Source organism: Stenotrophomonas sp. STEN147 (genome assembly GCF_056757995.1).
Genome location: NZ_JBRRCG010000002.1, coordinates 114,220 through 340,634, shown reverse-complemented (window position 1 = coordinate 340,634; position 226,415 = coordinate 114,220). Strand labels below are relative to the sequence as shown.

The following is a 226,415-nucleotide window of genomic DNA, read 5'->3' as shown; positions in this document are numbered from 1 at the left end:
GAAGGCATCGAAGCCGCCGAGGTCACGGTCGATGGCCGCCGCCAGCACCTCATCGGGTGTGCCGCCGCGTGCGCTGAGCACGGTCCAGAACAGGCTGTGGTTGGCGTGGCCGCCACCGTTGTTCCGGACCGCGCTGCGCTGGGCCTCCGGCACGGCATCGAGGCTGGCGATCAGCGCCTCGACCGGCTGTTCGGCGAGGCCGGCCTGCTCGACCGCGGCATTGAGGTTGTTGACGTAGGTCTGGTGGTGCCTGCTGTGGTGGATCTCCATCGTCCGCGCATCGAAATGCGGTTCGAGGGCATCGTAGGCATAGGGGAGCGGGGGAAGCGAGTACGACATTGAAGCAGTCTCCGTAGCGAAGGCCAGCGGGCTGGCCGTGGGGAGACTGTTATCGCACCTCAACATTGGTTGAGGTCAACCCGCCTGCGCCATCATCCACTCAACCCAGCCAATCCCTGCACGCCCCATCCACCTGATTGCCGCACGCCTGCTGCATCCGCTGCTGCAGCCGCGCCAGCGTCTGCGCCCCCTGGTGCTTGCCACTCCATGCCTTCAGCTGCCCGGCCAGGCGTTCGAAGCGCTGGCGGGTGCGCTGGTGGTAGCCCGACGGCTGCGCCTCCAGTTCGGCGATCAGCGAGGCGGTCGCCTGCTCGATGCGCGGTGCGTCGTCCGGCGCCAGCTTCAGCAGGCCTTCCACATACAGCACACCCCACTGCACGCGGGTCGCCGGGCCCTGCGCACCGTCGTAGGCCCGCTTCAGCCACTCCAGCGCACCGGCAGTGTCGCCGCGCTGCTCGGCCAGCTCGGCCAGCTCAGGCATGTAGTAGTACGGCTGCTCGCTGCGCTTCAGCTCGGCCAGCAGCAGCGACTCCGCGCCGGCGTCGTCGCCGACCTGGCGCAGTGCGTAGACCGCGCTGCTGATCGTGGCCTGGCGTGCGTGCGCATCGGTGGCGGCGGCATCGGCAGCGGCCACGCGCTGCTTGACCCGATCAACCAGAGTGGCGGGCAGTGCGCCCTTGGGCTGTTGCAGTCGGGCCAGCGATACTTCGGTCAGCGCGCGCGACAACGCGTCGTCGGCGCGGTTGCCACGCTCGGCGTCTGCGCGCTCCAGTGCGACCAGCAGCTGCTGTCCCAGGGTGTTGCTGGTGGCCGGCCCGGTACTGGCCTGCTTGACCAGCTGCACGCCGGCATAGCCCAGCAGCTCGCGGTTGCGTCGCACCTCCGCGGGGTGCGCCAGCACCGCCTGCAGCAGCTCGCGCACTTCGGTGGGCGAGGCATTGGGCTTTTCGGCTGTCGCCAAGGCAAGCAGAGCAAAACGGCGCTGCAGGGCGGCCTCCGGTGCGGCCTTGGACAGCTGGCGCAGCACGTCCTGGCTGTTGCGTTCGCCGGCCAGGCGGTTGGCGTCGACTTCCCAGCCGTAGTCGCCCAACACCTGCCAGTCCTCGACGGCCAGTTGCTCCGGCGTCGCCAATGCGGTGGCCAGGGTGGCGGCAACGGCACTGCGGCGGCCTGCGGCCACGGTCAGTGCCCGGGTCAGTTCGGCGGCATCGTTGCCGCCGGCTACGCGGGTGATTTCGTTGCGCTGAGGGTCCAGCACGATCAGGGTCGGATAGCCGCGCACGCCGAAGCGCTCGCCCCAGGCCTGCGCACCTTCCTCGTCACCATCCAGATAGACGGGAACGAATTTGCTGGTCAGCGCGATGAAGGCCGGGTCCTTGAACAGACCCGCCTTGAGCTGGTTGCACGGTGGGCACCAGACCGCACCCCAGTAAAGCAGCACCGGCTTGCCGCTGTCGGCGGCTTCGGCGAAGGCGTCGTCGACGTCGCCCTGGCGCCAGGCGATGGCGGACGCAGGTGCGGGGGCCTCGGCGGAGTTGGCGGTTGAAACCGGGGCCGGGGTGCAGGCGCTCAGCGCCGAAGCCAGCAGCAACACGGAAAGCGCGACGCGCATCGGCAGCATCTCGAAGGGCAGGGTGACACGCCATTGTAGGAATGACCGCAGAGGCTGCTGATTCAGTTTGCTCATGAGGGGTGCGCTGCAGGGCATGACGCCCGCCCGCACCCTCTGCTGATACACCACCCCATTGAACCCACCGGCTTGGCACGCACCTGCGGCAGCACCGTTGCCGCAGGGCTCCACGCTAAGCTGGCGGCATGAGCGATTTCAATTCTGCCTACGCTGCGCTGTTTGCAGAACAGGGTCTGAGCCTGGGACTGATGACGCCGGTGGCGGCGCACGGGTTGGCCGATCCGCATGAGGCGCGGCGTGTCGCCCGGCTGGCCGATGACCTCGGCTTTGCCGCGTTGTGGACGCGCGACGTGCCCTTGATGGTGCCGCAGGGACCGGAGGCGACCGCGAGCGCGCTGGATGATCCCTTCCTGTGGCTGGGCATGCTGGCCGCCGCGACAGAGCGCATCGTGGTTGGCAGTGCGGCCATCGTGCTGCCATTGCGCGATCCGCTGCAGGTGGCGAAGTCGGCCCTGAGCCTGGACCGGATCAGCGGCGGGCGTTTCGTGCTGGGCCTGGGTTCGGGTGATCGCCCGGAGGAATTCGCCGCGTTCGGCGAGGATCTGGAGGGCAGGGCCGCGACGTTCCGTGAGCGCTGGTCGTTGCTGCGGGCGGCGCTGTCGCCGCAGGCACACGAGCGGGCCGCCGTGCTGCAGGTGACCGGAGGCTTCGACGTGCTGCCTGCGCCGGCCGCGCGCATTCCGATGCTGGTGGTGGGTACCGCCAGGCAGAGCCTGCAGTGGATCGCCCGTGAGTCTGAAGGCTGGGCCACCTATCACCGCGAGGAGGCTGCCCAGGAGGGACGCATCGGTCTGTGGCAGCAGGCGTTGGCGCAACAGGGCGCGGCGGGCAGACCGTTCGTGCAGTCGATGCTGCTGGACCTGCAGGCGGATCCGCAGGCACCCGCCGAGCCGTTGCCGCTTGGCCTGAAGGTCGGCCGCGATGGCCTGCGTGACTATCTGCTGCGCGTGCATGGGCAGGGCGTGGCGCATGTGATGTTCAATCTGGTCGACAACGGCCGGCCGGTCGAGGCCGTGCTGCGCGAGATCGGGGAGCGGGTGCTGCCGGATATTTCCCGGTAGCTGTGCGGCGCCCGCCGGGCATGGCCCGGCGCCACCGATGTGCGTTGATCTCCAATCCGCCGGGCATGGCCCGGCGCTACCGACGTGGGCGGGTGTGACCCGACGGTGTCCTGAGCGTTCGTATCTGCGTATCATTCGCATCTTGTCCCTGCAGGAGCGCGATGTGATCCCAGGCAATCCCATGCACCCCGTCGGACGGCTGTTCGCCGTGGTTGCCTTCATCGAGGCCATCACCTGGGCCGGCCTGCTGGTGGGCATGTGGCTGAAGTACGGCCCGCAGGCCAACGTCGCCCTGGTCAAGCTGTTCGGGCCGCTGCATGGCGTGGCGTTCCTGGTGTACGTGGCCGTGACCCTGTTCGCCGCAGTGCGTCTGCGCTGGCCATGGTGGGCCAGCGCGCTGGCCCTGCTAGCTGCTGTCCCGCCGCTGGTCACGCTGCCGCTGGAGTGGTGGTTCCGCCGTCGCGGCCTGCTGTCGCTGCGTGTGACGCGCTGACGCGGCTGTTGCGGGTCCATTCAATTGAATGGGTATCAAATGCAAATACGAGCCGTTATCATTTAAGGGTGGTGTCGCTGCGTGACGTGGCGGCATCGGGCGGAGCGTCGTGCTGGCGTTCTGCCGTCCTTCCCTGTCACGGCTGGTGTTCCATGCACGCACGTCCCGTCGTTCCCGGTTTGCCGGCCCTGGTGTTGGCGGCCCTGATCGGCACCATGGCCATGATGTCTTTCGTCGCCGTGATCGGCCCGGTGGTTCGGCTGCTGGGCCTGTCCGAATGGCACGCGGGCCTGTCGGTGACGGCCGCCGGCGTGCTGTGGATGCTGGCGGCTCGCCGCTGGGGCCAACTCAGCGACCGCATCGGTCGCAAGCGCGTGCTGCTGCTGGCGATGGGCGCGTACACCGGCGTCTACCTCGCGCTCGCCATGTTCATCGATGTGGCCCTGCAGGTGACGCCGCCAGTGGTTGTGTCGGTGCTGGTGCTGATGGGCGCGCGCGGGCTGATCGGCCTGTTCTATGCCGCGGTGCCACCAACGGCCGCAGCCTTGATCGCCGACCAGGCGCCGGCCGGCCAGCGCACGCAGTTCCTCGCCCGTCTGGGCAGTGCCAATGCGCTGGGGATGGTGCTGGGCCCGGCGGCAGCAGGCTGGCTGGCCTACACGCATCTTTCGCTGGCGCTGTATGTGGCCGCGGTGTTGCCGCTGCTGGCGCTGGCACTGCTGGCGTGGCGTCTGCCTTCGACAGCGCCGGCAGCGGCGGCATCGTCAGCACGACGGACGCCCCTGCGCCGTCTGGACCGGCGCCTTCGGCTGCCCCAGCTGGCCGCGTTCCTTGCAATGGTGTCGGTGACCATCGCGCAGGTGACGGTCGGCTTCTTCGCGATCGATCGCCTCGGCCTGGCAGCGGCCGAAGGCGCGCGCATGGCCGGCATCGCACTGACGGCTGTGGGCGTCGGGCTGATCCTGGCGCAGGCACTGGTGATGAAGCTGGAGGTGCCACCGCGGCGCTGGATCGTGCTGGGTGCATTGATCGCCGGTATCGGCTTCGCCTCGGTAGCCGGCGTGCAGCAGCCCTGGCAGCTGCCCGCGGCCTATGCGCTGGCGGCATTCGGCATGGGCTTCGTGTTCCCGTCGTTCCAGGCGCTGGCCGCCGATGCGGTGCAGGCACACGAACAGGGTGCCGCCGCCGGAACGGTCGCTGCGGCACAGGGGCTGGGCATGGTGGCCGGGCCGATGCTCGGCACGCTGTTGTATCGGGGCGGGCCGAGCCTGCCGTATCTGCTGGTCGGTGTGCTGCTGCTGTTGCTGTGCGTGCTGGCGGCAACGCACCGGATGAAGGAGGCGACATGAACGATTCGCTCAGGGACGATGCATGGCAGGAGACGGCGCCGTTGCCGTTGCCGGCTGCGGATGACCCCACGCTGTTCCTGCTGCAGCATGCAGGGCAGCATGTGCATGCGCGTGGCTGTCGTGCGGCGCTTGCGTCCGGTCCGCTGGTGACGCTGGCCGGGCGCGTGGCTGCGTTCTTCGCGCAGCAGCGGGGCGGGCCGGGCCTGCTGGTCGGAGCGATTCCGTTCGAACCACGTGCCGACGATGCGCTGTACCAGCCCGAACGCGTGCTGCCTGCGTTGCCGGTGCAGCCGCAGGCTGCGCCTGCGCTGGAGGGTGTCGTGCAGGCCGAACCTTCGGCGGACGACTACGCCGCAGCGGTGGATAGGGCAGTACAGGCCCTGCGTGATCCCGGACAGGACCTGCACAAGGTGGTACTGGCGCGCAGCCTGTTGGCACACACACGCCACGCCCTGACGCCCGACGTGCTGCTGGCGAGACTGGGAGCCGATCCGTCGGTGGCGACCTACGCGGTGCCACTGCCGGTGGAGCTGGGCCAGGCCCCGGCATGGCTGGTCGGGGCGACACCGGAGCTGCTGCTGCGCAAGCGCGGCGCGCAGGTGCTGTCGCACCCGCTGGCCGGCTCAGCCCGGCGCAGTGCGGATCCGGTGCAGGACGAGCGTGCCGCGCAGACCCTGCTGGCGTCGGCCAAGGACCACGACGAGCACCGTCATGTGGTCGAGGCCATCGTTGATGGCCTCTCTCCCTATTGCAGCCATATCGATGCGCACGCGCGGCCGGTGCTGCATGCCACGGCCACCATGTGGCACCTGGGAACCCGCATCCATGCCACGTTGAAGGATCCACGGGTGCCGGCCGCCGCCCTGCTGGCGCAGCTGCATCCCACGCCCGCCGTATGCGGCACGCCGCAGCAGGCGGCGCTGCAGCGCATCCGCCAACTGGAGCCGGTTCCACGCGGCTTCTACGCCGGTGCCGTGGGCTGGCTGGACGCGCAGGGCGACGGCGACTGGTACGTCGCCATCCGCTGCGCACGGCTGCAGGGCACGCAGCTGCGCCTGTATGCGGGCGCCGGCATCGTCGCCGGGTCGCAGCCGCAGGCCGAAGTGGCCGAAACCGCAGCGAAGTTTGCTGCCCTGTTGAACGCGTTGGGCGTCAGCGAGCCCACGCCCCCGACCGAGCCCCTCGCATGAGCCCATCTCCCTCCCGCCTGCCATTGCAGCAGGTATGGCCCGAAGACCGGGTTGCCCACTATCGCCGGATGGGGCATTGGCGCGGGGAGACCTTCCCGGCGTTCCTGCGCGAACGCGCCGAACGCTATGCCGATGATATCGCGGTGGTGGCAGGTGATGTCCGGCTGAGCTATGCGCAGCTGTGGCACGAGGCCGGGCGCATCGGCAGCGGCCTGCTGGCGCTGGGCCTGCAGCCCGGTGAACGGGTGCTGGTGCAGCTGGGCAACAGCGCGGGCTTCATCGCCACCGTCTGCGGCCTGTTCCGCGCCGGCCTGGTGCCGGTGTACGCGTTGCCCGCGCACCGCATCACCGAGCTGGTGCACTTCGCCACGAAGGCCGAGGCCAGTGCCTTTGTCACCGCCGATGTGCACGAGGGTTTCGATCATCGCGGGCTGGCACGGGCACTGCAGGCGGAGGTGCCGGCCCTGCGCCACGTGGTGATCGACGGCGATGCGGAGGAGTTCGTCGCGCTGGCGAACCTGCAGGGCGACCGCAGCCAGCTGCCGGCCGACCCGGATCCGCAGTCGGTGGCGTTCCTGCAGCTGTCAGGTGGCAGCACCGGCCTGTCCAAGCTGATTCCGCGCACGCACGACGACTACATCTATTCGTTCCGTGCCAGCAACGCGATCTGCGGCATCGACCGCGACAGCGTGTATCTGGTCGCATTGCCGGCCGCGCATAATTTTCCGATGAGCTCGCCGGGCTTCTTCGGTGCGCTGTATGCCGGTGCCCGCGTGGTGCTCAGTCCGGGGCCGGGCCCGGATGTCGCGTTCCCGCTGATTGCACGCGAGAAGGTGACCTGCTGTGGGCTGGTGCCGCCGCTGGCCCTGCTGTGGGCGCAGGCAGCGGCATCGACGAAGCACGATCTGTCCAGCCTGCGGGTGCTGCAGGTGGGCGGCGCGAAACTGGTGCCGGAGGCCGCGCGGCGCGTCATCGATGGCCTGGGCTGCACGCTGCAGCAGGTGTTCGGCATGGCCGAAGGCCTGGTGAACTACACCCGCCTCGACGATCCCGAGGAACTGGTGGTGGCCTGCCAGGGACGTCCGATCAGCCCTGACGACGAAGTCCGTGTGGTCGACGACCACGACCGGCCGGTTGCCGAGGGCGAGATCGGACATCTGTTGACCCGCGGCCCGTACACCATCCGTGGGTACCACAACGATGCCGCAGCCAACGCGCGCTCGTTCACCGACGACGGCTTCTACCGCACCGGCGACCGCGTGCAGCAGCTGCCCGGGGGATATCTGGTGGTGCAGGGGCGTGCCGGGGACCACATCAACCGTGCCGGCGAGAAGATCTCCGCCGAGGAGATCGAAGACCATCTGCTGGCCCATCCGGGTGTGTTCGATGCGGCGGTGGTGTCCATTCCCGATGAATACCTGGGTGAGCGCAGCTGCGCCTTCGTCATCCGCCAGGGCGAGCCGATCACGGCGCCGGCACTGAAGGCCTGGATGCGCGGGCGCGGGCTGGCGTCGTTCAAGGTGCCGGACCAGGTGGTGTTCGTGGACAGCTTCGATACAACGGCGGTCGGCAAGATCAGCCGCCGCGAACTGCGTGCGCAGCTGCGTGCGCGTCATCTGCAACAGACAGGAGGAACGCGCTGATGGCGCTGCCCCGCATTGCTTCATATTCCCTGCCGACCGCCAGCGAGTTGCCGCAGGCGCGTGGGCCCTGGCGCCCGCAGCGCGAGCGGATCGCGTTGCTGGTGCACGACATGCAACGCTACTTCCTGGCAGCCTTTGATGCTGACAGCGAGCCGCTGCGCCCTGCCGTGGACAACATCGCGCGCCTGCTGGCGCATTGCCGGGCGCAGGGCATTCCGGTGTTATATACCGCCCAGCATGGCGATCAGGACCGGCGCGACCGCGGCCTGCAGGCCGACCTGTGGGGGCCCGGCATGCGCCGGAGTGACGAACATGAGCCGATCATCACCGCGCTGGCCCCGCAGCCGGGCGAGCACGTACTGGTCAAGCATCGCTACAGTGCCTTCCAGCGCAGCAACCTGGAGACGCTGATGCGCGCGCGCGGGCGCGACCAGCTGCTGGTGACCGGCGTATATGCGCATATCGGCTGCACCGCGACGGTGGTCGAAGCCTTCCAGCGCGATATCGAGGCATTCATCGCCGCGGATGCGGTCGCCGACTTCTCGCGCGCCGATCATGAGCAGGCGCTGCACTGGATCGCACGGACCTGTGGCGTACCGATGACCACCGGCCAACTGCTGGAGGCACTGTGATGGAGAGGACGGGCGAGGTGCTTGACCTGGAGCGGATGCGTGCGGACGTGGCGCGCGTGCTCGAATGCGAGCCGGCCGACATCGGCGATGACGACAACCTGATCGATCTCGACCTGGATTCGATGCGCATGCTCGGCCTCGTTCTTGCGTGGAGCAACACCGGCCTTCCGCTGGAGTTCTCGCAGCTGGCCGAGCACACCACGCTGCGCCAGTGGTGGCAGGTGGTGCAACGGCTGCAGGCCGCACAAGGCGCATGAACGGTGCAGCGCCAGCCTCGCCGGTGGCATTGACCGAGGCCCAGGCGGGGCTGTGGTATGCCCAGCGCCTGGCTCCCGACAACCCTGCGTTCAACACGGCCCATGCCGTATGGATCGACGGCGCGCTTGACGTGGCGGCGTTCACGGCCGCCGCCAACCGGGCGGCAACAGAGGCGCAGGCGCTCGCACTGCGCTTCACGGAAGGCAGCGATGGCCAGCCCCTGCAATGGCATGAGCCGGCGCATGTTCCTCTGCTGGCAGTCCTTGATCTATCCAGCGCTGCCGATCCGGTGGCCGAAGCCAACGCCGCGATGCGGGCCGACCGGCTGAGTCCGGTCGATCCCACCCGCGACCGGATCAGCCAGCAGGTGCTCTACGCACTGGGAGGCCAGCGCTGGGTCTGGTACCTGCGCGTTCACCATCTCGGCACTGATGGCTATGGCATGGCACTGTTCAGCGATCGTGTCTGCGCGCTGTACGCCGGGCGCGGCGGCGATGCGCTGCCGCCCCTGGCCGGTGTACTGGCCGACGATGCGGCATACCGCATCGATCCGCGTCGCGAGATGGCCGGTGCCTGGTGGCGCGACCACCTGCGGGACGCGCCGGCCGCCACTGGTCTGGCCGGCATCGCCGCCGCCAGTGATGACGCGCTGCGCTGGGTGCAGCCGCTGGATGCCACATTCCGTGAAGAACTGCTGCAGGCATCGGTGCGCTGGCTGCAGCCGTGGCCGGATGTGTTGGCCGCACTCGCCGCCGAGTACCTGCGGCGGATGAGTGCGGCCGAGGAAGTGGTGTTGGGGCTGCCCTACATGGGGCGGCTGGGCAATGCGGCGGCGCGCGTGCCCGCGATGGTGATGAACGTGCTGCCGCTGCGCGTGGCCGCTGCCGAGGGCAGTGTCGAAAGCTACACCCGTGGCATCGGCCGGCAGTTGAGCCAGGGCCGCAGGCATGGCCGGTATCGCGGCGAACAGCTGCGGCGCGATCTGGGCCTGGTCGGTGCGCAGCAGCGCCTGCATGGCCCGCTGGTGAACATACAGCCGTTCTACAGGCCGCTGGTGCTGCCGGGCGTGCAGGCCACGCTGCAGGTGCTGTGCACCGGGCCGGTGGAGGATCTGGTGCTGGGCTTCCGCGGTGATGGCCAGGCCCTGCTGGATCTCGAGATCGAGGCGAACCCCGCCCTGTACAGCGACGCCGACGTGCAGGCGCATGCGCAACGGCTGCTGCATTTCGTGTCGGCGGCGCTGCGTTCCGACGACATTGCCAGCGTGCCACTGGCCACCGCGGCAGAGATCGCGCAGGTGGTTCACCGCTTCAACGCGACCACCCATCCATTGCCTGCAACCACACTGGTGGAACTGTTGCAGCAGGGCATGGATCGCGACCCTCAGGCAACGGCGCTGGTCTGCGGCGACGCCATGCTTGAGCATGCCGCGCTGGAGGCACGCAGCTTCGCGCTGGCGGCACAGCTGCGCGCGCTGGGGGTGGGGCCGGGCAGTGTGGTGGCGGTCGCGCTGCCGCGTTCGATGGAGCTGGTCATCGCCCTGGTGGCCGTGCTGCGTGCCGGCGCCGCCTATCTTCCGCTGGATCCTGCACATCCCGACGAGCGCCTGGCGCGCATCCTGCGCTCGGCGCGTCCGGCCTGCGTGCTGGCCGACAGCACGATGGCGCACCGGGCCGCAGGCGTGCCGGTGCTGCCGCCGGATCAATGGATGTCACAGGGAGCTGCCGCGCCCTGGCCGGACCCGGCGCCGGATGATGCGGCCTATGTGATCTACACCTCCGGCTCGACCGGCGAACCCAAGGGCGTGGTCATCGAGCATCGCGCCATCGTCAACCGCCTGCTGTGGATGCGCGAGCACTACGGCTTCGGCGCCGATGACCGCGTGCTGCAGAAGACGCCCGCCACGTTCGACGTGTCGGTCTGGGAGTTCTTCCTGCCGCTGCTGTGCGGCGCCACGCTGGTTCTCGCCGGTCCGGACGCGCATCGTGATCCCACCGAGCTGGCCCGGCTGATCCGCGCGCAGGGGATCACCACCGCCCACTTCGTCCCGTCGATGCTGGACGCCTTCCTCGCGGCGCCCGCCTCGCAGGGCCTGCAGCTGCGCCGGGTGTTCACCAGCGGCGAAGCGCTTGATGCCTCGCTCCGCGACCGCTTCCATGCCCGCATCGACGCGCAGCTGCACAATCTGTACGGGCCCACCGAAGCCGCGGTGGATGTCAGTTACTGGCCAGCCCCGGCAGGCGATCGCTCACGCCCGGTGCCGATCGGCTTTCCGGTCTGGAACACCCGGCTGTATGTGCTCGATGCACGCATGCGACCCTTGCCGGTGGGCGTGCCGGGCGAGCTCTACCTGGGCGGCGTGCAGCTGGCACGGGGCTACCTGGGCCGCGGCGATCTCACCGCCGGACGTTTCCTGGCCGATCCCTTCCTGGCGGACGAGCGCATCTACCGCACCGGGGACGTTGCACGCTGGCGCAGCGACGGAGCGGTCGAGTATCTGGGCCGCAGCGACCATCAGGTGAAGCTGCGCGGTCTGCGCATCGAGCTAGGGGAAATCGAGGCGGCACTGCGGGAGCTGCCTGGGATGGAGCGCGTGGAAGTGCTGCTGCGCCACGACCTTCCCGGTGAGCCGCGACTGGTCGCCTACGTGCCCGCGGCAATGGCCGACGCCGCTGCCCTGCGCGCGCACCTGGCGGCGCGCGTGCCGGACTACATGGTGCCGTCTGCGTTTGTCGGGGTCGATCACTGGCCGGTGACCACCAACGGAAAGCTGGATCGCAGCGCGCTTCCGAAGCCGCCGGAGGTCGGGGTGACCGGCATCGCACCGCGCACGCCACTGGAACATGCGCTGGCCGCCTTGTTCGCGCAGGCACTGGGCCGTGAGCAGGCCGTTGCGGTGGATGCGGACTTCTTCAGCCTGGGGGGCGACTCGCTTTCGGCCGTGCACCTGCTGCTGGCCATCGAACAGCGCTGGCGCTGCGAGCTGGGCCTCGGCGTTCTGTTCGCGGAGCCGACGGTGGCGGCGCTGGCCCGGCGTATCGCCGAACCCCCGATGCTGGCCGATCATGCCTTGGGCCCGGTCATCGCGTTGGCCACAGCCGATGGGACGGAACCCTCGCCGCTGTTCGTGCTGCACCCGGCAGGCGGCATCGCCTGGAACTACCGCGCGCTGGCGCGTGCGCTGCAACCGGCACGGGCCGTGTACGGGCTGCAGTCGCCGGCGCTGGACGCCGCGCAGCCGCTGCCGGCCAGCATCGAGGCGATGGCAAACGAGTACGTGCGGCGCGTGGTGACCTTGCAGCCGCGGGGGCCGGTGCACCTGCTCGGCTGGTCGGTGGGCGGGATCATCGCCCAGGCGATGGCCGTGCGCCTGCACGAAATCGGTCGCGAGGTGGGCGAGCTGGTCCTGCTCGACGCCTATCCCAGTGAGTGCTGGCGGGCCGAGCCGGAGCCGGATCCGATCGCCGCACTGCGGGCGTTGCTGGCCATCGCCGGTCACGATCCGGACGCTCACCCGGAGCTGGACAGCCGCGAGCGCATTCTGGCCTTCCTGCGTCGAGGTGGCAGTGCGCTGGGCAGCCTGCCCGACGTGGTGCTGGACGGCGTGGTGCGCGCGGTCACCGGAACCAACCGGCTGATCCGCGAGCACCACCACCGTCCATTCGACGGGACGCTGGTGCATGTGCGCGCAGGGCGCGACCACGAGGCACGACCACAGCTGCAGTCGGCGCTGTGGAAGGCGCACGCGCGCACGGTGCAGGCGCTGGAACTGCCGTTCCTGCATGCCGAGCTGACCGGTCGTGATGCGGTGGCGCGGCTCGCGCCATGGCTGTCGGCGCGACTGCGGCATTGGGATGAACAACAGGAGATCGCAACATGCAGTTGACCGGTTTTGAGGGTCGCGTGGCGCTGGTGACCGGCGCAGCCGGGGGGATCGGCACCGCGCTGGTGAAGCTGCTGGCCGCCGCCGGCTGCCAGGTGGTGGCCACCGACCGCGAGCCGCCCGCCATCGTGGGCGAGCGCGTGCATGCGTATGCGCTGGATGTCAGCGACAGCGCAGCGGTCGATGCGCTCATCGACCGGGTAGAGGCGAAGATCGGACCGATCGCCCTGGCGGCCAGTGTGGCCGGCGTGCTGCAGGTCGGCGCGGTGGCGGATACCTGTGATGCCGACTGGCGCCGTGTTTTCTCGGTCAATGCCGACGGTGTGTTCCATCTGGGCCGCGCACTGGCGCGGGTGATGTCGCCGCGCAGACAGGGCGCCATCGTCACCGTCAGCTCGAACGCCGCGGGCGTGCCGCGTCACGGCATGGCGGCCTACGCTGCCTCGAAGGCGGCAGCGACCATGTTCACCCGTTGCCTGGGCCTGGAGCTGGCGCCACTGGGCATCCGCTGCAACATCGTCGCACCGGGTTCGACGCTGACCGCCATGCAGACCGGCATGTGGGAAGACGCGCGGGGTGCCGAGCGGGTGATTGCCGGCAACCTTGACACCTACAAGGCGGGCATTCCCCTGCGCAAGCTGGCTACGCCGGAGGACGTCGCCCAGTCGGTGATGTTCCTGCTGTCCGAGCAGGCCGGGCATGTGGCGATGAGTGACCTGTACGTCGACGGCGGCGCCACGCTGCGCGGCTGACCCCCTGATGCAGGGCCGGGCCTCAACCGGGGTTGCGGGGCTTGCGCGCGCGCTTCGGTTTCGCCGCATCACCGCCGCTGGCTGCACCGTCCTGCAGCGCCTGCAACCATGACAGGGTATCGACGTAATCGATGAAGTGGCGCAGATAGCCAGGGCTGGCGGCCTGCATCGAATCGAGCATGCGCTGCACCAGCACCGCAGAGTTCAGCGGGCCGCCGTCGGCGGGGGCCTCGGTGCGCAGCGAACGACGCACCTGCAGTTCACTGCGCAGCTCCGACCACTCGCGCTGCACCTGTTGCAGCATCGGCACCTGCGGGTAGTCCGCCAGCGAGCGCGACCCCGCATCGAGATCGCGCACCAGTGCACGCAGTCCCTCCAGCGCTGGCAGCTTACTTGCCATCCGGTGCCCTGGGCCTGGGAATCGGCGCGATCTCCACGCGGCGGTTGCGCGCGCGGCCCTCTTCGCTGGCATTGGAGCTGACCGGCTGCTCGCTGCCGAAGGCGGCGGCGAACACCGCATCGGCCGGTACGCCATCGGCGATCAGGGTGCGCGTCACCGTCAGCGAACGCTGCGCGGACAGTTCCCAGTTGTCGGCGAAACGACGGTTGCCTTCGCGTACCGGCGCATCGTCGGTGAAGCCGCTGACCATCAGGATCTCTTCGCGGCTGCCCAGGTAGGCAGCCAGCGGTGCGGCCAGGCTGCGCAGCAGCTCCTGGCCCTCCGGCTGCAGCTGGTCTGAATTGAGGGCGAACAGCACACTGCCGCTGATGCCGATGCGGCCATCGACCAGCGTTACCCGGCCTGCCGCCAGCGGGCCGGCCAGTGCCTGCTCCAGCGTCTGCAGGCGCTTGGCTTCGGCCTGGCGCTGCCTGACTTCATCCTCCAGCCGCTGCGAGAGTTCCAGCTGGACCGCTACCACGCCGACCAGGATCAGCACGAACGCGCCGAGCAGTACCGACATCAGGTCGCCGAATGCCGCCCAGATCGGCGCGTGCGAACCGCCGTCGACCTCCAGCTCGTCGCTCATGCGGCGCCGGCCTTGCCGCGGCGCGCGGCCAACTGATGCAGCTCTTCCATCACCTGCTTCTGCGACAGCAGGCTCAGGTCGACCACCTCGCGCGCCTGCGCCACGTAATAGGCCAGCTGCTCGTCGCTGCGGGCGAGCGAGGCATCCAGCGCGCCACCGATCTGCTCCAGCCGGCCCGACAGCTCGGCCGATGCGGCGCCGAACTGGGCCACGGCGTCGCCGAAGGCGCCGGCCAGGTGGCCGACTTCAGTGGCGCTGCCATCCAGCAGTGCGGCAATGCCGTCGAGCTTGCCGGTTTCTGCCGCGATGTGGTCGGTGAAGCGGTTGCCGACGCGCTCCAGCAGTTCCGCCGAGCCGCCCACCAGTGCATCGACCGCGCTGCGTTGTTCATGCGAGGCATGGTTGATCGCATCCAGCAGCGTCTGCACCGTCGCCAGCAGGCGGCCGCGCTCCTCCAGCATCGCGTTGTCGCGCACCAGACTCTCGGAGAGCGTGCTGCGCAGCTCGTTGATGACGTCGGCAGCGGCCTTCGGTGCGGCGGCAGCCGTCTGCAGCAGGGTCGAGACTTCGGCGAGCGTGGCGCTGGCCTGGGCACGGCCGTTCTCGCCGATCTGCTGCGCGGTCTCCGCCAGCGTGTCGCAGATCTGCTGCTGCTGCGCGGCCAGGCGTTCTCCGTTGGCGTGCAGGCGTTCGGCCAGATCGTTCGACAGGGTGTGCAGCGCGTCGCTCCAGCGTTGCAGGCGCTGTTCGTCACCGGCCTGCAGTTGTGCCTGCAGCGCGGCGTGGGCCTGTTGCAGATGGGTGCTGGCGGCCTCCCAGCGCGCCTGGCGCTGCTGCTCGTGGTCCTGCAGCAGCGACTGGCTGGCTGCATGACGTTCTTCAAGCGCGTGAAGCAGCGACTGGGCCCGTTCGTCCAGATGCTGGCTGACCGCCTCCAGTGCCTGCTGCTGGCGCTCGACCAGCGTGGTGTTCAGCGCATGCTGCTGGTCGGCCGCAGTGCGCCACGCGTCGGTCTGGCGGTCGGCATCCGCCTGCAGCCGTTCGCCGATGCGTGCCACCAGTGCTTCGCCGTGTGCACCCTGGGCATCGCTGAAGGCCTGCAGATGCTGGCGCAGGTCGGTCACCAGCGCCTGCTGTGCCTGGGCCTGTTCGGCCATCACCCGCGTCCAGCTGGCTTCAGTCGATACGCGGCTGCGCTCGAAGCCGTCCGCCAGCCCGGCCAGCTGCTGCTGTACCGCCTGTTCAACGCGCGCATGCAGGGCCTGGCCGTGGCTGGCCAGGCCAGCCAGCGTGGTTTCCGCCATCGGCTGCAGGGCACCGCCGATGGCCGCTGCGCTGGCTTCGGCGCCTTCGCGCAGCGATTGCTGGAGGGAGGCCGCCAGGCGCTCCTGCAGCGCCTGGCTCTGGTTGAGGAACTCGGCCTGGCCGGCCAGCAGCCGTTCGTTGGCCGCCAGGCTGTGCTGCTCGAAGGCACCGGTCATCGCCTGCAGGCGGTCGACCAGGGCCGGCAGCGCTGCGGACTGCGCCTGCAGCAGTCGCAGGGATTCGGCGCGTTGCCACGCCTGCGAATACGGGTGCAGCGGGCCGGAGATGGCACGGTCGAGCTGCTGCACGGCCTGCAGGCGATCCCGGCGCAACAGCGCCGAAAGCAGCCCCAGCATGGCCGAACTGGCGACACCGGCAATCGACGTACCGAAGGCGACGGCCAGGCCCTGTACCGGGGATGCCAGCGAGCCGCGGATGGCGGCCATGTCGGTGGCGCTCTGCAGGGCCAGGCCGGTGCCGCGCAGGGTGTCCATCATGCCCAGCAGGGTGCCGAGCATGCCCAGCAGCACCAGCAGGCCGACCAGGTACGGTGTCAGGACCGGGCCGGGCAGGGCGGTGCGCTCACCTTCCACGCGCAGGCGCACGGCGTTGCGCAGGCTTGCCGGCACGCGCTCCAGCCAGGGTGCCAGGCGCTCCTCGGCGGCGGACAGATCGCCCAGGGCATCGCGCAGGCCCGCGCTGGCCTGGCGATAGCGGTACAGCTCCCCACCACCGGCGATGTAGCAGGCGGCAATGACCGCCGCGACCGCTGCACCCAACGGGTGCACCGACACATAGCCGATGCCGATCCAGCACACGGCCAGCAGGCCGACAAGGAAGACAACGACAGGGAAAGCAGTTCTGGACATGGTGTTCCGGGTCAGTGGGAGCGCAGGGCTGCCAGCAGCCCCTCGATCGGGTGGAAGCGCAGCTGCAGCTCGGCAAGCAGCAGCGAGCGCATGTCATGGCGGAATGCGGTGCGCCAGCCGGGCTGGCCATGCACGCGGTCGAAGCGGGTGCCCAGCACTGCCGGGGCGATGGCCAGCAGGTTGTGCTCGCGCGGGCTGAGGGTCTGCTCCATCACGGCGTCGATCTCGGCCAGCCGCGCCAAATCGGGCGAGGCCCGCAGCAACTGGTCACGGAGGCGTCCGCGCAGGCGCCCGGTCGCGGTCTGGATGGCCTGCTGCAGCACCCGGTAGCGCTGCCGCAACGAGGCAAAGGTGGGTGTGGCGGCCGCCTCGGCCAGATCGAGCAGGCGCTCGGCTTCGGCGTCGTCACGAATCGACGCCAGCAGGCTGGCATGGGCCTGCTCGCAGTCGGCCAGCAGGTCGTCCATCGCCTCGCCCGCGTCCGCCGGTTCAGGCACGCGTCCGCCCAGTGCCGTCGACAGCGCGACAGCACGGCTCCAGTCCACCCACTGGCCGAGGCGATCGGTCAGGACGGGACTGGTGGCCGGCATCGCGCCGTCGCTGAGACGGGCGAGCAGGCGAAGGAAATCCGGTCCACCCAGGACCGTCTGCGCTGCGTTCGCCATCAAGGGGTGAGGGGCCAAAAACCGTTGATTTTACAGCCAGATGAGCCTGGCTGGATGAAGGGCGGGACGGGTGGGCGGGCCCGCAGGCGCCACAAGGCTTAGAATGACCGGCTGCACTCACCACGTTCGACCTCTGGAGCACCCATGACTGTTGCGCAGTTCTACCCGATCGGCACCCCCGGACAGCCCTGGGGCGATCCGGAACGCGCGCAGTGGCGGGCCCGCCAGCAACGCCAGCGCAGCTACCATGACGATGTGGTGGCGGCGCTGGAGCGCCTGGATGAGCGTTTCGACGTGATCCAGTACGGGCAGCTCGATTACGCGCCGGACCACTATCCCCTGTTCGCCGTGGTCAACCACGACTGGAACCCGGCACTGCCGACGGCGCTGGTCACCGGTGGCGTGCACGGCTATGAGACCAGCGGCGTGCACGGTGCCCTGCAGTTCCTGGAGCAGCAGGCCGAGCGCTACCTGGGGCGTCTGAACCTGATCGTGGCCCCCTGCGTGAGTCCGTGGGGCTATGAGCGCATCCAGCGCTGGAACCCCGCTGCCCTGGACCCGAACCGCAGCTTCCGCGACGGCGGCCTGATCGAGGAAGCCGCCTCGCTGATGCGCTGGGTGGCCGGGCGCAAGGCCGACATCCGGGTGCACCTGGACCTGCACGAAACCACCGACAGCGACCTGCACGAGTTCGACCCGGCCCGTTGCGCCCGTGATGGCAAGCCCTTCGAGCGGGACACCATTCCCGATGGCTTCTACGTGATCGGCAACAGCGAAGACCCGCAACCGGCATTCCAGCAGGCGCTGATCGCCGCCGTGGCGCCGATCACCCATATCGCCCCGGCCGATGCCGAGGGCAACCTGGTCGGCCTGCCGTTGCAGTCGCCGGGCGTGGTATGGGGTGAATCGCGCTCGATCGGGGCCTGCGCCGGATTCACCGATGCGCGTTTTGCCACCACCACGGAGGTCTACCCGGACAGTCCGCGTACCCGTCCGCAGGAGTGCAACGACGCGCAGGTCGCGGCGGTCTGTGCGGGCCTGGATTTCGCCCTGGCGCACTGATCCCGACCGGGAATGCGACCGATCAGGATGACGCTGCTACGCGGCCGTTACTCGGCGAAACTGGCCGTGTCCTTGCCTTGCCGCTTGGCGTGGTAGAGGGCTCGGTCGGCCAGTGCCAACCAGTCCTCGACACTGCCGTGTCGCGGACTCGCAGCGACCCCCATGCTGACACTGAAATCGCTCGCCGGTCCTGTCCGCCGTGCATTCTCGTGCAGGCGTTGCCGGATGCGTGCCGCCATCTGCATGGCGTCTGACGCGGCGCAGTCGCGCAGCAGCACGACGAACTCATCCCCCCCGAGCCGTGCAGCCGTATCGGCCGGGCTGGCGAATTCGCGCAGTGTCGTGGCGATATGCCGCAGGACCTGATCGCCGGCACGATGCCCCTGCGAGTCGTTGATGCGCTTGAAGTCATCCACATCCAGCATCAACAGGCACGCCATGCCACCGTGGCGCTGGGATTTGTCCAGCGCCTGCTGGGCACGGTGGATCAGGAAGCCCCGGTTGGCCAGCTCCACCAGCGGATCCATCCGGCTCAGCCGCCGCAGCTGCCGGTTCTGTGATTTGACCCGGCGCGCGAGTTGCCAGCTCAGGATGCTGAGGCCGATGCCGTACACGAACAGGAACGGCATGCTCAGCATGATGCTGCGTTGCGAGGTGGTCGGCTGGTAGGGGAAGCCCAGCGCGAACCAGACGAGTCCAAAACCCAGCACCAGCGCCAGCGTCGCCCGCAGCGCCAGCCGCACTCCCCCTGCTGCGATCTTGTCGGCCACCAGCAGGGCGGTGAACAGTGCGCTGGGCACGATGCTGAGGGCGATGAACGCGATCCACGCGCCGCCAAGGAAGGAATCGAACACCATGCAGCGGAACTGGGTGGCGGCCGGCTCGGGAGAACGCCGGGTGAGGACCAGAGCGATCGTCGGCCATGCCAGCGCGTTGAGCAGCAGCAGCGTCCATGGCCACACGCCATCCTGACGTTCGAGCAGGATGGAGGCCAGGGGGAGGGCCGCCAGGCTGCTGCCGACGAACCGCATCCAACCGATGCGCCGCGCCGCGCCGATACCCTCGACGGCCACCTCGGTCGAATCAGTGAAGTAGGGCATTGCCGATCCCCCCAAGATCGCACCAGCAACGGCGCTCCACGGCGGAGCGCGCTCCAGCAGTCTGGCATTGCGACGTCAACGGCCCGTGCATGCTGCAGTCGCCGAGGTCAGCGCCGGATGGCAACACGGGGCCGCGGGCGCCGGGCGTCCGGTTGCTTCGACCAGGAATCATCGATGGCAGCGCGGCAGGCGTCTAAACCTTCTGCACCCCTGCCGCATCCAAGGCAGGCGGCAATCTGCCGTTGCCCTCCACTGGAAGCCATCAATGCGCCAGTCCATACGCTCGTGGTACGTCGCCCTGGTTGCGGGGCTGCTTGTTCTTCCGCAGCCCCGCGCCGCGGCCGGGACGATCACCCTTCCTTTCGAGCAGGACAAGGATCACCGGATCTATGTGGAAGGGCGGATCAACCAGTCAGGACCGCTGCGCTTTCTTGTCGACACCGGCGCTGACGGACTGGCAGTCACGGTTGCCACCCGCAAGGCGGGGTCGATGCAGGTCGATGACCGCTCCGAGAACACCGGCTCCGATGGCGTGAGTTTCGTGGACTACAGTACCCACAACACGGTCGTCGTGGGAGACATGCGCCGGACGATGGGGGCGGCCGTGATCGACTACGGCAAGCGTCCGTTCGACGCCGTGCTTGGCTGGACATTCTTCGCGGGGCGCATCATCGAGATCGACTACGACCGCAAGCTGCTGCACGTGCACGACCGGTTGCCGGATCTGCACGGATACACCCGCGCGAACGTCCGCTGGATCGACAATACGCCCGCCATCGAAGTGCTTCTGCGTGAGGGTGGCTCGACACTTGCGGCCTGGCTGTTCGTGGACACCGGCAGCAACGGCGCCATCGATCTGGGCCATGCGTACGGCGCGCGCCACCGACTGCAGGAGGTGTTCACCCGCACGATCGGTACCTCACAGTTCAGCGGCTCGGCGGGAAGGAAGATCCGGGCCGTCGATGCACGGATCGCATCGGCCGATGTGGGCGGGCTGCGACTGGAACAGCCCAAGGTGTCGTTCACCATCGATGAGGATGGATCCAATGCCGACGGCACGCTGGGCAGTGAAGCACTGCGCAACTTCAACATCCTGCTGGATACCAGAACCGGGCAGATCCATCTGCGGCCAAACGGTAACGCGCGCGCGCTGCGGAACTAGCCCTTCAGCGCCCACCGCTGGACGCAGCAGCGGCAGGCAGCGCAGGAAGAGCTGACCCATCGCGCGTCTGCGCTCGATGGTCAGCCAGGGCTGCGTTCATCGACGCAGCGCGTCGACGATCACGCCGGTGGCGATTTCAACAAGCAGATACTCGGTGTCGCTCTGGCGGACCCAGCGCTGGCCGCGGCCGGGATCACGCAGCCTGTAGCGTGCGTAGTCATCCACCCAGTAGCGACGATCCACTTCCGCCCACGGCAGATGATCGCCGCGCCGCCATGCCTTCTTCTGCCATCCTGGCGGCGGTGCGTCGCGGTTGTGCGGCCCGCCTGCGTGCGGCGGGGGACCGTTTCCGCGGGCGTGGTGCGGCGGATCCGCCCAGGCCGGTGCGACGGCGAGCAGTGCCACCATCAGAGCAGGTGCGACGTGTCGGGTCCTCATGGCATCCTCCTGTCAGTGGCCGGTCCTGCCGGCCTGGTGAGGTGGACCATAGGCCAACGCCCGTGAACGGAATCATGCTGTCTGTTTCCCTGCCGAGGGGGCCGCGCCTGTTGGCGGCAGCGTCGAATCGAGGATGTCCAGCAGGGCACGCAGACGGTCCATATGGCGCAGATCCTGGTGATAGCCCACCCAGATGCCCCGCGAAGGGGGCGTCCCGTGTGAGTCGATGCGCTGCAGTCCGGCTACCGCGTCACCCAACACACGGGGCAGCACGGCGATGCCGGTACCGTGGAGGCACATCTGCGCCTGGACACTGCGACTGGTACTGGTGAATGCGCGCGGTGAACGCGGAAACCGCTGCAGCAACCATTCCACGTCGGGGAAGTGCGACTGCGCGGTGTTCATCAGGATGAGTCCGACCGAATCGGGGTCGTCCTGTAGCCGGGCGGTGGTCGAGACCGAACCATACAGGCCGTAGGGCAGGGTCATCACGAGGCGCTGGACGATGTCCGGCTCACTGAACGGCACGATGCGGAACGCGACGTCGGCATCGCGGCGCGACAGGTCCAGCAGTCGATAGCTGGCGATCAGTTCCGGAACCACCGCCGGATGCCGGCGTACCAGTTCGGCCAGCACGGGCGTCAGCACGTGGCAGGCAAACCAGTCCGCGCTCGAAATGCGCAGGATGCCTTCCAGCCGGCCCGGGCTGCCTTCCAGGCGGCGCTCCATGGCCAGGGCGGAGTTCTCCATGGCTTCGGCCAGGGCCAGCACCGCATCGCCGGCATCGGTCGTGACCAGCCCGTCCCGCGTCCGCCGCAGCAGGGGCTGCCGGGCGTGCTGTTCAAGGGCCTTCAACCGGCGGCCCACCGTGGGATGGCTGACACCAAGGCGCCGCGCCGCCTCACCCAGCGACCCGCCCCGCACGATCGCCAGAAAGACACGGACATCACCCCATTCCATGATCGTGCTCGTTCAAAAATGTACGGCAAATGTGCATCAGCGTCAGTCCACATACAAGTTTGAAAGGTCCAGCATATGCCGCGGTCGCACTGACCGCCTCCCCTGGAACTGGATACGCTTGATATGAACACGCTGAAAGACAAGGTCGCGCTGGTCACCGGCGCTTCGAAAGGCATTGGCGCTGCGGTTGCCCGGCGCCTGGCGGCCGACGGCGCCAGCGTCGTCGTCAACTACGCCTCGAGCCGGGAGGGCGCCGAACAGGTCGTTGCCGATATCGAAGCCGCCGGTGGTCGGGCGCTGGCGGTGCGCGCCGACGTGCGTGACGCACGCGAGGTCGATGCACTGCTGGCCACGGCCCTGGATGCGTTCGGCAGGCTGGATGTAGTGGTGAACAACTCGGGCGTGTACCGGTTCGCGAAGATCGAGGACACCACCGAGGCGCTCTATCGCCACCAGTTCGACATCAATGTGCTGGGCCCGCTGCTGGTCACTGCCGCCGCTGTTCCCCACCTGCGGCCCGGTGCAAGCATCATCAACATCAGTTCGTTCGTGACCCGCATCCTGCCGGTGGACAGCGCCATCTACACCGGTTCGAAGGGCGCGATGGACGCCATCACCGGCGTGCTGTCCAGGGAGCTGGGTCCGCGCGGCATCCGTGTCAACGCGGTCAACCCCGGCCTGATCGAGACCGAGGGCACGCACGCTGCGGGTGTCGTCGATTCCGGGTTCCAGGCCTGGAATCTGGCGCAGACACCACTGGGCCGGACAGGCCAGGTGCTGGACGTGGCGCCGATCGTTGCGTTTCTCGCCTCGGACGATGCGCGATGGATGAGCGGCGACACCCTGCTTGCCTCTGGCGGCATGCGCTGAGTGAGGGACGTCATGAATCTATCGGCTGACGCTGCGGGCGCTGTATCGCCCGATCCGCGCCGTTGGATGGCATTGGCTGTACTGCTGACAGGCACGCTGCTGCCGCCGCTCGACTTCTTCATCGTCAATGTCGCGTTGCCGGCCATCCGTGTCGATCTGCACGCGCCCCCGGATGTCTCGCAGCTGGTCATCTCGGTCTACGCCACGGCCTACGCGGTGACCCTGATCCTGGGAGGCCGGCTGGGCGACATCTACGGCAGGAAACGGGTGTTCATCGCAGGCATGCTGGGGTTCGGCCTGGCGTCGGCGCTGTGCGGCCTGGCGCCTGCGGCTGAAGTGCTGGTGGCCGGACGGCTGCTGCAGGGGATGTCGGCCGCGCTGATGGCCCCGCAGTCATTGGCATCGATCCACGCCCTGTTCCCGGACAGCGAGAAGCGCCGTGCGCTTGGCCTGTATGGCGCCACCTTCGGCCTCGCGTCGGTGGGCGGGCAACTGCTCGGGGGTGTATTGGTCACAGCCGATCTGTGGGGAACAGGGTGGAGGAGCGTGTTCCTCATCAATCTTCCCATCATCGCAGCCGCGGTGCCGGCTGCATTCGTGCTGCTGCGTGAGTCGCACGCCCGCCAGGGAGCACGGCTGGACGCTGTCGGAGCGGTGGCGCTGGCGGCGTCGTTGCTGGCGCTGGTGGTACCGATCATCGAGGGCCGCCAGCGCCAGTGGCCGTGGTGGTGCGTAGGACTGCTGCTGGCAAGCGGCCCCCTGCTGCTGTTGTTCTGGAGGCATGAGCAGCGATGCGTGGGGCGTGGGCAGATGCCGCTGGTATTGCCATCGCTGCTGCATATACGCGGGTTGAGGCGCAGTCTGTCAGCGACATTCTTCTTCTACGCGCTGGCTGCGTTCTTTCTCGTCTTCGCGGTGTATCAGCAGTCCGCGCTGGGGCGCAGCAGTGCGTCGGCGGGGTTGGCGATCCTGCCGTTGGGGCTGGGTTTCCTTCTCGGGCCGCTGTGTGGTTCGGCGTTCCGGCGGCTGGCCGCACAGGGTGCATCGCATGGGATGGTGATGGAGGTTGCGGGCCTGCTGGCGGTCGCAACGCTCGCGCTGCTGGACATGCCATCGTGGCTGCCGCTTCCGCTGTTTCTGATCGGCGCGGGACAGGGCATTGCGCTTCCGGCGCTGGTGAAGCAGAGCGTGGACCCTGTGGATGCCCGCCACGCCGGGCTGGCCGCAGGCGTCGTGAGTGCGACACTGCAGATCAGTGCGGCGCTGTCGGTGGCGTTGGTGGGCGGTGTGTTCTTCGCCGTCGCGCCTGACACGGCAACGCCCGCGGAGGTGCGCACCGCGTTCGTGGTGGCCTCGCTGGTGATCGCGGCATCCTTGGCGATTGCCGCCGGATTGGCTTGGCGACGCGGTTGAGACGGGGTCTTCACGCGACGTCCACGTCTTCCACCTGCAGCTGAAAGCCAATCGGAGAGTGTGCCGAAACGCCGCTATATTCCAGACACCCCAGACGAAGGAGGGAGTGGAATGATTCTTACCAAGCAGCACCTGATGATGGCACGTACGCTCGGTGTGGCGATTGTCGCCACCGTAGGCCTTGGGGCCTGCGCCACCTACAAGGACGATTTCGCAACGATCAACTCGCGGCTCGACCAGCTTGATGTGAAGGTGCAGGGTGCGGCGCAGAGCGCCGAGTCGGCCAATCAGTCGGCGCAGCAGGCCAACCAGCGTCTGGATCAGATCGAAGGCCGCGTCCAGCAGCTTGAACGGGCACCTCGCCGCACCCCGCGCGGCTGACCGCCTGTAGCCTGCACATCCGAGTCAGGGGCCCAGTGGCCGCAGCGGCCACTGGTGTCCTCCCGTAAACACAGCTTTCGAGGAATGCTCCCATCCATACCCACTCCTCCCTTGCGCGCCGTGTCCATCGCGCTGCTCTGGCAGTGGCGTTGGCGTTGCTGGTGGTCGGTGTCGCCAATGCGGAAGATGCCGTCACGCCGCCGTCGGCCGCCGTTGATGAACTGCCACCCGGCCAGGACGTCTCCGAAACCGTGATTGAACTGGCGGGCTGGGTGGTGGCGTCCAAGGACAGCCAGGGCTATCCGTTCGCGGTCATGGACAAGGCTGCCGCACAGATCCTGGTGTTCGGTGGCGACGGCCGGCTGCGCGGCGCGGCCCCCGCATTGTTCGGTTCAGCGACCGGCGACCACACCGCGCCCGGCGTTGCGGGTCTCGCCCTGCGTGCCATTCCGGGACGGGACCGCACCACGCCTGCAGGTCGCTTCGTGGGCGGCTACGGCCCTTCGATCGATGCAGGGCGGGTGCTGTGGGTGGACTACGAGTCCGCAGTCTCCATCCATCCGACCGCAACCGGCGTTCCAGCAGAGAGGCGTGTCGAGCGCCTGGCATCGCCGTCGCCGGACGACAACCGTGTCACCCACGGCTGCATCAACGTCTCGCCGGAGTTCTACGAACGCATCATCCGTTCCACCTTCGAGCGGGGCGGGGTGTTCTACATCCTGCCGGACGTGGACCCGATCGAGCAGACCTTCCCCGAGTTCGCACAGAGCCGTGCGGCTGCGCAGCACAACGGCGGCAAGCGCGCACGATCTGCCCGCAGGTAGACGCTCCACCGCCGCCCCGGTGGGTGGCGCGGTCAGCCTGGTGCGCATCCATTCGGACACTGGCTGCGGCTCTTCCTGTTGCCCGGCAGCGTGCACCCGCCGCCGGAAATCGTTCATGATGGGCCCAGTCACACTCCCGTGGCAGCGCAGGCCGCATGCTGTGATGCGCCGACATCACGCGGCAACAGGCAGGACGGTGGAGCAAGAAGGTGGACCAGCCATGAGCCAACTCACCGACGGTTTCGGACGCAGCTTTCCGTACCTGCGCCTGTCGTTGACCGAAGCCTGCAACTTCCGTTGTGGCTATTGCCTGCCGGAGGGGTACCAGGCCGATGGCCGCCCGCGCTTCCTGCAGGTCGAGGAGATCAGCCGCCTGGTCCGCGCCTTCGCGGCGCTGGGCATGAGCAAGATCCGGCTGACCGGTGGCGAGCCCAGCCTGCGCAAGGATCTTGATGACATCATTGCGGCGGTGGCGGCGGTGCCGGGTATCGGCAAAGTGGCCATCACCACCAACGGCACGCAGTTGCCGCGTCGCCTGCCGGGTTGGCACCGCGCCGGCCTGACGGCGCTGAACGTCAGCATGGACAGTCTGCGGCGCGAACGTTTTGCCGCGATCACCGGGCATGACCGCCTGCCGGAGATCGAGCAGGGCCTGGCCCTGGCGCAGGCGCTGGGGCTGCCGTCGATCAAGCTCAATGCGGTGCTGCTGCGCGGCCTCAACGACGATGAGCTGCCGCAGTGGATGGCGTACCTGCGCGACCGTCCCTTCAGCGTGCGCTTCATCGAACTGATGCGCACCGGCGACAACGAAGCCTATTTCCAGCAGCATCACCTGCGCGCCGACGGGGTGATCGATCAGCTGCTGGCGGCCGGCTGGCGCGAGCGTGCACGGGCGGCCGATGCCGGCCCGGCGCGCGAGTTCGGCCACCCGGACCATCGCGGCAGCATCGGCATCATCGCGCCGTACTCGCGCGATTTCTGCAAGGGCTGCAACCGCTTGCGGGTAACGGCCAGGGGAGACCTGCGGCTGTGCCTGTTCGGCGACTTCGGCGTGCCGCTGCGCGCGCTGCTGCAGCACGATGACGACCATGACGCGCTGCTGGCGCGCATCACCACCCAGCTTGGCCTGAAAGCGGCCGGGCATGGCCTGCACCAGGGCCGGACCGGGCTGACCCCGCACCTGGCTTCCATCGGAGGATGAGCAGCACGATGAGTGGGGAACTGAACGCGGCCTTCCATATGGCCGATGTCCGCAACAAGCGCATCAGTCGCCGGCGGGCGGTGGCGGTGGGTGAACTGCATGCCGGTCCGCTGGCGTACCCGTTGATCGTCGAGCGTCGCCTGCCGAAGGGCGATGCGCTGGTCATGGCCGAGATCGCCGGCCTGCAGGGGGCGAAGATGGCGTCGATGCTGATGCCACTGTGCCATCCGCTGCCGCTGGAGCTTGTGCAGGTGTTCTGCGCGCCGGTGCCGGAACGGCACGCCATCCGGGTCTGGTGCGAGTGTGCCAGCGAGGCGCGTACCGGTGTGGAAATGGAAGCACTGGCCGGCGTCAACGCGGCGCTGCTGACCCTGTACGACCTGAGCAAGCCGGTGGAACCGGCGCTGCGCATCGAAGGTATCCGCCTGCTGTTCAAAGAGGGCGGCAAGCGCGGCCTGTGGCTGCATCCTGATGGCATGGATGATGCCGAGCGCGCGCGCTTCAGACCGCGTGCGCCGAAGGGCCTGCAAGGCGCGGCCTGCGCGGTGATCACGCTGAGCGACCGTGCCAGCGCAGGCACTTATGAGGATGTTTCTGGCCCGACCCTGGTGGCCGGCCTGAACAAGCTGGGCGGCGAGGTGGTGGCTGCCCACGTGCTGCCCGATGGCATCGAGCCGTTGGCGGATCGCCTGCAGGCATTGGCCGCCGACGGCGTGCGCCTGTGCCTGTGCACTGGCGGTACCGGTCTGGGCCCGCGCGACCTCACCCCGGAGGCGCTGCGTTCGTTGAACGCGCGGCCGGTGCATGGCCTGGCGCAGATGGTCCGGGCGCTGAGCGCGCAGCACACGCCGATGGCCTGGCTGAGCCGCGCCGAGGTGGTGCAGCTGGGCGGCATGCTGGTGTTCGCGCTGCCCGGCAGCCCGAAGGCGGCAGCGCAGTGCCTGGACATCCTGGCGCCGGTGCTGGGCCACGCGCTGGCGATGGTCGAGGGTGGTGACCACGCGTGATTCTCTACAGTGAAGCACTGCAGCACCTGCTGGAGGCGGCTACGCCGCTTCCCGCCGAGCGTCTGCCCCTGCAGGAGGCCGCAGGCCGCACCCTGGCCAATGACATCCACAGCGCGCAGGCATTGCCGCCGTTCGACAATTCGGCGATGGACGGTTTTGCGCTGCGCGCCAACGGGGCGGCGTTGGAGTCCGGTACCGAATTCACGGTGCAGGGCTGGCAGGCGGCGGGTGATGGCGATGCCGAAGGCGGCGAGGGCGCCTGGGAGATCATGACCGGCGCGCGCATGCCGGCTGGCCTGGACACGGTGGTACCGATCGAGAACGTGCAGATCCTCGCCAGCGAAGCGGGCCGTCCGACCCGGATCGCGTTGAAGAGCGTGGTCGGGCCGGGCCAGAACGTACGTCTGCGGGGCGAGGACGTAACCGAAGGCGAATGCGTGCTTCGGGCCGGGCAGAGGGTGGATATCAACGCACGGACCCTGCTGCACGCCCTTGGCGTTGGCGAGGTGGTGGTGATGTCGCGACCGGCGGTGGCAGTGATTGCCACCGGCAAGGAGCTGGTTAGCGAGGCGGCGCAGGCGCTGGAATCAGGGCAGATCCGTGACAGCAACCGCCCCTACCTGGTCGGGCGGCTGCACGCTGCCGGAGCAGAGGTGGTGTGGCAGGGCACCGTCGGTGATGACGTGACCGCGTTCGATGCAGGGCTGGACAAGGCGCTGGCGGCGGGGGCGCGGGTACTGGTCAGTACCGGTGCGGTCTCTGCGGGCCGTTACGACTTCGTGCCCGACGCACTGCGCGCGCGCGGGGCGCGCATCGTGTTCCACAAGGTGGCGATCCGTCCGGGCAAGCCGCTGCTGTTTGCGGTACTGCCCGATGGTGCGCTGTATTTCGGCCTGCCGGGCAACCCGGTGTCGGCGGCAGTGGGGCAGCGGTTCTTTGTCGAGCCTGTACTGCGCCGGCTGCTGGGGTTGGCGCAGGAACCGGTGCTGCGGCTTCCCCTGCAGGCGATGGTGCGCAAGCCGCCCGGCCTGCGCGTCCACGCCCGTGCGCGGGTGGAGCTGGACGCGCAGGGCCAGCTGAGTGCGCGGGTGTTGTCCGGACAGGAATCGTTCCGTCTGATGTCCATGGTGCAGGCCAACGCCTGGGTGGTGCTGGAGGACGAGGGCGATCTGGTTCCGGCCGGCAGCGCCGTGCGCGTACAGGGCTGGGGCCATGCCGACCCGGTGCAGCTGACGGGCAGGGAGTGGGAATGAAACTGGTGACGTTGCAGTTGTTCGGTGCGTTTTCCGATCTGGATGAGCGTCGGGAGATCACGCTGGAGGTGCCGGGTGCGACCGTGGCCGACCTGCGCCAGGCGCTGCGCGAGCAGCTGCCGGTGCGTTGGCCCGGTTTCCGTGCCGGCCTGCTGGACTATTCGGCCTTCGCCGACCAGCAGCGCGTGCTGCGCGATCACGATGGGCTGCCGGAGGATGGCCGCGTGGCCATCCTGCCGCCGGTGAGCGGGGGCTGAGCGATGGACGCGAAGCCGATTGCGAAGGTGGTGGACCGGGCGCACGGGGCGATCGACCCGGCAGAAGGGATCGCCGCGGTGTCCGACCCGGGTTTCGGCGGTATCGACGTGTTCATCGGCAAGGTACGTGACGTGAACGTCGGCCGGGTGGTCACGGGCATCACCTACGATCTGTTCGAGCCGCTGGTGCTGAACGAAATCCAGCGCCTGGCGGCCGAGGTGGAGGCGGCGTTCGGGCCGCGCCTGAAGCTGTATGTGGCGCATGCCAGGGGGCGGCTGGGCATCGGCGATGTGGCTGTGGTTGTGGCCGCCGGCAGCCCGCACCGGGACGAAGCATTCCGCGCGTGCCGGCAGCTGATCGAGGCAGTGAAGCACCAGTGCCCGATCTGGAAGCAGGAACACTACGAGGATGGCGACAGCGCCTGGAGCGAGGGCTGCAGCCTGTGCCATGCGGACAGCACGCCCGCACATGGCCATGACCACGAGCACGGCCATTGACGGCATCGTGCTGGCTGGAGGCCTGTCCAGCCGCATGGGCCGTGACAAGGCGCTGCTGCCCTGGCACGGGCGCACCCTGCTTGAGCACATGCGTGACGTGTTGATCGAGGCCGGTGCGCAGCGGGTGTGGGTGAGCGGTGACTATCCGGCCTTCGATGGCATTCCCGACCGGGTCGCGCGCTGCGGCCCGCTGGGCGGGCTTTACAGCGTGTCTCTGGCCATGCCCGATACCGTTGCGTGGGTGGTGCCGGTGGACATGCCCAGGTTGACCGGCGCCCTGCTGCATCGGCTGCACGGGGTGCCTTCCGCCTGCAGCATGTTCGCCGGCGAGCCATTGCCGATGTGTCTGCAGATCGATGATCATTGCCGGCGGGCCCTGCGGACCTTGATCGAAGATCCACAGGCGCGGCGTTCGCTGCGTGCCCTGCAGGAGCGGCTGGCGGCGACGGCGTTGCCGCTGCCTGAGAATGAGCGTGCCTTGCTGTTCAACTGCAATACCGGGGCCGACTGGGAGTCCATCGCAACATGAAAGTCCAGCTGCAGCGGCAATCCATGCGCCTGCGCGTCGATGAAGAGGAACTGGCAGCACTGCTGGCCGGTGACTCGCTGGAGAACCTGACCCGGTTTGGTGGCACGGGCGGGTGGGGAACCGCGTTGTCGCTGCATGGGGGCGACCAGGCGGTGCTGCTGGACGGTGGCACGGTCTGCCGGCTGGTGCTGCCGCGCGATGCAGTGCAGGGGTTGGCAGCACGACTGCCGTCGCGTGATGGGCTGGAATTTTCCATCGCGCTGGATGATGACAGTTCGTTGCAGCTTCAGTTCGACGTGGATGTGCGCGACAGCATGCGCCAGCGCGGTCATCAGCGGCGGGGGCCGCGTCCGCCGCGGTGAGACCGGCCGTGGCACGCCTGCCGTATGATGAAGGCCTTCATCCAGGCATTGCGTGATGTTCTCCACTCCGTCCCCACAGGTTCGCCAGGGCGCGGCGACGCCGAACCCCGCCGCTGCCGATGACGGCGACGCGCTGCACTTCTGCAGTACCTGTGCATTCTCCGATGCCTGCATGTCGCAGGGCTATGACAAGGCCGCGCTGGGTGAACTGCATGTGCTGGTCGACCATGTGGGCCCGTTCCACGCGGGCGACTACATCTTCCGCGCCGGCGAGCCGTTCGATTCGATCGCGGCGGTGCGTGCCGGCATGGTCAAGACGTTTGTCGATGACAGCCAGGGCAACGAGCAGGTGCTCGGTTTCAGTCTGCCCGGTGAAGTGATCGGCCTTAACGCGATCCACGAGGCACGCTTTCCCTGCAATGCCGTGGCGCTGGATACCGTGTACCTGTGCCGGATCTCATTCCCCAGGCTGAGCCTGCTGGCCACCCGCATGCCGGGCCTGCAGGCGCGGCTGTTCAGCCTGCTCAGTGCGGAGATCGGCAAGGTCGCCCTGCTGGCGGCCAACCATCGCACCGAAGAGCGGATGGCCGCGTTCCTGCTGGACATGTCCGAGCGCTACGCACGCCGCGGGTTCTCCGCCACCCGGTTCAACCTGACGATGGCACGCACCGAGATCGCCAATTACCTGCGGATGGCACCGGAAACCGCCAGCCGCGTGCTGCGCCGGCTGAGCGATGATGGGATCATCGCGGTCAGGCAGCGGGAGATCCTGTTGTTGCAGCCCGAGCGCCTGGCATTGCTGGCATCGGCTGATGAATCCGATCCGAACTGAATCTGGCGGGGAGCCGAAGATGATGCGAGCGGGACTGATGTTGCTGGGGATGCTGGCGTCGCTGCCGGCGTACGCAGCCGGGCTGACGGTATCGGCGGCGTCGAGCCTGACCGAGAGCTTCCGTGAACTCGGTGCCGCCTATGAGAAGGCCCACCCCGGCGCCCGGGTCGATTTCAACTTCGCCGCCTCCGGCGTGCTGCTGCAGCAGATCAGCCGGGGCGCACCGGTCGATGTGTTTGCTTCGGCTGACGAAGTCACCATGGATCAGGCACAGCAGCAGGGCCTGCTGGCTGCCGGTACCCGCGAGGTGTTCGCGGTGAACGCGCTGTGGGTGGTGGTGCCGCCGCAGACCAGCGGCGGGCCGCGTAGCCTGAAGGATCTCGCGGGTGCCGACGTGCGGCGCCTCGCGCTGGGCAACCCGGACAGCGTGCCGGTCGGCCGCTATGCCAAGGGTGCGCTGGAAGCGGCGGGCCTGTGGCCGTCGGTGCAGGGCAGGATCGTCACCACGCAGAACGTACGCCAGTCGTTGGATTACGTGGCGCGGGGCGAAGTGGACGCCGGTTTCGTCTACGCCACCGACGCACAGGCCATGGCCGGCCGCGTGCGTCGTGCCTTCGCAGTGCCGGTGTCCGGACGCATCGCCTATCCGCTGGCGGTGACCCGGGCCAGCACGCAGCCAGCCGAAGCCAGGCGCTTCGCCACCTTCGTGCGGTCGGCACAAGGTCAGGCGATCCTGGCCAGGCACGGGTTTGGCAAACCCTGACGGATGGACCTGGACTGGAGCGCGCTGGGGTTGTCGCTGAAGGTCGCCGGCTGGGCCACGGCGATCAATCTCGTGCTGGGCGTTGGATTGGGAGCGTTGCTGGCGCGTCGACGCTTCCCCGGCCGCGAACTGCTGGATTCGCTGCTGACCCTGCCGATGGTGCTGCCGCCGACGGTGCTCGGTTATTACCTGCTGGTGCTGATAGGGCGCAACGGCCCCATTGGCGCGTGGTTGCAGTCGTGGTTCGGCATCAACCTGATCTTTACCTGGCAGGCGGCGGTGGTCGCCGCGGCAGTGGCTTCGCTGCCGCTGGTGTTCAAGCCGGCACGCGCGGCGTTCGAGGATGTGGACGGGCAGCTGGAGCAGGCCGCGCGCACGCTCGGCGTGTCGGAGGCGGCGGTGTTCTTCCGCATCACGCTGCCGCTGGCTTGGCGCGGCATTCTCGCCGGCCTCCTGCTGGCGTTTGCCCGGGCGATGGGTGAGTTCGGCGCGACGCTGATGGTGGCCGGCAGCATCCCGGGTCGTACGCAGACGCTGTCGATCGCCATCTACGAGGCGGTGCAGGCAGGGCAGGACGGCAGGGCCAATGCGCTGGTGATCCTGACGTCGGTAGTGTGCATCGTCATCCTGCTGCTGGCGGCACGCCTGGTGGGCGGGCATCGCAGGGAGCTGCGCGATGTGGCTTGACCTGAAGGTGCAGCGCCGGATGCAGGCAGCGGGCCAGGTCTTCGAACTGGACGTCACGCTGCAGTGCACGCAGCGCCAGGTTGTGGTGTTCGGCCCGTCCGGGGCAGGCAAAAGCCTGACGCTCAAGGCCGTGGCCGGACTGCTGCGTCCCGGACAGGGCCATGTAACGCTGCAGGGGCAGGTGCTGTTCGATTCCCACGCGCGGGTCGACCTGCCACCGCAGCGGCGTCGCCTGGGGTACGTGTTCCAGGACTACGCGCTGTTTCCCCACCTGAGCGTGCGCCAGAACGTGGCGTTCGGGCTGCAGCGGAGCTGGTTCAATCCACGCCGTGGCCAGCGCTTCGACGTCGTCGAGCAGTGGCTGCAGGCGTTCCGTATCGACCACGTGGGGGATCTGCTGCCGTCGCAGATCTCCGGCGGCCAGCGGCAGCGTACGGCCCTGGCGCGGGTCATGGTGACCCAACCGCAGGCATTGCTGCTGGACGAGCCGTTCGCTGCACTGGACCACGACCTGCGCCAGCACCTGCGCGAGGAGCTGGCGGCGGTGCTGGACAGGACCGGCATTCCGCTGCTGCTGATCAGCCACGATCCTCAGGATGCCGTTGTCTTCGGCCAGCAGGTCGCGCACATGGCGGACGGCCGGCTCGTCGGCGATTGATGCATGCGCTCGTGCCGGGCCACGGCCGGCTGAATCGATGCAGGGTCAGTACAGCTCGCAGTGAATGCGGCCCTCCCCGCGCAGCAGGTCCCAATGCCCCTGGCCGCCAATGGCGTCGATGGCCTCGCGCACCGCGTCTTCCAGGTGGCGCTTGTTGCCGCACAGGTACAGGTGTCCGCCGCGGGACAACACCTGCCTTACCTCGCGGGCGCGCTGCCGCAGCACATGCTGTACATACACTTTTTCGGTTCCGTCACGCGAGAAGGCCGGATGAAGGCCGGCGAGCACGCCGCGCGCATGCCAGTCCTGCAGCTGCTCGCGATACAGGTAATCGTGTTCGCGATGCTTCTCGCCGAACACAAGATGCAGTTCGCGTCCGCAGCCATTGGCCTGCACCTGCTGCACCAGGCCGATCAACGGCGCGATACCGGTGCCGGTGCCGATCAGCAGCAGGGGCGCGCTGCCGGTGTCGGCCAGATGGAAGCCGGGATTGGAGCGGCAGTACACGCGGGCGTGGCTGCCCGCCCGCAGCAGGCTGCCGGTGGCGGTACCGGAACGCTCGCGGCCGCGCAGGGTGTAGCGCACTTCGCGTATGCACAGGCTCAGCTGGCCGTTGCCGGGATGCGAGGCGATCGAGTAGGCCCGTGGCAGGCGCGCTGACAGGATGTCGCGCAGCCTGGCCAGCGGCACGCGGTCCGGGCTGGCGTGGTCCTGCAGGATATCCAGCACGTCCAGGCCGTGCAGGTAGGCATCCAGCTCGCGCTTCTGGCTGACCTTCAGCAGCGACTTCAACCGCTCGCTGCCGCCCAGCCTGGCCAGCTCGCGCAGCACACCCCTGCCCAGCAGGCGCAGTTCGCGGTCCTGCAGCGTGGCGATGGCCGCATTGTCGCCGTACCAGCTGGCAAGGGCCTGCAGCAGTGCGGGATCGTGGTCCGGCAGCACGTGCACCGTGTCGCCGGCGCGGTAGGCCATGCCGCTGCCGGCGATATCCAGCTGCAGGTGCCACGCGGCCGGATCACTGCTGTTGACGCGACGGCGCTCGACGATGGGCGCGGCGAAGGCATTGTCGTCGCCGTAGGCGCTGACCTGCAGGTGCAGGTCCTGGCCGGCAGCGGCATCGCCCTCGAGCACCTGGCGGAGCACCGGCTGCCACTGCTGGAAGAACCGTTCATAGCCGAGGTCGGCATCGACCCGTCGCAGCAGCGGCTGCGCTTGGCGTTCGCTCAGCGCCGCGTCCAGCGCTCGGGTGAAGCCGCAGAATCGAGGGTAGCCGGTGTCGCCCAGGCCGAACACCGCGTAGCGCAGGCCGGGCAGCGACCCGGTCTGGCACACGCTCTGGAAGAAGCGTTCGCCGTTCGCGGGCGGCTCGCCGTCGCCGAACGAACTGGAGATCGCCAGCAGCACATCGCCCTGGCCCAGGCTGGCAACGTCAATGTCGTTGAACGGCAGCACCTGCGGCGCGAGCGCTTGCAGGCCCGGGTCCGCGCCCAGGCGCTGGGCCAGGGCGCGGGCATTGCCCGATTCGGAGGCGAAACCCACCAGCAGGCGGCGGACCGGTGCGGCAGCGACGGCGTTCACGCGGCCTCGTAGAAGTCGTCGAATTTCTCCTTGCTGAACTCGACCTGCTCGAAGTCCTGCATCAGGTCGTTCACCACACGGCGGATGCTGATGTACGCGGTGATGTTGCCTTCGGCGTCGAACAGCGGCTGGACGGTGGTGTCGACCACATAGAGCACGCCCCCCTTGCCCAGGTTCGGCACGATGCCGGTCCAGATGCCGCCGGCCTTGATCGTGTCCCACATGTCCTTGTAGACGGCCTTGGGCACATCCGGATGGCGCACGATGCTGTGCGGCTGGCCGATCAGTTCTTCACGGGCGAAGCCGGTGAGCGTGCAGAACAGATCATTGGCGTAGGTGATGTTGCCCTGCAGGTCGGTGGTGGAGATCACCATGACCTTCTGCAGGGCGTTCAGGAGCTGGCTGTTGTCGGGGGTGTCGTGCATTGCAGGGTCCTTGTGGCTGCCGGAAACGCCGGCATGTTCGGGTCCTGCATAGAGATACCCCCGCGTGCCGGCGGCTGGTTTGACATTGGTCAAGGGGGAGGCAGGGATCGCCTGCGACGGGATGTCGCATATGGCACCCAGCCGACCGCCAACACCCAGGCCACGGGTAGCGCGCGCACGGCAGCCAGGTGGATGTCCCGTCCGGGAGGCATCCATGGGCGTGATGAACGCGGCATGCGTACTCAGCTCATGACGCGTTGTCACAAAGAAATCGCCAGGGCTTCACGGCCGATTGATCGCCTGCGGGGCTATTGTCCTCCTGAGCCTCTCGCTGACGTCCCCCACGTTCTGCGTCGACTTCCCTCTCCGCTTCAGCGCCCGTCCGGGCGCCGTTGGCGTCCGTCTGCCTGAAAACTTCCGAGATCATCGCCATGGCCCGCGTCGTCCAGTCCGCTTCACCCGTTGCGACGCCTCCTGGTGCACCTGTACCAATCGGGACCCGCCGGGGCCACTCACAGCCGTTGAAGTTGCCGGAACTGGTACAGCGCGTGCTGTTTGTCGCGACCGAAATGGCCGACTTCATCAAGGCGGGAGGCCTGGGCGATGTGGCCGCGGCCTTGCCACGCGCGGTGCGCGGCGCGTGTGATTCGCGCGTGCTGCTCCCCGGCTACCCGGAGGTGCTGCAGCGCCTGCCGCAGCTGCGGCCGGTGGGGCAGGTCAGCCCGAGGGCCGGCCTGCCTGCGTGCACCATCGGCATGGCGGTGCAGGCCGACGGCCTGCCGATCTACGTACTGCTCTCGCCTGAGCTGTATGAGCGGGAAGGCTCGCCCTACGTGGATGGGCAGGGACAGGAGTGGAAGGACAACGCGGTTCGCTTCGCCACGCTGTCACACGCGGCTGCGGAGATTGCGGCCGGGCGTGCCGGGCTGGACTGGTCACCGCAGCTGCTGCACCTGAATGACTGGCCGGTGGCCATGGCCGCCGCCTACGTGCGTTGGGACCGGACGACCGTGCCGACGCTGCTGACGATCCACAACCTGGCTTACCAGGGCCTGTTCCCGTATGCGCTTGCGCCGGTGCTGGGCGTACCGGCCGCGCACCTGGATGAACTGCACTTCCACGGACAGATGTCATTCCTGCAGGGCGGCATCACCAATGCCACGCGGCTGAACACAGTCAGCCTGCGCTACGCACAGCAGATCACCGCCCCGGACGATGGATGCGGGCTGCATGACCTGCTGGCCCGGCGCGCCGCCGGCGGTCACCTGAGCGGCATCGTCAACGGCATCGACGCCAGCTGGGATCCACGGCGCGACATCCACCTCAAGGCGCACTTCGGCATCGGCGAATGGACCGGACGCGCGACCAACGCGCATGCGGTGCGCAGGGCCTTCGGCCTGGCGCCCTCGACCGGCCCGCTGTTCGCGGTGGTTTCCCGCCTGGTGCACCAGAAGGGCCTGGACATCACCTGCGACGTGGCGCCACAGATCGTCGCGGCCGGGGGGCAGCTGGTCGTCATCGGCGGCGGCGAGCCGCAGGTGGAAGCACAGGTGCAGGCGCTGGCCCGGCGCTACCCGGGCCGGGTGGGCGCATTCATCGGGTTCGAGGAAGCGCTGGCGCGCCAGATGTTCGCCGGTGCGGACTTCCTGCTGATGCCTTCGCGTTTTGAACCCTGCGGGCTCAGCCAGATGTACGCGCAGCGCTTCGGCTGCCTGCCGGTCGCGCATGCGACGGGCGGGCTGGTGGACACCGTCGAGGATGGCGTGACCGGTTTCCTGTTCCACGGTGCCAATGCCGATGGCCTGCGCCGCTGCGTGGAGCGGGCGATGCGCACCTTCCGTCTGCCAGGCCTGCTGCAGGCCATGCGCCGCGCCGCCATGCTGCGGCCGGGCGGCTGGGATGCGGCCGGGCGAGCCTATCTGGCGCTGTACCAGCAGACCTGCCAGGTGGCCGCATGAGCCACGACAGCGCGCATCTGGCCGCCCTCGAGGACGACACCACCGCGGACACAGCACTGGATCACCGCATCGCGCCGGCGCTGGAGGACCTCGTCCATGCCCGCCCGGCAGATGCATTTGCCTGGCTGGGCCCGCACCGTCAGCGCGAGGGTGAACGGCGGCGGCGCGTGCTGGTGCCGCACGCGCAGCGCGTCGAGGTGATCGCAGAGGACGGGCGACGCTGGGATCTGCACCCGGGCCCCTTGCCCGGCCTGTTCGAGGGCGCCGCCGGTGAAGCGGCGGTGCCGCTGCTTGCCCTGCATTTCGAGCAGGGTGTGGAGCAGGTGCACGATGCCTATGCCTTCGGCCCGCTGCTGGACGAAGCGCTGCTGCAACGTTTCCATGCCGGTGATGCCGATGCGGCTCGCCAGTTGGGCGCGGTCCCGATGCAGGTGCAGGGGATCGCCGGCGTGAGATTCGCGGTGTGGGCGCCCAATGCGCGGCGGGTCGCCGTGGTCGGCGATTTCAACGGATGGGATGGCCGACGCCATCCGATGCGGCTGCGCCATGCGGCTGGCGTGTGGGAACTGTTCCTGCCCGGCGTGCAGGCCGGTGCCCGCTACAAGTTCCGCATTGTCGGGGCTGATGGCCAGGTGATGCCCGACAAGTTCGACCCGATGGCGCGCTGGGCCGAACTGCCACCGGCCACCGCCTCACGCGTGCCTTCGGCGGCGCCGATGCAGTGGCATGACGAGGGTTGGAGAGCGGCCCGGCGCCAGACGGGCGCCAGCGCGCCGCTGTCCATCTACGAGGTACATGCGGGCTCCTGGCAGCGCGGCGATGATGGCGCACCGCTGGACTGGGATGCGCTGGCCGACCGGCTGATTCCGTACGTGGCCGGACTCGGCTTCACCCACATCGAACTGCTGCCGGTCAGCGAGCATCCCTTCGGCGGTTCCTGGGGCTATCAGCCGCTGGGGATCTACGCACCGACGGCGCGCCATGGGACGCCGCACGCCTTCGCGCGCTTCGTGGATCGCTGTCACCAGGCCGGAGTGGGGGTGATCGTGGACTGGGTGAGCGCACACTTCCCCAACGACGCGCATGGCCTGGCCGGTTTCGACGGAACCGCGTTGTACGAGCATGCCGACCCGCGCGAAGGGGTGCACGCCGACTGGGACACGCTGATCTACAACTATGGCCGCAACGAAGTGGCCGCCTACCTGATCGGTAGTGCCCTGGAGTGGGTGGAGCGGTTCCACATCGACGGACTGCGCGTGGACGCAGTGGCGTCCATGCTGTACCGGGATTACAGCCGTGCCGAGGGTGAGTGGATACCCAACGAGCAGGGCGGGCGAGAGAACCTGCAGGCGGTCGCCTTGCTGAAGCGGATGAACCAGACCCTGCGTGAGCGCTTCCCGGACGTGTTGGTGATTGCCGAGGAATCCACCGCGTGGCCGGGGGTGACCGCGCCGGTGGAGGAGGGCGGGCTTGGCTTCACCCACAAATGGAACATGGGCTGGATGCACGACACCCTGCAGTACCTGGGGCGCGATCCTGTCCATCGCCAGCATCACCACAGCGAGATCAGCTTCGGCCTGGTCTACGCCTTCTCCGAACGCTTCGTGCTTCCGCTGTCGCATGACGAGGTGGTGCATGGCAAGGGCGCGCTGCTGGCCAAGATGGCAGGCGAACCGGCGCAGCGGCTGGCCCAGCTTCGTGCGTATTACGGCTTCATGTGGGCGCACCCGGGCAGCAAACTGCTGTTCATGGGCGGCGAGTTCGGCCAGGGACATGAGTGGTCGCACGATGCAGCACTGGACTGGGAACAGGCGACCAGCAGTGAGGGCCGGGGCCTGTCGCGTCTGGTGGGCGACCTCAATGCCGTGCTCCGCTCCGAACCCGCGCTGCATCGTGACGAGCGCGATGAACGCGGTTTCGACTGGAGCGTGGCCGATGACAGCCGCAACAGCGTGTATGCCTTCATCCGCCGGGATCCTGCCGGCAGCGGCCGCACCCTGCTGGTGGTGAGCAACTTCACCCCGGTGCTGCGCGAGGGTTACCGGGTTGGCGTGCCGCAACCGGGGCGCTGGACGGAACGCCTCAACACCGACAGCGCGCATTACAACGGCGGCAATGCGGGCAACCTCGGAGCGGTGCGGACCGAGCCGAGGCCGATGCATGGCCACGCCCAGTCGCTGCGGCTGACCCTGCCGCCGCTGTCCACGCTGTACCTGCAGGTTGATGCATGACCACAGCGTCCCCGCGTCTGGGCGCTTGGCGTGCGGCCGGTGAGGGGGTGGAGTTCCGTGTGTGGGCGCCGGACGCAGACACGATGACGCTGTGCCTGCAGGGCGCGCTGCGGCCGATGCAACGCGAGCCGGACGGTTGCCACTGGCTGCGGACACAGGCATCGCATGGCGACCGCTACCGGTTCCGCCTCCCTTCAGGCCAGGACGTGCCCGATCCGGCCTCGCGCTGGCAGCCTGACGGCGTCGATGGCAACAGCGCCGTGGTGCTGGACACCGGCAAGGCGCAGGCCACGTGGCAGGGGCCCGCCTGGCAGGACCTGGTCATCTATGAAGTGCACATCGAGGCGGGCGGCGGCCTCGCTGCACTGACCGCGCAGCTGCCGATGCTGGCCGCAACGGGCATCACCGCCATCGAGCTGATGCCGGTTGCGCAGTTTCCCGGCCGGCGCAACTGGGGCTACGACGGTGTGTTCCCCTACGCACCGGCCCATGTCTACGGCGGGCCGGCAGCGCTGAAGGCTTTCATCGACGCGGCGCATGATGCCGGACTGTCGGTGCTGCTGGATGTGGTCTACAACCACTTCGGACCGCAGGGCAACCCTCTGCGTGACTACGCGCGGGCGTTCTTCCGTGACGATCGCAGCACCCCCTGGGGCGATGCGATCGACTTCCGCCAGCCCTGGGTGCGGCGCTTCTTCATCGACAATGCGCTGATGTGGTTGCGCGACTATGGCTTCGATGGACTGCGCCTGGACGCGGTACACGCCATCGACGATGACGGCTTCCTCCAGCAGCTGGCCGACGAGGTGCGCGCGGAGGTGCCGCACGCGCACCTGGTGCTGGAGAACGAACGCAACCAGGCGCGGTGGCTGCGCGGTGCCTATCAGGGGCAATGGAACGACGACTTCCACAACGCGCTGCACGTGATGCTGACCGGCGAGCAGGAAGGCTATTACGCGGCCTATGCCGGTCGCGCCGAGGCGCTGCTGGCCCGCTGCCTGGCAGAGGGATTCGCCTGGCAGGGTGAACCTGACCTGGGCGGCCATCCCCGCGGCGAACCCAGCAGCGACCTGTCGCCCGCGCGTTTCGTCGTATTCGCGCAGAACCACGACCAAGTGGGCAACCGAGCCTTCGGCGAGCGCCTGTCGATGTTGGTGGACCCGGCGCGGCTGCGCGCGGCGCTGGCGCTGACCCTGCTGACGCCGATGATCCCGCTGCTGTTCATGGGCGAACCGTGGCAGGCGCGGTCGCCGTTCCTGTTCTTCACCGACTATGCGCCGCCGCTGGATGAGGCGGTGCGCGAGGGGCGTCGCCGCGAGTTTTCCGGCTTCAGTGCCTTCGCCGATGCCGCCTCGCGTGCGCGTATTCCGGACCCGAACGATCCGGCCACCCTGCAGGTCTCGTACACGCCGCCGCCCGGCGATGATCCCTGGTCGCAGCAATGGCTGCGTTGCACAGGCGGGTTTTTGGCCCTGCGCAGACGCCATCTGCAGCCCGGCCTGCTGCAGGCCCGGTCGCTGGGTGCGCGGGTGCTTGGCGAGGGGGCGGTGCAGGCGGGTTGGCAGCTGCCATCGGGCCAATGGTGGATCGCGATCAATGTGGGCCCACGGCCCGTGGCGCATGCGGTGCCGGCCGGCGAGCGCGTTGTGGGTCCCGACGTTGCCGGTGTGCTGCCGGCAGGCGGCAGTGTTGTTGCGTGCTGGGTGGCGGCATGAGGACGGATACGTCGGTTCGGGACGCCGCACGCCGGGCAGGTCTCCTGGAGCGCTGGACTGACGTGGCCGGCGTCGAGCGCGAAGTCGCGCCGGACGTGCTTCGCGCGGTGCTGGACGGGCTGCACTGCGATGGTGCGCCGGTGCGCGCCCGCTTGCTCACCGCCTGCTATGGCCAGGTACTGGTGATGCCGGAGGCGACGGGGGCGGCGTGCTGGGTGGATGAACAGGGGCGCGAGCTGCCAGCACGGCCTGATGCGCAGGGGCGCTGGCGAGTTCCGGATCAACCGGGCTATTGGCAGTGGCGCCGGGGCGGGCGGCAACAGGCGGTCGCGGTGGCGCCGCCGCGAGCCTGGTGGCCACCGCGCATGCTGCGCGGTTGGGGTCTGTCGGCGCAGGTCTACAGTCTGCGCGCCCGCGGCGATGCAGGCATCGGTGACAGCGCCGGCTGCACACGGTGGCGTGAGCTGCTGCAGCGGCATGGAGGCGATGCACTGGCGTTGAGTCCGCTGCACGCCGGCTTGCCACCCGGCCTGGGCCATAGCCCCTATTCGCCCAGTGACCGGCGCTGGCTCGACCCGCTGCAGGTATCCCTGCCGCAGGTGCTGCCGGAGGCTGCCGACAGCGTGCTGCGCCAGGACGAGGCGCTGGCGATGGCGGTTGATGCCGCCACCGCTGCGCGCCGCATCGACTGGCCGCACTCGGCGGCGTTGAAGTGGCGTTGGCTGCGACAGGTGCGCCACTGGCTGCGGCAGCAGGCACCGGCACAGTGCGAGCAGATCGAGGCTTGGCGCGATGCGCAGGGCGAACCGCTGCTGCGCTATTGCCGGCACGCCGCCGATGGGGTCACCGGAAGCACCGACGACCATGCATTCGCGCAGTGGCTGGCGCAGCAGGGCTGGGCGCAGGTGCACGCGGCGCTGCGCAGTGATGGCGCCTCGATCGGATTGATTGCCGATCTGGCCGTGGGCTGTGCACCGCAGGGCGTCGAGGCACGCACCGGTGGCGCCGATCTGCTGCAGGGGCTTGAACTGGGTGCGCCGCCGGATGCGTTCAATCCGCTCGGCCAGGCCTGGGGCATCACCAGCTGGTCACCGTTGGCGTTGCATCGCGAGGGCTTTGCACCGTTCATCCGCGTGCTGCGCGCCGTGATGGCCGGCCGCGGCGGCCTGCGCATCGACCACATCCTCGGCCTGCAGCGGCTGTGGGTGCTGCCTCACGGCGCCGGCGCCGGGCAGGGCGTGTACCTGCGCTATCCGTTCGATGATCTGATCAATCTGCTGGTGCTGGAATCGTGGCGGCATCGCTGCGTGCTGATCGGTGAAGACCTGGGGGTGGTGCCGCCGGGTATCCGCCAGCGGTTGGCAGCCCGGGGCATCCTGGGCATCGAGGTGCTGCCGTTCGCCCGCAACGGCGAGCGCTTCCTGCGGGCGCCCCAGTGGCGCCGCGATGCGGTGGCCATGCCGTCCACCCACGACCTGCCACCACTGGCCGGCTGGCTGCGCGGGCGTGATCTGCGCTGGCGTGCCCGCCTGGGTGAGCTGGAGGACCTGCCGGCGGCACTGCGCGTGCGCGCGCGGGACGTGCAGGCGCTGGCCGCGGTCTGCGGTGGTGGGGGCGCGACGGTGGACGACGGAGCGCTGTCATTGGTTGCCCATGCAGCGTCGCGGCTGGCGCTGCTGCCATTGGAAGATGTGCTGGGCAGCCTTGCGCAGGTGAACCTGCCAGGCACCGTCAGCGGCCATCCGAACTGGCGACGGCGGTTGCCGCTGGCGTGGGACGGTGCCGCCGCCGATGCGCGGCTGGCGCGCCTGAGCAGGACGCGCCGCAGGACGGGACCATGACGAGGTTGCGTGCCACCGCGCGCCTGCAGTTACATGCAGGCTTCGACCTGGAAGCGGCCGCAGCGCAGGTGCCGTATTACGCCGCACTGGGCATCAGTCACCTTTACCTTTCGCCGATCGCGGCTGCGGTGCCCGGGTCCACACATGGCTACGATGGCATCGACCCTGCCATCATCAATCCGCAGCTGGGCGGCGAGGCGGCCTTCCGCGAGCTGGCCACCGCGGCGCGCTCGCACGGCATGGGTCTGATCCTGGACATCGTGCCCAACCATCTGGCGGCGTCCCCGCACAGCCACTGGTGGAGCGATGTGCTGATGCACGGGCGTCGAAGCCGCCACGCAGGCTGGTTTGACATCGACTGGGAGGCGCCGGGCTGCGAAGGCCGGCTATGGTTGCCGGTGCTGGACCGGCCACTGCACGACGCCGTGCGCGACGGCGTACTGCGGGTGGGGGTGGACGATGAGCGGCCAGGGCTGCGCCATCATGGCCTGGTCCTGCCGTTGTCGCCGCGCAGTCATCCCCTGGACGCCACGCAGTGGCCGGCGTGGGCCGAACGCTGCAACCGCAGCGTCGAGCGGTTGCAGGCACTGCTGCAGCGGCAGCACTACCGGCTGGCGTGGTGGCGCACGGCAGGCGATCAGGTGAACTACCGGCGCTTCTTCGATATCAACGAGCTGGCCGCGCTGCGGGTGGAGCGCGACGAGGTGTTCGAAGCGGTGCATGCGCTGCCGCTGCGGCTGGTGCGTGAGGGCTGGGTGGATGGCCTGCGTATCGACCATGTGGACGGCCTGTCGTCGCCCGGCGACTATCTGCAGCGCCTGCGCGAGGCGGTGGATGCTGCCTGCGCGGCCGGGCGCCGTGATCCGGAGGCGGTGACTCTGCACGTCGAGAAGATACTGGCCGAGGGCGAGCAGCTGCCCGAGGGGTGGGCCTGCGACGGGACCACCGGCTATGACTTCATGGACCAGGCCGGCGCGTGGCTGCACGATCCGGCAGCGGCGCCCGCGCTCTCACGCGCCTGGCAGGCGGCGAGCGGCGACACGCGCGACTTTGACCAGATACAGCAGGACGCGCGCGGGATGCTGCTGCGCCAGTCGCTTCACACCGACTTCCAGCGCCTGCTGCGCAGTGCGCAGCAGGTTCTGCAGCCCCGGCTGGCCGAGGCCGACATCGGTACGGCCGCCCTGGCGCGCGCGCTGGCCGCGCTGCTGCGGCACTACCGCACCTATCGCCCGTATTCGCTGCGTGACGCGGGTGAGCGGAAGGCATTGGTCGCCGCTGCTGCCGCCGCGAGAGCCGCGCTGGACGGTGCCGGACGGGCGGCACTGGACCTGCTGCTGCAGGCACTTCCCGGCGAGGCGCCGGCTGAAAGCGAGCTGCGCGTGCGCTTCGGGCAGCTGGCCGCGCCGTTGAACGCCAAGTCGGTGGAGGATACCGGCTTCTATCGCTACTTCAGGCTGCTCTCGCGCAACGAAGTCGGCAGTGATCCGCAGCGGCTGGGCATGCAGGGACGCGAGCTGCTGCAGCATGCAGCGCGGCGCCTGCGGCGCCATCCCGAGGCACTGCTTGCGCTGGCGACCCACGATCACAAGCGGGGCAGCGACAGCCGGGCGCGGCTGGCGGTGCTCAGCACCTGCACGGCGGCGTGGCGGGATGCTGTACGGCGCTGGAGCCGGATGGCCGCCAAGGCCGGCATGCCGCTGCCGTTGCCGGGCGCCGAGGCGTATGCGCTGTGGCAGGCGCTGGTGGCGGCGTGGCCGATGCAGGGCGCCCCCGGTGCCGACTTCGCATCGAGGATGGCGGACTGGCTGACCAAGGCCCTGCGCGAGGGCAAACGGATCAGCAACTGGGCCGATCCGGATGTGGCAGTGGAGGACGCCGCCGCGCAGTGGCTGCACGCGCTGCTGGAGGGAGCACCCTTGCTGCCGGTGCGCGAGGCGCTGGCGACCTTCGTGGCCCGCATCGCGCCGGCGGGCGCCTGCAATGGATTGGCACAGCTGTGCCTGCAGCACTGCCTGCCCGGCGTGCCTGATCTGTATCAAGGGGGCGAAGGCTGGGACCTGAGCCTGGTGGACCCGGACAACCGCCGGGCCGTGGACTATCCGGCGCGGCAGGCATGGCTGCGGGACACGCGCTCCTGGCCCACGCTGCTGCAGGACTGGCGGGACGGAGGCATCAAGGCCTTCCTGCTGCGGCAGCTGCTGGATTGCCGCCGCAGGCACCCGCACCTTTTCCTGTACGGCGAGCTGCAGCCACTGTCCGCGCCGGCGCGCTCGCCCTGGCTGGCGTTCGTGCGCAGGCACCAGACGCAGGTACTGCTGGTGATCGTGCAGCGTGGCTCGCCCATCGCCGTGCCCGGGCCCGGCCTGAACGTTGCGCGTGACGTCGCCACCGGCCCAACGCTGCGCGGGCTTCCGGCAGGACGCATGCGCAACCTCCTGGACGGACGCATCGAACATTTCAATGAAACCGCGGATGCAGCACGGCTTGTGGCTGGCAGCCCGCTGGCGGTATGGATCAACGAGGAGACGGGTAGGGATGGACAGCAGGGAACGACGGCAGCGGATTGAGGCTTTGGCCCACCAGATATGGGAAGCGGAAGGGCGCCCGGACGACCAGCAGCAGCGGCACTGGCACATGGCCGAGCGGCTGGTGGAGGCCGAGATTGCCGCGGCGCGCGGCGAGGAGGGCAGCGATGGCGAGCCGTAAGTGGGCACAGACCTCGCGCGTGCGCGAAGGCCGGCCGTTCCCGCTGGGTGCGACCTGGGACGGGCTGGGCGTGAACTTCGCGCTGTACTCGCGGCATGCCACCCGGGTCGAACTCTGCCTGTTCGACGCGCGCAACCGCGAGGTCGAACGCATCGCGCTGCCCGAGTACACCAATGAGATCTGGCACGGCTATCTGCCCGACGTAAGGCCCGGGCAGCGCTACGGCTACCGGGTGCACGGTCCGTATGCGCCGGAGGAAGGGCATCGCTTCAACCCCAACAAACTGTTGCTGGACCCTTACGCCAAGCAGATTGTCGGCGAGCTGAAGTGGGCGCCCCACCTGTTCGGCTACACCCTGGGCCATCGCGATGGCGATCTCAGTTTCGACCGCCGCGACAGCGCCAGCTACATGCCACGCTGCGCCGTGATCGATCCGGCCTTCAGCTGGGGTGTCGAGCGTGCACCCGAAACGGCCTGGGACAGGACCGTGATCTACGAAGCGCACGTGCGCGGGTTGACCATGCAGCATCCTGATGTCCCGCAGGCCGAGCGGGGCACCTTGTCTGCACTGCGGCATGATGCGGTGGTGGAGCACCTGAGCCATCTGGGTGTGACCGCCATCGAGCTGCTACCCGTGCACGCCTACGTGGACGACCAGCAGCTGCTCGAGCGCGGGCTGCGCAATTACTGGGGGTACAACACCATCGGTTTCTTCGCCCCGCAGCCGCGCTACCTGTCGACGGGCACCGTGGCCGAGTTCAAGCAGATGGTCGCGCGGCTGCACAATGCCGGCATCGAAGTGATCCTGGACGTGGTCTACAACCACACCGCCGAGGGCAACGAGCTGGGCCCGACGCTGTCGTTCAAGGGCATCGACAATGCCAGCTACTACCGCCTGGCCGATGATCGCCGCTATTACATCAACGATACCGGCACCGGCAACACGTTCGACCTGACCAATGCCGGTGCGCTGCGCATGGTGATGGACTCGCTGCGCTACTGGGTGACCGAGATGCGGGTGGACGGTTTCCGCTTCGACCTGGCGACCATTCTTGGCCGTGAGCGCCATGGCTTCGACGCCTCGGGCAGCTTCCTCGATGCGGTACGCCAGGACCCGGTCCTGAGCCAGGTGAAGCTGATCGCCGAGCCCTGGGACATCGGCCCGGGCGGCTACCAGCTGGGCCAGTTCCCGCCGGGTTGGGCGGAATGGAACGACCGCTTCCGCGATACGGTGCGCGCGCTGTGGCGTGGCGATGGCGGGCAGCTGCCGGAGTTCGCCACCCGTTTCACCGGCTCGGCCGACCTGTTCGAACACCACGGCAGGCGGCCGTCGGCCAGCATCAACCTGGTAACGGCACACGACGGGTTCACCCTGCACGATCTGGTGAGTTACAACGACCGCCACAACGAGGCCAACGGCGAGGACAACCGCGATGGCCATTCGCACAATCTTTCCAGCAACCACGGTGTGGAGGGCGACACCGACGATCCGGCGATCCTCTCGTTGCGTGCACGGCAGATGCGCAACCTGCTGGCCACGCTGCTGCTGTCGCAGGGCACGCCCATGCTGCTGGCCGGCGACGAGTTCGGTCATTCGCAGCAGGGCAACAACAACGCGTACTGCCAGGATAACCCGCTGAGCTGGATTGACTGGGAGCGTGCCTCGCAGCCGGCGGCGCAGGCGCAGGTGGCATTCGTGCGACGTGCACTATCGCTGCGCCGGCGCTATGGCCTGCTGCGCAGGAACCGGTTCCTGCGCGGTGAATACGATGAAGCGCTGGGCCTGCGCGATATCGACTGGCGGCATCCGGACGGCCGCAGCATGGAGGAGGCGGACTGGCACGACCCGGCACTGCGTGCGCTGCTGATTGTGCTGGACGGTCGAAGCCCCGACAGCGGCCTGCGCGAGCCCGGGCGGCATGTGAGCCTCGCCCTGCTGTTGAACGCAGGAGACCAGCCGCAGCGGTTCCGCGTATCGGATCAGGCGCTGTCGTTCCGGCGCGTACTGCTGCAGACCGACGAGGCGCCGCTGGAGCAGGACAGCACCGGCGACTGGACCCTGCCGCCGCGCAGCCTGTGCCTGCTCGCGGCCAGCAGCGCCTGATTGCAGCGCGCCCGCTCGGCGCGATGATCGATCGGCAGCGCCGGATACTGCCCGGCCTGCCGTGAATCAGCCCATCAGATGGCGCAGCAGCCCGGCCGAGACCACGCCGATCAGCACGGTCGGCAGCATCGACAGCCGGGTGGCGGCCAGCAGGGTGATGGCCAGCGCAGCGAGATCGGCAGGCTTGTCGGCGACGAAATCCGGGGCGATCACCGAGATCAGCACGCAGCCCGGCGCGGCCTCCATGACCGTCACCGCACGCTTGCCGAGGGTGCGGTTGCGCAGGGCCAGGAAGCCGATGATGCGGGTGAGGTAGGTAACGGCTGCCATCAGCACGATGGTGAGCAGCGAGCTCCACTGGATCATGCCGCGTCCTCCGCCAGCAGCCAGGCGGCCACCAGCCCGGCCAGCGCACCACTGGCGACGTACCAGGCGCCGGGAACCAGCAGATAGGTGCCTGCGGCCACCAGCAGGCTGACCAGCCAGGGCCGCGCCGCGCGCAGCCCCTGCCACATGCCACGCAGCAGTACCAGGAATACCGCGGGGAAGGCCATGTCGAATCCATAGGCATGGATGTCGCCCAGCAGCGGGCCGGTGATCGCCCCCAGCGTCGTGCAGGTCACCCAGACCACATACAGGCCGGCCGAGGTGCCCAGGTAGTAGGCGAGGCTGAATCCGTGCATGCGCCGCCGCGCGTCGGCAACACCCAGGGCCCAGCTTTCGTCGCACATGAAGAACAACGCCGGCAGCGTGCGCCGGCGTGGCAGGTGCTGCAGCAGCGGTGCCAGGCTGGCCCCCATCAACAGATGCCGGCTGTTGACCAGCGCGGTGATCGCTACGATGAGCGCGATGTGCGGCGGTGACGTCCACAGCTCGACGGCGGCGAACTCCGAGCCACCGGCGAAGTTGAGCCCGGTCATGAGCGGTACTTCAAGCGCCGACAGGCCCTTCTGCGCAGCCTGTGCACCGAGCACCAGGGCGAAGGGAACAAAACCGATCATCACCGGCACGGCAGCGCGCAGGCCGCGCAGGAACTCGGCGCGGGGCGTGACGTGGCAGGGGGCGTCAGGCGGAAGGAGGGAGCGTGGGGCGTCCATGTGACGGAAGCGAGTTAGGGGTGCTTCATCCTAGCGGCGACAGCACGAAATCGGGTTGCGTTGATGCCATTCAATTGAGAATGTTGCGCATCTGATGCGGCAGATGGCCATGAGGGTGAAATCCAATGCAATCTCAACTCGATAACCTTGATCGCCGGATTCTCGAGGCGCTGCAGGTCGATGGTCGTCTGCAGAACCTGGAGCTGGCCAGGCAGGTCGGTCTTTCGCCGTCGGCCTGCCTGCGCCGGGTCCGCCTGCTGGAGGAGGGCGGCTACATCGACCGCTACGTGGCGCTGCTGAACGAGACCAAGGTCGGACGGGGCTTCACCGTGTTCGTGCGGGTCTGGCTGCGTGGACAGGACGAGGACACCACCAACCACTTCATAAACAGCATCAAGTCACTGCCGGAAGTGCTTGAATGTCATCTGATGGCAGGCGATTGCGATTTTCTGCTGCGGGTGGCCGTGGCCGACCTGGATGCGTATCGCCAGTTCCAGATCCGGCATCTGAACAGGATCGCCGGGGTGCAGAACACCAAGACCGAGATCCCGATGCAGCGGATCAAGCAGACCACCCGGCTGCCGCTTTGAGGCCACGCCGCGCCGGCCCCCGGTGCGGTGGTCATCGCAATGACATCTGCCCCCGGTAGGGTCTGATCCCGCTTGCCGGTCGCGCGCGCGCGACCTCCCGGTCGTGCCGCCTGCCTCCGTCACAGCTGCTGTCGCTGCCGAGGGTCATGTGTTCAACGCCGTTTCGGCAATCCGTTCTGGAGCAGCGACACCCTGTTCTCCAACGATCTGAACTTCGATGGACTTGCCGCCAACCTGAAGTACGGCTTCGGCGACGGCGATCTGGACCTGTTCGGCACCCTGGCAGTGGCGCCGCTGGAGTACACCTCGGACAGCCTGCAGAGCCGCAGCGGAGAGAAGTCGCCGAACGAGAACAAATGGCTGTCCGGCGCGCAGGCTGGCGTGAACTGGCGCTTCAACGAGGACAACGCACTGCGGGCCGCACTGGGCTACTACGACTTCAAGAACATCAGCGGTCGGCTGTCCTCGCCCTGTGCGCTGTACTCCGGCGCCGTCGGCTGCGACACCGATTGGTCGCGCCCGGCGTTCATGCAGAAGGGCAACACCCTGATGCTGATCCGCGACATCGCGTTCAATCCGATGGATCCAGCCGGCACGCCGACGCCGCAGTATGTCGGCCTGGCGTCCGCCTTCCGCCTGGCCACGCTGAACCTGCGTTGGGATACCCGGCTGGCGCAGGATATCGGACTGCGCCTGGAAGGCGACTTCATCCGCAACCTGGCGTACGACACGCAGGCGATGTTCCGCCGCGCGAACAACGGCATCGTCAACAATTTCGGTGCGGGTGACGCTCCCGGCATCGATACGTTCCGCAGTGGCGACACCGCGTGGATGCTGCAGGCAACGTTCGGCGCCATCGATCTGAAGGAGAAGGGGCAGTGGCAGGCACTGCTGGGCTACAAGCGGATCGAGGCCGATGCGCTGCCGGATGCGTACAACGATCCGAACTTCCATCTGGGTGGCACCAACGCGCGCGGCTATTACGTGGGCGGTGCCTACGCGTTGGACGCGCGCAGCTGGATCAGCGGCAAGTGGATGGCTGCCAAGGCGGTGTCGGGCCCGCCGCTGGCGATCGATGTGTTCCAGCTGGAGTTCAACACCGGCTTCTGAGCCGCCAGCGATGACCGGCCGGCACGAAACGTGGCGGGGGTGCAGCGATGCGCCCGTCTAGGGAAAGGAGACCACGCGTGGCAACAAGGAGGAGTGTGATGAGCCGTCGCAAGCTGTTCGAAAATTCCGGGACGTCCAGCCAGATGCTGGGCATCGGTCCGGCCTATGTCTCGGTGGAGGGCCTGCGCCAGCACCTGGCCGAGTTCCTGCTGTACGCCGGCCGCCCGGTGGTGATCATGCGCGGGCGCAGCGAGGTGGGCTATTTCCTGCCGTCCCGCTGCTGGCGCCAGCGTGACGACGATCCGCTGGCGGCCGCCGCGGCCAACCAGATGCTGGATGCCTCGGGTTTCCAGGCCGAGGACATCCAGCAGGTGGAGCGGGAGTTCAACGCGATGCGCCAGCGCACCGTGCTGCATCCCCGCCGCTAGCGCTTTCAGGGAGCGGCGTCCTGGCCGCGTTCGCTGGTGATGCGCGCCCCTTCGCGCATCACCAGAGTGACCGGGGTCTTCTCGACCACCTCCAGCAGTCGCTGCCACTGGGCATCGTCCAGCGCGGCGCTGGCATGCAGTATGCGGTGCACATGGAAACGGCCATCAGGATCGCGCTCCGAGCGCAGTTCGGCGTGGAACTCGCCCAGCTCCCAGCCCTTGCGCTGGGCGTACATGCGCAGGGTGATGGCGGTGCAGGCGGCCAATGAGGCCAGGTACAGGTCGAACGGGGCGAATCCCTTGCCCTGGCCGCCCAGCGAGGCCGGCTCGTCGGCGTTGACATCGAAGGTGCCGTTGCTGATGTGGTGCAGGTAGTTGTCAGCCGTCGAGACAATGCGTGCGTAGGCCATGGGCTTCTCCTGTGCGGGGGATGTGGGGCCGGATCAGGCGCGGTGCCGCGCGGCCATCACCGGTGATGATCGGGTGGCAGGGCTATCGTGACAATGGCGCTGGCGATCCCGGGTGCGGCGGTTGCCATGGTGCGGGCTGGGCGTGATGGGGTGCCGCGCCCTACAATCACGTCCCGGACCGTCGCCATCACGCCCATCATTCCCCGGTCCGGCCTGGCACCTATGTCTCCCAATGCCCTGGCGCTGGTCGAGCTGTTGATCCGCGAGCGCCGTGCGTTGTCACGCTTCATCGCGCGCTACCTGGACCCGGCCAGCACCGAGGACACCCTGCAGAACCTTTATCTGAAGGCCAGCAGCGTGCCCGGCGATCCGCCGATTCTTGAACCGCGCGGTTACCTGTACCGCATGGCGTACCACCACGCCCTCAACCGCAGCCAGGCCGACGCACGCGAACGGCGGGCGATGGCCGAGTACGCGTGCGAGGTCGGCGATGCCGTTGGGGGTGAGCAACAGGCGCTGGACCAGGCGCAGCTGCGCGAGATCACCCGGACCATCCTTTCGCTGCCGCCGCAGGTGCGGGAGTGTTTCGTGCTCAACCGCTACCTGGGCCTGAGCGAGCGTGAGATCGCCGCCCGCCTGGGCATTTCCAAGAGCCTGGTCGGCAAGCATGTGCTTCGCGCCGCAATGCTGATCCAGCAGCACCAGCAGGGCGCACGCCGATGACCTGCAATTACCGTGGGCAGAGGCCGCCCGCCCTTGTCACAACAGTCACGCGCACCGGTTCGTGGTGCGACAGGCTACGACCATGACCACGTCCGAACCCTCGCCGCGACAGGCCAGGCAGGCGTTGCGCTGGGTGATCCGGTGCAGTGCAGGCCCGCTGCCGGACCGGCAGCAGCGGGCCCTGCAGCGATGGCTGCAGGCCGATCCACGCCATGCCTTGGCCTGGCGCCGGCAGCAGGCATTCTGGGACGGCCTGGACGCGGCGGGGCCGGAGGTGCTGGCCGCACTGCCGGCACTGACCTCCGATCGCCAGGGCCTGCGCCCGATCGCGCCGCGCAGGCGCGTGTCCTGGTGGTGGGCCAGTGCGGCCGCGGTGGTACTGGTGCTGCCGGCCCTCCCCGGGGTGGGACTGTGGGCGCGCAGCGATCTGCGCAGCGGCGATGCACCCCGTGTGGTGCAACTGGAGGATGGCAGCACGGTCGTGCTGGATGCCGGCACCGCGCTGGCCGTCGCATTCGATGGGCATCAGCGGCAACTGCGGCTGCTGCGCGGGCAGGCGTGGTTCCGGGTCGCGCATGAAGCGCGGCCGTTCCGGGTCGAGGCCGGCGGTGGCCGGGTGCACGACATCGGTACCGCGTTCAGCGTTTCGTTGCAGGACGCGGTGGTGACCGCCCAGGTCAGCGAGGGGGTGGTGGACGTACTTCCCGGTGATGGCAGCCTGCAACGGCTGCATGCGGGGCAGGCACGCGCGTTCCGTGACGGACGCTGGCTGCAGCCGGTGAGCAGCCTCGCCAGCGACGCGGTGGCACCCTGGCGGCGCGGTGAGGTTGTCATCGACGATCTGAGCGCGGCCCAGGCCATCGATCGGTTGGCGCGCTATCGGGCCGCACCGGTCTGGGTGCTGGGGAGAAAAGCGGAGCAGATCCGGGTCAGTGGCCTGTTCTATCTGCGCCAGCCGGACCCGGCCATCACCGCAGTGGCGGCCCAGGCGGGCCTGCGCGTGCAGCGGCTGCCGGGTGGCGCGCTGATGGTCTGGTGATGCCGGCAGGGTTTGGAGATCGCGATGAAAAGAACCTGAAAGAAGCGTGGGCAGCCTGCGGCGTGCGCTGTCTATAGAGGTACAGCCAGAGCGAAACACCGTTTTTCCTCAAGCCAGACACACCACCGGCAGCGGCTGTGCCCGTGGTTTCCCCACGCTTGAGGAGTTCCGTCCATGCCGTCCACGGCGTCTGCCTGCCACCGTCGCGCCACCACACTGGCCCTGGCCATCTGCACCGCACTGCTGCCGCTGGCCCGGGTGCCGGCCGCGCAGGCGCAACCCAGCACAGCGGCGGCGCTGCGCCAGTACGCCATCCCGGAGCAGTCGCTGGCAGACGCGGTACGCGCGTTCGGGCGCCAGGCCGATGCGCAGGTGGTGTTCCGCAGCGACCTGGTCGAAGGGCGTCGTTCCAGCGCAGTGCAGGGCCAGTACAGCCAGATGCAGGCCCTGCAGCGGCTGCTGCAGGGCAGTGGGGTGCGTGCCCAGCGAGGCCTGGATGGCACCTGGAGCCTGCGCGCCGCGGCGGACGCAGCGCAGGCATCGGCCGAGGGGGAAGGGGTGCGGGTGACCGATACGCTGGACGTCGCCGGTCGTCTGCAGCCGGAAGGCGGCGAAGCGCGCGATCGCCGTGGCTATGACGACGTGTTCGCGCTGGACCTGACCACGGCGTATTCGGGGCGGGACCGGGTGGAGCGCTTCCGTGGCGCCAACCCGGCCGACGTGGTCAAGGATCTGGTCGGCGTATTCAGCGGCGATGCGCGCAACAGCGGCGCGCTGGACATCAACATCCGCGGCATCCAGGGGCCGGGGCGGGTGCCGGTGAGCATTGACGGCGGTGAACAGGCCCTCACGGTCTGGCGGGGCTACAACGGCGTCAGCAACCGCAACTACATCGATCCCAACCTGATCGGTGGCATCCAGGTCATCAAGGGGCCCGGCCTGGTGCGTGACGTGCACAGCGGCATCGGCGGCGCGCTGGTCATCAGGACCATCGACATCGATGACGTCGTGGCGGCGGGCGAACGCTTCGGCGGGGAGCTGAAGATCGAAGGCAGCAGCAACGCGGTGGCGCCACGCCTGCCACGCCTCCACAGCGGCGAGGACTACCGGACGGTGCCGGGCTTCCCGCAGGGGTCGCCGAACTCGCCCTATGACGACCGCACCCTGGTGGTGCCGGTGCAGTCGCGCAGCGGCAACACTCCATTCGATGGCGAGGATCAGGCATGGCGACTGGCGCTGGGCCTGCGCGGCGAGACGGTGGACGTGATGGCCGCCTATGCCTGGCGCCGGCGTGGCAACTATTTCTCCGGCAGCCAGGGCAGCGACTACTACGACCAGGACCCGCGCGAGCAGTACGAGTACCAGGGCATCGACTACATCACCACGCTGGCCCGCTACTTCAAGCCGGGTGATGAAGTGCCCAATACGTCGAGCGAACAGGAGTCGTGGCTGCTCAAGGCGACGTGGCAGATCAATGACGACCAGCAGCTGAAGGCGAGCTGGCGGCACACGCTCTCGCACTACGGCGAGATCATGCCTTCGCGCATCCTGTCGGCGCCGGACTACGGCCGCATCCAGTGGCCGTTGAGCCGCGTCGACTCGGATGCCTGGAACCTGGAGTATCGCTGGCAGCCGGCCGGCAGCCGCTGGCTGGATCTGTATGCCAATCTGTGGCGTACCGAGACCGACAGCGATACCTATACCGCAGGCGGCTTCCCCAACTTCGCGCCGGGCAATCCGCAATGGGACCCGGAAGCCAGCCCGATCCTGCGCAATACCGCGCTGGCCAACGCGCGCAACGATCGCACCGGCCTGACGGTCAGCAACCGCTTCGCGTTGCACTCCAGCCTCGACCTGACCGTAGGGGGCAACTGGCAGTACGAGAGCCTGGGTTCGCGCGATCCGTACTTCGGCACCACTGATGGGTGGCGCATGTTTCCGCGTGCCGGCCGCCGCCAGGAGGGTGAGGGCTACCTCAACCTGGAATGGCGTCCGCTCGATGTCCTCACCCTCAACGCCGGCGTCCGCTACAGCCGCTACTGGGCCTTCGACGACTTCCTCGACGCGCATCCGGAGCTGCTGACCAAGGGAGTGGGCAGCAAGCAGGCCACCTATCGGGTCAACGAGCTGCCCGAGCGACCGGCCAGCCTGCAGGCAGAGATCGATGCGCTGGAAGCAGAACGCGAGTTCTGGGAGAGCATCGGCATGGGCTCGGTGATCGATGATTCGATCCGGGGACTGCTGGCCTATTACGAAACACCGCAGGCAGTGGAGCACAACATCGCCTGGCTGCCCGACGCCAACGGCAACTATGCCCGTGCCACCAACCCGTGCCTCAACGGCGAGGTGGCCGCGATCCCGGGCGTGCTGCCGTTGTTCGCCGGCAGCGACCTGGTCTGCAGCATCGGCAACACCGTGCAGGCGCGGCCGGTGGATGGCAGCAACCGGCGCCAGCGTGATCACGCGTGGCTGCCCACCTTCTCGGCGACGGCGCATCTGTCGCCGGCCGCGCGCATCTACCTGCGCTACAGCGAAGCAGTGCGTTTCCCGAGCATGTTCGAAAGCACCATCGCCTTCTCCAGCAGCCTCAACCCGCTGTATGACCTCAAGCCGGAGCATGCCTACAACTACGAGCTGGGTTACGTGCACGACCTGTCGGCGCTGTTCGGAAACACCGCCGATGCCGACGTCAAGCTGGCCTATTACGTGCACAAGACCCGCAACGTGATCGAGCGCGATGCCTACTTCCTGTTCGACAACATCGACAAACAGACCATCCGCGGCATCGAACTGCAGGCGCGCTTCGACAACCGCCGTTTCTTCACCGATCTGGGCATCGCCCGCACGCTGGAGAACGAGGTCTGCGACGAGAGCAGTGCCGTGCTGCTGGATGCCAACCGTGGCCTGGTCCCGAACTGCGTGCAGGATGGGTTCGTCAGCGGCTACCTGCTGACCCAGGCGATTCCGAAGCTGTCGGTCAACGCGTCGCTGGGCACCCGCCTGTTCGACGAACGACTGGAGCTGGGCAGCCGGATCATCCACTACCGGCGCCACGACAATCCGGACCTGCAGGCCTACCGCGACCGGTTGCTGGCCGGTGGCAGCAGCCTGCTCTGGCAGAACGTGCCCTTCACCTGGGGAAACATCACCACGGTGGATGCGTATGCGCGCTGGCGCTTCAACGAGCACGCGAGCGTGGAGCTGGTCGGTAGCAATCTCGGCAACCGCTACTACGTTGACCCGGCCACGCGGTCCACGCTGCCCGCGCCGGGCCGCACCCTCAAGCTGGGCATCACCGCACGCTTCTGAGCACCTGCATTCAAGCGTTGTACCCGTAGTTCCCTCAACCCAAGGAGCAACACCATGAAAATGATCTCCCGTTCCGTCCTGGCGGTCGCCGCCTCCTTCGCCCTGGCCGGCGCCGCGCAGGCAGCCGACATCGTCGGTGCGGCCAGTCCGGTGACCGATGCCGAGCTGTATGTCGCCGTCGGTGAGTCCCAGGTCAACGGTGGCCCGCACTCGGCCGGCAAGGCCGGTATCGGCGTCGGCACCGTGTCCAACGCCCGTCGCGTCGATTTCCAGGGCCTGGCCGGCTATTCGGTGCCGACCACCGTCAATGGCACCACCGTGCGCACGCTGGCCATGCCGATCACCGGTGCGCCGGGCAGCCACTCGGGCATGGGCCACTTCAACTTCGTCAAGGTCGGCAGTGGCGATGTCTGGTTCGGTGAGTGGTCCAAGGACGGCGCCGCAGGTGGCTTCAACAACCGCCAGGTCTACTTCGTCGGCGACCGTGCCGGCACCACTCTGCCGGCGGGCGTGGCCACCTACAGTGTGGCGGGCCTGAACAAGTTCAACGGCAGCAACCTGCTCAGCGGCACCTTCCGCGCCAACTTCGGCACCGGCACTCTGCTGGGCGGCCTCAGCGGTGGTGGCCTGTCGGTCAACATCAACGCCACCATCAACAGCGCCACCGCCTCGTTCGCAGGCGCAGCCACCGCCAACGGTTCGGTCAGTGGCACCACCCAGGGCCAGTTCTTCGGTGCCAATGCCGCCACCCTGGCCGGTATCGCCACCTTCGCCGGCAACAGCCAGTACGACACCGCCTTCGGCGGCAGCAAGAACTGATCGCCACGCCCCTGACGGGGCAGGGCAGGGACAAGCCGCGATCCGCCAGTCCCTGCTTCGGCCCGCTGCATCGCTTTAAACCGGATCGACCATGCGCCTCCCTCTTTTCTGCCTCCTTCTGCTGGCGCTGGCCGCCACGGCGCACGCCCAGCAGGATGACCTGCGCCGCGTGCTGGAGCAGGGCAACGACGTGCGCCATCAACGCCAGGACCAGCAGCGCCTGCAACAGGCCGAACCGGACCGGCCGACCGTCACCCTTGATGGCCGGACCCTGCGCGTGGAGCGCACGGTCGACGACCTGGGCCAGGCGCTGTACCTGTCGTTGCAGCACCAGCAATGGCCCGCCGCGCAGGCCTTCCTGCACGAGTACATTGAACTTCCCGGCCATGACCCGCTGCTGCGCCACTACGCGCAGGGCGCGCTGGCGCGGGTTGCGGGCGAGCATCATCGCGCGGCCCTCGAGTACGAGGCCCTGCTGGCCCGGCAGCCGGACTTCCTGCCTGCGCGGCTTGAACTGGCGCGGGTCTACGCCGAGGACCAGCGCGACCGGGAGGCAACGTCGCTGTTCACTGCGATCGCCGCCGGCATCGATGACCGCGATCCTGCCACCGCCGGCGTGCGCGGCCGGGTGCAGGGATATCTGCAGGCGCTGCAGGCGCGGCGGCGCTGGAAGGGCACACTGTCCGCCGGACCTGCATGGAGCGACAACATCAACCGCAGTTCGGCCAGCCGCACCTGCCTGTTCGGCGTGGGCGAGGACTGCATCATCGAGCGCAGGTTGCCCGATGCCCAGCGCGCGCCGGGGGTGGACTACGACGGCAGCCTGGAACGCCGCTGGGCACTGGCCGGCCACCACGGCCTGTATGTGCGCGGGTTGGCCTTCGGCCAGGCATGGAAAGACAATCGCGCCTACAACGAACTCAACGCCACTGTGCAGGTGGGCTACAGCTGGCGCAGTGCGCGGCACACCCTGCTGCTGGCCCCCGGCTACGACTATCAGGCACTGGGCAACCGTACACTGCAGGGCGCCGCAGGCGCGCATGCGGAATGGCAGTACGCGCTGGACCCGCGCAGCCTGCTGAAGCTGGAGGCGGACTGGAAGCGCCAGCGCTATCGGCAACCGGGGCTGGCCGACAACTACGATGGCGCGATGGGAGCGCTGTACGCCACCTGGTTCCGTGCGCTCACTGCGCGCTGGACCGTCTTCGCCGGCATCGATCTGGCCGACAGCGGGGCGGCCGACGCGGCCAATGCCTATCGCCAGCGCGGCCTGCGCGTCGGCGCGGCGCGGCAGTGGAGCGGCACGACCGCCACGCTGTTCCTGTCGCTGCGCGAGCGCAGCTACGATGCCTGGAGTCCGCTGCTGGAAGCGCGCCGGCATGACGACGAGCAGAACCTCATCGCGCTGGTACGCAGCGAACGGCTGGCGGTGGCAGGCCTGGTACCCAGCCTGAGCCTGCGCTACACCCGCATCGACAGCAATGTGGACTGGCTGTACAGCCATGACCGCAGCCTGCTGAGCCTGAAATGGGAGCGTGCGTTCTGACCGCGGGCCGCGCACACAGCGTGTTTGGCCGAGGTGAATGCGATCTCGCTGTTGTCTTCATCCGTCATCACGCGTTCTTGTAGGGCAACTCGCGCATCCTGCGGGCATTGCGGCCGGACGGGCCGCGCGTGTCAGGGAGTGCAGCGTGCTGGAGTCGGGCGAAGAACGGGAGGGGCTGCAGGGGCTGCGGGTGCTGGTGGCCGAAGATGAATTCGCCATTGCGATGTTCCTGGCCGACTATCTGCAGCTGAAGGGCGCACACGTCGTGGGCCCGGCCGGTGACCTGCGCGAGTTGGCGCGTCTGGTCGATGATCACCCGATCGACGTCGCCCTGCTGGACATCAACCTGGGAGGTGAGCAGGTGTACCCGTTGGCCGACCGCCTGTCCGAGGCGGGGACGCCGTTCCTGCTGACCTCCGGTTACGACGACAACCTGCCGAGCCGCTTCGCCAGCGCGCCGCGCTGCCCCAAGCCCTACCATATCGACGCGTTGGCCCGGCAGCTGGCCGGACTGGTCGCCGCACCGCGGGCTGCTGCGGGCAAGGTCTGACTGCGCGGCATGGGCCGGCGATTGGATACCGCTGCTTCCCCGTCCGTGCGCGGTGCAGCACCTTCGGCGCATCGTCGGGGCGTACTGCACGACGGCATGGATGCCCGCATCGCGCGCCACGACTGGTCGAGGACGCCGCTGGGCCCGACAGAACGGTGGCCGGCGCATCTGCGCGCCACCGTGGACATGATGCTGGCCCATGGGTTTCCGATGATCATCCTGTGGGGCCAGGAGCTCATCCAGCTCTACAACGACGGCTATGCCGAGATCCTTCCCGACAAGCATCCCGCTGGCCTCGGGCAGCCCACCTGCGACTGCTGGCCCGAGGTCTGGCACATCAACGGGCCGATCTACGACCGGGTCTGGCAGGGTGAGACCGTCACGTTCGAGGACAAGGTGTACCCGCTGGCCCGGCAGGGCCGGCTGGAGGACGTCTGGTTCACCATCACCTACAGCCCGCTCCGCGGCGAGGACGGGCAGGTCGGCGGTGTGCTGGTCACCATGTTCGAGACCACTGCTGCGCACGTGGCGCAGGACGCGCGTGAGCGCGAAGAGCGGCGGCGGCAGGAGAGCGACCGGCGCCTGGCGCTGGCGTTCAAGGTACTGCCGGTCGGCTTGTGCATTGTCGATGCGCAGGGGCGGATGCAGCTGTCGAACGACCAGATGCGCGCCTATCTTCCCAGCAGCCAGGTGCCCTCGGCCGATCCGGTCAACCAGCACCGGTGGCAGGGCTGGCATGCCGATGGCAGTCCGATCGCACCCGAGGATTTCGCCATCGCACGGGCCCTTCGCGGCGAAACTGTGGTGCCCGGGCTGGAGTTCCAGTTCACCCACGATGATGGGTGTGTCCGCTGGACGCGGGTCGCGGCGGCGCCGCTGCGCGATGTCGACGGCGAGGTGACGGGCGTGTTCGCCATCGCCGTGGACATCGATGATCTCAAGCGTGCCACCGAGCGGCAGGCGGTATTGCTGGCCGAGCTGCAGCACCGCGTGCGCAACATCATGGCCACGATCCACGCCATCGCCTGGCGCACGCGCGAATCGGTCGACAGCGTGGACGAATACGCTGACCGCCTGTGCGCACGCCTGATGTCGCTCTCCCGCACGCAGACCCTGCTCACCCGCAGCGCCAATGCCGGCGTGAGCCTGCGTGGCATGCTGGACCAGGAGATCGCGGTGCAGGGACACGCGCCCGACGGATTGCTCCTGCAGGGCGAGGAGGACGTGCTGCTGCCGCCCAAGGCGGCCGAGGTGCTGTCGCTGGCGGTCCATGAACTGGCCAGCAACGCGCTCACGCACGGCGCATCGGTGCACAGCGATACGCGGATCGAGGTGTCCTGGTCGGTGCAGGACATCGACGGTGAAGCCTGGCTGGACCTGCACTGGCGCGAGCGGCGCGCGGTGAACGACGACTGGGTCGTCCCTTCGCATCGCGGGCTCGGGCGGGCGCTGGTCGAACAGCGCATTCCCTATGAGCTTGGCGGCAGCGGCGAACTTGCGTTCTCACCCCAGGGCGTGGATGCGTGGATCCGCTTGCCGCTGCGCGAGCGCGACAGCCTGCTGCAGACCGATGCCACCTCCAGCCTGTCGCCGCCGCCCGGGTAGCGCCTGCGTTCCTTCAAGGGCTGGCCGGGTCAGTGCGTGGCGGCTGCGCCGATCAGGGTGCAGGTGAGCGCCATCGCGACCGGTACCGCCAGATGACGCGTCGCCAGCGCGGTGCCCGTGGTCATCAGCGAAGCCAGGGCAATGCCGAGCGCGAGCACCGGCTGGCCCTGCAGGAACTGGTGGATGCAGCCGGCGCATCCAGCGACGGCCAGGCCAACGGCGAAGCAGACATGGAGCAGGGAGGCAGCATGCATGGGGGGATCCTCGCGGTGATGCCGTGGGTAGCGGCCGGCGCCGGGGCAAGTTGAGCCGCGATCTTCCATTCCAACGAATGGATCACATTGTGTGCGCGCCACGGTTACGGCGGGCGACCTAGGGTGGTGCTGCAGAAACATTCGAAACCCGTACGAGGAGGCAGCGATGGCACGAACGATTCCCGAGGGGACGCTGGTGGTGGTGGCCGATGGTGGTTCGGCCCGGGTGTTCACCAATGTCGGCAGCGCGCAGCAGCTCACGCTGAAGCAGGAGGGCGAACTGCGGCTGCAGGACATCAGCGAGACGGGCGTCTCCGGGCAGGGCCCGGCCGGTGCCGTTCCCAAGGACATGTCCATCGCCCAGCTCAACGAAGCCACCTTCGCCAAGCAGGTGGCCGAACAGCTCAACGAGGATGCGCTCAACAACCGCTATGCCCACCTGCTGCTGGTGGCCGACCCCACCACGCTCGGACGGATCCGTCCGCTGCTGCACAAGGAGACGCAGGCACGGTTGCTGGGCGACATCGCCAAGGACCTGACCAACGCGCCGCTGGCAGACATCCAGCGCAGCCTGGCGGGGTAACCTCGGTGCCCTTCATGCGCACGCACCTGTCCAGCGAGCCGTCACGCGCCGAAGTGGAGGCGCGCGACGGCTGGCAGCTGCTGGAATTCGGTGCGCCCTGGTGCGGCCATTGCCAGGCGGCACAGCCGGCGCTGCAGCAGGTCGTGGAAGCACATGATCTGGCGCACTGGAAGATCGAGGATGGGAAAGGGCGTGCACTCGGGCGCTCGTTCCAGGTGAAACTGTGGCCCACGGTGATCCTGCTGCATGAGGGCCGGGAAGTGGCGCGCGTGGTGCGCCCACGCCTGCGTGCCGATCTGGCGAAGCTGGAGGGCGCGCTGCCCGACTGAGGGCACGCTGCACCGGGGACTGCGGCCGCACTGCAGCATGCGATGCACGGGCACTGGTGCTAGCATCGGGATACCATCTGAATCGATCCAAATGCCGATGCCCATGCTGGACCGTCGTCTCCTGATCGCCTTCGCCGCCACTGCCATGCTCGCCTCCGGCGCGGCCTGGGCAGCGCCTTCGAAGTCCGCCGCCGACAAGGCGTATGCCTCGGTGGACCCCTTCATCGGCACGGGCGGCGAAGGGCATACCTACCCCGGTGCGACGGTACCCTTCGGCATGGTCCAGCTCAGCCCGGACACGCGCATCCAGCCGCGTGAGAAGGCCTACGGCTGGGCCGCCGGATACCGTTATGACGACAGCAGCATCGTCGGCTTTTCGCATACCCACTTCTCCGGCACCGGCCATTCTGATCTCGGCGACGTCCTGGTGATGCCGTTCACCGGAAACCCGGGATTGGAGCGCGGCGACCCCGAACGGCCCGGCAGCGGCTATGCGTCGCGCTTCCGCCATGACGACGAAAAGGCCGAACCGGGCTACTACGCGGTGACCCTGGACGATTACAAGGTGCGCGCCGAACTGACCACCAGCGCCCGGGTCGGTGTGCATCGGTATGCCTTCCCCACGGGCGTCGATGCCAAGGTACTGCTGGACATGCGGACCAGCATGTACGACTACCCGGGCAAGGTGCTGTGGTCGCGGGTGCGGGTGCGCAAGGACGGCACCATCACCGGTTTCCGCGAGACCCGCGGCTGGGCGCCGGGGCGCCAGCTGTACTTCGCCATGCGCTTCTCGCAACCGTTGGCAGGCCATGCGCTGCACAACACCGAGCAGGACATCGTGTACAAGGGCTTCCCGCCGCCCGGTGAGAAAGATCCGGCACAGCGTGCACAGATCGAAGGCCGCCAGCTGGTCGGCACGTTCGATTTCGGCAGGCTGGATGCTCCGCTGGTGGTGAAGGTGGCGATCTCGCCCGTGAGCGAGGCCGGTGCGATCGCCAACCTGGATGCCGAGGTCGCCGACTTCGACTTCGACCGCGTGCGTGCGCAGGCCCGGCAGGAATGGACGCAGGCACTGTCGGTGCTGGACATCGATGCGCCGGAGCATGCGCGGCGCAGCGCCTACACCGCGCTGTACCACACGATGCTGGGGCCGACGCTGTTCATGGATGTGGATGGCCAGTATCGCGGCCCCGACAACGCCGTGCATGTCGCCAAGGGCTACGCCCACTATTCCACGTTCTCGTTGTGGGACACCTACCGGGCGCTGCATCCGCTGCTGACCCTGGTGCAGCCGGAAAAACGCAACAGCGACTTCATCAACTCGATGCTGGCGCACCACGAACACAGCCCGTACGGCATGCTCCCGGTGTGGTCGTTCCACGGCCTGGAAGACTGGTGCATGATCGGTTACCACGCGGTGCCGGTCATCGCCGACGCCTATGTGAAGGGCATCCGCGGCTTCGACGCCGCAAAGGCGCTCGACGCGATGGTGGAGACCGCCAATTACGGTCCCTACGACGGCATCGCGCAGTACCGTGAGCTGGGGTATGTGCCCATCGATGAAGAGGGCGAAGCGGCCAGCAAGACCCTGGAATACGCGTTCGACGACTGGACCATCGCGCGCATGGCGCAGGCGATGGGCAGGAGCGAGATCGCGGCGACATTCGACAAGCGTGCGGCGAACTGGCGCAATGCCTTCGACAAGGACACCGGCTTCATGCGGGCGCGCAAGCGCGACGGCAGTTTCCGCACCCCGTTCGATCCCAGCGCCAGCGGCTACGGCACCGACTACACCGAGGGCAATGCCTGGCAGTACTCGTGGTACGTCCCGCAGGACGTGGCGGGCCTGGCCGCCGCGCATGGCGGCAGCGACCGGCTGCTGGCGAGGCTGGACGAGGTGTTCAACGCCACGGTCGATCCGGCGGTCTTCGAGCACATGGAAGACATCACCGGCCTGATCGGCTGGTATGCGCATGGCAACGAGCCCAGTCATCACGTTGCGTACCTCTACGCCTACGCTGGCCAGCCCTGGCGCACGCAGGCGCGCCTGAAGCAGATCATGGACAGCCAGTACGCCGACCGTCCCGATGGCCTGGCCGGCAACGATGACGTGGGCCAGATGTCGGCGTGGTACGTGTTCACCGCGCTGGGCTTCTATCCGGTGGCGCCGGGCTCGGGGGAGTACATCCTGGGCCGCCCGTTCCTGCCAAGGACCGCCATGCGCCTGCCCAACGGCAGGACCTTCACCATCGTGGCCGAGGGGCTGGATGACAGGCACACCTATGTGGGCAGTGTGTCCCTGAACGGCAAACCGCTGCAGCGCACCTTCCTGCGCCACGACGAGATCATGGCCGGGGGCGAGCTGCGCTTCACCATGCAGGCCGAGCCGAACAGGGACTGGCCCGGGCAGGGCGCGCAGGCGCCGTACTCGATGTCAACGCCGTAACGGTAGCGCCGGGCCATGCCCGGCGGCTTTGCTGTCACACCATCCCGCCATTGGCTCGCAGCACCTGGCCATTGATCCAGCCGCCGTCGGTTCCAGCCAGGAAAGCCACCGCGCCGGCGATGTCGTCCGGCGTGCCCAGCCGCTCCAGCGGATTCATCTGCGCCAGGCGCTCGATCAGTTCCGGCGACTTGCCCTCCAGGAACAGGTCGGTCGCGGTCGGGCCGGGTGCCACGGCATTGACCGTGATGCCACGGCCACGCAGCTCCTTGCTGAGTATCGCCGTCAGGGTTTCCACGGCCGCCTTGCTTGCCGCGTAGACACCGTAATTCTCCAGCTTGAGGCCGACCACGCTGGTGGACAGCGCCACGATGCGGCCGCCGTCGCGTACGCGACGCGCGCTCTCGCGCAGCACGTTGAAGGCGCCCTTGAGATTGATGCCGGTGACCCGATCGAACAACGCATCATCGGTGGCTGACAGCGGCGCGAGCTGCAGCACCCCGGCGCTGTTGACCACCACATCGATGCCCTCGAAACGAGCCTCGACGGCATCGAACAAGCGGCTCACCGCCTGCGGATCGGCCACGTCGGCCTGCAGCGCAATGGCTTGGCCGCCGGCGGAGACCAGCTCGGCGGCCAGGGCATCAGCCTCTTCGCGGCGGCCGGCATAGTTGATCGCAACCGCATGGCCGTCGGCCGCCAGCCGACGCGAGATCGCGGCACCGATGCCGCGGGAGCCGCCGGTGACCAGGGCGACGGTACGGGGAGAGGAGGTGGACATGAAGGCTTCCGTCGAAGACGCGCCCGCGTGGCGCCCCATCATCTTGCTGGTTCCTGGCGTCCGGATAATCATGGAGAATCCGACAACATCATCCGGATGGTCGAACAATGGATCGATTCACCGCCCTGCGCGCTTTCGTCCGTATCGTCGAACGCCGCAGTTTCACCCGCGCCGCAGAGGACCTGGGCTTGCCGCGGGCGACGGTGACCGACGCGATCAAGGCGCTGGAGCGGCGGCTGGGGGTGAGGCTGTTGCACAGGACCACGCGGCGGGTGGTGCCCACCCTGGAGGGCGAAGCCTTCTACGGCCGCTGCCTGCGGCTGATCGCCGACATGGACGACGCCGAAGCTGCATTCCGTGATGTTCCGCCGCGCGGCACGCTGCGCATCGAAGTGCACGGAACGCTTGGTCGGCACTTGTTGTTTCCGCACCTGCCCGAGTTCCTGCAGCGCTATCCCAACATCGAGCTGGACGTGAGCGAGGGGGATCGCTACGTGGATCTGCTGCGCGAAGGCGTGGATGCCGCGCTTCGGGTCGGCACCCTGGCCGACAGCGATCTGGTCGCGCGGCGCCTGGCACTGCTGCGCGAAGTCACCGTTGCCTCACCGTCCTACGTGGGTTCGCATGGGCTGCCGGACAGCATCGACGCGCTGCTGTCCGGTCATCGGATGGTCGGTTTCCGTTCCGGTGCCAGCGGACAGTTGATTCCTCTGGAGTTCCAGCAGGCCGGGCAGGTGCGCCATGTGCCTCTGCCGGCAACCGTGCGGGTATCCGGCGCAGATGCCTTCCTGGGGGCGGCACTGGCGGGGCTCGGGATCATCCAGGCGCCGCGCTACCGGCTGGATCCCTATATCGAACGTGGTCAGTTGCTGGAGTTGCTGGCGGAATCGCCGCCCACACCCAGCCCGTTGAGCCTGGTTCACCCGCGCAACCGCACGCCGTCGCCGCGGTTGCGGGTATTCATCGACTGGATTGCCGGCGTGTTTGCGCCGGACCGCTAGCGCCCGGCAGGGCCAGCTCGAACACGGTGCCCGATGCGTCGGAGACCACGCTCACCGATCCACCATGGGCCTGCACGATGGCGCGGGTGATCGCCAATCCCAGCCCGGCGCCCTCGTGCCGGCCGCGCTCGCCGCGGAAGAACCGGTCGAACAAGCGGGGCAGTGCCTGCATGGGAATCGACGGACCGAGGTTGTGGACAGCAATCCGGCTCGTGGGCCCGGTGCCGTCCAGCCGCACCACGATCTCCGTACCCGGCGTGGCGTGCTGCAGGGCGTTGGAAAGCAGGTTGGCGACCGCCCGGTGCAGCATCAGGCGGTTGCCGTTGGCCTCTGCGCTGCCTTCCCGCCGCAGCGTGAGCTGGCGCTCCTCGGCCAGCAGATCGTAGAACTCCAGCAGCGCATCGACCATCGCATCCAGCGCCACCCCCTCGCGCGAGGGCAGGGCGCCGGGTGCTTCGGCCTGGGCCAGATAGAGCAGATCTCCCACGGTCTGTGCCAGCCGTTGCAGCTCTTCCGCGCAGGAGAGCAGCGTCTCGCGATAGGACTCGTTGCTGCGGGGGTGCGCGAGCACCACCTGCACCTGGGTCAGCATGTTGGTGATCGGCGTACGCAGTTCGTGGGCGAGGTCTCCGGAGAACCCGCTGAGGCGCTCGAAGTCCTGTTGCAGCCGCGCCAGCATCCCGTTCAGGCTCTGCGCCAGCTGTTCCAGTTCGACGGGCACGTGCTCGGCCGTGAGCCGGCGCTGCAGTCGTCCGGCGGTGATATGGCGGGCCTCGTCGGCCAGCGTGCGCAGTGGGCGCAGCGTCTGCCGCACGACGTAGCCCCCCAGCAGGCTGCTGGCCACCGCAGCAGCGACCAGAGCGACGGCCAGCAGGTGGCGGAAGCGCTGCAGGAAGTCGGCATGGCGCGCATCGTCGATCGCCAGCAGGGTGGCCAGGCTGCTGCCATCGGCCAGCGTCTGCCGCAGATTGAGGGCGTGCAGGCGGCTTCCGTCGGCCAGCGTCCAGTCATGGCGGCGCGGTTCAGTGTCGGCGGGTTGGGTCCGCGCATGCGCGCGCAAGGCCTGCGGCGCGGTGGAGAAGAGCACGCCGCCCTGCTCATCGACGATGTGGAAGGCGATATCGGGATGGTGGCGCAGCGCATCGCCCAGGCGCTGGGCGCGCTCATCGGACGTGCCGCTGCCGGCGAGGTCGGCGATCAACGCGGCCTTGTTCTCCAGTTCGGCGAAATCCTGTGCGACCAGATCATGGCGCGCGCTCAGATAGATCGCCACGCCCAGTGCAGCCAGCACCAGCGTACCGACCGTGGCGAACAGCACGGTGAGGCGGACGGCAATGGAGCGTCGCAGGCTCATTGCGGTTGCGCTGCTTCGACCTCGGGTGCCTCCAGCACGTAGCCCATCCCGCGCACAGTGACCACCAGCTTTTCGGCGAAGCCATCGTCGATCTTGGCGCGCAGGCGGCGTATCGCCACATCGATGACATTGGTGTCGCTGTCGAAATTCATGTCCCACACCTGCGAGGCGATCAACGAGCGTGGCAGGACCTCGCCGCGCCGTCGTGCCAGCAGCTCCAGCAGCGCGTATTCCTTCGGGCTCAGTGTGATGCGCTGGCCACCGCGCTCCACGCGCCGGCGAAGCGTATCCACCACCAGATCGGCGACGACGATGCGGTCAGGCTGAGACTGGCCCTGGCCGCGTCGCAGCAGGGTACGCACGCGTGCCAGCAGCTCGGCGAAGGCGAAAGGTTTGGCCAGGTAATCATCGGCACCCAGTTCCAGCCCCTGCACGCGGTCGGCAATGCTGCTGCGCGCCGACAGGAACAGCACCGGCACCTGCCACCCCGCATCGCGCAGGCGCGACAGGACGTTCCAGCCATCGAGACCGGGCAGCATCACATCGAGGATGACCAGCTGGTACTCGCCGCTTGCCGCCAGATGCAGGCCGTCCACGCCGTCGCAGGCGAGATCGACCACGTAGCCCGCTTCGATCAGGCCCTGTCGCAGGTAATTGCCGGTCTTGGGCTCGTCTTCGACGATCAGCAGCTTCATCGTGGGCATGCCGGCCCGAGCAGCGCCGCCCTCATGCCAGCGGGTCCAGCGTGCCGAGCACGGCCACGCAGGCCAGTACCAGCAGCCCGAGTGCGGCCTCGAAGGTGAGGCTGTGACGCAGCGAGCGCAGCGGGCGGAACTGCCAGCCGCCACGGATGGCGGTGGCGAGTGCCGGCACCAGCCGCCAGCGGTGCAGCGCGGCCAGGCCGAGCATGCCCGCGACCAGGGCCAGCTTGAACAGCAGCCAGCGCCCGTGCGCGGTGTTGAACAGGGTCTGCAGCGAGCCCTGCAGATCCGCGTAGGTATAGGTGCCGGTCATCGCCAGCAGGGCCACGATTACCGTACCGGGCAGGGCGAAACCATGCGCCACCTGCCAGAGTTCATGGGTGCGTTCACGCAGGGAAGGGCCCTGGGTGCGCAGGGCCAGATGCAGCACCGCGGCGATCGCGCCGACCCATGCGCCTGCGGCGAGCAGGTGGACGGTCCCGGCCGCCAGGCGCAGCGCACCGCGGATGCCGTCGCCGGCGGCGGCGTGGCCGTTCCAGGCCAGGCTTGCCAGGGCGACCGCCGAGAGCGGCAGCAGGATGACACGGCGTGCCCCGGCCACTTTCGCGCTTGCGGCAAGCAGCGGCAGCATTGCCAGCAGCGCCAGCGCACGCACCAGTGCCGCTTCGCCGACCGGTGTGGCGGTGGTGAACCATGCGACGGTCGCTTGATCGACCGCGGCAAGCGGAAGCCCCAGCACGCCTGTCACCCGCACCGCCGCGTCCAGCAGCACGACTGCCAGCGCGATCACGGCCAGTGGCAGGAAGATGCGACGCGCAGGCGCAGGGCGGATGAACAGCATCCTGCCGAACAGCAGCATCAAGGCCAGGTACAACGCCAGCCGCAGGGCATAGGGAGACAGTTCGATCACCACCGCAGCTTACTTCACGCTGAAACGATAGTCGCCGGTGACGGGGTGGCTGTCCTGGCCGACGGCGCGCCACTGCAGGCGATAGTCTCCGGCAGGCAGCGGCTTGGCGAAACTCACGACCAGCCGGTGACCATCGTCCGACACCTGCTGGGAAAGGGCAGGCATCGCCATCAGGGTGCGGCCATGGGCCATGCTCAGTTCGATGCGGGTGGCGCGCGGCATCACCCGCTCGCTGAAGGTCAGCTCGATGCGGTTGGCAGGGGCGACGCTGGCATCGGCGGCGGGCGTTGCCTTCACCAGGCTGGGGTGTGCAAGGGCCAGCGGAGCGGCGGCGACGCCCGGCAGCAGCAGGAGCAGAGCGGCGGAGCGGCGCAGCGAAGACGACATGGTGGGTGCCTGCAGGAATGGGGCGCTCAGGCTGACGGCGGGCACTTTTCGTGGCCCTGACCCGGACATTACCGATCTGTCAGGTTGGCCGGTGCCGGGCCGACCCGCCCTTCCCATCATCGGCGCGCGCGTGGGCAGGCACGCAGGGCGCGGCGGTTGCACAGGTGGGCCATCGCCAGCAGCCCACCGCCGCAGGCGGTGGCCATGCCGTGCCAGAGCAGCGATTCCTTCAGCGGTGGATACAGCGATGCGGACAACAGCAGGCCAGCCCCAGCCAGGGCCAGCCGCATCGGCAGCCAGTGGCGGTGCCGGCGCAGGCCCGCAGCGGTGCTGGCCAGCGCCAGCAGCGAGGCGAGCAACGCGAACGCCCACTCCCAGCGTGACATCAGCAGCAGGGTGGTCATCAGGGCATGGCCGGGGTGCTGGAACGAGCGCAACGCCATCATGGCCGCCGGGACGAAGGCCAGCAGCAGCGGCAGCGCGATGCAGTGCGCTGCGCAGGCCAATGACAGCCCTGCGCCGGCCAGATCGAAACGGGGATGCCAGCGTGCCGATGCTGGCGGCTGTGGCAGACCCCTTGCAGGAACGGTGGGGATGTGGTCCATAATGTTACATAGTAACACTAACGGTGCCCTCATGAAGCTTCCCGCCACGTTTCTGCTGCTGCTTTCTGCGGCGTCCGCCCACGCCCATGAGGTGCGCCAGCAGGGCGCGCATGTGCATGGCCAGGCCACGGTCGATGTGGCGCTCGAACGGGGAACACTGGACCTGGCAATGCAGGCCCCCGGTATCGGCCTGCTCGATTTCGAGCGACCGCCCGCCACCCCGCAGGAGCGCGCCGCGCTCGCACGTGCGAAGGCACTGCTGAAGGAAGGCGCATGGGTCACCCTGCCGACTGCGGCCCAGTGCCGCCTTGCCGCCAGCAGCGTGGCCGCCGACGGATTCGCTGCAGACCCGATGCGCGACGCCGGGCACCACGGCCATGCCGGCTTCAGTGCCGGACTGCGTTTCCAGTGCGCGCATCCGTCCGCGCTGCGGGTGCTGGTGGTCCGCCTGCCGGTGCTGTTCCCTGGCCTGCATGAGGTCATCGTCAACAGCACCACGCCCGCCGGACAGGGACGGCACGTGCTGACCGCCGAGACTCTGCGCGTGGTACTTGCGCCGTGAGTGCGGCGGTCATCGATGTGCAGGACCTGCGCTTCGCCTACGGCGATCGCCCGGTACTGGAGATTCCGGCATTGCGCGTCGATGCGGGCAGCAGCGTGCTGCTGCGCGGTGCCAGTGGCGGTGGCAAAAGCACCCTGCTGGGTGTGCTGGCCGGCGTGCTGCGCGCTCGCCAGGGCCGGGTCGACGTCGCCGGACACTCCCTGCATGCGATGAACGGTCCGGCCCGCGACCGCTTCCGTGCCGACCAGCTGGGCGTGATCTTCCAGCAGTTCAACCTGCTGCCGTTCCTCAGCGTGCGCGAGAACATCGCGCTGGGTCTGCGCTTCTCGCGGCTGCGCAGGCAGCGCGTCGGCGCAGCGCTGGACGAGGAGATCGCACGGCTGCTGCAGTCCCTGCAGATCGACCCGACGCTGATGGGCCGTCCGGCGGGCAGGCTCAGTGTCGGCCAGCAGCAGCGCGTGGCAGCAGCACGCGCACTGATCGGGCGGCCGCAGGTGCTGCTTGCCGACGAGCCCACCTCGGCACTGGACCGGCACGCGGCGGACGCGTTCGTGCGCCTGATGACCCGGCAATGCCAGGCCTGCGGCACCACCGCGCTGGTGGTCAGCCACGATGAAAGCCTGCAGCCTCTGTTCGACCGGGTCATCGTCCTGGCCGAGATCAATCATGCCGGAGCTGCCCATGCTTGAACTTGCCTGGGCCAGCCTGCGCAGCCGCGCGCTCAGTGTTGCCCTCACGGTGCTGGTGATCGCCCTCAGCGTGGCTCTGCTGCTGGGCGTGGAGCGGGTCCGCACGCAGGCGCATGAAGGTTTTGCCAGCACAGTGTCCGGAACCGATCTGATCGTGGGTGCGCGCTCCGGACCGGTGAACCTGCTGCTCTATTCGGTGTTCCATATCGGTGATCCAACCAACAATGTCTCCTGGCAGTCCTATCAGGCGCTGTCGGCGCTGCCGCAGGTGAAGTGGTCGGTGCCGCTCTCGCTGGGCGATTCCTGGCGGGGCTACCGCGTGGTCGGCACCACCGGCGGCTACTTCGAGCATTACCGCTACGGTGCCGGTCATGAACTGGTCTTCGCACAGGGCGGGCCCTTCTCGGACCTGTACGATGCGGTGATCGGCGCGGAGGTGGCGCAGGCGCAGAACATCACGCCGGGCGACCCGATCGTGCTGGCGCATGGCACCGGGGCGGTGCCCCTGGCCACGCATGCCGACAAGCCGTTCCGCGTGGTGGGGATCCTGCAGCGCACCGGAACACCGGTGGATGCGTCGGTACTGGTATCGCTGCCGGCGATCGAAGCCATCCACATCGACTGGCGTTCCGGCGTGCAGCTGCCCGGCCAGCATGTCAGCGCGGAGCAGGCGCGGCGGCTTGATCTGACCCCGACCAGCATCACCGCCTTCATGCTTGGCCTGAATACCCGCATCGCGACGTTCTCCGTGCAGCGCACGATCAACGACTATCCGGAGGAGGCGATGCTGGCGATCCTGCCGGGCGTCACCCTGCAGCAGTTGTGGCAATCGTTGGGCACGGCCGAGCGGGCACTGCGGTTGATCAGCGCGATGGTGGTGCTGCTGGGAATGGTCTCGCTGGTGGCGCTGCTGGTATCAACCCTGCAGGAGCGGCGCCGCGAGATGGCGGTGCTGCGCGCGGTCGGCGCGCGTCCGCGCTACATCGCCGGCCTGCTGGTGGTGGAGGCGGTGGCGACCAGCGCGCTGGCGTGCGGGCTGGCACTGGCGGCGCTGGTGCTGGCCAGTGCCGTGGGACGCAGCTGGGCGCTGGCGCAGTATGGCCTGTCGATCACCCACGTCTGGCCGGATGCGCGCGAGCTGGGCTGGGTGGCGGGCCTGCTGCTGGTCAGCGCCGTGGCGGGCCTGGTGCCGGCCGCGCTGGCCTACCGGCGCACGCTCGCCGACGGTTTGGCGTCGCCGGGATGAGCATGCGCCGGCTGGGTGGCTTGCCAGTGTTGCTGATGCTGGTTGCCTGCGAGCGGCCGGTCGACACCGGCGTGCAGGCGCTGCCGCCACCGGTGGCGGATCAGGGCGCAGCGACCGTGGAAGAGCAGGAGCTGGACTGGCTGCAGATGATGCCCGCCGACGAGCTGGCGGCGCTGGAACGTGGCGAAGGCCCTGAGGTGGAACACAACGGCAGCCGACGCATGCCGCAGTTCGGCACGTTCCGCACCGTCGACGCCGTGCTGCAGCGCCCGGTGCGCCTGCCGGGCTACGTGGTGCCGCTGGCCAGCACTGCGGAAGGACGGCTCAGTGAATTCCTGTTCGTCCCGTATTACGGCGCCTGCATCCATGTGCCACCACCGCCGCCGAACCAGATCGTGCACGTGGTACTGGACCGGGCAATCGAGATGCCTGACATGTACGCGCCGTTCTTCCTGGCCGGAAACCTGCACGCCGAGCGCCTGGACGATGAGCTGGCAGGCTCTGCCTACAGCATGCGCGATGCACGGCTGAAACCCTATGCGCCGTGATTGCCTTGCATGGCTCGCTGGTTGCGCGCTGCTGGCCGGATGCGCCCGCGTGCCCGACGGTGCCGGACAGCACCCTGCACCGTTGCCGGCGGCGGCGCCGTCTCCGTCGGCACGCCCGATCGACCGCTGGGACGCCCTGATGCCGGACGAGGACCGTTTCCAGCGACCGCCGCCGCAGATCGGCCTGTCACGCGACGGCATGGCCGGCGTCGGTGGCCTGATTGACGACAGCGGCGCCGGCACGCCGCCCGGTCAGGCGATCGACCACTCCCGTCCGGAGCGCGCCCGGCAGTTCGGCTCTTCGCGCGTGGTGGCATCGGTGGATGGACGTGCGGTGGACCTGGACGGTTACGTCGTGCCCCTGGGCACCACCGACGATGGACGCGTGGACGAGGTGCTGTTCGTCCCGTTCTATGGTGCCTGCATCCATGTACCCCCACCACCGCCGAACCAGATGATCCACGTGACGTTGGCCACGCCGATCACGCTGGGTGCGCTGTGGGACCCCTATCGACTCGCCGGGCGGGTGCAGGTCAAGCGCTTCGACGCCGACATCGCCAGCGCTTCCTACGATGTGGCGGCCGCCACACTGACGCCGATCCACAACTGATGCGCGGGCGTCCACTACTGGCGATGGCGCTGCTGGCGGTGACGGTCACGGCGGTCGGGTGGCTGTACCTGCGGACAGCGCAGCCGCAGCCGCCGCAGGCCACTTCCGTGGCGCCCACCGATGAGATGCGGCAACGGATCGAGCGGCGGATGGGGGACGATGCGGCCTTCCGCAACGACGTGGCATTCCTGCTGGTGGCAACCCTGCGCGACCGCTGCCGGCCGGCAGAGGCAGGGCTGCTCGCGCGCATGGCCAACCGTGCCGCGCTGCCGGTACTGGCCGCGGTGAGTGCGGTGACTGCGGAGGATCCAGGCCTTGACCGTCCCATCTACCGTTACATCCAGCACCGCGCCGACAGTGCCCGCTGCACGGATCCGCTGCCCCTCGCAGCGGCCGGTGGCCGCGTGCTGCACGTCGATATCGAGCAGTATGCTCGCACCTTCCCGGACAGCTACTTCGATCCCACGCGCAGCAGGGCGCCGCGGGATTTCGGTGGGCATACGCTGCGCGAGCGGGCCTCCAACGCATGCAACAGCGTGGTTTATTCGGTACTGCCGCTCGGCGACGCGGACTGGCGCTGTGCGTCGCTGCGGGCGAACGCGCGGGCCCGGGTGCGCAGCCTGTGCGAGGACGAGCTGCGGCGCCAGCACGGTGACATCGCGGGCGAACTCGACATGGCCGTGGGGCAGGGCATGCAGGAACAGGTGGTCGCGGCGGTGGCGGCGTTGCCGGTGGACTGCAGGTAGCACCAGCGGCGCCTGCCGGGGCTGAACAGCGCCTGGGTCGAAACCTGAACGTGTCGCTGTAGTGCTATAACTATACAGGATATCCGGTATAGTTAGTGGAACCTTCTTGCCCAGGTTTGTTCCCCATGGCCTTGTCCCAGTCCTTGGCCGATGCTCCGGCCCTGTCCCGTGCCCGGCGCTGGTCGCTGTTGTTCACGGTGGCCGCCGGCCTGCTGCTGGTGACGCTGGACAACTCGGTGCTGTACACGGCGCTGCCCACGCTGACGGCAGAACTTTCCGCCAGCGCGGGTCAGGCGCTGTGGATCATCAATGCCTATCCACTGGTGATGGCTGGCCTGCTGCTCGGTGCGGGCACGCTGGGCGACCGCATCGGTCACCGTCGCATGTTCCTGATCGGCCTGGTGGTCTTCGGCGTGGCTTCGCTGGCGGCAGCGTTCTCTGTCACCGCAGCGCAGTTGATCGCTGCCCGTGCGCTGCTCGCCATGGGCGCCGCGGCGATGATGCCGGCCACGCTCGCGCTGATCGGCCTCAGCTTCCATGAAGAGCGTGAGCGCAACATCGCCATCGCGATCTGGGGCTCGGTGGCGATCGTCGGCGCCGCACTCGGACCGATCATCGGTGGCTGGCTGCTGCAGCATTTCTGGTGGGGATCGGTGTTCCTGGTCAACGTGCCGGTGGTGATCGTGGCCTTCGTCGCGACGCTGCTGCTGGCGCCGGAGGGGCAGCGCGACACGTCCCGGCCGTGGGATCTGCTGTCCTCGCTGCTGGCGCTGGCGGCGCTGTCGGGGCTGGTGCTGGCGATCAAATCGCTGATCGCCACGCCGCCTTCCTATGGCCTCGGCGCGGCGGCATCGGTGCTGGCGCTGACGGCGGGCGCCGCGTTTGCCCGCCGCCAGCAGCGCCTGCCGCATCCACTGCTGGACTTCGCGATCTTCCGCAATCCGGCATTCCTGGCCGGTACGCTGTCTGCGGTGTTCACCCTGTTTGCGATGGCGGGCCTGCAACTGCTGACCACCCAGCGTTTCCAGCTGGTCGCCGGATTCACGCCATTGCAGGCGGGCCTGCTGGTATCGGTGGCGGCGCTGGGCAGCCTGCCCAGCGCGCTGCTCGGCGGCAGCATCCTGCACCGCGTCGGCCTGCGTCCGCTGATCTGCGGCGGACTGGCCGCGGGGGCACTGGGAGTGGGCGTGGTCGCGTTCGGTTTTCCGCACGGACTGGGCTGGGTCGTCGCCGGCATGGCGATCACCGGGTTCGGTATGGGCTCGGCAATCTCGGTCGCATCCACCGCCATCCTCAACAACGTGCCTGCGCACCGTGCGGGCATGGCGTCCTCCGTGGAGGAGGTCTCCTACGAATTCGGCGGCCTGCTGGCGGTGGCGATGCTGGGCAGCCTGGGCGCAGCGATGTACGGCGCCTTCCTGCCGGTATCGGCGGATGTTCCGGCACTGGCGCGGGAAGGATTTGCCCAGGCGCAGCAGGTCGCCCGCGAAGCCGGCCCGGGCGAGTGGTTCGCCGGCGCCACCGCCGCCTATGACCGCAGCTACCAGATCGTACTGCTGGTCATCACCGCGGTGCTGGCCGTGGGTGCAGCGCTGATCGCGCGCCTGCTGCGGGGGCGGGCGGGGAGCCGCGAGGGAGCGGCCGATCGCGTAAAGTAGTGGGATGAGAACCAGCAAGCGCCAGCGCATCCTCGATGCCGCCGTCAACGTGATCAATCGAGACGGCGTGCGCGCGGTGACCTTCGAGTCGGTGGCGGCAGAAGCCGGCCTCACGCGCGGCGGCCTGCTGTATCACTTCCCGTCGCGCGAGGCACTGCTGCGCGGCATCGACGAGCACCTGGTGCACAACTGGGAGGCATCGATGGAAGCGCTGCTCGGCAAGCGTGCCAGCGAGGCCACGGCGCTCGAGCGCTATCAGACCTTCGTCCGCGTGTCGGCGCAGAGCGCGACGCGCGCCGAGCTGATGTTCATGCTCGAATCGGTGGACCCGGAGGCCGGTGAGCGGCCGTGGAGCCCGGCCGTGCAGCGCTGGGCGCCATCGCCGCCGCCGGCCGGCGTGGTTGATCCTGCGGCGCTGGACAATTTCGTGGCACGGTTGGCGGCCGATGGGCTGTGGATCTACGAGGCCATGTACGAAGGACAGCTGGACGACGCGGTGCGCGCCCAGGTGGCCGAGCGCATCGCGGGCCTGTTGTCACCCGGCCGATGATGGGGGTTGCCCACTGACGATGGCGGGTCCCGCCATGGCCGCGTTCATGCCGTTGGCATGTCTTCCGGCCGCAACCGCTCTGGATGGGTGTACACATTGAATCCACTGCCGCGGGCGAAGCCGACCAGGCACAGCCCTGCGCTGCGCGCCAGATCGATCGCCAACGCCGTTGGCGCGGACACGGCGGCCAGTACGCTGGCACCGGCGCGCACTGCTTTGCTGACCATCTCGTAGCTGGCCCGGCTGGAAATCAGCAGCAGTCCACCGTCGATGGCGTGCTCGTTGTGATGCAGGGCGCCGATCAGCTTGTCCAGTGCATTGTGGCGGCCCACGTCCTCGCGCACCCAGCCGATGCGCCCGTTGGCGTCGGCCCAGGCGGCCGCGTGGGTGGAGCCGCTGGCCGCATTCATCGGCTGGTGCTGCGACAGCGTGGCCAGTGCCCGCTGCAGGGCCGCCGGCGCGTAGGTCCGTCGTTCGCGTACCGGGGGCAGGGGCCGCAGCACATCCTCGAGCTGCCGTGTTCCGCACAGGCCGCAGCCGCCACGGCCGGGCAGCAGGCGGCCATCGGCCGGATCCAGACCGGCGCCCGGTGCCTCGGCGGCAACCGTCATCCGCAGTTCGATGCCTTCCAGCTGCGGCGCCACATCGATCGAGAGCAGCTGCGTCGGCGTGGTGATCAAGCCCTCGCTGAGCGAGAAACCGAGCGCAAAGTCCTCCAGGTCACAGGGCGTGGCCATCATCACGGCGAACACGGTGCCGTTGTAGTGCAGCGCTACCGGCACCTCTTCGGCGACCACGTCGGCCTGCGCCTGCACCTGCAGCCCTCCCTCGCGCCAGCGCTGCAACGTGCGCTGCGCGGTGCCGGCAGGCGGAGAGGGCGGCGGGGGCGAGTCAGCCATGTAGAGTGTCCGGACAGAGTGAGCGTGTCATGGGCTGCTGGCCCACGCCCCGAGGATAGCGCAGTGCGTCCGTGGCAATGCAGCAGACTCCGTTGACCCGGAGGGGGCGCGCCGGAAGATTCGGGGCGGCTCTGGCGAAGCGGTCCCGGGCGTGCTTGACTCTGTCTGTCGTGCCCTTCGCAGTCTCGTCTCCTGGCGCCAGGTCTTCGAACATGTCCGAGCAGAAACCACCCCGTTACAAGCCCTACAACCAGCCCGCAGGCGGCTGGGGTGCGGCCGGCGCCACCGCCCGGGTTCTGCTGCAGCAGAGCGTGATCGGCAACGGCTCCAGGGCACTGCTGGCGATGAACCAGCCCGCTGGCTTCAAATGTCCCAGCTGCGCCTTCCCCGACGCCGACGAGCGCAGGAAACTGGAGTTCTGCGAGAACGGGGCCAAGGCACTGGCCTGGGAGGCGACCCGGTTCCGCGCGGATCGCGAGCTGTTCGCGCGTTATACCGTCAGCGAGCTGATGGAGCGGACCGACTACTGGCTGGAAATGCAGGGGCGGCTGACCGAGCCGATGCGTTACGACGCAGCCACCGACCACTATGTGCCATGCAGCTGGGACGAGGCGTTCGCACTCATCGGCCGTCACCTGCGGTCACTGGACAGCCCGCATCAGGCCGAGTTCTACACGTCGGGCCGCACGCCGAACGAGGCGGCGTTCCTGTATTCGATCTTCGTACGCGAGTTCGGCACCAACAACTTCCCCGATTGTTCGAACATGTGCCACGAGCCGACCAGCCGTGGCCTGCCACCTTCCATCGGTGTGGGCAAGGGCACCATCGTCCTGGAGGATTTCGAGCACGCCGAGGCGATCTTCGTGATCGGCCAGAACACCGGCACCAATTCGCCGCGGATGATGGGCAACCTGGTCAAGGCGCGCAGGCGCGGCGTGCCGATCGTGGCGGTCAACCCGATGCCCGAGCGCGCCCTGATCCGGTTTGCCGAGCCGCAGGATGTGGTGCAGATGGTGACCTTCGGCTCCACCGAGATCAGCAGCGAATTCGTGCATATCCGCATCGGCGGTGACCTGGCGCTGATCAAAGGCATGATGAAGGTGATGTTCGAGCGAGAGGCACAGGGCCAGCGCGTGCTCGACCATCGGTTCCTGGATGAACATACGGTCGGCCTGGAGGCCTTGCGCGCGGACGTGATGGCGCAGGACTGGGACGACATCGTCAGGGTCTCGGGCATCTCGGAGGCGCAGATCCGGCGCTGCGCCGAGATCTACATCCGCTCCAATGCCACGGTGATCTGCTATGGCATGGGCCTGACCCAGCACCAGTATGGTTCGCGGCTGCTGCAGCAGGTCGCCAATCTGCTGATGCTGCGCGGCAACTTCGGCAAGCCGGGGGCGGGGATCGGCCCGATCCGGGGTCATTCCAACGTGCAGGGCGATCGTACCGTCGGCATCGACGAGAAGCCGGCGGCAGCGTATCTGGATCGCCTGCAGGAGGTGTTCGGTTTCAATCCGCCGCGGGAGCACGGGCATCATGTGGTCGAGTCGATCGAGGCCATGCTCGATGGCAGCGCCAGGGTGTTCGTCGGGCTGGGCGGCAATTTCATCCATGCCGTGCCGGACACGCCCCGGGCCTACGAAGCCATGCGCAGCCTGCAGCTGACGGTGGGTATCGCCACCAAGCTCAACCGCGGGCACCTGGTGCATGGCCGCGATGCGCTGATCCTGCCGGTAGTGGCGCGCTCGGAACGTATCGTCACGCCCGCAGGCGAGCAGTTCGTGACGATCGAGGATGCGATGTCGAACGTGACCGCATCGCGCGGTGTTCTTGAGCCGGCCAGCGACCAGCTGCTGCCGGAGGTCGAGATCGTCTGTCGCATGGCGATGGCGACGCTGCCGGACAGCAGGGTCGACTGGGCAGGTTGCAGGCATGACTATGCGCGGATCCGTGACCTGATCGCTGCCGTGTACCCGCAGATCTATGCAGGCTTCAATGAGCGCATCCGGCAGCCGCACGGCTTCCATCTGGACATTGCACCGCGCCGCCGGGTGTGGCCCACCGCCAACGGCAAGGCCAACATCCTGGTGATGCCGGGCCTGGATGTGGATGATCCGGTGGATGATCCTGACATGCTGCGACTGGCCACGGTGCGTTCGCACGACCAGTTCAACACCACCATCTACAGCTACAACGATCGCTATCGCGGCGTGTACAACGATCGCAGGGTGGTGTTCATGAACATCGAAGACCGGCTGGCACGCGGTCTGGAGAAGGAGGCGCGGGTCAGCCTGGAGACGCTCAGCGCAGATGGCGTGCGGCGTCGCATCGACGGGCTGACCGTGCTCGACTACCCCATGCCACGGGGCGCGCTGGCGGGCTACTACCCTGAGTTGAATGCGCTGCTGCCGCTGGACTACTACGATCGCCTCAGCGGCACGCCTGCGGCGAAGTCGATTCCGGTACGCATGCGGGCAGACACAGGCAACGCGGACACCGCATAGGGTCGGGCGGCGGCCCAGCCTGCCACGCCCATCGGCTATGATGCCTGCGATGAATGCTGCTGCTCTCCTGCTGCGCTGGCTGTTGCTCGTTGCCCTGGTGCTGACCGCACCGGGGCTGGCGCGGGCTGCATCGGGCGACGGTGGACAGGGCGACACGGAGTACTGCGCCGCGTCGCATGAGACGGCCGTGGATCGGGCCGGATGCTGCGGCGATCGATCATCGGGCGACTGCGCAGCCAGTGAGTGTCCGTGCCCTCCCGCGTGTACCGGCGTGCCTGCGACCTCTTCCGCCGTGGCGATCACACCCTGGCGTGAGGCGCCACGCACTGCCCTTGCACGACGGCCTGTGCCGCCGCCCCTGACCGACGCGTTGCGACCTCCCATCGTGTGATGGCCTGCAGGCGCCAGCCGCCTGTTGTCCTGCCTGTCCCATTCCCGATTTTCCCGCGCCTTCGATGCGTGGGTCGCGGGCGTTCCGCCCGCATGCACAAAGGAACCAACACGATGAACCGTTCTCTCTCTCTCGGCCTGCTGCTGGCCAGCATTCTGTCCGGCGCCGGCTGCGCCCGTGCAGCCGAAGAGGTGGCCGCGGCGCCGGGCCATGCCCACGCAGCGGCCGATGCCGCCTCCGTCCCCGATGCGCAGCTGCCGACCGCCATCGTCCACAAGACCGCCAGCTGCGGTTGCTGTGGCGTCTGGGTCGAACACCTGCAGGCCGCGGGCTTCGCGGTGGACGTACGGGATACCGATGACATGAACCCGATCAAGCAGCGCCTGGGTGTGCCGGTCGGCAAGGGGTCCTGCCATACCGCCGAGATCGACGGCTATGTGGTGGAGGGGCATGTTCCGGCCGAGGACATCAAGCGGCTGCTGAAGGAGCGTCCTGCGGCGCGTGGACTGGTGCTGCCGGGCATGCCGGCCGGTTCGCCCGGCATGGAGATGCCCGACGGTTATGTGCAGCCGTACACGGTGGAACTGGTGCGCGGTGACGGCAGCACCGAGCCGTTCGCCCACCACGGCCAGGGCGGCTGAGGGTCGCTGCTGCTGTGGCGGCTCACAGGCCGCCACGGCTTCAGTGCGCGTTGTCGCGTTCCCTGGCCAGCTGTGCCTCGAAACTGCGCTCGGCTGAATCCGCGTAGGCGCTGCAGCGCATCGCTGCAGCACTGGCCTTGGCGCCTGCGGCATAGTCCCAGCCGCTGGCGCCAGGATGCGGGGTCAACAGCACGTCGCAGGGCAGGCGGCGCACGGTCGCGAAGCTGCGGCGATAGTCCTCGATCAGGTGCGGATAGCGGGGATTGCCCTGCAACCGGTAGCCCGGCGCACTGAGGCTGTCCGCATAGGCGATGCGTACCGGCCTGCCATCGCGGGTGTCGTTCCAGGTCCAGGCGGTGCTGCCCGGTGTGTGACCCGGCATGAAATGCGCGGTGAAGTGCATTCCGCCCAGCGACACGACCTCGCCGTCCATCAGGATGCGGTCGGCATTGGCCGGAGGGAAGGTGATGTCATCGCCGAAGTGCAGATCGTTGCTGCCCCCGCGCGCCAGCAGGACGGCCGTTTCGGCGTTGCTGGCGATCTGCGCGCCGGTGCGGCGCTTGAGTTCGGCCACCGCACCGGCGTGGTCGGCATGGGCATGGCTGAGCAGGATCCAGCGCAGCTGCTGCGGTGCGACGCCGCGCTGCTGCAGGTTGGCCAGCAGGTGATCGGCCATCTGCGGCATGCCGCCATCGATCAGCACCGCGCCGTCGTCGGTCTGTACCAGCAGTGCGGTCAGGTTTTCGGTGCCGATCTGCCAGGTATGGTCGGCGATCTGCAGCGGCCTCATCGGCTGCAGCCATGAAGCATCCACCGTGTAGGCCCGCAGCTGGGGCAGGGGCGGCTCTGCTGCATGTAGCGGCGGGACCGCCACGGCAAGGACGAGGGCAGGCAGGAAAGAGCGCATCGTGAAGGTTCGCTGGGAGGAGGCGCAGAAACTAGCATGGGCCTCGTCGGCCGCGTTCCGCATAGATTTCATGGCTCCCATAAGGCTAGTCCAGCCCGGCCCGCAGCCGGTCGTACAGGCGGACCAGGTCGACCAGCGTGCGCGCGCCCATCTTGCGCATCACCTGGGCGCGGCGCACCTTCACCGTGATCTCGCTGACGCCCAGGTCCGCAGCGATCTGCTTGTTGAGCCGGCCCCGGACCACGCCATCCACCACGTCGCGCTCGCCGGCCGACAGCGACTCCCAGCGCTGCTGGAGGGCGCCCAGTTCGTCGCCTTCGCGGCGGCGCTGGCGATCGATGCCGATGCCCTTGTGGATCGCATCCAACAGTTCCTGGTCGCGGAAGGGCTTGGTCAGGAACTCGATCGCACCGTCCTTGATCGCGTTGACACCCATCGCGATGTCACCGTGGCCGGTGATGAACACCACCGGCAGGTGCAGGCCACGCTGGCGCATGCCGCGGTGGAATTCCAGGCCGCTCTGGCCCGGCATGCGCACATCCAGCACCAGGCAAGCGGGCGCATCCAGCAGCGGTTGTTCGAGGAACGCCTGGGTGGACGCGAAGCCCCGTACCTGCAGGCCCATCGAGGCCAGCAGATCCTCCAGCGCCGCGCGCACCGAGGGATCATCGTCGATCACGTACACGATGGGCGCCGGCTCGACGGCCGGTGCAGCGGGTCTACGCATGGCGGTCCCCGATGGCAACAGGCAGGTCGAACACGAAGCAGGCGCCACCGCCGGCAACGCGTTCCGCGCGGATGTGGCCGTCATTGGCCTCGATCATGGAGCGGCTCAAGCTCAGGCCCAGGCCGAGTCCGCTCGACTTCGTGGTCCAGAACGCCTCGAACACGCGCTCCGGCTGTTCCGCCGGCAGGCCGATGCCACGGTCGCGCACGCTCAGGGTGATCCGTTGCCCGTCGCGCCGGCTCAGCAGTGACAGCCGGCGTTCGGCCACCGCTACGCCTTCCATCGCATCGACGGCATTGAGAATCAGGTTGCCGATCACCTGCTGCACCTGCACGCGGTCGGCCTGCACCGGCGGCAGGTCCGGCTCCAGCAGCAGGGCCACGGTCACCCCATGCTGGTCGAGTTCGCTGCGCGACAGCGCAAGCATTTCCTCCACGGCCTGATTCAGGTCGAAGGTGTCGCGCTGGGGTGCCGCACCCCGGGTCAGTCCGCGGATGCGGGCGATCACATCGCCGGCACGATGCGCGTCGGCGAGGATGCGTGACAGCGCCTGCCGTGCCTTGTCAACATTCGGCGGTTCCTGCGCCAGCCAGCGCTGGCAGGCGTCGGCGCTGCTGGCAATGGCCGCCAGCGGCTGGTTCACCTCGTGCGCGATGGACGTGGTCAGCTCACCAACGGTGGACGCGCGGGCGACCCGCAGCAGGCGTGCCTGCGCCTCCTGCACGGCGGCCTTGGCGGCTTCCATTTTCAGCGCCAGCCAGGTGGTGATGGCGATCACCAGCATGCCGATCACCGAATTGACCAGACCGATGTGGTAGGTGCCGAAACGCGTCAGTACGAAGCTCAGGCCGGTCAGGGCGACACAGGCCACGGCCAGGGGCAGCAATCCGCGCGGCGAAAGCACCCGCGAGGCTGCCAGGATCACCGCCGCATAGAAGCAGGCGGCTGCCACCGCGTAGTCGGTCAACGTGTCGAGCAGGAAGATCGCCACTACGGAGGCGATCAGGGCCAGCAGCACCAGTGGACGGCGGGACGACAGCGAAGGCATCGGGACAGCTCCCTGGCGGGATGGAAAGGATAGCAAAGCTGGCTCTGCCTCCTGTGGCTGGGCGTGTGCGCCTGGACGGCAGCGGCTGCCGCGCTGCACGTGCGCGCGATGATCTCGCGTCACTCCTCCAGGCTGGCATTCCAGAACCCCTGCAGGACGCCGGGCGTGGTGGATAACGCCGCCAGAACCGCATCCAGCTCGTCGCCATCGGCGGTGGTGGCATACAGCACCGCTTCGATCTCCACATCGCGCTCGCCGAAGGGATGGTGGTCCACCGCGCGCACGGGGTACTGGGCCTGTTCCAGCAACAGCAGCAGGCGATCCAGTACCTCTGCCTGCTGTTCGCGCTGGCAGACGACATTGATGGCATAGACGGCTTCGCTGAACGTCTCCGGCAAGGGCTGCCGCTGGATGCGGTTGACCACCGGCCGCAGCAGCGTGTTGGCGGCGAGCACGAACAGCGTGGCCATCACCGCCTCCGGCAACAGCTTGATGCCGGCACAGGCTCCCACTGCCGCCGAGCCCCACAGGGTGGCGGCGGTGTTCAGGCCCGAGACCTGTGCGCCCTCCTTCATGATCGCGCCCGCGCCCAGGAAGCCGACACCGGAGATCACGTAGGCGACCACGTGCAGCGGCGACGGCGGCCCGCCGTACAGGTCGTGGAAACGGACAGCCAGGTCGACGAACACCGCCGCGCCGACGGCTACCAGCGTGTTGGTGCGCAGCCCTGCGGTACGTTGGCGCAGCTGGCGCTCCAGGCCGATGGCGGCACCGAGGACGAAGGCGGTGGACAGGCTCAGCAGCGAGCCGAGCGTGGCGCCGGCGTTGAACGCGGGCAGGTTCAGGTTGATGGCGGACATCAGGATCTCCCCAGGCACGGCCGGCAACGCCTACTGCCAGCCGTAGCGACGGATGTAGAGCTTCTTCAGTGCAGTGGTCAGTGCGGCATAGCCGAACAGGATCGCCACCAGGAACGGCCAGTACCCTGCCGGCAGTGCCTGCAGCCTGAAGTAGGCGGCCAGCGGGCTCATCGGCAGGATCACGCCCAGAGCCATGATCAGTCCCGTCATCAGCAGCAGCGGTGGCGCGGCGATGCTCTGCAGGAACGGCAGCTTCGGCGTGCGGATCATGTGCACGATCAGGGTCTGGGTCAGCAGGCCGACGACGAACCAGCCTGACTGGAACAGGCCCTGGTCGGCGGGTGTGCGAGCGTCGAACACATACCACATCAGGGCGAAGCAGCTGAGGTCGAAGACCGAGCTGATCGGTCCGAAGAACACCATGAAGCGGCCGATGTCCGTCGGGTTCCATTTCAGCGGCTGCCGCACCAGGTCCCCGTCCACGTTGTCGAACGGAATGGCGATCTGCGAAACGTCGTACAGCAGGTTCTGCACCAGCAGCTGCAGCGGCAGCATCGGCAGGAACGGCAGGAAGGCGGACGCCACCAGCACCGAGAACACGTTGCCGAAGTTGGAGCTGGCGGTCATGCGGATGTACTTGAGCATGTTGCAGAAGGTGCGCCGGCCCTGGATCACGCCTTCCTCCAGCACCATCAGGTTCTTTTCCAGCAGGATGATGTCGGCCGCTTCCTTGGCGATGTCCACGGCGCTGTCGACGCTGATGCCGATGTCGGCGGCGCGCAGCGCGGGCGCATCATTGATGCCGTCGCCGAGAAAGCCGACCACCTTGCCCTGCGCGCGCAGCTGGCGTACCAGTCGCTCCTTGTGCAGCGGCGTCAGGCGGGCAAACACGCGGTGGTGCTGCAGGGCGTGTGCCAGCGCTTCATCGCCCATGCGTTCGATCTGCGGGCCGGTCAGGATCGTGTCCGCGTCGAGTCCGACCTGGGCACAGACACGGGCGGTGACCAGTTCGTTGTCGCCGGTGAACACCTTGACCTCGACGCCATGCATCGCCAGTGCCTGCAGTGCCTGTGCAGCCGATTCCTTGGGCGGATCAAGAAAGGCCACGTAGCCGATCAGGGTCAGTCCACATTCGTCGGACTGGGTGTAGGTCGCCTGCTGCACGCTGGTTTCCTTCATCGCCACCGCCACAACCCGCAGGCCCTGTTCGTTCAGTTCCTCGGTGGTCTGCCGGACCCGCGCCAGCCGCCGTTCGTCCAGTGGCATGTCGTGGCCGTTCTCGCGCACGGTGGAGCACACCGCGAGCATCTCCTCGACCGCGCCCTTGCAGATCAGCTCATGGTGATTCCCGCATTCGGATACCACGACCGACATGCGGCGGCGCTCGAAGTCGAACGGTATCTCGTCCACCTTCCGGTAGTCCTGGCTCAGGCGCAGCGAGCTCTGCAGTTCCACGTGCTCCAGCACGGCGCGGTCCAGCAGATTGATCAGGCCGGTCTGGAAGTGGCTGTTGAGATAGGCGAACTTCAGCACGTCTTCCGAGTCACGGCCGAACACGTCGGTATGCCGTTCCAGGGCGATCCGGTCCTGGGTAAGCGTGCCGGTCTTGTCGGTGCACAGCACGTCCATGGCACCGAAGTTCTGGATGGCGTCCAGGCGCTTGACGATCACCTTGCGGTGCGACAGCAGCACCGCCCCCTTGGCCAGGGTGGAGGTGACGATCATCGGCAGCATTTCCGGGGTCAGGCCGACCGCCACCGACAGGGCAAACAGGAAGGCTTCGGTCCAGTCACCCTTGGTCCAGCCATTGACCAGCAGCACGAACGGCACCATCACCAGGGCGAAGCGGATCAGCAGCCAGCTGACACTGTTGACCCCGGCCTGGAAGGCCGTGGGCGCACGGTCGCTGGCGATGCTGCGCTCGGCCAGAGTGCCGAAATAGGTGCGGTTGCCGGTCGCCAGTACCACCGCGGTGGCCGTGCCGGAGACCACGTTGGTACCCATGAACAGCAGGTTGTGCTGATCGAGCAGGCCGGCCTGCGCATCGCCCGGATGGGCGAACTTCTCCACCGGCAGTGATTCCCCGGTCATGGCCGCCTGGGCCACGAACAGATCCTTGGCCGACAGCACCCGGCAGTCGGCCGGAATCATGTCGCCGGCCGAGAGTACGATGTGATCGCCGGGTACCAGCTCGCGGATCGGCAGGTCCAGCAGCCGTGAGGGACGCCGGCTGTGCAGGTGCGCACCGAAGTACTGATCGGCCAGGTCTGCCGCTTCCGTTCCAGGGGTGCGCCGCAGTACACGTGCCGTATTCCCCACCAGTGCCTTCAGCCGTTCAGCGGCGCGGTTGGAACGCCCTTCCTGGACGAAGCGGATCAGGGTGGACAACAGCACCATCGCGCCGATCACCACCGTGGCCTTCGCATCCTCCGTCAGCCACGAGACCGCTGCCAGCACGGTCAACAGCAGGTTGAACGGATTGCGGTAGCACTGCCACAGGTGGCGCCACCACGGCAGCGGCTTTTCGTGATCGACTTCGTTCGGGCCGAGGGCAGCCAGCCGTTCGTCCGCCTCGTGCTGGCCCAGGCCATCGGCGTGCGAGTTCAGCCTGCTCAGCAGGTGCGCTTCATCGAGCTGCGCCAGGGTGACCAGTCCGGCGGTGAGGTTGAACGGTACGCTCCCGCTGTTGCCGGGACCGAAGCCGGCTTCGGGCATCGCCCGGCGCCGGAACAGGTTGCCGGCGCGCCGGCTGCGCAGGAAAGCGTTGAACCAGGCATTGAGCAGGCTCATGGGGAACTCCTTGATGGGGCCGGCGCAGGACCGGCACGCAGGGGCAGGGCGTCGCGTCGCCGTTCAGGCGGAGCGCAGGGCCAGTACGTCAGGCGACCAGGGCTGCATGCGAAGGCGCTGGCTGCCGCCGATGCACAGCGGCTTCATCGCGTCGCGGAGGGGGTAGGGCAGATGGCGCAGGACGCTGATGCGCTCGCTGATCGGCAGCAACGAAAGGACGTCGGCCACCACGCGTGGCGAGCCCAGCGCCAGCGAACGGGCAAACAGCACTGGGCCATGCACCCACAGCTGGCTGCGCAGGGCGGTGACATCGCGCGTACCCATCAGGCGGCGCAGGGTGATGTAGAGGGTCTTGCAGGACATGGGGGCACTCTCCAGGCTGGTGCGCGTGGCGGCCCCCCGCACTCACGCAGGCAGGGACCGGCCGCCAGGTGCCCGGTACGGGCGGAAACAGGCAGGCAGGGGCGCGTTGCGCCCGGCAGGGTCGGGATCCATCGGCGTCTCCGTGCAGGTGGGAAGGGGCTGCCGGGCACGTTTCCCGGCGGTGGTGCCATTGTCGGCCGCTGGCCGGGCACGGCCTAGAGGCCCGTGGGTTAGCGTCGCTATACCTTGGTATAGCGGCCTCAGTCGAAGCTGACGGAATTGTCAGGCAGGTGACAGCATGGTGCCGGAGGTTGCCGCCCAGGATGACGGCAGGCCTGCGCAGACCGGCGCGGGCACCGGATTGGACCCCCTGCCATGCGATTGCCTGATGTCACTGCGCTGCTGCGCCGCCGCCACCTCGCGCTGGGAGCGGCACTGCTGGTTGCCCTGTTGCTGGCGATGCTGTTCCACGGCGTTTCCCGCGGCGACGCACAGCCCAGCGCGGCACCGCCACCGGTACCGGTGGTCACCACGCGCGTCGAGCAGCGTGATGTCCCGCACTGGCGAAGCGGCGTCGGCACGGTGCAGTCGCTGCAGAGCACGGTGCTGCGCCCGCAGGTGGATGGCGTGCTGACCGAAGTGCTGTTCGAGGAAGGGCAGAAGGTGCGCAAGGGGCAACTGCTCGCGCGTATCGATGATCGCGCCATCCGTGCCGGTCTGGGCGGTGCACAGGCGGCGCTGGTGCGCGACCGCGCCACGCTGGACGCGGCGCGCTCGGATCTGTCACGGCTGCAGCACCTGTCCAGCGACCAGCTGGTGTCGCGACAGATGCTGGAGCAGCAGGCCGCCACCGTGCAGCAGCTGCAGGCCACCGGCCGCGGCAACCAGGCTGCGGTGGACGCAGCGCAGGTGCAGCTCTCATATACGCGCATCGTGGCGCCGATGGACGGCCGCATCGGCCTGCGCCAGGTGGATCCGGGCAATCTGGTGCGCGCCAGTGATACGCAGGGGTTGGTGACCGTGCAGCAGACCGATCCGATCTCGGTGGTGTTCGCGCTGCCGCAGGACGCGCTGCCGCAGCTGCGACAGGCGCTCGCCGCAGGCGGCGCACAGGTGCAGGCACTGGACCGCGAGGGTGGCCAGCTGCTGGCTGAGGGCACGTTGCAGGTGATCGACAACCAGGTGGACGAGGCCTCCGGTACGGTGCGGCTGCGCGCGCGCTTCAGCAATGCGTCCGACCAGCTGTGGCCCGGGCAACTGGTCAGCGTGCGGGTGCGCACCGGCCAGAGCACGGGCGCGCTGGTGCTGGATGCCGCGGCGATCCAGCGTGGCGTGCAGGGCAGCTTCGTCTACCGCGTGGTCGCTGATGGCAGTGTGGAATCGTTGCCGGTCACGGTCGGTGAACAGGACGGCGGGCAGGTGGTCGTGCAGGGTGAGCTGCGGGTCGGCGACGTGGTGGTACGCGATGGACAGTCGCGGCTGCGGCCGGGCACGGTGGCGGCCGAGGCCAAACCCGCCGCAGCGCCTGCACCGGTCCGGCGCGGGGCGGCACCGTGAGCGCGCGCACCTCGCTGTCCAGCTGGTTCGTTCATCACCCGGTCGCCACGACCCTGTTGACCCTGGCGGTGGTGCTGCTGGGCGTGGCGGCGTTGCCGCGCCTGCCGGTGGCGCCGTTGCCGGAGGCTGAGTTCCCGACCATCCGGGTCAATGCCAATCTGCCCGGTGCCAGCGCCGAGACCATGGCCTCGGCGGTCGCCACGCCACTGGAAACCCAGCTGACGGGCGTGCCCGGCATCATCGAGATGACCTCGACCAGTGCATTGGGCAGCACCTCGATCACCCTGCAGTTCGATCTGGAAAAGAACATCGACACGGCCGCGCAGGAAGTGCAGGCGGCGATCAACGCCGCCGCCGGCCGCCTGCCCAGTGAACTGCCGAACATGCCGACCTGGCGCAAGGTGAATCCGGCCGACAGTCCCATCCTGGTGCTCAGCGTGGTGTCGACCCAGATGTCGATGACCGAACTGAGCGATCTGGCCGAGAGCCGCCTCGCACGCTCGATCAGCCAGATCAGCGGCGTTTCGGAGGTTGGCATCGTCGGCCAGCAGCGTCCGGCGATCCGCATCCAGGCCCAGCCTGAGCGGCTGGCGGCGATGGGCCTGACCCTGTCCGACCTGCGTGGCGTGGCGCAGAACGCCAGCCTCAACCAGGCCAAGGGTGCACTGATGGGCGAGCAGCGCACGTCCACCTTCGAAGCCAACGACCAGCTGTTCAGCGCCCAGGACTACCGGCGCCTCGTCGTTGCCTATCGTGACGGCGCACCGGTGGCGCTGGGTGATGTCGCGCAGGTGATCGACGGCGCCGAGAATGCGTACGTGCAGGCGTGGCCGAACGGCCAGCCCGGCGTCGGCCTGATCATCAGCCGGCAGCCCGGCGCGAACATCGTGCGCACCACCGATGCGGTGCTGGCCGCCTTGCCGGAACTGAGCGCGAACCTCCCGGCCAGCGTCGATGTAGAGGTGCTCAACGACCGTACGCGCACCATCCGCGCGTCGCTGCACGAGGTGGAGCTCACCCTGGTACTGACCATCGTGCTGGTGGTGCTGGTGATGGGCCTGTTCCTGCGCCAGCTTTCCGCCACGCTGATCGTCGGCGCGGTACTGGTGGTCGCGCTGGTGGCGACCTTTGCCGCGATGTACGTGGCCGGCTTCAGCCTCAACAACCTGACCCTGGTGGCACTGGTGGTTGCGGTCGGCTTCGTGGTCGACGACGCGATCGTCGTGGTGGAGAACATCCACCGTCACCGCGAGGCCGGGCTCGGTCCGGTGGACGCCGCCCTGAAGGGCGCCGGCGAAATCGGCTTCACCGTGGTCTCGATCAGCCTGTCGTTGATTGCCGCCTTCATCCCGCTGCTGTTCATGGGCGGGGTGGTCGGGCGCCTGTTCGCCGAGTTCGCGCTGACCATCACCGTGGCGATCCTGATCTCCATCGTCGCCTCGCTGACCCTGGCACCGATGATGGCCGCGCACCTGATGAAGCGCATGCCAGCGCACCGTGACAGCGAGCGGACCCTGGCCGGGCGCCTGCTGGCCGGCTACGACCGCAGCCTGCAATGGGCCCTGCGCCGCCAGCGACTGGTGCTGGCGGGCTTCGGCCTGACCGTCGCGGTGGCGGTGGCCTCGTACGTGGTGATTCCCAAGGGCTTCTTCCCCCTGCAGGACACCGCCTTCGTGTTCGCCACCACCGAGGCGGCGCAGGACATCGGCTACGAGGACATGGTGGCCAAGCACCAGCAGCTCGCGCGCATCGTTGCAGATGATCCGGCCCTGCAGGCCTACAACCACGCGGTCGGTGCCACTGCCGGCAGCCAGACGCTGTCCAATGGCCGCTTCTGGTTCGTGCTGAAGGACCGCGGCGACCGCGATGTGGACGTGCACGGCTTCATTGACCGGGTGCGGGCGAAGATGGCCAGTGTGCCCGGCATCACCGTGTACATGCGCGCGGCGCAGGACATCAATCTCGGCGCCGGGCCGGCGCGGACGCAGTACCAGTACGCCCTGCGTGGGCAGGACAGCCGCGAGCTGTCGCAGTGGGCCGAGCAGCTGACCGAGCGGCTGCGGGGCCTGCCGCAGCTGCGCGACGTGTCCAATGACCAGCAGATCGGCGCCAGCGTGACCCGGCTGGAGATCGACCGCACGGCAGCGGCGCGCTTCGGCCTGACCGCCAACGACATCGACCAGGTGCTCTACGATGCCTTCGGCCAGCGCCAGATCAACGAGTTCCAGACCGAAACCAACCAGTACCGGGTCATCCTGGAAATCGCGCCGGGCATGCTGGGGCAGGTCGATGCGCTGCCCTACTTCCACCTGCGTTCGCCGCTGACCGGGCAGATGGTGCCGCTGTCGGCCGTGGCCCAGGTGCAGCCCCCGGGCAATGGTCCGCTGTCGATCAGCCATAACGGCATGCTGCCGGCGGTGAACCTGTCGTTCAACCTGGCCCCCGGCGTTTCACTGGGCGAGGCGGTCGGCCTGGTGGAGCAGGCGCAGGCGCAGATCGGCATGCCTGCCAGCATCAGCGGCCGCTTCCAGGGTACGGCGCAGGCCTTCCAGGAGTCGCTGGCCAGCCAGCCGCTGCTGATCCTCGCGGCCCTGCTGGCGGTCTACATCATTCTCGGCGTGCTGTACGAGAGTTTCGTGCACCCGCTGACCATCCTGTCCACTCTGCCGTCGGCCGGCATCGGAGCGGTGCTGATGCTCTGGCTGTGGGGGCTGGACTTCTCGATCATGGCGCTGATCGGCATCGTGCTGCTGATCGGCATCGTCAAGAAGAACGGCATCCTGATGGTCGACTTCGCCCTCGACGCACAGCGCAACCGCGGACTGTCGCCACTGGAGGCGATCCACGAGGCCTGCCTGACCCGGTTCCGTCCGATCATGATGACCACGCTGGCCGCGCTGCTGGGCGCCATTCCGCTGATGATCGGTTTCGGTACCGGCTCGGAACTGCGCCAGCCGCTGGGCGTGGCGGTGGTCGGTGGCCTGCTGATCAGCCAGCTGTTGACCCTGTACAGTACCCCGGTGATCTACCTGGCCCTGGACCGCCTGTTCCTGCAGCGTCGCCGCGAGCGCAGGGAGGCGGCGGGCGCTGCCCTGGCGGACCCCGGATGAAACTGTTGATCGTGGAAGATGAAGGCAAGACCGCCCATTACCTGCGCACCGGCCTGGGCGAGCAGGGCTGGGCGGTGGATCTGGCTGCGGACGGTGTCACCGGCCTGCACCTGGCGCGCGAGTTCGACTACGACGTGATCGTGCTGGATGTGATGCTGCCGGGCATGGATGGCTTCAGCGTGCTGCGCGAGCTGCGCCGCAGCAAGCAGACACCGGTGATCATGCTGACCGCGCGGGACCGTGTGGATGATCGCGTGCACGGCCTGGGGCAGGGCGCCGACGACTACTTGGTCAAGCCGTTCTCGTTCATCGAACTGCTGGCGCGGCTGCAGGCCCTGGTGCGGCGTGGGCGCCAGCAGGAGCCGACCGAACTGCAGGTGGGCGATCTGCAGGTGAACCTGCTGGCCCGGCGGGCCTACCGCGATGGCTCGCGGCTGGACCTGACCGGCAAGGAGTTCGCGCTGCTGGCGCTGCTGGCACAGCGGCGGGGCCAGATCCTGTCCAAGACGGTGATCGCCGCCCAGGTCTGGGACATCAATTTCGACAGCAATACCAATGTGGTCGAAGTGGCGATCAAGCGCCTGCGCGGCAAGATCGACGGCCCCTACCCGAGCAAGCTGCTGCATACCGTGCGCGGCATGGGCTATGTGCTGGAAGTGCGCGAGGACGAGGGAGGGCGGGGATGAGGATGTCGATCGCCCAGCGCCTGTCGGCGATGTTCGCGCTGGCCGCATTGCTGGTGTTTGCTCTGCTGGGCGTGGGCGTCTATGGCGTGCTCGAGCGGCAGGTCGTGCGCTACCAGCATGCGGAACTGCAGACCAAGCTGCACGCGGTCAGTGGCAGCGTCGCGATGTGCGACAGCACCGAGCGCTGGAACAAGGTGCGCGAGAAGGTCGGCAATCTGATCTCCGGCGACCGCGACACCCTGGTCTGGGCATGGAGCGAGAATCCCACGTTCCGCATCGGCCAGGCAGAGCCGCAGGTGCAGGCCCCCGGCAAGGGTGACAACGGCATGGGCACGCTGCCGCGTGAGGGTGGGCACCCGCTGCGCACGCTGTACGAACGGGTGCCGGGCAAGGGTGCGCGACCGGATGTGGACCTGTGGATCGGCATCGATTCGGAACCCTATACGCAGGCGCTGCAGCGCTTCGGCGTTGCGTTGTGGGTGGCCGGCGGGCTGGGCGTGCTGCTGGTGGCCGGGCTTGGCTACTGGATCGCCCGGCTGGGGCTGGCCCCGCTGCGGGCGCTGTCCAACGAGGCACGCTCGCTCAGCCCGCAGCGGCTGTCGCAGCGCCTGGCGGCGCAGGGGCTACCGGCCGAACTGGGCCACCTCACCCAGGCCTTCAACGGCGCACTGGATCGGTTGGAAGCGGCATACACGCGCCTGGACGGATTCAACGCGGACGTCGCGCACGAGCTGCGCACCCCCCTGGCCAATCTGATGGGGCAGACCCAGGTGGCCCTGTCCCGTCCGCGCGATGTGGCGGCGCTGCAGGAGGTCATGCAGTCCAACCTGGAGGAACTGGAGCGCCTGCGTGCGATCGTCAACGACATGCTGTTCCTGTCGCGGGCCGGCCAGGGCGATATCGCGGTGGAAACGCGCCAGGTCCAGCTGGCAGACGAGGTCGCCACCGCCGGTGAATTCATGGAATTCCTGTTCGAAGAGGCCCAGCTGACGTTGCATGTTGAAGGCGACGCCACCGCCCGCATCGATCCGTCGTTGTTCCGTCGCGCGCTGACCAACCTGTTGCACAACGCCGTGCAGCATGCGCGTCCAGGCAGCGACGTGCGTGTGCAGCTGCAGTCCGGAGGCGAGGGCGTGCGGGTGGCCGTGCTGAATGAAGGCAACGGCATCGCCGCCGAGCATCTGCCCCTGCTGTTCGAGCGCTTCTACCGGGTCGACCAGGCCCGTGAGTATCGGGGCGAGCGCCATCACGGGCTCGGGTTGTCCATCGTCAAGGCCATCGCCGCATTGCATGGCGGCGACGTGTTCGTGGCCAGTTCGGACGGTCTGACGACGGTCGGCTTCACCGTGGCACGGTGAAGGGGCGATTCAGCCGGGCTGGCCGAAACGGTCGGCGAAGTCGTCGGTCGCGCGCACCAGCGCGTCGGTCGTGGCCGCTTCGTTCGCGCTGTGGCCGGCAATCACCATCTCCAGCCTGGCTTCCGGCCACGCCTTGGCCAGTTCCCACGCGCTGCGTGGCGGACAGATGATGTCGTAGCGGCCCTGTACGATCACCGCCGGGAGGTGGCGGATCCGCTCTACATCGCGCAGCAGCTGGCCGGGTTCAAGGAACGCCCCGTTGCGGAAGTAGTGCGCTTCGATCCGGGCCTTGGCCAGGGTATCCATCGGATCGCTGCTGGATTCGGCGTTCACCTCGTGCTGCAGGGTCGCAGCATTGTCCTCCCAGCCCAGCCACGCCATTGCGGCAGCACTGCGGATGGCGGGGTCCGGGCTGTCCAGGCGTGTCCAGTACGCCTGCAGCAGGTTGCCGCGCTCGTCTTCGGGGATGTGCGCTTCATAGCGGTCCCAGCGTTCCGGAAAGATCCAGCGCGCACCGCCCTGCGGCTCGGAAAACCAGTGGTTCTCGATGTCCCGCCCCAGATACACGCCGCGCACGATGAGGCCGGTGGCGCGGGCGGGATGGGCCTGCGCGTACGCCAGCGACAACGTCGAGCCCCAGGAGCCGCCATACACCAGCCAGCGCTCTATACCGAGGTGCTCACGTACCTTCTCGATATCGGCCACCAGTTCCTGCGTGGTGTTGTCGCGTAGTTCGCCGAACGGGGTGGAACGGCCGCTGCCGCGCTGGTCGATCAGCACGATGCGGTACCGCGCCGGGTCGAAGAAGCGACGATGCGTGGGTGAGATGCCGGCACCGGGACCGCCATGCAGATACACCACCGGAATGCCGTCTGGCGTTCCGCACTCTTCGACATGCAGGGTGTGCAGCGTGCTCACGGGCAGGGTGTGCTCGCGATAGGGCGTGATCGGGGGGTACAGCGTGCGCATGATGGACGTCAGTGGACCGGGGCCTGACAGCATACCCCCGGCGCGCGCCTACAATGGCGTCATGTCCAGGCAGCCCACTCTCGACGACCTGCGCCGCTACGCGGTGGCGCGCACCCTGTTCCCGCCGACAACGTTGATGGCCGCGATCCGGCGGCTGGGCTTCGTACAGGCCGATCCGATCCGCGCGCCCGCCCGGGCACAGGATCTGACACTGCGGCATCGGGTGAAGGACTATCGGGCGGGTGACCTCGAGCGGCGTTACCCGCGCCTGCAGGTTGAAGAGGACTGCCTGGTCAACTACGGCTTCCTGCCGCGCGAGTACCTGGCGTTGATGCATCCCCGCGTGGCCCGGCGCGCATGGGACGCGGACACCGAACGCCGTGCGGCGGATGTGCTGGCGTTCGTGCGCGAACGTGGCAGTGTGCATCCGCGCGAGGTCGACCAGGCATTCGCGCACGGGCGGGTGACCAACTACTGGGGAGGCACCAGCAACGCCAGCACGCATCTGCTGGAGGGCATGCACTATCGCGGCCTGCTCCGGGTGCAGCGACGCGACAGCGGAACGCGCATCTACAGCGTGGCCGAGCATGCGCCGGCGGAGGACAGCGAGGAAGGGCGCGCGCGGCGCGCGGCGGCACTGGTCGCGCTGATCGTGCGCAAGTACGCGCCGCTTCCATCGGCCAGCCTGACCTACCTGGTCCGGCTGCTGGGCTACGGCGCACCGCATCTGGCCGAGCAGACCCGGCAGGCGCTGAAGCTGGCGAAGGAACAGCTGGCGAGCGCTACCGTGGAGGGCACCACGTGGTACTGGCCGGCGGACGAGAATCCGCGCTCACGACGGCATGCGCCGGACGAGCAGGTACGCCTGCTGGCGCCGTTCGATCCGGTGGTCTGGGACCGCCGGCGATTCGAGCTGCTGTGGGGCTGGGTCTACAGGTTCGAGGCCTACACGCCGGCGCCCAAGCGCCAGTATGGCTACTACGCGCTGCCGATGCTGTGGCACGAGCAGGTGGTGGGGTGGGCCAATGTGACCGTCCGCGACGGCCAGCTTGAGCCATCGATCGGCTATGCGGGGCGCTCACTGGCGCGCGACCGGCTGTTCCGCAGTGCGCTGGAGGACGAGCTGCAGCGCATGGCGCTGTTTCTGGCAGGCGGGCGCGGGGCCGGGTAGCGCTCGCAGCAGGTTTCTGTGGGCGCGTTCGCCATGATCGCCGGGCGTCGTGTCGATGACGTCGACGGCGCCTGCATGACGGCGCAGGCACAGTGGTACCTCTGCCCGCCGGCTTCAGGAGTGCTGCATGGCCCGCCGCAAGACGCTGCGCATCGCCACGTTCAACGTCAACGGTATCGGCACGCGCTTGCCCCATCTGCTTGCCTGGCTCGACAGGACATCGCCGGACGTGGTCGCATTGCAGGAGCTGAAGGCCACGGATGCGGCATTCCCGGCCGATGCGCTGGAACAGGCCGGCTACGGTGCACTGTGGCTGGGCGAAGCGCGATGGAATGGCGTGGCCCTGCTGGCAAGGGATGCGGTGCCGGTGGAAAGCCGGCGGCGGTTGCCGGGCGAACCGGCGGATGTGCAGAGCCGCTATCTGGAAGCGGCGGTGCACGGCATCGTCGTGGGTGGTCTCTACCTGCCCAACGGCAATCCCCAGCCGGGCCCCAGGTTCGACTACAAGCTGCGCTGGATGAAGCGCCTTATCCGTCACGCACGCAGCCTTGTCGATCTCCCGCACCCTGCAGTGCTGCTGGGCGATTTCAACGTCATCCCCACCGAGGCCGATGTGTACGACCCGAAGGCATGGCGCCGCGACGCGCTGTTCCAGCCGGAGGTGCGCGAGCAGTTCGAGCATCTGCTCGCGCAGGGCTGGACCGACGCCCTGCGCAGCGTGCACGGTGACAGCACGATCTACACATTCTGGGACTACTTCCGCCAGCATGCCGAGCGCGACCGGGGACTGCGCATCGATCACCTGCTGCTGAACCCGGTCCTGGCGGCACGCCTGGTGGATGCAGGCGTGGACCGTTGGGTGCGCCTGCAGGACAAGGCCAGCGATCACGCGCCAACGTGGGTGACGGTGCGCACCTGATCCGGATCCGGCGTTGTCCGTCGGCACTGTGGTGGGGCATCCGCTCAGCGCGCCTGCAACGATGCCTGCAGGGCGGCGGTCAGGGCGGCATCACCTGACACCAGGTCACGCCAGCGCAGGACCAGGCCCTTGCGCCGCCCCTTCTCCACCAGCTTCAGGCCCTGCGGATCAAGCGTCAGGGTGTAGTGCTGGCCGTCGATCTCCAGTTCACGCCGCAGTGGCCGGTCCAGCGGCGTCATCTGCGTGCCGCCGGTGCCGGCCGGGGTGCGCGTGCCGAGACGTGCCGATGGCCCCGCACATGCCAGCGCCACGGAAAGTCGACAGCGCGGCTGATGCCGATCCGCGGGCCGATGACCGGGTCCGTCGGCGGAGGTGTGCCGTCGCGGGCAATGACCACACCGTGGCTGCCCGTCACCAGATCGGCGCCGTCGAAGCTCCGGTCCAGGCCGAATGCCTGGGACAGCTTGCCTGGGCCGCTGGCAAGATCGCGGTCCTGGCGTGCGGCTGGCCTGAGTTCCCGCATCCTGTCGATGCCCTGCACGGGCTCCGCTGCACGCAGCAGGACTGCCACGCCCTCGTGCTCCTGCCCGCACACCACGTTGCTTCCCCAGTGGATGCCATAGCTGAAGTACACGTACAGATGCCCGGCCTCCCCGAACATGCTGGCTGTCCGCGGCGTCGGTCCCCGGTAGGAGTGCGCGGCCGGGTCCTGGCTGCCGCCGTAGGCCTCGACCTCGACGATACGGGCCACCCGCCCATCGCTGCGCACCAGCAGCGCGTTCAGGAGTTCGGGGGCGACCTCCTGCGGCGGACGCTGGTAGAAGCGGCGGGGCAGGAGCGTCCAATGATCGGGCAACCAGTCGGGCACGGCGGTAGCGGGTCGGCGAACGGGGGATCAGTCTGGCGCTGGCAGGGTGAAGCGGATGCGGACGCGGCGTCAATCCGGTGAACGCGGCGCGCGAAGCGCCGCACGCCGGGCGGCGTACACTTCCGGCGTCTGCGGTTTGACGAACAGCGCCACCAGTTCCGGGTACTCACGCTTGACGGCGTTTTCGATACGGGTGATGCAGGCCTCGATCTGCGGCGTATGCCGATCATCCTCGAACTCCGCGCTGAGCATGGCCACCACCTGCTCCGGGCCCATCTGCATGGTGGTCACGCCATTGGCGCGGCGCAGATCGGCATCGGTTTCGGCGACGGCGAGGATCCGCTCGGCCACCGCTGGATGGGCAGGCTCGCCCACCAGCAGACCCTTGGTCTCGCGTGCCAGCAGGAACGCAGTCACCGCCAGTACCGCGGCGATGCACAGCGAGGCCACCCCGTCCAGGACCGGCATGTCCAGCAGTTGCGCCGCGACCAGCCCGGCCAGCGCGAATCCAAGACCGAGCAGGGCTGCACTGTCCTCCAGAAGCACGGTGAACGTGGACGGGTCCTTGCTGCGTCGGAACGCCTCGAAATAGCCGAGCCTGCCCTTGGTGCGACGGAACTCGCGCAGCGCCACCCACCACGACGCGCCTTCGAAGAGGATGGAAATGCCCAGCACGCTGTAGCTCAGCACATGGTGGGTCGCCGGCTCCGGCTGGCGGATGTGCTGGATGCCCTCGTACGCCGACACGCCCGCGCCCGCGGCAAACACCAGCAAGGCCACGATGAAACTCCAGAAATACAGCTCGCGCCCGTAGCCGAATGGATGCACGGCGTCCGGCGCCTTGCCGGCCCTGCGTAGCCCGTACAGCAACAGCACTTCGTTCAGGGTGTCGACCAGCGAGTGCACGCCTTCACTGAGCATCGCTGAACTGCCGGAGATGCCAGCGGCGATGAATTTGGCCACGGCAATGGCGAGGTTGCCGGCCAGGGCGGCATAGATGACGAGGCGGGGACCGGTGGGGGCGGACATCGCAGGGCGGTTCAAGGAAGGTTGCCTGATCTTCCTGATGCTGCCGTCCCCGGGGCGTGCAGGGCGTCCGTCAGCGACCCTTCGGATTCAGGTAGAGCCGCGCGCCGTCGGACTCGCGAAAGCCAGACCACCGTCCGCCGCCCGACGCACGGAAACGGCCGTACACCGTGTTGCTGGTGTCGGTCAGCAGCAACTGGTTACCGGAAAGCACCCAGCGGTTGGCCGGGAAGAATCCCTCTGGACAGCCCGCCGGCACGTAGGCGCTGTAGCCGCCGAACCACTCCATGCTCTTCAGTTCGATCGTGCAGGTGTTCCCGTTCTCCTCGCCCAGCGTCCATGTGCCGAACAGGTCGCTGTCACGCAGATCGCGGGGATGGCGGCGTTCCTGGCCCCAGCGATCGGTGTCATCGGGGACGCCGATCTCCAGATCCACGCCGGAGCCCTCGCTGTTCGATTCGGAATGCGTCCGGGAATGGGTGCTGGACTGCGAGGTCATCGAGCCGCTGCTGCCGAACGCCGTGTCATCGCTGCGCTGGCTTTGGCTCTGGGTGGTCGAGGTCTGGGTGGTCTGCGAGGTCTCGGTACTCTGCTGGCCAAAGCCGAAGGACGCATCCTGGGCCATGACGGGAAAGGTCAGGCAGCACAGCGCAGCCAGGCTGGTGCGCGGGAGAAGGGCGGGCATGGCGGGAACCTCGGAAGGGCGGCCCGGAAAGCATGCGACCGGCAGGGCGGGAGACCGCGTGATGGTGCCATGCCGGCTGCGCAACGGTACGCGATGGCGGGCACCGTGGCGGTGCCCGTCGCCCCAGCCCTCAGGGCCTGGGTTTCAGCCGCGCCACGCGTCGTCGGTACTGGTAGACGTTGTCGCCCTCGATGCGGGTGGCCTCGGTGCCGCGCACCTGGCCCACCTTCTGGTCCGAGCCGCTGACGGGCGCGGCCTGCACTTCGGTTTCATGCTCGAAGGCGTGTGATTTGTCGGTATTGCGGTAGTAGCGGTACAGCGCCCAGTACAGCGCGGTCGCGCCGGCCGGACCTGCCGCCAACAGCCAGAGGCCACTGTCGTCGCTCATGCGGTCGCCATCAGAATGAGGATTGCCACTGCTTCGATGATCGTGCCGGCCGTAAGGGCGGCCAGCAGCATCTTCCACTGCTGCACGGGCACGCTTCCCATGGTTTCGCCGGTGCGCCCGTTCACTGCGATGTAGTGCAGCATGCCGCCGTTGCGGCCGGGCTGATGATAGGAGTACAGCCAGACCGGAAGGTACATGGATACCCAGCGGGTGCCATGCACGTCCAGCTGTTCCTGCTCCCAGCGGACGCCCCGGTTGTAGCCACGCACCGACGCTTCCACCTGTGCGCGCGCGATCGACAGCAGCTGGTCCTCCAGCCGCGGGCGCAGCGTTTCGACATCGAGATTGCGCTTCTCGGACGTGAAGCCGGCCAGGTAGGACGCGTTCCATTTCACCGCGTTCTTGGTGTCGAACGGCAGAATGGTGTTGATGATGTTGTTGGTATTGGCACTGATGTCCAGATTGCCGCGCTCGGCAGAGGACTCCAGCGGCAGATCGTCGACGGTGAAGTTCACCTGGCGCTCGATCTGGTAGACATCGGCGTCGTATACGGTGCGCTTGTTCTTCTCGCTGCCCACGGTGTACCGGCGGGTCTGGATCTCGCCCTTGCCCGCCACGGCGGCGCTGACATTGCTGTCCACGATCATGTACGGCAGGTACACGCCGGCCACGTTTTCGGGCGTGAACTGATCCTTGAAGGCTTTCAGGGCGAACAGACGGCGCTTGTCGACGAACTGGCGGATGCGGGCAACCGCATCGTCCTTGCTGATGTGGAACGGCAGTACTGCATCCGGTACCGCGCCATTGGCGATCTGCTCGTTGACGCCGAACACATGCCGGCACCAGTGGCAGCGCGCCGTCATCGTACTCTCGGTGTTGACCGTGACTTCGGCACCGCAGCCGGTGCATTTGAAGCTCATCAGCGCCGACGCATCGGCATCGATGTCGCGTGCCCCGCTGGCAATGATGGTGCCACGCAGCTGGTCGATGTTCTCGCCCAGACTGAACGCCTCTTCCACCCGGGTGCCATGCCATTCGTGACGGCAGTACAGGCAGACCAGGATGTCCGTGCCGAGCTTGGGCCGGATATCGGTGGCGCCGCATTTTGGGCACCGGTTCAGGCCGTCCTTCAACTCGGTGGCGGAGGTGTCGATGGCCAGCGGGTCCGGGGCGTCCACTTCGTCGCGGATCGCCTGCGGCAGCTGCGAGGTGTCCAGCGGGAAGCTGCCGGGTGGGGGAGGGACGTCCCGCGGAGAGCCCGGACCGTCCAACGGCGCCGCCGGCAACGGCGGCGGCGTCACAGGGCCGGAGGCGGGCAGCGGAGGCGGTCCGTTGCGTGGATCTGACATGTGCGGTTCGCGCCCTGCGGGTTACAGGCCCAGCGCCTTGGCCTTCAACGCATCGTAGTCATCCTGGGTGATCAGGCCCAGGTCCAGCATCTCCTTGGCCTTTTTCAGCTTGGCCACCGGATCATCCGCCGCCGGGGTGACCGGCTGCTGCATGCCGCCGACACCGAACATGCCCGATGCCATGCCGACCCCCACCAGGCCTGCCGCGCCACCGTTCTCGCCGGCGGACTGGATGCCCTGGGCGACACTGGCCTGCAGGTTGGAGTTGCCGCGCGAGCCGGCCAGCGCGTCGGCGCGCTGCACGGTCTTGAGCAGTTCACGGGTAGTGGCGTCGTACTCGATGGAGACGATCGCCGTCTTGACGATGGCCAGGCCGCGATCGCTCTGCCACTGGTAGGCCTGCTCGACGGCGGCCGACAGGCTCTGCGCGAACCCGATCGAATCCTGTTGCAGCCGGGTGATGCGGTTGCCCTTGCCCGGATCGTTGGTGTACAGGCTGAAGGCCGGCGCCAGCGAGCCCACCACCTCATTGAACAGCTGGGTGGCGGCAGCGTTGTCCAGGTCGGTGAAGTCGAACACCTTGCCCGGCTGCAGGTAGGCCGCGGGTACAAAGTTCTTCACGAACAGGATCGGATCAACGATCTTCAACGTGTACGAACCGCGGGTGACCGCGCCGACCTGGGTGTTGAGGAAACCGTCATCCCAGTAGATCTCCGACTGGGTGCCGAAACGGTTGTCCGGCAGTTCCTTCAGCGAGACGAAGAAGGCGGCCTGCTGGCTTCCCGGCTGGCCACCGAACTTGAAGCGCTCCCAGCTCTGCTTGATGAAGGTGCTGACCAGGCCATCGCCGGCGAAGAGGGACTGCGAGTTCAGGTCGTCCGAGCGCCATTCGTATCCGCCCGGTTCGGCGACGAAGGCGGTGATCGCACCGTCCTGGAACAGCAGCAGGCCGTAGCCCTCGGGCACGACGATCTTCGAGCCGTTGCTGATGATGTTGGACGACCCCTGGGTGTTGGAGCCGCGTCCGGCATTGGTGCCCTGCGGGACCGCAGCGAACAGGGCTGCGGTGGCCGGCAGGCCGGTGGGCACGGTGTAGAAGTCCTTCCACTGGTCGGCCAGCACACCACCGACCGCACCCTTCACCGCCTGTACCAGACCCATGGCCAACTCCCTGTTGTTGCGTGGACAGGCACCATGCCTGTCCAGCCCGCCTGAATATAGCAGCGGGCGGGGGCAGGCGTGCCATCCCTTGCAGAATCAGGCCGTGGGCGGCCGTCGCACCGCCTGCAGCACGGCGGCCATGTCCAGCCCGCCCAGGCCAAGCCGCTGGGCGCGGTCGAAGAGGGCATCACTGGCCTCGATCAGCGGTGCGGCAATGCCGGCTTCGCGTGCGGCCGCAGCCACCAGCTGGCTGTTCTTCAGCACGTCGGTGATCGATGCCTGCACTGCATAGTCGTCGCGCACCATCTTGTCGAGCTTGATCCGCGAAACGTCACTGGCCATCGGGCCGGCATCGAGCACCTGCGCGAAGCGCTCCAGCGGAATGCCGTGCGCTTCGGCGAAATGCACGGCCTCGGCCAGGCCGGTCACCAGCGTGATCAGGTACAGGTTCACGGCGAGCTTCATGCGCAATGCCGCAGGAACATTGCCGCAGGGAACGCATTGCCTGCCCAGCGGCGCCACCAGCGCGGAGGCCTGTGCGACGTCCTCGTCTTCACCTGCCAGCAGGATGACCAGCTGCGCGGCTTCGGCCTGCACCCGCGAGCCGGACACCGGGGCTTCCACATAGCGCCCGCCGGCTGCGCGCACCTGTTGTGCCAATGCCTGCGAATAGGACGCGGAGCTGGTCCCCATGTTGATCAGCAGGCGACCGGCAGCACGCGCGGCGAATTCGGGGCTGTCGCGTGCCAGCACGCTGTCGATCGCCGCGTCGTTGGCGAGCATGAGGATGATCGTGCCGCAGGCAGCGAACACGTCTTCAACGCCATCGGCCACTTCGATGCCGGCGGCGACCGCCTCGGCGTCGTTGCGGCCCGAGCGTGACCATCCCAGTACCTGGCTTCCCGTCCGCGCCAGGTGCGACGCCATCGGCGTTCCCATCACTCCGAGCCCGATGAATCCGACAGGCATGACTGCTTCCGGTGGGGCCAAGGCGCCCATCATGCCGCAGGGCGCCGGCGACCGGCAGGGATTGACCGCGCGCAGTCGGCGACGCAGGCTGGGCCGGCTCATGGCCGCCCGACACCCATCGCCCCTGTCCGCATCCCCGCACGCCATTGAAGGGGTGGCGTGCGCGGAGGATGCGTGGCCCTGCCTCGTGCATGCGGGGCGGCCATGAACCAGAGCCCGGACCTGCTGCGCCGGTTGCTGCGTGCCCGCGACTGCATGGACCGCGCCAGCCACGAACCGTGGCCGGTCGCCCGTCTGGCCGACGTCAGCGCAGTGTCCGCGGCGCACTTCGCACGCTCCTTCAAGCAGGCGTTTGGCATACCGCCCCATCGCTACCTGCTCAGCCGGCGCATCGAGCGGGCGGTTGCCCTGCTGCGCGAGACAGACCTGCCCATCACCGAGATCGCACTGGCGACCGGCTGGATCAGCCTGGGCACGTTTGGTCGCATCTTCCGTGACATCACCGGCGCCAGCCCGGGTGCCATCCGCGAACGCGAGCGCGCAGGGGTGGCAGCGCAGGGTCGGGTGCCGGAGTGCCACGCCCGCGCGGCGCGACGCCCTGACCTGAAGACCGCAGTTCTGGAGAAGCGGCGACGCGACAGCGCTGCTAACGTCGCCCCCGACTGAGGGAGGTCCCATGACGAACAGCGTGAATGTGGTCGGCCTGTACGTGCGCGACCAGGATGAAGCACTCGATTTCTACGTCGGCAAGCTCGGCTTCGAGGTGGATACCGATGTGCGCAACGGTGACTACCGCTGGCTGACGGTCCGCAGCCCCGGGCAGGACGGCGTCCAGCTTGGCCTGTTCCGGCCCGGCCCACCGGTCCACGACGCCGCCACCGCAGCGAGCCTGCAGCAGTTGCTGGCCAAGGGCGCGATGCCGCCCCTGGTGCTCGCGGTGGACGATTGCCGCGCCACTTACGAGGCCTGGCGGCAGCGCGGGGTCGAGTTCACCCAGGAGCCGGTCGAGCGCTACGGCGCGGTCGATGCCGGATTCCGTGATCCTTCCGGCAATGGCTGGAAGATGATCGAGGCCCGGTCTGATGCGAGGCGCCGGCCATGACCCGCGGGCGCGGGGCCGGCCCCGTGCATCCGGATCACGCCACGGCGCCGGCCGCGTGGGCTGCCAGCAGGGCCGGCAGCTCATCCATGCGCTGGAACACCCGATGGACGCCTGCGGCGCGCAGTGCCTCCGGGGTGCTGTGGTGCGGCCCGCCCTCGCTGAAGCCGAACACGGTCGCGCCCGCGGCTACGCCGGCCGCAGCGCCGGTCACGGTGTCCTCGATCACCGCACAGCGTCGCGGCTCGACGCCCAGCGAGGCGGCAGCGGCCAGGTAGACATCCGGATGCGGTTTGCTGCGCGGCATGTCCTGGCCGCTAAAGACATGGCCCTCGAAGGCGTCGAACATCCCGACCTTGCGCAGTTGCAGCTCGACCTTGTGCAGGTCCGCGCCGGACGCGCAGGCGATGCGGCCGCCGGTGGCCACGTGGATGGCGCGCACGGCTTCAGGGGCACCTGCGATGGCGGTCAGGTCCCGCTCCAGGGCACGATTGCGCTGCTGGCGGAACTCCTCCAGCCATTCGGCGGTGAAGGGTTTTCCCGTGCGCTCCTCGATCAGGTCGGCCAATCCGGCGACGGACTTGCCGAGAAAGACCTCGCCTGCCTGGGCGGGGGTCAGCAGCCAGCCGCGCGCACTCAGCATCTCGGAGAGCACGCGGGCCACCAGCGGCTCCGAATCCACCAGTACGCCATCGCAGTCGAACAGCACCGCATCGAAGGGGTAGGGGGACATCGATAACTCCTGCCAGTGAAAAGCCCATCATTATCGCCGGTTCGCGCAGCGCCGGGTTGCCGGGCTGCGGATGGGATGCCGAGGGCGCGCCGACTACAGGCCCGGTTCCCGTCCGATGCGATGCGCCAACGCGAAGATCGCATCGGCCCCGGCCTGGGCAGCGTCCCTGTCTTCCGGCTGCAGGTCGCTGGTGAACAGGTCCTCGACCGACTCCGGCCCGCACATGCCCGACTGGCCGCACAGGCGGTTGAGCAGCGGAGAGTCGATTCCGCAGGGGATGCCGAGCCGGCATCCGGCGAGCATCCAGGCCGCTGTGGCGACCTCGCTGCCGGCGGGAACGCCCTGCAGCTGCTCGCGCCTGCCGGCCGCCGTCGAACCCATCAGGTTGGAAAGAGCCACGTACGCCTCGCCATCGTCTTGCAGGAGGACGGCTTCAATCAGTGTCCTGTGATCGGCCAAGGACAGATCAGACCGTGCAAGCGGGATCTGCTCTTCTATCTGGGCCACCAGACTGCCCTGCCGGGCGGCCAGGCTTCGGTAGTGCCGGACGTTCCTGATGCTCTCGAGAATGCGCAGCGACACCCCGGCACAGCGCCTCTGCAACCAGGCATGGCTGCGTATCAGGGCCGCACGGCGCGCAGTCGGGATGTCCATCGTCGCGAGTGCCGTAGGGTCGAGGGACATCATGCACTCGTCGTAGATCCGGCTCAGGGCCAGGCTGGCGTCGGCGTCGCCGTTGCGCGAGCGCTGCTCCAGGTCGGCGATGAGCAGATCCAGGCGGGCCGCCTCGCGGTAGCGCGCCATGGGTGAAAGCACGGGCCTGGCCTGTCCGGTACCTGCGGCGGCTGCCGACGCCGGCGCACCGTGCAGCGCAGCCTCGGCTCCGGTAGTGGCCGTGGGTGATTGCGTGGTGTCCGCAGACCGCCGCGAGGCGACGACAAGCGTCATCGCCAGGAGGACCAGCAGTGCAGCCACGCATGCGGCCATCCGGAACGGGAATTTCGCCATTGACCTCTTCTCGGCAATTGAATCTGCCGGCACCGGCCGGGAGCTGTCTGTGTGCCTGCATCGGCACGCTAGAGCCTAGCACGCCGCATTCATGTTCAGGCCTGGCGACAGGGGCGTTCCCGCCATGTTGCGTCGCAAGGTGTCTCCCACCATTCGCACTGGTACGGTCCGGCTCGTCGCACTGCAGCGACGGGGAGAAACGACGATGCGCAAGATGCTGCTGCTGTTGATCCTGCTGACCGGCCTGTCACCTGCCGCCTGGGCGGTGACCGTCACCACCACCCATCAGACGATACCCAGCTGGGACGGAACACCGCTCGGGGTATTGGTCATCCAGCCGCTGGGGCAGGGCGAGGGACGCCTTCCGCTGCTGGTCATGCCCAGCAGCTGGGCCGTTCCCAGCGTGGAATATGTCGGCGTCGCGCAGGCGCTGGCCCAGCGTGGCTATATCGTGCTCAGCTACAGTTCGCGCGGGTTCTGGGAGTCGGGTGGGGCGATCGACATCGCCGGACCCGCCACCGTGGAAGATGTCAGCGCGCTGATCGACTGGGCGCTGGACAACACCCGGGCCGATCCTGCCCGCATCGGTGTCTCCGGCATCTCCTACGGCGCCGGCACCAGCCTGCTGGCGGCGGCGCGTGATCCCCGCATCAAGGCGGTGGCCGCACTGAGCGGCTGGGCCGACCTGCAGGCGGCGCTGTACAGCAATGACACCCCCAGCGCGCAGGGCATTGCCCTGCTGGTGGCCGCCGGCCTGGCCACCGGTCGTCCCGGTGAGGAGCTGGCCACGATCAACCGCAGGGTGGTGACCGGCAACTTCCAGGGCGCGGTGGAATCGCTGCTGCCGGTTGCGGCACTGCGCAGCCCATCGGCCAGCGTGGCGGAGATCAACGCCAACCGCCCCGCCATCTTCCTGGCCAATGCCTTCAACGACAGCCTGTTCCCGCCCGGCCAGCTGGTGGACTTCTTCAATGCGTTGACCGGCCCCAAGCAGCTGCAGCTGCGTCATGGCGATCATGCCCTCAACGAGGCGCTGGGTGCGCTGGGCGTGCCGAATGAGGTCTACGCCTCGGTGGGGGACTGGTTTGATCACTACCTCAAGGGCGTGGCGAACGGCATCGATCGTGCCCCGGCCGTGCAGCTGAAATCGCAGAAGGGCAGCTGGACCACCTATGCAGACTGGCAGGCGACCCGTGCCGGCGCGACCCAGTACGCGCTGACCGCGCCGGGCGGACTCCTGCTTCCCACGGGCGGCCTGGTCGAGAACGGGCGCAGCAGCGGCTGGAGCTACCGCATCGGCAGTGGCCTGGCGACCGCTGCCAACTCCGGGGTCGCAATGGTGTCCGGCACCCTGCAGATGATCAACGTCCCGCCCGGTGCGTACGTCCCCTTCATCGGCCGCAATGCCGCCGGCGTCTGGCAGAGCCCGGTCTACTGGAGCGCCCGTCGCCTGGATGGCATGCCGGAAGTGCGCGTCACCGTCACCCCCAGCCGGGCCGACACCACGCTGTACGCGTACCTGTTCGTCGAGGACGTCCTCGGCAACGGGCAGCTGATCAGCCACAAGCCGTACACCCTGCGCGGCGCGACCCCAGGGCAGGCCAGCACGCTCGATCTGCGTCTTGAAGCGAGCAGCTGGAACATCCCGGCCGGAAGCCGGCTGACCCTGGTGATCGACACCGTGGACCTGCGCTATGCCGGCGTCAGCCAGCTGGGTGGAACGGTCACCTTCAGTTCCCCGGCCAACGCACCTTCAGTCCTGCGGGTGCCCCTGCACTGAGGTGATGCCGCGTTCCTCGACGGGGACGCGTGCGGTGGAGGAAGTGCGCGGCGCCGCTGCCAGCGGCGCCTGCTGCATCCGCGTGCCATGCGCCGCATACCATCGCAGGTCTGCGATGAAGCCCGCGATGTCGCCGGCCAACGCCGGGTCTGCCGTGCGTTGACGCAGTGCCGGCATCAGGGCCCGCGCGATGGCTTCGATGCCACGCTCGCCAGCGATGGCCGCGCTGCCGCAGATGCGATGGGCCAGGTCGCCGGCCTTGCCCCAGACACCCGCCTCGACCGCGACCTGGAGATCCTGCAGGTCGCTGTCATACGATTCCCAGAAGATCTCCAGCATTCCGCGTGCGATCTCGTCCCCCGGTCCCCGGCCCAGCCAGGCCCTGAGCTGGAAGGTGGAGAGAGGTTTGGTCACGACGTGATCGAACCCTGCCTCGGCGCACTCCCTGGCATGTTCGACGCCTTCCATCGCTGAGATCGCCAGGATTCTGGCACGCCCCTGCTGTCGCGAGCGTTCAATCGCGCGGATCCGTCGGCACAGTGCGTAGCCGTCCATGTCGGGCAGGTTGCAGTCCAGCAGGATCGAGCCGAACTGAGGATCCGTCTCGATCACGCGCAGGGCATGTGCGGCGTCTGCCGCCAAGGTCACCGGCAGCCCCATCGCCTCGATCTGCGCCTTGAACATCCGTGCACTGTAGATGTGATCTTCCACGATCAGTACCGATGGATTTCCAGGCGTAGCAGTCGCCTGCGGTTGCAGTGCGGGCGTCGGAGCAGAAGGTTCGCCGGCCCGCGCGTGACGCGCGGGAAGCACGACGTGGAAACGACTGCCTTGTTCGGGGCTGCTCTCCACACGGATGGAACCCCCCAGCCGCTGCGTGATGCGTGAGCAGATGGACAGGCCCAGGCCAGCGCCGCCCAGGGCGCGTCCCTGCCGGCTCTGCCAGTAGTCGGAGAACAAGGCTTCGCGCTCCTCGGCACTCATGCCGATGCCGCTGTCGATGACCTCGATGTTCAGCGTGCAGTGCCCGGACGTGCCGGTCTCCACCCACAGGCGCACACGTACGTCACCGTTGCGTGTGAACTTGATCGCGTTGGACAACAGGTTGACGACCACCTGCCGCACCACGATGGGATCGATCCACAGATCGCCCGGCTCGCCACCGGGCAGTTCGACATGGCATGTCACGTTGCGCTCGCGCGCCTGCGGGCGGAACGCGCGCACCGACTCCTCGATCAGGGGGCACAGCGCGACCCGCGTTGGCTCCGCTGCGCGGCTGCCTCCTTCAAATCGCGAGTACTCCAATGCGTTGTTCAGCAGAAGACTGAGGCTGGAGGCACTGGCCAGGGCTGCATCGAGGGCCTCTTCCTGCTCCGGAAGCACGGGTCCCTTGCCGAGCAGGTCGGTTGCCGAAAGCAGCGCATTGGCCGAATTGCGGATTTCATGGCTGACCACGGCCAGCATCCTTGCCTTCTCCTGCGCGGCGCGTTTGGCCAGATCCCGTGATTGCTTCATCTGGTAGGCCGCGAACGCCAGCGCCAGCAGGACGAGGGCGGCGGAAATCGCTTCCGTCCGGTAGTACAGCAGGATTGCGCCGATCGAGGGCGGCGTGCGGTACACCGTCTCCAGCCAGCCATCGATCACATCCCGGTGATGCGCGACCGAAAGCGCGCGGAGTCCGCTGTCGATGGTGTCCAGCAGCGCCTTGTCCTCGCGCCTGACCACCGCACGCACCACGATCGGCAGCTCCGCGACCGCACCGGACGCGACCAGAGTGTGCTGGAAATAGCGACGGATCACCGGGTTGTACAGCGCATCGGTTCCCAGCGCCGCATCCGCCGTTCCCGACTCGACCGCACCGAGGATCTGCGGCACTCCCGTGAACTCCAGCACCTTGATATCCGGATGATGGCGCCGGATCCAGTCAACGTACTGGCTGCCCTCGCGTACGGCGACCACGTGGCCGGCCAGCGCGCCAAGCGTAGCGAAACCGGGCCCCGCCGCTCGCGAGAACAGCAATGTCCTGCCCTCGAAGTAGGGTGGCGACACCAGGAAGCGGTCATCCTGTGGAAGATCCAGGTCCATGACCGAAGGCACAAGATCCACCTCGCCCGACTGAAGCTGACGGTAGGCCTCCGCGGGCGATCCGGTGGGTACGAACTGGAAGCGGACGCCCGCGAGCCCGGCGATGTGCATCATGTAGCGATAGGCGGAAGCACCTTTCCCGGTGGCGAAGCCAACCGCACGCCCTCCATCAAGCTGCGGATCGGCGGCCACACGGATGATGCGCGCCTGCGTGGCGTCGTCGTTGCGGGAGGAGTGATGGACGCCGGCAGCAAGCGCGCAGAGCACAAGCGCGGCTGCAGCCAGCAGCCCGGCCATTCCTGTTGATCGTTTCATCGGCCTTCCAGAGGCGGGCAAAGCACGTGAGCGGATCTCACGGGACGTTGTGCTGAAGAGGCCGTGGCGACGCGGTGCTGTCACCCCCCGGTGCTCCTCCATTTCGGTGCTGGAAGGCTAGCAAAGAGTGCCCGATGCGTCTTTGCAACTAATTGTATTGGAGAACCTGAACGAGCCGTACATCATTCGTGCCCCGGCCCGCTGCTGCCGTCCCACTACACGAGGTGCCAACGCGACTCTGGGCGTGCCCCATCGGCAGACACGCTCACTCCAGTCCCAAGTCCGATGCGAACCTGAAGAGTTCGGCATTGCTGCTTACGCCGAGCTTGCGCATTGCTGCACGCTTCTGGGTGCTGACCGTCTGCTTGGTGATCGCCAGCTCGAGCGCGATCTCGTTCACACCCTTGCCCGCCAGGAACAGATGTACCACCTGCGCTTCGCGGGGCGAGAGCAGTTCGCCGGCGGAGTCGAATCCGTTCACATCCCGGCTGGCCAGGATGGCAGGTGAGAAATACCGGCGCCCCTGTGATGCGGCCAGCAGTGCTCTGGCGACATGGTGCAGGTCATCCGACTTGCTGACCACCGCAGCCACCCCCCGCGTGAGCAGCACCTGGATGATCGGCCACTGGTCCATCGCGGTGAGCACCACGATCCGCAGTGCGGGGTGTCTGCTGCTCAACGCGTCCACCAACGCCAGCCCATCGCTGCCGTCGCCAGCGGGCATGGAGTAGTCGACGACAGCGACATCGGCAGGCTGGACAGTGAGGAGGTCCAGCAGTTCGACGCCGTTCGCAACGCTGGCCAGGCATTGGAATCCTGCCTGCTCATCGATGATCGCCTCAACCGCAAAGCGTGTGATCGGATGATCGTCGGCAATGACAACATGCTCGACTCGGTCTCTCATGGTGTTTTCCTTCGCATTGGGTTTCGCGAACAGGAAACTTCCGGCCAACCTGACAAGCGTCAACAGAAGGAGGCGCGAATAATGCCTGTCGAATTCATCATCGCCGATGATCACCCCGTGGTCACCATCGGCGTTGCCCGGCTCGTCGCCGCACACCCGGACCTGTCCCTGCGGGGGTGTGCCAGGAATTCGAGCGAGCTCGTCAACCTGCTGGCCACCACCAGCGTGCAGGTCGCGGTGATCGACTACTCGATGCCGGGTGGCGAGTACGGAGACGGTCTGTCATTGATCCGCTTCCTCCTGCGACGCTTTCCTCGCACGGCGCTCGTCCTGCTCACCGGGAACGACAGCAGCCACATCATCGAGCATGCGCAGCGGGCCGGCGTGAAATGCATCGTTGCCAAGTCCGATCCGCTGGAGTACCTGCCACCGGCCATCCTCGCCGCGGCCGTCGGCAGGAACCACCTGTCGCCGCGGATGCTCGAACTCGCTTCACTGCATGAGCAGCAACCGGGCGTGGTGCTGTCGGGTCGCGAGCTGGAGGTCCTGCGCCTTCTGGTCGAAGGTTACAGCCAGCGCGAGGTGGCCCGCCAGTTGTGCCGCAGCGTACAGACCATCAGTGCACAGAAGCGCTCGGCGATGAAGAAGCTCGGCCTCAACAGCACCATCGATGTCCATCGCTATGCTGCCGCCAATGGCTGGGTGACCTGTGCCGATGGCGGATAGGCCTGCGGCATTTGCAAACTAGTTCGATTGTGGAAGTGAACTGCCATCCATACAGTGACTGCAACTTAACTCGTAATCCGGGGGAGCGGAATGACCATTGAACTGGATGCCTGCGTAGCCGGAGTGCTTGCACGGTTCGCTGCACTGGATGTCGAGCAGCAGCGGTGGTTCCTTGATTCATTGAACGGCTACATGTATGCGTCCGCGCCGCAGCGGAGGCAGCTGCGCAGCACGTGGGAGAACCATGGTCACGACAAGGTGGGCGGTCGCAGCGCCGTGCCCCGGCAGGCCTAGGCGGCCACGCGGGTGGAGTGGGGCGCCCGCACACATCATCGCTGTTCCGTGACGCCCACGATCTGCACCGATTCCCGATACAGTGCAGCAACGCCGGACCTCGCCGCGCTTGCCTGCTCGAGCAATGTCTCTTCCACGGGCAGAAGCCCGGAGCGACATGCCTGCACCACGTCCTTGCACTCCATCATCATCCATTTCGTCTGACTGTCGTCCATCACGATTCTCGACAGCACGCGCGATGCTTTGCGCAATGCGATCTCCCGCGATGATGCATGGGCACAGACATAGGCGTAGAGCGGCGGCGCCAGGCCTTGGCGATCACGCCGCAGGTCGAACTTCATCAGAAAGCACACACGCATCCGAACACCGCATCTCCGGCCTGGTCAAACGGCACGCCATCGCGCCGCCAGTGCAACTCCAGCGGATTTCGCTGCAGTGCAATATGGCAACAGTGCAATCAAGTGCGCGTTCTTTCCATAGAACTTTTATCAATCATCCGCTGCTGAACAGAGGGGTGGGGCAGTCCGCGCTGAATTTCGGAGTTGTTCGATTGAGCGCCTGGGCTGGCAGTCATAGCATGAGCGGCGCGCCGGCAGGGGGAACGGTCGGCGGCCATCACCTACATGGATCATGTCGAGGGGTAAGAGATGTTCGCAGCGGGAGCCGGAGTACTGTCGGACCTGCGTCACTGCCTGTGCCGTGGCTCCGCAACGACGCCGCGCAATGACGCTGCCATCGTAGATCCATCATCTGCATCGGAAGACGCGGGGGTGCGGAGCGCCATTGCCTTCCTGTGTCGATTCCCTGATCGCGATGTGCCGGTGATCAACAGCCGGTTCATGGGCCGGTCGCTGACGGTCAGTATCGGGCTGGAGCCCCGGGGCGTCGGTCACGCAGGAAGGCCGCCCACGGCAGCAGAACTGCGCGCACTCCGCAGCGCGTGCGGCCGCGGTCGCATCCACACTGTCGCCATCGCCACACGCACTGCGGCGCCGATCACGCTGCACGGCATGTTCCGCTCGGTGCCCGATGGCGAAGGCGTGCTGATTCTGTGCGCTGACGATGGGGTCCGCCGGCACGTGATCGATCTGATGGGGTTGTCAAACTACTGTTCCAGCTGCGGCATCATCACGTAATTCGACGGTACAGCGCGCACTGCACAAACCTGAGCCGTTCATCCGCTCGGCCCGGAACTTCGAATTATTCGGAAAAGTTGCATACCCAGGGAGAGTACCCCTCCCTATCGTAGCGCACTTCAGTGAAGGCGGTGTCGGCAGCGCCACACCCCGGCCTCAAGGAAGCCTCGATGAAACGCCTCATTCTGCTGGGCGCAGCACTGCTGTTGCCCGCGTTCGCCAGCGCCGAAATGCCGTCGATCCACGTCGGCGCCATGTACGAGTACCTGTTGCCAGACCAGGGCGCATTGCTGAAGCGTGTCCGCAACAGCGGTGACGCCACGGCATTCGTGCGTGTGCAGATTACCGAAGTGCGCTACACGGAGGACAACACGCCCTACGAGGTCGATGTGGCGCCGGGTGTATATGGCCGTGCTGGCAACGCACTGATCGCCAGCCCTTCGCGCCTCATCGTTCCGCGCCAGGGGCAGCAGGCCACACGGCTGCTTTATCACGGCGATCGCGACAAGGAGCGCTATTACCGTGTCCGCTTCGTGCCTGTGCTGCCGAAGAAGGAGGACGAGTTCGCCCTGACCGAGGCGCAGTCCGAAGACTATCGCCGTGCCATCGCGGCCGGCGTCAACGTGCTGACCGGCTATGGCGTCTTCGTCATCGTGCATCCGGAAGCGCCGTCGCCCGATCTGCGCACCGATCGCCAGGCCGACCGCACCGTGGTGCACAACGCGGGCAACAGCACCGTGGTGCTCGACAACGTGCGTCAGTGCAGCACCGGCACGCAGCCCGGGCAATGCGGCGCCTCGCGCAGGGTGCATCTGCTACCCGGGCGCAGCGAAGCATTCGCGCATCTGCCTGGCCAAGACCATCGCTTTGAAATTGTCGAGGGGAAATCCCGCAAATCCGTCCTGCTCGACTAGCAGCTTCCTCTGAAGCTGCGTCCACCGCCGCACACGTCGGCATTTTCCAACCCTGGAGCAATTGCAATGAACCTGAAGTCCATCACCGTGGCCGCCCTGGCCGCCCTTACCCTGTCGCCGGCCGTCGCCTTCGCCGATCCGGAGCAGTTCCCGCTGCAGATCAACGTCACGGCCACCGTGCCGTCGCCGACCGGCCTGCAGATTTCCCCCGTGGGTGACTGGGCCGGCGAAACCCAGGACCTGCCGTGGAACATGACCACGCAGCGTCTGGAGCCGGTGCAGAAGCAGATCGACATGAAGAGCGGCCTGGGCGCGATCACTGCGCACCTTGCCTACGACGCCAAACTGGCGGCGGACGCCGGTGAAATGCCGATGTCGGTTTCCGTGGCCGGCAAGACCCTGGCCGTGGGCCCGGCGGCCGCCGTTGAAGTCGCGACTGAAGTCGAGGCCGCGGCTGGCAAGCGTGCCCTCGTGTCCATCGCAGCGGCGCCGACCGGCGGCGACTACCTGCAGGGCAACTACAGCGGCACCGTTTCGATGATGTTCGAAAGCCGTTCGCCGTAAGCACAGTCCTGTGCAGACCGGGCGCGCTCGTGCCCCTTTGGAGCGCGGGCGCGCCCGTCAGTCTTACTCAACAAGAAGCCATCATGTCTCCGCGCATCCTCCCTTTCGCCATTACCCTCGCGCTGTTCTGCACCGCGCCTGCCGTGCTGGCTGCCGAGGGCGCGCTGGACACACTGAATCTGCTGGAGCAGTCCGATGCCCTGCCGGATGACTTCCGCGATCACTTCTTCGATGTGCCGCTGGTGGTCAGGGTAGAGCGGGACGGCGAGTATCTCGGCGACGCGCGCGCCGTGCTTACCCGCGGCAACGCGGTGTCGTTGCTGGAGTTCACCGACGCGCATGGCAGCACCCAGCCCGAGAGCGAGCGCGAGCGTTGGCTGGCCGTGCTGGGCTCCCCTCATGCCCTCGGCCCGTGCACCAAGCCGTGCCGCGATGGGCTCGCCGGCCTGCACTACAGCCTCGAGAGCTCCCTGCTTTCGATCGCCTCCGAAGCGGCCGGCCAGGCGTTGGCGGTGCAGCGCCACCTGTCGCTGCCTGATTCCGGCAGCAGTGGCCTGATCCTGCGCCACCAGTTGAATGCCTATGGCGGGGAGGGCCAGCGGGCTGCCGGTCGCTACGCGCTCGCCGCACAGGGCAGCGTGGGCAACTGGACACTGGACGCCAGCTACCAGGCGGACCGCAGTGGCGAGGATGATCGTCGCGTCCGCCATGTCCTGCAGTCACTGCACGCGCAGCGTGAGTTCAAGGACCATTTCCTGCGTGCAGGATGGTTCCTCCCGAATTTCGACGGCGTCACGCGGCAGCCCCGTGGCGCCGGACGCACCCGTTTCACCACCTTCGGGGTGATGGCCGGTTCGTCCGATACGCTGCTGGTCGACAGTCGTTCGCCCAGCCTGTACCCGGTATATGTGACTGCCAACCGCGAGGGCAGCGTCGAGGTCTACCGTGACGGCAGCCTGATCCTGACCCAGGCGGTCCGTCCGGGGCTTCAGCAGGTGGAGACGCGACGTCTGCCTGGCGGCATCTATGAAGTGGAACTGCGTGTGATCGAGGACGGACGCGAAACGTCACGGACAACGTCCATCATCCACAAACCCGCCCAGTGGCGCGATCCCAGCCGGCGTTGGCGCTACAGCGCCTTTGCCGGCGTGCAGGACAGCCTGCTGGACAGCTTCGATGATCCCGGCGCGGGCCGGCCCGCCGTGGGCGGCGTGGTCAACTATCTTGCGCATCCGCGTGCGGTGCTTGGCGTTGCTGTGCAATCCATCGGGGACGAGCGCTCGCTTGCCGGTTCAGTCGACTGGCAGGTCAACGACTGGGCCAATGTCTACACGAATGCCTATACCTCCAACCGGACCGGCAAGGGCGTGGACCTGCAGGGCCTGCTGCGCTACCGCAATGGCAGCGTGATCGCTTCTCATACGCGGAGCTGGCAGGCGCAGGGCGACCTCATCGAGCCTCCGCCGTTTCCCGGGTACACCAGCGCGCCCGTGCGCGAGGGCTGGTTGCGCACCTCGGCAGTCGGAGTCAATCACGGGTTCGGCCGGCATGGCCAGCTCTCGGCCCGGATCTCACACAGCCAGGGCATCAGCCGCGGCACCGGCTTCGACCTTTCATTCAGCCGTCGGCAGGCGCTGTTCGGCAGTGACGCCAACTGGCGGGCCTCGGTCTTCGATCGCCCCGGCAGCATCAGCTCGGGCCTGCGACGCAATCGTGGCGTGGAGTTCACCTTGAACATCGCGCTCGGCCAGGATGGGCGCCGCTACAGTGGCAGCCTTGGCTCACGTACCGGGGCCCGGGGCGGCCGTGACGTCTACGCCAGCGCAGGCGTACAACAGAGCTTCGCTGACAGCATCGTCCACAGTGTCGCCGGGCAGGTCACCGTGGACAGCACCGGCATCGGCCTGGGCGGCAACGCCCACTTCGAGTCGGCTGCACTGCGCGGGGATCTCCATCTGCAGCGCTCTTCGCTGGACGGTGGCGTGAGCGGGGGCGTCAATCTGGAAAGCACGCTTGCCGTGGGCGGAGGCTCCCTGGCGATCGCGGGCGACGGCCAGGCCAGCATGGTCGACACCGGCATGATCATCGATGTGCGTTCGGACCTGGCCGGCGCCACGATCCGCGCCCATGACAGCCGTGGCGGTTCCCACATCCTGCGCCCCGGCCGCAATCTGCTGCCGGTGTCCGCCTACAGGCCCGGGTCGATCCAGCTCGACTTCGATGATCACCATGCGCCTGCCGCCGCGATCCAGCCGTCGGTGCTGCCCTATCACCTCAACAAGGGTGGCATCGCCTACAACCAGGTGGATGTCGTCAGAACGATCACCGTGCTGGGCCATCTGCAGGACTCGCACGGGCAGCCGTTGGCCGGTGCGCACGTGATCAATCATGCCGGGCGCAGTGTCGCCGAGGCCGATGGCTTCTTCGCCCTGGAGATGAACAGCCGGATGCCGACGCTGGTGGTGCGTCATCCGGACATCAGCACGTGCAGTTTCGAGCTGGATGGCCGCACAACCCGCCCGCGTGGGGAGATGTGGATGGCTGGCATCCTCAGATGTCCACCTTCGGCCGTGGCCGCACAGTCTGCGGCCGGCCATGCTGGAGAAGCACCATGATGTTCCATCTGCTGTGCCGCTTCCTTCGCCGGCTCACGCTCGGCGTGTCGATGCTGCTGCCCGCGCTGGCCGCGCAGGCGGGCGACGTGTACATCACGGCCGAGTTCAAGCCGGACCTGGCAAACCCCAACCAACGGGGATTCGTCAATACCACGCCGTGGAGCGGGGTCTGCGCCAATGCGCATATGGCGACCTGCATCGCCAACAACTGGTGGAGCATCGATACGACCGTCCGTGGCAGCAAGGAGGTGATCCGCAATGCGGACTACGGCCCGGACGGCTTCTATATCGCGATGCCGGCACCGCGCATCGTGACCGTCACGTCCGAGGATGGCGCCAGCAGCTTCGACCTCACCCTGCGGGTGATCGGCGCGGCGATGCGGTTCACCGACGAGGACAGGGACGGGGCGTCGAGCGGGTTCTACTCCAGCGGTGGACCGAACAACTGCTCGTATGGGGTGACAGGATCAAGTGCCTATACTGTCATGCGCATGCTTCTGCGCCGCGACGACGGACAGGGCGCCGTCGCCTGCGGCCTGCACTGGGTGAACACCAACAACTATGCCATCCCAGCACTGGATTTCGTCTATGCGCTGGAAACCCCGGCGCCGCTGGAGATGCGCAGTGGCATCTACACCGGTTCGACCCGATTCTCGTTCGGGGGAACCGGGCAGGGCAGTGACTTCGACCTCGGGCACCGGGTATCCCTGTCCGACAGCCTGGTGAACGTGCATTTCCGCCTGGAGGTGCGCCATGCGTTCCGGTTGGATGTGGCCCCGGGCATGGACCACGCGGTGCTGGCACCCAAAGGCGGGTGGAGCCAGTGGACCGACCATGGCATCGCACCGGCGCGGCTGCAGCAGGAAGTTCCGTTCCACATCAGCAGTTCCGGCCAGTTCAGTGTCTCGATGCAGTGCGAGCACCTGCAGGCGGACGGGCGCTGCGGGATCCGCAATACGAGCGTTGATGCCGATGACGTTCCGTTGGATGTCAGCCTGACATTGCCAGGTTTTCGTGATCGCGCGAGCGGCCGCCAGGTGGTGGATCTGCCGCTGCGGGTGAACCAGCCTCCGCCTGTATTCACCGCCGATGCCGTCATCATCGGGCGTTCGTCGACGCTTCGGTTCGCCGTGAACGGCGAGCCGGTACGGAAGATGCTGGACCACCCGGGCACCACGTATCAGGGCAGCGTCACCGTGGTGTTCGACGCAGATCCATAGCGCTGCGACGTGTGGTGTCTGGCATGATCGGCAGAGCATTCGGACGAGTGCTCTCCATCCGGTCCTTCCTGGGAACCTCTGATGCCTGACAATTCCGCCCCCCTGCGTGTACTCGCTTTCGCCGGCAGCCTGCGCCGGAACAGTTACAACCGGCACCTGATCGACGCTGCAGCGGGCTCGGCGCCGGCCGGCCTGTCGCTGACCGTCCATGACAGCATCGCTGACATCCCGCTGTTCAACGAAGACCTGGAAGCAGACGCAGCGGGAGGTCCGGCCGGCGTGATGCGCCTGCGTGCTGCCGTTGCGGCGGCCGACGGCGTGCTGATCGCCACGCCCGAATACAACCAGTCCCTGCCGGGCGTGCTGAAGAACACCCTGGACTGGCTGTCGCGCAACGATGCCGCGCTGGGTGAGGTGCTGTCCGGCAAGCCGGTCGCCATCATGGGCGCCACCCCGGGCCGGTGGGGCACACGGCTGGCGCAATCGCAGCTGCGCCACGCGCTGGCCGCGATGGGGGCACTCGTCATGACCTCGCCGCAGCTGTACATTGCCGAGGCGGTATCGGCACTCGACACCGCAACGAACGACTTCGATGACGCCACCCGCAAGCGGTTGCACCGCTTCCTGGAGGGGTTCCAGAGCTGGATTAACCAGTTGCGCGGGGAGCGCAGGCCATGAACCACACTCGCATGAAACCGATTGGATGCCTTGCCCTTGCCCTGGCCGCGATGCTGACCGGCAATGCCTGGGCCGAGTCAGACGAGAGCGCCAAGCGCCCGTCGACCGAGCAGTTGCAGCGGCTGATTGTCGACCGCTCGCCGCAGACTCGCGTCGAACGTCCTGACAGCGAGCGGATCACGGCCCGTCGCATCGACATCGTGGATGACAAGGGCGTGATCCGCATGACGCTGTCGGGGCAGACGCCGGCGCCGATCATCGATGGCATCCAGTACAAGCGCGCGTTCAACGTGGCGGGCATGGTGCTGTACGACGACAAGGGCAGTGAGCGCGGCGGGTTCGGCACCGCTGACATCGATGGCGGGATGGCCGTGCTGGCGCTGGATCACCCGGCCATGGATGCGATCGGCTGGCGGGTATCGCCCGATGGCGAGGTCCGCTTCTCGATCAATCAGGCACCGCCACCGATACGCGATGCCGCACTGGGCAACAAGCTGGTGCCGGGGGTGCAGGTTCCGACGCGCATCCAGATGGTGGTGGGCGCCGACGGCACGCCGGCCATCGCCTTGAATGACAAGCAGGACCGGACCCGCCTGCGCCTGACCGTCACTGCCGAAGGCCATGGTGCCATCGAGTTCCTCGATGCACAGGGCAGGGTGGTGCATACGCTGGCCCCGGAAGCCGGTGCGCAGTAGGCGCGGAACGGGGCGTACGATGGCATCGGTCACCTGCAGATGGATCGCCGGTGGGCTGGCAACGGCCTTGCTGGCGACAGCCGCACAGGCGGAGACCCGGGCGCGCGCGCCGGTCGTGCGAACCGATGATGTGACACGCTTCTTCGCGGTGATGAACGCCAGCGGTGGCAGGCCGGATGCATTGTTGCTGCAGCGCCGCTATCTGGAGCCGGGCAGCGATGCGCTGCATCAGTTCAGCGAACTGCGTATCGGCTCGATGCAGCGGCTTGCCGATGCAATCCAGCAGAAGCCGGCGCTGTATGTGAAGGCGCGCACGTGCGCTGCGGCACTGCCGGGCATCCGCAGCGGAGTGACCCGTGCGCTGCAGAATCTCGGCGATATCGTGCCGTCGGCCCGTTTCCCTCCGGTCACCCTCCTCGTCGGACGGGGCACCACCGGTGGCGTGACCACGCCGGACGGCGTGGTGATCGGCCTGGAGACACTCTGCAACGCGGACTGGATGCAGGCCGATGTGACGGAACGCTTCGTGCACCTGATCGCGCACGAGTATGTGCACGTGCAACAGCACGGCGCCGCTGTTGAAGTACCGGCGCCTACGCTGCTGTACCAGACGCTGCTGGAAGGCGGTGCAGAGTATGTGGGTGAACTGATCTCCGGGCAGCCCGCCAACAGCCATCTGCAGCGCTGGACCGCAGGGCGCGAATGCGCCCTGGAACGGGAGTTCGTCGCGCAGCGCGACAGCACCGACCTGTCGCGGTGGCTGTACAACGGCCCTGGCGACGACACCCGCCGCGGCGATCTGGGTTACTGGGTCGGGCAGCGCATCGCGCGGGCGTACGTCAACCGCGCCGACGACAGGCAGAAGGCCATTGCCGAGCTGCTGGATGTAAGGCCCGAAACAGCAGAGGCGCTGTTCATCGCCAGTGGTTGGACGCCGGCGTGCGTTCCCGGCAGTACCGCGGCGCGGTAGGCGGGTCGTGCTGAAGCCATGACTTCAGGCACTGCAGGCGGTCTGCCTCCATCGCCACTCTGACCGCATGTCCCAGGAAGGAGCATTGCCTTGTCTGCCATCCGACACGTGGCGTCCGTATTGCTGGCGTTCGCGCTGTACTGTCCTTTCGCCGAGGCCAGGCAGTCGCCTGCCGAGGTGCTGGCGGATATCGAGCGTAACGGGCGCGCTGCCCATTCCGACGCTCTGCTGATCCAGAAGGACGGTGTTCCACTGCTGGATGTGGCCTCGACCAGCGAGCCGATTCACCTCATGTCGGCCACCAAGTCGATCATGGCGCTGGCGATCGGCCTGCTGCTCGATGACGGGAAGCTTGCGTCGCTGGACGAACCGGTCAGTGCGATCTATCCGGAATGGCGCCAGGGCCAGAAGCGGGACATCACGGTAAGGATGTTGCTGGAGCATACCTCCGGCCTGCAGAACGTTCCCAACGCGGGGGTCGAGCTGGAATCCGCGCCGGATCTCGTGCAGCTCGCGCTCGCAGCGGAAATCACGTCCGTGCCCGGCAGCGCGTTCTCCTACAACAACAAGGCCACCAATCTTCTGCCGGGCATCATTGCCCGCCTGGCCGGCCAGCCCGTGGATGCTTATCTGGAGGCGCGCCTCTTCAGGCCCCTGGGGATCACGCGCCACGACTGGATGAAGGATGAAGCGGGCACGCCCTTGGGCATGGCCGGGCTCTCCCTGTCAGCCCGGGACCTGGCCGCCATTGGTCAGCTGATGCTCGATGGCGGCGTGGCCAAGGACGGAACGCGCCTGATGAGCGAACACGCGATGTCCTTGATGACCGTCGAGAGTGCGCAGTCTGCGGACGTCGGATTGCTGTGGTGGCGGCTGCCGGAATGGGAGCGATACACGCTGCGGAAGGATGCGCAGCGCACGCTCCGGGAGCGCGGCGTATCTGACCGGCTTCAACATGCACTGCTGGCGGCGGAAGGCAGCACCTTTGCCAGCAAGTCCGCGCTGATGACCCATCTCAGCCAGCAGCTGGGCGACGATTGGCAGCCGTTGTACGCCACCGAGATCACCGGCCGCGGGCTGAAGATCGCCGATCTTTTCCAATCCCAGCGTGGTCCGGTCAGCGCCTACGCCGCCAATGGATATCTTGGCCAGCACCTGGTGGTCGTGCCGGAGCAGCGCATCGTCGCGGTCCGGCTGATCCAGCGCAGGGAAAGCCATGCCTTCCCGGTCGACGATTACGCCACGTTTCCAACGGAGATCATTCGCCTGGCGAAGTCGATGCCTGCGTTGGCTGCGCCCGCCACGGGCATCGGCGGGGCGCAGGATGATGTTGCAGTGCACACAAAACTACGCAGCACAGCTAGTCCCATCCGGCTATAGGAGCCCAGCGCGGCTCGACGCACACTTCGTCCGGTGAAGGCCGAAGGGAGGGGCGTGAGATGCGTCTGTACATGGGGAGACTGCGCAGGCTGGCAGTGCTTGTGTTGCTGCTGAATCCCTTGCTTGCGGGTGCGGCGCCGGCGGCATCGCCTGTGCCTGCACCCGAGGTGGTTCCGCTGTGGCCGCAGGACCACTGGCAGCAACGCGCGCGTGGCCCGGAACGGATCGGGATCGAAGGCAGTGCGAAGGGCGCGGTCTCGGGCATCAGCGATGCGCGCATGGAAATCTATCGCCCGCTGAAGCCGAACGGCTCCGCGGTGGTGATCTTCGGCGGTGGCGGCTACTTCCGGATCCAGATCGGCAGCGCCGCCAAGCCGACGGCGCAGTGGCTGCAGTCGCTGGGGGTCACGGCTGCGGTCGTCTACTACCGGCTGCCTGCCGATGGATGGGCACCTGTCTCGCCCTTCCAGGATGGCCAGCGCGCCTTGCGGCTGCTGCGCGCGCAGGCGCCCAGCCTGGGGGTCGATCCGGAGCGCATCGGCGCGTTGGGCTTTTCCGCGGGTGGCAATCTGGCCGGGATCGTCGCCACGCGCTTCGATGCCCCGTTGTATGCGCCGGTGGATGCGGCCGACCAGCTGTCGGCGCGGCCGGATTTCCTCGGCATGATCTATCCGGTCGTTTCAATGCGTGCGCCGCTGGACCAGACCCGGTCGAAGCGGGAGCTGGCGAGCCAGGACGACGCCCAGCAGGCGTATTCGGTCGAAGAACACATCCGCAAGGACATGCCGCCGGTGTTCCTGGCCCAGGCCGTGGATGATCGCATCGTGGATGTCGGCCACAGCGTGGCGATGTACCAGGCCGCGCATGCAGCAGGCATTCCGGTGGAGCTGCATCTGTTCGAGGCCGGAGGCCACAGCTGGGGGCTGGGCCGGCCCGGCACATTGGTGGCGCAGTGGCCGCGGCTCTTCGCCAACTGGGCACGCAGCCACGGCTACCTCGGGCCAGCGCCTGCGCGGCTGCCCCCGAACGGTGGCCAGGCGACGCCGGCCGCTGCACCTCAGCCCCAGCCTGCGCTGGACGACGATGGCGCGGGCGACTGAGCCGCGCACCGTACTTCATTCGGGAGAACTGCATGAATTCACTGAAGCGTGCCGCGCTCGCCGCGGCTGCCGGCGGCGGCCTGTTGCTGGCGTCACCCTCCGTGCTGGCCGCGGCCGGCGATACCGAAGCCGGGTTGCGTGCACAGGTGCAGGAGCAGGCCAGACAGCTGCGCGAACAGGCAGCCCTGCTGCAGCAGCTGAGCGCACGCCTGGCTGCGCTGGAAGGGGGAACGCAGGGCGCTGCCGCAGTGCACGGCAGCGACGCCAACGTTGACGCGCAGGTAGCCGCCGCAATCGCCGACAGCCGGCAGGACGACCTGGCCATTCTGCAGGCACAGGTGACCCAGCTTGCCGCGACCGGTGGGGGAGGCGATGGCAATGTGCGCTGGCGCAAGGGTGGCCCCGAGCTGCGCAGCGGTGATGGCCAGTTCACTTTCCATCCCCGTGGCCGCGTGCTGGTGGATTTCAGCACCACCCACGGTTCCGGATTCGATGCGCGCAACGTCACCGGCACCGATCTGGCCAGCGGCCGCCTGGGCGCAGAGGGACAGATGGGACCGCTGGGCTACAAGATCGATGCGGACTTTGCTGGCAACGAGGTATCACTGAAGGACACCTACCTGTCCTGGGACACGCGGATGGGAGGGCTGCCGACAGAGATCTACGTGGGCAACAAGCTCAAGGACCGTGGCCTCGACGGTGGCACCAGTGGAGTGAACACGCCTTTCATGCAGCGCAATGCCGTAGCCTCGGTGGGCGCCCAGCAGAGCGGGTACTACGGACTGGGCGTCACCACCAAGGTGATCGGCGATGGCTGGCATGCCAGCGTCGCGGTGACCGGCGACGATATCGGCAATGACAGCACGGCCAGCGACACGATTGCGTACCTGCTGCGCGCGCACTGGAACCCGCTGCGTGGCCAGGCCGGCTTCGTGCACCTGGGCGGCTGGTACTGGTACGAGGATCTCGGCCAGGACGTCGGCAGCATCAACAAGACCTCGCCGATCGCACTGGGCTGGAACGGCAACGTGCGCGTATCGGCCAGTTCCATCACCAACGTCACCGACAACCGCGCCTGGGGGCTGGAACTGGGTGGGGTGTACGGCCCGGTGTGGGCCTTTGCCGAACACACTACGCGCACCATCGAGTCGCGCACGGTCGACCCGGTCGACCAGCAGGCCACATCGATCTACGCAGGCTGGCTGATCACCGGTGAGCGCCCTGGATTCAGCAGCCGCTCCGGGGTATGGGGTACCACGCGCGTACTTCGCCCCGTGCAGGAAGGCGGCATCGGCGCCTTCGAGCTGGCGGCCCGCTATGACCGCTACGACTTCCTTGATGCTGCCCGCGGTGGCGAGGGCACGGCATGGACGCTCGGGCTCAACTGGTACCTCAACAACTGGTCACGCCTGATGCTGAACTACGTTCACTGGAAGACCGACAACAAGGTGGGCAATGCCCAGGGGCCGGATTCCGGCAATACTGTCGGCGTACGGGCGCAGGTCTCGTTCTGAGCCCGGCCGCCGATCCGGGTGCGGCATCCGCGGAGCATCCCTTGACAGGCCACGGCGCCGCCACCACGCTGCGTGCCATGCATATCGATATCAAGGCGCTGGACGAGCGGCAGCTGAAGGCACTCATCGCGGCCGCCGAGCGGCGGCTGCAGCTGCTCGCACAGCGACGTTCCGCGGCCGTCGTCAGGCGTGAGCTGGTCGCCGCCGCCGCAGAATGTGGTTATTCAATCGAGGAACTGTTCGCCGGCGCCAGCGCGGTGTCCGTGCCTGCGGGCGGCGCTTCCCGCAGGCGCCGGAAGACAGGCAAGGTCGCACCCAAATATCGCGACCCCGAGAACCGGCGGAATACCTGGACCGGTCGCGGGCGCATGCCGCGCTGGCTTGCGGACAAGACCCGGCACGGTCGCAGCGCGACCGATTTCCTGATTCCGGGCCTGGCCAGGCCGACGACGGGCAAGGATGTGGTCATCGGGCGCAGGAGTGTGTTCAAGCAGAAGTGATGGGCGGGCTGCCTCGCGCCCCCGGCGCGGGTCCGGGGCCTGGATCAACGTCCGGCCCCGGACCTGCCACCCGGCCTACTTCACCGGGGCATCGGCTGTCTGTGCCGCCACCATCGCCTGCTGCATTTCAGCCAGTGACAGGTAGCCGTCGCCATTGACGTCCAGTCCCGCGAAATACTTGGCGATCTCGGGCACGATGGCAGCCTCATCCTTGCTGATTCTGCCGTCCTTGTTGCTGTCCATTGCCTTGAAGGCTGCATCGATGGAATCGGCCTGCTTGCTGAAGCGTGCGTTCTGGTACTTCGCGTACTCAAGCTTGTCGACGCGGCCATCGGCGTTGGCGTCCATTGCCGAGAACGTGGAATCGACGTAGGCCTGCCTTGGGTCGTTGCCGGCGGCATGGGCGAGGGCAGGCATCGCACACAGCGCGATCAGAAGTCCGGTCTTCTTCATGAGTCAGTTCTCCCTTGATGAGTGTTGTGTTGATCAGCGGCAGGGGTATGTGTAGCCGTCGCCGCCACGATAGGTATCCGTGCGCCGATCGTAGTTGCCGTAGCGGCTGATGCAGTAATCGGCACGCTCCCGGTTTTCGCGTTCGCGTTTGGCGGCGGCAGCGATCACTCCGGCAACCACCGCAGCGCCCACCGCACCTACCACGATGCCCTTGGCCTTGGCGTCGTCGCGGCGGTCCCGTTCCCGCTCGCGTCGTTCCCGCTCCTCGCGCTCGCGTTGCGCGTAGCCATGGCTCCACTCTCCGCGATAGCCATCACGATGCTGGGCGTGCGCGTCCCCCGCGTACGGAAGCACCACCAGCAGCTGCACGGCTGCACCCAGCAGCAGCGCCATACGTCCTGTCTTCAGAATCATTTCCCGCTCCTGTGCCGCGTTGTTTGATATCGACAGTAGACGCTGCGAACATTGCGCGAATCTGCCGTGATTTCCCGCCGTCGACGTCAACGGATCAATGCTTCGACAGGATCGAGCTGCGCAGCACGACGGGCCGGCAGGAAGCCGAAGCCCACGCCAATGGCGCTCGAGCAGGCAAATGCCGCAAGGATGGACGCAAAGGAGAACACCAGGTTGAAGCCGACCCTGGCCAGTTCCATAGCCAGGCCCAGGCCAAGCGCGACCACGATGCCCAGCACACCACCCAGCAGGCACACCAGCACCGATTCGATGAGGAACTGCTGCAGGATGTCGCCGCGTCGCGCGCCGACGGCCATGCGGACACCGATTTCCCGAGTGCGCTCGGTGACCGAGACCAGCATGATGTTCATCACGCCGATGCCGCCTACTACCAGCGCAATGGCGGCAATGGAGCTGATCATCATCGTGAGGATGCCCGTGGTCTGTTCGATCGACTTGCGGATCTGCGCGTTGTTGCTCATGTAGAAGTCACGCGTGCCATGGCGCTGGCCGAGGACGCGGGTAATCGCGGCCTCGGCAGCCTGCATGCTGATCGCATCGGACACGCGCACGGTGATGCTGGAGACATGGCTCTGGCCGAGCATGCGCGCCATGACGGTTGTGTAGGGCACCCAGATGCTCAGCACCGAGCCATCGCCAACGGCGGCCGAATCCTTCTTCGTCACCCCGGCCACGCGCAGCGGAACATTGCCTGCCAGCAGGGTTCTCCCGATCGGGTCTTCACCTGGTCCGAACAGGCGGTTGCGGGTATTGATGTCAATCACTGCCACCTGCTGGTAGCTGTCCACGGCGTTCCGCGTGAAGAAGCGGCCTTCGCCCAGTTCCAGCCCACGCACGCGGAAATACTGCTCGCTGACACCTTGGATCTGGAGGCTGGCCGTACGGTTGCCACGCATGGCTGTCGCGGTGGTCGCCACACCGGGTGTAGCGCTGTCGATGAAGGGTTGCCCGGCCAGGGCCACACTGTCAGTCGGAGTAAGCGTCTCCACCTGCGCGGCGCGCACGTCACCGAAGCCTGCGCCGGGATAGATCTCGATGGTGTTGGTGCCAAGCGACGCGATGTTGGACAGGATCGCCTGGCGTGCACCGGTCCCCAGCGCCACTACGGATACCACCGAAGCAATGCCGATGATGATGCCAAGCATGGTGAGGAACGTGCGCATGCGATGGGCGTTCATGGCCCGCAGCGCCATCCGGAAGGCCTCTCCGAAGCGGTCGCGCACGGCCTGCAGGCCACCACCCTCCGCCTGCGCAGCAAGCGGCTGCGCAGCACCGTTCGATGACATCGCGGCGGTGCGGGTACGGCGGTCCGAAACGATGCGGCCATCGCTGATCTCGATGATCCGCTGGGCGTGCTCGGCTACGGCAGGGTCATGGGTAACCAGAACCACGGTGTGGCCCTCCGCATGCAGTTCGCCAAGGATCTTCATCACCTCCTTGCCCGATTGCGTGTCCAGCGCACCTGTCGGCTCATCGGCGAATATCACCTCTCCGCCGTTCATCAATGCACGTGCGATGGATACGCGTTGCTGCTGGCCGCCGGAGAGCTCGCCCGGGCGGTGGTCCATGCGGTCGCCCAGGCCAAGTCGCACCAGCAGCTGTGCCGCCCGCGTGTGACGGGACGCGGTCGGCATGCCGGCATAGATCGCCGGGACCTCGACATTGCTGATCGCGGACAGCTCGTTGAGCAGGTGATAGCGCTGGAAGATGAAACCGAAGTGCTCGCGGCGCAGCGCAGCCAGTTCGTCGGCGTCCATGTCCGCTGTCTTGCGGCCGTCCACCTGGTAGGTGCCCGCCGTAGGCTGGTCGAGGCAGCCGAGAATGTTCATCAGCGTGGACTTTCCCGAGCCGGACTGGCCGATGATGGCGACCAGCTCTCCGGCATGGATGTCGAGGTCGACGCCGTCCAGGACCACAAGTGTCTGCTCGCCCGCCGGGAACTCGCGGCGCAGTCCGCGCACACACAGCAGGGGGCCCGGCTGCGACTGGTCCGCCATCATGATTGCGCCGGCGGGGAGTCCGCCTTGCCTGCCGTGGCCGGCGTCGCGCCGTCAGCATCCGCCTGGCCCAGGACGACCTGCTCGCCTTCCCGCAGCCCGCTTCTCACCTCGACCCTGATCTGATCGTCCAGCCCGATGGTGATGCGGCGGGGGACCGGATGGCCACTGGCGGATGGCACCTGCACCGTGTAGCTGCCGTCTGCGCCCCGTGCACCCAGCGCCGCGGAAGGTATGGTCAGCACGTTGCGCGAGCGCCCCAGCACGATGCGGACCTGGGCGGTCATGTAGCTGCGCAGGCGACCATCGCTGTTGTCCACGTCGAACTGGCCGTTGTAGTACATCGCCGTACGGCTGGCATTGCCGGACAGGGCCGGTGAAGACAGGCTGGAGGTGTCCTCCCGGGTGATCGATTCGGGGGCCGGCGCGATGTCGCGAAGGGTGCTGGTGTAGCGCCGGCCTGCATCTCCGAGAATGGTGAAGAACGCCTCCTGGCCCAGAGCGGTACGAACGACATCGGCCTCCGAGATCTCGGCATAGACCGTCATCGTGTCCTGGTTGCCAAGGATGATGATGGTCGGGGCGCTCTGTACTGCGTTCACCGTCTGGCCCTCGCGGGCCACCACGGCCAGAACCATGCCGTCGGCCGGAGCGGTGATGCGCGTATAACCCAGGCTGGTCTGCGCACTGTCCACGTCTGTCAGGCGCTGTACGATCTCGCCATCCAGGGCATCGATCTGTTCACGTGTTGCGTCAACACGGGCCCGCGCGGCGTCGACATCTGCCCTGGCCACCAGTTGCGCTGCGCCCAGCTGCCGCAGCCGCCGTAGCGTCAGTTCCTGCTGTGCCAGCTCGGTGGACAGCGCCTGGCGGTTGGCGCGGGCGCTGCGCTCGGCCGCCTGCGCGCTGCGCAGGGCATTGCGCTGCGTGCGTGAATCGATCTCTGCAATCAGATCACCTGCCTTTACTTTGTCGCCCAGTTTCACATGCAGCGTTTCGATGCGTCCGGAAACCTGGGCGCCTACACTGACCAGACGCGATGGCTTCAGGGTTCCAGTGGCTTCGACGACCTGTTCGATGTCGCCACGGGTGACCGCAGCGCGTTCCAGTTCCGGTGGTGCTGGCGGTGCCAGCCACATGTAGAGCAGAGCGGGGACGCAGAGCAGCGCTGCACCGCCGATCAACAGCCTGCGCCGGCGACGCGTGGAAGCAGGACGCGTCATGACGGCGACATCCATAAGCAGCAGATCATCGGGTGTCCTTGCATCGGTGATGAAGGGCGCATGGGGACATGCACCTGCGGACACTGAGTCTTGCCGCGCTGCATTGCGCGAACCTTGCGTGATCGCTGCGCTCAGGCAGCCGCAGAGATGCCGAGCAGGGCGATCGTGATGAAATGCAGCAGGCCCCCAACCACCATCAGGCCCGACCATGTCACGCCTGCCGGGGACAGGGGGTGCCGCCGCTGCAGGGCCAGCCCGCCCAGGTAGACCAGTACGCCGGCGCCTGTGAGGTACTGCGCGAACGGGGCCATGTCCACGCTCAGCACTGCGATGCAGCCCAGCATCACGGCAGTCGCCATTACATGCAGGACAGGGTGCAGCAACAGATGACCGGGGCGGACGAACACGGTCCGCACGGGGACGGACAGGCCGGCCAGCACACCGCCTGCGAGCAGCGTCGCCGTGTTGGCATCCGTGCTTGCGAGTGCGGCCATCGGCACCATCAATGAGACCATCGAAAGATGGAGGAAATGGCGATCCAGCACCTGCAGGCCAGATACCGTGCTCTCGCCCGCGCAGCGGACAGCACGCAGTCCGTGCAGGAGCGCCTGCGCCGCCACGTACAGCAGGACAGCCAGCGCGAGCCCGGATGACCCGCGTACGCCGATGCAAATGACCAGCGCGGCGCCGGGGAGGGCGAAGAACAGCCCGCCGAACAGATGAATCAGCACCTGGCCGCGTGCTCTGTCGGGTATCACACGCAGCCAATCCGGCCAATGCTCCAGGCCCCACGTGTCCGCCTTCCGCGGGCGGCGCCTCCAGGCCGCAGCAGTCAGGGTCGGGGGGGCCTCGTGCGCACGGGAGGACGTGGCGCGTGCGTCGCCGCGTGCGGCGCTGCCGTCAGACATGTGGCTTCCTTTCGTGACCCGACATCGCGACGCATGCGCGCCGATCAAGGTCATGCTGGATAGCCAACATTGCGCCAGGGTTGCGTCAGCCCGGAACCCGGAATGGGACATCCCCAGGAATTCTCTGCGCCGCCGCAACGGGCTACAGCGGGTGACCTGACGCGAGGTTCCCGCCGGCAGGATGCGCAGGGAACTCGGCGCGGATCAGCGCACCGCCGCCTGGCGCATCGAGAATCGTGACATGGCCGCGATGGCGCTCGAGGACCTGCCGTACCAGATTCAGGCCAAGTCCTGCGCCGGTCTGGCGCGGCCGCAGGCGCTGGAAGGGCTCGAATACGCGCTCGCGCTCGGCCTCCGGTATTCCAGGGCCGTCGTCCTCCACCTCCAGGCGTGTTCCCTGTACCCGCACAGTGATGTTGCGTCCACCATGTTCCGCTGCATTCAACACCAGGTTCGTCAGGACGCGTTCGACCGCACCTGTCTCGCCCTGTATGGGATGGTGTGGTTCGACCACCACGGCGACCGTGCGCCCGGACTGGATCAGCAGCGGGGCCAGGTCGGCAACGACGCGCTTGGCCAGGCGGGCGAGGTGGATGGTTTCCAGATGCGCGACACTATCCAGCCGGTGCAGGTCCAGCAGCTGCTCCGCCAGCGTGGCCAGACGCGCGACCTCCACGGACAGGCTGCGCGAGGTGACATCGTCGGCTGCTTCGATCTTCACCCGAAGAATGGCGATCGGTGTACGCAGTTCATGTGCGGCAGCAGCGATGAAGCGCTGCTGCCGCTCGTGACCGTCATCAAGCCGGTCCAGTGCCTCGTTGACGGCTGCTACCAAGGGCGCGATCTCCACTGGCACGGCAGTTTCGGTCAGGCGGATCCCGCGCCGACTCGCCGAAATATGCTTGGCCTCCAGGGCGATCCGTTCAACCCCTGCAAGCGCCTTGCGTACGATGAACGGGGTGGCGATCAGCGTTACCAGCGCGAGCAGCACGAAGATGGGTAGAGTGAACACATGCGCCGCGATCGCCATCTGCCAGGTGAGTGAATCGGTTTCACCATGGGCCATGATGGTCAGCTTGCCGGCCGGGCCGGTGTGCCGACGGATCACAATGGCCAGTCCGTCGCCACGCTCGTGGCCGCGCAGGTCGCCGAACGGAACGCCCCGAAGCCTGCCGATCAACGACGCATAGGTCGGCGGGACGTTTCCGAAACTGACCGTCTGTCCCTGTTCATCCTCGGCGACGAACCAGGCACCTGGCGCCACTTTCAACAGTTCGTCGAGTTCATGCGTGCGCTGTACGTAGAGCCGTCCCTGGTTGTCGCGGTGCACGGCGTTGGCGGCGATCGGGGCAAAGGTCTGCAGCGTGTAGTAGCCGCCGCTGTCCATGCGAACCAGCACCATGAGGAGTGTGAAGAATGCGATCAGCAGCGCCAACAGATGCAGGATGAGGGGCTTGATGATGAGCGGCCATTTCAGCGAGGGTTGTCGCCTGCTCACGTGCGCTCCCGCATCAGGTAGCCGACGCCACGGATCGCATGGATCTCCACCCCCGCGTCGGCGTCAGCCAGCTTCCTGCGCAGTCGTGATACGTGTGAATCGAGCGTGTTGGAATGAATGCCGTCGTCGAAGCCATACACCGCCATCTCGATGGATTCCCGCAGCACGGTACGCCCCAGCCTTCGGGTCAGCACGGTCAGCACCCGAATCTCGCGCCGGGGAAGCTCCAGGCGCTCGCCGCGGACGGTAGCCTCACCTGTCATCGGGTCGAACAGCAGATCGCCAGCGCGGATCGACTCTTCCTGGATCCCGGAGGGCCGACGGCCGACGGCGCGTATGCGCGCGAACAGTTCTTCCAGTGCAAAGGGCTTGCCGAGATAGTCGTCCGCACCCTCGTCCAGGCCCTCGACCCGATCTGGCAGGCCACCCAAGGCACTCAGGACGATGACGGGCACGAGGCAGTTGCGTGCACGCAGCAGCGGTATCAGAGCGAGACCATCCCCATCCGGAAGCGTCCGGTCCAGCAGGATCAGTTCGTGTGCCCCGTGCAATGCAGCCTCCCGGGCAAGTCCGAAGGTATCTGCCAGGTCCACGACATGATGGTCCCGCTGCAGTGCGGACTTCAGGGCCGCAGCCAGTTCTGGCTCGTCTTCGACCAGCAGGATGTGCATCGGTGGCGTCCAGGAATGGGCGGGAGGCGGCCCTTCCAGAAGGCGCAAAGGGCAGGGCGCTGGCAAGGTATTACGGAAACATTGCGCCAACATGGCGTGAATGCACCGCATGTGCAGCCTCGTCCTGCCGGGTTGCCCCGCATGCGCCCCCCTAGTAGCTTCCGAAACGGATCTGCACCGCGCCGTCCACCACGTTCACGACGCCGATCTCCGCAGGGCCGAGCTCGACCACGGCGGGCCAGGAATGGCGGAAACCCAGCGGCCATGCGGGAGGCGTTACCGTGCGCCAGCTCGATCCGCTGTCCTCGCTCCAGCTGACTTCATTCAGGCACGAGGTCACGAACATCACCCCGCGCGTACTGGTCATGACGTGGGGGCCGCAGCGCTGGTCGGCGAGCGGCGTGCCCAGGCCGGCCGGCCAGGTCCGCCCATCCGTCGAGACCTTGTACGACACCGGGCATTGCGGGTCATCGCCGCAGGTCTCGAACACCATCAGGTAGCCACCGGCGGGGCGGCGAGCCATGACCGGCATGCCGGGCCGGAGCTGCCCACCGCCCGGCTGTTCGGCAATCGTCATCGCAGGTCCCCAGGTGCGCCCACCATCGCTGGACAGGCGCTGTGAAACGACCTGGTTGTAGGACGGGTGCTCATCGGCACGGGTTTCATCGGCATACACCAACGACAGCGTGCCGTCGTCCAGGCGCGTCAACACCGGCTCCCACACGCCGCGGTCCTTGCGCCCGTTCGGTGCTTCGTTGCCGGCGAGGGTGCTCAGGAACGTCCAGTGTGCTCCAAGGTCGTCGCTGGCATAGAGATGCAGACGGTAGGAGGTCCCTTCGACCAGCGAACGCATCGCCAGCAGCACACGCCCCTCCGGCAGCACCAGCAGTTCGCCGTTGTCGATCATCCGGCCGGGCTCGGCCACGTCGGACCAGGGCGCCCAGCTGCGGGCCCGGTCACTGCTGATCGAGAGCTGCAGGGTGGTCGGCTGCCCCTCATTGAAGCGCGTGGTCACTGCCAGCCAGCGACCATCCGGCAGCTGCGCCAATCGCCCCCATCCCGCGTCTCGGGCGGCCACGGTGGCGGTGCCGGTCCATGTGATTTCCGCGGCGTGCAGCACAGAGGCGAACCCGGTCAGGGCCAGCAGGGCCAAGCAGCGCATACCACTGCGCAGCACGGATGCGTGTGGGACAGTCAGGGGCATCGAGGTCACCAGTAGGTTGCGTAGAGGGCCACCAGGATCGCCAGCACCGCCAGCGAAGCGACGTTGAACGATGGGGCGGTGGCATAGCTCACATCGTCGGTGCGGATACGATCGCGATCGCCACTGGCGCGGGTGCCCAGCGCGACGCCTACGCCCAGCAACAGCGTGACCAGGAACACCACGCCCATGCGGTCCATGAAGGGCAGCGAGGGCCACAGCAGCTTCAGGGCCAGCGACAGTACGAAGGAGCCGACCGCCGCAGCCAGCGCACCGGCTTCGTTCGCACGCTTCCAGAACAGGCCCAGCAGGAAGATCACCACGATGCCGGGGGTAAAGAAGCCGGTGAACTCCTGGATGTACTGGAAGCCCTGGTCGAACCCGCCCAGCAGTGGGCGTGCGGTCAGCACCGCCACGATGATCGAGACGGACGCCGCGAACCGGCCGACACGCACCAGTCTGGCTTCCGAGGCATCGGGCGCGCGCTTGGCATAGAAGTCGAGCGTGAAGATGGTGGCGACGGAATTGATCTTCGATGCCAGCGACGCAACGATGGCGGCCACCAGCGCGGCGAACACCAGGCCCAGGATGCCGCTGGGAAGCAGCGCCAGCATCGTCGGGTAGGCCGCGTCCGGGCGTTCCAGGCCGGGGGCGAGCATGACCGCGGCGATGCCGGGCAGCACCACGATGGCCGGAATGAGCAGCTTCAGGAACGCAGCGAATACCACGCCCTTCTGCGCCTCACGCAGATCCTTGGCGGCCAGTGCCCGCTGGATGATGTACTGGTTGAAGCCCCAGTAGCTGAGATTGGCGATCCACATGCCGCCCAGCAGCACCGACAGCCCGGGCAGATCCTTGTAGAACGGGTTGTCCTTGCTGAGGATCATTTCAAAGCGTTCGGGATGCTGCTGCCACAGCTGCATGAAGCCGTCGGTGACGCTGCCGTTGCCGATCTGGCCCAGCGTGATGAAGGTGACCAGCAGGCCACCCAGAACCAGCAGCGAGACCTGCACGATGTCGGTGAGCGCGACCGCCTTCAGGCCGCCATACAGCTGGTAGGCCAGTGCGAAGGCGCCCAGCAGTACCAGCGCCACGTCCTGGTTGAGGCCTGCCACGCCGGCAATGGCGATCGAACCCAGCCACAGGATCGAGGTGAGATTGACGAATACATACAGGCCCAGCCAGAACACGGCCATCAGCGTCCGGATTCGGTTGCCGTAGCGCTCCTGCAGGAACTGCGGCATGGTGGTGATGCCGTTGCGCAGGAAGATGGGCAGGAACCATTTGCCGACGATCAACAGCGTGATCGCCGCCATCCATTCATAGGATGCGATGGCCAGGCCGATGGCATAGCCCGAGCCGGACATGCCGATGATCTGTTCGGCCGAGATGTTGGCCGCGATGAGCGAGGCACCGATCGCCCACCATGGCAGGCTGCGGCTTGCCAGGAAGTAGTCCTGGGCCGACTTCTGCCGGCCGGCCTTCTCGCGGGAAACCCACTGCGCGAGGATGAAGATGCCGGCCAGATAGGCCAGCACGATGCTGATATCCAGGGGGGAAAGGCTCATGGAAGCTCCGCGATGGGTCCGCGCTGTGGGCACGGCGGCACGTCATTGGGGTTGCCGGCGAACCGGGGCTCGGGAACGCCGGCGATGCCGGCGTCGGTGGCGAACAGATGGCCGGCGAAGGGGTCGCGCGCACGGGCGGCCGGGTCCAGGCCGTCGTGCGCGCTGGTGATGAACATCGTTCGCAGCGTGCTGCCGCCAAACACCGGGCGGGTGGGCTGCGCGACCGGGACGGAAAGCGTGCGGTCCTGCCGGCCATCGGGCCGGTAGCGCACCACGCGCGAGCCGCCCCAGCGGGCATTCCAGAGTCCGCCTTCGGCATCGACCACACTGCCATCGGGCTCGCCATCCTCGGCGCGCAGATCGGCGAATACCGTTACCGCACCCGGGCTGTCGCCGTAATCGCAACGCAGGATCTGCTTCTGCAGCGAGTCGCAGAAGTACATCGTGCGGCCGTCCGGACTGAACGCTACGCTGTTGGCAATCGCCACGGTGGGTAGTGAAAGCGTCTCGAGCACAAGGTCGGCGGTGAGCCTGTAGAAGGGTGCGACGGCCTGCTTCGGACCGTTCGTGGGCTCATGCAGCATGCCGAACACGAAGCGGCCCTGGCGGTCACAGGCGCCATCATTGGCGCGCAGACGCGCCCCTGTGTCGGGCAGCACAAGCACGTCACGCAGCTCGCCGCGCGCCGGATGGAAGAATGCCAGCCGCGACGCCAACGCCAGCAGCAGCCAGCCTTCGGCTTCGCACAATGCCAGTGCGGCCAGCCGCTCCGGCATCGGCCAGCGGGTGAGCGCGCCGTCACCGGGGCGATAGCGCCACAGTTGCGCCTGCGCGATGTCGGTCCAGTACACCACCGATTCGCGATCACACCACAGCACGCCTTCGCCCAGGGTGTTTGCGGCCGGCACCGCGACAGTGGCGGACCCGCTCACACCCAGCCTCCGTCGATGATGAAGTCCTGGCCGGTACACATGCGGCTGTCATCGGCGGCCAGGAACAGGGCGGCGCGCGCCAGGTCATCCGCGCGCAGATAGCCCGGCAGGCATTGCGCACGACGCAGCTGCGCTTCGCCCTCCGCATCCAGCCACAGCCGCTGCTGCTTCTCGGTGATCACCCAGCCCGGTACCAGCGCATTGATGCGGATGCGGTCCTGCCCCAGTTCCCGGGCCAGGCCGTTGACCAGGCCGTGGACCGCGGATTTGGCCACCGCGTACAGCGGATACCCACTGTTCTTGATCATCCAGCCCGTCGAACCCAGGCAGATGATCGAACCGCCGCCGAGGGCGCGCATGTCCGGCACCAGCGCCTGGATGGCGAAATACTGGTGGCGCAGGTTCACCGCCATGCTGCGTTCAAAGTCCGCGACGCTGGTGTCGGCCAGGGCATGACGAGCGTCGTTGGCGGCATTGTTGACCAGCACCGAGAACGGTCCAGCCTGGGTGCGCGCCTGGGCGATGGCGGACCGGAGTGCCTCGATATCGGTGATGTCGCAATGCAGATAGCGCGGGGCAGTCGCAACGTCGCGCAGGCTTTCCAGCAGTGCTTGGGCGCCGCTGTCGTCGATGTCGAGAAAGACGACCTTCGCACCCTGCCGCGCGAAGTGCTCGACGAAGGCGGCGCCGATGCCGGTGGCACCACCGGTGATCAGCACCGCGCGGTTCTCAAGGCTGGGATAACGTGCCTGATCGGTCATGGCGCTCACCACTCGGCCACGCTGCCATCGGCATGGCGCCAGATGGGGTTGCGCCAGCGGTGGCCTTCGGCGGCCCGCTCGTCAACGTAGGCCTGGTTGATCTCGATGCCCAGCCCCGGGCCGTCGGGAATCCTGACGAAGCCTTCCCTGTACTCGAAGGGCGCGCGGTCCACCAGGTAGTCCAGCAGATCGTTGCTGGCGTTGTAGTGGATGCCCAGGCTCTGTTCCTGGATGAAGGCGTTGTAGCAGACCGCATCCAGCTGCAGGTTGGCCGCCAGCGCGATCGGACCGAGCGGGCAGTGCAGGGCGATCGCGACGTCGTAGGCTTCGGCCATGGCCGCGATCTTGCGGGTTTCCGTGATGCCACCGGAGTGCGATGGATCCGGTTGCAGGATGTCCACGCCACCGGTCTGCAGCACGCGCTTGAAGTCGAAGCGGGAGTACAGGCGTTCGCCCAGCGCGATCGGCGCAGGGGAAAGGGCGGCCAGTTCCGGGATGGCTTCCAGGTGCTCGGAAAGCACCGGCTCTTCGATGAACATCAGCCCGAAGGGCGCCAGCTCGCGCATCAGCACCTTGGCCATCGGCTTGTGCACGCGGCCATGGAAGTCCACGGCCACTCCCACATCGCGGCCCACCGCATCGCGCACGGCCTGCACGTTCTCCAGTACCCGCGTGACCTTGTCATGGCTATCGACGAACTGCACTTCCTCGGTGGCGTTCATCTTCACCGCAGTGAAACCGCGTGCCACGGCGTCGCGGGCGGCACGGGCGGTGTCGGCCGGCCGATCGCCGCCGATCCATGAGTACACGCGGATGCGGTCGCGCACGGGCCCGCCCAGCAGGGCATGCACCGGCACACCCAGTGCCTTGCCGTGGATGTCCCACAGCGCCTGGTCGATGCCCGCCAGTGCGCTCATCAGGATCGGACCGCCACGGTAGAAGCCACCACGATAGAGCACGTTCCAGTGGTCTTCGATGTGCCGGGGGTCCTTGCCGACCAGATAGTCGGACAGCTCTTCCACGGCCGCCGCCACGGTGTGCGCGCGTCCTTCGACGATGGGCTCGCCCCAGCCGCAGATGCCGGCGTCCGTGTCGATGCGGACGAACAGCCAGCGCGGGGGCACCAGGTAGGTCGTGATGGCAGTGATCTTCATGCGGGGGAGTCCGTGTTCGTTCTGTTCCAGGCGTCGATGAACGCACGCGCGCGGCGTGCGACGTCGTCCGCGGGGGTCTTGGGGGCATACAGGGCGGAGCCGATACCGAAGCCGGCGGCACCTGCCTGGCGGTAGGCGGCCATGCGCTCCGGGGTGATGCCGCCGACGGGCAGCAGCGGCGTGCCGGCGGGAAGCACGCTGGACCACGCCTTCAGCACCGGCGGTGGCAGTTGTTCGGCGGGGAACAGTTTCAGTGCATCCGCACCGGCACGCAGGGCGGCGAAGGCTTCCGTGGGCGTCGCCACCCCGGGCGTGCAGACCATGCCGCTGGCGTGGGCGGCGGCGATGACCTCCACGTCCGCGTGCGGCATCACCACCAGCCGGCCACCGGCATTGTTCACGTCCTGCACCTGCGCGGTGGACAGGACGGTGCCGGCACCGACCAGGCAGCGATCGCCGAGCTGCTTTGCGAGCAGTTCGATGCTCTGCAGCGGTTGCGGCGAATTGAGCGGGACTTCCAGGATGTGGAAGCCGGCCTCGGCCAGTGCCGCGCCGATGGCGGGCGCCTCCTGCGGGGTGAGCCCGCGCAGGATGGCAACCAAGGGGAGGGGTTGCATCCAGGCGGTGCTCATGGTGTTTCCTTCAGCGTGGGGGTTTTCTGGACAGCCGCGCGCCCTTCAGATTGGCGCGGGAGTCGGCAATCATGTCCAGCATGGCGGCGCGCGCCGCGTCCGGCTGCTTCTGCCGGATGGCGTCGTACACGTCGAAGTGGCGCGGCAGCGAGTACTTGAAGTCCTGCGCGGTCTGCGCCGAGAGCAGGAAGAAGGTGCCCAGCGCCGCGTCGATGACCGAGAACAGGGATGCCAGCAGTTCGTTGTTGGTGGCTTCCAGCACGCTCTCGTGGAACATCAGGTCGGCCTTGGCCCACGCATCCTGGTCCGGTGCATCGGCCATGGCCTGGTACGCGCTCTTGATCCTGGCCAGCTGCGCGGGCGAACGCCGCTCGGCTGCCGAAGCCGCGGCCGCCGGTTCGATCACCTCGCGCATCTCCACCAGCTTTTCCACGAAGTCCTGGGTGGGCATCAGCGCGCAGCGCCACGCCAGGATGTCGCTGTCCAGCTGCTTCCAGTGACGCGGGTCGCGCACCCGCGAACCGGTTTTCTGCCGGGTTTCGATCAGCCCTTTGGAGCCCAGCACCTTCAGGCCCTCGCGCAGGGCGGAGCGGCTGACGGACAAGGTCTGTGACAGCAGCTCTTCCCTGGGCAGGAACTCGCCCGGCTGAAGTGCGCCGCTGATGATCCGCTGCCCGATCTCCTGGGCCACTTGGTCGTAGAGGTTGCGTACCTCGATCGGTTTCACAGGCATCCCTTTGGCTTGGTGCACCGCAGGCTGCGGTCACTCCTATTATCCGACAAAAGGACGGGTGCGGGGTGTGAGGCATGTGGGGGAGCGTCGTCATCAGAGCTTGAACCGGAAGCCCATGCCCAGGGTCTTGTCCTGGTAACGGATGTCGCGCGGCCGCGTGTTGCCGCTGCCCCAGTACTGGTGCAGGTTGTTGCCCAGCAGGTTGGTGGCCGAGAACACCACCGTGGCGCGCGGGGTCACGTCGTAGCTGATCGAGAAGTCCAGCGAGCTGGCCGGCTCGACCTGGTCTTCCGTTCCGGCGACCGTGGGCTGGGTGAAGAAATCGATGTACCGGCTGCGGTAGCCGTAGGCCAGGCGTGCACTCAGGCCGAAGTTCTCGTAGAACAGCACGGCGTTGTAGTTGTTCTTCGAGACGTTCTGCAGCGGCCGCGAGATCACGGGCCCGCCAAGGAACTCCGGAGACTTGGTATCGCCTTCGATGTAGGTGTAGTTGAACTGCGCACCCAGGCCGCTCCAGGCGCCGGGCAGGAAGTCGAAGGTCTGCTGGTAGGCCAGCTCGACACCCTGCAGATGGCCGCTGCCGGCGCTCTGCGGGGATGACAGCTCGTAGTCCTCTCCGGCGATGACCACATTGGTGATGTAGTTCTGGATGTAGCCATCGATGTCACGATAGAACACGCCTGCACTGACGTAGCCCACCGGGGAGAAGTACCACTCCAGCGACATGTCGTAGTTGGTCGACTTGATCGGGCTCAGGTCGGGGTTGCCACTGCTGGCCACGCCCGCCCGGTTGACGGTGCCGGGATTCAGCGAGATCGACGGGTTCAAGGCACCGAAGTCCGGATAGCTCAGTGTCTTGGCCGCCAGCACGCGCAGCTGCCAGGCATCGTTGAAGTGCAGGTTCAGGCTCGCGTTGGGCAGGGCATTGGTGTCCTGCGTGCTGCGGGTGATGGCACTGTAGACACCCGTGCCCGCGTCGAACGAGAAGGCGTTGAGTTCACGCTTGATCTTCTCCGCACGCACGCCTACCAGACCATCCACGCGCAGGCCGCCCAGATCGAAGTCGTACTTCGCCTGCAGGTAGCCGGCGCTCTTGCGTTCTTCGATATCGAAGAAGCGGCCGGGATTCTCCGCCGCCAGCCCGTCCGGCAGGCCGTAGTAGCGGCGCAGCGCGTCGGCGTTGTCGATCAGGTAGTCGTAGCAGGGCGTCAGGAACGACTGGTTCAGTGCGGAGTTGCCGCGCTTGCTGCAGAAGAAGCTGCTGGCCGGGAACAGTCCCACCACCTGGTTGGCGGGGTTGGGCGAGGCGGTGATGTTGCCGGTACCGGCACCGCCCGGTGGCGGCGTGCTGATTTCCACGCTGCCCTTGGCACTGGCGGTACGGTCGGCGTAGCGCAGGCCGAACTGGAGGTTGGCGATCGGGCCGTCGAGGAACTCGAACGTTCCGTCGCCGCGCCAGCTGTTTTCCTCGCCGCGCGACTCGCCCCAGGTCTGGAACAGGCCATTGAGGTAGAAGCGCGACGGATCCATGGCCGGGTTGCCGGCCAGGTGCCAGTTCTGGTGCTTGCCCGAGGTGCCGTCCCAGACGGTGGTGATCGGCCCGGCCAGGAAGGTGTCGATGATGAAGTTCTCATCGCGGTAGTAGCCGGACGTACGGGCCACTTCGGTGGACAGCCGCAGCTGGTCGCCGCGCCACTTGAAGCCCAGCGCGTTCTGGATGTCCTGGCCGCGCTGCTTGTGCGCCTGGGTGCTGCTTGCGGCATAGCTGTCGCCGGTCCACGTGCCGCTGGTGGCATCGCAGATGGTCTGGCCGGAGAGCGGCCCGTCCAGGCGGTTGGCATAGCAGTTGTCGCCGACCTGCAATCCTGTCGGCGGCACCACCCCGACCGGGAAACTGAAAAGGAACGCCTGGTCATAATCGTCGCGCACGAAATCATAGAGGCCCTCGACATAGACCTCGGTGCGTTCGCTCGGCTTCCACTGCAGGGCGTAGTTGAATGCACTGCGCTTGCGGTCGCCATGGTTGTAGTTGGTGCCCCAGCCATTGGGGGCGGCGATCAGGTTGCCGTCATCGGTACGCGCCGGCGTGCCATCCGCATTCTCCAGCACCTTCGGGAAGTCACCCCACACCGCATCGTACGCATAGCGCTTGCCGACATAGCCGAAGTTGACCATGGCGCCGATTTCGCCGGCATCGGTGTCCCAGCGGTTGCTCAGCAGCAGGCTGGCGGAGGGATCGATGTCGCCACCGTACTTGCTGTGCGTACCGGTCACGGTGCCGGCGATCTCCGCACCGTCGAAATCCAGCGGGCGGCGCAGCTGGATGTCCACCAGGCCCGCGATGCCGCCCAGTGGCAGGCTCGCCTCGCTGCTCTTGTAGACGTTCAGGCTCTTGATGGCGGTGGCCGGCAGGTTCTGGAATGCGTAGCCGCGGCCGGAGCTGCTGAAGATCTCACGGCCGTTGAGGGTGCTGATCACGTTCGGCAGGCCGCGGATCACCACCCCGGTGGTCTCTCCCTGGTTGCCCTGCGCCACCTGCACGCCGGTAACGCGCTGCAGGGCGTCGGCCACGCTGTTGTCGGGCAGCTTGCCGATGTCTTCGGCAACGATCGAATCAACGACCATCTCCGCCTCCTGCTTGATCGACTGGGCGGTCTGCAGGCTTTGGCGCAGCGCGGTCACGGTGACCGTGTCCAGGTTGACGGCCTCCTGCGGGCCGGCCTCCTGCGCCTGCACCAGAGAGGGCAGGGCGAGGGCCGAAAGGATGGCCAGGGAAAGCACGGTGCGGGAAGAACGAGCGGTCATGGCGGTATCTCCGGATTCCGGAAAGCAGTCGCGGTTGAGTGGCCCGCCGTCATGCGAAGGCGGGCGCCAGTAAGGTCAGAAAGCGGGAACGGAGGTGCGCGGGGTCTTGGCCAGCCTGCGGAACAGCTCGGCTTCGCGTGCCCGGTAGGGCGTGCCGTCGGCCTTCAGCAGATCGTGGAACCACACGGTGGGGGCTTCCATCGTGTAGGGGCGCTGCCAGCTGTCCCACGGGAAGCGGGTCTGGATCGCGCCGTCCACGAACCCCCAGTTGATCATGCCGATGTTCTCGCGGCGGGCGATCGGAAGGATCGTGTCCACGTTCGAGCCTGCGCCGCGTGCCAGCCATTCGGTGCAGATCAGCGGGCGGCCGTACCTGCGCAGCTGTGCAATGCGGGCAACGAATGCCTCCGGCTGCTCGTAGTTGTGGAAGGTGATCACATCCGACTGCTCCAGCTGCGTGCGCTGGATCGCGGTGAGCGATGCGGCGCCCGGCGACCAGTCATCGCCAATCCACACGCCGCTGGTGAGCGGCTGCACCGGCTTCTTCGCGCGTGCCCAGTCGAAGATTTTCGGCAGCAGTTCGGCGATGCGTTCCTGCTCGCCCGGCAGCTGCTTGTCCATGTAGTTGCCACCCCCGGGGTTGTCCGGTTCGTTCCACAGGTCCCAGGCCAGCACGCGCGTGTCGTTGGCGAAGTGACCGATCACGCCCTCCACATAGGCCTGGAAGTGCGCGTCATTGGCGCGGTCCACCAGCATGTGGCGACTCGGGCTCTGCACCCAGCCGGAGTTGTGCACGCCGGGAATCGGACGGCGCTGCGGGCCGAGCACCGGATCCGGGTCCCAGCAGCTGTCGAAGAGCACGAGCATCGGGCGGATGCCGTTCTTCTCGGCGATGGACAGGAAGGTGTCGATGCGCTTCAGCAGGCCCTGCGGGTCCTGCTGCCACAGCAGGTCATGCAGGTAGACGCGCATGGTGTTCATGCCGAACTGCTCGCGCGCCCAGCGGAGTTCGCGGTCGATGGCTGCCGGATCGAAGGTCTCGGCCTGGAACATCTCCAGCTGGTTGATGGCGTTGGAGGTGGTGTAGTTCGCGCCCACCAGCCACTGCTGCCTGGAATACCAGGCGTCGGCTTCGGCCGGGGTCCAGCGTGCGGCGTCGGTCGCATGCGCCATCGGTGCGACGGCGAGCAGCGTTGCCAGCAAGGGGGTAAGCCACTTTCGCATGAGATGCATCTCCTTGGTTCATGAGCTGCCCGTCCTGGCGTGAGCCGGGAGGCGGGTGGTGCGTACTGCGGTGGATTGCCGGTGCCGTGGGCGACCGGTGTGCCAGCTGCGCGGGATCAGCGGCCGGGCGGTGTGCGGTCGGTCGAGAAGTCGTAGACGATGCGGTTCACATAGGTCTCGCCCGGGGCCAGCCGCGCCGAGCCGAACGACGGCTGGTTCGGTGTGTCCGGGAACAGCTGCGGTTCCAGCGCGATGGCATCGCCCTGGCGATAGACACGGCCACTCTTGCCCACGGTGCTGCCGTCGAGGAAGTTGCCCGAATAGAACTGCAGGCCAGGCTGCGTGGACAGCACGGTCATCACGCGGCCCGAGCGCGGGTCGTGCACGCGGGCGACTTCGCGCGGCTCGCGCGTGGGCGATCTGCTGATGACCCAGTTGTGGTCGTAGCCGCGACCATGCAGCAGCTGCGGCTCATTGCCCTGGCGCAGGTCGCGCCCGATCGGCTTGGCCGTGCGGAAGTCGAAGGCGGTGCCTTGCACCGGCTGCAGCACGCCCGTGGGAATCAGGCCCGCATCCACCGGCGTATAGGCGCTGGCCGGAATGGTCAATTCGTGATCCATCGCCGAGCCGGAACCCTCGCCGGACAGATTCCAGTATGCGTGGTTGCTGAGGTTGACGATGGTCGGTGCATCGGTCGTGGCGCGGTACTCCACCTCCAGCCGGCCATTGCCCTTCAATGCGTAGGTTGCCGTGACCGTGAGCGTGCCCGGATAACCCTGGTCGCCGTCAGGGCTGACATGCTGCAGGGTGGCGTGATCGGCGGCGGCGTCGACGATCTTCCACACCACCTTGTCGAAGCCGCGGGTGCCGCCGTGCAGGCTGTTCGGCCCATTGTTGACCGGTACCTGATAGGTCCTGCCATCCAGGGTGAAGCGACCCTTGGCGATGCGGTTGGCGAAGCGGCCGACGATCGTGCCGAAGTACTGCGGATTGTCGAGCGTCGCCTTGAGCGTCGCGTCGCCAAGCAGTACATCGGCGTATGCGCCATCACGGTCCGGCACTTCCAGTGAGTGCAGTGCAGCGCCCAGCGTCAGTACCGTGGCCTGCATGCCGGTGCCGTCGCGCAGCAGGATTGACTCCACCACGGTGCCATCGGCCGTCCGGCCTACCACAGCGCGTTCCTGTGCCTGACCTGCGCCCACTGCAGACAGTGCCAGTACGCCGATCAGCCCTGCCGTCTTCCCCTTGCCAGCACGCATTGCTCAAGGCCCCTCTCGATGTCGTGATGCGTACAAAAACATATAATCAGACAATACGCACGTTGCGACGCAGCACGTGGTCACCCGCCGCGTTTGGCCGTGGTCAACGCGCAGTCGCGGTCATCGCGTGCAGTGCGGAGAAGCCGCGCACCACGGCGTCGGCGGACGCCACCGCGTGCGTGGCGATGCCGATTTCCGACAGCGCCGCCTGGTACAGCCGGGTGACCGGTCCGGAGCCCACCAGTGGCACCGACGCCGACCTCAGCCCGGGGAACAGCGCCAATGCGTCTGCAATCTCCGCACCGGCCAGCAGTCCGCGCAGGTAAGCGCTGGTCGCCGTGCGCGGCAGGGTGCCGCGGATCATCCGTGCCCGCACACCGAACAGCAGTGCCCCCAGGCCCAGTCGGCGGTCGGCGCCTGCATGCACACCCTCGGCGAAGGCCGGTCCTGGCTCACCCGGTCCGTCCAGCACCGACGCAAGCAGGCCGCCAGTGGCCAGGCGATCGAACAGTTCGCCGGACATTGAGGTCATGAAGCTCTGCACCTGGCCGTCGACCAACTGGATCCACTTGGTATGCGTACCCGGCAGCGCCACGATGGCATCGGGGCCGACATCGCCGCCGCGCAGCAGGCCCAGCAGTTCAGTCTCCTCGCCGCGCAGCACGTCCGGCATGCCATCCACGGGGCGCACGCAGGCCATGCCGGGCACGATGCTCACGGAGAGCTCGCCGATCCGGGTCGGCACCAGCTGCTGCGCAATCGAGGCAACACCTGCAGGACACTCCACGTAGCCGGCATCGATCCAACCGACATTCGACCCGATCATGCCGGCCGCATAGGCGTGGCGTGCAGCCGGCCAGCGTGCGCGGATCGTGTTGGCGGCCACCACCATGTCGTCACGGTCCAGCGTGGCCACGCCCGCGGGCATTTCATGGGCATCAAGCCGCTCACCGTTGGGTCCGATCAGATAGGCGCGCAGATTGCTGCTGCCCCAGTTGATGCCGATGATGCTGTCGGGGTGGTCCTGCTGCATGGTGGTTCCTCGGAGCGATGGTGTTGCCTATTGTCTGATTATATGGTTTGGTTGCCGCTCGCTGGCAAGCCTGCCGGCGCAGTTCCAGTCGGGAGGGGAACGCAATGAACGGCACGCTTTCCATGGCGCTTGCAGCGCTGCTTCAGGTATCGACGAACGCGTCCGCCGCGACGCCAGCGGTGGACAATCCGCTGCTGGACTCCGGGCCGGACCCGTGGATCACCCGCGATGGGGACGTGTTCTATTACATGGGCACGCACGGTGATCGCCTCGCCATCCGCGCCACCCGCGACCTTGCGCACCTGGCTGACGCGCGCGAAGTCACGGTGTGGCGTCCGCCGGCAACGGGAGCGAATGCCAAGTCGATCTGGGCGCCGGAACTGCATCGCATTGATGGGCGCTGGTACATCTACTACACGGCGGCAGCGGGTGACGCGCCCGAAGGCCAGGAAGACGCCCATCGGGGGGTGTTCGTGCTGGAGAACAGCAACACCGATCCGACCCGGGGCACATGGACCGACCGCGGACGGTTGGCTACTGCACACCCCGGCATCGACGGCACCACCTTCGTGACCGCCGGCAAGCGCTACTTCGTGTATTCGCCCTATGTAGGACCGGACAGCGTGCTGGCCATCGTGGCCATGGCCAACCCCTGGACCCTGCGGGGCAGCGAAACCATCATCGCGCGGCCGGACCAGGCGTGGGAGCGACAGGGCGGGCGGCAGATCCTGGAGGGCCCGGAGTTCCTGCAGGGCCCACGCGGCGACCTGTTCCTGACCTATTCGGGCAGTGCGTGCTGGTCGGATGACTACGCGATTGGACTGCTGCACGCCAAGGCGGGCGCCGATCCGCTGGATGCGAGCGCGTGGCACAAGGTAAAGCAGCCGATCCTTGCCAAGCATCCTGCTGGCAACGTGTACGCGCCGGGGCACAACGGTTTCTTCCAGATGGCCGATGGCGCGCCGTGGATCATCTACCACGCCAACCCGGGGCCGGACATGGGCTGCACCGCCAAGCGCTCGCCGCGCATCCAGCCGGTGCATTGGAGCCAGGACGGCATGCCGCTGCTGGATGCGCCGTCCGGGCGCGGAGTCGGGGTGAAGTGACTGCGTCGGCGGTCGAATGCTCTCACGCTTCTCCAGCAGCCTTGTCTGGCGCCAGGGCGGCCGCGCGGCTGTGATGAAACGCCGCGGCAGGGCTGGAGGTGCGAGGTGCCGGATTGTTCCGATGCTTTGCTCTACACCGCCGGCACCGTGATCCTCTGCAGGTCCAGCGTGGCCCGCAGCGCATAGTTCTTGCGGATCACCGGCACGATGCGGGTCAGGCCTGGATCGAAGTAGTCCCTGAACAACGGCGGCCGTGCCGAACCCAGATAGAACGCACGGTCCTGCTTGACTGCTGCCGGCAACAGCACGTCACTGAAGTCGCTGTCGGAGGCGTCAGTCACCAGGCACGGTACATGGCGGAGCCCAAGCTGGCGCAGCAGGTACAGGCGATGGGAGCCATTGGTCAGGATGAGGCGGTTGCCGATCCGGGTGGCACTGACGAAGTTGTCGCTGAAACCCAGGTAGATGACCAGTGCGTGGCTGGCTGCACCGAAGGGTTCGTAGCCGGAGATGGCGGACGGGTCGATCGTCGCCACGTCCAGAAAGCGCAGGTCGTTGGAGCTGGACGCAAAGGTGTAGCTGCCTTCGGACCGGGACGCGCGGACCGGCGGGTGAGCGTGCCGCCCGTTGCGTGCAACCAGCTCCATGATGTCCTGTGCCGTGGGGGAGGCGGGGAAGGCGGCGGCAAGCTCGCCGATATGGCGCAGGTTGATGCACTCCTGGAAGACCACCAGCCGGTCGATCTCGACCATCTGCCATGCGCGCGGCACGTTGTTCGTCATGCGGTGCATCGACGGTTGGCGTGGCGCGTGGTCGGCCAGCGCCGCCATCTCCGCAGGAAGTGCATGCACCTCGACCGCGTCGGCGTCGTTGGCCTCTTCCTTCAGCTGGCGCAGCGCGTCGGCGCGGGCGTTCTTCCATTCCTCCACCAGCATCGCCTCATCGAAGCATCCGGGCGGGCATCGCTCCCTGATGAAGCGGATGAACCTCGGCAGCGGGAACGGTCCTTTGAGCAGAAGGGTGGGCTCAAGGCCATCGTCACTGGTCGGGTCGCTCATCCATTTCCCCTTCGAGAAGGCGTGTCGACGTTGCCGGACAGCGACAGTCGTCACACTGAAATAATATGTTATATCGTAACATTTGCATGCCTTGACGGCAATCGCTCTGCAACACGCGCAGCGATGGTGGCTTGGCTGCTCCGTATCCGTGGCACGACGCCCGGATACATCCACTGACAAGAGGAGATGTTCATGAACGAGCTGATTGAGCTGGGTGTAGTGGCAGGACAGCAGAACCCTGAAGGCCAGGGTGGGGGCGGTGATCTGATCGAGCTGGGCTCGGTGGTTTCGGAAACCAAGGCACACAACCACGGCACCTTGTGGGATGGCGTGTTCCCGACCACCTCGCCCTGATCCACTGCGGCATGCATGACCTGCGGTGCATGCCCTGCGCATGCACCGCTTCTCCGCCTGGACTGAAGAGATCACGTAATGGAACAGCCTGCGGCGCGCTATTTCCTGTCGAAGCAGGCCCATGTCTGTGTCACCGGCGATGCAATGGTGATCCTGGACCAGGCGACGGGAAAATACCTGTCGCTCGACCGCCATCGTGCCGCCAGCCTGGGCGGGCTGGTGCTCGATTGGCCGTTGCCGGCAGACGGCCGGCGGATGCCGGGTCTGTTGCAGTCGCTGCTGCAACGCGGGCTGATCACCGACGATCCGCAGCGAGGCAAAGCCGCGACCAGCGCGTCGATCGCGCTGCCGCGCCACTGGATACGCGACGGTGAACCCCGCGGTTGTCCGCGCATCACCGCACGTGACGTCCGCAGATTCATGGCCGCGTGCATGCGTGCCGGATGCAGCAGGACGTTCCTTCCTTTCAGCCACACGGTGTCCTCGGCGCGCAGGCGTGCGCAGGGATCACAGCGCACGGACGTAGGCGTGCAGGAGCTGGCCCTGCGCGTCCGGGTGTTCGACTGGCTGCGGCCGTTGGCCTTCAGGAAGACGGACGAGTGCTTTCTCTACTGCCTGGCGATGCGCGAATTCCTGTCCAGGCATGGAATCGTCGCGGACTGGGTGTTCGCGGTCAGGACCCAGCCCTTCGCGGCGCACTGCTGGCTGCAGCACGGCGATCAGGTCCTGACCGATATCCCCTTCAACCTGCGCCGGATGGTTCCCATCCTGGTGCTGTAGAGGCGCCTCACGCATGTATCGATACATCGCCGTGCTCTGGAACACCTCCTGCGACTCCGCAACCGCCCGGGCTCAGCAGGCGATGCAGCGCATCGAGGCCATGCACGCCGGCATCACCTGCGTGATGAACGACCACGGCGCCGCGATCTATGTCCAGAGTGACAACCCGGGCTACCTGGACTGCAGCCGCTGCGGCTCGCTGGTCGTGCTCGGCGCGCTGTTCGACAGGAATTTCGGCCGGGATACCGTGCCCGCGCGCGTGCCACTGGATGCGGCCGCCGCCGATGCGGCCTGCCGCACGCAGGGAAAAACCCTCGTGCAGCACTACTGGGGCCGCTATGTAGCGTTCGGCTACCAGCCGCAGTCATCGAGCTGGTTCGTCCTGCGTGATCCCGCCGCTGAAATTCCCTGTTACATGACGACGGCGGGTCAGCTGACGGTGGTCTTCTCCAGCATGGAAGACTGCCTTGCACTGGGCCTGCGCGATTTCAGCATCGACTGGCCCTTCCTGTCCTACTCGCTGCTGTTCCCGTTCCGTGACGGGTTGCAGACCGGCTTCAGGGAGGTCACCGCCATCGAGGCCGGGGAGGCCGTTTCGATCCGCGATGGCGAGCCGGTCAGCCGGCAGTGCCAGTGGGACATCGTGCGCCTGGCCCGCGACGAACCGATCGAAGACCTGCAGGAGGCGGTGCAGCTCGCGCGCTCCACGCTGCTGGGCTGCATCGGTGCCCTGGCCAGCCGGCACCGGCGTATCCAGCTGCAGCTGTCGGGTGGGCTGGATTCCTCCATCATCCTCGCCGGCCTGCTGCACGCGCCCTCCCTGCCGGAAGTGGACTGTGTCCACCACTATGACGACGGCATCGGTGCCGATGAGCGGATGTTCGCCCGCATGGCGGTGGCCGGTGCCAGTGAGTCGTCGGGCCGGCGCTGCGGGTTCGTCGAGTACCGGCGGCAACCCCACTGCGCGCTGGAAGAGATCATGACCTTCCCGCGGACGGCGCGGCCGGCACATTGCTCGGGCTACCTTCTGCATCGCCGTGATGTCGCCTTTGACGGAGATACCGTGCAGTTCACCGGCGTCGGCGGCGACGCGGTCTTCCTGCGCTTCAAGGGCAACGCTGCGGCGATCGACCATGCCTGGCGGCGCGGCATCGACCGCCACTTCTTCCGGGTCGCATTTGAAACCGCACAGTCGGGCGATTCGCTTTATGGCGTCCTCAAGGATGCGGTGATCCATGGGCTGCTCAGGCGGCCGGCCAGCATCAACGGTCGCTGGGGCAACCCCTGCGAATGGGTGAAGGTCGACGCGACCGAGCAGGACGTCACGCCACCGGCCTGGCTGCGCCATGCGCGCAACGAAGGCCATGAGGTGTCACCGTACAAGCTGGCGCACATCAGCCGGATGGTGTTTCCGACCAGCGTCCTTGATCCGTTCGAGGGCGCGGGTCGCTGGCACGGTGTCTCTCCGATCAGCGCACAACCGCTGGTCGAACTGTTCGCGCGCATGCCGCTGCGCCTGCTCATGGCGGACGCGGAGGACCGGACGATCGCACGGCGTGCCTTGCAGGGACTGCTGCCGGACGCTCTGCTGTCGCGGAAAGTGAAGTCCTACCTCGACGATCACTCGGTCGCGGTCACCCAGGGCCATCAGGCGTTCATCCGCAGCCTGCTTGTCGATGGGCTGCTGGCCCGGCGTGGGTACATCGACAGCGCGTCGGCCGACGCAGGCATCCGCCGGGTCGGCCCGGATCATTCGTCGCAGGTGCTCGGCATCTTCGGCCCGCAGGTCAACATCGAAGCCTGGCTCAGGCGCTGGGCAGAGCGGCCCGCAGGGCAAGGAGCCGGAGTCGCCTAGGCGCTCCGGCTCATCTCCTCGAGGTACAGGCTCTCAAGATCGTTGGCGGTGATGGTGGTGGCATCCAATGTCCTGCGCAGCCGCCCGGCCTGCATGAGGCCGATCGTGGTGGCCACCTCACGGGCGCGGAACAGATCGTGCGTGGCCATCAGGATGGCGGTGCCACGATCACGCTGCCGCACGATCAGGTCATGGAACTCGGCCGACGCGGTGGGGTCGAGGCCGGAGGTTGGCTCGTCAAGCAGCAGTGCCTTGGCGTCCTTGACGATGGCCAGGGCAATGCCGACCTTCTGCCGCATGCCCTTGGAGTAGAGGCCCACGCGTCGTCCGAAGACATCCGGCGCCAGGCCCGCTGTACTCAGTGCATCCCGCAGCCGGGCGGGTGAGCGGTCGTCCACGCCGGCCAGACGCGCGAAGTAGTCCAGGTTCTCAAGACCGGACAGCTCGTCGTACAGCGCCACGGTCTCGGGGATGTACAGCAGCCTGCGTCGCACCTCCTGCGGGTGCCGGTGCGCGCTGAGTCCATCGACTTCCGCGGATCCGGAGGTGGGGGTGAGGAAGCCCAGAAAGAGCTTGATCGTGGTCGATTTTCCCGCACCGTTGGCTCCGAGCAGGCAGAAGATCTCGCCGGGTCCCACCTCGAAGCTGACGTCGTCGAGTGCCCGGTGGGTGCCGTGTTCCTTGATCAGGTTCTTTGCAGAAAGCATGTGGGCTCCTCAAGGGGCCGCCAACCGGCGACGCATCGATCCGGCGGCGATCAGCAGAATCAGGGTGGCGGCGAGCAACGCCGCGAGATCGGCACGCACTCCACGCCGGCCCGCGCCGGCCGGCTCCACGAACCGGAAGCGGGGCAGGGCTTCATATTCGGCAAGTGTCTGCGGCGCGTCGCGATCCAGGTACGCCTTGTGCAGCAACCGACGGGCCTGCCAGAACGCATGGACCTGGTCCTGGAAGGCGAGCGCGCGATCCGCGTCCGAGCCGGCGATGCGGTCCAGCGCGTCCTGTACTGCGACCGCGGGCAGCAGCAACCGCACGTTGTCCAGCACCCGGCGGCGAGCATCCTGCGCCCGCTCATGCGATTCGATCAGCGGCGCAAGGTCGAGATCGGTCGCCAGCAGGTCGGCATAGGCCTCGCGCACGTGGTCCGGAATCACCGGTGTCGAAGAACGTACAGCCGTTGAAGCACTGCGGCGATGGAGTGTCTGTTGCCTGGCCGTCGCGGCCAGCCGCGCCTTCACGTCGGTCGCGAGCTGCATCTGTGACGGTGGCGGAACGGCCAGATTCACTGCCGCTAGGGTCAATGACGGGGCCATCACCACGATCAGCAACCACACTCCGCCGGCCGCAATGGCCGCCTCCGTGGTGCGCCGGGCGAAACAGCCGATCAGCACCGCCACCGCCAGCCAGAAGCCGCCATAGGCAAGGATGACCAGCGAGAGCAGGCCGAGGCCGGCAAGGCTCTCCGCACCGGACCACGCCGCCGCGCCGACCAGGATCACTCCCGCAGGCAGCAGCACCACGCCGCCCCGGGCCAGCGCCTTTACCGCGATCAGCCGTCCCACCGCGACCGGCTGCGACAGCACCAGCGCAGCGATGCCACGCTCGCGCTCGCGGGACCAGAGGTCATAGCTGGCTGCCAGGATGATCAAGGGCAGCAGAAAGACGATGACGAACGCCAGATCGAACCGGCCTGCGGCCCGTGCTGCCGGATTGCCGATGTCGGCCCACACGTTCCTGAAAAGCTGGGAGCGATCGCCCAGCGCCACCACGTCGGCCGTATAGGGATAGGCCTCCGCCTGCCCGATCGACACCGACGCCATCGCAGCGGGCGGTAGCACGGGTTGGACGCGCGGCAATACCGATGGCGCCTTGCCGACGAACACCCGGCTGCGGTCATGGGTGTGCTGCTCTTCGAGCTGGATCATGCCGATGGCGGCGTTACGCTGTTCGACCCACCCCCTGCCATTCCACGCGGCGTAGGCGGCCAGCGCCAGCAGCAGCATCAGCAGGGTGGGCAGCGCCCGATCGCGCAGCAGCCTGCGCACCTCATGGCCGGCAACGGAAAGACTGCTCATGGGATCGTCCCCAGGCGCCGGGCCGAGAAGAACACCAGTCCAAGCGCCAGCAGCAGCCAGCCCAGCAGAATGGCCAGGTTCGCCGCCTGTGCCGCGGCAATGCCGGCCAGGCGCTGTTGCCCCGGCGTGTAGGCCACGGACCGGGTGAGGGTCGCGATGTCGGCACGATGCTTTTCCCCCTGCGGCGCCTTGTGCTGCTTCACTTCCGCATTGAGTGCCTGGATCAGGCGGTAGCGGTAGTCTTCCACGCTCTGCAGGAAGGCCAGGTGCGCCGCGAAATCGGTTCGGGCGAATGCGCGTGACCATGACTGCAGCGCGATGGCCGGAGAAGCAACGGCGAATGCGCGCTGTGTTGCTTCCTGCTGCCGATAGGTCGCATGGATGCGCTCGAAATGGCGGTTGTAGGTGTCCGTCGAGTTCCTCTCTGCGAACTCCAGGGCCACGCCCCGGAAGTTGACGGGGAGCTCTTCCACCGTGTCGACCTGGTAGCGCGCCATCAGCGCGTGTCGCAGGGCGTCCAGCCGCTTGTCCGCAGGGTCATGGCCATCCACTCCGTTCTCCGCCTCTTCCGTCACGGCGGCCCTGAACGCCGGCGCGCTGGGCGTGGGATCCAGCGATTCGGCCACCGCTGGCGCCATTCGTGGCACCAGCACGGTGGCTACCACCCAGAACCCCAGCAGCACCACCAGCGAGGTCCGTGCCGAGCTGGACAACGCCGAGACACCGACCGTGAGGGCACAGAACACCAGCAGATAGAGTCCGTAGGCCGCGCACATGGCCAGCAGCGCGGCGATGTCCATCCAGCCGGCGTTCTGTCCCGCCACAGCGGGAACCGTCGCCGCCAGCATGGCAAGCACCAGCAGCAGGGACGCACTTGCCAGAGCAATCAATCGGCCGATGATCAGCACCGCAGGCGACGCCCCGGTGCCGAGTTCTTGGCGAAGGGTTTCGCGGGCGACGTCACCGGACAGCGTGGCGAAGCCGGCAAGGATGATGAGCAGCGGCGCTACTACCTGCAGCGCCCAGGCAGCAGAGAAGCCATCGAACCGGCTGAGGGCGGTGCCCGCGTCCATCGCGCGATGCCTGGCCGGGTTCTGTGCGTGACCTTCGATGAACACCGAGGTGCCCAGTACATCGGTCAGTCCGGGATCGAGCGCGGCCAGGGGCCGCACCGGTGCGGGAATGGCGCGTCCCACATGCGCCGCGGCATGGGGATCGATCACGCCCTGGCCGTCCCACAGCCGCGCTTCCTCCGCTGCTACGGCCTGGCGCTCCTGCGCCTGCAGGGACAGGCGCGCGGCACCCGTGGCAACGGATGCGCCCGCAAGCAGCAGCAGGACCAGGGCGAGCCACGGCAGGCGCCGCTCACGCCACATCAAGGTCAGCTGGGTTGCCGCGACACCGGCAGCTTGCCGAAGCGTCGACGCAGGCCGGAAGCGGGCGGGGGAGGGCGGGCTCATCCGGCTTACCAGCGATGCGTGAGGGTCACCGACAGGAAGCGACCCAGCGCGGTCGCATTGGTGGGGTCGTAGCCGGTGTTGATGCTGTTGATGATGAAGGGCGGATCCCGGTCGAGAAGATTCTGCACGTTGAGGGCGAGCGACGTGCCTTCGTGGTCGCCGGCCGGGGCGCCGAAGTGGTACTTGAGATTCAGGTCGACGGTCGTCCAGGAGCTGACGTGGGGGTGGGCGATGTTGGTCGGATCGCGGTAGCTGTCCACGTAGTTCACGAAGACGCCGCCTGCGGCCTGGCCCCGGTCCACGGTCAGGCCGCCGCCCAGCTTGAGATCGACCGGGTAGTACACCGCGTTGACCGCGTCCAGCTCGGGCGATGTGCTGGTCACGCGCCGCGTCGATTCGAGGATGTACTGCCCGGCCAGGTTCATCGCGATCCGCGTCTGGCCCACATCGACGCGATAGGACGCGTTGAGATCGACGCCGCGCTGCGAGGTGGAGGCGTTGTTGCGGAAGCGGTTGTCCAGGATCACCTGGCTGCTGGTCTCGTCCAGGCCGGCAGGGAGTGCATACGGCCCCACACGTGAGACGAACAGCCCCAGGCCCGACACGCCCAGCTGGCGCGCCTGCTGGATCTGCTGCTGCGATGGATCGACGGTCAGGATGTCCGCGTAGGGGGCCGTGGACTGCAGGAACAGGGACGGGAAGCTGCCGCCGAAGCCGCTGCCGATCCGGTCCGCATAGTCGATGTGATAGTAGTTGGCATCAACCGTGAGGCCGGGAACGGAGGGCGGCGCGAACGAGAACCCGCCGGTCCAGGTTTTCGCACGCTCGGGGCCGAGATCGGGATTGCCGTTGTAGAGCATCATCAGGACGGTGCTGCCGTTGGCCGCGTTCGGGTTCGGCACGTTCGCCACGACCACGGTGTTGTTCAGCTGCATGTCCTGGTAGACCGGTGCGCGGTAGGAGCGGCCGTAGCTGGTACGGAACGAGAGTCCCTCGGCGGCTTCCCACAGCAGGCCCAGCTTGGGATTCAGGGTGGAGCCGAAGTCGCTGTAGTCGTCGTAGCGCGCCGCCGCGGTCAGCGACAGGCTGCGAACGCCGGGCATGTCCTTGAGCAGCGGGATGTTGAGCTCGGCAAAAGCGGACCTGATCGTGCGCTGCAGATCGAGCGGCTTTTCCAGCCCACGGTGATCGAGCAGCTCATAGCCATCGCGGCGGTAACCGACGCCGACCGCTGCGCGTACCGGGCCGGCGGGCAGGCTGAACACCTCGCCGTCGGCCACCACGTCCAGGTAGCGCGATTCAGAGTTCGTATCCGTCGGTGGCGCCGTGCTGACGGTGCTGCCGGTAATGGTCGTGCGCTCGTAGGACACCTCGTTCCTGCCGAATCCAGCGTCCAGGCGCGCCTGCCACTGGCGCGGGAGCTCCAGGGTCAGGCCTGCGAACACATCGAACTGCTGCGTGTGCGGGAACAACCGGGTTTCGTCGGCCGTGCCGGAGATGGTGGTGTCCATCTCGCGCTTGGCGAACGAGCCGGTGAGATTCAGCGTCAGCACATCGCTGAGCTCCTGCACGCCATCGACATACAGGCTGTGCCGCTTCGATCCGGGATAGAGATCGTAGGGCCTGACCGTGACGTTCCGGGAGAAATCCTTGTCGGTGGCGGGCAGGTTGCCCTGCTTCAGGAACTCGTAACTTGCCAGCACACGGCCGCGGTCCCACGCCCACCCCGCGGACTGCGACACCTGGTACTCGTCCATGTTGCCGGTGGTGACCGTGCCGTACCGCAGCGACGACTCATAGCCGGTGAAGTCCTGGCGCAGGATGATGTTGACGACGCCACCGACGGCATCGGTGCCGTAGATGGCAGAGGCACCATCGGTGAGGATCTCCACGCGTTCGACCGCACTGAGTGGAATCAGCGATACATCGACATACTGGTAGCGGTTCGATGAGGTCACGCGATGGCCGTTGACCAGGGTCAGCGTAGTGCCCGTACCCAGGCCACGCAGGTTGATCGCGGTGCCCTGGCCGAAGTTGTTGCCGGTATCACGGTCAACACCGAGATTGGCCACATTGGCACCATTGGCGCCGCCACCGAAGTTCTGCGGCAGCTTCTCGAACAGCTGCTGCAGGGAGGCCACGCCAGTGCGGTCGATGGCCTCCCGGTTGATCACGATGACCGGCGACGCACCACCGCCGATGGCATCACGGATGTTGCTGCCAATCACCAGCACCTTGTCCAGGGTGGCCGTGGGTGCGTCGTCGTCGGTGCCCGCGTTCTGTGCTTGGGCCTGCGCTCCGATCTGCAGCGCGGCAGCGATGCTCACGGCCAGCAACGCGCGCCTACCGCCCATGAATGCCTGTTCCATTCCCCGGTCCATCACTCTCATCCGATCTCGGCCTGCAGCACGGTCACGTGCGCTTGATGGCGATGTTATATCATATCATTTGGCCGCACAGGGACTTCCTTCCCTGTGAACCGCCGAGACGCCGGGGACCGAGAGTGATGAAGCCGTTCGCTGTGCCCGCGCCTGTCAGCGAGATACTGACGGCCTACTGGAAAGCCGATCGCACGCTGCTGCTGCTCATTGCCGCCACCGTGCTGCTCTCCAGTCTGGCCACCGTTGCCGCGCCCTATCTGTTCTCGCGGTTGATCGACCGCCTCCCCGGTCAGGGCGCAGCGGTCCTGGCCGGGTGGTTCGTTCTCTACGCGGTGCTGCTCGGGGTGGGCAGCGTGCTGCAGAACACGGTGCAGTACCTGTCATTCCTCAGCGGCGAGAATCTGGGCTTCATCACCAGTACCCGCTACTTCGCGCGCCTGCTGAAGAAGACCAGCAGCTTCTTCGTCGAATACAACGCAGCGGAACTGCAGGTGGCCGGCGAAAAGGGGCGGGGGGCGCTCAAGATCGTCGTGCAGCTGGGCCTGGTGGCCTTCATTCCCAGTGCCCTGCAGATCGTGTTGACCCTGGTCACCCTGGGCGCGCTGATCAACCTGCAGATCGTCGCCATCGTGCTGGGCTACGGCACGGTGGCCGTGGCGCTATCTGCCCTCGCTACCCGACGTGCACGCATCCACCGCGAAGCGGCCGTCGAGGCCGGCCAGCAGAACGCCCGCTTCGTCGGCAATGCCATGAATGCCATGGAAACGCTCAGGCAGTTCGGCGGCAGCGGCTGGATGGTGCAGCGCTTCGAGCAGAAGGCGCAGAGCGTGCGCGACAGCTGGCGTGCCTACGTGCTGCAGCGCGTAGGCTTCATCGCCCTGCTGGGCATCGGCCTGGCCATCGAGTTCATCGTCACCTTCACCCTGCTGCTGCCGCGTTACCAGAACGGGCAGCTGAGCGTAGGCGACATCGTGCTGTTCAATCTGCTGCTGCTCCAGCTCAACCTGCCGCTGGAGATGATCGCGCGCTCCATCGATGACGTCGCCCGTTCGTGGAGCATGCTGGCGCCGCTCTCTGCCCTGTGGGCCGCGCCCGAGGAACCGCAGGTGGCCCATGCCGAACGGTTCTCCGCCCGCAGTGGCCTGCTCCAGTTCGACGGAGTGAGCCACCGCTATGACAACGGTCGCGGAGTCACCGATGCGACCTTCCACGCCGGACGCGGTGGCATCACCTTCCTGATGGGAGAGACCGGTGCCGGCAAGTCGACACTGTTCAAGCTGGCGCTGAAATCCATCGAGCCCCAGCACGGCCGGATACAGGTGGACGGTACCGATCTGGCCCGGATTGATCGCGCGACGTGGCACGGGGCCGTCGCGGTCGTTCCGCAGGACGTGATCCTGCTCAACGAGAGCTTGGCCGACAACATCCTGCTGGGGCGCCCGCGCGATGACGAGCGACTGCGGCATGCCGCACGCAAGGCTGCCATCCTTACCTTGATCGAGGCACTGCCCGAACGCTTCGAGACCACCGTTGGCGAGCGTGGCCTGAAGCTCTCCGGCGGTGAGCGGCAGCGCATCGCCATCGCACGCGCACTGTATGGCGAGCCCGCGATCCTGTTGCTGGACGAAGCGAGCTCCGCCCTGGACGAGGCGACCGAACGCGAGATCATGGGCCATATCCGGGCGCTGGCCAGCGAGGTGACCGTGCTGGCCATCACCCACCGGCGCAGTGTCGTCACCGATGCCGACCGGGTGGTGGAGCTGGGCGGGGCATAGATCGAACCCCCTGGAAGGCCAGCGCAGCCCTGATTCCGCGCCCGGTTTGCCGGCGTTCGTCGGCCGGCGCGGGGTCTGGTCGCATGCCGCTCATCAGGCAGGTGCATTTCGGCCAGCGTGGGCACTTGAACACGGGGATGCAGAGATACATGAAACGTTGGCTCTTTCTGATGCTTGTAACGGTCCCGCTTGCCGCCGGGGCCATCGTCATCCGTGACGACGTGGACGATGCCCGTTACCGCGTCGATGGATCTGCCTTCCCGGCCCTGGCCGACCTGCCGGGAGAGGGGCACGGCGTACTGATCGCTCCGCGCTGGGTGGTCACCGCCGCGCACGCGGCACCGATGGACGGCATGGGTGCCGAAGTCACCGTCGGTGGGCGCAACTACGCCGTCGCGCGTGTGTATCTGCACCCCGGCTTCAGGCCGATGCCGGCCGCGCTGGGCGACGAAGCCCTGGCAACAGGCAGTGCAGGGAAGATCCACGCGTTCCCGGCGGCATCGGATGACATCGCGCTGATCCGGCTGGCAACGCCCGTTGCCGATGTCGAGCCCGTCGCCCTCTATCGGGGCGCGGGCGAGGTTGCGCAGGTGGCCACCTTGATAGGGAAGGGCGCCACCGGGAATGGCGCCGAGGGGTTGATCCCCGGAGGGTCGCATCGCACCACCCTGCGGCGTGCGTTCAACGCCATCACCGGCGGCAACGACCGCTATCTCTGGTACCGCTTCGATCCGCCGCCGCGTGGCCTGCCGCTTGAAGGCGTGCTCGGCAACGGCGACAGCGGTGGCCCGCTGGTCATCAATGTGCAGGACCACTGGCAGCTGGTCGGCCTGGGTTCCTGGATCACCGCCGTTCCCGAGCACGCCCTTGAGGCCGGCTTCTATGGCCAGGTGGTGTTCAACGTGCGCATCTCACGCTACGCCGGCTGGATCGACCGCGTCATGTCCGGGGACGACGCCGGTCGATAGCGGTCGCCGGGTTCAACCCGGCAGCTCGCACTTCATCTTGCCGTCCACGTAGTACGGCTTGGGCACGTTGGGGTTGTCGCTGGTCTTCTCGAAGACCACCTCGAACGAGTCGGTATCCGGCGAGCCCTTGCGATCGGTGCAGGCGTCCTGCAGCTTCTTCTTGACCGCAGCAATGCCGGCATCGCGGTTGGCGCCTTCGGCGCTGTTGGTCAGGTTCACGGTTTCGGCCGAGGCCAGCGGACTCAGGGCCAGCAGGCAGCCGGTAATCAGCACGGTGTGGAGCTTGGTCATGGACTCGCCTCGTGAAGGTTCAGGGGCTTCGAGGATAGTGCGCGGCTGTTAACGGTGCGTGGTTGGGTGTGACGCGTCACGTTAGTAAGTGCCGCCCGCCGGTCAGGGCGGGCCCACATCTACGGACGCTGCGGTCAACGGGAGTGGCTGTGTGTCCCGCGAGCGCCAGCGCCCGCGGGACGAGGCATCAGCCTTCCGGCAACAGGCGTTCACTGGCGTGTGCGGTCAGCCCAAGGCCGGCCATGACCAGCCCTTCCAGCACACGGTCGCCGACGTACTGGTCAGGCTCTCCATTCTTGCGGGCGCGCTCTGCGGCAAGCAGAATTTCCATCACCACGCGCAGGCCATTGAGAGAACAGTCGGCGTCGGACAGTGCCATGCGTCGCCCTGGCGGAAGATGGCCTTCCGGCCAGGGCCGGCCGTTGGACGCGGCACCTGCGCCGATGCTGTGCAGCAGTGAAACAAAGGCGTTGGGATCCGGTGTGGGCTCGTTGGCGGGATGCAGGCGGATCGGGTGCGGAGAAGGGGGGTAGGCGTTGGTCATGGCAGGGCTCCGAACAGATAAACGGAAGCCGCCACCGATGAAGGTGGCGGACGGTGCGAGGTTCGAAACCCGGTCTACGCTAAACCGGCAGGCACAAGGCCTCCGCGCACCGCCCGCCATAGCCGGCCGACGGATTGCCAGCCGGCACCACCTGATGGGTGATGCCGGCTGGCAAGCGTGTACTTCAGCGTAGAACCGGGGTTTCGAAGCCCGGCCACCCGTTTTCGGTGGCGCGCCAAGAATTACTCCCGGTCATGCGGGAAGCCAAGGGCTTGGGGCTGATGCCGACAACGCCCTCGACGCTTCTGGCATTGTCGCATAGCTGACCGGGGCAGGGAGGCGCCCGTCGTGCAAGGGTTTGGCGTGATTTCAGGCGTGGGCTGTCGTGGTGGTGATGGCTCGAGTCCCGGAGCCTGGACTTCAGGGCAATCACGACACGCGGCAGAAGGGATCTGAAGGTGCTGGGCGCTCAGATCACCGTATCGCTATACGCCGCCTGTTCTTTCAGCCATGCGATCACCGTCGATGCACCGCTGCGCACATCGCGGTGCAGTGGAAGCGCAATCCAGTAGGCCGGGCCGAGCGCCACAGCGGCATCCTTGAATGGCCTTACGAGCACGCCAGAGGCGATGTCATCGAATGCAAAGCGATGGCGCGCCAGCGCGACGCCCTGGCCCTGCACAGCAGCCCGAAGCACGAGGTCTGACGATGAGAAGCGCGGGCCGGCAGTCACATCCATCGAGGCCGGACCGTACAGCTGCCGCCATGCCTCCCACGATGCATGTGGATCACGATCATGCACCAGCCGCGTCCCGAGCAGGTCGGCCGGCTGAGCAGGTTGGCCGGAAGCTTCGAACAGCGCCGGGCTCATGACCGGATACAGGACTTCGTCCATCAGCGGCTCGCACCTGGCATCGGGCCAGGGTCCACGGCCCATGCGTATGGCCAGGTCGATGTCGCCGGTCTGCAGGTTGTCGATCTTCTGGTCTACAACCACCGACACCTCAAGGTGAGGATGCGCCTGCTCGAGCCGCGGAAGGCGCGGAAGCAGCCAGCGTGCCGCAAATGAAGGTGTGGTTGATACGGTCACCGATCGCCCGGAGCGTGCTTCCTGCACTGCGGTGATTGCGCGCTCGATATCGCGGAAGCTCGACAGCGTGGCTCGGCCCAATGCCTCGCCTTGCGGTGTAAACGTGATTCCTCGCCGGCCTGCAGCGTCGCCGACCAGCCGTACACCCAGCCAGAGCTCCAGCTCCGCGAGATGGCGGCTCACCGACGAGTGGACGATGCCGAGCTCGCGCGCGGCCGAGCGAATCCCGCCGTGAGCATACACGGTGGCGAACGCCCGAAGTCCGTTGAGGGGCATCTTCATGGTGGACTCAATAATAGACCAGAAGCGGCGTCCCTTGGACCAGCTTGCCATCACACGATGTTGCATCGAGTCCAGATCGGAGAGGGTGAACATGGGAATGCTGGTCGATGGCCGCTGGGTCGATGCCGATTCGACCATGATCGATGGTCGCTTTGTGAGACCGGAAAGCATGTTCCGGCAGGGCCTGGATGGCATTGCGGGCCGACTGCGCGCACAACCGGGTCGCTACTGGCTCATTGCGTCGTCCAGTTGTCCGTGGTCGCATCGCACCCTGCTGCTGCGTGCCCTCAAGCGCCTGGAGCATGCAGTGCCGGTGCAGATCGCGGGCGGTGAGCGGATGCAGGGCTACGCAGTGGCCGGCGGTGCCTCCTGGGTCGTCCCGGGATGCGGCTCGCGGGTCCGGCACCTGCACGAGGTCTACCGCCTGTCGGCACCCCGTTACACCGGCCGGGCAACGGTGCCGGTGCTGTGGGACAGTCAGGCCTGCAGGATCGTCAGCAATGAGTCGTCGCACATCATGCGCGCGTTCGATGCGGCCGATGGGAACGTCGCGGGGGCGTTCACGCTCGTTCCGCCCGCCTTCCGCGGCCGGATCGATGCCCTCAACGCCGCGCTCCAGGCCGGGCTGTTCAATGCCGTCTATCGCGCCGGTTTCGCGCAGCGGCAGGACGCCTACGAAGAAGCTGTCGAGAGTGTGTTCGCCATGCTGGATCAGTTGGAGCGGCGTCTTGCGAATGCACGCTATCTGTTTGGCCTGATCATCACCGAGACGGACTGGCGCCTGTTCCCGACATTGGTCCGGTTCGACGCCGTCTATCACGGCCACTTCAAATGTGCACGTCGGCGACTGATCGACTACCCGCACCTGTGGGCCTACGCGCGAGACCTGTACTCCTGGCGCGGTGTCGCGGCTACGGTCGATCTCGACGTGATCCGCAACGGGTATTACTGGCACGATCGAAGCGTCAACCCGTTCGGCATCATTGCCGTCGCACCCGATGCGGACTGGTTGGCTGCGCACGGTCGCGAGCGCTTCGGACCGGCGCGGGTGACGCTTGCCTCCGGGCAAGCGATTGAGGTCGATCCCATGACGCTTCAGCGCGGAGAGGCGGTGCGATGAGCGCTCTCCTGATCGGCGCAGGTGTCATCGCCGTTGCCACCATCACGCCAGGTCCCAACAACCTGCTGGTCATGCGCATCGCCGCGCGAACCGGATTCGTGAGCGCGCTGCCAGCGATCGCCGCCATCGTTGCCGGAGGATTGGGCATGTGGGCGCTGGTGGCGGCCGGAGCAAGCACCGCATTCCAAACCGTGCCGCACCTGTACGCCCTGATGACCCTTGCTGGCGGGGCGTACCTGTGCTGGATGGGCGCCCGCCTGGTCCTGGAAACACTCCGGCCACCTGAGAAGCACGTTCCCACGCCGACCAGTGTCCGGCACGGCAGCGTGGTGGCGCTGTTCTGCTTTCAGTTCGTCAATCCCAAAAGCTGGGTGCTGGTGCTGACGGTGACTGCCGTCGTCGGCAATGGCGCCGAGCCCCTGCGGACCTCCCTTGTGCTGGCGGCAGCGTTTACGGTGATCTCCGCACTTTGTCTCGCACTCTGGTGCGCGATGGGCGTTTCAATGATGCGCCATCTGGACACAACCGCGGCACGCAACTGGATTGACAGGGTGATGGGCGCGCTGCTGTTCGCATCAGCACTGTTGCTCGTGCTCGCTCCGGCCAACATGCCGAGCGCATGATCCCAATCATGATCGGCGGGGTGCTGGTTCCAGCTCTGAGAATGGCGAAGCCTGGCAACTCTGGAGGGGTCAGACCTGCCCGTTTGAATTTAGAAAACGGCCGGTCTAAAATGTGCGGCATGACTCCTGCTGTCACTACGACTACGCGCCGCCGGGGGCGCCCGCCGAGGGCGGATCGCGGCTTTGATGACACCCGGCGCGAGCTGGTGCGCACTGGGATCGCGTTGTTGACGGAGCGAAGCTTCTCTGCAACGGGCATCGACGCAATCGTCAGGCAGCTGGGCGTCCCCAAGGGCTCGTTCTACCACTACTTCGACAGCAAAGAGGCCTACGGCTTGGCTGTGCTCGAGGCCTACGACGAGTATTTCTGCCGCAAGCTGGACCGGCATCTACTGGACGAAGAGCGCGATCCGCTTGAGCGGATCCTTGGATTCGTCGCCGACGCCTGCAATGGCCTGGAACGATTCGACTTCCGGCGAGGCTGCCTGGTCGGCAACCTTGGCCAGGAGATCTCGACATTGCCGCAGGCCTACCGTGCCCGATTGATCGAGGTATTCAACGGATGGGAATCCCGGCTGGCCGCCTGCCTTGAACTGGCCCGGGGGCGCGCTGAGCTCTCGTCCGACGCGCGCTGCTCCGAGATCGCCACCGCCTTCTGGATCGGATGGGAGGGCGCTGTCCAGCGTGCACGGCTTGAGCGCAGCGTTGTGCCGCTCACGATCTTCGCCAATGCGTTCCTGGCGGGCTTGCCCCGCTGAGTCCATGTTCGTTTGCCGGCATGTAGCCGATCAGTCTAAATCATGCAGCAACCTTGCTGCTGCCCCAGGAGGAAGGCCATGTTCAACGCCGTATACATAGACAAGACGGGAAACGAATTGCAGGTCGACGTCAGGCAGGTGCCTGAATCGGCCCTGCCGGAGGGCGACGTCACCGTCCAGGTTTCGCACAGCACACTGAACTACAAGGACGCGATGGCAATCACCGGCCAGGGCGGTGCGGTGGTGCGGTCCTTTCCGATGGTGCCCGGCATCGACCTGGCCGGCACTGTGCTCGAGTCGGCGGACCGGCGCTATCAACCGGGCGACCAGGTGGTTCTCAATGGCTGGGGCGTGGGTGAGCGGCACTGGGGAGGGCTTTCGCAGCTGGCACGCGTCAACGCCGACTGGCTGATCCCGCTTCCAAAGGGCATGCAGCCCGAGCAGGCCATGGCCATCGGAACGGCCGGCTATACCGCCATGTTGAGTCTGATCGCGCTGGAGCGTCATGGCCTTTCCCCGGATGCCGGTGAAGTGCTGGTTACCGGAGCGAGCGGAGGCGTAGGCAGCTTCGCTGTGACGTTGCTGGCCGATCGTGGCTACAACGTCGTGGCGTCCACCGGACGGCTGGACGAGACCGACTACCTGAACTCCCTGGGTGCCAGCGAGGTTATTGATCGCAATGTGCTGTCCCAGCCAGGCAAGCCACTTCAGCGGGAGCGGTGGAGTGCCGCCATTGACTCGGTGGGCAGCCACACACTGGCAAATGTGTGTGCCGCCATCAAGGAAGATGGCGCCGTGGCCGCGTGCGGGCTGGCTCAGGGCATGGACTTTCCTGCCACGGTCGCGCCCTTCATCCTGCGCGGCGTGAGCCTGCTGGGAATCAACAGCGTCACGCGGCCCACCGCAGAGCGGCTCGTGGCGTGGGAACGGCTTGCCAAGGACCTGGATATGGGCAAGCTCGACGCCATCTCCCAGCACATCGGCCTGGGAGAGGTTGTAGCCACTGCCGAAGCCCTGATGGCGGGACGCATCCGCGGACGCGTCGTGGTCAACGTCAATCGTTGACGTGAGGATCGTTGCCGCTGCCTGATGATGGCGTGGCGCCACTGGCCGGGGGCTCTGTCATCTCCTGAAGGCGCGGGCCTGCACCGTGCCGACCATCGACCAACGCCTTCTTCACTGCCCGCGACATTACACTTGCGCGCTTTCACATGCGGAACAGGGAGGCAAGTAACCCCATCGTGAGAGCCATTTCCTCTATTGCCGCTGCCGTGCTCGTCAGCGCTTCGCTGACAGCGGAGGCATCGGAACGCGATCGAAACGGCGGCGCTTACTTCGAGCCGGGCGGCGCGGCAAGGTTCAACTACGGCTGGCTCGACTACGGCGCGACCAGCCGCCTCCAGCTTGAACTGCTGCGTGCAGACCTCGACGCTGGGACCGGGCCGTTTTCCTTCTCTGCCCAATACCGCTGGTACGATGGTTTCGACGCTGTGCATCACGCCTACGCGGGCTGGCAGTTCTCCGATGCTACCCAGCTGAAGGCAGGTATCCAGCAAGTCCCGTTCGGGCTGCTCCCTACCGTTTCGCAGAGTTTCTGGTTCGGCTCCGGCTACTACCTGGGCATCGAGGATGACTACGATCCCGGCCTTGTAGTGATTCACCGCAGCGGCAGCACAACCTGGCATCTCGGCTGGTTCTCCGGAGACGAATACGGATCGGGCGCTCGCTACGATCGCTACTCCTTTGATGTCGCGCAGACCGAGGCGTTGCCGTATCGCGAGCGGCAACGGCTGCATGCACGCGTGGAGAATGCGCGCGACTGGGCTGGCGGAGACCTGTTGCTGGGCGCATCTGCGTTCGCCGGCAATGTGCAGAACACACAGACACGACGCCATTACGGTCACCAGGGTGCAGCTCTGCATGCACAGTGGACGCGCGATGGCTGGACCGCGCAGTTGCAGTGGGCGCGCTACCGGTATGACGTACCCGGAGAGCGCATCGCGATGTCGGCGTTCCAATCCCCCTTCGAGATTGCAGCGCAGGCGGATGTGCCAAGCGCCAACGTCGCCTATTCGTTCGGCCAGAAGGGCTGGCTGGACGACGTCACCTGCTACAACAACCTCAGCATGACCCGACCAGTAGGGCACCGCGCGGGCCTACGCAACTCGTGGCAGAACGTGACCGGTTGCAGCCTGCAGAAGGGCGTCATGCTCACCTATGTCGATTGGATCGCCGGCCGCAACATGTGGTTTGCCGGCGGCGACGGCATCGGCATCAGCGAGGGAGGCCCTTCGCGCTGGCAGTCTCGGTTGAATCTGAACCTCGGTTTCTACTTCTGACCGGCCTCGCGCGCTCAGCAGGCCCTTCCATTGAAGAACCCGGAGGCATGCTGTCAGGAGCGCTGAGACGCCGCAGGTACAGCGCCCAAGGAAGGCGGCTCAGGGCGTCTCGTTTGATTGAGACAGCAGACTCCTCGCAACTTCTATTGCTCTCTCGCGTGAGGTGACAATGTGGAGAGGGTAGCCCCAGAACTTGGAAAAGGGTACCGAGAACGCCTTGTAGGCGACGCGCTTGGCCGGATTGGGCTCGACCAGGACCATCCCCAGAACCAGCCTGCGAAGCTCGGCCTTGTGCTGCTTCATCCACAGCCCCATGCGTTTCTTCTCCGCTGGCGAGTGGTCATGCTCCTCCGATGGCGCCGTATCAGTGAGAAGTACGAAGGGCTCACCCCGGCGCAGATTCTCCTCGAACGCGTCGAAGTCATCCTGATGTTCGTGTTCGGGGCCTTGCGCAAGATCCATCCAGACCAGGGGAAAATCACTGCTGTTCATCGACATGGGCGGCCTCCTTGAGTTTGATGTGTCGCCAGGTAGTCGCTGCAGCGAACAGGCCCGGCAGCGTGATGAAGAAGATTGCGGAAAAAGTGACGTGCCAACCGTCCCTGAAACCGTCGAAGACGCCGCCGAGCGTATTCAGCAGCACAAGTGCGCTCCCCAGTATCAGCGTAATCCAACAGGATCTTCGGGTATTTGACAGTGCGAGAAGCACTGTCACGATCCAGCACCCGTAATAGGCGGGAAATGCCCAGAGCGCGTCGTGATCAAACGTGATTGCCGGTGCCGCTCCATTGGCCCTGGCGAAGTCGTTGACGTAGAAGAACAGCTGGAAGGTGACGAAGAGAATGGCGCCAGCGGCAGTCGTCAGCCACAGCAATGCAACTCTGTCTGGAACACTTCCGGGCCGGGGTGGGGCGGTGGGCGAAGAGGGTTGAGTGGACATGGCGGATTGTTCTCTGGTGAGCCTCTATGGATCTTGTCGGGTACAGCGATGAATCAGTATCTGTAGTCCAGCGTCACCATCACATTGCGCGGCGCGCCATAGCCGACGGTGTCGAAATCTCCCTTCTGAAGCGCGTACTTCCTGTCCAGGACGTTGTTGACGTTGATGGCCACACTGGACTTGTCCGTGATGGAGTAGCGACCCATTACCGAGAGAAGTGCATAGGATCCCTGTTCTCCACCCAGGGAACTGGTTCCTGTGTTGGGCGCGTTGTAGAAGCGGCTTTGCCATTTGAAGCCGCCGCCCAGCGTCAAGCGGTCCCATTGGCCCGGCAACCGATAGGTCGTGAAAAGCTGCGCCGTGGTGCGGGGCAACTGCGTGTTCAAGCGCTCGTGGGCACCGTCCTTCGCAGTGAAGTGCGCGACACCCGCGTAGACGTTCCATCCACGGGACAGCTCTCCCTGAAGATCCAGCTCGATACCGCGAGACCTGGTCCCGTCGGCGCCGCGGTAAGCCTGCGCTCCGCTGGGTGTGTAGGTACCGGCGACCGATTGCGCGGCGTTGTCCAGTTCGGTGTGGAAGAGGGCAATCGATGCAGTCAAGCGCCCGTCAAGAAGCCCTGCCTTCAGCCCGATTTCGCTTGTTCTGCCTTTTGAAGGGGTCAGCACGTTACCGTTGCTGTCCCGATACTCGGTCTGGGGGTTGAACACCCCTGTGTGGCTGGCGTAGACCGAGTACGTCGCGTTGATGTCGTAGATCAGGCCGGCGTACGGGGTGAACTCGCCACTTTTTCTGTAATGCATCGGTGCTCCACCGGCCGCATCGTCGATTTCATAGGTACTGAGGCGACCCCCGACGATCAGCTTCAATGGGTCAGCCAGCGAGAGTCGCGCCGCGCTGTAGACGCCACCTTGCTTGATTCGGGTTCGCGTCGGCGTTGTGGGTATCGCATCGAAGTCAGGCCTGCGGAATGAGGGGCTCAACGCATACACGTTCACCGGCCAGATGCCTGCATAGAAGGGGGCGACGTCCTCCTGATATGCGTTGCGCCGCGAGCTGGTGGCGCCGACAACCAGATCGTGCTGTCGGCCAAACAGCTGGAAGGGGCCACCGGCCATGACGTCGAACGTGTTCTGGCGACTGCGCCCCTTGGACGCCAGCGCTACCGGATAGGCCCCGTTGGGGAACACGCCCAGGCCTGTGGCACGATCAGGTCGGCCGATGAGGCCAAGGAGCTCGGCCGCATGCTCGGTCCGATATTGATTCGCGGTGGCCTGGAACTTCCAGCCGTTTCCGAAGAGATGCTCGATTTCGGCGAAGGCCGTCTTGAGGGTGTTGTCCCAGTAGCTCCAGTCCTGCGCGTAGTTCCGGGAGCGCGCATACTCCGCTTGCGTACCATCGCTGAACCAAAGTGGCAGGCCTCCCCAGGTCGATCCCTTCGGCGTGATGTCCTGGTATTCGTACCCCAGGCGGAAGGTCGTGTCGGCGGTCAGATCGGCCTCGATGACGCCGTACAGTGACTTCCTCTGCGGCCTGTAACCATCAAGGTAGCTATGTCCGTCCTGGTATGTCCCCACCAGTCGCGACCGGATCCGACCGTCGGCGGTCAGCGGTGTGGAGATGTCGCCGACGCCCCGATAGGTCTCCCAGCTGCCGGCCCCCAGCGAAGCGCTCGCCGAGAAATCACGTGTCGGTCGTTTGCGCACAAGATTGATCGCGGCTGAAGGGTTGCCGGTACCTGTCAGCAGGCCCGATGCACCACGCACGACTTCCACGCGGTCGTAGAAGGCTGTATCAAGAGTGCCGATGCCACTTCCATTGACGGTGCTGCCGACCACCGTGGGTATGCCGTTGTACTGGATGTTATTGATCAGGAAGCCGCGCGCATAGAAGCTGGTGCGCTCACTGTCCGACTGGTACGTGGCGATTCCAGAAGTGCTCTCCAGTGCTGCCTGCACCGAGTCCAGGTGCTGGTCATCCATGCGTTGACGCGTCAGTACAGTCAGTGCCTGCGGCGTCTGCTTGAGCGACAGCGGCATGCGCGTGGCGGCAGAGGACTCCCGCGTCGTATAGGATCCTGTGCCCTCTGTGGCCGCCTTGTCCTTGTGAGCCAGCACTGTAACCGTGGGTAACGCGGTCTCTTCCGGCGCTGTCCTTTCGTCCGCGCGATCCGACGGAACGGATTCGCCTGCAAATGCGGTCTGCGCGCCCAGCAGGGCCAATGCAACTGCCACGGCCAGGCCAGCGTATCGGGCGTCCCTCGGGCGCCCGCGCCTGTACTCCAGATCAGAATTCCCATCCGCACCTGCAAGCACGTTGATCGGGTAATGGGGAGCATCGGCGCTCTGCTGGCCAGTCATAAATAATAGTCATTCGCGTTTGGGCGGCACATTTAACAACGAAATCCAGTGGAACACTGGCGAACCCAGGCCAGACTATTGTTCAGTCAGGCCAGGTCGGCAGCGGCAGGCGGCAGGCGAGAGTCGGCTACAACGAAGGAGCGGGGTCGTACCGGGCCAGAGGTGGAGTAGGCCGGGGGGGCTTGAACGGGAGTTGGCCAGCCCGTTCAGCCCGGCAGATGGCCGGGCAAGGTGATTGTGGGCGGCGCGATCTGCGGCGCCAGCATGGAACGTTCTGAAAGGTAGCGCCCAGGTGGCTTGCCCATCGCCTTGCGAAACATGGTTACAAAGCCGCTTGCACTGCCGTACCCCAGATCCAGTGCGATCGTTTGAACGCTTTCACCTTGGGCCAGACGTTGGAGCGCAAGGATGACGTGCAGCTGCCGGCGCCAACGACCAAAGCCCATGCCGATCTCGTCCTGCAGGAGGCGGCTCATGCTGCGCTCGCTCATGCCGACGCGGCTCGCCCATACGCCCTTCGGGGTCTTGTCGGTCGGGTCGACCAGCAGGCACTCGGCCAGGCGGCGGAGTCTTGCATCGCGCGGCATCGGCAGATGCAGATCTTCAACCGGGGCCTCTGCCAGCTGGTCGAGCAATGTGGCAATGAGGCGCTCCTCCTTGCCTCCAGCTGCATACTGCCCAGGAAAATCAGCCGCCTTCAGCAGCAGTTCGCGCAGCAATGGCGAAACCGCAACGGTACAGCAGAACGTTGGGAGCTCCGGTGCGGCCTCCGGCTCGACAAATAGGCAGTAGCATTCTGTGTGTCCCGCTCCCCTTGCCGAGTGGGGAAGGTCGCCCGGTATCCAGACTGCGCACTGCGGAGGAACGATCCAGACGCCATCTTCCACCTCACAGGTCAAGACGCCGCGAACCGAATAGATCAGCTGTGCCTTGCGGTGCTGGTGGCGCTCATTTTCCCAGTCCCGCGCCACCGAAGCGGCAGTAACGGCTACAACTGCCTGGTGAAGGCTGTCGACGCTCGCGTGCGCTGCGAAATCAGTGGTGGATACTCTGGACATGATGAAGGGGTCGATAGGCGGACGGCAATCTGCCGCCCGATTAGGGATTGCGGCCATTCACTTGTCAATGAAGCAGGCGCATCCTCGCGGCTGCGCTCTCATCGCCCGTTCGCCCGCTTCGGACGCCCCCTTCTGAACGGAGCCGGCTTGCGATGGCGGTTTCATGGGATGATGCATCACTGTGCCCGCCTGCCAACATATGCATACGCTGACTGATCCCCAACTGCTCAATGACGTCGCTGAGATCGGTCGTATCGAGGTAGTGCCACGCATCCTTGAAACCGTAGCCCATATCACGGGCTCGAGATTCACGGCGATTGCCAGGGTTACAGAGACGACCTGGACGGCCTGCGCCACCCTGGACTCGCTCGGGTTCGGGCTTGTTCCAGGCGGGCAGCTGGTCCTGGAAACCACCATCTGTGACGAGATCAGGCAGTCATCAACCTCCGTGGTTTTCGCACGCGCCAGTGCCCACCCGCTGTACTCCAAGCACCACACGCCTCGGATCTACGGGCTTGAGAGTTATGCGTCGGTTCCGATTCATCGGCCGGACGGCAGATTCTTCGGCACCCTGTGCGCCATTGATTCTTCGCCGGGCAACTTCGATGAAGCCCATGTCCGACGGTCCATGGAGCTGCTTGCCGAGCTCGTCGGCAACTATCTGGACAAGGAGGACCGCCTGCAGGAAGCGGAGACGGCGCTTTCGGACGCGCAGCGGGATTCCGACTTGCGCGATCAGTTCATCGCGGTACTGGGCCATGATCTTCGCAGCCCCCTCCAGGCAATCAGCGTAGCAGCAGATGCACTTGAGGTTGAGGCGACGTCCGCGCGTCAGCAGCAGATGCTTGCGCACATCGCATCTGGAGTGACCCGGATGGAGGGGCTCATAAACGATGTGCTTGATTTTGCCAGGGGCCGATTGGGTGGAGGCATTCCGATCTCGCTCCAGGAAAGCGATACGTTGCAAGCTGACCTTGAACGAGTTGCAGGGGAGGTGGCGATCGCCACCGGCCGCCAGGACATCGATGTGCAGATGCGGATCGAGGGCATCGTCGTCTGCGATCCCAGCCGGCTCTCGCAGCTGCTGGCCAACCTGCTGACGAACGCAGTGCAGCATGGCGAGCGATCGGCTCCTGTCACGTTGAGGGTGCACGCTGCATCCAATCGCCTCACGCTGGATGTGCACAACGCAGGCTGCATTGCGCCCGACAGGCTCGGCACCATTTTCAACCCCTTCTCGCGTGATAAGGGCGAGCTTCCCAGGCCAGGTCTTGGTCTGGGCATCTACATCGCATCGGAGATTGCCAAGTCTCATGGCGGGATACTCGATGTGGTGTCAAGTGAAAGTGCCGGAACAGTGTTCACGTTCCGGATGCCAAGCGCGGATGTTGCCTGAGCGCCGGGGCTGGCCCTGCTTGATGCCGCGGCATGCACTATCCAGGAGGTAGGCCGCGGTGGACTTTCGCTCAAGCAAGCTGTGGTAGCTCACGTCGTAGCACTTCGTGCGCTGCGCGAGGGCGAAGGCAGACCGTCAGGCGCCCGTTGGCCGGACAATGCTCTGCCAACGGAAGCTCTCGCGCATCCAGCGTGGATCGTGCCTCCTTGCCGGGGTTGGTCGGAAAGTTCCTTCTCCCAGTGGCGCAGATCACTGTCTGTGGCGCACGCTTGCCAGAGACGGCGTTGAAGATGACCGGCCAGTACGCTCGGCCGATGATGCCGGCATGCCTCCGACCGGTTTCACAAATCTATACCCCGCAGACGGGCATAGTGCCCTCCGAGTAGTGTGAGCGCGTCCATCCAGCCACGGGGTTTCCCCGAACGCCAGGAGGTCACTGTGCCAAGTTGGGATGAAGGAATGAAGTTGACGCGTCGCCAGGTGATCGCCGGCGGCGCCACGACCGTGGCGATGTCCGCCGCACCAGGGGCGTCATCGCTCGCTGCCGAACTGGCGGCATCCCCGCCGCCCAGGCCACCGGTCATCAGCACGGTGGCCTTGACCGTCAACGGCGCGCGCAGGGAGCTTGAGCTCGACACGCGGACCACGCTGCTCGATGCCCTGCGCGAACACCTGGAGCTGACCGGGACCAAAAAGGGCTGCGACCACGGTCAATGCGGTGCCTGTACCGTGCTGGTCAACGGTGAGCGCATCAATGCCTGCCTCAGCCTGGCGGTGCAGCACCAGGGCGATGCCATCACCACCATCGAAGGCCTCGGAACCCCCGATGACCTGCATCCGATGCAGGCCGCCTTCATCAAGCATGACGGTTACCAGTGCGGGTATTGCACGCCGGGGCAGATCTGTTCGGCGGTGGCGGTACTGGACGAGATCAAGCGGGGTGTCCCCAGCCATGTGCAGGCGGACGTCAGCGCACAGCCCCGGATCACGAGCACGGAAATGCGCGAACGCATGAGTGGCAACCTCTGCCGATGCGGCGCCTATTCCAACATTGCCGAGGCAATGCAAGAGGTCGCTGGCGTGACCTCTGCAGGGAGGCGCTCATGAAGGCCTTCAGTTACGAGCGCGCGAAATCCCCGGCCGAGGCCGCCAAGGCCGTCGCCAGTACCGAGGGCGCGAAGTTCCTGGCCGGAGGGACCAACCTGCTCGACCTGATGAAGCTGGAGGTCGAGACGCCAACGCACCTGGTCGACGTGCAGGACATCGGCCTGGACATGATCGAACCCACCGACGAGGGCGGCCTGCGCATCGGCACGCTGGTCACCAATACCGCGCTGGCCTCGCATGAGCGCGTGCGCCGCGACTACGCGGTGCTGACCCGCGCGATCGTGGCAGGCGCCTCCGGGCAGCTGCGCAACAAGGCCACCACCGGCGGAAATCTGCTGCAGCGCACGCGCTGCCCGTATTTCTATGATCCCCATCTGCCCTGCAACAAGCGCCTGCCCGGATCAGGCTGCGGCGCGCTCGAAGGGTTCTCCCGGCAGATGGGCGTGATCGGCACCTCGGACAGCTGCATCGCGACCTATCCGGGCGACATGGCGGTGGCCCTGCGGGTGCTGGACGCCTCGATCCAGACCGTCAGGGGTGACGGTAGTACGCGCAGCATCCCAATCGCCGATTTCCACCGTTCCCCCGGAGACAGGCCGCAGCAGGACAACGTGCTGCAGCGCGGTGAGCTGATCACCCACGTCACGCTGCCGGAACCCCTGGGCGGTCGCCACGTGTACCACAAGGTACGTGACCGCGCGTCCTATGCGTTCGCACTGGTGTCGGTCGCCGCGGTCGTGCAGCAAGACGGCTCGGCGCGGTTCGCCTTCGGTGGAGTTGCGCCGAAGCCGTGGCGCATCGAGGCAGCCGAACCCCTGCTGCGCGACGGCGTAAGGGCAGCGGCCCGGCAGGTGTTCGCCGGCGCCCGTCCGACGCGGGAGAACGCGTTCAAGATCGCGCTCGCCGAGCGCACCCTCGCAGCCGTGCTGGTGGAAGGAGAGCACTGATGCCCCTTGAATTCAACGCCCCCGCCGGTGACAACCTGTTCGACAAGGCGAAGGTCGTCGGCAAGTCGACGCCGCGCATCGACGGCCCACGCAAGACCACCGGCACCGCCCCCTATGCGTATGAGCGCCATGACGTGGCACCGAACCAGGCCTACGGCTATATCGTCGGAGCGGGCATCGGCAAGGGCCGCATCATTTCGATGGATGCCTCCCGCGCACGCGCCGCCCCGGGTGTGCTGGCGGTCATCACCGCACCGGAGACCAAGCCGGTCGGCAAATCGAACTGGAACAATGCACCGCTGTTCGGCGGCCCTGAAGTGGCCCACTACCACCAGGCCATCGCATGCGTGGTGGCAGAGACCTTCGAGCAGGCCCGCGCCGCCGCGGCATTGATCCGCACCCGCTATGAGCGCGGCAAGGGCCGCTTCGATTTTCCCGCACTGGCGCCGTCCGCGCCGCTGGCAAAGGGGCGCGATGGCAAGCCCGACCGGCAGGCGCTGGGTGATTTCGACACCGCCTACGCGAGCGCCGCGGTCAAACTCGACGAGACCTACCACACCTCCGACGAAAGTCATTCGATGATGGAGCCGCACGCCACCATCGCTGCCTGGGAGGGCGACACGCTCACGCTGTGGACGGCGAACCAGATGATCGACTGGGCCAGGCAGGGCATGGCGGCGATCCTCGGCATCGATCCTGCCAAGGTGCGCGTGGACTCGCCCTATATCGGCGGCGGCTTCGGCGGCAAGCTGTTCATCCGTGCCGACGCGGTGCTGGCCGCGTTGGCGGCCAAGCAGGTCGGGCGACCGGTGAAGATCGCGCTGCAACGGCCTTTGATGGCCAACAACACCACCCACCGGCACGCAACCATTCAACGCGTCCGGATCGGTTGCGCGAAAGATGGTAGGATCTCCGCCATCGCCCATGAGAACTGGTCGGGCAACATCAACGGCGAGGACGGCGAGAACGGTACCCTGCAGACGCCCAAGCTCTATGCGGGCGCCAACCGCCTGGTGGCCAACTACATCGCCACGCTCGACATGCCCGAAGGCAATGCAATGCGCGCGCCGGGCGAAGCGCCAGGCCACATGGCGCTGGAAGTGGCGATGGACGAGATGGCCGAGAAGCTGGGCCTCGACCCGATCGCGTTTCGCATCCTCAACGAGCCGGAGGTCGTACCCGGCGACCCGTCCAAGAAGTTCTCCGACCGCAACCTGGTCCGCTGCCTGCGCGAAGGCGCGAAGCGCTTCGCTTGGAACAAGCGCAATCCCAGGCCGGCGCAGGTAAGGGAAGGGCACTGGCTGGTCGGCATGGGCGTGTCCGCGGGCTATCGCGGCGCACCGACGATGAAGTCGGCGGCGCGGGTGCGGCTCGACGGCCAAGGCGGGGTGATCGTGGAAACCGACATGACCGACATCGGCACGGGCTCCTACACGATCATCGCGCAGACGGCAGCCGAGACCATGGGCGTGCCGCTGGACCGGGTCCAGGTGACTCTCGGCGACTCCCGTCATCCCGCCTCCGCCGGTTCCGGCGGCCAGTGGGGCGCGGCAAGCTCCACCGCAGGCGTGTACGCGGCGTGCGTCAGCCTGCGCCGCAAGGTGGGCGAGAAACTGGGCTTCGACGGCGACACCGCAAACTTCGCCAATGGCAGCATCCAGGCGGGTGGGCGGACCATCAAGCTGGCGGAGGCGGGGACCCTGTCGGCGGAGGACGGCATTGCCTTCGGCGATTTCAAACAAGGCTACGACGTCGGCACCTATGCAGGGCATTTCTGCGAGGTCGCCGTGCATGCCTACACTGGAGAGACGCGCATTCGCCGCATGCTTGCCGTATGCGATGGCGGCCGGATCCTCAATCCGCTGTCCGCACGCAGCCAGGTCATCGGCGGGATGGTGATGGGCGCGGGTGCGACCCTCATGGAGGAACTGGTGGTCGACAAGCGGCTTGGCTTGTTCATCAACCACGACCTGGCCGGCTATGAGGTTCCCGTGCATGCCGATATTCCGTACCAGGAAGTGGTCTTCCTCGATACGCTGGACCCGGTGATTTCGCCGATGAAGGCCAAGGGCGTGGGTGAACTGGGCATCTGCGGGGTTGGCGCCGCGATCGCCAATGCGATCTACAACGCAACCGGCGTGCGCGTGCGCAACTATCCCATCACCCTGGACAAGCTGTTGCCCGGCTTGCCCGACGTGGGCTGACCCTTGCGCATGGACCAACCCGAGGCCTCGGCCACTCTGGAGACCTCCGCGATAGGCGGAGGAGGGCCCAGGGATGCTGCCGGGCAATTGTCCGCAGCACCGCGCTTCCTCACCGAAGGAAGCCCGCGGAGCGTGCTCGAGACGGCCGTGACGCGCGCGCGCGCGGGGGATCACGCCGTGCTGGCGCTGGTACTGGAAACCGATGGCTCCACCTACGCCGGTGCCGGCGACATGGTGCTGTTCTGCAACGGCAGCCAGGTCGGCTGGCTGAGCGGCGGATGCCTGGAGCCCGAGCTCGCGCGACGCGCAGAGCAGGTGAGCGCGGCAGGGCAGGTCGATTGGATCGAGATCGACACGCGCAGTGACGAGGACCTGCTGAGTGGGTCCGCGCTTGGCTGCCGTGGTCGGCTGCGGATTGCACTTCTGCCATTGCGTGCCATGGCCGGCATCGACGTTGTCATCGAGGCATGGCTGCGCGAGGGGGTGCCACTACAGCGCGAGCTTCGCGCATCGGGGCAGATCGTTTTCCGCGCGGGCCGTCGCGAGCGGACGTGGCAGCTGCATCCGATGGATGGTACGCAGCCTTTTGGTGAGGGTGCGTGGCGTTTGACGCTGCCCCGGCTTCCGCGGGCCCTGATCCTGGGGGGTGGTCCTGAAACGCCCTTCCTGGTTCCGTTGCTGCGTGGCCTGGGGTGGCGGATCAGCGTGGCCGAACGGCGAGCGCGCTGGGCCTCAGCGGGGCAGGGCGCGGATGCACAGTTGCAGACCAGCCCGGCCGAGGCCCTCCATGGCGACCCGTGCGACGCGGTACTGGTGATGCATCACGATTTCGAACTTGACCGGGAGGCGCTGGTGGCCCTGGCGGATACCAAAGTCGCGTTCATTGGACTGCTGGGTCCGCAGCGAAGGCGCGAGGACCTATTCAAACTGCTGACACCGGATCAGCGCCACCGCCTGTCCCCGAGACTTCGATCACCGGTTGGCTTGAAAATCGGAGGCCGAGGGCCAGAGGCGATTTCGCTCAGTATCGCCGCGCAGCTGCAGCAATGGCGAAGCGCGCACGGCAGGTGACCGACCCGCATGCGGTCGTCGTGCTTGCTGCCGGCGGGAGCACCCGACTTGGCCAGCCCAAGCAGCTTCTAACCCGGCAGGGCGAGACCCTGGTACATCGCGTGGTCCGATTGGCGCTGGAGCTCGCGCCAGTGCAGGTGCTGGTCGTAGTAGGCGCGAATGCACAGGCAGTGACATCCAGTATTGCCGGGCTGGATGCCACCCCGGTAACCAACCACCACTGGGAACGCGGCCTGGCGAGCAGTCTGCAGGTCGCCGGCGCACACTTGCTGCCGACGGTGAGCGCGGTGATGGTCGTGGCATGCGACCAGCCCGCAATCGAGCACGCCCATCTGCAGGCGCTGCTTTCGGGTGCCCGCGCCGCGGCGTCACGGTGCGCTGGCACCGGCCACGGAAATGCGCTTGGCGTTCCCGCGGTAGTGCCGCGTGCCTGGTTCACCCCTGTGAATGCGGCCGGTGACCGGGGCTTCGGAGCGCGCCTGCGGCAACTTCCTGCCGATATGGTGCATGTCCTGCAGGCACCGGAGCTGGGGCTGGATATCGACACGCCAGAAGATCTCGCGCGTGCGCGCGATGCGGGCTGGATCGATACTGAGTGAGTCGCGCGCTCACGTGCCGGGCGCCAGCGAATGCTGTATTGCGATGGGCTACCGGCCCAGGGTTGCCGTCTACGGAGTTCGCCTCACGGCGGGTTCGTTTGAGACGGTTGCAACGGCGTGGCCGAGGGAAGCGCCCCGGCGCGAAGAAGAGCCAATGCTGTACCGCCTGGACAGTGACCGTGCCGCCGCTGATTCTGCGAGCGCAGCGAGCGGAAGCGGCGGTGGCGCGGGCGCGGTCATGGCGGCAAGTAGTGGAGGCGCCATCGTGCGCGTAGGTGAGCGCCCCATGGGCACGTCCCCGGAATCCAAACCCTACCCGCCAAGCTTCTGATTAACGTGACGCATCACGGGCAGCGGTCGCTCGGCGAATACACCCAGCCGCCGTCTGCCGCCATTTGCCTATAGGGCCTGCCTGCGAAGCACTGCACGTTGGTCGATGGCTGGTCGCCGCAACGGGAACCGGGCAGGTTCTCCCAGCCACCGTTGATTCGGCGGAACATCATCCCGTTGATGCAGCGCATCCCGTCACTTTGGCGACTGACTGTGGCCTCAGCTTGCTGGCGCCGCGCCCTGATTTCCGCAAGGTCCGCAGCCGTGGAGCGCGTTTCAGCTTCGGCCCGCACCGGCAGTTCCGTGCGCTGCGATTCCGCAGGCTGGCTAGCGCCAAGAAATCGCTCGTTCCATGCACCGTTGGTGCGGCCAAGCATGAGGACGCCAAGCGCGCCAAGGCTCAACACCGTGAGAAAGCCGGTGATCAGCCACGGGAAGTTCCAGCGGCTGCGCTGGATAGGCGGCAGGTATTCCGGTCGTTCGCGTTCCATACGCCCCCCCTAATCGTCCTGCGAGCATTCTAATCAAAGCAAAGGCCACCTTTGTGGAAGCGCTCAATTAGGTAGGGCGAGCCCCAGGGTGCCGAGGCACCTTCAGCCTGCGCGCTGACAGGCACGCTCGGGCCTGGACACCATCGGATAGAATCCGCAGAAAAAGGTGGAGGCAGGGATGACGATTGGGGGACTCATTGAAGCTACAACTGCTTGCGGCGCGTTCAACCTGTTCCATGAAGCACAAGCAATCATCGGGCGGATCATCTTGGCCCTTCTTAAAACTGACTACCTTTCCGCAGTCGCGACTCTGGCTGCAGCATTCTTCGGTGCACGCTTCGCATTCCAGTTCCAGCAGCGAGAGAAAGCGAAGGAGCTCCGGGAAGCTCAAATCGCGAAGGCAAATGCTGGACTCCAGCGAATCTTGCGGATGGTGAACATCGTAGGAAACTACAGAACAAAGGTTGTGGACCCGGTTCGCCATTTGGGGCTCGGCGCTGCAATCAGCATGAACGCTACAATTTCGGAGGATGTGAGCAGGGAGCATTTCGAAGTAACCGATTTAAGCTTCATGGTTACCAAGGAGGAGCAAGAAGCCGTGTTTGATCTGTGGCTTGAGGAGCGCCGCTTTCACACTCTCATGCAGGCCATCGACCGACGATCAAAGCTACATCTTGATGAGTATCAGCCAATTGCCGAGGCAAAGAAGCTCCATGAGAGAAAAGACCTCACGTTGAATGATCTGCGCGTCGAGGTCGGCCCCCGAATCATTGACGGGCTCATTACCCTTACCGAGTACATCCTTAAGGATGTGGATGCCACCCTGGCATCCTTGATCGCGGCGAAAGATGGGCTTCGGGCGGCCTTGGAGCTTCGATTCCCTGGCGAAAAATTCCTGAACTTCGAGCTCCCAAAGGTGGAGGCAAGCGAGCAATCAGTCAAATAAGCGATAGCCTTTTCCCGTAGGGGCGGCGCCCCTACGGGAGCGCCTCACACGCGCTGACGCGGCCTTGGCCCACGGCTCAGGTAGACCACGTTGGAAGTTTCGGCGTCGGAACCGGGCCCGCACACGCCCAACCGCCGTTCCCGGCGAATTCTGAGCGCCTTGGCAAGGTAGATCACGCTGGATTTCGTCGTGGAGGGCGCATTTCGGCTTGGGACCGATGAAGTAGCTATCTCGGCTCGGGACTCGGCTATCATTCGTCGCCATTCCCGCGCAATGTTGCAGGTCAGGGACCACCAGGTCATGTCGCACGGTTCAAGCTGGTGACCCTCCGGGGTGAACATGTGCCCAGCTTGGAAGCCGAAACCGGCCCAAGGGCCGGTCAGGTCAATTCTGTCGTGCGGATCGATCTCGATCATGCTGCAAGCTCATCCTTGTCGGGGGAGCCAGCAGGCAGGCAAGAGCCAAGCCAGAGCCGGAGCCATTGCCACGCGGGGCCCACGAACCGGATCAGGCCAGACATGGCATTTCGCATAATGTATATTATGTTCGATGCTGCGTGGCTGGCTGGCGCAGTTCTTGCGTCGGCGTCGGCACCTACTCCGGCATGGAGCCTGATCGTGCGTGATCGGAAACTGACCGGTCCTTGGGCTGCTTTTTCGTTTAAGGGTGGCCGACTGGTCACGCCCGAGGGCCGCGAGCTGGAGCCGCAAGACCTCGCATGGCTGTCGCTCACCGCTGCGCAGGCACAGGAATGGCGCCGGATGATGGAGAGCGGCCGCGCGATCGGCAAGCCTCGCAAACCCTTGTCCTTCAACGCCGCCAGTGTGGTGAGCCTCTCCGATGCCTTGGCACAGCGCCGGAAAATGGGGTCACCGGGAGCGATTGCTGGTCCCGACACCGAGCCCCCCCGCAGCTGGCTAGCTGGTACCGGGTCGAGACCTCACCAGCGCGTGTGAGGCGCTTCCGTAGGGCGCTGCCCCAACACCCGGCGTGATGCGTCACGATAATCACTTGCACGCCCGCCAGACCATATCGTCCATACGCCTGCCAACATCAAACGGGCGGTTGGTACCGTAGGCCCTGAAAACGCGCTCACGCTCCGCACGTGCGGCCTCGCAGGCGTTGGCATCCCTGTACTGAGAGATATGGTGCAACTGCCCGCCACCGCCGCCGTTTCTGTAAACAGGTGCTGGGCGCGGCGCCGGCCGAGGCGCGACGGAAGCCGAGTTCTGCTGCCGGATCATGTCCAAGCGCCGCTCATTGGCTACCGATTCCGCGGAACGTGGCGCGACCTCTACATTCCACGTCTTGGCGGCTTCACCGCTGGCGCATGGCATTGACTGGTACTCGACGCCGCCCTGGATGACGCACTTGTAAATCTGCTGGGCGCCCAATGGCGCAGCCATCACACACAGCAGCACTGCTGTCGCAATCCTTGTGACCATGACTTCCCCCTGTAGCTGGGCCGAAGCTTACCCCCTTCGCCTTCGGGTTGGCGAGCACAGGCGGAGTCACAGTCTTGTAGGGATCGCCGGCGTGGTCATGTGGCTGCTGCTCTGGAACGAGGGCGTATCCGGGAAGCTGCCGAGTGCCCTATCCCCGCGCGCAAGGGCGTTCCCATTGATGACCGCCCCACTCTGCTCGGTCCGTTCTGGATGGCCCGTTCCGCCGCGGCTCCTGCCCTCCGTTGCACCGCGCGGCAGTTCAGGGGGCGTCCTGCTCCCAGGCCAGCTCGAACATCTGCGCCAGCTGCTGACCGGGCTGCAGCCGACGCGGCGCCAGCGTGAAGCCATCAGGTGGCCCGCTCTGCGGTTCGACGCAGGTGGCGTGCGGGGCACCGTCGTAGACAACCCAATGGTCGCCGTCCGATCGCAGCCGCAGGCGCTGCCCGCCGCACACCAGCGCGATGTCACGATCACGGTCGGTGATGAAACAGTCATCCCATGGACCTGGTGTGGGCGGCACGCACGGCAGAACGGCAATACCCTCCCCGTCACGCGGGTACATCGCGCGAGGGTTGAACAGCAGCCGGTCCGGTTTGCGGAACCACGGGTGCCAGCCCAGCACTGCCGGCATGGCCTGCTGCACAGCCTGTACCGAGAGCTGCAGTTGCAGGCAGCGTGCCTGCAGGCGTATGACCTGTCGGGCAACACCACCGAAGGGCCAGTACCTGTCACGCGGCAGATCAAGCGTCAGCGTAGCACTCGTCGCATCGAGGCTGTCGATCTGCCAGGGCCTGGAGAAGCCGACCCCGTGAATGGCGTGCCCGCCGAAGTTGACCGGCAATGCATGGGGTGCACCATCGAAGCTGAACTGTCCACGACGGATGCGCCCAGCCCACGGCACCATCGGATAGCAGCCCCAGGCGATCGTCGCCGCTCCGCCCTCCTCTGCGTCCACCAGCCAGTCCACGCCCCGGTAACGCATCTGTGCCAGGCGCCCCCCTGCCCCGGCTGCCAGCGCTACTTCGAGATCGCCTGCCCGCAGCCAGTGCAGCTTACCGGCCGGCAGCGGAGCGAGCGCATCGTCCACCGGCAGCATGCGCTCAGGCACCATAGGGATCGATGGTCCGGATGCGGCCATCGGCCTCCATGTGCAGCGGCGTGCACTTGGCCGAGCGCAGATGTGTGACGCCGCCGGACATCAGCGCATCGTGGTAGAACAGATACCACTGTCCCTTGAACCTGCAGATGGAGTGGTGCGTGGTCCAGCCCACCACGGGCGTCAGCAGCACGCCGGCATAGGTGAACGGCCCATAGGGGCTGTCGCCGATCGCGTAGCACAACAGGTGCGTGTTGCCCGTGGAATAGGACAGGTAGTACCGACCCTGATACTTGTGCACCCACGGCCCTTCAAAAAAGCGGCGCGCATGATCGTCCGCGCGCAGCGGCTGGCCGTGCTCGTCCAGGATCTGCACCTCGCGCGTGGGTTCGGCCAGTTCGGTCATGCCGACATCGAGCCGGCCCACCCTCGGTCCCAGCGCGGGGGCACTGCCTGTCGGCTCCTCGTGCGCAGCGTTGTACCGATTGTCACGATAGTGCTGCAGCTGTCCGCCCCAGATGCCACCGAAGTACAGATAGTGGCTGCCGTCCTCGTCTTCGAATACGGCCGGGTCGATCGAGTACGCGCCCTGCATCGGTTCAGGCCGGGGAATGAATGGCCCCTCCGGCCGTTCGCCGACCGCCACGCCGATACGGAACAGGCCCTGCGCATCCTTGGCCGGGAAATAGAAGTAGTAGCGCCCGTCGCGGCAGGCGGCGTCGGGCGCCCACATCTGCTTGCGCGCCCACGGCACGTCGTCAAGGTGCAGCGCCTGGCCGCAATCGATGGCGTCGCCGTCGGGCGTGTCCATCCGCAGCACGTGGTAGTCCTGCATGCCGAAGTGCCCACCCTCGTCGTCGAACGGCTGGCCGCCGTCGATGTCGTGCGAGGGATAGATGTAGAGCCGTCCCTCGAAGACATGGGCCGACGGATCGGCGGTGTAGATATGGGTCACCAGCGGCTGCGAGATGGCGTGCCGGGTGAGTTGCGCGAGGCGGGCGTCGTCGGCCCGGCCGTCGTCGCCTGGAGAGAGGTCGATCATGGTCGTCATCGTTGGGTTACGCGGATGCGTCGGCCGAGCGGCGACGCAGTTGGAGGTCCTGTTCGATGCGGGCTTCCGCGCGCTTGTCGATTTCGTACGCGAACAGCAGCGCCACGGCGAGCAGGAAAGGAAGGGAGCAGTAGACGCTCACGGTCAGGCGGATGCCCTCGACCACGCCATCGGGTTGTGTCGCCATGCCGGCCTGGTAGCCGTAGTGGGCAAGAATGCCGGCGACCAGGGCGCCTCCCACGCTGAGGCCGATCTTCAGGCCGCACAGCATCGCCGAGAAGATGATCGCGGTGGCCCGGCGATGGTTCTTCCATTCCGAGTAGTCGGCGACGTCGGCGATCATCGCCCACAGCAGCGGGATGGTGATGCCGTAGCAGAATCCATGCAGCATGAAGGCAGCAAAGGCGACACCGACCGCGGTTGGCGGAAACAGGTAGAAGGCCAGCAGGAACAGGGTGGAGATGAACAGTGCGCCGCCGAAGACGTCACGCTTGCCGAAGCGGTCTGCCAGCCGTCGCGATACGCCGATGCCCAGGATCATGCAGATGATTCCGCAGGCATTGAACAGGCTGAAGGCCGAGGTTGCCGCGTCGCTGGGCCAGCTGAAGCCGGCGAATCCGGCGCTGCCCAGACCTGCGTTCAGCGCGCTGATCAGGCCGTTGAATCCTGAGTTTTCCAGGAAGCCGGCCAGCGCAGCGTCGCTCATGTAGTACTGGAAGTAGTAGATGTACGTGCCGCCCTTCAGCGCCAGGTTGATGAACACCAGTACGGTCAGGGCCAGCATCACCTGCCAAGGCCGGTTGTGCAGCAGGTCCGACAGGTCCTGCAGCACGCCCCCGGTTTGCTCGCGGGTGGGGACGATGCGCTCGCGCGTGGTGGCGAAGGTGATCAGGAAGAACACCGTGCCGACGATGGCGAACACGGTCATCACGTGTTCGAAGCCGCGCACGCGGTCACCGTCACCCAGGATCAGCACCAGCGGCATCAGCAGGACCTGGATGATGAACTGCGCGATCATCACGGCCACGAAACGGTAGGCCGACAGGCTGTTGCGCTGTGCCATGCTGCCGGTCAGCACACCACTCAGTGCGGAGTACGGCAGATTGTTCGCTGCATAGACGAAGACCAGCAGAGCGTAGGTGCCCAGCGCATAGATGACCTTGCCGCGCTCGCCCAGTTCTGGCGTGCTGAACGCCAGCAGCGACAGCACGCCGAACGGGATCGCCGTCCACAGGATCCACGGACGGAACCGCCCCCACCGCGTCGAGGTGCGGTCTGCGGCGATGCCGATCAGCGGGGTGAAAACGAACGCGCCGAGCATGCCGACCACGAAGATGATCGTAGCCGCCGTTGCCGGCGGCAGCCGGTAGACATCGGTGTAGAAGAACGCCAGATAGGTGATCAGGGTCTGGAAGATCAGGTTCGCCGCCAGGTCGCCCAGGCTGTAGCCCAGCTTCTCGCGCACCGTGAGCGTGTGTTCAGTGCTTGCCATGCACGGCCTCCACCGAGAACCTGGCTCGTGCGCGGATATCGGCACTCGAGGCGCCGACCCGCACCTCGTATGCCCCGGGCAGCACCGCATAGGCGCCGCCCGCTTCGTCATAACGGCGCAGAGCCTGCGGTGCCTCAAGCGCGAATTTCACCGTGCGCCGTTCGCCGGCGGCGAGATGGACACGCTGGAAACCACGCAGTTCCTGCACGGCCTCGTCGCGGCCTGCCTGCTGGCGTCGCACATACAGCTGCACGACCTCGTCGCCGCTGCGCGTGCCGGTGTTGGTCACGTCCACCTGTACATTCAGTGTGCCATCGGCACTGATCGTGTCCGCATCGACGCGCAGTGCTGCGTAATCGAAGCGGGTGTACGAGAGCCCGTGGCCGAACGGATACAGGGGGGTGCCGCGGAAGTAGCGGTAGGTACGGCCCTCCATGCTGTAGTCGTCGAACGCCGGCAGCGCTTCACCGGCCTTGTAGAAGGTGACCGGCAGACGACCTGCGGGGTTGGCGTCGCCGAACAGCGCCTGCCCCACCGCAGTGCCGCCGCGCTGCCCCGGGTACCAGCTCATCAGGATCGCCGGCAGATGGTCCTGGGCCCAGTCAATGGCCATTGCCGATCCGCCGGTCAGCACCATCACCACCGGCTTGCCGGTGGCATGCAGTGCCTCCAGCAGGGTGCGCTGAGGTGCAGGCAGCCGCAGATCGGTCCGGTCCCCGCCCGCGAAGCCCGGATAGTTGACGGTCATCTCCTCGCCCTCGACGTCGCCGGTCAGGCCGCCGACAAACACCACGACATCGGCGTCGCGGGCCGCATCAAGGGCTTCGTCGAAGGGTGCCTTGGCGCCCGGCATGCGCCAGCCCAGCCGCACGCCCGCATCGCGCTCGTCGTCGTAGTACTCCAGTTTCAGCTCGTAGGCGCGGCCCGCCTGAAGATCGACGTCGATGCCTTCGGCGTGCAGACGATCCGTGTTCACCCAGTGGTCCAGCACGCGCTTCCCGTCCAGATACAGCCGGAAGCCGTCGTCGCCGGCCACCTCCAGCCGATAGCGCCCGGATACCGGCGGCAGCAGCTGTCCGGTCCAGCGGATGCTGAAACGATCGCTCGGAATGCCCTGCCCCGGCGCCGCTTCGCCACGGGCAAGCAGATTGTCGGTTGGCGAGCCGCGGTCCCAGCGGAAGCCGATCTGCGCGTCGGTGCGGACCAGTGCCGGCGTGCCCGACAGGTCGGCCGTGCGGAAGTACTCGCCACGCAGGCCACGCTCGGTCGACGCCGCCGACGGCCGCAGGAAGGTCGGCTCGATCAGCGGCGTCGCGCTGGGATCGTCACGCCCCTCGACCAGGTCCACGCCACGGGCGTAGCGCACGTCGATGCCCTTCGCCGCATCGCGGATACCCTGCAGTATCGTGACCGGCGCGGCCGGTGTGCCGAAGTAGTTGCCGAGCAGCGCCATGGTGTCATCAGCCGTGGGACCGACCACGGCAATGCGCTTGAGGTCACGCGACAAGGGCAGTACCCCCTCGTTCTTCAGCAGGACCAGCGATTCCTGGGCGGCCTTCAGCGCCAGGGTGTCGTGCGCGGGCGCCTGATTGACCGAGGCGGGAATCCGCGCCCAGCGCACCCGTTCCGGTGGATCGAACATGCCCAGGCGCATCCGTGCGGCGAACAGGCGTGTCACCGCGTCGTCGATCTCCGCTTCGGTGATCAGGCCCTGGCGCACGGCTGCGGGCAGCGTGGCGTACTCCTGTCCGCACTCCAGCTCGGTGCCATTCCTGACCGCCAGCGCTGCGGCGGCTTCGCGGGTGGCAACGATCCGGTGATGTTTCCAGATATCGACGATCGCCCAGCAGTCCGAGACGACGTAGCCCTTGAAGCCCCAGTCACGCCGCAGCACGTCGCGCAGCAGGAACCGGCTGGCACTGGCTGACTCGCCGTACACCCGGTTGTATGCGCCCATCACCGCATCGACATCGGCCTCCTTCACCAGCGCCTCGAACGCCGGCAGGTAGGTGTCGTACAGGTCACGCCGGCTGGGCCGCGCGTCGAAGTGGTGGCGGTCGGCCTCCGGCCCGCTGTGCACGGCCAGATGCTTGGCCGTGGCATCGAGCTTGCGGTACACGGGGTCGTCGCCCTGCAGGCCACGTACGAAGGCGACGCCCATGCGGGCAGTCAGGTAGGGATCCTCGCCGTAGGTTTCCTGGCCACGGCCCCAGCGCGGGTCACGGAAGATGTTGACGTTCGGGGACCAGAACGTGAGCCCCTGGTAGCGCCCGTGCGATCCCTCGCGGAGAAACTGGTGATGCTTGGCACGGGCCTCGTCGCTGATGGTCGTCGCCACCTCGGCCATCAGCGGCACGTCGAACGTTGCCGCCAGGCCGATGGCCTGTGGAAAGACAGTGGCCTGCCCTGCCCGCGCCACGCCATGCAGCGCCTCGTTCCACCAGTCGTAGGCCGGCACACCGAGGCGCTCGATCGCCGGCGCGGCATTCTGCATCTGCGCGGCTTTCTCCTCCAGCGTCATCTGGGCGACCAGCGATGCGGCCCGCTGCTCGAAGCTGGCCGAAGCATCCAGCCACGGCCGCGGTGCAGCGGCCGACGCGGCGGTCGCCACGCACAGCAGCGCAGCATAAAGCGCCCGCCGGCCATGCCGCGTGCTGTGGTGGACAGCGTCTTTGGACGAAGTCGATATCATCACTTGCTCCTCCCGGCGCGCTCATCGCGCGCGAATGGTCCCAGCAGTGCGCCTACGAAGCCGCCTGCGCGATCAGTACTCAGAACCGTGCCATCCACATCGCGTGCCAGCGTTTGCCAGCCCTGCCCGTCACCGGTATCGAACGAGAACGCGTAGTCGGCCTCATCCCCGGCGATCTTCAGACGCAGGACCGCGGATGCGGGGACCTCGCGGCTGGCCAGCGTTCGCGTGCTGCCGCTGCCGTCGCGACCCTCGAGGAAGACCGACAGACGATCACCGCGCACGCTGCGGACGCCAAGGAAGTACCAGTAGGCCTCGCTCTGGAATGCAGCCAGGCCCGCCGCGACACCGATGGCCGGACGGGACATCTCGGTACTCGCCTCGAAGCGCAGATGCTGCTGGCGGCGACCGAGGAACGCCGGATTGCGCAGCGTGTCCAGATTCTCCGCAAGCGGATGCACGGCCAGCATGCCCGGCCGGTCACCCAGGTCGGCCCAGGCCTGTTTGGGCACCCGAACGCGCAGCCAGTGGGCGGCAAGCGTCGGCCCATCAAAGGTGTCGCGGTCGACGAAGTTGCCGGTCAGCGGCGCCTGGGACGCCTGCCCCTGCATCCAGGACGGTGCCTTGACCACATAGGGAATGGCCTGGTCGGTTGGCAGGATCTGCGGCCAGCCATCCTGCCAGCGAACCGGTAGCAGATAGGTTTCGCGCCCGGTGTTGTAGTGCCGCTTCTGGTAGTTGCGGCTGGCAAGGAACACTGCCCACCACGAGCCGTCCGGGCCCTCGATCAGATCGGCGTGCCCTGCATTGGTGATCGGCAGCGGCCGGTCGTCCGGCAGCTCGCGCTGGGTCAGGATGGGATTGCCCGGATAGGGGATGTACGGCCCCCACACATCACGGCTGCGCAGCACCACCTGCGAATGCTGCGGCCCTGTGCCGCCTTCGGCGTCGGACAGGTAGTACCAGCCCTCACGCTTGTAGATGTGCGGCCCTTCGATCCAGATGGGGTTCTTCGACGGCTCCACGCCACCATCGACCAGCACCCTGCGCGGGCCGACCGGCTTGAAGGCCGACAGATCGATCTGCTGCATCCAGATGGCGCGGTGGCCGTCGTAGCGGGCCGGACCAGGCGGCACATCATTGTTGATCAGATAGACCTTGCCATCGTCGTCGAAGAACAGCGACGGATCGATGCCATCGATGCTGGGCAACCAGTGCGGATCGGACCACGGTCCCGCCGGATCCCGCGCGGTGGCAATGAAATTGCCACCACTGTCGGTCGCGGTGGTGACGACGTAGAAGGTTCCCTCGTGGAACTCGATGGTGGGCGCGAAGATGCCGCGGGAGACGCTCAGACCGTCGAAATCCAGCTGTGTCGGACGGTCGATCACGTTGCCGATCTGCTTCCAGTGGATCAGGTCGACGCTCTCGAACACCGGAATGCCCGGGTAGTAGGTGAAGCTGGAGTTGACCAGGTAGAACTTCCCGTTCGCGCCCACGATGCTCGGATCGGCGTGGAAGCCGGCCAGGATCGGGTTGCGGTAGTGGCCCGCCGGCAGCGGCGCCTCAAACGCGGTGTCATGACCGCGGTACTCGAACCAGTCGAAGTACACCGGCGGCGCGGCCTCTGGCGAGGCGGCATGGGCGGTCGCCGCCGACAGCGCGAACATCGCTGCCAGCATCCGGCGCGCCAGTGACACCCGGGCGCGCCGGGCAGAAGGGTGCTGCAGGGACAACATCTTCATCGTCGGGCCTCGGCGTCGGCAATGGGAAGTTCGAACGGACCGGCCGGCGCCCCGCTGCTGTCACGCAGCGTGCACACCGGGCCATCGGCCCAGCAGTAGCGGACATGCGTCGGGCGCAGGGACGGCAGGCTGCGTAACACCACGCGGCGTCCATCCAGTTCAGCGTCGCTGTACTCACAGCGCGGCGCAGCGGCATCGCAGAGTTCAAAGCCGATGGGGTGCTTCGAACCGATTGCTGCCAGGGCGCCGTCGACATCCTCGAATTCGACGGCCACGCCCGCCGTCACACGCAGGGCCCTGGCCGCATCCGGCCCTGACGGGGCCACTGCGTGCTCGCCGTAGATGACGTGGCGCGCGACCCGGGCCAGACGGCGACCCAGTTCCTGCTTGTTCGGTGGGTGGATGTCGTAGGCATCGCCGATGTCGATGGCCACGGCAAGGCCACTTCGGGGATCTTCGGCCGCGACCCGGCGCTGTGCGTCGCGCACCTGCGCCCATCCGCTGTCCGCAGGGGCGACGGGCGGTTGGCCATAGCCAGCCAGCTGCACCAGCAGCAACGGCGTATCCGTACCGAACTGGCGTCGCCAGTCGTCGCGCAGAGAGCGCAGCAGTGCCGCATATCCGGCACCGTCGCCGGTGTTCGACTCCCCCTGGTACCACAGCATGCCGCGCAGTCCGACCCTGCCCAGTGGCGCGATCATGCCGTTGTACAATGTCGACAGACCCGTCGCCGCCTGCCAGGGAGCGAACGGGGGCGCCTGTCCGCCAGGTGCCATCCGGTACTGCCAGCGCGTATCCAGCACCACCCGCTGACCGTCCTCCAGGATCACCACATGTGCCGTGGCGGGGCCGGCCAGGCCGCCTTCACCATAGGTGTCCAGCACATTGACCACGACACTGTTGGAGCCCGCCCTCAACAGCCCCTTCGGCAGCGGATAGCGCCGCTCACCGGCGCCATACTGGCTGCCCACGGCGACGCCATTCACCCAGGTCATGTCCGTCTCGTCAACGGATGCCAGTTCGAGCGTCGCGCCCTGTGCCGCCTGTTGCGCGCTCAGCGTGACCTGCGTGCGATACCAGACCATGCCGTTGTAATCGGCAAGCGCCGGGACGTTCCACCGCTCCCATGCCCCCAGCGCTGCCGGCGCCGGTTGCCATCCGCTGTCGCTGGCCTCCGCGCGCCACGGCGCTTCGCCAGGCACAGCGTCATCGCGCGTCGCCCACCACTGTTGCCAGTACCGCCCCCAGCGTGCGCGTGCCGCCAGGGGATTACCGGCATACAGCGCGAGGATATCCAGGGGCTCTGCCATGCCCCGCTGCGCGCGCAGCGCATCGGCGCTGGTCCATGCCTCGATCCGCGAGCCGCCCCAGGCGGCCTGGATCAATCCCATCGGCACGGCGACCGTGCGCTGCAGCTCGCGTGCAAAGTAGAGGCAGGTCGCGGAGAAGTCACGCACCGTGGCGGGCGATGCCGGCGTCCATGCAACCGCGCTCTGGAATGTCGTCTGCGCCTGCACCGCCGCGGCCTGCGGCACGGTGAACAGTCGGATCGTCGGCAGCGTGGCGGAGGCGATCTCGCTGCCTGCATTGAGCGCGCGCCACACGGGCAGCTCCATGTTCGACTGTCCGGAGCACAGCCAGACATCGCCGACCAGGACGTCGCGGGCGATCTGGATGTCCCTGCCGGACGTTGCCTGCAGCATGTGGGGCCCGCCTGCCGGCGTCGGCTGCAGCGTCGCCTGCCACCGGCCCGTGGCATCCACCTGCGTGGTCACCGCCTGCCCGGCGAAGGTCACGGAAACCTCCTGCCCCGCAGGTGCCTGGCCCCAGACCGCGATCGGCCGATCACGCTGCAGGACGGCATGATCCTGGAACAGCGGATGCAGCAACGCCGCCGGCTCTCGTGCCGCAACGGACCCGGCCATTGCAGCCAGGGCCAGCAGCAGGGCCGCCCTCCCGGCCCGTCCGATCATGCTCATCGTCCATCCCCCGGTGCGAAAGGAAACTGCAACGCCTGGTAGTACGACAGCGGGTGCGGCGGTGGCGGTTCGCCGGGCGGCAACGGCCGGCCGCTGAGCGACTGGAAATACGCCACGCTGGCATCGCGCCACCATTGCGCCTCCTCCTGCTGGATCTGCAGGAACGCGGCCACGTGCTGATAGCGTTGTGGATCGATCCGGCCCTGCAGGGTTGCCCAGGTAGCCTGCAGGGACTGCACCTGGCGCACGCCACGCGAGTAGCGTCCTACCAGTTCGTCCCACAGCAACCGCCCCGAACGCATGCGGTGATCCCACGGCACATGATGGAACCACAGCAGCAGCGACTCCGGCACCCGCGCCAGGTCGCCGTACTCCGCGGCGACCGCCGGGGCGTACTGGGATACCGCGCTGCTCCCGGCCGAGGTGCGGTCGAAGCCCACGCCGTGCCGGTCCGCGCGGTGGTAGTACACGGACGTCCAGTCGGCGCGCGGCCCTCCATCCACCCAGGGGCCGGGGCCGTAGTGATGCCCACGGGTCATGAGGTGATGCAGGCCCAGCGGGGTCATGTAGTCCACCGCCGCTTCGCGCGAGGCCATCATCATCCGCACGATCGGGCCGGTCACCTGCGGGTCCGGCGAGAACGTCAGCGCGGCCCAGTCTTCAGCGATGGCGCGGGCAGACTGCTGCGGATTCCAGGCCAGCCGCCCGAAGGCATACCAGTTGGCCTGATCGAAGTGCGAGCCGCTCCAGGTCCGGTCCACGCCGATGTTGGCGACGCCGGCGATGCCGGTCAGCGCATGGCCGTGCAGCGAACCGTCGACCACACGTGCGACCGTGGAGCCCGCTCCGCGTACCCGGGTGTCGGCCCGCAGCACTTCCTCGTACAGCGTGCCCAGGTACACCAGGTGCGTCGCAAAGCCCAGATACTCCTTGGTGATCTGGAACTCCATCATCAACGGCGTGCGTGGCATTGCGCCGAACAGCGGATGGAACGGCTCGCGGGGCTGGAAATCGATCGGCCCGTTCTTCACCTGCACGATCACGTTGCGGCGGAAGGCACCGTCCAGGCCGATGAACTCACCGTAGGCCTGCTTGGCGCGATCTTCGGGTACCTCGTGCGAGTAGACGAAGGCACGCCACATCACCACGCCGTTGTGCGTCGCCAGGGCATCGCCCAGCAGGTTGGCACCGTCGGCATGGGAGCGGCCGTAATCCTGCGGGCCGGGTTGGCCCTCCGAGTTCGCCTTGACCAGGAAGCCGCCGAAATCCGGGATGAGGGCGTAGATCTCTTCGACCTTTTCCCGCCACCAGCGCTGCACCTCCGGATCCAGCGGATCGGCCGTGGCCAGGCCTCCGAGCTCGATGGGCGCGCTGAAGCGTGCGCTCAGGTACACGCGGATGCCGTAGGGGCGGAACAGGTCCGCCAGCGCGGCGGCCTTGGCGAGATAGGCCGGCGACAGGCTCAGGGCGCTGGCATTGACGTTGTTGAGTACGGTGCCATTGATGCCCAGCGACGCGTTGGCGCGGGCGTAGTCGGTATAGCGCGGGTCACGCCACTGCGGCAGGGTCTGCCAGTCCCACAGGGAGCTGCCTGCGTAGCCGCGTTCGACGTAGCGATCCAGGTTGTCCCAGTGATCGAGCACCCGCAGCGCAACCCGGGGCGATTCCCGCACGTCCAGCGACTGCAGCGATGCGCCACGCTGCAGCAGCCGCAGCAGGTGGAAAACGCCGTACAGCACACCGATGTCCTGCCGTGCCGCCACCAGCAGAAGATCGCGTCCTCCGCTGCGGACCCTCCTGATCAGGTAGCCATCTTCGCCCAAGGTGGCAATGTCTTCGCGGAACGGCGCGACCAGCATCGAGGACTGCGGCGTGCCCAGCACCAGGGCGTGATCACCGGCAAGGTCCGTGCGGATGGGCGGCGCCGTTCCCAGTACCCCGGGAAGGCCGCGCGCCAGTTCATCACGCGCGGCGCGCTGGGTAGGCGTCTGGTCAGGGGCGACCACCTCGCCCAGCTGCAGCCGATAGCCGGCAGCGACCTCCGCGGCCGCCGGCACGTAGCGCATCCACAATGCGTAGCCATCCTCAGCATGTGCGCCACCGGCGCATGCCAGCAAGGCAAGGGCGGCGCACAGCCGTCCGCCGACAGCACGGAACAACGGCGTTAACATTCGACTTTGTAGACTACGACCGGCGCCGGAACGGTTCATCATCTGCCCTCGCACCTGCGCGGCAACGCCACCAAGAACAAAGGGATCGTGCATTGGACAAGCCGAAGAAATCGGTTCGCCGCAGAACCGCGGGCGTGACGATCGACGAGGTTGCGGCCCTTGCCGGCGTTTCGCCGATGACCGTGTCGCGGGTGATCAACCAGGGCAAGGTGCGGGACGTCACCCGCGAGCGGGTGATGCGTGCCGTGCGTGAGCTGGGCTATACGCCCAATCTGGCGGCCAGTTCGCTGGCCGCTGCGCAGCACACGCGCATTGCGCTGATCTATACCAATCCCAGCGGTGCCTACCTGCGCGAACTGCTGGTCGGGCTGCTGCGCGTCGCGTCCAGTTCTGCCATCCAGCTGGTCATCGACTACTGGGACAACCTTGACGATGAGTCCGAGCGCACCGCAGCGCGTGCCCTGGCGAGCCGCGTCGACGGGGTGATCCTGCCGCCGCCGCTGTGCGAATCGCAGGCGGCCGTGAGTGAACTGGTGAAGGCCGGCATCCCGGTGGTGGCCATCGCATCGGGGCGCCTGAGCGAGGCGCTGTCCTGCGTCCGCATCGACGACTTCAGCGCAGGCAAGGAAATGACCGAGCACCTGATCCGGCAGGGCCACAGCCGCATCGGCTTCATCCGCGGGCGCCGGGATCTGAGCGCGAGCGCGCGTCGCTACGATGGTTTCGTCACCGCGTTGCAGGAAGCCGGACTGTCGGTGGAACCCGGCCTGGTCCAGCACGGCGACTACACCTACCGGTCCGGGCTGGCCGCCGCCGAGAAGCTGCTGTCCCAGCGTCGGCCGCCGACGGCCATCTTCGCCAGCAACGATGACATGGCGGCAGCCGCCATCTCCGTGGCGCACCGACGCGGCCTGGAGGTTCCCCGTGACCTGTCGGTGGTGGGCTTCGATGACACATCGGCCGCGACGACCGTGTGGCCGGAACTGACGACGATCCATCAGCCGATCGCCTCGATGGCCAATGCTGCCATCGATATCCTGCTGCGCACCATCCGTCGCCCGGCCGGAAACACACCCGTACTGCGGGATCATGTCGTGCCGCATCGCCTGATCGCTCGCGACTCGGTGGCGGCCCCGCCCACGCACCGGTAGCGCACAGGCCGGTGTCATGCCGGCACCCGCACGGTGCCTGTGTCGATCGCGCGGGCCTTCAGGCAGGATGCCATCACGCACCGCATCCGAGGGTGGTCTCGGCTTCGTTCAGCGCGCCCAGCGCCACGCGGGACACGGAGATCGTCATTGCATCAGCCGTCCCCACCGACCACGGCCGATCCAGCGCACCCACCTTCGCTCCGGCCGCAGCCAGGCATTTCAGGGGAATGCCCACGCGCGTCCACTGGCCGACCGGGAGCGCCGCCAGCGTAGGCCCGATGGCGATGCGCGCCGAGCACCCGGCACCACAGCCCACCGACAACCACGCCTCGCCACGCGGTGCCACGTCGACACGCAGCGTGGTCAACAGCATCAGATCACCGTTGGCTTCCCGCTGCAGGTCCAGCGGCGTGTGCGACTGCAGTGCGACCACGGCTTCCCCCTGACCCGACCAGGCAAGACGTCGGCCATCCTCCTGGGCCAGATGATCCACACCGGTGATCTTCAGACGGTCATCTGCCAGTGCATCCGGCACGCTGATCACGGTCATGCCCTGCCCCGCACCATCTTCCAGCCGCAGCGCCATGCCGGCACCTGCATCGCCGCGGGCAAAGAAGACACCGGTTGCCCCCTCGTTGCCGGTGACGCCCGAAACTTCCGGCAGTGCCGCCAGATCGCCCTTGTCGGCATAGCTCAGACCGAAGCCGAACGGGAACAGCGGGGCGTAGTCCTTCTGGCCGACGTTGTTGGCGTACTGCGTGGCCGTACGTGGCCAGCTGAAGCTGAGTCTGCCCTTGAAGTCGTGCTGCATGCGGCCATCCGGACCACGCAGCAGTACGTCGGCAACGCCACCGCCTTCCGATCCCGGCAGCCACGCCGCCACGAAGGCGTCCGCGGCATTGATTTCCCGGTTCACCCAGAGAGGTCGCCCGCTCAGGAAGACCGCCACCACTGGAATGCCGTCTTCCTTGAGCCGGCGAATCAATCCCAGATCCGTTTCATCGCCGGGCTTGTAGGCCAGCGTGGGCAGGTCGCCCTGGAACTCGGCATACGGATCTTCACCGAACACCACCACCGCCACATCCGGCTTCACTGTGTATCTGCCATCGATGGCAAGCGTGGCCTCGCCACCCGCGGCCCTGGCCTGCTGCGCAATGCCCTCGAAGATCGTATCCGCATTGGGGAAGTCCTTGCGGGTGGTGCCGGTGCCCTGCCAGTTCAGCGTCCAGCCGCCGGCCTGCTTGCCGACATCATCGGCACCGTCGCCGGCCACGAGGATCCGCTGCTTCGGCGACAGCGGCAGGACGCCGTTCTGGTTCTTCAGCAGCACCAGCGATTCGCGCACCGCCTGCCGCGCCACCGCGCGATGCTCGGGGGCGCCGATCAGCGCGAACTGGCCACCCACCGCCCGGGTGGAAGGCCTGCCCGCCTCGAACAGGCCCAGGCGGAACTTCACCCGCAGGATCCTGCGCACCGCATCATCCAGCCGCGCAGAAGTGATCCTGCCGTCCTTCACTGCCGCCAGGGTGGTTTCGTAGAAGCCCTTCCAGCTGTCCGACGCCATGGCCATGTCCAGGCCCGCATTGATGGTGGCTGGACAGTCGGTGGTCGTGCAGCCCTTGATCTGTCCATGGCCATTCCAGTCGCCGACCACGAATCCGCCGAAGTTCATCCGCCCTTTCAGCACGTCGGTGAGGTAGTGCCGGTGGCCGTGCATCTTCTCGCCGTTGACGCTGTTGAACGACGCCATGGCGGTCTGTGCTCCGGCAGCGATCGCCGGCGGATAGCCGGCCGCATGGATGCGCACAAGCTCGGCCTCGCTGATGCGGGTGTCGCCCTGGTCCTTGCCGCCGGTCGTGCCGCCGTCGCCCAGGAAGTGCTTCACCGACGCGATCACATGGCGGCCATCAAGAAAGTCAGGCGACCCTACCCTGCCCTGCAGGCCCTCCACCATTGCACCCGCATAGCTGGCCACTACGGCGGGAGACTCCGAATAGCCCTCGTAGGTACGCCCCCAGCGGTCATCCTGCGGAACCGCGACCGTCGGCGCGAACGTCCATTCCATGCCGGTGACGCGTGTTTCCAGCGCGGTGATCTCGCCGATCCTGCGCAGCAGCTCGGGATTTCGCGCGGCGCCGAGCCCGATGTTGTGCGGGAACAGCGTGGCGCCGATGATGTTGCTCTGCCCGTGCACCGCGTCGATACCGAACAGCAGCGGAATTGCCTTTCCACCCTGCGAGGTGTCCATGGAGGCGTCGTAGAACGCGTCCGCCAGCGCCAGCCATTCGGCGGGCGATGCATCGTAGCGGCCGCCGGGATCGGAGTTGCCTCCGGCCAGGATCGAGCCGAGCCGGTACCTGCGCACGTCGTCGGGGGTGATGCTGGCGATGTCTCCCTGCACCAGCTGGCCGACCTTTTCCTCCACGGTCATGCCGGCCATCAGTTCGGTGATGCGCTTCTCCAGTGCGGCATCCTCGGCCAGGGGCCAGGCCACCTGTGGCCATGGATCGGCTTCGGCGGCGGTGGCCTGTGGTGGCCGGTCGCCCCCCTTGCAACCGACCAGCACCAGCATCAATCCGGCGATCAGCGCGCCGGCGCGGCGCATGGAATCCTGCGATGTCATGGCGGTCATCCTTCCATCTGCTCCAGTTCCTTGCCCTTGGTCTCGTGCACATGGCGCAGCACGAACACGACCGAGACCACCGCGGCCACCAGGTAGATGCTGTAGGTTGCCGCCAGCCCGGCCGCGGCCAGCAGCATCGGGAACGTCACCGTGACCGCGAAGTTCGACGTCCACTGCGCTGCACCGGCGACGGCCAGTGCCGAGCCCCGGATCTGGTTGGGGAACATCTCGCCCAGCATCACCCACATCACCGGTCCCCAGGACAGATTGAAGAACACGACGTAGGCATTGGCGGCGACCAGCGCCAGGGTGCCCATGCGGCCCGGCAGCTGCAGGTGCCCGTCGGCCAGCGAGCCGCTGGCGAAGGCCACCACCACCAGCGCCAGGGATACGGACATGCCCACCGAGCCGATCCACAGCAGCGGCTTGCGACCGATACGGTCGATCAGCAGCACGGTGACGAGGCATGCGCCGATGCTCAGTGCGCCGGACAGCACATTGATCAGCAGCGCGTCGTTCTCGGAGAACCCGACCGCCTGCCACAGCACGGCGCCGTAGTAGAAGACCACGTTGATGCCGACCAGCTGCTGGAAACAGGCCAGGCCGACACCCACCCAGACGATGGGACGGATCCGCCCGGTCGCCCTGCTCCTCAGGTCGGACAGCCGCGGACGATGATGGTCGGTGGACAGGGAGGCCTCGATCTCGTCGAGCGTGAGCTGTGCCTTGCCGCGGCCCAGCAGCCGGGTGAGAACCCGCAGTGCGTCCTCCTTGCGCCGCTTCACCACCAGGTAGCGGGGGCTCTCGGGGATGGTCAGCAACAGCAGCAGGAACACCAGCGAGGGCACGGCCTGCATCCAGAACATCCAGCGCCAGGCGGCCTGCCCTGCCCACAGAGGCTCCGTCGATGCCCCGGCGGCGGCGGCCAGCAGGTAGTTGGACAGGAACGCTGCGGTCAGCCCGCTGATGATCGCGATCTGCTGCACCGTAGCCAGTCGGCCACGGTAACGGGCGGGTGCCACCTCGGCGATGTAGGCCGGTGAAATCACGCTCGCCGCGCCAACTGCAAATCCCCCTATCACCCGCGCGACGATGAACCACGCGGAAGAACCCGCAGCGCCGGCCCCCAGCGCCGACAGCAGGAACATCACCGCCGACAGGATCAGCACATTGCGCCGCCCCAGCCGGTCGGCCAACCTGCCGGCGCTGAAGGCGCCCACGGCGCAGCCCAGCAGCATCGAAGCGATCTCGAAGCCCTGCATCCATTCCCCGGAGCGGAACGCCTGATGCAGGCCGTCCTGGGTGCCGTTGATGACGCCACTGTCGAACCCGAACAGGAACCCGCCAATCGTTGCCACCACGCTGATCAGAACGATCAGCCGTGTGTTCTCTCCGCCATCTGCTGCCTGGTTCATCGACATCCCCTCGATCGCTCCATTGCCGCCCTGACGCTGCCGTGCTCAGCGCAGCAGATACTGGTTGAGCAGGTTCTCGTAGCGTTCCTGCTTGCCGCTGGTCTGGCGCGGCTCGCCGATATCGGCGGCCAGCGCGGCCAGGTCGGCAAGGCTCAGTGTGCCGCGCTCGAAATCCTTGCCGGCCCCCGCGTCGAAGCTGGCGTAGCGCTCCCGGCGCCACTGCTCCCAGGGCGACTCGGTGAGCAGTGCGTGTGCCACTTCCAGCCCTCGTGCGAACGCGTCCATGCCGCCGATGTGGGCAATGAACAGGTCTTCCAGGTCAGTCGACTCCCGGCGCACCTTGGCATCGAAATTCAGCCCGCCCTCCAGCCCACCCTGCCGCAGCACGACCAGCATCGCGCCTACGGTGTCGTACAGGTCGCTCGGGAACTGATCGGTATCCCACCCGTTCTGCGCGTTGCCGCGGTTGGCATCGATGCTGCCAAGCAGGCCATGGTCGGAGGCCACCTGCAGGTCATGCTCGAAGGTGTGCCCCGAGAGCGTGGCGTGGTTCGCTTCGATGTTGAGCTTGAAGTCCTTGTCCAGCCCGTGCTCCTTCAGGAAGCCCACCACGGTCGCGCTGTCGAAGTCGTACTGGTGCTTCATCGGCTCCATCGGCTTGGGCTCGATGAGGAAGTTGCCTTTCAGGCCGATGCTGCGGCCGTAGTCGCGGGCCATCGTCAGGAACCGCGCGAAATGCTCGATCTCGCGCTTCATCTGCGTATTGGCCAGCGACGCGTAGCCTTCGCGCCCACCCCAGAACACGTAGTGCTCGCCCCCCAGCTCGACGGTGGCATCCAGCGCGGCCTTCACCTGCACCGCGGCACGGGCAACGACGGCGAAATCAGGATTGGTCGATGCGCCGTTCATGTAGCGCGGGTGCGAGAACAGATTGGCCGTACCCCACAGCAGCTTGACCCCGGTGGCGTCCTGGCGGGCCTTGGCCAGGCGCACCATGTGCGTGAGATTCTTCTGGTACTGGCCGATGTCGTCTGCATCCGGCGCCAGGTCGATGTCATGGAAGCACCAGTACGGCACGCCCAGCTTGGTGAAGAACTCGAAGGCTGCATCGACCTTCGCCTCCGCAGTGGCCAGCGGCGAACCGGCCTCCCACGGAAACTGCCGGGTTCCCGGTCCGAACGGATCGTGGCCGGCGTTGCAGAAGGTGTGCCAGTAGCACACGGCGAAGCGCAGGTGCTCCTGCATGGTCTTGCCGCCGATGACCCGGTTCGCGTCGTAGACCTTGAAGGCGAGCGGATTGTCCGAGTCCCTGCCCTCGAACGGAATGCGGCCGACGCCCGGGAAGTACTCTTTGGCGCCGATGAAGGGCTGCGTGGTCATGGTACGTGCTCCTGTCGTTGTGCGGGATGTTGGAGGGAGGCGGACCTCAGCCGCGCTGCAGCGGCGTGACGGCCTCGAGATGGCGGAGAAAACGCGAATAGGCGGAGGCATAGGCCGCACTGCGGCCGGAATCCGGACGCGCGGACAGTGCCGGGTCCACGCGGACATGCTGCGCGGTGACCTCGCTGATCGGCGCGGCATCACCCTGCGACCGCCCGATGGCCCACAGGGCCTGCAGCGCCGCACCGAATGCCGCGCCTTCGGCCTGCACCGGCACGTCGACCGGCAGTCCGAACACATCGGCCACCAGCTGCCGCCACGCGGCACTGTTGCTGCCACCCCCGGTAAGCACGATGCGGTCGAACTGCATGCCGGCGCGTCTGAACGCGTCGTAGCCGAACTTCAGGCTGTAGGTCGCCCCTTCCATGGCGGCGCGGTAGATGTGCGCCGGCGTGAAGTTGTGGGTGTCCAGGCCGGCCAGCACGCCCTTGCCCAGCGGCAGGTCGGGGGTGCGCTCGCCATTGAGGAACGGCAGCATGACCAATCCGCCAGCGCCGGGCGGCGTCGCGTCGAGGTGGGCATCGCCGTCACGCGTACTGAAACCGAAGGTGCTCGCTACCTGCTCGGTCACGACGGTGCAGTTCATCGTGCAGATCAGCGGCAGCCAGCCGCCGGTGGAAGAGCAGAAGGCGGCCCAGGCCCCGTCCGGATCGATCACCGGTGAGTCGGAGTAGGCAAACAGCGTGCCCGACGTTCCCAGGCTCATCGCCAGGCGGCCTTCCGTGACGCAGCCGGTGCCGATGGCCGCCATCATGTTGTCGCCGCCGCCGACCGCCACCTTCACCGTCACCGGCAGTCCGAGCATGCTGGCCGCCGCAGGGTCGATATCGAACAGCGCGTCGGGTGGGGCGATGGGCGGAAGGCAGGCAGCAAGATCGCGGTCCGGATCCGTGGCGCGCAGCAGCGCCTGCGACCACGTGCGCGTGCGCACATCGAGCCAGCCCGTGCCGGACGCATCTCCGTGCTCGCAGAACCGCTGCCCGGTCAACACGAAATTGAGATAGTCGTGTGGCAGCAGGATGGTCGCCAGCCGCGCATAGGCTGCCGGGCGATGCGTCTTCGTCCACGGCAGCTTGGAGGCCGTATAGCCGGCAAGGATCGGATTGCCGGCCAGTGCAATGGTCCGGTCGATTCCGCCGGCGGCATCCATGATCCGGGTGCATTCGGCCGACGTGCTGGTATCGCACCAGAGCTTGGCCGGCGCCAGCACGTCGCCCGCCGCATCCATCGGCACGAAGCCGTGCTGCTGGCCCGATACGGCCAGACCTGCAATGCCTGACCGGAGCGATGGATCAATCCCGTCGAAGCAGGTGCGCAGCGCCGCCACCCAGTCCGCCGGCACCTGTTCCCGGCTGCCATCGGCGCCGCTGCTCATCTCCAGCGCCGCGCTGGTGCGGGCGACAACGGCACGTGCCTCCGGGTCGTAGACCAGCACCTTCAAACTCTGCGTTCCTGCGTCGACACCGGCAACCAGACCCATCGAAACCGCCTCCGAAAACCGAAAAGTTAGCGCTACCATTTCTGACATTCAAAAAAGGAGGCCTTGTTGCACTGCCTCCTCGTTTGCACGGCGTGCGTGCCGCCCGCCGTGATGCCGCACTGTAACCAGCCGCGGCGGAAAAAGCGTGCTGCAACGCAAAACCCTGCTCGCCGTCGCGGTGTCTGCAGGCAGACCTGTTACGACGCCGCCCTGCTCGCGTGCCATACCTCGGGGCCCGACCGGCAATAGCGGTCGATGAATTCCGCCTGCGATGGCATCTGCGTGGCCGCCTGCCGCACCGGCTGCTGGATGCGTTTCAGCAGCGTGCGCAGGTCGGCGTCACTCAGTGCCCGCGCAAGCGGGTGCGGACGGCCCGGCTGGATGCCCTGGCCAAGCAGCACACTGGTCCACGACTCCACCCGGAACAGCTCGCCGGGGTCCTGCCACGCGTGCGCGCGCTCACGCCACGCGCGCAGCCGCTGCTGCAACGACTCGGGCACCGCCATCTCGCGGCACGCCTTCCACAACGGCTCGTCGCGCTGCGTGGCGTGGTAATGCAGGATGATGAAGTCGCGCACGTGTTCCATCTCCTGGCGACTGACTTCGTTGTACAGCTGCACCAGTGAGGCCGCGATGCCATCGAACGGAAACAACTGGATCAGCCGCACCACGGCGCTGATCGTCAGATGGATGCTGGTGGATTCCAACGGTTCGATGAAGCCACTGGCCAGCCCCAACGCCACCACGTTCCTGTTCCAGGCCTGCAGACGGCGTCCACTGCGGAAGGGCACCTGCCAGGGTTCGCGCAGCGGCGGTGCGCCCACGTCGCGCAGCAGTTTTGCCCTCGCCTCGTCGTCGGACATGTGCCGGCTGGAATAGACCAGCCCGCATCCGACCCGGTGCTGCAGCGCGATATGCCATCTCCATCCGGCCTCGTGGGCGATGGCCCGGGTGTACGGCACCGGTGGAGCGACCGATTCGGTCTGTACTGCGACAGCACGATCGCACGGCAGCCATTCGTGCCAGTCCTCATAGCCGGTCTTCAAAGTCTGCTCGATCAGAAGGCCACGGAAGCCGGTGCAGTCGATGAACAGATCGCCCTCGATGACCTGCCCATCGTCCAGCACCAGCGACTGCACCGAACCATCATGCGCATGCTGTCTGACCTCGGCGATCCTCCCTTCCACCCTTCGCAGCCCGTGCGCCTCGGCCCTGCGGCGCAGGAACCGGGCGTAGAGCCCGGCATCGAAGTGATAGGCGTAGCTGGGCTGCGGCTGGGTCTGCAGCGAGAAGCGGTCGTCGCGCGAAGCGACGCTCTCCAGGCAGAAGTCGCCCAGGTCCGATGGCATGCCGCGGCGGAGGCTGTCCAGCCAGAAATGGTGGAACGGCGTGGCCCAGGTGCCCTGGCCGATGGTGCCGAACGGATGGAAGAAGCGCTCACCCGGCAGGCGCCAGTTCTCGAACGAGATCGACAGCTTGAACGTGCCGGCCACCGCGCGCAGGAACTCCTGCTCATCGATCTGCAGAAAGTGATGGAAAGTGCGGATGGGCGGTACGGTGGACTCGCCGACACCGACCGTACCGATCTGCTCGGACTCGACCAGGGTGATGTCCAGCTGGTCACGGAACTGATGGGACAGCGCACATCCGGCCAGCCAACCGGCGGTGCCACCGCCGGCGATGACCACCTTGCGGATGCGTCCTTCTGCTGTGTTCGCAGTATCCATCACGGTGCCCCCTCAGCGGTTGAGTCTGCCCAGCAGCATCGCGCGCATGCGGCGTGCGCGTTGCTCGTCGAATGGTGCAAGATCCCCCCGCGCATCGTCGGGCAGGTGCTGCCCCGCGCGCTCGCCGGGGCCGAATACGTAGTACTGGAAGAGCGCTTCCCACGCCTTCTTTTCACGCGCGGGCAGATCGCGCAGGGCCCACATCGCATGGTGCAGCGCCGGCAGGGGCGAGCCGAGGAAGGCCGGCGAGCTCCGCCACCAGTAGTTCACCAGCACATTGAACGGCGCCAGGCTGCGCACGTGGTGCCACCACATGCCGGGAATGAAGATGGCATCCCCGGGCTCCAGCACTGCGCTGCGTGCACTCGCCAGGGCCTGCCTGAAGCGGGGATACCGGTCGAAGTCGGGACGTTCGAAGTCCACCACGCTCACCACCTGGCCGCCTGGCGTGGGATCCAGCGGGCCGGGGTAGAGATTGTCGATCTGTTCGGGCGGGAACAGCGTGAACTCGCGTCGGCCCACCGCGCAGCACGCAAGGTTGTCGGGGGTATCGAAATGGCACGATGCGGTGACGCGGTTGCCGATCCAGATGCTGGCCAACGCCTCGATGCCCTGCCCCGCCAACCCTGCGTGGTTGGCCTGTGCGAATGCCGGCAGCAATGCCCGCTCCACCGGCAGCGACGCCACGTAGTAGGTGGGCGGCCTCGGCTCATGCAGTGTCGACGCGATGCCTTCCAGCACCTCGCTGAGCGATGCGCGACGGACCTCGAAGTTGAGCCGGCTGAAGTCGGCGGTGTAGAACGGGCGCCCGTCGATGTCCGGCCCGCCGAACGAGTACTGGATGGGCACGCCCGCGTCGACGCTGCCCAGGTAGGCCAGCGCGTCCCGCGTGGAGCGCTGTCCAGCCTCGACCAGCGCCCAGTGTGACGCGATGCCCCGCAGCACCACCGGCTCTCCGGCCTCGACCAGCGAGGCCAGAGGCAGCGCAGCAGGATCGATGCCCTCCAGTATCCGCATCGCAGCCCCCATCGCCCGCCCTCAGTTCCTGGCCGTGGACGCTGCTGCATCCTGCGCGCGCAGGCGCCGCTGCTTCTCGGCGATCAGGCGGCGCATGTTGTGCAGAGAGGCCAGCATCAGATAGGCGCCCTCAAGGCAGCCAGCGCGATTCAGCGCGGCCAGCGTCGCGTCGTCCAGCAGGGCCAGGCGCTCACGGTCGATGCCGTGCAGTCCGTTCACGCTCACCCGGTGATGCTGCGTGATCTGCACGTCGAGCGTGATCGGCTGGATCAGTCCGCTTTCGTCGAGCATTGCAAACATCGCGGCGCCGAACGCGCTGCCATCATGGATGCCACGCAGCACGCCGGCGATGTGGTCCAGGTAGGGGGTGTTCCCACCCTGCGGCAGGAACAACGGCTCGCCGGCCTCGGTGCTGACCCGGGGATGGTCCAGATCGACATGCATCACCGCCTCACGGGTGAGCACACCGTCGATGTAATGCTCCTGGAATCCGATCAGGAACGGCCCCTTCGCTGCGGCTCCAGGAAGATAGGAGGCGTTCCAGCGGCCGTCCTGCAGGAACAGGTTCTCGTGCTGTTCAAACCCGAGCAGGGCGACGGCCTGCCATTCGCCAGATCCGGCCGCCTTGCGAAGGAAGATGGGATATTCCCGCTGCAGTTCGGCGAACTCGCTGGGATAGGCCGGCACCATGCCCACGGCGTCGCCGAACTCGGGGCCGAAGCCGGTGGCGACCCTCAGGTCCCGATGGGCGATGTTGTTGAGCATTTCATAGCGGGCCATCAGGGTGTCCAGTCCGGTGCGGGGCCAGTGGCCGGCAGGGTACCGCCGGCACGTGCGACAGGTGCTGCGTCAGGACAGGCCCGCGCGGTACCGTTGCCGGGACAACGGTACCGTGCCGGGCGGGTCCGTCGCCAGACTCAGAACTTGTAGCGGACACCCAGCATGTAGCGTGGGCTCTGGTCAGCCAGCTTCACGATCATCTGCGACGTGCGCGAGCGCCAGCGTACGTCCTCGCCGGTCAGGTTGATCGCTTCCAGTCCGAACGACCAGTGGTCGTCCAGCGTGTAGTTCACGCTCAGATCCCACTGCTCGTACGCCTCCACATAGTAGGGATTGCGGCTGGCGCCCTGGTTGGCCAGGATCAGGTACTGGTCGCGCCAGTTCCACGCCAGGCGGACCGACCAGCCGTACTTCTCGTACATGAGCATGGCATTGGCGGTATCACTCAGACCGGTGAGCGAGAACTGGTCGATGCCCGGATCGCCGCCATTGTTGTAGCCGACATCGCCACTGACGATCGTATAGTTGGCCAGTATGCCGAAACCGGTATCGCCGAAGAAGTACTGCCCGCCGAGCTCCCAGCCGTGCAGCTTGGACTTGTTCTGGTTGATCGGGCGGTTGACATTGAACTGGTACAGCGGATCGTCCGCCTGGCCATACAGATCGTAGGCCGCTTCGGTGGCCAGCACCTGCGCGTCGGTTCCGTTGTAGGCCGCCAGCCCGGCGGGGTTGTTGCGCAGCAAGGCCAGCGCGGTGAACAGCGAGGTGTCGTTGGCCGAGCAGGCGGCCGCATTGGCGGCACCGACCTGGGAGACGCAGGCTGCACTGGTGAGGAAGTCCAGAGCCGCACGCGCATCCGGGCCGGACGTGGGATCGGTCAGCCCGTACAGGCTCTCCTGGACAACGGTATTGCCGATGAAGTTGTCGACCGACTTGTTCCAGTAGGTCAACGACACATAGCTGGCGTCGGCGAAATACCACTCCAGGCCGAGGTCGAGGTTGTCCGATTCCAGCGGCTTCAGGCTGGGATTCTGCGCGTTGCCGCTGGCGCGCGACGACGGATCGATCAGCACCGACCCGAACGGTTGCTGTGCGCCCGGGCCCGCATAGAGATTGCCGTAGGGCGCGCGGGCGATGCTCTTGCCGAACGAGGCACGGCCTTTCAGCTCATCGGTGAAATCAATGCTGAAATCGAGATTGGGCAGGATGTAGCTGTACCTTGCCTTCTCGGTGAAGGGCTGCTGCTCGTCGGACAGCACGATGCGGAAATCGTTGTTGGCCTGCCACTCGATGGACTCGGGAACAGCGATGACAGAGGTCGAGACCACGTCGGTGGTTTCGTAGCGCACGCCCAGCCGGGTATTGGTGCGCATGCTGCCCAGCTGGCCATCCAGTTCCACCTGGAAGTAGGCCGCCTTGGTCTTCTCTTCCACGAAGTTGTCGGCCGCGCGTTGCGGGCTGACTCCCAGCCCTACGCCATATTCGTCGGCCGCCCACTGTGCGAGCTGGCCAGCGTTGCCCCGCCATGCGGGCCAGCTGCTGGCGCTGTAGTCGTCGAACAGGCCGACGATGTTGACCGGACGCAGCAGATCCATGAGCCCGGCATCGGTATCCCGGTTCACGTTGGCCACGCCCCAGTCGCCCAGGGTCGAGTAGGCCTCGGCTGCCTGGATGCGGTGCGTGGTCGACTTGTTGGTGTCCACACCGAACTGGAACCGCCCCTGGTCGAAGTTCCATTCGCCGTCCACGCGGGCCTGCTTGATCTCGCTCACCTGCGACTGTGCGTTGACACGCAGCACCTGGGTGCCGATCTCGCCCTCCTGGAAGCCCGGGTTGACCACGCCGTTGGTGCCGGCGATCGCATCTGCCGTGCTGGGATACCAGGTCTGCGTGCCGACCGGCAGACCATTGTTGAACTCCAGTTCCTGCACCCAGGAGCCACCGCAATGGGGGCCACGGGTACAGTTGTTGGTGCCGGCAATGCTCATGAAGATCGAGCCGCCGCCGGTGAGCGGATCATTCGGACGACTCTCGTTCTTCGAATTGTGTGCGTCGAAGCTCAGCTTGAAGCGGTCGGTGACATTCCACACGGCATTGAAGCCAAGCGACCCCAGCTTGTACTCCTGCATGCTGCGCTGCTGTTCCAACCCGAAATCCTTGGTGCCGGCGATCTCACGGATGTAGACCGGAGTGGCCACTGCGCCGCTGGTATCGAACTGGACGTTGGTGTAGTTGCTGTTCTGCAGCCACATGCCCTGCTCGCCACGGTTCTCGGTGATCTCGTTGGTCGAGTAGGTGTAGTCCACGGTCAGGGTCAGGCTGTCCGTGGGCGCGAACTGCAGAACGGCCTGGCCGTTCACACGTTCCCGCTCGAACTCCGAGAATGCATAGCGCAGGTCGTTCGGGCGTGCATAGAGCTGGCCGATCTCCGGCGCGTTGACCACCGTCGGGTTGCCGGGCATCGAGCCCGTCCACGGCTGCACGTTCCAGTAGTTCTCCGTGGCCTGCACCGAGCCGCCCTTGCGCTTCTGCTGGCTCGCGCTCAGGCTCACACCGAAGGTCTTTTCCGGGTTGCTGTAACTGAAGATGCCCGACAGCTCCGGCGTCAGATCATTGTCGAACGGCTGGCTGCGGTCCGAGACGAGCTTCGCGCCGACATTGGCGATGATCCCTTCGTGATCCAGCGGCCGCGCGGTCAGGATGTTGATCGTCGCGCCGATGCCGCCGCTGGGTACCTGCGCCTGGCTGGTTTTGTAGACCTCGATGCCGTTGATGGCCTCGGCGGCCAGCTGCGCGAAGTTGAAGGCGCGGGTGCCACCGTCGACGCCACCGATGGCGACCTGCCCGGACGCGCCGAATGCATCGGCACCGGGCATCTGGCGTCCGTTGAGGGTCACCATGTTGAACTGCGGACCGAAGCCACGTGCAGTGACCTGTGCACCTTCGCCGTCACGACGCTCGATGGAAATGCCGGTGATGCGCTGCAGCGACTCCGCCAGGTTGGTATCGGGGAACTTGCCGATATCCTCGGCACTGATCGCGTCCACCACGCCAGCCGAATCACGCTTGATGTCCATGGCCTGGCTGAGGCTGTTGCGGATACCGGTCACCTGCACCGCGTCCAGCTGAGTAGGCTGCGTGGGCTGCGTCTGCGCCGTAGGCGGTTGTGCGGTGGTCGTGGAGGCCTCCTGTGCGAAGGCGGGATTGATCACCAGGACGCCGCCGACGAACGTGAACATGGCCCTGGAGCGGAACTTCGCCAAGGTCCGGCTCATGGACGGGTCCTCGGGTCTGGAGTAGCACGGAAACTGCGAGCGCTCATGAAAGTCCCCTATGACATACGATCGAATGGATGTACCGCCCCCTCCCAGGGGCACGCACGGGCGAGGCCCGTATTCCAAACCGAACATCGCGGGCGCCGGACGCGCCGCGACTCAAACTCGCTTTCAAGCCTGCCAGGACGAACACGCGGTAAAGAAGGCAGCCCCTGGACCCAAAACCCCGAATCTATTGGTAGCGCTACCATCGCGTTGAGGCGCAGACTAATCACCCTGGTTCCCGCTTGTCACCGTGCAGCGCAGCAAATCATTCCCGCGGCAGTCCCCTTGTGCGCATCGCACACGCGGCCGCGGCGCGACCCACACGGTATGATGCCGCGTTTCCTGCTCCCCCTCCCCATGCTCGCTTCCTACTCCTCCGCCATCATCTGGTCGGCGGTGGCGCTCGCCACCGTGGGTCTGCTGTTCCGTCCTTTCCGCCTGCCCGAGTATGTCTGGGCCGTCGTGGCGGCGGCGCTGCTGCCGCTGACCGGTGTGATGCAGGTCGGCACGGTCCTGGGCGCGGTCGCCGAAGGCGGTGATGTCTATCTGTTCCTGGTTGGCATGATGGTTCTGGCAGAGCTCGCGCGGCGGGAAGGCCTGTTCGACTGGCTGGCGCTGTACGCGGTGCGGCACGCGGGTGGCTCCGGGCGGCGGCTGTTCGACCTGGTGTTCCTGGTCGGCACGCTGGTGACGGTATTCCTCTCCAACGACGCGACCGCGGTCGTGCTGACCCCTGCGGTCTATGCCGCCTGCAGGGCGGCCCGTGCCAATCCCCTGCCCTACCTGTTCGTCTGTGCGTTCATCGCCAATGCGGCAAGCTTCGTGCTGCCCATCTCCAATCCGGCCAACCTGGTGGTGTATGGCAGGCACATGCCACCGCTGCAGCAGTGGCTGGCGCAGTTCGCGTTGCCGTCGCTGGCGGCGATCGGTGCGACCTACCTCGTCCTGCGCTGGGTGCACCGCCGCGATATCGCGCAGCCACTGGCCCCGGCGCCGGAACATCGCCCCCTGTCTGCTGGCGGTCGCTTAAGCGCTTACGGCGTGCTGTTCACCGGCACAGCGCTGCTGGTGACGTCGGCGTTGAATGGCCCGCTGGGTCTGGTGACCTTCTGCGCAGGCAGCGCGAGCGTCGTCGCCGTCGCCCTTCGCCAGCGCCAGAGTCCGCTGCCGCTGCTGCGCAACGTGTCCTGGGGCGTGCTGCCGTTGGTGGCAGGTCTGTTCGTGCTGGTCGAAGGTGTGGCACAGACCGGCGTGATACAGATGGCGGCCAGTGCGCTGGAGTCCCTTGCCCGCACCTCACCGCAGCAGGCCGGGTGGCTGGCCGGCTCGGCCGCAGCTCTGCTCAGCAACCTCGCCAACAATCTGCCGGTGGGTCTGGCCGCAGGCTCACTGGGGCAGATGGCCGACCTGCCGGCGCAGACGCGCGCCGCACTGCTGATCGGTGTGGACCTCGGCCCGAACCTGTCGGTGACCGGTTCGCTGGCGACCCTGCTGTGGCTGGTGGCCCTGCGTCGCGAAGGCGAACATGTCAGCGGGCTCGACTTCCTGCGCATCGGCGTGCTGGTGATGCCGCCCGCACTGCTCGGGGCGTTGCTGCTGCTCTGAGCCATCGCGGGCCCGGCATCGCGTTCAGTCCGGTTGCCTGCGCGAGCGGAACGCCGCCACCTTCATGCGGTTTCCGCACTGGGCCATGCTGCACCAGCGCCGCCGCCTGGATTTGGTGGTGTCGTGGAAAAGAAGCGTGCAGTCATGTGCTTCGCACTTGCGGACCTGCGCCAGATCGCCCTCGGACAGCAGCCGCGCGAAGGCCGCAGCGACAGGTTCGAGCAGGCTCCCGGCGCTGCCGTCACGGCGCTGCTGCAGGAGCCGGGGAACGCCAGAGGCCGCCTCGAGCCGCAGCACCGGCCGCCCTTCTTCCAGAATCCGGTTCACCACAGGGGTCTGGAACGGTACGCCGCTGCGCGCAGCCGCCAATGCGTCGCCCGCCTCCTGCCGAAGCGCGATGGCCAGTGCCAGCAGGCCTGGCGCGACCGGAACCGCATCTGCAAGCACACCGGCCGACGCCAGCCAGCGGAGCACCGATGCGTCATCAACCAGCACCTCCTCGGGCGCGCCTGGCGGCCCGTAGCAGGTGTTGATGAAATCCAGGGCGAGGTCATTGCCCACGAACAGCGGAGGGGCCGGGTGTACGTCGCGCATATGTAACCATTCAAATAAGTGTTGACAGGTTACCACGAGCATTCGTAACCTTCAAAAACACACACAACAGGTTACATGCCATGGGTACGAAACACGCACTGGCCTCTCTGGGACTAGTGGCCGCCGCGTTGGCTGGCGACGTCGATGCGGCTGACGCCCAGATCCACTACCGCTACGAGCAGGTCGGCGATGTGGAGGTCTTCTATCGCGAAGCCGGGCCACGAACCGCCCCCACCGTGCTGCTCCTGCATGGATTTGCCGCATCGTCGTACATGTACCGCGACGTCATCAGCGCGCTTGCCGACCGCTACCACGTGATCGCGCCGGACCTGCCCTCGTTCGGTCACACCCGGGCGCCGGCGCGTGGTGCTTACGCCTACACCTTCGACAACCTGACCACCACCATCGACCGTTTCACCCAGCAGCTGAAGCTGGATCGCTATGCGCTGATGGTGCACGACTACGGGGCTCCCGTCGGCTGGCGCCTGGCCGTGGCGCACCCGGAGAAGATCACGGCACTGATCTCCCAGAACGGAAACGCCTACGAACAGGGCCTGGCCAAGGGTTGGGACCCGATCCGGACCTACTGGCGGCAGCCGACCGCAGCCAACCGCCTGGCGCTGGCCGACTTCCCGACGCCGGCCTCGATCAAATGGCAGTACCTGGAGGGCGTGAAGGACCCGAGCACGGTCGCGCCCGACGGATACACACTGGAGGGGCTGCAGGTCACCACGCCAGGCAACGCGGAGATCCAGCTGGATCTGCTGCTGGACTATGCCTCCAACGTGGCGATGTACCCCGTCTTCCAGGCGTACTTCCGCGATCATCAGCCGCCATTGCTGGCGGTGTGGGGACGCAACGACCCCTACTTCCTGCCTGCCGGCGCCGAAGCCTGGAAACGCGACATCCCCACGGCGGACATCCACTTCTACGACACCGGTCACTTCGCACTGGAAACGCACGCCGCGCAGATCATCCCCGTTGTCCGCCAGTTCCTCGACCGCCACCTCGGCGGAGCTGCGCAGAAGGATATCGGCGACTGATGCGTCGTCGGCCACTTCACATGGTGAACCACGGTACTCGGCCATAGTGGCCGGAGTTCGTCATCATGTTGAGCATTCATGGCAGCAGTCCGCGCGCGCCTCAAGCAGTTGCCTCGCCGGTGGCGCACAGCGCTCTACATCCTGCTCGGCCTCTACGCAGCCTATCTGTTGGCGGGCAACGTCTTCCTCAACACGCCGCTGTTCGACAACGTCACCAACCGCAAGCCGCAGAAGTTCGTGATGACCACGGGCCCGGCGATCACACTGGTGCCGGGCCACGTGATCGCCTGGAACGTGCACATGCGCGGCCACGTCAACCACACGGTGTATGTGCTGCATGCGGAACGTGCCAGTGCGCGCCTTGCCCTCCTCCCCCTGTTCCGGCGCGAAGTCCGGGTGCCGCGGCTGCAGGCGACCGGTGTTTCGGCCGACGTCAGTCGCGTCGATCAGGTCGTCCCCTCGCCCCCCCGCGGCACCCGCGGGTGGACGCTGCGCTTCAACGCCATCCATAGCGACAGCATCCGTAGTGCCCGGCTGGGCAAGCTGCTGATCATCGGCAAGGGAGCCGGAACGGTCGGTTTCCTCAAGCAACTGCGCGGCGGTCCGTCGGAACTGTTCGATTCCCAGGTCCGCTTCGATGCCGCCGACGTCAGTTATGACGGCGTCCAGCTGCTGGGGGACACAGAACTCACGTCCCGCTTCAGCTATCCCCGCCATTTCCGCGACCAGGCGCCCGGCCTGGCCAAACTGGGCCTGTTGCGGGCTGCGCTCAAGGTCAACGCACGAAGCCAGGGGCTGCGCCTGGATACCGGCCTGGCGCAGCCGCGGATCGCCAGTGCCCCGGTGCCGGGGCGACTGCAGATGGACATCCGCATGGACCATGGACGCCTGCAGCCCGGCAGCCACGCGCTGTGGCACGTGCCCCTGCTGCTCGGTGACGGCGCTCCCGGCCGCGGCGTTCTGGCCCTGCAGCTCAACACCGCCGACGACATTCGGCTGCAGGCCCGGCTGCCTCCCAAGGAAGGAACGGGCGCAGCGCTGGACGCCGATCTGCGGATTGCTGGCCGTGAGATTCCTTTCCGCCAGATCGACCAGTTGATCGAACGGACCTCGGGAACGGTGCGCGGCGAGTGGACCTTCACCTCGCTCAACTGGATCCCCGCGCTGTTCGTTCGCAAACCCTGGCTGCAGCTCGATGGCGGCGGCGTCCTGCAGGCGGATCTGAAGCTCCGCAACGGTGAACTGGTGGCGGGCAGCACGGTCGACATTCCCTCCGCCAAAGCGGTTGCCGGTATTGCCGGCGTGACGATGGCGGGCACGGCCAGCGCGCATGGTGAGCTCAAGGGCGGATCGCCCACCCGCGCCGAGCTGTCGGTACGCCTGCCCCGCTTCACTGCCAACCCGACGGACGCGCCGCGCACACGGCTGTTCGATGGCCGCGATCTGCAGGTGACGCTGAGTGGTGACGGGCGCATCCGCGAGCTGCGCAACGGTGTGCGCGCGCACCTGCGTTTCAGTGACGCCACCATTCCGGACCTGGCGGCCTATAACCGCTATCTGGGCACGGACCAGGTACGGCTGCTCGGCGGCACCGGCCAGGTGAGCGGCGACATGCGGCTGGACACCAATGGTCGCATCGGCCAGGGCAGCGCCCGCCTGCTCGGCCGGCAGGCACGTGCGCAGGTCGCGGGGCTGTCACTGGCCGGCGACGTGCAGCTGGATGCAGCCCTGCGCCGCGGCAACTTCACTGACCGCCATTTCGACGTCTCCGGCAGCACCGTCGAGCTGCGCAACATCCAGATGGCCGGTGTCGCACGCAAGACCCCGTGGCGCGGACGTATCGCAATCCAGTCCGGGCGCATCGATGCGCAGTCGCCCTTCCAGGTGGACGCACGTGGCGCCGTGGCAATGAGCGATGCCTCGCCCCTGCTGGCGGTGTTTGCCGAGCGCGGCGACTATCCGCGTTGGGTGCTGTCGCTGCTCGACGCTGGCCAGGTCGATGCGCAGACCGCACTGCGCTGGCGGCCGGGGCATCTCACCCTGGACGAGCTGACTGCGGAGAATGACCGGTGGTCCGTCCGCGCCCGCCTCGATCTTCCCGGCCAGCACAAGCGCGGCGATCTCTATCTGCGCTGGGGCGTGCTCGGCGCCGGCCTCGAGCTCGACGGCGAGCAGCGCCGCTGGCACCTGGCAAAAGCCCGCGAGTGGTTTGATGAGCGCCCCTCCCTGCTGCCCGCCTCGGCGGCCCCTGCGCAGCACGCGCCTGGGGACTGATTGCCGGCGCTGCATCCAAACGTGCCAGTTGTTCGTATTGGTTCGAGACCCACGCGAGGATGCCCGATGAAACGAACAACGCAGGCCCTTGGACTGGCCGGCTGGATTACGCTGACCTTCGTGGCAGCGGCGCTTGGCGCACGGGCCTCGATCTCGGCATCGGATTTCTACTCCACCCTGTCGCTGCCCGCGTGGGCGCCTCCCGCCGGGCTGTTCGGACCGGTCTGGACGGTGTTGTACGCGCTGATGGCAGTGGCTGCGTGGCTGGTCTGGCGCGAGAAGGAACAGCGCCACACCACGGTGGCAGTGGTGCTCTACATCGTGCAGCTGGCCGCCAACACCGCATGGAGCTGGCTGTTCTTTGGATGGAAACAGGGTGCGCTCGCCTTCGTGGATATCCTGGCCCTGCTGGCGCTCATCATCGCCACCGTCATTGCCTTCGCGCGCATCCGGACGCTGGCGGCGATCCTGCTACTGCCCTATCTGCTGTGGGCAGGGTTCGCCGCCGTACTCAACTACGCGGTGTGGCAGGCCAACCCCGGAGCCCTGTAAGGCGGTGCGCGCTTCAGGCGGTTGCTTCAGGCGCAGGCTGCCAGCTGCGCAGGGTCGCGCCCTTCAGCGACTGCTGCCCGCAGCCGGTCGGGCAGCGCAGCACGCGGGTGGCCGACATGCTGACCAGGCCCTGCCCCTCCACCGCCTTGAACACCGTCTCGCAGCGCAGGCAGCGCGCCACCATGGAATACAGGTGAACGATGCGGCGGGTGCCGGGGTCCTGCAGGAGATCAACGTCCAGCAGCTGGAACTGGCAGCTGTCCGGCATCGCGCGCATGGAGTGGGACGTGTTCGGGGGTGTCTGCAGGTTCACGACGGAGCGCCAGTGGAAGTGTCCTGCGTACGTTATGGAAACCGGCGTGCAGCGGGTGTGCAGTGCACATGCAGTGACCGCGAAATCTCCTGCGGACCGCGGACCGGTTCTGCTAGGGTGCCGCAGATGCACAGTCCATTGCCGACCTCCGATCCACCCGCCCGCTGCCAGCAGTCTACCGGTAGTCCGTTGAGCGTGTACCTGAGGGAGGCCACGCGGTCGGCGCACGGCAGCCTCGATGCGTTCCTGATCGGGCAGCGCCTGTTCGAATCCACACTGCGCTACGGACGCTTCCTCCAGGTCCAATGGCATCTCCACCACGCCGCAGCACCGCTGTACAGGGACCGGCTCGCGCTTCCGCTGACGTCACGACTGGGGCTGGTTGAGCAGGACCTGCTGGACATCGGCGCCCCGCTGCCCCCAGCACATGCCTGGCGTCCCAGGCTGCAGCACGCATCCCGTGCGTCGGCATTGGGTTGGCTGTACACCGTCGAGGGTTCTGCCCTGGGTTCGGCTGTCCTGCTCAAGTACGCCGCCGCGCTGGGGCTGGGTGCCGGCTATGGCGCCCGTCACCTTGCGCCTTCAGCTGCAGGCGTGGCCGAGCAATGGCGGATCACCCGAGCGCATCTGGATGCGGAACCCCTCACGCAGCAGCAACGCCGGCAGGCGTGCAGTGCCGCGCAGCAGGCGTTTGCCTTCGTGCGGCGCTGCGCAGCTGAAGTGTTCAGTAATGCATGAGCAGGCGTTCACATCAACCGGACGGTATGCGGCCGCGCCATTTTCCGTCACCATTCCATTCAGCCCGCCCCGTCACGAATCATGAGTACCGTCCTTGATGCCTTCCGCTGACCGCACCTGGAACGATGCACTGTCGGACTGTGCGCGGGAACCCATCCACACACCGGGCGCCATCCAGCCCTACGGCGTGCTGCTGGTGCTTGATCCGCTGACGCTGGTGGTGCGCGAATGTGCCGTGAGCCAGCCCATCGCGCTGCGGCAGTTCGGCGATCCCTTGATGCAGCATGTCGAGAACGCACTGGGTGGGGTGATTGGCCCCTTCGTGCATCGCCTGCGGCACATCGCACCGGGCGGCACCCTGCACCTGGGCGCGGTGCACCTGGATGGACTGGGACGCCACCAGCTGCTCGCGCATCGTTCCAACGAGGATCTTCTGATCGAGCTGGAAGCTCCCGTTGCCGGCCAACCCGGCTCCCTGGAGGAACTCTACCCTGCGATCCGCGAGCTGATGCTCGCCATCGAGGGGGCTGCGACGGTGGAGGATCTCTGCCAGCTGGCCGCCGCACACATGCGCAGGATCGCCGGATTCGACCGCACGCTGGTCTACCAGTTCGATGCCGGCTGGAATGGAACCGTCGTCGCCGAGGATGGCAACGGCATCCTGCCTTCGTATCTTGATCTGCGCTTCCCGGAATCGGATATCCCGGCGCAGGCGCGCGCCCTGTATCTGCATAACCGGGTGCGGCTGATCGCCGATTGCGATTACACGCCCGTCCCCCTGGTGCGGGCCGGGCATCATCGCCAGGCCCCGCCCACCGACTTGAGCCTTTCCACGCTCCGCAGCGTCTCGCCGGTGCACCTGCAGTACATGCGCAACATGGGCACGGCGGCATCGATGTCGGTCTCGCTGATCCACGAGGGACAGCTGTGGGGGCTGGTGTCGTGCCACAGCGCACAGCCGCGCCGGCTGCCCTATCACGTGCGCACGGCCTGCGAGTTCATGGGACAGATCCTGTCACTGCAGATCGCGCTGAAGCAGCGCGCACGCGCCGTGGAGGAGCGGGTCGGACGCCGGTCCTTGCTGGTCAAGCTGCTGGGCCGCATGGCCGGCGACGAGGACTTCATGGCCGCGCTCCGCCGCGACCCCGACAGCCTGCTTTCGCTGACCGGCGCGCAGGGCGCGGCCATCGTGCACAGGAACGACTGCGTGCGCCTGGGCCAATGCCCCGGGAATCCGGAGGTACTGGCGCTGGCACAGTGGCTCGCGACCGCGCACGTCGGCGAGGAAATGTACTTTACCGATCAGCTGGCCGCGGCCTGGCCGCCTGCGGAGCAGTTCTGCGATGTTGCCAGCGGCGTGATCGCCGTATCCATCTCCCAGCTGCATGACAGCTACCTGATGTGGTTCCGTCCAGAGGTGGTGCGCACGGTCAGATGGGGTGGCGATCCACGCAAGAACGCAGGCGGCAGCGACGCCCTGTCGCCACGGCATTCCTTCGAGGCATGGAAAGAGACCGTGCAGCAGCGCAGCCTGCCGTGGAACGAGGCCGACTGCGATGCGGCGCTCGAGATGCGCAACGCCATCGTCGACATCGTGCTGCGCAAGGCGGAAGAGATGGCCGAGCTGAACGAGCAGCTGATGCGCAGCAACAAGGAGCTGGAGGCGTTCTCATATTCCATCAGCCATGATCTGCGCGCCCCGTTCCGGCATATCGTGGGCTATTCCGAACTGCTCGGCAGCTCGGCAGGCGAGCGTTTGAACGAGACCGAGCGGCGTTTCCTCGACACCATCGTCGATTCGGCCAAATCGGCCGGCACGCTGGTGGATGATCTTCTGAGCTTCTCCCAGATGGGCCGCTCGACGCTGGGTCGCGCACGCATCGACATGGCAGCCATGGTGGAGGATGTGCGGAAGATGCTGGAGTTCGAATACCACGGACGCGACGTCCACTGGCAGATCGGGGACCTGCCGCAGGTTGAGGCCGACCCCACCATGATGCGCCTGGTCTGGCAGAACCTGCTGTCCAATGCGGTGAAGTTCACCCGCGAGCGCACGCACGCGGTGATCGCAGTGGCGCACGAGCGTTCGGCAAGCGAGGATGTTTTCACTGTGCGCGACAACGGCTGCGGCTTCGACATGCGCTATGTGGACAAGCTGTTCGGCGTGTTCCAGCGGCTGCACCATGTCGAGGAGTTCGAAGGCACCGGCATCGGCCTCGCCAACGTGCACCGCATCATCGGCCGCCATGGCGGCCGCACCTGGGCCGAGGGCGAGCCGGGCAAAGGCGCCACCCTCCATTTCACCCTGCCCCTGCATTCTGGAGATGTTCAATGAGGGACCTGCGGCCGATCCTCCTTGTCGAGGACAGCCCCAAGGATGCTGAGTTGACCCTGGCTGCGCTGTCGCGTTGCCAGCTGCTCAATGATGTCATCCATGTGCGTGACGGCGCCGAGGCGCTGGACTATCTGCGATGCGAGGGCGCCTTTTCCGGTGCCCGCCATGGCGGCCCCGTGGTCGTGCTGCTCGATCTCAAGCTGCCGAAGGTCAATGGACTGGAGGTGCTCGAGCAGGTTCGTGGCGATCCCGTTCTCAGCAGTACCCCGATCGTGATGCTGACCTCGTCGCGGGAGGAGCAGGACCTGATCCGCAGCTATGAGCTGGGGGTCAACGCGTTCGTGGTCAAGCCCGTGGATTTCAAGGAATTCTTCGACGCGATCCAGGGTCTTGGCATGTTCTGGGGAATCACCAATCAACCACCGCCGCATCGCCCGAATGGCTCGGGACACCACCATGGGTGATATCACCGACCGCGGCGAGCGCCTGCGCATCCTCATGCTGGAGGACAGCGCACTCGATGCGGAGCTGATCTCCGCCCAGCTGCTGCGGGCCGGCCTGGATTTCGAGGCGGAGCGCGTGTGGACGCGTCGGGGCTTCCTCGATGCCATCGACAGCGGCACGCATGACGTCATCCTCGCCGATCATGTATTGCCCGGCTTCGATGGCGATGCGGCCCTGGCTCTGGCGCGCGAACGCATCCCGCATACACCATTCATTTTTGTTTCCGGCACGCTTACCGAAGAACTGGCGGTGCAGGCCCTGACCCGTGGCGCGCGCGACTACGTGGTGAAGCAGCGGCTGCAACGACTGCCGGACGCGATACGGCGTGCACGGCAGGAGGCGCACGAGCGTGGCAAGCTGGCCCAGGCCCAGGCGGCGCTGAATGACAGCCAGGCGCAGTTGCAGCAGATCACCGACGTGGTTCCGGCGCTGATCGCGCAGTTCGATCACGAACACCGCTTCCGCTTCGCCAACCGTGCGTTTCTCGACTGGCACGGGGTAAGCCTGGCCGAGCTGGAGGGACGGACTGCGCGTGAGATCAGCGGGATTTCAGCCTTCGAGGAGGCGCTGCCCAGCCTGCAGCAGGTCCTGCAGGGAGAGCGCGCCAACTTCCAGGCCCGTCTTGCCCATCGCAGCGGTGAGACGCGCTTCGTACAGATGGACTGCGTACCGGAGCGCGCAGCCGATGGCCGCGTGGTCGGCTACATCTGCGTGGGCAGCGACGTTTCCCAGCTCAAGCGCGCCGAACTGGCCCTGCGCGAGGACAACCAGTCGCTGGAGCGGCAGGTTCAGGCGCGCACCGCCGAGCTCCGGGCCAGCAAGCGACGCCTGCAGTCCATCTTCGAGTCCAGCTTCCAGCATCAGGTGCTGCTTGACCTGTCCGGGCGTGTCGTCGACGCCAACGTTGCCTCGCTGGCCGCGGTGCTGGCCGAGAAGGCGCATGTTGTGGATACCCCCTACTGGCAGACGCCCTGGTTCACCACCACGCCCGGAATGAGCGAGGTGATCGACAAGGCGGTTGCCGATGCCGTACGTGGGCGCAGTTCCCTGCACTCGCTCGAACTGGAGCTGCCCACCGGCCGGCGAAGTTTCGACGTTTCATTCCGTCCGTTGCAGGACGGCGCCGGCGAGGTCACCGCGGTGGTGTCCGAATCCGTGGAGACCACCGCACGACTGCAGGCAGAGCATGCACTCCGGCAGGCGCAGAAGATCGAGGCGGTCGGGCAGCTGACCGGCGGCATCGCCCATGACTTCAACAACATCCTGACGGTCATCTCCGGCAACGTCGAGCACGCGATGCTGTTGAGCGGCCATCCCGGAGCGTCGGCCGAGGCGACCACACGCGCACTGGACAATGCCCTGAAGGGCGTCTCACGCGCGGCAAGCCTGACCCAGCGGCTGCTGGCCTTCGCACGCCGCCAGCCCCTGCGCAGCCAGGCCGTCAATCTCAACGACTGCATGCTCGGAATGCAGGACATGCTGCAGCGGGCGCTGGGCGAGCTGGTGCGACTGGAGATCAGCACGGCTGCCGGCATCTGGTGCGTGGAACTGGACGTCGCGCAGCTGGAGGCATCCGTGCTCAACCTCGCGGTGAATGCACGCGATGCGATGCCCAGCGGCGGCCGGCTGAAGGTCGAGATCGACAACAGCCATCTCGACGGCGACTACGCCGCGCTGTTCCCCGATGCAGTACCGGGCGAGTATGTGATGCTGCGTGTCCGCGACAACGGCCACGGCATGCCGGCCGACACGCTGGCGCGGGTGTTCGAGCCGTTCTTCACCACGAAACAGGTGGGGCGTGGCACGGGGTTGGGGCTCTCCATGGTGCATGGTTTCGTCAAGCAGTCCGGCGGCCACGTCCTGATCGACTCCGTGGAGGGCGGAGGAACCAGCATCACCATGATGTTCCCGCGCTCGCCGCTGCCACTGCCCTGTGAATCTCCCGCGCCGGCAGCGGGCCTGGCCGGCTATGAACAGCGCGGCGAGACCATCCTCGTCGCCGAAGACAATGACGATGTCCGCGCATACACCGTCGACGCTCTGCGCCAGCTGGGCTACCGCGTCCTGGAGGCACATGACGGGCCGTCCGCGCTGCGGCTGCTGGAACGCCCGGACGCGCGCATCGATCTGCTGTTCTCCGATATCGTGATGCCCGGCATGTCCGGCTGGGAACTGGGTCGCGAAGTCAGGGAGCGCTGGCCTGAGGTGGCGATTCTGTTCACATCCGGCTATCCGCGCGATCATGACGCGCCGGGGGGCGCGGGCCGCTCTGCGGCGCTGTTGAGCAAGCCATTCACGCGCGCCGATCTGGCCGAATCGATCCGCGGCGTGCTGGCGTCCTCCCGCTGATGGACCGGGGCGCGCGCCGGCTCAGGGGCCTTGTCGGGTTCCGAGCCGGTTGATCTGCGCGCACTCAACGACGCCCGGCGGCTGTGGCATGTCGGCCAGTGCAACCATGGCCCGCCCCAGGGCCAGATTGCTGGTCGCGATGGAAGGGGCCATGCGTGCAATCAGCCCCAGCAGCGGGGCGCCGACACCATAGAGTGGCTTCATCCACGAATGCACCGTGCCTGTACCTGCAACAGGCTGTACACCGCCTGGTCGCAACATCACCGTACGGATCGGCAAGCGGGCCAGCGCCTGTTCGGTCTGCCCCTTCACCCGCAATGGCATGATGCGGCTCTGCGGATCAGCATGAGCCCCGGACACGTACAGGAAGCGCCCCTGCGGACATGCCTGGGCGAACGCCGAAGCCACGGCAAGCGTGGCATCGAAGGTGACCGCGCGGTACTCGGCTTCGCGGATTCCCACCGGCGGCGCTCCGGCGCAGTAAAGGCAGGCGTCGAATCCCGAAAACAGGTCAACACTGCCGGCGGCCTGCCGGAAATCGGCGAGCAGCAGTTCGGCGACCTGCTGCCCCGGCCGGCTGCCCGGCCTGCGGACCAGTGCCGTGACACGCTGCACCCGGGGCGATTCCAGGCAGGCCAGGACAACGCCCTGCCCCACCAGCCCTGTTGCGCCGGCAACGAGCAGCTTCATGCGGCCAGGGGCGGCGTGACTGTCCACGCGGCTCAGAGTTTCACGAAACGCTGGATGCGGCGCGCCAGCCAACCACTGAACACCAGCGGGGCATCCAGCGCGGATACACAGATGCATGGCACGCCCGGCGCCGTCACCGGCTGGTGCTCGACGTCCTCGTCAAGATCCGCGACATCGCCAGGCGCGAACAGGCCCAACGCATCGTTGTAGGAACCGCGCAGGATCTGCGTCAGTTCGCTCTGTCCGTGGCTGTGCATCGGCAGGCACTTTCCGGGGGCGATCTTCAGCATGATCAACGATGGCATCTGTTCGGCCCGGATGCAGTGCACGCCAGGCGCGATCCAGCGCCAACGCAGCGCTGCCAGTGACCTGCCGAAATACGGGTGCAGCGATGCCGGCAGGTGGTCCGGATCGGCCTCCGGCCGTTCGCGCGGGACCTCCCGCGGCGATGATGGCTCGCTCGCTGCCGAGACCGCTGGCGAGGACAGGCGGGCCAGCATGGCATCGCGCAGGGCGTCCCGGCGGTCTTCGGCAAGCGCAGGCTGGGTGTGTTCCAGCAGCGCCGAACCGATCGCCTCAGCCTCCCGCAGGCGCTGCCGGCACACCGGGCAGCGCTCGAGATGCGTGCCGGCGACGATACTCAGTGGCGCCGGCAGTGCGCCGGCCGCATAACTCATCAACGTCGATTCGTGCAGATGGTGGTGCGGGCTCATTGCGCACCTCCGATCCGCGACTGCAGGCGCAGGAATGCGCGGCGGAGATGCGACTTCACGGTCCCCAGCGGCATGCCCAGAATGGAGGCGATCTCACCGTGGCTCTTGGCCTCGAAGTACGACATCCGGACCATGCGCGCCTGCACGGCCGGCAGTTCGTTGATGCGCTGGCGCAGCCGTGCATGGTCGGCAAACTGCTCGGCGCTGCTGCGCTCGACCAGGTCCGCGGCAGCGGCCTCTTCGACGGCCGCCTGGACCTGCATCCAGCTGCGCTCGCGCCGGACCCGGTCGATATGCAGGTTGCGGGCGATCCGATAGAGCCATGTACTCAGTGCCGCCTGCGCCGGATCGTAGTCTCCAGCGCGCAGCCACACCTTCAACAGGCATTCCTGCGCAAGCTCTTCCGCTACGGCATCCGGCACGCCGAGTCCGCGCAGATAGACGCACAACCTGGGCATGAAGTGGTCATAGATGCGCATGAAGCAGTCGCGGTCGCGCAACCGCGCCACCGCGTCCATGTCGCCGGTCCAGTTCAGTGCGTCAGTGGTGGGCTGCTGGGAACTGGACACGAGGCGGGCGGTGTCGAAGGGAACGGGAGGGCTGGCGGCGTCAGGGTACATCTGCGGTCGCGGCGGGCTGGTGAAGGTCTGTCCTGAGTACGGGCCACGGCCCCGTTTGGATGCAGCACCGACCTGCATCCAGCAACGGCCCTGCCGCGTATGCCAGAACACATCCTGCCGGAGCGCCTTCGATGCGCCTCACCTTCCTGCTGCTGTGCCTGCCCTGCCCCGGGCTGGCGGCCACCCTGCTGCACAACGAGGGCGTCGCCACCCTGCCGGATGGCCGGGTGGCCTACCGCGAGATGCATTGGCAGCGGGGCGCCACGGAAGGCGCCGAGCGCTGGGTCCAGTACCTGTGCCCGGACGGCCAGCCCTTTGCACGAAAGCACATGGCGGCCACGGATCGACCGCTGGCACGCGGCTACCAGCTGTTCGACCAGCGCTCCGGCCAGCAGGCTGACGTGGCGATGTCCGGCGATGCAGTCCGCATCTCGTGGAAGGAGAGTGCCTCGTCCACATCGCGGCAGGCACGCCTGCCAGCGCCTGCCGGTGCAGTCGTCGATGCCGGCTTCGATGCGGCCGTGCGCCAGCACTGGACACCGCTGCTGCAGGGAACCGAGGTCTCCCTGCCCTTTCTCGTCCCCGGGCGCCAGCGCTTCTATCCGGTCAAGGTCAGCTGGCGTGGTGCGAACCGCTGGCGCGGGCTGGCTGCACAGTCATTCGAGGTCCAGCTGGACACCTGGTATGGCGGCGTGGCCCCACGCCTGTCACTGGTCTACGCCGAGGCCGATCGTCGCCTGCTGGAGTTCCGCGGCACCAGCAACCTGCGCGATGCACGTGGCACTTACCCCGCCGTGGTGGTGCGCTTCGACAGCCCGCCTGCGCCCCAGCCGGACAGCCAGTGGCAGCAGGCGTGGGCGCGGCCTCTGGTCGCCGGGTGCGCCGTTACGGCGAAGTGAAGACAAACAGGAAGACGAAGAATCTGCAACGAGGCGCATCCATTTCCCGCCCTGCCGCGTAGAGAAACACACGCCTCCCTCGAGATCCGCCCCATGGCTTCCGCAGCGCCCCTCCGCAGCCGACGCGAACGCCTTCTGAGCACCCTCCGGCGCTGGTTCGACGCCGGCACTGCAATGGACACCGACAGTGGGCGTGCGGATCGGATCGACTGGCTGCGCGCGGTGCCATTCGCACTGATGCACCTGGCCTGCCTCGGCGTGATCTGGGTGGGGGTGTCCTGGATCGCCGTGGCCGTGGCAGCTGCGCTCTACGCGATCAGGATGTTTGCGATCACCGCGTTCTATCACCGCTACTTCTCGCATCGAACCTTCCAGGCGCCGCGCTGGGTGCAGTTCGTATTCGCGGTGATCGGCGCTTCCAGCGTGCAGCGGGGCCCGCTGTGGTGGGCCGCGCACCACCGGCATCACCACCGCCACGCCGACCAGCCGCAGGACCCCCATTCCCCACGCCAGCGTGGATTCTGGCGCAGTCACATGGGCTGGTTCCTGACCCGCGAGGCGTTCACCACCGACCTTGCCCGGGTGCCTGATCTGGCTCGGTTCCCGGAACTGCGCTGGCTGGACCGCTTCGACATCGCAGTGCCGGCACTGCTGGCGGCAGGCCTTTATGCACTGGGTGAGCTGCTGGAACGAGCAGCGCCCGGCCTGCACACGTCCGGGCCGCAGCTTCTGGTCTGGGGCTTCTTCGTTTCCACCGTCGTCCTGTTCCATGCCACGGTCACCATCAACTCGCTGGCGCATCGCTTCGGCCGGCGCCGCTTCGATACCCGTGACGACAGCCGCAACAATCTGTGGCTGGCACTGCTGACCTTCGGCGAGGGGTGGCACAACAATCATCACTTCTTTCCCGGCTCGGTCAGGCAGGGCTTCCGCTGGTGGGAGGTGGACATGACCTGGTACGGGCTGCGCGCAATGGCCGCCCTGCGGCTGGTCA

At 67.1% G+C, this 226,415-nt stretch carries 203 protein-coding genes and 1 pseudogene (2 of these 204 only partly in view); 110 read left to right on the top strand and 94 right to left on the bottom strand.

Annotation, left to right across the window (positions count from 1 at the left end; translation table 11 throughout):
* Positions 1-339: the 5' portion of a superoxide dismutase gene (locus ACVOKU_RS04405; protein ID WP_164152564.1), read on the bottom strand. It extends 291 nt beyond the left edge of the window; 339 of the gene's 630 nt are visible here — the first part of the coding sequence; its start codon is at positions 337-339; its stop codon lies off the left edge, out of view.
* A gap of 100 nt (positions 340-439) precedes the next feature.
* On the bottom strand, positions 440-1,960 hold the full coding sequence (locus ACVOKU_RS04400; protein WP_481559280.1) for a thioredoxin family protein: 1,521 nt from the start codon (positions 1,958-1,960) through the stop codon (positions 440-442).
* A gap of 194 nt (positions 1,961-2,154) precedes the next feature.
* On the opposite strand from ACVOKU_RS04400, the gene ACVOKU_RS04395 reads away from it, so the two are divergent.
* From ACVOKU_RS04395 to ACVOKU_RS04355, 9 genes are all read left to right on the top strand, one after another.
* Positions 2,155-3,090, top strand: a complete 936-nt coding sequence (locus tag ACVOKU_RS04395) for a TIGR03571 family LLM class oxidoreductase (protein ID WP_481559221.1) — start codon at positions 2,155-2,157, stop codon at positions 3,088-3,090.
* 181 nt (positions 3,091-3,271) lie between these two features.
* Positions 3,272-3,583, top strand: a complete 312-nt coding sequence (locus tag ACVOKU_RS04390; protein ID WP_481559220.1) for a DUF3817 domain-containing protein — start codon at positions 3,272-3,274, stop codon at positions 3,581-3,583.
* Positions 3,584-3,735: 152 nt separating this feature from the next.
* A complete protein-coding gene (locus ACVOKU_RS04385; RefSeq protein ID WP_481559219.1) occupies positions 3,736-4,932 on the top strand; it encodes an MFS transporter in 1,197 nt (398 codons plus the stop codon).
* The gene (locus tag ACVOKU_RS04380; RefSeq protein ID WP_481559218.1) at positions 4,929-6,122 is read left to right on the top strand and encodes an isochorismate synthase; all 1,194 of its coding nucleotides are present in this window, start codon (positions 4,929-4,931) and stop codon (positions 6,120-6,122) included. The genes ACVOKU_RS04385 and ACVOKU_RS04380 overlap by 4 nt, the downstream gene beginning before the upstream one ends.
* The gene (locus ACVOKU_RS04375; protein ID WP_481559217.1) at positions 6,119-7,765 is read left to right on the top strand and encodes a (2,3-dihydroxybenzoyl)adenylate synthase; all 1,647 of its coding nucleotides are present in this window, start codon (positions 6,119-6,121) and stop codon (positions 7,763-7,765) included. The genes ACVOKU_RS04380 and ACVOKU_RS04375 overlap by 4 nt, the downstream gene beginning before the upstream one ends.
* Complete coding sequence (locus ACVOKU_RS04370) at positions 7,765-8,397, top strand: isochorismatase family protein (protein ID WP_481559216.1); 633 nt, start codon at positions 7,765-7,767, stop codon at positions 8,395-8,397. Before ACVOKU_RS04375 ends, ACVOKU_RS04370 begins: the two co-directional genes overlap by 1 nt.
* Positions 8,397-8,654: a phosphopantetheine-binding protein gene (locus tag ACVOKU_RS04365; RefSeq protein WP_481559215.1), complete on the top strand. Its 258-nt coding sequence runs from the start codon at positions 8,397-8,399 to the stop codon at positions 8,652-8,654. Before ACVOKU_RS04370 ends, ACVOKU_RS04365 begins: the two co-directional genes overlap by 1 nt.
* A complete protein-coding gene (locus tag ACVOKU_RS04360; protein ID WP_481559214.1) occupies positions 8,651-12,541 on the top strand; it encodes an amino acid adenylation domain-containing protein in 3,891 nt (1,296 codons plus the stop codon). Before ACVOKU_RS04365 ends, ACVOKU_RS04360 begins: the two co-directional genes overlap by 4 nt.
* The gene (locus ACVOKU_RS04355) at positions 12,532-13,290 is read left to right on the top strand and encodes a 2,3-dihydro-2,3-dihydroxybenzoate dehydrogenase (RefSeq protein ID WP_481559213.1); all 759 of its coding nucleotides are present in this window, start codon (positions 12,532-12,534) and stop codon (positions 13,288-13,290) included. Before ACVOKU_RS04360 ends, ACVOKU_RS04355 begins: the two co-directional genes overlap by 10 nt.
* Positions 13,291-13,312: 22 nt before the next feature.
* On the opposite strand, the gene ACVOKU_RS04350 is transcribed toward ACVOKU_RS04355, so the two are convergent.
* Genes ACVOKU_RS04350 through ACVOKU_RS04335 form a run of 4 tightly spaced genes read right to left on the bottom strand, consistent with a single transcriptional unit; the run spans position 13,313 to position 17,157 of the window.
* Entirely contained in the window at positions 13,313-13,762 is a 450-nt protein-coding gene (locus ACVOKU_RS04350) for a DUF2894 domain-containing protein (protein ID WP_481559212.1), read from the bottom strand.
* On the bottom strand, positions 13,680-14,318 hold the full coding sequence (locus ACVOKU_RS04345) for an OmpA family protein (protein WP_481559211.1): 639 nt from the start codon (positions 14,316-14,318) through the stop codon (positions 13,680-13,682). Before ACVOKU_RS04345 ends, ACVOKU_RS04350 begins: the two co-directional genes overlap by 83 nt.
* A complete protein-coding gene (locus tag ACVOKU_RS04340; RefSeq protein WP_481559210.1) occupies positions 14,315-16,492 on the bottom strand; it encodes a DUF802 domain-containing protein in 2,178 nt (725 codons plus the stop codon). Before ACVOKU_RS04340 ends, ACVOKU_RS04345 begins: the two co-directional genes overlap by 4 nt.
* 11 nt (positions 16,493-16,503) lie before the next feature.
* Positions 16,504-17,157, bottom strand: coding sequence for a DUF3348 family protein (locus tag ACVOKU_RS04335; protein WP_481559209.1), 654 nt, complete (start codon positions 17,155-17,157; stop codon positions 16,504-16,506).
* Positions 17,158-17,301: 144 nt separating this feature from the next.
* Here ACVOKU_RS04335 and ACVOKU_RS04330 point away from each other — a divergent pair, with 144 nt between their 5' ends.
* On the top strand, positions 17,302-18,219 hold the full coding sequence (locus tag ACVOKU_RS04330; protein ID WP_481559208.1) for a M14 family metallopeptidase: 918 nt from the start codon (positions 17,302-17,304) through the stop codon (positions 18,217-18,219).
* A 47-nt stretch (positions 18,220-18,266) separates the two neighbouring features.
* On the opposite strand, the gene ACVOKU_RS04325 is transcribed toward ACVOKU_RS04330, so the two are convergent.
* Positions 18,267-19,319, bottom strand: coding sequence for a sensor domain-containing diguanylate cyclase (locus ACVOKU_RS04325; RefSeq protein WP_481559207.1), 1,053 nt, complete (start codon positions 19,317-19,319; stop codon positions 18,267-18,269).
* 85 nt (positions 19,320-19,404) lie between these two features.
* Between ACVOKU_RS04325 and ACVOKU_RS04320 the strand changes: the two genes are divergently transcribed.
* The gene (locus ACVOKU_RS04320) at positions 19,405-20,481 is read left to right on the top strand and encodes a retropepsin-like aspartic protease (RefSeq protein WP_481559206.1); all 1,077 of its coding nucleotides are present in this window, start codon (positions 19,405-19,407) and stop codon (positions 20,479-20,481) included.
* A gap of 96 nt (positions 20,482-20,577) precedes the next feature.
* On the opposite strand, the gene ACVOKU_RS04315 is transcribed toward ACVOKU_RS04320, so the two are convergent.
* Entirely contained in the window at positions 20,578-20,919 is a 342-nt protein-coding gene (locus ACVOKU_RS04315) for an RcnB family protein (RefSeq protein ID WP_128988294.1), read from the bottom strand.
* A 72-nt stretch (positions 20,920-20,991) separates the two neighbouring features.
* Complete coding sequence (locus ACVOKU_RS04310; protein WP_481559205.1) at positions 20,992-21,879, bottom strand: LysR family transcriptional regulator; 888 nt, start codon at positions 21,877-21,879, stop codon at positions 20,992-20,994.
* A gap of 123 nt (positions 21,880-22,002) precedes the next feature.
* On the opposite strand from ACVOKU_RS04310, the gene ACVOKU_RS04305 reads away from it, so the two are divergent.
* The 15 genes from ACVOKU_RS04305 to ACVOKU_RS04235 all read left to right on the top strand — a co-directional run bounded on the left by ACVOKU_RS04305 (position 22,003) and on the right by ACVOKU_RS04235 (position 33,414).
* The gene (locus tag ACVOKU_RS04305; RefSeq protein WP_481559204.1) at positions 22,003-22,749 is read left to right on the top strand and encodes a glucose 1-dehydrogenase; all 747 of its coding nucleotides are present in this window, start codon (positions 22,003-22,005) and stop codon (positions 22,747-22,749) included.
* Positions 22,750-22,815: 66 nt separating this feature from the next.
* Positions 22,816-24,162 carry an MFS transporter gene (locus ACVOKU_RS04300; protein WP_481559203.1) on the top strand — a complete coding sequence of 449 codons (1,347 nt, stop codon included), beginning with the start codon at positions 22,816-22,818 and terminating at the stop codon, positions 24,160-24,162.
* A gap of 111 nt (positions 24,163-24,273) precedes the next feature.
* The gene (locus ACVOKU_RS04295) at positions 24,274-24,543 is read left to right on the top strand and encodes a hypothetical protein (RefSeq protein ID WP_053519770.1); all 270 of its coding nucleotides are present in this window, start codon (positions 24,274-24,276) and stop codon (positions 24,541-24,543) included.
* 143 nt (positions 24,544-24,686) lie between these two features.
* On the top strand, positions 24,687-25,367 hold the full coding sequence (locus ACVOKU_RS04290; RefSeq protein WP_481559202.1) for a hypothetical protein: 681 nt from the start codon (positions 24,687-24,689) through the stop codon (positions 25,365-25,367).
* 220 nt (positions 25,368-25,587) lie between these two features.
* A complete protein-coding gene (moaA, locus tag ACVOKU_RS04285) occupies positions 25,588-26,568 on the top strand; it encodes a GTP 3',8-cyclase MoaA (RefSeq protein ID WP_111186840.1) in 981 nt (326 codons plus the stop codon).
* Between the two features lie 8 nt (positions 26,569-26,576).
* Positions 26,577-27,575, top strand: a complete 999-nt coding sequence (moaCB, locus tag ACVOKU_RS04280; RefSeq protein WP_481559201.1) for a bifunctional molybdenum cofactor biosynthesis protein MoaC/MoaB — start codon at positions 26,577-26,579, stop codon at positions 27,573-27,575.
* Entirely contained in the window at positions 27,572-28,828 is a 1,257-nt protein-coding gene (locus ACVOKU_RS04275; protein ID WP_481559200.1) for a molybdopterin molybdotransferase MoeA, read from the top strand. Before moaCB ends, ACVOKU_RS04275 begins: the two co-directional genes overlap by 4 nt.
* Positions 28,825-29,085, top strand: coding sequence for a MoaD/ThiS family protein (locus tag ACVOKU_RS04270; RefSeq protein ID WP_481559199.1), 261 nt, complete (start codon positions 28,825-28,827; stop codon positions 29,083-29,085). Before ACVOKU_RS04275 ends, ACVOKU_RS04270 begins: the two co-directional genes overlap by 4 nt.
* Before the next feature lie 3 nt (positions 29,086-29,088).
* On the top strand, positions 29,089-29,583 hold the full coding sequence (locus tag ACVOKU_RS04265; protein WP_065183010.1) for a molybdenum cofactor biosynthesis protein MoaE: 495 nt from the start codon (positions 29,089-29,091) through the stop codon (positions 29,581-29,583).
* Positions 29,555-30,112 carry a molybdenum cofactor guanylyltransferase gene (mobA, locus tag ACVOKU_RS04260; RefSeq protein WP_481559198.1) on the top strand — a complete coding sequence of 186 codons (558 nt, stop codon included), beginning with the start codon at positions 29,555-29,557 and terminating at the stop codon, positions 30,110-30,112. The genes ACVOKU_RS04265 and mobA overlap by 29 nt, the downstream gene beginning before the upstream one ends.
* Entirely contained in the window at positions 30,109-30,474 is a 366-nt protein-coding gene (locus ACVOKU_RS04255; protein ID WP_481559197.1) for a hypothetical protein, read from the top strand. Before mobA ends, ACVOKU_RS04255 begins: the two co-directional genes overlap by 4 nt.
* A gap of 55 nt (positions 30,475-30,529) precedes the next feature.
* Positions 30,530-31,306, top strand: coding sequence for a helix-turn-helix domain-containing protein (locus ACVOKU_RS04250; protein WP_111186845.1), 777 nt, complete (start codon positions 30,530-30,532; stop codon positions 31,304-31,306).
* A 19-nt stretch (positions 31,307-31,325) separates the two neighbouring features.
* Positions 31,326-32,069, top strand: coding sequence for a molybdate ABC transporter substrate-binding protein (modA, locus tag ACVOKU_RS04245; RefSeq protein WP_481559196.1), 744 nt, complete (start codon positions 31,326-31,328; stop codon positions 32,067-32,069).
* Between the two features lie 3 nt (positions 32,070-32,072).
* Complete coding sequence (gene modB / locus ACVOKU_RS04240; RefSeq protein WP_065176130.1) at positions 32,073-32,756, top strand: molybdate ABC transporter permease subunit; 684 nt, start codon at positions 32,073-32,075, stop codon at positions 32,754-32,756.
* On the top strand, positions 32,746-33,414 hold the full coding sequence (locus ACVOKU_RS04235; RefSeq protein ID WP_481559195.1) for a sulfate/molybdate ABC transporter ATP-binding protein: 669 nt from the start codon (positions 32,746-32,748) through the stop codon (positions 33,412-33,414). The genes modB and ACVOKU_RS04235 overlap by 11 nt, the downstream gene beginning before the upstream one ends.
* A 45-nt stretch (positions 33,415-33,459) precedes the next feature.
* On the opposite strand, the gene ACVOKU_RS04230 is transcribed toward ACVOKU_RS04235, so the two are convergent.
* Both ACVOKU_RS04230 and ACVOKU_RS04225 read right to left on the bottom strand, forming a co-directional pair.
* Positions 33,460-34,992 (bottom strand): flavodoxin domain-containing protein, encoded by a 1,533-nt coding sequence (locus tag ACVOKU_RS04230; protein WP_481559194.1) that lies wholly within the window; start codon positions 34,990-34,992, stop codon positions 33,460-33,462.
* Positions 34,989-35,417: a PAS domain-containing protein gene (locus ACVOKU_RS04225; protein ID WP_065176127.1), complete on the bottom strand. Its 429-nt coding sequence runs from the start codon at positions 35,415-35,417 to the stop codon at positions 34,989-34,991. The genes ACVOKU_RS04230 and ACVOKU_RS04225 overlap by 4 nt, the downstream gene beginning before the upstream one ends.
* Before the next feature lie 431 nt (positions 35,418-35,848).
* Between ACVOKU_RS04225 and glgA the strand changes: the two genes are divergently transcribed.
* Genes glgA through glgX form a run of 7 tightly spaced genes read left to right on the top strand, consistent with a single transcriptional unit; the run spans position 35,849 to position 47,975 of the window.
* Positions 35,849-37,375, top strand: coding sequence for a glycogen synthase GlgA (glgA, locus tag ACVOKU_RS04220; protein ID WP_481559193.1), 1,527 nt, complete (start codon positions 35,849-35,851; stop codon positions 37,373-37,375).
* Entirely contained in the window at positions 37,372-39,606 is a 2,235-nt protein-coding gene (locus tag ACVOKU_RS04215; RefSeq protein WP_481559192.1) for a 1,4-alpha-glucan branching enzyme, read from the top strand. The genes glgA and ACVOKU_RS04215 overlap by 4 nt, the downstream gene beginning before the upstream one ends.
* Positions 39,603-41,321, top strand: coding sequence for a malto-oligosyltrehalose trehalohydrolase (gene treZ / locus ACVOKU_RS04210; protein ID WP_481559191.1), 1,719 nt, complete (start codon positions 39,603-39,605; stop codon positions 41,319-41,321). Before ACVOKU_RS04215 ends, treZ begins: the two co-directional genes overlap by 4 nt.
* Positions 41,318-43,162, top strand: coding sequence for a 4-alpha-glucanotransferase (locus ACVOKU_RS04205; RefSeq protein WP_481559190.1), 1,845 nt, complete (start codon positions 41,318-41,320; stop codon positions 43,160-43,162). Before treZ ends, ACVOKU_RS04205 begins: the two co-directional genes overlap by 4 nt.
* Entirely contained in the window at positions 43,159-45,732 is a 2,574-nt protein-coding gene (gene treY / locus ACVOKU_RS04200) for a malto-oligosyltrehalose synthase (RefSeq protein ID WP_481559189.1), read from the top strand. The genes ACVOKU_RS04205 and treY overlap by 4 nt, the downstream gene beginning before the upstream one ends.
* Positions 45,701-45,871, top strand: a complete 171-nt coding sequence (locus ACVOKU_RS04195) for a DUF2934 domain-containing protein (RefSeq protein ID WP_080375226.1) — start codon at positions 45,701-45,703, stop codon at positions 45,869-45,871. Before treY ends, ACVOKU_RS04195 begins: the two co-directional genes overlap by 32 nt.
* Positions 45,858-47,975 (top strand): glycogen debranching protein GlgX, encoded by a 2,118-nt coding sequence (gene glgX, locus ACVOKU_RS04190; protein WP_481559188.1) that lies wholly within the window; start codon positions 45,858-45,860, stop codon positions 47,973-47,975. The genes ACVOKU_RS04195 and glgX overlap by 14 nt, the downstream gene beginning before the upstream one ends.
* A 66-nt stretch (positions 47,976-48,041) precedes the next feature.
* On the opposite strand, the gene ACVOKU_RS04185 is transcribed toward glgX, so the two are convergent.
* Both ACVOKU_RS04185 and ACVOKU_RS04180 read right to left on the bottom strand, forming a co-directional pair.
* The gene (locus ACVOKU_RS04185; RefSeq protein WP_481559187.1) at positions 48,042-48,341 is read right to left on the bottom strand and encodes an AzlD family protein; all 300 of its coding nucleotides are present in this window, start codon (positions 48,339-48,341) and stop codon (positions 48,042-48,044) included.
* Positions 48,338-49,072, bottom strand: a complete 735-nt coding sequence (locus tag ACVOKU_RS04180) for an AzlC family ABC transporter permease (protein WP_481559186.1) — start codon at positions 49,070-49,072, stop codon at positions 48,338-48,340. Before ACVOKU_RS04180 ends, ACVOKU_RS04185 begins: the two co-directional genes overlap by 4 nt.
* 125 nt (positions 49,073-49,197) lie before the next feature.
* Here ACVOKU_RS04180 and ACVOKU_RS04175 point away from each other — a divergent pair, with 125 nt between their 5' ends.
* The 3 genes and pseudogenes from ACVOKU_RS04175 to ACVOKU_RS04165 all read left to right on the top strand — a co-directional run bounded on the left by ACVOKU_RS04175 (position 49,198) and on the right by ACVOKU_RS04165 (position 51,200).
* The gene (locus ACVOKU_RS04175) at positions 49,198-49,662 is read left to right on the top strand and encodes an Lrp/AsnC family transcriptional regulator (RefSeq protein ID WP_128988259.1); all 465 of its coding nucleotides are present in this window, start codon (positions 49,198-49,200) and stop codon (positions 49,660-49,662) included.
* A gap of 159 nt (positions 49,663-49,821) precedes the next feature.
* Positions 49,822-50,772 (top strand): annotated as a pseudogene (locus ACVOKU_RS04170) (putative porin); the annotation flags it as partial.
* 98 nt (positions 50,773-50,870) lie between these two features.
* Entirely contained in the window at positions 50,871-51,200 is a 330-nt protein-coding gene (locus tag ACVOKU_RS04165) for a hypothetical protein (protein ID WP_481559185.1), read from the top strand.
* A 5-nt stretch (positions 51,201-51,205) separates the two neighbouring features.
* On the opposite strand, the gene ACVOKU_RS04160 is transcribed toward ACVOKU_RS04165, so the two are convergent.
* Positions 51,206-51,610, bottom strand: coding sequence for an OsmC family protein (locus tag ACVOKU_RS04160; protein ID WP_481559184.1), 405 nt, complete (start codon positions 51,608-51,610; stop codon positions 51,206-51,208).
* A 222-nt stretch (positions 51,611-51,832) separates the two neighbouring features.
* Here ACVOKU_RS04160 and ACVOKU_RS04155 point away from each other — a divergent pair, with 222 nt between their 5' ends.
* The 7 genes from ACVOKU_RS04155 to ACVOKU_RS04125 all read left to right on the top strand — a co-directional run bounded on the left by ACVOKU_RS04155 (position 51,833) and on the right by ACVOKU_RS04125 (position 61,201).
* A complete protein-coding gene (locus ACVOKU_RS04155; RefSeq protein ID WP_262100586.1) occupies positions 51,833-52,333 on the top strand; it encodes an RNA polymerase sigma factor in 501 nt (166 codons plus the stop codon).
* Between the two features lie 82 nt (positions 52,334-52,415).
* Positions 52,416-53,372 carry a FecR family protein gene (locus tag ACVOKU_RS04150; protein WP_481559183.1) on the top strand — a complete coding sequence of 319 codons (957 nt, stop codon included), beginning with the start codon at positions 52,416-52,418 and terminating at the stop codon, positions 53,370-53,372.
* Positions 53,373-53,546: 174 nt separating this feature from the next.
* A complete protein-coding gene (locus tag ACVOKU_RS04145) occupies positions 53,547-56,681 on the top strand; it encodes a TonB-dependent receptor (protein WP_481559182.1) in 3,135 nt (1,044 codons plus the stop codon).
* Between the two features lie 54 nt (positions 56,682-56,735).
* Complete coding sequence (locus ACVOKU_RS04140; RefSeq protein WP_481559181.1) at positions 56,736-57,500, top strand: Slam-dependent surface lipoprotein; 765 nt, start codon at positions 56,736-56,738, stop codon at positions 57,498-57,500.
* Between the two features lie 91 nt (positions 57,501-57,591).
* Positions 57,592-59,046 (top strand): surface lipoprotein assembly modifier, encoded by a 1,455-nt coding sequence (locus tag ACVOKU_RS04135; RefSeq protein WP_481559180.1) that lies wholly within the window; start codon positions 57,592-57,594, stop codon positions 59,044-59,046.
* Positions 59,047-59,191: 145 nt separating this feature from the next.
* Positions 59,192-59,596, top strand: a complete 405-nt coding sequence (locus ACVOKU_RS04130; RefSeq protein ID WP_481559179.1) for a response regulator — start codon at positions 59,192-59,194, stop codon at positions 59,594-59,596.
* Between the two features lie 96 nt (positions 59,597-59,692).
* A complete protein-coding gene (locus ACVOKU_RS04125) occupies positions 59,693-61,201 on the top strand; it encodes a sensor histidine kinase (protein WP_481559178.1) in 1,509 nt (502 codons plus the stop codon).
* A 29-nt stretch (positions 61,202-61,230) separates the two neighbouring features.
* On the opposite strand, the gene ACVOKU_RS04120 is transcribed toward ACVOKU_RS04125, so the two are convergent.
* On the bottom strand, positions 61,231-61,455 hold the full coding sequence (locus ACVOKU_RS04120) for a hypothetical protein (protein ID WP_481559177.1): 225 nt from the start codon (positions 61,453-61,455) through the stop codon (positions 61,231-61,233).
* A 166-nt stretch (positions 61,456-61,621) separates the two neighbouring features.
* Between ACVOKU_RS04120 and ACVOKU_RS04115 the strand changes: the two genes are divergently transcribed.
* The 3 genes from ACVOKU_RS04115 (at position 61,622) to ACVOKU_RS04105 (ending at position 64,813) form a co-directional block, all read left to right on the top strand.
* Positions 61,622-62,038: a baeRF12 domain-containing protein gene (locus ACVOKU_RS04115; protein WP_053516277.1), complete on the top strand. Its 417-nt coding sequence runs from the start codon at positions 61,622-61,624 to the stop codon at positions 62,036-62,038.
* A 5-nt stretch (positions 62,039-62,043) separates the two neighbouring features.
* Positions 62,044-62,367 (top strand): thioredoxin family protein, encoded by a 324-nt coding sequence (locus tag ACVOKU_RS04110; protein ID WP_481559176.1) that lies wholly within the window; start codon positions 62,044-62,046, stop codon positions 62,365-62,367.
* 91 nt (positions 62,368-62,458) lie between these two features.
* Entirely contained in the window at positions 62,459-64,813 is a 2,355-nt protein-coding gene (locus tag ACVOKU_RS04105; RefSeq protein ID WP_481559175.1) for a GH92 family glycosyl hydrolase, read from the top strand.
* A gap of 34 nt (positions 64,814-64,847) precedes the next feature.
* Here the strand turns inward: ACVOKU_RS04105 and ACVOKU_RS04100 are convergent, their stop codons facing one another.
* The gene (locus tag ACVOKU_RS04100; RefSeq protein ID WP_481559174.1) at positions 64,848-65,591 is read right to left on the bottom strand and encodes an SDR family oxidoreductase; all 744 of its coding nucleotides are present in this window, start codon (positions 65,589-65,591) and stop codon (positions 64,848-64,850) included.
* A gap of 107 nt (positions 65,592-65,698) precedes the next feature.
* On the opposite strand from ACVOKU_RS04100, the gene ACVOKU_RS04095 reads away from it, so the two are divergent.
* The gene (locus tag ACVOKU_RS04095) at positions 65,699-66,592 is read left to right on the top strand and encodes a LysR family transcriptional regulator (RefSeq protein WP_481559173.1); all 894 of its coding nucleotides are present in this window, start codon (positions 65,699-65,701) and stop codon (positions 66,590-66,592) included.
* Here ACVOKU_RS04095 and ACVOKU_RS04090 read toward each other — a convergent pair.
* From ACVOKU_RS04090 to ACVOKU_RS04070, 5 genes are all read right to left on the bottom strand, one after another.
* Positions 66,552-67,946, bottom strand: coding sequence for a heavy metal sensor histidine kinase (locus tag ACVOKU_RS04090; RefSeq protein ID WP_279941543.1), 1,395 nt, complete (start codon positions 67,944-67,946; stop codon positions 66,552-66,554). The genes ACVOKU_RS04095 and ACVOKU_RS04090 overlap by 41 nt on opposite strands.
* Positions 67,943-68,641, bottom strand: a complete 699-nt coding sequence (locus ACVOKU_RS04085; protein WP_053516367.1) for a heavy metal response regulator transcription factor — start codon at positions 68,639-68,641, stop codon at positions 67,943-67,945. The genes ACVOKU_RS04090 and ACVOKU_RS04085 overlap by 4 nt, the downstream gene beginning before the upstream one ends.
* 31 nt (positions 68,642-68,672) lie before the next feature.
* Entirely contained in the window at positions 68,673-69,557 is an 885-nt protein-coding gene (gene copD, locus ACVOKU_RS04080; protein WP_481559172.1) for a copper homeostasis membrane protein CopD, read from the bottom strand.
* A 9-nt stretch (positions 69,558-69,566) separates the two neighbouring features.
* Positions 69,567-69,944 (bottom strand): copper homeostasis periplasmic binding protein CopC, encoded by a 378-nt coding sequence (gene copC, locus ACVOKU_RS04075; protein ID WP_053516266.1) that lies wholly within the window; start codon positions 69,942-69,944, stop codon positions 69,567-69,569.
* A gap of 116 nt (positions 69,945-70,060) precedes the next feature.
* Entirely contained in the window at positions 70,061-70,549 is a 489-nt protein-coding gene (locus ACVOKU_RS04070; protein ID WP_128989661.1) for a MerC domain-containing protein, read from the bottom strand.
* A gap of 31 nt (positions 70,550-70,580) precedes the next feature.
* Between ACVOKU_RS04070 and ACVOKU_RS04065 the strand changes: the two genes are divergently transcribed.
* The 8 genes from ACVOKU_RS04065 to ACVOKU_RS04030 all read left to right on the top strand — a co-directional run bounded on the left by ACVOKU_RS04065 (position 70,581) and on the right by ACVOKU_RS04030 (position 77,158).
* A complete protein-coding gene (locus tag ACVOKU_RS04065) occupies positions 70,581-71,111 on the top strand; it encodes a ZrgA family zinc uptake protein (RefSeq protein WP_180875247.1) in 531 nt (176 codons plus the stop codon).
* The gene (locus ACVOKU_RS04060) at positions 71,108-71,800 is read left to right on the top strand and encodes an ABC transporter ATP-binding protein (protein ID WP_065182332.1); all 693 of its coding nucleotides are present in this window, start codon (positions 71,108-71,110) and stop codon (positions 71,798-71,800) included. The genes ACVOKU_RS04065 and ACVOKU_RS04060 overlap by 4 nt, the downstream gene beginning before the upstream one ends.
* On the top strand, positions 71,793-73,046 hold the full coding sequence (locus tag ACVOKU_RS04055) for an ABC transporter permease (protein ID WP_481559171.1): 1,254 nt from the start codon (positions 71,793-71,795) through the stop codon (positions 73,044-73,046). Before ACVOKU_RS04060 ends, ACVOKU_RS04055 begins: the two co-directional genes overlap by 8 nt.
* 2 nt (positions 73,047-73,048) lie before the next feature.
* Positions 73,049-73,594 carry a DUF3299 domain-containing protein gene (locus ACVOKU_RS04050; RefSeq protein ID WP_164152801.1) on the top strand — a complete coding sequence of 182 codons (546 nt, stop codon included), beginning with the start codon at positions 73,049-73,051 and terminating at the stop codon, positions 73,592-73,594.
* Entirely contained in the window at positions 73,584-74,204 is a 621-nt protein-coding gene (locus tag ACVOKU_RS04045) for a DUF3299 domain-containing protein (protein WP_065182330.1), read from the top strand. The genes ACVOKU_RS04050 and ACVOKU_RS04045 overlap by 11 nt, the downstream gene beginning before the upstream one ends.
* A complete protein-coding gene (locus tag ACVOKU_RS04040; protein WP_481525808.1) occupies positions 74,204-74,950 on the top strand; it encodes a hypothetical protein in 747 nt (248 codons plus the stop codon). Before ACVOKU_RS04045 ends, ACVOKU_RS04040 begins: the two co-directional genes overlap by 1 nt.
* Positions 74,951-75,075: 125 nt before the next feature.
* Positions 75,076-76,608, top strand: a complete 1,533-nt coding sequence (locus ACVOKU_RS04035; protein ID WP_053516254.1) for an MFS transporter — start codon at positions 75,076-75,078, stop codon at positions 76,606-76,608.
* Between the two features lie 4 nt (positions 76,609-76,612).
* Complete coding sequence (locus tag ACVOKU_RS04030) at positions 76,613-77,158, top strand: TetR/AcrR family transcriptional regulator (RefSeq protein WP_065182328.1); 546 nt, start codon at positions 76,613-76,615, stop codon at positions 77,156-77,158.
* Positions 77,159-77,202: 44 nt separating this feature from the next.
* On the opposite strand, the gene fdhD is transcribed toward ACVOKU_RS04030, so the two are convergent.
* The gene (gene fdhD / locus ACVOKU_RS04025; protein WP_065182327.1) at positions 77,203-78,057 is read right to left on the bottom strand and encodes a formate dehydrogenase accessory sulfurtransferase FdhD; all 855 of its coding nucleotides are present in this window, start codon (positions 78,055-78,057) and stop codon (positions 77,203-77,205) included.
* Between the two features lie 212 nt (positions 78,058-78,269).
* Between fdhD and ACVOKU_RS04020 the strand changes: the two genes are divergently transcribed.
* The gene (locus tag ACVOKU_RS04020; protein WP_481559170.1) at positions 78,270-80,561 is read left to right on the top strand and encodes an FdhF/YdeP family oxidoreductase; all 2,292 of its coding nucleotides are present in this window, start codon (positions 78,270-78,272) and stop codon (positions 80,559-80,561) included.
* 504 nt (positions 80,562-81,065) lie between these two features.
* Entirely contained in the window at positions 81,066-81,593 is a 528-nt protein-coding gene (locus ACVOKU_RS04015; RefSeq protein WP_193395837.1) for a DUF411 domain-containing protein, read from the top strand.
* Positions 81,594-81,633: 40 nt separating this feature from the next.
* Here the strand turns inward: ACVOKU_RS04015 and blaL1 are convergent, their stop codons facing one another.
* From blaL1 to ACVOKU_RS03985, 6 genes are all read right to left on the bottom strand, one after another.
* The gene (gene blaL1, locus ACVOKU_RS04010) at positions 81,634-82,500 is read right to left on the bottom strand and encodes a L1 family subclass B3 metallo-beta-lactamase (protein WP_065182325.1); all 867 of its coding nucleotides are present in this window, start codon (positions 82,498-82,500) and stop codon (positions 81,634-81,636) included.
* Positions 82,501-82,585: 85 nt separating this feature from the next.
* Entirely contained in the window at positions 82,586-83,227 is a 642-nt protein-coding gene (locus tag ACVOKU_RS04005; RefSeq protein ID WP_065182324.1) for a response regulator transcription factor, read from the bottom strand.
* Positions 83,220-84,275: a sensor histidine kinase gene (locus tag ACVOKU_RS04000; RefSeq protein ID WP_481559169.1), complete on the bottom strand. Its 1,056-nt coding sequence runs from the start codon at positions 84,273-84,275 to the stop codon at positions 83,220-83,222. Before ACVOKU_RS04000 ends, ACVOKU_RS04005 begins: the two co-directional genes overlap by 8 nt.
* 119 nt (positions 84,276-84,394) lie before the next feature.
* Positions 84,395-85,135, bottom strand: coding sequence for an MgtC/SapB family protein (locus tag ACVOKU_RS03995; RefSeq protein WP_065176105.1), 741 nt, complete (start codon positions 85,133-85,135; stop codon positions 84,395-84,397).
* Positions 85,136-85,165: 30 nt separating this feature from the next.
* Entirely contained in the window at positions 85,166-87,925 is a 2,760-nt protein-coding gene (gene mgtA / locus ACVOKU_RS03990; protein WP_481559168.1) for a magnesium-translocating P-type ATPase, read from the bottom strand.
* A gap of 63 nt (positions 87,926-87,988) precedes the next feature.
* The gene (locus ACVOKU_RS03985; protein WP_065182320.1) at positions 87,989-88,288 is read right to left on the bottom strand and encodes a hypothetical protein; all 300 of its coding nucleotides are present in this window, start codon (positions 88,286-88,288) and stop codon (positions 87,989-87,991) included.
* Positions 88,289-88,663: 375 nt separating this feature from the next.
* Here ACVOKU_RS03985 and ACVOKU_RS03980 point away from each other — a divergent pair, with 375 nt between their 5' ends.
* Genes ACVOKU_RS03980 through ACVOKU_RS03965 form a run of 4 tightly spaced genes read left to right on the top strand, consistent with a single transcriptional unit; the run spans position 88,664 to position 94,999 of the window.
* Entirely contained in the window at positions 88,664-89,845 is a 1,182-nt protein-coding gene (locus tag ACVOKU_RS03980; RefSeq protein ID WP_481559167.1) for an efflux RND transporter periplasmic adaptor subunit, read from the top strand.
* Complete coding sequence (locus ACVOKU_RS03975) at positions 89,842-92,955, top strand: multidrug efflux RND transporter permease subunit (RefSeq protein WP_481559166.1); 3,114 nt, start codon at positions 89,842-89,844, stop codon at positions 92,953-92,955. Before ACVOKU_RS03980 ends, ACVOKU_RS03975 begins: the two co-directional genes overlap by 4 nt.
* Positions 92,952-93,641 (top strand): heavy metal response regulator transcription factor, encoded by a 690-nt coding sequence (locus tag ACVOKU_RS03970; protein WP_053515914.1) that lies wholly within the window; start codon positions 92,952-92,954, stop codon positions 93,639-93,641. The genes ACVOKU_RS03975 and ACVOKU_RS03970 overlap by 4 nt, the downstream gene beginning before the upstream one ends.
* Positions 93,638-94,999: a heavy metal sensor histidine kinase gene (locus ACVOKU_RS03965; RefSeq protein ID WP_481559165.1), complete on the top strand. Its 1,362-nt coding sequence runs from the start codon at positions 93,638-93,640 to the stop codon at positions 94,997-94,999. Before ACVOKU_RS03970 ends, ACVOKU_RS03965 begins: the two co-directional genes overlap by 4 nt.
* 9 nt (positions 95,000-95,008) lie before the next feature.
* Here ACVOKU_RS03965 and pip read toward each other — a convergent pair whose 3' ends face one another.
* On the bottom strand, positions 95,009-95,968 hold the full coding sequence (gene pip / locus ACVOKU_RS03960; RefSeq protein ID WP_481559164.1) for a prolyl aminopeptidase: 960 nt from the start codon (positions 95,966-95,968) through the stop codon (positions 95,009-95,011).
* Positions 95,969-96,029: 61 nt separating this feature from the next.
* Here pip and ACVOKU_RS03955 point away from each other — a divergent pair, with 61 nt between their 5' ends.
* Both ACVOKU_RS03955 and ACVOKU_RS03950 read left to right on the top strand, forming a co-directional pair.
* The gene (locus ACVOKU_RS03955) at positions 96,030-97,139 is read left to right on the top strand and encodes a DNA glycosylase AlkZ-like family protein (RefSeq protein ID WP_481559163.1); all 1,110 of its coding nucleotides are present in this window, start codon (positions 96,030-96,032) and stop codon (positions 97,137-97,139) included.
* Between the two features lie 127 nt (positions 97,140-97,266).
* Positions 97,267-98,058: an exodeoxyribonuclease III gene (locus ACVOKU_RS03950; RefSeq protein WP_481559162.1), complete on the top strand. Its 792-nt coding sequence runs from the start codon at positions 97,267-97,269 to the stop codon at positions 98,056-98,058.
* Between the two features lie 44 nt (positions 98,059-98,102).
* Here the strand turns inward: ACVOKU_RS03950 and ACVOKU_RS03945 are convergent, their stop codons facing one another.
* The 8 genes from ACVOKU_RS03945 to ACVOKU_RS03910 form a co-directional block, all read right to left on the bottom strand.
* On the bottom strand, positions 98,103-98,297 hold the full coding sequence (locus ACVOKU_RS03945) for a hypothetical protein (protein ID WP_481559161.1): 195 nt from the start codon (positions 98,295-98,297) through the stop codon (positions 98,103-98,105).
* Positions 98,294-98,926: a DNA-3-methyladenine glycosylase gene (locus tag ACVOKU_RS03940; RefSeq protein WP_481559160.1), complete on the bottom strand. Its 633-nt coding sequence runs from the start codon at positions 98,924-98,926 to the stop codon at positions 98,294-98,296. The genes ACVOKU_RS03945 and ACVOKU_RS03940 overlap by 4 nt, the downstream gene beginning before the upstream one ends.
* 69 nt (positions 98,927-98,995) lie before the next feature.
* Entirely contained in the window at positions 98,996-99,955 is a 960-nt protein-coding gene (locus tag ACVOKU_RS03935; RefSeq protein WP_053515898.1) for a cation diffusion facilitator family transporter, read from the bottom strand.
* Between the two features lie 70 nt (positions 99,956-100,025).
* Positions 100,026-100,637, bottom strand: a complete 612-nt coding sequence (locus ACVOKU_RS03930; RefSeq protein WP_481559159.1) for an AprI/Inh family metalloprotease inhibitor — start codon at positions 100,635-100,637, stop codon at positions 100,026-100,028.
* A 130-nt stretch (positions 100,638-100,767) separates the two neighbouring features.
* Positions 100,768-101,025 (bottom strand): hypothetical protein, encoded by a 258-nt coding sequence (locus ACVOKU_RS03925; RefSeq protein WP_053515893.1) that lies wholly within the window; start codon positions 101,023-101,025, stop codon positions 100,768-100,770.
* A complete protein-coding gene (locus ACVOKU_RS03920) occupies positions 101,022-102,374 on the bottom strand; it encodes a TFIIB-type zinc ribbon-containing protein (RefSeq protein WP_481559158.1) in 1,353 nt (450 codons plus the stop codon). The genes ACVOKU_RS03925 and ACVOKU_RS03920 overlap by 4 nt, the downstream gene beginning before the upstream one ends.
* A 21-nt stretch (positions 102,375-102,395) precedes the next feature.
* Entirely contained in the window at positions 102,396-103,535 is a 1,140-nt protein-coding gene (locus ACVOKU_RS03915) for an SPFH domain-containing protein (protein WP_481559157.1), read from the bottom strand.
* A gap of 96 nt (positions 103,536-103,631) precedes the next feature.
* Positions 103,632-104,504, bottom strand: a complete 873-nt coding sequence (locus ACVOKU_RS03910; protein ID WP_481559156.1) for an NAD(P)-dependent oxidoreductase — start codon at positions 104,502-104,504, stop codon at positions 103,632-103,634.
* A gap of 204 nt (positions 104,505-104,708) precedes the next feature.
* On the opposite strand from ACVOKU_RS03910, the gene ACVOKU_RS03905 reads away from it, so the two are divergent.
* A complete protein-coding gene (locus ACVOKU_RS03905; RefSeq protein ID WP_481559155.1) occupies positions 104,709-105,170 on the top strand; it encodes a helix-turn-helix transcriptional regulator in 462 nt (153 codons plus the stop codon).
* A 10-nt stretch (positions 105,171-105,180) separates the two neighbouring features.
* Positions 105,181-105,606 carry a VOC family protein gene (locus ACVOKU_RS03900; RefSeq protein WP_481559154.1) on the top strand — a complete coding sequence of 142 codons (426 nt, stop codon included), beginning with the start codon at positions 105,181-105,183 and terminating at the stop codon, positions 105,604-105,606.
* A 34-nt stretch (positions 105,607-105,640) separates the two neighbouring features.
* Here ACVOKU_RS03900 and ACVOKU_RS03895 read toward each other — a convergent pair whose 3' ends face one another.
* Positions 105,641-106,336 carry an HAD family hydrolase gene (locus ACVOKU_RS03895; RefSeq protein ID WP_481559153.1) on the bottom strand — a complete coding sequence of 232 codons (696 nt, stop codon included), beginning with the start codon at positions 106,334-106,336 and terminating at the stop codon, positions 105,641-105,643.
* Between the two features lie 93 nt (positions 106,337-106,429).
* Positions 106,430-107,344, bottom strand: coding sequence for a hypothetical protein (locus tag ACVOKU_RS03890; protein ID WP_481559152.1), 915 nt, complete (start codon positions 107,342-107,344; stop codon positions 106,430-106,432).
* A 205-nt stretch (positions 107,345-107,549) separates the two neighbouring features.
* Between ACVOKU_RS03890 and ACVOKU_RS03885 the strand changes: the two genes are divergently transcribed.
* Entirely contained in the window at positions 107,550-109,124 is a 1,575-nt protein-coding gene (locus ACVOKU_RS03885; RefSeq protein WP_481559151.1) for a S15 peptidase family protein, read from the top strand.
* Here the strand turns inward: ACVOKU_RS03885 and ACVOKU_RS03880 are convergent.
* Positions 109,098-111,524 (bottom strand): ATP-binding protein, encoded by a 2,427-nt coding sequence (locus ACVOKU_RS03880; protein WP_481559150.1) that lies wholly within the window; start codon positions 111,522-111,524, stop codon positions 109,098-109,100. The two genes, ACVOKU_RS03885 and ACVOKU_RS03880, sit on opposite strands and share 27 nt — an antisense overlap.
* 265 nt (positions 111,525-111,789) lie before the next feature.
* Positions 111,790-112,542, bottom strand: a complete 753-nt coding sequence (locus tag ACVOKU_RS03875; RefSeq protein WP_241685943.1) for a response regulator — start codon at positions 112,540-112,542, stop codon at positions 111,790-111,792.
* Here ACVOKU_RS03875 and ACVOKU_RS03870 point away from each other — a divergent pair.
* Both ACVOKU_RS03870 and ACVOKU_RS03865 read left to right on the top strand, forming a co-directional pair.
* Positions 112,510-113,154: a LuxR C-terminal-related transcriptional regulator gene (locus tag ACVOKU_RS03870; RefSeq protein ID WP_481559149.1), complete on the top strand. Its 645-nt coding sequence runs from the start codon at positions 112,510-112,512 to the stop codon at positions 113,152-113,154. The two genes, ACVOKU_RS03875 and ACVOKU_RS03870, sit on opposite strands and share 33 nt — an antisense overlap.
* Positions 113,155-113,244: 90 nt before the next feature.
* The gene (locus tag ACVOKU_RS03865; RefSeq protein WP_481559148.1) at positions 113,245-113,448 is read left to right on the top strand and encodes a hypothetical protein; all 204 of its coding nucleotides are present in this window, start codon (positions 113,245-113,247) and stop codon (positions 113,446-113,448) included.
* Positions 113,449-113,483: 35 nt separating this feature from the next.
* Here the strand turns inward: ACVOKU_RS03865 and ACVOKU_RS03860 are convergent, their stop codons facing one another.
* On the bottom strand, positions 113,484-113,789 hold the full coding sequence (locus ACVOKU_RS03860) for a hypothetical protein (RefSeq protein WP_481559147.1): 306 nt from the start codon (positions 113,787-113,789) through the stop codon (positions 113,484-113,486).
* A 306-nt stretch (positions 113,790-114,095) separates the two neighbouring features.
* Between ACVOKU_RS03860 and ACVOKU_RS03855 the strand changes: the two genes are divergently transcribed.
* The 12 genes from ACVOKU_RS03855 (at position 114,096) to ACVOKU_RS03800 (ending at position 126,734) form a co-directional block, all read left to right on the top strand.
* Positions 114,096-114,584, top strand: a complete 489-nt coding sequence (locus ACVOKU_RS03855; protein ID WP_481559146.1) for a hypothetical protein — start codon at positions 114,096-114,098, stop codon at positions 114,582-114,584.
* Positions 114,585-114,754: 170 nt separating this feature from the next.
* The gene (locus ACVOKU_RS03850) at positions 114,755-115,498 is read left to right on the top strand and encodes a CS1 fimbrial subunit B flags: Precursor (RefSeq protein WP_481559145.1); all 744 of its coding nucleotides are present in this window, start codon (positions 114,755-114,757) and stop codon (positions 115,496-115,498) included.
* Positions 115,499-115,564: 66 nt separating this feature from the next.
* On the top strand, positions 115,565-116,062 hold the full coding sequence (locus ACVOKU_RS03845) for a CS1 type fimbrial major subunit (protein WP_279941452.1): 498 nt from the start codon (positions 115,565-115,567) through the stop codon (positions 116,060-116,062).
* 83 nt (positions 116,063-116,145) lie between these two features.
* Entirely contained in the window at positions 116,146-118,677 is a 2,532-nt protein-coding gene (locus ACVOKU_RS03840) for a TcfC E-set like domain-containing protein (RefSeq protein ID WP_481559144.1), read from the top strand.
* Positions 118,674-119,897 (top strand): hypothetical protein, encoded by a 1,224-nt coding sequence (locus ACVOKU_RS03835; protein WP_481559142.1) that lies wholly within the window; start codon positions 118,674-118,676, stop codon positions 119,895-119,897. The genes ACVOKU_RS03840 and ACVOKU_RS03835 overlap by 4 nt, the downstream gene beginning before the upstream one ends.
* Positions 119,898-119,978: 81 nt before the next feature.
* Positions 119,979-120,575: an NADPH-dependent FMN reductase gene (locus ACVOKU_RS03830; protein WP_481559141.1), complete on the top strand. Its 597-nt coding sequence runs from the start codon at positions 119,979-119,981 to the stop codon at positions 120,573-120,575.
* Between the two features lie 11 nt (positions 120,576-120,586).
* Positions 120,587-121,270, top strand: coding sequence for a hypothetical protein (locus ACVOKU_RS03825; RefSeq protein WP_481559140.1), 684 nt, complete (start codon positions 120,587-120,589; stop codon positions 121,268-121,270).
* 19 nt (positions 121,271-121,289) lie between these two features.
* A complete protein-coding gene (locus ACVOKU_RS03820; RefSeq protein WP_481559139.1) occupies positions 121,290-122,240 on the top strand; it encodes a DUF2268 domain-containing putative Zn-dependent protease in 951 nt (316 codons plus the stop codon).
* Between the two features lie 90 nt (positions 122,241-122,330).
* Positions 122,331-123,620, top strand: coding sequence for a serine hydrolase domain-containing protein (locus tag ACVOKU_RS03815; protein WP_481559138.1), 1,290 nt, complete (start codon positions 122,331-122,333; stop codon positions 123,618-123,620).
* Positions 123,621-123,772: 152 nt separating this feature from the next.
* Positions 123,773-124,720, top strand: coding sequence for an alpha/beta hydrolase (locus ACVOKU_RS03810; protein WP_481559137.1), 948 nt, complete (start codon positions 123,773-123,775; stop codon positions 124,718-124,720).
* 32 nt (positions 124,721-124,752) lie between these two features.
* Entirely contained in the window at positions 124,753-126,234 is a 1,482-nt protein-coding gene (locus ACVOKU_RS03805) for a porin (RefSeq protein WP_481559136.1), read from the top strand.
* A gap of 77 nt (positions 126,235-126,311) precedes the next feature.
* Positions 126,312-126,734, top strand: coding sequence for an H-NS histone family protein (locus tag ACVOKU_RS03800; RefSeq protein ID WP_053515935.1), 423 nt, complete (start codon positions 126,312-126,314; stop codon positions 126,732-126,734).
* 75 nt (positions 126,735-126,809) lie between these two features.
* Here ACVOKU_RS03800 and ACVOKU_RS03795 read toward each other — a convergent pair whose 3' ends face one another.
* The 18 genes from ACVOKU_RS03795 to ACVOKU_RS03710 form a co-directional block, all read right to left on the bottom strand.
* Positions 126,810-127,187 carry an EF-hand domain-containing protein gene (locus ACVOKU_RS03795; protein WP_065182286.1) on the bottom strand — a complete coding sequence of 126 codons (378 nt, stop codon included), beginning with the start codon at positions 127,185-127,187 and terminating at the stop codon, positions 126,810-126,812.
* 33 nt (positions 127,188-127,220) lie between these two features.
* Positions 127,221-127,601 (bottom strand): BA14K family protein, encoded by a 381-nt coding sequence (locus ACVOKU_RS03790; RefSeq protein ID WP_053515847.1) that lies wholly within the window; start codon positions 127,599-127,601, stop codon positions 127,221-127,223.
* 86 nt (positions 127,602-127,687) lie between these two features.
* On the bottom strand, positions 127,688-129,658 hold the full coding sequence (locus ACVOKU_RS03785) for a MacB family efflux pump subunit (RefSeq protein ID WP_481559135.1): 1,971 nt from the start codon (positions 129,656-129,658) through the stop codon (positions 127,688-127,690).
* Positions 129,658-130,881 carry an efflux RND transporter periplasmic adaptor subunit gene (locus tag ACVOKU_RS03780; RefSeq protein WP_481559134.1) on the bottom strand — a complete coding sequence of 408 codons (1,224 nt, stop codon included), beginning with the start codon at positions 130,879-130,881 and terminating at the stop codon, positions 129,658-129,660. Before ACVOKU_RS03780 ends, ACVOKU_RS03785 begins: the two co-directional genes overlap by 1 nt.
* A gap of 131 nt (positions 130,882-131,012) precedes the next feature.
* A complete protein-coding gene (locus ACVOKU_RS03775) occupies positions 131,013-131,843 on the bottom strand; it encodes a hypothetical protein (protein WP_481559133.1) in 831 nt (276 codons plus the stop codon).
* Between the two features lie 88 nt (positions 131,844-131,931).
* Complete coding sequence (locus tag ACVOKU_RS03770; protein ID WP_481559132.1) at positions 131,932-133,287, bottom strand: sensor histidine kinase; 1,356 nt, start codon at positions 133,285-133,287, stop codon at positions 131,932-131,934.
* Positions 133,284-133,958: a response regulator transcription factor gene (locus tag ACVOKU_RS03765; RefSeq protein ID WP_053515840.1), complete on the bottom strand. Its 675-nt coding sequence runs from the start codon at positions 133,956-133,958 to the stop codon at positions 133,284-133,286. The genes ACVOKU_RS03770 and ACVOKU_RS03765 overlap by 4 nt, the downstream gene beginning before the upstream one ends.
* Before the next feature lie 151 nt (positions 133,959-134,109).
* Positions 134,110-135,162, bottom strand: coding sequence for a sialidase family protein (locus ACVOKU_RS03760; protein ID WP_481559131.1), 1,053 nt, complete (start codon positions 135,160-135,162; stop codon positions 134,110-134,112).
* A gap of 5 nt (positions 135,163-135,167) precedes the next feature.
* Positions 135,168-136,727: a sodium/sugar symporter gene (locus ACVOKU_RS03755; protein WP_180875196.1), complete on the bottom strand. Its 1,560-nt coding sequence runs from the start codon at positions 136,725-136,727 to the stop codon at positions 135,168-135,170.
* A complete protein-coding gene (locus tag ACVOKU_RS03750; protein ID WP_481559130.1) occupies positions 136,724-137,659 on the bottom strand; it encodes an SMP-30/gluconolactonase/LRE family protein in 936 nt (311 codons plus the stop codon). Before ACVOKU_RS03750 ends, ACVOKU_RS03755 begins: the two co-directional genes overlap by 4 nt.
* Positions 137,656-138,420: an SDR family NAD(P)-dependent oxidoreductase gene (locus ACVOKU_RS03745; protein ID WP_481559129.1), complete on the bottom strand. Its 765-nt coding sequence runs from the start codon at positions 138,418-138,420 to the stop codon at positions 137,656-137,658. Before ACVOKU_RS03745 ends, ACVOKU_RS03750 begins: the two co-directional genes overlap by 4 nt.
* Before the next feature lie 5 nt (positions 138,421-138,425).
* Positions 138,426-139,574: a galactonate dehydratase gene (gene dgoD / locus ACVOKU_RS03740; protein ID WP_065182278.1), complete on the bottom strand. Its 1,149-nt coding sequence runs from the start codon at positions 139,572-139,574 to the stop codon at positions 138,426-138,428.
* Positions 139,571-140,206: a 2-dehydro-3-deoxy-6-phosphogalactonate aldolase gene (locus ACVOKU_RS03735; protein WP_481559128.1), complete on the bottom strand. Its 636-nt coding sequence runs from the start codon at positions 140,204-140,206 to the stop codon at positions 139,571-139,573. The genes dgoD and ACVOKU_RS03735 overlap by 4 nt, the downstream gene beginning before the upstream one ends.
* A gap of 10 nt (positions 140,207-140,216) precedes the next feature.
* Positions 140,217-140,939 carry a FadR/GntR family transcriptional regulator gene (locus ACVOKU_RS03730; protein WP_053515824.1) on the bottom strand — a complete coding sequence of 241 codons (723 nt, stop codon included), beginning with the start codon at positions 140,937-140,939 and terminating at the stop codon, positions 140,217-140,219.
* A gap of 93 nt (positions 140,940-141,032) precedes the next feature.
* Positions 141,033-143,744, bottom strand: coding sequence for a TonB-dependent receptor (locus ACVOKU_RS03725; RefSeq protein WP_481559127.1), 2,712 nt, complete (start codon positions 143,742-143,744; stop codon positions 141,033-141,035).
* A gap of 75 nt (positions 143,745-143,819) precedes the next feature.
* Positions 143,820-144,968 (bottom strand): cellulase family glycosylhydrolase, encoded by a 1,149-nt coding sequence (locus ACVOKU_RS03720; RefSeq protein ID WP_277380696.1) that lies wholly within the window; start codon positions 144,966-144,968, stop codon positions 143,820-143,822.
* Between the two features lie 116 nt (positions 144,969-145,084).
* Complete coding sequence (locus tag ACVOKU_RS03715; RefSeq protein WP_481559126.1) at positions 145,085-146,227, bottom strand: aldose epimerase family protein; 1,143 nt, start codon at positions 146,225-146,227, stop codon at positions 145,085-145,087.
* A 103-nt stretch (positions 146,228-146,330) separates the two neighbouring features.
* Positions 146,331-147,260: a 2-dehydro-3-deoxygalactonokinase gene (locus tag ACVOKU_RS03710; protein ID WP_481559125.1), complete on the bottom strand. Its 930-nt coding sequence runs from the start codon at positions 147,258-147,260 to the stop codon at positions 146,331-146,333.
* A 104-nt stretch (positions 147,261-147,364) separates the two neighbouring features.
* On the opposite strand from ACVOKU_RS03710, the gene ACVOKU_RS03705 reads away from it, so the two are divergent.
* Positions 147,365-148,366, top strand: coding sequence for a glycoside hydrolase family 43 protein (locus ACVOKU_RS03705; RefSeq protein WP_481559124.1), 1,002 nt, complete (start codon positions 147,365-147,367; stop codon positions 148,364-148,366).
* Between the two features lie 131 nt (positions 148,367-148,497).
* On the opposite strand, the gene ACVOKU_RS03700 is transcribed toward ACVOKU_RS03705, so the two are convergent.
* Entirely contained in the window at positions 148,498-149,424 is a 927-nt protein-coding gene (locus ACVOKU_RS03700) for a ParB N-terminal domain-containing protein (protein ID WP_481559123.1), read from the bottom strand.
* Positions 149,425-149,616: 192 nt separating this feature from the next.
* Between ACVOKU_RS03700 and ACVOKU_RS03695 the strand changes: the two genes are divergently transcribed.
* The 3 genes from ACVOKU_RS03695 (at position 149,617) to ACVOKU_RS03685 (ending at position 152,413) form a co-directional block, all read left to right on the top strand.
* Positions 149,617-149,778: a hypothetical protein gene (locus ACVOKU_RS03695; protein WP_481559122.1), complete on the top strand. Its 162-nt coding sequence runs from the start codon at positions 149,617-149,619 to the stop codon at positions 149,776-149,778.
* A 78-nt stretch (positions 149,779-149,856) separates the two neighbouring features.
* Entirely contained in the window at positions 149,857-150,558 is a 702-nt protein-coding gene (locus ACVOKU_RS03690; RefSeq protein ID WP_346480264.1) for a lasso peptide biosynthesis B2 protein, read from the top strand.
* A 13-nt stretch (positions 150,559-150,571) separates the two neighbouring features.
* A complete protein-coding gene (locus ACVOKU_RS03685; RefSeq protein ID WP_481559121.1) occupies positions 150,572-152,413 on the top strand; it encodes an asparagine synthase-related protein in 1,842 nt (613 codons plus the stop codon).
* On the opposite strand, the gene ACVOKU_RS03680 is transcribed toward ACVOKU_RS03685, so the two are convergent.
* From ACVOKU_RS03680 to ACVOKU_RS03665, 4 genes are read right to left on the bottom strand one after another with little or no spacing between them, the layout of a single operon-like run.
* On the bottom strand, positions 152,410-153,120 hold the full coding sequence (locus ACVOKU_RS03680) for an ABC transporter ATP-binding protein (protein WP_481559120.1): 711 nt from the start codon (positions 153,118-153,120) through the stop codon (positions 152,410-152,412). The genes ACVOKU_RS03685 and ACVOKU_RS03680 overlap by 4 nt on opposite strands.
* 9 nt (positions 153,121-153,129) lie before the next feature.
* Positions 153,130-154,488, bottom strand: a complete 1,359-nt coding sequence (locus ACVOKU_RS03675; protein ID WP_481559119.1) for an ABC transporter permease subunit — start codon at positions 154,486-154,488, stop codon at positions 153,130-153,132.
* On the bottom strand, positions 154,485-155,948 hold the full coding sequence (locus tag ACVOKU_RS03670; protein WP_481559118.1) for a DUF3526 domain-containing protein: 1,464 nt from the start codon (positions 155,946-155,948) through the stop codon (positions 154,485-154,487). The genes ACVOKU_RS03675 and ACVOKU_RS03670 overlap by 4 nt, the downstream gene beginning before the upstream one ends.
* 5 nt (positions 155,949-155,953) lie before the next feature.
* Positions 155,954-158,317 (bottom strand): TonB-dependent receptor plug domain-containing protein, encoded by a 2,364-nt coding sequence (locus tag ACVOKU_RS03665; RefSeq protein ID WP_481559117.1) that lies wholly within the window; start codon positions 158,315-158,317, stop codon positions 155,954-155,956.
* Positions 158,318-158,454: 137 nt separating this feature from the next.
* Between ACVOKU_RS03665 and ACVOKU_RS03660 the strand changes: the two genes are divergently transcribed.
* Together ACVOKU_RS03660 and ACVOKU_RS03655 are read left to right on the top strand one after the other, a co-directional pair.
* Complete coding sequence (locus tag ACVOKU_RS03660) at positions 158,455-160,104, top strand: ABC transporter ATP-binding protein (protein ID WP_481559116.1); 1,650 nt, start codon at positions 158,455-158,457, stop codon at positions 160,102-160,104.
* A 149-nt stretch (positions 160,105-160,253) separates the two neighbouring features.
* Positions 160,254-161,072 carry a S1 family peptidase gene (locus tag ACVOKU_RS03655; RefSeq protein WP_481559115.1) on the top strand — a complete coding sequence of 273 codons (819 nt, stop codon included), beginning with the start codon at positions 160,254-160,256 and terminating at the stop codon, positions 161,070-161,072.
* A 12-nt stretch (positions 161,073-161,084) separates the two neighbouring features.
* Here ACVOKU_RS03655 and ACVOKU_RS03650 read toward each other — a convergent pair whose 3' ends face one another.
* The 3 genes from ACVOKU_RS03650 to ACVOKU_RS03640 form a co-directional block, all read right to left on the bottom strand.
* Complete coding sequence (locus ACVOKU_RS03650) at positions 161,085-161,363, bottom strand: hypothetical protein (RefSeq protein WP_053515798.1); 279 nt, start codon at positions 161,361-161,363, stop codon at positions 161,085-161,087.
* 187 nt (positions 161,364-161,550) lie between these two features.
* Entirely contained in the window at positions 161,551-161,907 is a 357-nt protein-coding gene (locus tag ACVOKU_RS03645) for a hypothetical protein (RefSeq protein WP_111186949.1), read from the bottom strand.
* Between the two features lie 469 nt (positions 161,908-162,376).
* Positions 162,377-163,372 carry a LysR substrate-binding domain-containing protein gene (locus ACVOKU_RS03640; protein WP_481559114.1) on the bottom strand — a complete coding sequence of 332 codons (996 nt, stop codon included), beginning with the start codon at positions 163,370-163,372 and terminating at the stop codon, positions 162,377-162,379.
* Between ACVOKU_RS03640 and ACVOKU_RS03635 the strand changes: the two genes are divergently transcribed.
* The 5 genes from ACVOKU_RS03635 to ACVOKU_RS03615 all read left to right on the top strand — a co-directional run bounded on the left by ACVOKU_RS03635 (position 163,371) and on the right by ACVOKU_RS03615 (position 168,119).
* A complete protein-coding gene (locus ACVOKU_RS03635; protein ID WP_481559113.1) occupies positions 163,371-164,399 on the top strand; it encodes a glutathione S-transferase family protein in 1,029 nt (342 codons plus the stop codon). The genes ACVOKU_RS03640 and ACVOKU_RS03635 overlap by 2 nt on opposite strands.
* Positions 164,396-165,022, top strand: a complete 627-nt coding sequence (locus ACVOKU_RS03630; protein WP_481559112.1) for a LysE family translocator — start codon at positions 164,396-164,398, stop codon at positions 165,020-165,022. Before ACVOKU_RS03635 ends, ACVOKU_RS03630 begins: the two co-directional genes overlap by 4 nt.
* Before the next feature lie 119 nt (positions 165,023-165,141).
* The gene (gene acuR, locus ACVOKU_RS03625) at positions 165,142-165,780 is read left to right on the top strand and encodes an acrylate utilization transcriptional regulator AcuR (RefSeq protein ID WP_481559111.1); all 639 of its coding nucleotides are present in this window, start codon (positions 165,142-165,144) and stop codon (positions 165,778-165,780) included.
* Positions 165,781-165,858: 78 nt separating this feature from the next.
* Entirely contained in the window at positions 165,859-166,845 is a 987-nt protein-coding gene (gene acuI / locus ACVOKU_RS03620; RefSeq protein WP_481559110.1) for an acrylyl-CoA reductase (NADPH), read from the top strand.
* A 176-nt stretch (positions 166,846-167,021) separates the two neighbouring features.
* Positions 167,022-168,119 carry a hypothetical protein gene (locus tag ACVOKU_RS03615; protein ID WP_481559109.1) on the top strand — a complete coding sequence of 366 codons (1,098 nt, stop codon included), beginning with the start codon at positions 167,022-167,024 and terminating at the stop codon, positions 168,117-168,119.
* A gap of 99 nt (positions 168,120-168,218) precedes the next feature.
* On the opposite strand, the gene ACVOKU_RS03610 is transcribed toward ACVOKU_RS03615, so the two are convergent.
* The 4 genes from ACVOKU_RS03610 to ACVOKU_RS03595 form a co-directional block, all read right to left on the bottom strand.
* Positions 168,219-168,617 carry a hypothetical protein gene (locus ACVOKU_RS03610; protein ID WP_481559108.1) on the bottom strand — a complete coding sequence of 133 codons (399 nt, stop codon included), beginning with the start codon at positions 168,615-168,617 and terminating at the stop codon, positions 168,219-168,221.
* On the bottom strand, positions 168,598-169,059 hold the full coding sequence (locus ACVOKU_RS03605) for a hypothetical protein (RefSeq protein ID WP_481559107.1): 462 nt from the start codon (positions 169,057-169,059) through the stop codon (positions 168,598-168,600). Before ACVOKU_RS03605 ends, ACVOKU_RS03610 begins: the two co-directional genes overlap by 20 nt.
* A gap of 53 nt (positions 169,060-169,112) precedes the next feature.
* Complete coding sequence (locus ACVOKU_RS03600) at positions 169,113-171,419, bottom strand: TonB-dependent siderophore receptor (RefSeq protein WP_481559106.1); 2,307 nt, start codon at positions 171,417-171,419, stop codon at positions 169,113-169,115.
* Positions 171,420-171,625: 206 nt separating this feature from the next.
* The gene (locus ACVOKU_RS03595) at positions 171,626-172,477 is read right to left on the bottom strand and encodes an AraC family transcriptional regulator (RefSeq protein WP_481559105.1); all 852 of its coding nucleotides are present in this window, start codon (positions 172,475-172,477) and stop codon (positions 171,626-171,628) included.
* Between the two features lie 199 nt (positions 172,478-172,676).
* Here ACVOKU_RS03595 and ACVOKU_RS03590 point away from each other — a divergent pair, with 199 nt between their 5' ends.
* The 6 genes from ACVOKU_RS03590 to ACVOKU_RS03565 all read left to right on the top strand — a co-directional run bounded on the left by ACVOKU_RS03590 (position 172,677) and on the right by ACVOKU_RS03565 (position 179,801).
* Positions 172,677-173,873 (top strand): GAF domain-containing sensor histidine kinase, encoded by a 1,197-nt coding sequence (locus ACVOKU_RS03590; RefSeq protein WP_481559104.1) that lies wholly within the window; start codon positions 172,677-172,679, stop codon positions 173,871-173,873.
* Positions 173,874-174,332: 459 nt separating this feature from the next.
* Complete coding sequence (paoA, locus tag ACVOKU_RS03585) at positions 174,333-174,980, top strand: aldehyde dehydrogenase iron-sulfur subunit PaoA (protein WP_481559279.1); 648 nt, start codon at positions 174,333-174,335, stop codon at positions 174,978-174,980.
* The gene (locus tag ACVOKU_RS03580) at positions 174,977-175,927 is read left to right on the top strand and encodes an FAD binding domain-containing protein (protein ID WP_481559103.1); all 951 of its coding nucleotides are present in this window, start codon (positions 174,977-174,979) and stop codon (positions 175,925-175,927) included. The genes paoA and ACVOKU_RS03580 overlap by 4 nt, the downstream gene beginning before the upstream one ends.
* Entirely contained in the window at positions 175,927-178,131 is a 2,205-nt protein-coding gene (gene paoC, locus ACVOKU_RS03575) for an aldehyde oxidoreductase molybdenum-binding subunit PaoC (RefSeq protein WP_481559102.1), read from the top strand. The genes ACVOKU_RS03580 and paoC overlap by 1 nt, the downstream gene beginning before the upstream one ends.
* A gap of 9 nt (positions 178,132-178,140) precedes the next feature.
* A complete protein-coding gene (locus ACVOKU_RS03570; RefSeq protein WP_481559101.1) occupies positions 178,141-179,202 on the top strand; it encodes an XdhC family protein in 1,062 nt (353 codons plus the stop codon).
* Positions 179,178-179,801, top strand: coding sequence for a nucleotidyltransferase family protein (locus ACVOKU_RS03565; protein ID WP_481559100.1), 624 nt, complete (start codon positions 179,178-179,180; stop codon positions 179,799-179,801). The genes ACVOKU_RS03570 and ACVOKU_RS03565 overlap by 25 nt, the downstream gene beginning before the upstream one ends.
* A 344-nt stretch (positions 179,802-180,145) precedes the next feature.
* Here ACVOKU_RS03565 and ACVOKU_RS03560 read toward each other — a convergent pair whose 3' ends face one another.
* A complete protein-coding gene (locus ACVOKU_RS03560; RefSeq protein WP_481559099.1) occupies positions 180,146-180,622 on the bottom strand; it encodes a hypothetical protein in 477 nt (158 codons plus the stop codon).
* Between the two features lie 178 nt (positions 180,623-180,800).
* Here ACVOKU_RS03560 and ACVOKU_RS03555 point away from each other — a divergent pair, with 178 nt between their 5' ends.
* Positions 180,801-181,568 (top strand): hypothetical protein, encoded by a 768-nt coding sequence (locus tag ACVOKU_RS03555; protein WP_481559098.1) that lies wholly within the window; start codon positions 180,801-180,803, stop codon positions 181,566-181,568.
* Positions 181,569-181,612: 44 nt separating this feature from the next.
* On the opposite strand, the gene ACVOKU_RS03550 is transcribed toward ACVOKU_RS03555, so the two are convergent.
* Positions 181,613-181,984 carry a DUF3653 domain-containing protein gene (locus ACVOKU_RS03550; RefSeq protein ID WP_481559097.1) on the bottom strand — a complete coding sequence of 124 codons (372 nt, stop codon included), beginning with the start codon at positions 181,982-181,984 and terminating at the stop codon, positions 181,613-181,615.
* 117 nt (positions 181,985-182,101) lie between these two features.
* On the opposite strand from ACVOKU_RS03550, the gene ACVOKU_RS03545 reads away from it, so the two are divergent.
* Positions 182,102-182,524 carry a DUF3653 domain-containing protein gene (locus ACVOKU_RS03545; RefSeq protein ID WP_481559096.1) on the top strand — a complete coding sequence of 141 codons (423 nt, stop codon included), beginning with the start codon at positions 182,102-182,104 and terminating at the stop codon, positions 182,522-182,524.
* A gap of 748 nt (positions 182,525-183,272) precedes the next feature.
* Here the strand turns inward: ACVOKU_RS03545 and ACVOKU_RS03540 are convergent.
* Genes ACVOKU_RS03540 through ACVOKU_RS03510 form a run of 7 tightly spaced genes read right to left on the bottom strand, consistent with a single transcriptional unit; the run spans position 183,273 to position 195,239 of the window.
* The gene (locus tag ACVOKU_RS03540; protein WP_481559095.1) at positions 183,273-184,124 is read right to left on the bottom strand and encodes an aldose epimerase family protein; all 852 of its coding nucleotides are present in this window, start codon (positions 184,122-184,124) and stop codon (positions 183,273-183,275) included.
* Positions 184,114-185,151 carry a glycoside hydrolase family 43 protein gene (locus tag ACVOKU_RS03535; protein WP_481559094.1) on the bottom strand — a complete coding sequence of 346 codons (1,038 nt, stop codon included), beginning with the start codon at positions 185,149-185,151 and terminating at the stop codon, positions 184,114-184,116. Before ACVOKU_RS03535 ends, ACVOKU_RS03540 begins: the two co-directional genes overlap by 11 nt.
* A gap of 16 nt (positions 185,152-185,167) precedes the next feature.
* The gene (locus ACVOKU_RS03530) at positions 185,168-186,652 is read right to left on the bottom strand and encodes an MFS transporter (RefSeq protein WP_481559093.1); all 1,485 of its coding nucleotides are present in this window, start codon (positions 186,650-186,652) and stop codon (positions 185,168-185,170) included.
* Positions 186,639-189,344: a glycoside hydrolase family 3 protein gene (locus ACVOKU_RS03525; protein ID WP_481559092.1), complete on the bottom strand. Its 2,706-nt coding sequence runs from the start codon at positions 189,342-189,344 to the stop codon at positions 186,639-186,641. The genes ACVOKU_RS03530 and ACVOKU_RS03525 overlap by 14 nt, the downstream gene beginning before the upstream one ends.
* Entirely contained in the window at positions 189,344-191,026 is a 1,683-nt protein-coding gene (locus tag ACVOKU_RS03520) for a glycoside hydrolase family 43 protein (RefSeq protein ID WP_481559278.1), read from the bottom strand. The genes ACVOKU_RS03525 and ACVOKU_RS03520 overlap by 1 nt, the downstream gene beginning before the upstream one ends.
* A 59-nt stretch (positions 191,027-191,085) precedes the next feature.
* A complete protein-coding gene (locus ACVOKU_RS03515) occupies positions 191,086-193,062 on the bottom strand; it encodes a sialate O-acetylesterase (RefSeq protein ID WP_481559277.1) in 1,977 nt (658 codons plus the stop codon).
* 2 nt (positions 193,063-193,064) lie between these two features.
* Positions 193,065-195,239 carry an alpha-glucuronidase family glycosyl hydrolase gene (locus tag ACVOKU_RS03510; RefSeq protein WP_481559091.1) on the bottom strand — a complete coding sequence of 725 codons (2,175 nt, stop codon included), beginning with the start codon at positions 195,237-195,239 and terminating at the stop codon, positions 193,065-193,067.
* A 92-nt stretch (positions 195,240-195,331) separates the two neighbouring features.
* On the opposite strand from ACVOKU_RS03510, the gene ACVOKU_RS03505 reads away from it, so the two are divergent.
* The gene (locus ACVOKU_RS03505) at positions 195,332-196,390 is read left to right on the top strand and encodes a LacI family DNA-binding transcriptional regulator (RefSeq protein WP_481559090.1); all 1,059 of its coding nucleotides are present in this window, start codon (positions 195,332-195,334) and stop codon (positions 196,388-196,390) included.
* 73 nt (positions 196,391-196,463) lie between these two features.
* Here ACVOKU_RS03505 and ACVOKU_RS03500 read toward each other — a convergent pair whose 3' ends face one another.
* The 8 genes from ACVOKU_RS03500 to ACVOKU_RS03465 form a co-directional block, all read right to left on the bottom strand.
* On the bottom strand, positions 196,464-199,013 hold the full coding sequence (locus tag ACVOKU_RS03500; RefSeq protein ID WP_481559089.1) for a glycoside hydrolase family 3 N-terminal domain-containing protein: 2,550 nt from the start codon (positions 199,011-199,013) through the stop codon (positions 196,464-196,466).
* 5 nt (positions 199,014-199,018) lie between these two features.
* Positions 199,019-200,428 (bottom strand): sugar porter family MFS transporter, encoded by a 1,410-nt coding sequence (locus ACVOKU_RS03495; RefSeq protein ID WP_481559088.1) that lies wholly within the window; start codon positions 200,426-200,428, stop codon positions 199,019-199,021.
* Between the two features lie 45 nt (positions 200,429-200,473).
* Positions 200,474-201,808: a xylose isomerase gene (gene xylA, locus ACVOKU_RS03490; RefSeq protein WP_481559087.1), complete on the bottom strand. Its 1,335-nt coding sequence runs from the start codon at positions 201,806-201,808 to the stop codon at positions 200,474-200,476.
* Positions 201,809-201,854: 46 nt separating this feature from the next.
* A complete protein-coding gene (gene xylB / locus ACVOKU_RS03485; RefSeq protein WP_481559086.1) occupies positions 201,855-203,348 on the bottom strand; it encodes a xylulokinase in 1,494 nt (497 codons plus the stop codon).
* Between the two features lie 197 nt (positions 203,349-203,545).
* Positions 203,546-205,075, bottom strand: coding sequence for a tryptophan halogenase family protein (locus ACVOKU_RS03480; RefSeq protein WP_481559085.1), 1,530 nt, complete (start codon positions 205,073-205,075; stop codon positions 203,546-203,548).
* Positions 205,076-205,087: 12 nt separating this feature from the next.
* Positions 205,088-206,104 (bottom strand): cupin-like domain-containing protein, encoded by a 1,017-nt coding sequence (locus ACVOKU_RS03475; protein WP_481559084.1) that lies wholly within the window; start codon positions 206,102-206,104, stop codon positions 205,088-205,090.
* 9 nt (positions 206,105-206,113) lie between these two features.
* Positions 206,114-206,872 (bottom strand): SapC family protein, encoded by a 759-nt coding sequence (locus tag ACVOKU_RS03470; protein ID WP_481559083.1) that lies wholly within the window; start codon positions 206,870-206,872, stop codon positions 206,114-206,116.
* Positions 206,873-207,009: 137 nt separating this feature from the next.
* Positions 207,010-210,147 carry a TonB-dependent receptor gene (locus tag ACVOKU_RS03465; protein WP_481559082.1) on the bottom strand — a complete coding sequence of 1,046 codons (3,138 nt, stop codon included), beginning with the start codon at positions 210,145-210,147 and terminating at the stop codon, positions 207,010-207,012.
* A 402-nt stretch (positions 210,148-210,549) separates the two neighbouring features.
* Between ACVOKU_RS03465 and ACVOKU_RS03460 the strand changes: the two genes are divergently transcribed.
* On the top strand, positions 210,550-211,797 hold the full coding sequence (locus ACVOKU_RS03460) for an arsenic transporter (protein WP_481559081.1): 1,248 nt from the start codon (positions 210,550-210,552) through the stop codon (positions 211,795-211,797).
* A gap of 24 nt (positions 211,798-211,821) precedes the next feature.
* Here the strand turns inward: ACVOKU_RS03460 and ACVOKU_RS03455 are convergent, their stop codons facing one another.
* A complete protein-coding gene (locus ACVOKU_RS03455; RefSeq protein ID WP_481559080.1) occupies positions 211,822-212,391 on the bottom strand; it encodes a CGNR zinc finger domain-containing protein in 570 nt (189 codons plus the stop codon).
* A gap of 80 nt (positions 212,392-212,471) precedes the next feature.
* Here ACVOKU_RS03455 and ACVOKU_RS03450 point away from each other — a divergent pair, with 80 nt between their 5' ends.
* The 3 genes from ACVOKU_RS03450 to ACVOKU_RS03440 all read left to right on the top strand — a co-directional run bounded on the left by ACVOKU_RS03450 (position 212,472) and on the right by ACVOKU_RS03440 (position 216,260).
* The gene (locus tag ACVOKU_RS03450) at positions 212,472-213,434 is read left to right on the top strand and encodes an alpha/beta fold hydrolase (RefSeq protein ID WP_481559079.1); all 963 of its coding nucleotides are present in this window, start codon (positions 212,472-212,474) and stop codon (positions 213,432-213,434) included.
* Positions 213,435-213,512: 78 nt separating this feature from the next.
* A complete protein-coding gene (locus tag ACVOKU_RS03445; RefSeq protein WP_481559078.1) occupies positions 213,513-215,708 on the top strand; it encodes an AsmA family protein in 2,196 nt (731 codons plus the stop codon).
* A gap of 66 nt (positions 215,709-215,774) precedes the next feature.
* Positions 215,775-216,260 (top strand): TspO/MBR family protein, encoded by a 486-nt coding sequence (locus tag ACVOKU_RS03440; protein ID WP_481559077.1) that lies wholly within the window; start codon positions 215,775-215,777, stop codon positions 216,258-216,260.
* Positions 216,261-216,273: 13 nt separating this feature from the next.
* Here ACVOKU_RS03440 and ACVOKU_RS03435 read toward each other — a convergent pair whose 3' ends face one another.
* Entirely contained in the window at positions 216,274-216,573 is a 300-nt protein-coding gene (locus ACVOKU_RS03435) for a hypothetical protein (protein ID WP_481559076.1), read from the bottom strand.
* Between the two features lie 195 nt (positions 216,574-216,768).
* Between ACVOKU_RS03435 and ACVOKU_RS03430 the strand changes: the two genes are divergently transcribed.
* The 4 genes from ACVOKU_RS03430 (at position 216,769) to ACVOKU_RS03415 (ending at position 222,499) form a co-directional block, all read left to right on the top strand.
* Complete coding sequence (locus tag ACVOKU_RS03430) at positions 216,769-217,311, top strand: biliverdin-producing heme oxygenase (RefSeq protein ID WP_481559276.1); 543 nt, start codon at positions 216,769-216,771, stop codon at positions 217,309-217,311.
* Between the two features lie 97 nt (positions 217,312-217,408).
* Positions 217,409-219,646, top strand: coding sequence for an ATP-binding protein (locus tag ACVOKU_RS03425; protein WP_481559075.1), 2,238 nt, complete (start codon positions 217,409-217,411; stop codon positions 219,644-219,646).
* A complete protein-coding gene (locus ACVOKU_RS03420; RefSeq protein ID WP_053518529.1) occupies positions 219,643-220,110 on the top strand; it encodes a response regulator in 468 nt (155 codons plus the stop codon). Before ACVOKU_RS03425 ends, ACVOKU_RS03420 begins: the two co-directional genes overlap by 4 nt.
* On the top strand, positions 220,103-222,499 hold the full coding sequence (locus tag ACVOKU_RS03415; protein ID WP_481559074.1) for a response regulator: 2,397 nt from the start codon (positions 220,103-220,105) through the stop codon (positions 222,497-222,499). Before ACVOKU_RS03420 ends, ACVOKU_RS03415 begins: the two co-directional genes overlap by 8 nt.
* Positions 222,500-222,520: 21 nt before the next feature.
* On the opposite strand, the gene ACVOKU_RS03410 is transcribed toward ACVOKU_RS03415, so the two are convergent.
* From ACVOKU_RS03410 to ACVOKU_RS03400, 3 genes are read right to left on the bottom strand one after another with little or no spacing between them, the layout of a single operon-like run.
* Positions 222,521-223,189, bottom strand: a complete 669-nt coding sequence (locus ACVOKU_RS03410) for an NAD(P)H-binding protein (protein ID WP_481559275.1) — start codon at positions 223,187-223,189, stop codon at positions 222,521-222,523.
* 32 nt (positions 223,190-223,221) lie between these two features.
* The gene (locus ACVOKU_RS03405; protein WP_481559073.1) at positions 223,222-223,902 is read right to left on the bottom strand and encodes a ChrR family anti-sigma-E factor; all 681 of its coding nucleotides are present in this window, start codon (positions 223,900-223,902) and stop codon (positions 223,222-223,224) included.
* Complete coding sequence (locus ACVOKU_RS03400; protein ID WP_481559072.1) at positions 223,899-224,522, bottom strand: sigma-70 family RNA polymerase sigma factor; 624 nt, start codon at positions 224,520-224,522, stop codon at positions 223,899-223,901. Before ACVOKU_RS03400 ends, ACVOKU_RS03405 begins: the two co-directional genes overlap by 4 nt.
* Positions 224,523-224,653: 131 nt before the next feature.
* Here ACVOKU_RS03400 and ACVOKU_RS03395 point away from each other — a divergent pair, with 131 nt between their 5' ends.
* Entirely contained in the window at positions 224,654-225,421 is a 768-nt protein-coding gene (locus ACVOKU_RS03395; protein ID WP_481559071.1) for a hypothetical protein, read from the top strand.
* Positions 225,422-225,514: 93 nt separating this feature from the next.
* Positions 225,515-226,415 carry the 5' portion of an acyl-CoA desaturase gene (locus tag ACVOKU_RS03390; protein WP_481559070.1) on the top strand. Its footprint extends 50 nt past the window's final position, so only the first 901 of its 951 coding nucleotides appear in the window; it begins with the start codon at positions 225,515-225,517; the stop codon falls past the right edge of the window.

Excerpts from the sequence above, each read along its gene's own strand:
- ACVOKU_RS04400 (WP_481559280.1), bottom strand. The coding sequence starts at position 1,960 with ATGCTGCCGATGCGCGTCGCGCTTTCCGTGTTGCTGCTGGCTTCGGCG.
- ACVOKU_RS04395 (WP_481559221.1), top strand. The coding sequence starts at position 2,155 with ATGAGCGATTTCAATTCTGCCTACGCTGCGCTGTTTGCAGAACAGGGT.
- ACVOKU_RS04390 (WP_481559220.1), top strand. The coding sequence starts at position 3,272 with ATGCACCCCGTCGGACGGCTGTTCGCCGTGGTTGCCTTCATCGAGGCC.
- ACVOKU_RS04385 (WP_481559219.1), top strand. The coding sequence starts at position 3,736 with ATGCACGCACGTCCCGTCGTTCCCGGTTTGCCGGCCCTGGTGTTGGCG.
- ACVOKU_RS04380 (WP_481559218.1), top strand. The coding sequence starts at position 4,929 with ATGAACGATTCGCTCAGGGACGATGCATGGCAGGAGACGGCGCCGTTG.
- ACVOKU_RS04375 (WP_481559217.1), top strand. The coding sequence starts at position 6,119 with ATGAGCCCATCTCCCTCCCGCCTGCCATTGCAGCAGGTATGGCCCGAA.
- ACVOKU_RS04370 (WP_481559216.1), top strand. The coding sequence starts at position 7,765 with ATGGCGCTGCCCCGCATTGCTTCATATTCCCTGCCGACCGCCAGCGAG.
- ACVOKU_RS04365 (WP_481559215.1), top strand. The coding sequence starts at position 8,397 with ATGGAGAGGACGGGCGAGGTGCTTGACCTGGAGCGGATGCGTGCGGAC.
- ACVOKU_RS04360 (WP_481559214.1), top strand. The coding sequence starts at position 8,651 with ATGAACGGTGCAGCGCCAGCCTCGCCGGTGGCATTGACCGAGGCCCAG.
- ACVOKU_RS04355 (WP_481559213.1), top strand. The coding sequence starts at position 12,532 with ATGCAGTTGACCGGTTTTGAGGGTCGCGTGGCGCTGGTGACCGGCGCA.
- ACVOKU_RS04350 (WP_481559212.1), bottom strand. The coding sequence starts at position 13,762 with ATGCCAGCGAAGAGGGCCGCGCGCGCAACCGCCGCGTGGAGATCGCGC.
- ACVOKU_RS04345 (WP_481559211.1), bottom strand. The coding sequence starts at position 14,318 with ATGAGCGACGAGCTGGAGGTCGACGGCGGTTCGCACGCGCCGATCTGG.
- ACVOKU_RS04340 (WP_481559210.1), bottom strand. The coding sequence starts at position 16,492 with ATGTCCAGAACTGCTTTCCCTGTCGTTGTCTTCCTTGTCGGCCTGCTG.
- ACVOKU_RS04335 (WP_481559209.1), bottom strand. The coding sequence starts at position 17,157 with ATGGCGAACGCAGCGCAGACGGTCCTGGGTGGACCGGATTTCCTTCGC.
- ACVOKU_RS04330 (WP_481559208.1), top strand. The coding sequence starts at position 17,302 with ATGACTGTTGCGCAGTTCTACCCGATCGGCACCCCCGGACAGCCCTGG.
- ACVOKU_RS04325 (WP_481559207.1), bottom strand. The coding sequence starts at position 19,319 with ATGCCCTACTTCACTGATTCGACCGAGGTGGCCGTCGAGGGTATCGGC.
- ACVOKU_RS04315 (WP_128988294.1), bottom strand. The coding sequence starts at position 20,919 with ATGAGGACCCGACACGTCGCACCTGCTCTGATGGTGGCACTGCTCGCC.
- ACVOKU_RS04310 (WP_481559205.1), bottom strand. The coding sequence starts at position 21,879 with ATGGAATGGGGTGATGTCCGTGTCTTTCTGGCGATCGTGCGGGGCGGG.
- ACVOKU_RS04305 (WP_481559204.1), top strand. The coding sequence starts at position 22,003 with ATGAACACGCTGAAAGACAAGGTCGCGCTGGTCACCGGCGCTTCGAAA.
- ACVOKU_RS04300 (WP_481559203.1), top strand. The coding sequence starts at position 22,816 with ATGGCATTGGCTGTACTGCTGACAGGCACGCTGCTGCCGCCGCTCGAC.
- ACVOKU_RS04295 (WP_053519770.1), top strand. The coding sequence starts at position 24,274 with ATGATTCTTACCAAGCAGCACCTGATGATGGCACGTACGCTCGGTGTG.
- moaA (WP_111186840.1), top strand. The coding sequence starts at position 25,588 with ATGAGCCAACTCACCGACGGTTTCGGACGCAGCTTTCCGTACCTGCGC.
- moaCB (WP_481559201.1), top strand. The coding sequence starts at position 26,577 with ATGAGTGGGGAACTGAACGCGGCCTTCCATATGGCCGATGTCCGCAAC.
- ACVOKU_RS04270 (WP_481559199.1), top strand. The coding sequence starts at position 28,825 with ATGAAACTGGTGACGTTGCAGTTGTTCGGTGCGTTTTCCGATCTGGAT.
- ACVOKU_RS04265 (WP_065183010.1), top strand. The coding sequence starts at position 29,089 with ATGGACGCGAAGCCGATTGCGAAGGTGGTGGACCGGGCGCACGGGGCG.
- mobA (WP_481559198.1), top strand. The coding sequence starts at position 29,555 with ATGGCCATGACCACGAGCACGGCCATTGACGGCATCGTGCTGGCTGGA.
- ACVOKU_RS04255 (WP_481559197.1), top strand. The coding sequence starts at position 30,109 with ATGAAAGTCCAGCTGCAGCGGCAATCCATGCGCCTGCGCGTCGATGAA.
- ACVOKU_RS04250 (WP_111186845.1), top strand. The coding sequence starts at position 30,530 with ATGTTCTCCACTCCGTCCCCACAGGTTCGCCAGGGCGCGGCGACGCCG.
- modA (WP_481559196.1), top strand. The coding sequence starts at position 31,326 with ATGATGCGAGCGGGACTGATGTTGCTGGGGATGCTGGCGTCGCTGCCG.
- modB (WP_065176130.1), top strand. The coding sequence starts at position 32,073 with ATGGACCTGGACTGGAGCGCGCTGGGGTTGTCGCTGAAGGTCGCCGGC.
- ACVOKU_RS04235 (WP_481559195.1), top strand. The coding sequence starts at position 32,746 with ATGTGGCTTGACCTGAAGGTGCAGCGCCGGATGCAGGCAGCGGGCCAG.
- ACVOKU_RS04225 (WP_065176127.1), bottom strand. The coding sequence starts at position 35,417 with ATGCACGACACCCCCGACAACAGCCAGCTCCTGAACGCCCTGCAGAAG.
- glgA (WP_481559193.1), top strand. The coding sequence starts at position 35,849 with ATGGCCCGCGTCGTCCAGTCCGCTTCACCCGTTGCGACGCCTCCTGGT.
- ACVOKU_RS04215 (WP_481559192.1), top strand. The coding sequence starts at position 37,372 with ATGAGCCACGACAGCGCGCATCTGGCCGCCCTCGAGGACGACACCACC.
- treZ (WP_481559191.1), top strand. The coding sequence starts at position 39,603 with ATGACCACAGCGTCCCCGCGTCTGGGCGCTTGGCGTGCGGCCGGTGAG.
- ACVOKU_RS04205 (WP_481559190.1), top strand. The coding sequence starts at position 41,318 with ATGAGGACGGATACGTCGGTTCGGGACGCCGCACGCCGGGCAGGTCTC.
- treY (WP_481559189.1), top strand. The coding sequence starts at position 43,159 with ATGACGAGGTTGCGTGCCACCGCGCGCCTGCAGTTACATGCAGGCTTC.
- ACVOKU_RS04195 (WP_080375226.1), top strand. The coding sequence starts at position 45,701 with ATGGACAGCAGGGAACGACGGCAGCGGATTGAGGCTTTGGCCCACCAG.
- glgX (WP_481559188.1), top strand. The coding sequence starts at position 45,858 with ATGGCGAGCCGTAAGTGGGCACAGACCTCGCGCGTGCGCGAAGGCCGG.
- ACVOKU_RS04185 (WP_481559187.1), bottom strand. The coding sequence starts at position 48,341 with ATGATCCAGTGGAGCTCGCTGCTCACCATCGTGCTGATGGCAGCCGTT.
- ACVOKU_RS04180 (WP_481559186.1), bottom strand. The coding sequence starts at position 49,072 with ATGGACGCCCCACGCTCCCTCCTTCCGCCTGACGCCCCCTGCCACGTC.
- ACVOKU_RS04175 (WP_128988259.1), top strand. The coding sequence starts at position 49,198 with ATGCAATCTCAACTCGATAACCTTGATCGCCGGATTCTCGAGGCGCTG.
- ACVOKU_RS04165 (WP_481559185.1), top strand. The coding sequence starts at position 50,871 with ATGAGCCGTCGCAAGCTGTTCGAAAATTCCGGGACGTCCAGCCAGATG.
- ACVOKU_RS04160 (WP_481559184.1), bottom strand. The coding sequence starts at position 51,610 with ATGGCCTACGCACGCATTGTCTCGACGGCTGACAACTACCTGCACCAC.
- ACVOKU_RS04155 (WP_262100586.1), top strand. The coding sequence starts at position 51,833 with ATGTCTCCCAATGCCCTGGCGCTGGTCGAGCTGTTGATCCGCGAGCGC.
- ACVOKU_RS04150 (WP_481559183.1), top strand. The coding sequence starts at position 52,416 with ATGACCACGTCCGAACCCTCGCCGCGACAGGCCAGGCAGGCGTTGCGC.
- ACVOKU_RS04145 (WP_481559182.1), top strand. The coding sequence starts at position 53,547 with ATGCCGTCCACGGCGTCTGCCTGCCACCGTCGCGCCACCACACTGGCC.
- ACVOKU_RS04140 (WP_481559181.1), top strand. The coding sequence starts at position 56,736 with ATGAAAATGATCTCCCGTTCCGTCCTGGCGGTCGCCGCCTCCTTCGCC.
- ACVOKU_RS04135 (WP_481559180.1), top strand. The coding sequence starts at position 57,592 with ATGCGCCTCCCTCTTTTCTGCCTCCTTCTGCTGGCGCTGGCCGCCACG.
- ACVOKU_RS04125 (WP_481559178.1), top strand. The coding sequence starts at position 59,693 with ATGGATGCCCGCATCGCGCGCCACGACTGGTCGAGGACGCCGCTGGGC.
- ACVOKU_RS04120 (WP_481559177.1), bottom strand. The coding sequence starts at position 61,455 with ATGCATGCTGCCTCCCTGCTCCATGTCTGCTTCGCCGTTGGCCTGGCC.
- ACVOKU_RS04115 (WP_053516277.1), top strand. The coding sequence starts at position 61,622 with ATGGCACGAACGATTCCCGAGGGGACGCTGGTGGTGGTGGCCGATGGT.
- ACVOKU_RS04105 (WP_481559175.1), top strand. The coding sequence starts at position 62,459 with ATGCCGATGCCCATGCTGGACCGTCGTCTCCTGATCGCCTTCGCCGCC.
- ACVOKU_RS04100 (WP_481559174.1), bottom strand. The coding sequence starts at position 65,591 with ATGTCCACCTCCTCTCCCCGTACCGTCGCCCTGGTCACCGGCGGCTCC.
- ACVOKU_RS04095 (WP_481559173.1), top strand. The coding sequence starts at position 65,699 with ATGGATCGATTCACCGCCCTGCGCGCTTTCGTCCGTATCGTCGAACGC.
- ACVOKU_RS04090 (WP_279941543.1), bottom strand. The coding sequence starts at position 67,946 with ATGAGCCTGCGACGCTCCATTGCCGTCCGCCTCACCGTGCTGTTCGCC.
- ACVOKU_RS04085 (WP_053516367.1), bottom strand. The coding sequence starts at position 68,641 with ATGAAGCTGCTGATCGTCGAAGACGAGCCCAAGACCGGCAATTACCTG.
- copC (WP_053516266.1), bottom strand. The coding sequence starts at position 69,944 with ATGTCGTCTTCGCTGCGCCGCTCCGCCGCTCTGCTCCTGCTGCTGCCG.
- ACVOKU_RS04070 (WP_128989661.1), bottom strand. The coding sequence starts at position 70,549 with ATGGACCACATCCCCACCGTTCCTGCAAGGGGTCTGCCACAGCCGCCA.
- ACVOKU_RS04065 (WP_180875247.1), top strand. The coding sequence starts at position 70,581 with ATGAAGCTTCCCGCCACGTTTCTGCTGCTGCTTTCTGCGGCGTCCGCC.
- ACVOKU_RS04055 (WP_481559171.1), top strand. The coding sequence starts at position 71,793 with ATGCTTGAACTTGCCTGGGCCAGCCTGCGCAGCCGCGCGCTCAGTGTT.
- ACVOKU_RS04050 (WP_164152801.1), top strand. The coding sequence starts at position 73,049 with ATGCGCCGGCTGGGTGGCTTGCCAGTGTTGCTGATGCTGGTTGCCTGC.
- ACVOKU_RS04045 (WP_065182330.1), top strand. The coding sequence starts at position 73,584 with ATGCGCCGTGATTGCCTTGCATGGCTCGCTGGTTGCGCGCTGCTGGCC.
- ACVOKU_RS04040 (WP_481525808.1), top strand. The coding sequence starts at position 74,204 with ATGCGCGGGCGTCCACTACTGGCGATGGCGCTGCTGGCGGTGACGGTC.
- ACVOKU_RS04035 (WP_053516254.1), top strand. The coding sequence starts at position 75,076 with ATGGCCTTGTCCCAGTCCTTGGCCGATGCTCCGGCCCTGTCCCGTGCC.
- ACVOKU_RS04030 (WP_065182328.1), top strand. The coding sequence starts at position 76,613 with ATGAGAACCAGCAAGCGCCAGCGCATCCTCGATGCCGCCGTCAACGTG.
- fdhD (WP_065182327.1), bottom strand. The coding sequence starts at position 78,057 with ATGGCTGACTCGCCCCCGCCGCCCTCTCCGCCTGCCGGCACCGCGCAG.
- ACVOKU_RS04020 (WP_481559170.1), top strand. The coding sequence starts at position 78,270 with ATGTCCGAGCAGAAACCACCCCGTTACAAGCCCTACAACCAGCCCGCA.
- ACVOKU_RS04015 (WP_193395837.1), top strand. The coding sequence starts at position 81,066 with ATGAACCGTTCTCTCTCTCTCGGCCTGCTGCTGGCCAGCATTCTGTCC.
- blaL1 (WP_065182325.1), bottom strand. The coding sequence starts at position 82,500 with ATGCGCTCTTTCCTGCCTGCCCTCGTCCTTGCCGTGGCGGTCCCGCCG.
- ACVOKU_RS04005 (WP_065182324.1), bottom strand. The coding sequence starts at position 83,227 with ATGCGTAGACCCGCTGCACCGGCCGTCGAGCCGGCGCCCATCGTGTAC.
- ACVOKU_RS04000 (WP_481559169.1), bottom strand. The coding sequence starts at position 84,275 with ATGCCTTCGCTGTCGTCCCGCCGTCCACTGGTGCTGCTGGCCCTGATC.
- ACVOKU_RS03995 (WP_065176105.1), bottom strand. The coding sequence starts at position 85,135 with ATGTCCGCCATCAACCTGAACCTGCCCGCGTTCAACGCCGGCGCCACG.
- mgtA (WP_481559168.1), bottom strand. The coding sequence starts at position 87,925 with ATGAGCCTGCTCAATGCCTGGTTCAACGCTTTCCTGCGCAGCCGGCGC.
- ACVOKU_RS03985 (WP_065182320.1), bottom strand. The coding sequence starts at position 88,288 with ATGTCCTGCAAGACCCTCTACATCACCCTGCGCCGCCTGATGGGTACG.
- ACVOKU_RS03980 (WP_481559167.1), top strand. The coding sequence starts at position 88,664 with ATGCGATTGCCTGATGTCACTGCGCTGCTGCGCCGCCGCCACCTCGCG.
- ACVOKU_RS03970 (WP_053515914.1), top strand. The coding sequence starts at position 92,952 with ATGAAACTGTTGATCGTGGAAGATGAAGGCAAGACCGCCCATTACCTG.
- ACVOKU_RS03965 (WP_481559165.1), top strand. The coding sequence starts at position 93,638 with ATGAGGATGTCGATCGCCCAGCGCCTGTCGGCGATGTTCGCGCTGGCC.
- pip (WP_481559164.1), bottom strand. The coding sequence starts at position 95,968 with ATGCGCACGCTGTACCCCCCGATCACGCCCTATCGCGAGCACACCCTG.
- ACVOKU_RS03955 (WP_481559163.1), top strand. The coding sequence starts at position 96,030 with ATGTCCAGGCAGCCCACTCTCGACGACCTGCGCCGCTACGCGGTGGCG.
- ACVOKU_RS03950 (WP_481559162.1), top strand. The coding sequence starts at position 97,267 with ATGGCCCGCCGCAAGACGCTGCGCATCGCCACGTTCAACGTCAACGGT.
- ACVOKU_RS03945 (WP_481559161.1), bottom strand. The coding sequence starts at position 98,297 with ATGACGCCGCTGGACCGGCCACTGCGGCGTGAACTGGAGATCGACGGC.
- ACVOKU_RS03935 (WP_053515898.1), bottom strand. The coding sequence starts at position 99,955 with ATGTCCGCCCCCACCGGTCCCCGCCTCGTCATCTATGCCGCCCTGGCC.
- ACVOKU_RS03930 (WP_481559159.1), bottom strand. The coding sequence starts at position 100,637 with ATGCCCGCCCTTCTCCCGCGCACCAGCCTGGCTGCGCTGTGCTGCCTG.
- ACVOKU_RS03925 (WP_053515893.1), bottom strand. The coding sequence starts at position 101,025 with ATGAGCGACGACAGTGGCCTCTGGCTGTTGGCGGCAGGTCCGGCCGGC.
- ACVOKU_RS03920 (WP_481559158.1), bottom strand. The coding sequence starts at position 102,374 with ATGTCAGATCCACGCAACGGACCGCCTCCGCTGCCCGCCTCCGGCCCT.
- ACVOKU_RS03915 (WP_481559157.1), bottom strand. The coding sequence starts at position 103,535 with ATGGGTCTGGTACAGGCGGTGAAGGGTGCGGTCGGTGGTGTGCTGGCC.
- ACVOKU_RS03910 (WP_481559156.1), bottom strand. The coding sequence starts at position 104,504 with ATGCCTGTCGGATTCATCGGGCTCGGAGTGATGGGAACGCCGATGGCG.
- ACVOKU_RS03905 (WP_481559155.1), top strand. The coding sequence starts at position 104,709 with ATGAACCAGAGCCCGGACCTGCTGCGCCGGTTGCTGCGTGCCCGCGAC.
- ACVOKU_RS03900 (WP_481559154.1), top strand. The coding sequence starts at position 105,181 with ATGACGAACAGCGTGAATGTGGTCGGCCTGTACGTGCGCGACCAGGAT.
- ACVOKU_RS03895 (WP_481559153.1), bottom strand. The coding sequence starts at position 106,336 with ATGTCCCCCTACCCCTTCGATGCGGTGCTGTTCGACTGCGATGGCGTA.
- ACVOKU_RS03890 (WP_481559152.1), bottom strand. The coding sequence starts at position 107,344 with ATGGCGAAATTCCCGTTCCGGATGGCCGCATGCGTGGCTGCACTGCTG.
- ACVOKU_RS03885 (WP_481559151.1), top strand. The coding sequence starts at position 107,550 with ATGCGCAAGATGCTGCTGCTGTTGATCCTGCTGACCGGCCTGTCACCT.
- ACVOKU_RS03880 (WP_481559150.1), bottom strand. The coding sequence starts at position 111,524 with ATGAAACGATCAACAGGAATGGCCGGGCTGCTGGCTGCAGCCGCGCTT.
- ACVOKU_RS03870 (WP_481559149.1), top strand. The coding sequence starts at position 112,510 with ATGCCTGTCGAATTCATCATCGCCGATGATCACCCCGTGGTCACCATC.
- ACVOKU_RS03865 (WP_481559148.1), top strand. The coding sequence starts at position 113,245 with ATGACCATTGAACTGGATGCCTGCGTAGCCGGAGTGCTTGCACGGTTC.
- ACVOKU_RS03860 (WP_481559147.1), bottom strand. The coding sequence starts at position 113,789 with ATGAAGTTCGACCTGCGGCGTGATCGCCAAGGCCTGGCGCCGCCGCTC.
- ACVOKU_RS03855 (WP_481559146.1), top strand. The coding sequence starts at position 114,096 with ATGTTCGCAGCGGGAGCCGGAGTACTGTCGGACCTGCGTCACTGCCTG.
- ACVOKU_RS03850 (WP_481559145.1), top strand. The coding sequence starts at position 114,755 with ATGAAACGCCTCATTCTGCTGGGCGCAGCACTGCTGTTGCCCGCGTTC.
- ACVOKU_RS03845 (WP_279941452.1), top strand. The coding sequence starts at position 115,565 with ATGAACCTGAAGTCCATCACCGTGGCCGCCCTGGCCGCCCTTACCCTG.
- ACVOKU_RS03840 (WP_481559144.1), top strand. The coding sequence starts at position 116,146 with ATGTCTCCGCGCATCCTCCCTTTCGCCATTACCCTCGCGCTGTTCTGC.
- ACVOKU_RS03835 (WP_481559142.1), top strand. The coding sequence starts at position 118,674 with ATGATGTTCCATCTGCTGTGCCGCTTCCTTCGCCGGCTCACGCTCGGC.
- ACVOKU_RS03830 (WP_481559141.1), top strand. The coding sequence starts at position 119,979 with ATGCCTGACAATTCCGCCCCCCTGCGTGTACTCGCTTTCGCCGGCAGC.
- ACVOKU_RS03825 (WP_481559140.1), top strand. The coding sequence starts at position 120,587 with ATGAAACCGATTGGATGCCTTGCCCTTGCCCTGGCCGCGATGCTGACC.
- ACVOKU_RS03820 (WP_481559139.1), top strand. The coding sequence starts at position 121,290 with ATGGCATCGGTCACCTGCAGATGGATCGCCGGTGGGCTGGCAACGGCC.
- ACVOKU_RS03805 (WP_481559136.1), top strand. The coding sequence starts at position 124,753 with ATGAATTCACTGAAGCGTGCCGCGCTCGCCGCGGCTGCCGGCGGCGGC.
- ACVOKU_RS03800 (WP_053515935.1), top strand. The coding sequence starts at position 126,312 with ATGCATATCGATATCAAGGCGCTGGACGAGCGGCAGCTGAAGGCACTC.
- ACVOKU_RS03795 (WP_065182286.1), bottom strand. The coding sequence starts at position 127,187 with ATGAAGAAGACCGGACTTCTGATCGCGCTGTGTGCGATGCCTGCCCTC.
- ACVOKU_RS03790 (WP_053515847.1), bottom strand. The coding sequence starts at position 127,601 with ATGATTCTGAAGACAGGACGTATGGCGCTGCTGCTGGGTGCAGCCGTG.
- ACVOKU_RS03785 (WP_481559135.1), bottom strand. The coding sequence starts at position 129,658 with ATGGCGGACCAGTCGCAGCCGGGCCCCCTGCTGTGTGTGCGCGGACTG.
- ACVOKU_RS03780 (WP_481559134.1), bottom strand. The coding sequence starts at position 130,881 with ATGACGCGTCCTGCTTCCACGCGTCGCCGGCGCAGGCTGTTGATCGGC.
- ACVOKU_RS03775 (WP_481559133.1), bottom strand. The coding sequence starts at position 131,843 with ATGACCTTGATCGGCGCGCATGCGTCGCGATGTCGGGTCACGAAAGGA.
- ACVOKU_RS03765 (WP_053515840.1), bottom strand. The coding sequence starts at position 133,958 with ATGCACATCCTGCTGGTCGAAGACGAGCCAGAACTGGCTGCGGCCCTG.
- ACVOKU_RS03760 (WP_481559131.1), bottom strand. The coding sequence starts at position 135,162 with ATGCCCCTGACTGTCCCACACGCATCCGTGCTGCGCAGTGGTATGCGC.
- ACVOKU_RS03755 (WP_180875196.1), bottom strand. The coding sequence starts at position 136,727 with ATGAGCCTTTCCCCCCTGGATATCAGCATCGTGCTGGCCTATCTGGCC.
- ACVOKU_RS03745 (WP_481559129.1), bottom strand. The coding sequence starts at position 138,420 with ATGACCGATCAGGCACGTTATCCCAGCCTTGAGAACCGCGCGGTGCTG.
- dgoD (WP_065182278.1), bottom strand. The coding sequence starts at position 139,574 with ATGAAGATCACTGCCATCACGACCTACCTGGTGCCCCCGCGCTGGCTG.
- ACVOKU_RS03735 (WP_481559128.1), bottom strand. The coding sequence starts at position 140,206 with ATGAGCACCGCCTGGATGCAACCCCTCCCCTTGGTTGCCATCCTGCGC.
- ACVOKU_RS03730 (WP_053515824.1), bottom strand. The coding sequence starts at position 140,939 with ATGCCTGTGAAACCGATCGAGGTACGCAACCTCTACGACCAAGTGGCC.
- ACVOKU_RS03725 (WP_481559127.1), bottom strand. The coding sequence starts at position 143,744 with ATGACCGCTCGTTCTTCCCGCACCGTGCTTTCCCTGGCCATCCTTTCG.
- ACVOKU_RS03720 (WP_277380696.1), bottom strand. The coding sequence starts at position 144,968 with ATGCGAAAGTGGCTTACCCCCTTGCTGGCAACGCTGCTCGCCGTCGCA.
- ACVOKU_RS03715 (WP_481559126.1), bottom strand. The coding sequence starts at position 146,227 with ATGCGTGCTGGCAAGGGGAAGACGGCAGGGCTGATCGGCGTACTGGCA.
- ACVOKU_RS03710 (WP_481559125.1), bottom strand. The coding sequence starts at position 147,260 with ATGCAGCAGGACCACCCCGACAGCATCATCGGCATCAACTGGGGCAGC.
- ACVOKU_RS03705 (WP_481559124.1), top strand. The coding sequence starts at position 147,365 with ATGAACGGCACGCTTTCCATGGCGCTTGCAGCGCTGCTTCAGGTATCG.
- ACVOKU_RS03700 (WP_481559123.1), bottom strand. The coding sequence starts at position 149,424 with ATGAGCGACCCGACCAGTGACGATGGCCTTGAGCCCACCCTTCTGCTC.
- ACVOKU_RS03695 (WP_481559122.1), top strand. The coding sequence starts at position 149,617 with ATGAACGAGCTGATTGAGCTGGGTGTAGTGGCAGGACAGCAGAACCCT.
- ACVOKU_RS03690 (WP_346480264.1), top strand. The coding sequence starts at position 149,857 with ATGGAACAGCCTGCGGCGCGCTATTTCCTGTCGAAGCAGGCCCATGTC.
- ACVOKU_RS03685 (WP_481559121.1), top strand. The coding sequence starts at position 150,572 with ATGTATCGATACATCGCCGTGCTCTGGAACACCTCCTGCGACTCCGCA.
- ACVOKU_RS03680 (WP_481559120.1), bottom strand. The coding sequence starts at position 153,120 with ATGCTTTCTGCAAAGAACCTGATCAAGGAACACGGCACCCACCGGGCA.
- ACVOKU_RS03675 (WP_481559119.1), bottom strand. The coding sequence starts at position 154,488 with ATGAGCAGTCTTTCCGTTGCCGGCCATGAGGTGCGCAGGCTGCTGCGC.
- ACVOKU_RS03670 (WP_481559118.1), bottom strand. The coding sequence starts at position 155,948 with ATGAGCCCGCCCTCCCCCGCCCGCTTCCGGCCTGCGTCGACGCTTCGG.
- ACVOKU_RS03665 (WP_481559117.1), bottom strand. The coding sequence starts at position 158,317 with ATGGAACAGGCATTCATGGGCGGTAGGCGCGCGTTGCTGGCCGTGAGC.
- ACVOKU_RS03660 (WP_481559116.1), top strand. The coding sequence starts at position 158,455 with ATGAAGCCGTTCGCTGTGCCCGCGCCTGTCAGCGAGATACTGACGGCC.
- ACVOKU_RS03655 (WP_481559115.1), top strand. The coding sequence starts at position 160,254 with ATGAAACGTTGGCTCTTTCTGATGCTTGTAACGGTCCCGCTTGCCGCC.
- ACVOKU_RS03650 (WP_053515798.1), bottom strand. The coding sequence starts at position 161,363 with ATGACCAAGCTCCACACCGTGCTGATTACCGGCTGCCTGCTGGCCCTG.
- ACVOKU_RS03645 (WP_111186949.1), bottom strand. The coding sequence starts at position 161,907 with ATGACCAACGCCTACCCCCCTTCTCCGCACCCGATCCGCCTGCATCCC.
- ACVOKU_RS03635 (WP_481559113.1), top strand. The coding sequence starts at position 163,371 with ATGGGAATGCTGGTCGATGGCCGCTGGGTCGATGCCGATTCGACCATG.
- ACVOKU_RS03640 (WP_481559114.1), bottom strand. The coding sequence starts at position 163,372 with ATGTTCACCCTCTCCGATCTGGACTCGATGCAACATCGTGTGATGGCA.
- ACVOKU_RS03630 (WP_481559112.1), top strand. The coding sequence starts at position 164,396 with ATGAGCGCTCTCCTGATCGGCGCAGGTGTCATCGCCGTTGCCACCATC.
- acuR (WP_481559111.1), top strand. The coding sequence starts at position 165,142 with ATGACTCCTGCTGTCACTACGACTACGCGCCGCCGGGGGCGCCCGCCG.
- acuI (WP_481559110.1), top strand. The coding sequence starts at position 165,859 with ATGTTCAACGCCGTATACATAGACAAGACGGGAAACGAATTGCAGGTC.
- ACVOKU_RS03610 (WP_481559108.1), bottom strand. The coding sequence starts at position 168,617 with ATGTCGATGAACAGCAGTGATTTTCCCCTGGTCTGGATGGATCTTGCG.
- ACVOKU_RS03605 (WP_481559107.1), bottom strand. The coding sequence starts at position 169,059 with ATGTCCACTCAACCCTCTTCGCCCACCGCCCCACCCCGGCCCGGAAGT.
- ACVOKU_RS03600 (WP_481559106.1), bottom strand. The coding sequence starts at position 171,419 with ATGACTGGCCAGCAGAGCGCCGATGCTCCCCATTACCCGATCAACGTG.
- ACVOKU_RS03595 (WP_481559105.1), bottom strand. The coding sequence starts at position 172,477 with ATGTCCAGAGTATCCACCACTGATTTCGCAGCGCACGCGAGCGTCGAC.
- ACVOKU_RS03590 (WP_481559104.1), top strand. The coding sequence starts at position 172,677 with ATGCATACGCTGACTGATCCCCAACTGCTCAATGACGTCGCTGAGATC.
- paoA (WP_481559279.1), top strand. The coding sequence starts at position 174,333 with ATGAAGTTGACGCGTCGCCAGGTGATCGCCGGCGGCGCCACGACCGTG.
- ACVOKU_RS03580 (WP_481559103.1), top strand. The coding sequence starts at position 174,977 with ATGAAGGCCTTCAGTTACGAGCGCGCGAAATCCCCGGCCGAGGCCGCC.
- paoC (WP_481559102.1), top strand. The coding sequence starts at position 175,927 with ATGCCCCTTGAATTCAACGCCCCCGCCGGTGACAACCTGTTCGACAAG.
- ACVOKU_RS03570 (WP_481559101.1), top strand. The coding sequence starts at position 178,141 with ATGGACCAACCCGAGGCCTCGGCCACTCTGGAGACCTCCGCGATAGGC.
- ACVOKU_RS03565 (WP_481559100.1), top strand. The coding sequence starts at position 179,178 with ATGGCGAAGCGCGCACGGCAGGTGACCGACCCGCATGCGGTCGTCGTG.
- ACVOKU_RS03560 (WP_481559099.1), bottom strand. The coding sequence starts at position 180,622 with ATGGAACGCGAACGACCGGAATACCTGCCGCCTATCCAGCGCAGCCGC.
- ACVOKU_RS03555 (WP_481559098.1), top strand. The coding sequence starts at position 180,801 with ATGACGATTGGGGGACTCATTGAAGCTACAACTGCTTGCGGCGCGTTC.
- ACVOKU_RS03550 (WP_481559097.1), bottom strand. The coding sequence starts at position 181,984 with ATGATCGAGATCGATCCGCACGACAGAATTGACCTGACCGGCCCTTGG.
- ACVOKU_RS03545 (WP_481559096.1), top strand. The coding sequence starts at position 182,102 with ATGTATATTATGTTCGATGCTGCGTGGCTGGCTGGCGCAGTTCTTGCG.
- ACVOKU_RS03540 (WP_481559095.1), bottom strand. The coding sequence starts at position 184,124 with ATGGTGCCTGAGCGCATGCTGCCGGTGGACGATGCGCTCGCTCCGCTG.
- ACVOKU_RS03535 (WP_481559094.1), bottom strand. The coding sequence starts at position 185,151 with ATGATCGACCTCTCTCCAGGCGACGACGGCCGGGCCGACGACGCCCGC.
- ACVOKU_RS03530 (WP_481559093.1), bottom strand. The coding sequence starts at position 186,652 with ATGGCAAGCACTGAACACACGCTCACGGTGCGCGAGAAGCTGGGCTAC.
- ACVOKU_RS03525 (WP_481559092.1), bottom strand. The coding sequence starts at position 189,344 with ATGATATCGACTTCGTCCAAAGACGCTGTCCACCACAGCACGCGGCAT.
- ACVOKU_RS03520 (WP_481559278.1), bottom strand. The coding sequence starts at position 191,026 with ATGCTGGCAGCGATGTTCGCGCTGTCGGCGGCGACCGCCCATGCCGCC.
- ACVOKU_RS03515 (WP_481559277.1), bottom strand. The coding sequence starts at position 193,062 with ATGATCGGACGGGCCGGGAGGGCGGCCCTGCTGCTGGCCCTGGCTGCA.
- ACVOKU_RS03510 (WP_481559091.1), bottom strand. The coding sequence starts at position 195,239 with ATGTTAACGCCGTTGTTCCGTGCTGTCGGCGGACGGCTGTGCGCCGCC.
- ACVOKU_RS03500 (WP_481559089.1), bottom strand. The coding sequence starts at position 199,013 with ATGACATCGCAGGATTCCATGCGCCGCGCCGGCGCGCTGATCGCCGGA.
- ACVOKU_RS03495 (WP_481559088.1), bottom strand. The coding sequence starts at position 200,428 with ATGAACCAGGCAGCAGATGGCGGAGAGAACACACGGCTGATCGTTCTG.
- xylA (WP_481559087.1), bottom strand. The coding sequence starts at position 201,808 with ATGACCACGCAGCCCTTCATCGGCGCCAAAGAGTACTTCCCGGGCGTC.
- xylB (WP_481559086.1), bottom strand. The coding sequence starts at position 203,348 with ATGGGTCTGGTTGCCGGTGTCGACGCAGGAACGCAGAGTTTGAAGGTG.
- ACVOKU_RS03480 (WP_481559085.1), bottom strand. The coding sequence starts at position 205,075 with ATGGATACTGCGAACACAGCAGAAGGACGCATCCGCAAGGTGGTCATC.
- ACVOKU_RS03475 (WP_481559084.1), bottom strand. The coding sequence starts at position 206,104 with ATGGGGGCTGCGATGCGGATACTGGAGGGCATCGATCCTGCTGCGCTG.
- ACVOKU_RS03470 (WP_481559083.1), bottom strand. The coding sequence starts at position 206,872 with ATGGCCCGCTATGAAATGCTCAACAACATCGCCCATCGGGACCTGAGG.
- ACVOKU_RS03465 (WP_481559082.1), bottom strand. The coding sequence starts at position 210,147 with ATGAGCCGGACCTTGGCGAAGTTCCGCTCCAGGGCCATGTTCACGTTC.
- ACVOKU_RS03460 (WP_481559081.1), top strand. The coding sequence starts at position 210,550 with ATGCTCGCTTCCTACTCCTCCGCCATCATCTGGTCGGCGGTGGCGCTC.
- ACVOKU_RS03455 (WP_481559080.1), bottom strand. The coding sequence starts at position 212,391 with ATGCGCGACGTACACCCGGCCCCTCCGCTGTTCGTGGGCAATGACCTC.
- ACVOKU_RS03450 (WP_481559079.1), top strand. The coding sequence starts at position 212,472 with ATGGGTACGAAACACGCACTGGCCTCTCTGGGACTAGTGGCCGCCGCG.
- ACVOKU_RS03445 (WP_481559078.1), top strand. The coding sequence starts at position 213,513 with ATGGCAGCAGTCCGCGCGCGCCTCAAGCAGTTGCCTCGCCGGTGGCGC.
- ACVOKU_RS03440 (WP_481559077.1), top strand. The coding sequence starts at position 215,775 with ATGAAACGAACAACGCAGGCCCTTGGACTGGCCGGCTGGATTACGCTG.
- ACVOKU_RS03425 (WP_481559075.1), top strand. The coding sequence starts at position 217,409 with ATGCCTTCCGCTGACCGCACCTGGAACGATGCACTGTCGGACTGTGCG.
- ACVOKU_RS03420 (WP_053518529.1), top strand. The coding sequence starts at position 219,643 with ATGAGGGACCTGCGGCCGATCCTCCTTGTCGAGGACAGCCCCAAGGAT.
- ACVOKU_RS03415 (WP_481559074.1), top strand. The coding sequence starts at position 220,103 with ATGGGTGATATCACCGACCGCGGCGAGCGCCTGCGCATCCTCATGCTG.
- ACVOKU_RS03410 (WP_481559275.1), bottom strand. The coding sequence starts at position 223,189 with ATGAAGCTGCTCGTTGCCGGCGCAACAGGGCTGGTGGGGCAGGGCGTT.
- ACVOKU_RS03405 (WP_481559073.1), bottom strand. The coding sequence starts at position 223,902 with ATGAGCCCGCACCACCATCTGCACGAATCGACGTTGATGAGTTATGCG.
- ACVOKU_RS03400 (WP_481559072.1), bottom strand. The coding sequence starts at position 224,522 with ATGTACCCTGACGCCGCCAGCCCTCCCGTTCCCTTCGACACCGCCCGC.
- ACVOKU_RS03395 (WP_481559071.1), top strand. The coding sequence starts at position 224,654 with ATGCGCCTCACCTTCCTGCTGCTGTGCCTGCCCTGCCCCGGGCTGGCG.